General features: G+C 61.3%; 163 protein-coding genes, 9 tRNA genes, 1 other RNA gene and 1 pseudogene (2 of these 174 only partly in view). 77 read left to right on the top strand and 97 right to left on the bottom strand.

The window, feature by feature from the left end:
- The 20 genes from CAF76_RS10425 to leuC all read right to left on the bottom strand — a co-directional run.
- Positions 1-2536 carry the 5' portion of a xanthine dehydrogenase family protein molybdopterin-binding subunit gene (locus CAF76_RS10425; RefSeq protein ID WP_085648989.1) on the bottom strand. Its footprint begins 296 nt before the window's first position, so 2536 of the gene's 2832 nt are visible here — the first part of the coding sequence; its start codon is at positions 2534-2536; its stop codon lies beyond the left edge, outside the window.
- A 421-nt stretch (positions 2537-2957) separates the two neighbouring features.
- Positions 2958-3034: transfer RNA gene (locus CAF76_RS10420), tRNA-Asp, on the bottom strand.
- A gap of 93 nt (positions 3035-3127) precedes the next feature.
- Positions 3128-3204, bottom strand: a tRNA-Asp gene (locus CAF76_RS10415).
- A gap of 55 nt (positions 3205-3259) precedes the next feature.
- Positions 3260-3335 (bottom strand) — tRNA-Val (locus tag CAF76_RS10410).
- 90 nt (positions 3336-3425) lie between these two features.
- Positions 3426-4202, bottom strand: a complete 777-nt coding sequence (locus tag CAF76_RS10405; protein ID WP_041475192.1) for an SDR family oxidoreductase — start codon at positions 4200-4202, stop codon at positions 3426-3428.
- Positions 4199-5410 (bottom strand): O-succinylhomoserine sulfhydrylase, encoded by a 1212-nt coding sequence (locus CAF76_RS10400; RefSeq protein WP_064594841.1) that lies wholly within the window; start codon positions 5408-5410, stop codon positions 4199-4201. Before CAF76_RS10400 ends, CAF76_RS10405 begins: the two co-directional genes overlap by 4 nt.
- 80 nt (positions 5411-5490) lie before the next feature.
- On the bottom strand, positions 5491-6996 hold the full coding sequence (gene purF / locus CAF76_RS10395; protein ID WP_007956466.1) for an amidophosphoribosyltransferase: 1506 nt from the start codon (positions 6994-6996) through the stop codon (positions 5491-5493).
- Between the two features lie 41 nt (positions 6997-7037).
- Positions 7038-7598, bottom strand: coding sequence for a CvpA family protein (locus CAF76_RS10390; protein WP_039771589.1), 561 nt, complete (start codon positions 7596-7598; stop codon positions 7038-7040).
- 98 nt (positions 7599-7696) lie between these two features.
- Entirely contained in the window at positions 7697-8359 is a 663-nt protein-coding gene (locus CAF76_RS10385; protein WP_085612809.1) for an SPOR domain-containing protein, read from the bottom strand.
- A complete protein-coding gene (gene folC, locus CAF76_RS10380) occupies positions 8343-9650 on the bottom strand; it encodes a bifunctional tetrahydrofolate synthase/dihydrofolate synthase (protein ID WP_085648990.1) in 1308 nt (435 codons plus the stop codon). The genes CAF76_RS10385 and folC overlap by 17 nt, the downstream gene beginning before the upstream one ends.
- Positions 9647-10567 carry an acetyl-CoA carboxylase, carboxyltransferase subunit beta gene (gene accD, locus CAF76_RS10375; protein WP_064378840.1) on the bottom strand — a complete coding sequence of 307 codons (921 nt, stop codon included), beginning with the start codon at positions 10565-10567 and terminating at the stop codon, positions 9647-9649. Before accD ends, folC begins: the two co-directional genes overlap by 4 nt.
- Before the next feature lie 192 nt (positions 10568-10759).
- Entirely contained in the window at positions 10760-11374 is a 615-nt protein-coding gene (locus CAF76_RS10370; protein WP_039771595.1) for a phosphoribosylanthranilate isomerase, read from the bottom strand.
- A 63-nt stretch (positions 11375-11437) separates the two neighbouring features.
- On the bottom strand, positions 11438-12262 hold the full coding sequence (gene truA / locus CAF76_RS10365; RefSeq protein ID WP_039771597.1) for a tRNA pseudouridine(38-40) synthase TruA: 825 nt from the start codon (positions 12260-12262) through the stop codon (positions 11438-11440).
- Between the two features lie 150 nt (positions 12263-12412).
- Positions 12413-15043, bottom strand: coding sequence for a FimV/HubP family polar landmark protein (locus CAF76_RS10360; RefSeq protein ID WP_085648991.1), 2631 nt, complete (start codon positions 15041-15043; stop codon positions 12413-12415).
- Positions 15044-15252: 209 nt separating this feature from the next.
- Positions 15253-16263, bottom strand: a complete 1011-nt coding sequence (locus CAF76_RS10355; protein WP_085648992.1) for an aspartate-semialdehyde dehydrogenase — start codon at positions 16261-16263, stop codon at positions 15253-15255.
- 193 nt (positions 16264-16456) lie between these two features.
- A complete protein-coding gene (gene asd, locus CAF76_RS10350; protein WP_011333354.1) occupies positions 16457-17569 on the bottom strand; it encodes an aspartate-semialdehyde dehydrogenase in 1113 nt (370 codons plus the stop codon).
- Between the two features lie 66 nt (positions 17570-17635).
- Positions 17636-18718, bottom strand: a complete 1083-nt coding sequence (leuB, locus tag CAF76_RS10345) for a 3-isopropylmalate dehydrogenase (protein WP_039770158.1) — start codon at positions 18716-18718, stop codon at positions 17636-17638.
- A gap of 69 nt (positions 18719-18787) precedes the next feature.
- The gene (locus CAF76_RS10340; RefSeq protein WP_064594826.1) at positions 18788-19552 is read right to left on the bottom strand and encodes a class I SAM-dependent methyltransferase; all 765 of its coding nucleotides are present in this window, start codon (positions 19550-19552) and stop codon (positions 18788-18790) included.
- A gap of 144 nt (positions 19553-19696) precedes the next feature.
- The gene (gene leuD, locus CAF76_RS10335) at positions 19697-20341 is read right to left on the bottom strand and encodes a 3-isopropylmalate dehydratase small subunit (protein WP_064594825.1); all 645 of its coding nucleotides are present in this window, start codon (positions 20339-20341) and stop codon (positions 19697-19699) included.
- Between the two features lie 11 nt (positions 20342-20352).
- Positions 20353-21771 (bottom strand): 3-isopropylmalate dehydratase large subunit, encoded by a 1419-nt coding sequence (gene leuC, locus CAF76_RS10330; protein ID WP_011333350.1) that lies wholly within the window; start codon positions 21769-21771, stop codon positions 20353-20355.
- Between the two features lie 140 nt (positions 21772-21911).
- Here leuC and CAF76_RS10325 point away from each other — a divergent pair, with 140 nt between their 5' ends.
- The 3 genes from CAF76_RS10325 (at position 21912) to CAF76_RS10315 (ending at position 27948) form a co-directional block, all read left to right on the top strand.
- Entirely contained in the window at positions 21912-22802 is an 891-nt protein-coding gene (locus CAF76_RS10325) for a LysR family transcriptional regulator (RefSeq protein ID WP_007956444.1), read from the top strand.
- Between the two features lie 68 nt (positions 22803-22870).
- Positions 22871-26149 (top strand): bifunctional diguanylate cyclase/phosphodiesterase, encoded by a 3279-nt coding sequence (locus tag CAF76_RS10320; protein WP_085648993.1) that lies wholly within the window; start codon positions 22871-22873, stop codon positions 26147-26149.
- A 107-nt stretch (positions 26150-26256) separates the two neighbouring features.
- The gene (locus CAF76_RS10315; RefSeq protein ID WP_085648994.1) at positions 26257-27948 is read left to right on the top strand and encodes a molecular chaperone HscC; all 1692 of its coding nucleotides are present in this window, start codon (positions 26257-26259) and stop codon (positions 27946-27948) included.
- On the opposite strand, the gene CAF76_RS10310 is transcribed toward CAF76_RS10315, so the two are convergent.
- The 12 genes from CAF76_RS10310 to gltX all read right to left on the bottom strand — a co-directional run bounded on the left by CAF76_RS10310 (position 27945) and on the right by gltX (position 37373).
- Positions 27945-30641: a J domain-containing protein gene (locus CAF76_RS10310; protein WP_085648995.1), complete on the bottom strand. Its 2697-nt coding sequence runs from the start codon at positions 30639-30641 to the stop codon at positions 27945-27947. The genes CAF76_RS10315 and CAF76_RS10310 overlap by 4 nt on opposite strands.
- Positions 30638-31333 carry a DUF1266 domain-containing protein gene (locus tag CAF76_RS10305; RefSeq protein WP_085648996.1) on the bottom strand — a complete coding sequence of 232 codons (696 nt, stop codon included), beginning with the start codon at positions 31331-31333 and terminating at the stop codon, positions 30638-30640. The genes CAF76_RS10310 and CAF76_RS10305 overlap by 4 nt, the downstream gene beginning before the upstream one ends.
- Before the next feature lie 184 nt (positions 31334-31517).
- Complete coding sequence (locus CAF76_RS10300) at positions 31518-31964, bottom strand: Hsp20 family protein (protein ID WP_063429319.1); 447 nt, start codon at positions 31962-31964, stop codon at positions 31518-31520.
- 121 nt (positions 31965-32085) lie between these two features.
- Complete coding sequence (locus CAF76_RS10295; protein WP_085648997.1) at positions 32086-33045, bottom strand: tRNA-dihydrouridine synthase; 960 nt, start codon at positions 33043-33045, stop codon at positions 32086-32088.
- 35 nt (positions 33046-33080) lie between these two features.
- Positions 33081-33542, bottom strand: coding sequence for a thioesterase family protein (locus CAF76_RS10290; RefSeq protein WP_011333342.1), 462 nt, complete (start codon positions 33540-33542; stop codon positions 33081-33083).
- 47 nt (positions 33543-33589) lie between these two features.
- Positions 33590-34423, bottom strand: coding sequence for an alpha/beta fold hydrolase (locus CAF76_RS10285; RefSeq protein WP_085612829.1), 834 nt, complete (start codon positions 34421-34423; stop codon positions 33590-33592).
- Positions 34424-34453: 30 nt separating this feature from the next.
- Entirely contained in the window at positions 34454-34993 is a 540-nt protein-coding gene (locus CAF76_RS10280) for a TetR/AcrR family transcriptional regulator (RefSeq protein ID WP_039770145.1), read from the bottom strand.
- Positions 34994-35176: 183 nt separating this feature from the next.
- Positions 35177-35252: transfer RNA gene (locus tag CAF76_RS10275), tRNA-Glu, on the bottom strand.
- Between the two features lie 78 nt (positions 35253-35330).
- Positions 35331-35406, bottom strand: a tRNA-Ala gene (locus CAF76_RS10270).
- 53 nt (positions 35407-35459) lie between these two features.
- Positions 35460-35535: transfer RNA gene (locus tag CAF76_RS10265), tRNA-Glu, on the bottom strand.
- 79 nt (positions 35536-35614) lie between these two features.
- Positions 35615-35690, bottom strand: a tRNA-Ala gene (locus CAF76_RS10260).
- A 201-nt stretch (positions 35691-35891) separates the two neighbouring features.
- The gene (gene gltX / locus CAF76_RS10255; RefSeq protein WP_007956429.1) at positions 35892-37373 is read right to left on the bottom strand and encodes a glutamate--tRNA ligase; all 1482 of its coding nucleotides are present in this window, start codon (positions 37371-37373) and stop codon (positions 35892-35894) included.
- A 230-nt stretch (positions 37374-37603) separates the two neighbouring features.
- Here gltX and CAF76_RS10250 point away from each other — a divergent pair, with 230 nt between their 5' ends.
- Together CAF76_RS10250 and CAF76_RS10245 are read left to right on the top strand one after the other, a co-directional pair.
- Complete coding sequence (locus tag CAF76_RS10250; RefSeq protein WP_085648998.1) at positions 37604-38653, top strand: HlyD family secretion protein; 1050 nt, start codon at positions 37604-37606, stop codon at positions 38651-38653.
- Positions 38654-38702: 49 nt separating this feature from the next.
- The gene (locus CAF76_RS10245) at positions 38703-40193 is read left to right on the top strand and encodes an MDR family MFS transporter (protein ID WP_170844900.1); all 1491 of its coding nucleotides are present in this window, start codon (positions 38703-38705) and stop codon (positions 40191-40193) included.
- Between the two features lie 60 nt (positions 40194-40253).
- On the opposite strand, the gene uvrB is transcribed toward CAF76_RS10245, so the two are convergent.
- Positions 40254-42269 (bottom strand): excinuclease ABC subunit UvrB, encoded by a 2016-nt coding sequence (gene uvrB / locus CAF76_RS10240; protein WP_011333338.1) that lies wholly within the window; start codon positions 42267-42269, stop codon positions 40254-40256.
- Between the two features lie 336 nt (positions 42270-42605).
- On the opposite strand from uvrB, the gene CAF76_RS10235 reads away from it, so the two are divergent.
- Positions 42606-43802, top strand: coding sequence for an amino acid aminotransferase (locus CAF76_RS10235; protein ID WP_064594808.1), 1197 nt, complete (start codon positions 42606-42608; stop codon positions 43800-43802).
- Positions 43803-43914: 112 nt separating this feature from the next.
- The gene (locus CAF76_RS10230; protein WP_007956421.1) at positions 43915-44115 is read left to right on the top strand and encodes a hypothetical protein; all 201 of its coding nucleotides are present in this window, start codon (positions 43915-43917) and stop codon (positions 44113-44115) included.
- Here CAF76_RS10230 and CAF76_RS10225 read toward each other — a convergent pair.
- Entirely contained in the window at positions 44112-44342 is a 231-nt protein-coding gene (locus CAF76_RS10225) for a hypothetical protein (protein ID WP_085649000.1), read from the bottom strand. The two genes, CAF76_RS10230 and CAF76_RS10225, sit on opposite strands and share 4 nt — an antisense overlap.
- Positions 44343-44570: 228 nt before the next feature.
- Here CAF76_RS10225 and CAF76_RS10220 point away from each other — a divergent pair.
- Positions 44571-44646, top strand: a tRNA-Asn gene (locus CAF76_RS10220).
- Positions 44647-44769: 123 nt separating this feature from the next.
- Here the strand turns inward: CAF76_RS10220 and CAF76_RS10215 are convergent.
- A complete protein-coding gene (locus tag CAF76_RS10215; RefSeq protein WP_039770135.1) occupies positions 44770-46290 on the bottom strand; it encodes a nucleobase:cation symporter-2 family protein in 1521 nt (506 codons plus the stop codon).
- A gap of 347 nt (positions 46291-46637) precedes the next feature.
- Here CAF76_RS10215 and CAF76_RS10210 point away from each other — a divergent pair, with 347 nt between their 5' ends.
- Complete coding sequence (locus tag CAF76_RS10210; protein WP_085649001.1) at positions 46638-46967, top strand: BrnA antitoxin family protein; 330 nt, start codon at positions 46638-46640, stop codon at positions 46965-46967.
- A gap of 3 nt (positions 46968-46970) precedes the next feature.
- Here the strand turns inward: CAF76_RS10210 and CAF76_RS10205 are convergent, their stop codons facing one another.
- Together CAF76_RS10205 and CAF76_RS10200 are read right to left on the bottom strand one after the other, a co-directional pair.
- Entirely contained in the window at positions 46971-47798 is an 828-nt protein-coding gene (locus tag CAF76_RS10205) for an arylamine N-acetyltransferase (RefSeq protein ID WP_085649002.1), read from the bottom strand.
- A gap of 101 nt (positions 47799-47899) precedes the next feature.
- Positions 47900-48694, bottom strand: a complete 795-nt coding sequence (locus CAF76_RS10200) for an exodeoxyribonuclease III (RefSeq protein WP_085649003.1) — start codon at positions 48692-48694, stop codon at positions 47900-47902.
- A gap of 117 nt (positions 48695-48811) precedes the next feature.
- On the opposite strand from CAF76_RS10200, the gene CAF76_RS10195 reads away from it, so the two are divergent.
- Positions 48812-49399 (top strand): GNAT family N-acetyltransferase, encoded by a 588-nt coding sequence (locus CAF76_RS10195; protein WP_085649004.1) that lies wholly within the window; start codon positions 48812-48814, stop codon positions 49397-49399.
- A 4-nt stretch (positions 49400-49403) separates the two neighbouring features.
- Here CAF76_RS10195 and CAF76_RS10190 read toward each other — a convergent pair whose 3' ends face one another.
- Positions 49404-50846 (bottom strand): mechanosensitive ion channel family protein, encoded by a 1443-nt coding sequence (locus CAF76_RS10190; RefSeq protein ID WP_085649005.1) that lies wholly within the window; start codon positions 50844-50846, stop codon positions 49404-49406.
- Between the two features lie 139 nt (positions 50847-50985).
- Entirely contained in the window at positions 50986-51852 is an 867-nt protein-coding gene (locus tag CAF76_RS10185) for a pirin family protein (protein ID WP_085649047.1), read from the bottom strand.
- A 217-nt stretch (positions 51853-52069) separates the two neighbouring features.
- Here CAF76_RS10185 and dkgB point away from each other — a divergent pair, with 217 nt between their 5' ends.
- Positions 52070-52873, top strand: coding sequence for a 2,5-didehydrogluconate reductase DkgB (gene dkgB / locus CAF76_RS10180; protein ID WP_085649006.1), 804 nt, complete (start codon positions 52070-52072; stop codon positions 52871-52873).
- Positions 52874-52877: 4 nt separating this feature from the next.
- Here dkgB and CAF76_RS10175 read toward each other — a convergent pair whose 3' ends face one another.
- The 7 genes from CAF76_RS10175 to CAF76_RS10145 all read right to left on the bottom strand — a co-directional run bounded on the left by CAF76_RS10175 (position 52878) and on the right by CAF76_RS10145 (position 63384).
- A complete protein-coding gene (locus CAF76_RS10175) occupies positions 52878-56099 on the bottom strand; it encodes an ATP-binding protein (RefSeq protein ID WP_143491851.1) in 3222 nt (1073 codons plus the stop codon).
- 10 nt (positions 56100-56109) lie between these two features.
- Positions 56110-56736, bottom strand: coding sequence for a response regulator transcription factor (locus CAF76_RS10170; RefSeq protein ID WP_085649007.1), 627 nt, complete (start codon positions 56734-56736; stop codon positions 56110-56112).
- A 108-nt stretch (positions 56737-56844) separates the two neighbouring features.
- Complete coding sequence (locus CAF76_RS10165) at positions 56845-57279, bottom strand: chemotaxis protein CheY (RefSeq protein WP_085649008.1); 435 nt, start codon at positions 57277-57279, stop codon at positions 56845-56847.
- 109 nt (positions 57280-57388) lie between these two features.
- Complete coding sequence (locus CAF76_RS10160) at positions 57389-58105, bottom strand: MgtC/SapB family protein (RefSeq protein WP_074687672.1); 717 nt, start codon at positions 58103-58105, stop codon at positions 57389-57391.
- A gap of 54 nt (positions 58106-58159) precedes the next feature.
- Positions 58160-60859 (bottom strand): magnesium-translocating P-type ATPase, encoded by a 2700-nt coding sequence (mgtA, locus tag CAF76_RS10155; protein WP_085649009.1) that lies wholly within the window; start codon positions 60857-60859, stop codon positions 58160-58162.
- 571 nt (positions 60860-61430) lie between these two features.
- A complete protein-coding gene (locus CAF76_RS10150; protein ID WP_064594788.1) occupies positions 61431-62768 on the bottom strand; it encodes a lysine N(6)-hydroxylase/L-ornithine N(5)-oxygenase family protein in 1338 nt (445 codons plus the stop codon).
- A 133-nt stretch (positions 62769-62901) separates the two neighbouring features.
- Positions 62902-63384 carry a sigma-70 family RNA polymerase sigma factor gene (locus CAF76_RS10145; RefSeq protein WP_085649010.1) on the bottom strand — a complete coding sequence of 161 codons (483 nt, stop codon included), beginning with the start codon at positions 63382-63384 and terminating at the stop codon, positions 62902-62904.
- 333 nt (positions 63385-63717) lie between these two features.
- Here CAF76_RS10145 and CAF76_RS10140 point away from each other — a divergent pair, with 333 nt between their 5' ends.
- The 3 genes from CAF76_RS10140 to CAF76_RS10130 are packed head-to-tail and all read left to right on the top strand — an operon-like array spanning position 63718 to position 68275.
- Complete coding sequence (locus tag CAF76_RS10140; protein WP_085649011.1) at positions 63718-64890, top strand: efflux RND transporter periplasmic adaptor subunit; 1173 nt, start codon at positions 63718-63720, stop codon at positions 64888-64890.
- A complete protein-coding gene (locus CAF76_RS10135) occupies positions 64891-66864 on the top strand; it encodes a MacB family efflux pump subunit (RefSeq protein WP_085612859.1) in 1974 nt (657 codons plus the stop codon). It begins immediately after the preceding gene.
- Positions 66865-66871: 7 nt separating this feature from the next.
- On the top strand, positions 66872-68275 hold the full coding sequence (locus CAF76_RS10130) for an efflux transporter outer membrane subunit (protein WP_085649012.1): 1404 nt from the start codon (positions 66872-66874) through the stop codon (positions 68273-68275).
- Positions 68276-68379: 104 nt separating this feature from the next.
- Here the strand turns inward: CAF76_RS10130 and CAF76_RS10125 are convergent, their stop codons facing one another.
- On the bottom strand, positions 68380-70008 hold the full coding sequence (locus CAF76_RS10125; protein ID WP_085612863.1) for a PvdJ/PvdD/PvdP-like protein: 1629 nt from the start codon (positions 70006-70008) through the stop codon (positions 68380-68382).
- A gap of 222 nt (positions 70009-70230) precedes the next feature.
- Here CAF76_RS10125 and pvdM point away from each other — a divergent pair, with 222 nt between their 5' ends.
- The 6 genes and pseudogenes from pvdM to CAF76_RS29000 form a co-directional block, all read left to right on the top strand.
- The gene (gene pvdM / locus CAF76_RS10120; protein ID WP_064594775.1) at positions 70231-71580 is read left to right on the top strand and encodes a pyoverdine-tailoring dipeptidase-like protein PvdM; all 1350 of its coding nucleotides are present in this window, start codon (positions 70231-70233) and stop codon (positions 71578-71580) included.
- 28 nt (positions 71581-71608) lie between these two features.
- Positions 71609-72889, top strand: coding sequence for an aminotransferase class V-fold PLP-dependent enzyme (locus CAF76_RS10115; RefSeq protein WP_085649013.1), 1281 nt, complete (start codon positions 71609-71611; stop codon positions 72887-72889).
- Positions 72890-72919: 30 nt separating this feature from the next.
- Positions 72920-73813: a formylglycine-generating enzyme family protein gene (locus CAF76_RS10110; protein ID WP_064594772.1), complete on the top strand. Its 894-nt coding sequence runs from the start codon at positions 72920-72922 to the stop codon at positions 73811-73813.
- Between the two features lie 118 nt (positions 73814-73931).
- Positions 73932-75581 (top strand): cyclic peptide export ABC transporter, encoded by a 1650-nt coding sequence (locus tag CAF76_RS10105; protein ID WP_064594771.1) that lies wholly within the window; start codon positions 73932-73934, stop codon positions 75579-75581.
- 153 nt (positions 75582-75734) lie between these two features.
- Positions 75735-78161 (top strand): TonB-dependent receptor, encoded by a 2427-nt coding sequence (locus CAF76_RS10100; RefSeq protein ID WP_085649014.1) that lies wholly within the window; start codon positions 75735-75737, stop codon positions 78159-78161.
- A gap of 78 nt (positions 78162-78239) precedes the next feature.
- Positions 78240-78404, top strand: a pseudogene (locus tag CAF76_RS29000) (hypothetical protein); the annotation flags it as partial.
- Between the two features lie 111 nt (positions 78405-78515).
- Here the strand turns inward: CAF76_RS29000 and CAF76_RS10095 are convergent.
- The 5 genes from CAF76_RS10095 to CAF76_RS10075 form a co-directional block, all read right to left on the bottom strand.
- Entirely contained in the window at positions 78516-79463 is a 948-nt protein-coding gene (locus CAF76_RS10095) for an alpha/beta hydrolase (RefSeq protein ID WP_085649015.1), read from the bottom strand.
- A gap of 63 nt (positions 79464-79526) precedes the next feature.
- Complete coding sequence (locus CAF76_RS10090) at positions 79527-93149, bottom strand: non-ribosomal peptide synthetase (RefSeq protein WP_085649016.1); 13623 nt, start codon at positions 93147-93149, stop codon at positions 79527-79529.
- A gap of 12 nt (positions 93150-93161) precedes the next feature.
- Complete coding sequence (locus tag CAF76_RS10085; protein ID WP_085649017.1) at positions 93162-108722, bottom strand: non-ribosomal peptide synthetase; 15561 nt, start codon at positions 108720-108722, stop codon at positions 93162-93164.
- Between the two features lie 180 nt (positions 108723-108902).
- Positions 108903-109637 carry a thioesterase II family protein gene (locus CAF76_RS10080; RefSeq protein ID WP_085612877.1) on the bottom strand — a complete coding sequence of 245 codons (735 nt, stop codon included), beginning with the start codon at positions 109635-109637 and terminating at the stop codon, positions 108903-108905.
- 78 nt (positions 109638-109715) lie between these two features.
- Positions 109716-110888: an MFS transporter gene (locus CAF76_RS10075; protein ID WP_064594762.1), complete on the bottom strand. Its 1173-nt coding sequence runs from the start codon at positions 110886-110888 to the stop codon at positions 109716-109718.
- 208 nt (positions 110889-111096) lie between these two features.
- On the opposite strand from CAF76_RS10075, the gene CAF76_RS10070 reads away from it, so the two are divergent.
- From CAF76_RS10070 to CAF76_RS10050, 5 genes are all read left to right on the top strand, one after another.
- Entirely contained in the window at positions 111097-111897 is an 801-nt protein-coding gene (locus tag CAF76_RS10070; RefSeq protein ID WP_085649018.1) for a glucose 1-dehydrogenase, read from the top strand.
- Positions 111890-113719 carry a glycoside hydrolase family 15 protein gene (locus CAF76_RS10065; protein ID WP_085649019.1) on the top strand — a complete coding sequence of 610 codons (1830 nt, stop codon included), beginning with the start codon at positions 111890-111892 and terminating at the stop codon, positions 113717-113719. Before CAF76_RS10070 ends, CAF76_RS10065 begins: the two co-directional genes overlap by 8 nt.
- A 308-nt stretch (positions 113720-114027) precedes the next feature.
- On the top strand, positions 114028-114417 hold the full coding sequence (locus tag CAF76_RS10060; RefSeq protein ID WP_085649020.1) for a hypothetical protein: 390 nt from the start codon (positions 114028-114030) through the stop codon (positions 114415-114417).
- Between the two features lie 11 nt (positions 114418-114428).
- Entirely contained in the window at positions 114429-115061 is a 633-nt protein-coding gene (locus CAF76_RS10055; RefSeq protein WP_085649021.1) for a BRCT domain-containing protein, read from the top strand.
- Between the two features lie 12 nt (positions 115062-115073).
- A complete protein-coding gene (locus tag CAF76_RS10050) occupies positions 115074-115973 on the top strand; it encodes an alpha/beta fold hydrolase (protein WP_085649022.1) in 900 nt (299 codons plus the stop codon).
- Here the strand turns inward: CAF76_RS10050 and CAF76_RS10045 are convergent.
- Positions 115942-116925: a GlxA family transcriptional regulator gene (locus CAF76_RS10045; RefSeq protein WP_085649023.1), complete on the bottom strand. Its 984-nt coding sequence runs from the start codon at positions 116923-116925 to the stop codon at positions 115942-115944. The two genes, CAF76_RS10050 and CAF76_RS10045, sit on opposite strands and share 32 nt — an antisense overlap.
- 88 nt (positions 116926-117013) lie before the next feature.
- Between CAF76_RS10045 and inhA the strand changes: the two genes are divergently transcribed.
- The 3 genes from inhA (at position 117014) to CAF76_RS10030 (ending at position 120395) form a co-directional block, all read left to right on the top strand.
- Positions 117014-117700, top strand: coding sequence for an isonitrile hydratase (gene inhA / locus CAF76_RS10040; protein WP_085649024.1), 687 nt, complete (start codon positions 117014-117016; stop codon positions 117698-117700).
- A gap of 235 nt (positions 117701-117935) precedes the next feature.
- Positions 117936-118727: a CPBP family intramembrane glutamic endopeptidase gene (locus CAF76_RS10035; RefSeq protein ID WP_085649025.1), complete on the top strand. Its 792-nt coding sequence runs from the start codon at positions 117936-117938 to the stop codon at positions 118725-118727.
- Between the two features lie 102 nt (positions 118728-118829).
- The gene (locus CAF76_RS10030; RefSeq protein ID WP_064594745.1) at positions 118830-120395 is read left to right on the top strand and encodes a PAS domain-containing methyl-accepting chemotaxis protein; all 1566 of its coding nucleotides are present in this window, start codon (positions 118830-118832) and stop codon (positions 120393-120395) included.
- Positions 120396-120597: 202 nt separating this feature from the next.
- On the opposite strand, the gene CAF76_RS10025 is transcribed toward CAF76_RS10030, so the two are convergent.
- Both CAF76_RS10025 and CAF76_RS10020 read right to left on the bottom strand, forming a co-directional pair.
- Positions 120598-120957: a DUF6124 family protein gene (locus tag CAF76_RS10025; RefSeq protein WP_085649026.1), complete on the bottom strand. Its 360-nt coding sequence runs from the start codon at positions 120955-120957 to the stop codon at positions 120598-120600.
- Between the two features lie 1129 nt (positions 120958-122086).
- Positions 122087-122779, bottom strand: coding sequence for an alpha/beta family hydrolase (locus tag CAF76_RS10020; RefSeq protein WP_085649027.1), 693 nt, complete (start codon positions 122777-122779; stop codon positions 122087-122089).
- Between the two features lie 86 nt (positions 122780-122865).
- Between CAF76_RS10020 and ccoN (CAF76_RS10015) the strand changes: the two genes are divergently transcribed.
- The 17 genes from ccoN (CAF76_RS10015) to CAF76_RS09940 all read left to right on the top strand — a co-directional run bounded on the left by ccoN (CAF76_RS10015) (position 122866) and on the right by CAF76_RS09940 (position 138831).
- Positions 122866-124290 carry a cytochrome-c oxidase, cbb3-type subunit I gene (ccoN, locus tag CAF76_RS10015; RefSeq protein ID WP_085649028.1) on the top strand — a complete coding sequence of 475 codons (1425 nt, stop codon included), beginning with the start codon at positions 122866-122868 and terminating at the stop codon, positions 124288-124290.
- A gap of 10 nt (positions 124291-124300) precedes the next feature.
- Positions 124301-124909: a cytochrome-c oxidase, cbb3-type subunit II gene (ccoO, locus tag CAF76_RS10010; protein ID WP_039770055.1), complete on the top strand. Its 609-nt coding sequence runs from the start codon at positions 124301-124303 to the stop codon at positions 124907-124909.
- A 3-nt stretch (positions 124910-124912) separates the two neighbouring features.
- Positions 124913-125110 carry a cbb3-type cytochrome c oxidase subunit 3 gene (locus CAF76_RS10005; RefSeq protein ID WP_085649029.1) on the top strand — a complete coding sequence of 66 codons (198 nt, stop codon included), beginning with the start codon at positions 124913-124915 and terminating at the stop codon, positions 125108-125110.
- Positions 125107-126060 carry a cytochrome-c oxidase, cbb3-type subunit III gene (ccoP, locus tag CAF76_RS10000; protein WP_085649030.1) on the top strand — a complete coding sequence of 318 codons (954 nt, stop codon included), beginning with the start codon at positions 125107-125109 and terminating at the stop codon, positions 126058-126060. Before CAF76_RS10005 ends, ccoP (CAF76_RS10000) begins: the two co-directional genes overlap by 4 nt.
- A gap of 481 nt (positions 126061-126541) precedes the next feature.
- Positions 126542-127984 carry a cytochrome-c oxidase, cbb3-type subunit I gene (gene ccoN, locus CAF76_RS09995; protein ID WP_039770049.1) on the top strand — a complete coding sequence of 481 codons (1443 nt, stop codon included), beginning with the start codon at positions 126542-126544 and terminating at the stop codon, positions 127982-127984.
- On the top strand, positions 127984-128592 hold the full coding sequence (ccoO, locus tag CAF76_RS09990) for a cytochrome-c oxidase, cbb3-type subunit II (protein ID WP_064594732.1): 609 nt from the start codon (positions 127984-127986) through the stop codon (positions 128590-128592). The genes ccoN (CAF76_RS09995) and ccoO (CAF76_RS09990) overlap by 1 nt, the downstream gene beginning before the upstream one ends.
- 5 nt (positions 128593-128597) lie before the next feature.
- Positions 128598-128783: a CcoQ/FixQ family Cbb3-type cytochrome c oxidase assembly chaperone gene (locus tag CAF76_RS09985; RefSeq protein ID WP_003175465.1), complete on the top strand. Its 186-nt coding sequence runs from the start codon at positions 128598-128600 to the stop codon at positions 128781-128783.
- Positions 128780-129763: a cytochrome-c oxidase, cbb3-type subunit III gene (gene ccoP, locus CAF76_RS09980; RefSeq protein WP_039770046.1), complete on the top strand. Its 984-nt coding sequence runs from the start codon at positions 128780-128782 to the stop codon at positions 129761-129763. Before CAF76_RS09985 ends, ccoP (CAF76_RS09980) begins: the two co-directional genes overlap by 4 nt.
- Positions 129764-129924: 161 nt before the next feature.
- Positions 129925-130101: a hypothetical protein gene (locus CAF76_RS28655; protein ID WP_156669314.1), complete on the top strand. Its 177-nt coding sequence runs from the start codon at positions 129925-129927 to the stop codon at positions 130099-130101.
- A 258-nt stretch (positions 130102-130359) separates the two neighbouring features.
- Positions 130360-131775, top strand: a complete 1416-nt coding sequence (ccoG, locus tag CAF76_RS09975) for a cytochrome c oxidase accessory protein CcoG (protein WP_085649031.1) — start codon at positions 130360-130362, stop codon at positions 131773-131775.
- An 11-nt stretch (positions 131776-131786) separates the two neighbouring features.
- Positions 131787-132326: a FixH family protein gene (locus CAF76_RS09970; RefSeq protein WP_085649032.1), complete on the top strand. Its 540-nt coding sequence runs from the start codon at positions 131787-131789 to the stop codon at positions 132324-132326.
- A 116-nt stretch (positions 132327-132442) separates the two neighbouring features.
- Complete coding sequence (locus CAF76_RS09965; protein ID WP_085649033.1) at positions 132443-134893, top strand: heavy metal translocating P-type ATPase; 2451 nt, start codon at positions 132443-132445, stop codon at positions 134891-134893.
- Positions 134894-134915: 22 nt separating this feature from the next.
- A complete protein-coding gene (gene ccoS, locus CAF76_RS09960; RefSeq protein WP_064594725.1) occupies positions 134916-135128 on the top strand; it encodes a cbb3-type cytochrome oxidase assembly protein CcoS in 213 nt (70 codons plus the stop codon).
- Positions 135121-135804: a sulfite exporter TauE/SafE family protein gene (locus tag CAF76_RS09955; protein ID WP_085649034.1), complete on the top strand. Its 684-nt coding sequence runs from the start codon at positions 135121-135123 to the stop codon at positions 135802-135804. The genes ccoS and CAF76_RS09955 overlap by 8 nt, the downstream gene beginning before the upstream one ends.
- An 82-nt stretch (positions 135805-135886) precedes the next feature.
- Positions 135887-137269: an oxygen-independent coproporphyrinogen III oxidase gene (hemN, locus tag CAF76_RS09950; protein WP_011333280.1), complete on the top strand. Its 1383-nt coding sequence runs from the start codon at positions 135887-135889 to the stop codon at positions 137267-137269.
- Between the two features lie 200 nt (positions 137270-137469).
- On the top strand, positions 137470-138204 hold the full coding sequence (fnr, locus tag CAF76_RS09945) for a fumarate/nitrate reduction transcriptional regulator Fnr (protein ID WP_039770035.1): 735 nt from the start codon (positions 137470-137472) through the stop codon (positions 138202-138204).
- 78 nt (positions 138205-138282) lie between these two features.
- On the top strand, positions 138283-138831 hold the full coding sequence (locus tag CAF76_RS09940; RefSeq protein ID WP_003223345.1) for an adenine phosphoribosyltransferase: 549 nt from the start codon (positions 138283-138285) through the stop codon (positions 138829-138831).
- Positions 138832-138939: 108 nt separating this feature from the next.
- On the opposite strand, the gene CAF76_RS09935 is transcribed toward CAF76_RS09940, so the two are convergent.
- The 5 genes from CAF76_RS09935 to dnaX form a co-directional block, all read right to left on the bottom strand.
- Positions 138940-140088 (bottom strand): acyl-CoA dehydrogenase family protein, encoded by a 1149-nt coding sequence (locus CAF76_RS09935; protein WP_085649035.1) that lies wholly within the window; start codon positions 140086-140088, stop codon positions 138940-138942.
- A gap of 71 nt (positions 140089-140159) precedes the next feature.
- Entirely contained in the window at positions 140160-140762 is a 603-nt protein-coding gene (gene recR, locus CAF76_RS09930) for a recombination mediator RecR (protein WP_085649036.1), read from the bottom strand.
- A gap of 66 nt (positions 140763-140828) precedes the next feature.
- Positions 140829-141863 (bottom strand): NADP-dependent oxidoreductase, encoded by a 1035-nt coding sequence (locus CAF76_RS09925; protein WP_085649037.1) that lies wholly within the window; start codon positions 141861-141863, stop codon positions 140829-140831.
- A gap of 148 nt (positions 141864-142011) precedes the next feature.
- Complete coding sequence (locus CAF76_RS09920; protein WP_007951650.1) at positions 142012-142350, bottom strand: YbaB/EbfC family nucleoid-associated protein; 339 nt, start codon at positions 142348-142350, stop codon at positions 142012-142014.
- Positions 142351-142417: 67 nt separating this feature from the next.
- Positions 142418-144502 carry a DNA polymerase III subunit gamma/tau gene (gene dnaX / locus CAF76_RS09915; RefSeq protein WP_085649038.1) on the bottom strand — a complete coding sequence of 695 codons (2085 nt, stop codon included), beginning with the start codon at positions 144500-144502 and terminating at the stop codon, positions 142418-142420.
- A gap of 145 nt (positions 144503-144647) precedes the next feature.
- On the opposite strand from dnaX, the gene CAF76_RS09910 reads away from it, so the two are divergent.
- Positions 144648-145397: an ABC transporter substrate-binding protein gene (locus CAF76_RS09910; RefSeq protein WP_064594714.1), complete on the top strand. Its 750-nt coding sequence runs from the start codon at positions 144648-144650 to the stop codon at positions 145395-145397.
- A gap of 9 nt (positions 145398-145406) precedes the next feature.
- Here the strand turns inward: CAF76_RS09910 and CAF76_RS09905 are convergent, their stop codons facing one another.
- Together CAF76_RS09905 and ffs are read right to left on the bottom strand one after the other, a co-directional pair.
- The gene (locus CAF76_RS09905; protein WP_085649039.1) at positions 145407-147365 is read right to left on the bottom strand and encodes a hypothetical protein; all 1959 of its coding nucleotides are present in this window, start codon (positions 147363-147365) and stop codon (positions 145407-145409) included.
- Positions 147366-147597: 232 nt separating this feature from the next.
- Positions 147598-147694, bottom strand: an RNA gene (gene ffs, locus CAF76_RS09900) — signal recognition particle sRNA small type.
- A 478-nt stretch (positions 147695-148172) separates the two neighbouring features.
- On the opposite strand from ffs, the gene CAF76_RS28420 reads away from it, so the two are divergent.
- Positions 148173-149018 (top strand): hypothetical protein, encoded by an 846-nt coding sequence (locus CAF76_RS28420; protein WP_143491850.1) that lies wholly within the window; start codon positions 148173-148175, stop codon positions 149016-149018.
- A gap of 230 nt (positions 149019-149248) precedes the next feature.
- On the opposite strand, the gene CAF76_RS09895 is transcribed toward CAF76_RS28420, so the two are convergent.
- From CAF76_RS09895 to CAF76_RS09875, 5 genes are all read right to left on the bottom strand, one after another.
- Complete coding sequence (locus CAF76_RS09895) at positions 149249-150415, bottom strand: putative zinc-binding metallopeptidase (RefSeq protein WP_085649040.1); 1167 nt, start codon at positions 150413-150415, stop codon at positions 149249-149251.
- Positions 150416-150483: 68 nt separating this feature from the next.
- Positions 150484-152841, bottom strand: a complete 2358-nt coding sequence (gene ligA / locus CAF76_RS09890) for an NAD-dependent DNA ligase LigA (RefSeq protein WP_085649041.1) — start codon at positions 152839-152841, stop codon at positions 150484-150486.
- 86 nt (positions 152842-152927) lie between these two features.
- The gene (gene zipA / locus CAF76_RS09885; protein WP_064378762.1) at positions 152928-153794 is read right to left on the bottom strand and encodes a cell division protein ZipA; all 867 of its coding nucleotides are present in this window, start codon (positions 153792-153794) and stop codon (positions 152928-152930) included.
- Between the two features lie 258 nt (positions 153795-154052).
- Positions 154053-157541, bottom strand: coding sequence for a chromosome segregation protein SMC (gene smc, locus CAF76_RS09880; protein ID WP_064594705.1), 3489 nt, complete (start codon positions 157539-157541; stop codon positions 154053-154055).
- Positions 157542-157543: 2 nt separating this feature from the next.
- Positions 157544-158203 (bottom strand): GntR family transcriptional regulator, encoded by a 660-nt coding sequence (locus CAF76_RS09875; RefSeq protein WP_039770022.1) that lies wholly within the window; start codon positions 158201-158203, stop codon positions 157544-157546.
- A gap of 266 nt (positions 158204-158469) precedes the next feature.
- Here CAF76_RS09875 and xdhA point away from each other — a divergent pair, with 266 nt between their 5' ends.
- The 4 genes from xdhA to guaD all read left to right on the top strand — a co-directional run bounded on the left by xdhA (position 158470) and on the right by guaD (position 164607).
- Positions 158470-159924, top strand: coding sequence for a xanthine dehydrogenase small subunit (xdhA, locus tag CAF76_RS09870; protein ID WP_085649042.1), 1455 nt, complete (start codon positions 158470-158472; stop codon positions 159922-159924).
- Positions 159917-162316, top strand: a complete 2400-nt coding sequence (xdhB, locus tag CAF76_RS09865; RefSeq protein WP_064594701.1) for a xanthine dehydrogenase molybdopterin binding subunit — start codon at positions 159917-159919, stop codon at positions 162314-162316. The genes xdhA and xdhB overlap by 8 nt, the downstream gene beginning before the upstream one ends.
- 115 nt (positions 162317-162431) lie before the next feature.
- Positions 162432-163289 carry a xanthine dehydrogenase accessory protein XdhC gene (gene xdhC, locus CAF76_RS09860; RefSeq protein ID WP_085649043.1) on the top strand — a complete coding sequence of 286 codons (858 nt, stop codon included), beginning with the start codon at positions 162432-162434 and terminating at the stop codon, positions 163287-163289.
- Positions 163290-163302: 13 nt separating this feature from the next.
- Positions 163303-164607, top strand: coding sequence for a guanine deaminase (guaD, locus tag CAF76_RS09855; RefSeq protein WP_085649044.1), 1305 nt, complete (start codon positions 163303-163305; stop codon positions 164605-164607).
- A gap of 155 nt (positions 164608-164762) precedes the next feature.
- Here the strand turns inward: guaD and CAF76_RS09850 are convergent, their stop codons facing one another.
- A complete protein-coding gene (locus CAF76_RS09850; protein WP_007952027.1) occupies positions 164763-165527 on the bottom strand; it encodes a GntR family transcriptional regulator in 765 nt (254 codons plus the stop codon).
- A gap of 224 nt (positions 165528-165751) precedes the next feature.
- Here CAF76_RS09850 and CAF76_RS09845 point away from each other — a divergent pair, with 224 nt between their 5' ends.
- Entirely contained in the window at positions 165752-166942 is a 1191-nt protein-coding gene (locus tag CAF76_RS09845; RefSeq protein WP_085649045.1) for a benzoate/H(+) symporter BenE family transporter, read from the top strand.
- A gap of 54 nt (positions 166943-166996) precedes the next feature.
- On the opposite strand, the gene CAF76_RS09840 is transcribed toward CAF76_RS09845, so the two are convergent.
- Complete coding sequence (locus CAF76_RS09840; RefSeq protein WP_039770011.1) at positions 166997-167341, bottom strand: YggL family protein; 345 nt, start codon at positions 167339-167341, stop codon at positions 166997-166999.
- Between the two features lie 234 nt (positions 167342-167575).
- Here CAF76_RS09840 and dacB point away from each other — a divergent pair, with 234 nt between their 5' ends.
- Positions 167576-169036, top strand: coding sequence for a D-alanyl-D-alanine carboxypeptidase/D-alanyl-D-alanine-endopeptidase (gene dacB / locus CAF76_RS09835; RefSeq protein ID WP_039770010.1), 1461 nt, complete (start codon positions 167576-167578; stop codon positions 169034-169036).
- Positions 169037-169151: 115 nt separating this feature from the next.
- Here dacB and CAF76_RS09830 read toward each other — a convergent pair whose 3' ends face one another.
- Both CAF76_RS09830 and rlmKL read right to left on the bottom strand, forming a co-directional pair.
- Positions 169152-171536 (bottom strand): diguanylate cyclase, encoded by a 2385-nt coding sequence (locus tag CAF76_RS09830; RefSeq protein ID WP_085695473.1) that lies wholly within the window; start codon positions 171534-171536, stop codon positions 169152-169154.
- A gap of 146 nt (positions 171537-171682) precedes the next feature.
- Positions 171683-173953: a bifunctional 23S rRNA (guanine(2069)-N(7))-methyltransferase RlmK/23S rRNA (guanine(2445)-N(2))-methyltransferase RlmL gene (gene rlmKL, locus CAF76_RS09825; RefSeq protein WP_085649405.1), complete on the bottom strand. Its 2271-nt coding sequence runs from the start codon at positions 173951-173953 to the stop codon at positions 171683-171685.
- 530 nt (positions 173954-174483) lie between these two features.
- Here rlmKL and rmf point away from each other — a divergent pair.
- Positions 174484-174699, top strand: a complete 216-nt coding sequence (rmf, locus tag CAF76_RS09815) for a ribosome modulation factor (protein WP_003223300.1) — start codon at positions 174484-174486, stop codon at positions 174697-174699.
- A 138-nt stretch (positions 174700-174837) separates the two neighbouring features.
- On the opposite strand, the gene CAF76_RS09810 is transcribed toward rmf, so the two are convergent.
- Positions 174838-175857, bottom strand: a complete 1020-nt coding sequence (locus CAF76_RS09810; protein WP_085649404.1) for a quinone-dependent dihydroorotate dehydrogenase — start codon at positions 175855-175857, stop codon at positions 174838-174840.
- Positions 175858-176079: 222 nt separating this feature from the next.
- Between CAF76_RS09810 and CAF76_RS09805 the strand changes: the two genes are divergently transcribed.
- From CAF76_RS09805 to cobA, 8 genes are all read left to right on the top strand, one after another.
- A complete protein-coding gene (locus tag CAF76_RS09805; protein ID WP_085649403.1) occupies positions 176080-177291 on the top strand; it encodes a CmpA/NrtA family ABC transporter substrate-binding protein in 1212 nt (403 codons plus the stop codon).
- A 15-nt stretch (positions 177292-177306) separates the two neighbouring features.
- Complete coding sequence (locus CAF76_RS09800; protein ID WP_007916390.1) at positions 177307-177882, top strand: ANTAR domain-containing response regulator; 576 nt, start codon at positions 177307-177309, stop codon at positions 177880-177882.
- A gap of 334 nt (positions 177883-178216) precedes the next feature.
- Positions 178217-179428, top strand: coding sequence for a NarK/NasA family nitrate transporter (locus tag CAF76_RS09795; RefSeq protein WP_064594690.1), 1212 nt, complete (start codon positions 178217-178219; stop codon positions 179426-179428).
- A 7-nt stretch (positions 179429-179435) separates the two neighbouring features.
- Positions 179436-181106, top strand: a complete 1671-nt coding sequence (locus CAF76_RS09790) for a bifunctional protein-serine/threonine kinase/phosphatase (protein ID WP_085649402.1) — start codon at positions 179436-179438, stop codon at positions 181104-181106.
- 309 nt (positions 181107-181415) lie between these two features.
- Positions 181416-183869, top strand: a complete 2454-nt coding sequence (gene nirB, locus CAF76_RS09785) for a nitrite reductase large subunit NirB (protein WP_085649407.1) — start codon at positions 181416-181418, stop codon at positions 183867-183869.
- The gene (gene nirD / locus CAF76_RS09780) at positions 183866-184183 is read left to right on the top strand and encodes a nitrite reductase small subunit NirD (protein ID WP_007951992.1); all 318 of its coding nucleotides are present in this window, start codon (positions 183866-183868) and stop codon (positions 184181-184183) included. The genes nirB and nirD overlap by 4 nt, the downstream gene beginning before the upstream one ends.
- Complete coding sequence (locus CAF76_RS09775) at positions 184183-186897, top strand: nitrate reductase (RefSeq protein ID WP_085649401.1); 2715 nt, start codon at positions 184183-184185, stop codon at positions 186895-186897. The genes nirD and CAF76_RS09775 overlap by 1 nt, the downstream gene beginning before the upstream one ends.
- A 13-nt stretch (positions 186898-186910) precedes the next feature.
- On the top strand, positions 186911-187663 hold the full coding sequence (cobA, locus tag CAF76_RS09770; RefSeq protein ID WP_085649400.1) for a uroporphyrinogen-III C-methyltransferase: 753 nt from the start codon (positions 186911-186913) through the stop codon (positions 187661-187663).
- A 75-nt stretch (positions 187664-187738) separates the two neighbouring features.
- On the opposite strand, the gene CAF76_RS09765 is transcribed toward cobA, so the two are convergent.
- The 8 genes from CAF76_RS09765 to ppsA form a co-directional block, all read right to left on the bottom strand.
- Positions 187739-188773 (bottom strand): OmpA family protein, encoded by a 1035-nt coding sequence (locus CAF76_RS09765; protein WP_011333252.1) that lies wholly within the window; start codon positions 188771-188773, stop codon positions 187739-187741.
- A 107-nt stretch (positions 188774-188880) separates the two neighbouring features.
- Positions 188881-189471, bottom strand: coding sequence for an RNA polymerase sigma factor SigX (sigX, locus tag CAF76_RS09760; RefSeq protein WP_011333251.1), 591 nt, complete (start codon positions 189469-189471; stop codon positions 188881-188883).
- 90 nt (positions 189472-189561) lie between these two features.
- A complete protein-coding gene (locus tag CAF76_RS09755) occupies positions 189562-190386 on the bottom strand; it encodes a mechanosensitive ion channel domain-containing protein (RefSeq protein WP_007951987.1) in 825 nt (274 codons plus the stop codon).
- Positions 190387-190388: 2 nt separating this feature from the next.
- A complete protein-coding gene (locus CAF76_RS09750; RefSeq protein WP_007951986.1) occupies positions 190389-190637 on the bottom strand; it encodes a hypothetical protein in 249 nt (82 codons plus the stop codon).
- A gap of 63 nt (positions 190638-190700) precedes the next feature.
- A complete protein-coding gene (locus tag CAF76_RS09745; RefSeq protein ID WP_074687620.1) occupies positions 190701-191696 on the bottom strand; it encodes a zinc transporter ZntB in 996 nt (331 codons plus the stop codon).
- Positions 191697-191720: 24 nt separating this feature from the next.
- Entirely contained in the window at positions 191721-192212 is a 492-nt protein-coding gene (rraA, locus tag CAF76_RS09740) for a ribonuclease E activity regulator RraA (RefSeq protein ID WP_011333248.1), read from the bottom strand.
- A 226-nt stretch (positions 192213-192438) separates the two neighbouring features.
- Positions 192439-193428, bottom strand: a complete 990-nt coding sequence (locus CAF76_RS09735) for an alpha/beta fold hydrolase (protein WP_085649399.1) — start codon at positions 193426-193428, stop codon at positions 192439-192441.
- A gap of 98 nt (positions 193429-193526) precedes the next feature.
- The gene (gene ppsA / locus CAF76_RS09730) at positions 193527-195902 is read right to left on the bottom strand and encodes a phosphoenolpyruvate synthase (protein ID WP_085649398.1); all 2376 of its coding nucleotides are present in this window, start codon (positions 195900-195902) and stop codon (positions 193527-193529) included.
- A 174-nt stretch (positions 195903-196076) separates the two neighbouring features.
- Here ppsA and CAF76_RS09725 point away from each other — a divergent pair, with 174 nt between their 5' ends.
- Positions 196077-196895 (top strand): pyruvate, water dikinase regulatory protein, encoded by an 819-nt coding sequence (locus CAF76_RS09725; RefSeq protein WP_007951980.1) that lies wholly within the window; start codon positions 196077-196079, stop codon positions 196893-196895.
- Between the two features lie 134 nt (positions 196896-197029).
- Here the strand turns inward: CAF76_RS09725 and prpD are convergent, their stop codons facing one another.
- The 6 genes from prpD to CAF76_RS09695 form a co-directional block, all read right to left on the bottom strand.
- On the bottom strand, positions 197030-198514 hold the full coding sequence (gene prpD, locus CAF76_RS09720) for a 2-methylcitrate dehydratase (RefSeq protein ID WP_085649397.1): 1485 nt from the start codon (positions 198512-198514) through the stop codon (positions 197030-197032).
- Between the two features lie 187 nt (positions 198515-198701).
- Positions 198702-199892 carry a 2-methylaconitate cis-trans isomerase PrpF gene (gene prpF / locus CAF76_RS09715; RefSeq protein WP_085649396.1) on the bottom strand — a complete coding sequence of 397 codons (1191 nt, stop codon included), beginning with the start codon at positions 199890-199892 and terminating at the stop codon, positions 198702-198704.
- Positions 199893-199946: 54 nt separating this feature from the next.
- Positions 199947-202541, bottom strand: a complete 2595-nt coding sequence (acnD, locus tag CAF76_RS09710) for a Fe/S-dependent 2-methylisocitrate dehydratase AcnD (RefSeq protein ID WP_085649395.1) — start codon at positions 202539-202541, stop codon at positions 199947-199949.
- 61 nt (positions 202542-202602) lie between these two features.
- Positions 202603-203730 (bottom strand): 2-methylcitrate synthase, encoded by a 1128-nt coding sequence (gene prpC / locus CAF76_RS09705; RefSeq protein ID WP_085649394.1) that lies wholly within the window; start codon positions 203728-203730, stop codon positions 202603-202605.
- Between the two features lie 43 nt (positions 203731-203773).
- A complete protein-coding gene (gene prpB, locus CAF76_RS09700) occupies positions 203774-204664 on the bottom strand; it encodes a methylisocitrate lyase (RefSeq protein ID WP_007951973.1) in 891 nt (296 codons plus the stop codon).
- Positions 204661-205383 (bottom strand): GntR family transcriptional regulator, encoded by a 723-nt coding sequence (locus CAF76_RS09695; RefSeq protein ID WP_169432611.1) that lies wholly within the window; start codon positions 205381-205383, stop codon positions 204661-204663. Before CAF76_RS09695 ends, prpB begins: the two co-directional genes overlap by 4 nt.
- A 300-nt stretch (positions 205384-205683) precedes the next feature.
- Between CAF76_RS09695 and CAF76_RS09690 the strand changes: the two genes are divergently transcribed.
- The 4 genes from CAF76_RS09690 (at position 205684) to pabB (ending at position 210362) form a co-directional block, all read left to right on the top strand.
- Positions 205684-206220 (top strand): ATP-dependent zinc protease, encoded by a 537-nt coding sequence (locus CAF76_RS09690; protein WP_011333239.1) that lies wholly within the window; start codon positions 205684-205686, stop codon positions 206218-206220.
- 5 nt (positions 206221-206225) lie between these two features.
- Positions 206226-207761: an inactive transglutaminase family protein gene (locus CAF76_RS09685; protein WP_007951967.1), complete on the top strand. Its 1536-nt coding sequence runs from the start codon at positions 206226-206228 to the stop codon at positions 207759-207761.
- Entirely contained in the window at positions 207761-208747 is a 987-nt protein-coding gene (locus CAF76_RS09680) for an alpha-L-glutamate ligase-like protein (protein ID WP_085649393.1), read from the top strand. The genes CAF76_RS09685 and CAF76_RS09680 overlap by 1 nt, the downstream gene beginning before the upstream one ends.
- A gap of 271 nt (positions 208748-209018) precedes the next feature.
- Complete coding sequence (pabB, locus tag CAF76_RS09675; protein WP_085649392.1) at positions 209019-210362, top strand: aminodeoxychorismate synthase component I; 1344 nt, start codon at positions 209019-209021, stop codon at positions 210360-210362.
- Positions 210363-210414: 52 nt separating this feature from the next.
- Here the strand turns inward: pabB and thrH are convergent, their stop codons facing one another.
- A complete protein-coding gene (gene thrH, locus CAF76_RS09670) occupies positions 210415-211032 on the bottom strand; it encodes a bifunctional phosphoserine phosphatase/homoserine phosphotransferase ThrH (RefSeq protein WP_085649391.1) in 618 nt (205 codons plus the stop codon).
- 162 nt (positions 211033-211194) lie between these two features.
- On the opposite strand from thrH, the gene CAF76_RS09665 reads away from it, so the two are divergent.
- The 3 genes from CAF76_RS09665 to CAF76_RS09650 all read left to right on the top strand — a co-directional run bounded on the left by CAF76_RS09665 (position 211195) and on the right by CAF76_RS09650 (position 214758).
- Positions 211195-211929 carry a phosphoadenylyl-sulfate reductase gene (locus tag CAF76_RS09665; RefSeq protein ID WP_007960132.1) on the top strand — a complete coding sequence of 245 codons (735 nt, stop codon included), beginning with the start codon at positions 211195-211197 and terminating at the stop codon, positions 211927-211929.
- Between the two features lie 502 nt (positions 211930-212431).
- The gene (locus CAF76_RS09655; protein ID WP_085649389.1) at positions 212432-213976 is read left to right on the top strand and encodes an NCS1 family nucleobase:cation symporter-1; all 1545 of its coding nucleotides are present in this window, start codon (positions 212432-212434) and stop codon (positions 213974-213976) included.
- Between the two features lie 53 nt (positions 213977-214029).
- Positions 214030-214758: an aspartate/glutamate racemase family protein gene (locus CAF76_RS09650; RefSeq protein ID WP_039769968.1), complete on the top strand. Its 729-nt coding sequence runs from the start codon at positions 214030-214032 to the stop codon at positions 214756-214758.
- Here CAF76_RS09650 and CAF76_RS09645 read toward each other — a convergent pair.
- Positions 214727-215668, bottom strand: coding sequence for a LysR family transcriptional regulator (locus CAF76_RS09645; RefSeq protein ID WP_085649388.1), 942 nt, complete (start codon positions 215666-215668; stop codon positions 214727-214729). The genes CAF76_RS09650 and CAF76_RS09645 overlap by 32 nt on opposite strands.
- A 125-nt stretch (positions 215669-215793) precedes the next feature.
- Here CAF76_RS09645 and CAF76_RS09640 point away from each other — a divergent pair, with 125 nt between their 5' ends.
- Positions 215794-216540 (top strand): 3-oxoacyl-ACP reductase family protein, encoded by a 747-nt coding sequence (locus CAF76_RS09640; RefSeq protein WP_085613269.1) that lies wholly within the window; start codon positions 215794-215796, stop codon positions 216538-216540.
- Positions 216541-216616: 76 nt separating this feature from the next.
- On the opposite strand, the gene CAF76_RS09635 is transcribed toward CAF76_RS09640, so the two are convergent.
- Positions 216617-217312, bottom strand: a complete 696-nt coding sequence (locus tag CAF76_RS09635) for an HAD-IA family hydrolase (RefSeq protein WP_039769963.1) — start codon at positions 217310-217312, stop codon at positions 216617-216619.
- Between the two features lie 250 nt (positions 217313-217562).
- On the opposite strand from CAF76_RS09635, the gene CAF76_RS28995 reads away from it, so the two are divergent.
- Together CAF76_RS28995 and CAF76_RS09625 are read left to right on the top strand one after the other, a co-directional pair.
- Positions 217563-222341: an RHS repeat-associated core domain-containing protein gene (locus CAF76_RS28995; protein WP_085695472.1), complete on the top strand. Its 4779-nt coding sequence runs from the start codon at positions 217563-217565 to the stop codon at positions 222339-222341.
- Positions 222338-222766: a hypothetical protein gene (locus tag CAF76_RS09625; RefSeq protein ID WP_085613477.1), complete on the top strand. Its 429-nt coding sequence runs from the start codon at positions 222338-222340 to the stop codon at positions 222764-222766. The genes CAF76_RS28995 and CAF76_RS09625 overlap by 4 nt, the downstream gene beginning before the upstream one ends.
- A gap of 28 nt (positions 222767-222794) precedes the next feature.
- Here the strand turns inward: CAF76_RS09625 and CAF76_RS28725 are convergent, their stop codons facing one another.
- The 4 genes from CAF76_RS28725 to CAF76_RS09610 all read right to left on the bottom strand — a co-directional run bounded on the left by CAF76_RS28725 (position 222795) and on the right by CAF76_RS09610 (position 224509).
- Positions 222795-222959 (bottom strand): hypothetical protein, encoded by a 165-nt coding sequence (locus CAF76_RS28725; RefSeq protein ID WP_169429543.1) that lies wholly within the window; start codon positions 222957-222959, stop codon positions 222795-222797.
- Between the two features lie 122 nt (positions 222960-223081).
- Positions 223082-223504, bottom strand: coding sequence for a YMGG-like glycine zipper-containing protein (locus CAF76_RS09620; protein ID WP_085649385.1), 423 nt, complete (start codon positions 223502-223504; stop codon positions 223082-223084).
- A 137-nt stretch (positions 223505-223641) separates the two neighbouring features.
- Positions 223642-224010 (bottom strand): glycine zipper domain-containing protein, encoded by a 369-nt coding sequence (locus CAF76_RS09615; protein ID WP_007952176.1) that lies wholly within the window; start codon positions 224008-224010, stop codon positions 223642-223644.
- Between the two features lie 310 nt (positions 224011-224320).
- Positions 224321-224509, bottom strand: coding sequence for a hypothetical protein (locus CAF76_RS09610; protein ID WP_039769953.1), 189 nt, complete (start codon positions 224507-224509; stop codon positions 224321-224323).
- Positions 224510-224750: 241 nt separating this feature from the next.
- On the opposite strand from CAF76_RS09610, the gene CAF76_RS09605 reads away from it, so the two are divergent.
- Complete coding sequence (locus CAF76_RS09605; RefSeq protein ID WP_064594653.1) at positions 224751-225029, top strand: hypothetical protein; 279 nt, start codon at positions 224751-224753, stop codon at positions 225027-225029.
- Positions 225030-225071: 42 nt separating this feature from the next.
- On the opposite strand, the gene CAF76_RS09600 is transcribed toward CAF76_RS09605, so the two are convergent.
- Together CAF76_RS09600 and CAF76_RS09595 are read right to left on the bottom strand one after the other, a co-directional pair.
- Entirely contained in the window at positions 225072-225392 is a 321-nt protein-coding gene (locus tag CAF76_RS09600; RefSeq protein ID WP_085649384.1) for a YbjQ family protein, read from the bottom strand.
- Positions 225393-225543: 151 nt separating this feature from the next.
- A tRNA-Ser gene (locus tag CAF76_RS09595) sits at positions 225544-225633 on the bottom strand.
- Positions 225634-225940: 307 nt separating this feature from the next.
- Between CAF76_RS09595 and CAF76_RS09590 the strand changes: the two genes are divergently transcribed.
- The 3 genes from CAF76_RS09590 to CAF76_RS09580 all read left to right on the top strand — a co-directional run bounded on the left by CAF76_RS09590 (position 225941) and on the right by CAF76_RS09580 (position 228675).
- Positions 225941-226630, top strand: coding sequence for a crotonase/enoyl-CoA hydratase family protein (locus CAF76_RS09590; RefSeq protein ID WP_085649383.1), 690 nt, complete (start codon positions 225941-225943; stop codon positions 226628-226630).
- Positions 226631-226846: 216 nt separating this feature from the next.
- Entirely contained in the window at positions 226847-227569 is a 723-nt protein-coding gene (locus CAF76_RS09585; protein WP_085649387.1) for a 1-acylglycerol-3-phosphate O-acyltransferase, read from the top strand.
- Between the two features lie 134 nt (positions 227570-227703).
- Entirely contained in the window at positions 227704-228675 is a 972-nt protein-coding gene (locus CAF76_RS09580; protein WP_064594647.1) for a magnesium and cobalt transport protein CorA, read from the top strand.
- Positions 228676-228714: 39 nt separating this feature from the next.
- Here the strand turns inward: CAF76_RS09580 and CAF76_RS09575 are convergent, their stop codons facing one another.
- Both CAF76_RS09575 and CAF76_RS09570 read right to left on the bottom strand, forming a co-directional pair.
- Positions 228715-229437: an amidotransferase gene (locus tag CAF76_RS09575; RefSeq protein WP_085608794.1), complete on the bottom strand. Its 723-nt coding sequence runs from the start codon at positions 229435-229437 to the stop codon at positions 228715-228717.
- Positions 229438-229532: 95 nt separating this feature from the next.
- On the bottom strand, positions 229533-230686 hold the 3' portion of the coding sequence (locus CAF76_RS09570) for a 3-hydroxyacyl-CoA dehydrogenase NAD-binding domain-containing protein (protein ID WP_085649382.1). It continues 991 nt past the right edge of the window; 1154 of the gene's 2145 nt are visible here — the last part of the coding sequence; its start codon lies beyond the right edge, outside the window — the gene reads right to left on this strand; it ends in the stop codon at positions 229533-229535.

Raw genomic sequence — 230686 nt, 5'->3', positions numbered from 1 at the left:
TGGCGATCCCGCCTTCGAGCTGGCCGCGAACCAGTTCTTCGACCAGCACCCGTCCGCATTCCAGCCACGAGTGATGGTTGAGCACTTCGACTCCTGCCGAACCTTTGTTGACCTTCAACTCGACCAGCGTTGCGACCGGGCTGTAGTAGGTCACGGCGGCGTTGTTCAACTGGACGACCGGATAGGCGATGTTCTGCCGATCCAGCAGGTGGAAACCGGCGCTGGTCATCTGCGCTTTCTTCGCCTTAGGGGCGCCGTCGCCGTACTTCACCGCCAGACCGTCGAGCGGCAGACGCTCGCGCACGCCATCGATGCTGTATTCGGCCTCGGCCCAGCTCCAGCGGTTGAAACCGTGAACCGTGGCGCCAGTGACCAGACCGCGCTCGTGAGCACGCTTGGCCAGCTCTTCGAAGGTCAGTGGCTGCATGCCGTTGGCGGTCAGTTTGCCGTCGACCCAATGCGCATCTTCGCGACGCACCACGTAAGGGTTGGCCTGGCCGCCGTACGGACCCTGACGCCAGATCTCCAGCGCCGCCGGCCACAGACCGTGGTTAAACAGCACGCGCGCCGCTTCACGGGTGGCGTGGCTGAAGTAGTAGGCGGAGTTGGTCGCGGACGAGGCCGATGCCAGCTTGCCGACCCAGCGCGGGTTGCGCAGGAAGTTGTCCTGTTCGGCCTGGCTCATGATGTAAGGGTTGCCGGCGGTGACCAGCTGCATTTCATTCCACTCGGTTTCACCGGTCTTCACGTCGTGAGCCGCGCTACCAAGGAAATCCGCCACCACCAACGCTTGCGAGGTGGACATGCCGGTGCCGATCTCGATACCGATGTGACGCAGGGAAATGCGCCCCTCAGCGGTGAACTCGATGCTGGCCATCGGCGCTTCGGAACCGGTGCCGAAGTCTTTCTGGCAAATGGCGAAACCCACGCCATACCAGTTGTCCGGATCCGCCGCTTCGCGCTGCTTCTTGATCGCGTCGCGGTTTTTCCAGACTTCGTGCAGCGAAGCCTTGTCGAGAATCTCGTGCAGGCGCAATGCACCGGCCGGGATCGCGCCCTGGGTGTTTTTCATCCCCGAGCGCAGCGCGTTCTTGCGGCGCAGATCGATGGCATCGACACCAAGGCGATCGGCGATTTCGTCGACCATCATCTCAGTGGAGGCCATGCTCTGCAGCGTGCCGTAGCCGCGCATCGAACCCGCTTCAACCGCTCGGGAATGGTAAGCGGTGACCTGCAGGTCGTTCTGCGGCATGTAGTAGATCGACTGCGCCGCCGTAGCGCCAACGGCCGCTACCGACGGGCTGTAGTTGATCCGGCCGCCACCGTCGACGCTCATCTCGGCACGGAAAATCTTGAAGCTATGATCGGTCTTGTCCACTGCCAACTGGTAGCGGATGTCGAACGGGTGACGCTTGATGCCGCTCTGGAACTGCTCGTAGCGGTCGTTGGCCAGGCGAATCGGCACGCCTGCGCCATACAACGCCGCCAAAGCTGCGTAGTAGACGAAAATATTGTGGTCCTTGGAGCCGTAGCCGACGGTGTAACCCGGGTGCATGTTGAGGTTCGCCAGGCCAAAACGCGACGGCCCGATCATCTTCGCGGTCTCGGTGGCGGTTTCCAGCGGGCACTGAGTGGCGACGACGAAATGCAGGGTCTTGGTCGCCGGGTCGTACCAGCCGTTGCCGTTGTCCGGTTCCATCGCGGCCGGTTCGATCGACGGGGTCTTGTAACGTTCGTCAAACACCAGCCAGTTGTCCGGCGGGGTGTCGATCTCTTTCTTCATGCGATCGGCATAGAACAGGCCGCGTTCGGTCAGGTTGCCGTGCAGGTTCGGTTGGGAATTCCACACCGGACGACGGTTCTTCAGCATCGGGAACAGGATCGAGTCCTTGAGGCTGGCGAACTCGTCGTCATCCGCCGACGTCGGGCCACCGACGCGCACGTAGCGGAAACTGCCATAGGGATCGCCTTCGTAGAACGGTACTTGCGCACCGTAACGAATCGCTTTGTCATTGAATTTGAGTTTGTTCTTGGCCTGGCGGAAACGCTCGAAGTCGTTCCAGATCAGGATCGCAACCGGGTGGCCGATGAACATCGGCACCTTGCCTTCCGGCAGCAGCGGATCCGGCGCGTGCTCTTCCGGGAACACGATGCCGTCCTTGTCCAGGTCGGCGGCGGTAACGATACGATCAGGCTGCAGATCGGCGCCGAGCCACGACAGGTCGTAGCCTTCGTAGATACGGTCAGCCTTGATGGTTTTCAGCAACATGGCGTGGCCTTGCTGCTGGGGCCAGCCCGGCATGTCCTTGGAACGGATGTCGCGGGCAAACACTTTGCTGCCGCAGACCTTGGACAAGGCATCGTTACGCTGGCGCGCCTTGCCGTTGTTGCCGAGCCACTGCTCGGACGGCACGGTTACGCTGTTTTCCATCAAGGCACCGAGCGCCTGACTGCTGAGCGGCGTGAGCGTAACGCTCACACCCGCCACCAGCCCGCCCTGAAGGAACGAGCGCCGGGATATTTCACGGTTGGACATGGATCATCCTCTGGGCGGTTATGGATCCGCCCTTCTGGTTATCTACTGGGAATCTCGAGTCTTGCAGAAGCCCTTTTTGACGAAGCAAAGGGCGTGATGACAGTGCAAAGCTGACCGAAAGGTTAACTTTATAGGTTTCTGAGCTCGCAGCAAACAACCAGTTACAAAAATTTGACTAAAGAATCAAAAAATCAATGCGGCATTGCATCGCAGCGACTCGGAGACGCAGGTAGATTGCCCGGCAGCATCGAACGAGCCACGGCTAGGGTTCGTCGCCGGCTACAAGGGAGGAATTTGGGAGAGGTCAAATTTCAGACACAAAAAACCCCGGTCTTTCGACCAGGGTCTTTGCTATCGATTCCGAATCAACCAGAGGTTGCGTTCGGTGTTTCAAGGCGTTCAGTGGTCCTTGAAACAGATATGGCGCAGCGGACGGGACTCGAACCCGCGACCCCCGGCGTGACAGGCCGGTATTCTAACCGACTGAACTACCGCTGCGTATCGCTTTGAGCTGACGCTCAAGTAACTCGTTTGACTGAAAGCTTCGGTGCTTTTCAATCGCGAACCAGACAGTGTCTGACTCGTTGAATATGGCGCAGCGGACGGGACTCGAACCCGCGACCCCCGGCGTGACAGGCCGGTATTCTAACCGACTGAACTACCGCTGCGCGTCGGTGCAGGCACTTTCAGCCTACGCTCTTGCTTACGCAAGTCTCTCGGGAGTGGTGGGTGATGACGGGATCGAACCGCCGACATTCTGCTTGTAAGGCAGACGCTCTCCCAGCTGAGCTAATCACCCGTTTGCATCTCCGAGGCCGCGAAATTTACGCAGGTAGCGAACCTAAGTCAATAGCAGGATTGAAGTTTTTCTAAAAAAGACGAAATTGCTTCATTCCGTATAAATCATCTTCTTGGTCATACCGCCATCGACCACGAATTCCTGCCCCGTCACAAACCCTGCGTTCTTCGACAGCAACCACGCCACCATCGCTGCCACATCCTCGACCGTCCCTACCCTGCCCGCAGGATGCTGGGCATGATCGGTATCGGTCAGCGGTTCCGCGCGCCGGGCGGATGGATCCCGCGCATCGATCCAGCCCGGACTGACCGCATTGACGCGAATCTCCGGCCCGAGGCTGATCGCCAATGCGTGAGTCAACGCCAGCAAACCGCCCTTGCTCGCCGCATAGGCTTCCGTATCAGGTTCCGACTGCGCCGCACGGGTCGAGGCCAGATTGACGATCGCCCCGTTGTGCGCACGCAGATACGGCGCGCAGTGCTTGGCCAGCAACATCGGCCCACCGAGGTTCACCGCCAACACCCGATTCCAGTAAGCCAGATCGAGACTTTCCAGCGTGATGTTGTGCGGATCGGCCACGGCAGCGTTGCACACCAGCGCATCCAGACGACCAAACTGCCCCAACACCTCAGCGACACCCAACGCCACCTGACTTTCGTCCGCGACGTCCATGGCGATGAACCAGGCGTTCTCGCCCAGCACCTTCGCCACTTTCGAACCACGGACACGATCAAGGTCGGTCAATACCACCTGCCAGCCTTCGCTGATCAGCCACGCTGCGATGCCCAGACCGATCCCCCGCGCGGCACCCGTGACCAATGCAACGCGGCCATGGGTGCCGATCTTCGGCGTAGACAACTCGATCACAACGCCGCCAGACCGCGCGACAGATCGGCTTGCAGGTCAGCCACGTCTTCCAGACCGACCGCGATGCGGATCAGGCTGTCACGAATGCCGGCAGCCTCGCGCTCCTGCGGCGCCAGACGGCCGTGGGACGTAGTGCTCGGGTGGGTGATGGTGGTTTTGCTGTCACCCAGATTGGCGGTGATCGAGATCAAACGGGTCGCATCGATGAAGCGCCAGGCGCCCTCTTTTCCGCCCTTCACCTCAAAGCTCACCACCGCGCCGAAGCCTTTCTGCTGACGCTGAGCCAGCTCGTGCTGCGGATGGCTCTTGAGACCGGCGTAATGCACCTTCTCGATGCCGTCCTGCTGCTCCAGCCACTCGGCCAGTTGCTGGGCGTTGGCGCAGTGCGCCTTCATCCGCAGGTTCAGGGTTTCCAGACCCTTGAGGAAGATCCAGGCGTTGAACGGGCTCAGGGTCGGCCCGGCGGTACGCAGGAAACCGACGATTTCTTTCATCTGTTCGCTGCGACCGGCAACCACACCGCCCATGCAACGGCCCTGGCCATCGATGAACTTGGTGGCCGAATGCACAACGATGTCTGCGCCCAGCTTCAGCGGCTGCTGCAAGGCAGGCGTGCAGAAGCAGTTGTCGACTACCAGCATCGCGCCCTTGGCGTGCGCGATTTCCGACAGCGCGGTGATATCCACCAGCTCAGCCAACGGATTGGACGGCGACTCGACGAACAGCAATTTGGTATTGGACTTGATCGCTGCGTCCCAGGCCGACAGATCGGCCAGCGGCACGTAATCGACTTCCACACCGAAACGCTTGAAGTACTTCTCGAACAGGCTGATGGTCGAGCCGAACACGCTGCGCGACACCAGCACATGATCGCCGGCACTGCACAGGCTCATCACCACTGCCATGATCGCGGCCATGCCCGTCGCCGTAGCCACCGCCTGCTCGGCGCTTTCCAGCGCGGCGATGCGCTCTTCGAAGGCGCGAACGGTCGGGTTGGTGTAACGCGAGTAGACGTTGCCCGGCACTTCCCCGGCAAACCGCGCAGCCGCATCGGCGGCGGTACGGAACACGTAGCTGGAAGTGAAGAACATCGGATCACCGTGCTCGCCTTCCGGCGTACGGTGCTGACCGGCACGTACGGCCAGGGTATCGAACGCTACGCCTTCGAGGTCGCTGTCCAGCCGACCGGCATCCCATTCCTGACTCATGCTGTCACTCCTTGCCCTGTTCTCGATAAATAAAAGTCTTTTGCCAGATACAAAACCGGCCCCTAAGGGCCGGTTGAAACTCAGTTGTTGTACAGATCGATGATCGCACTGACCGCCTGGGTCTTGACCTTCGAGGCATCGTTGCGTGCCTGTTCGATCTTGTTCAGGTAAGCCTCGTCGACGTCGCCGGTGACGTACTTGCCGTCAAACACTGCGCAATCGAAGTTTTCGATCTTGATCTTGCCGCCGCCGACCGCTTCGATCAAGTCAGGCAGGTCCTGATAGATCAGCCAGTCAGCACCGATGAGATCAGCCACGTCCTGGGTCGAACGGTTGTGCGCGATCAGCTCGTGAGCGCTTGGCATGTCGATGCCGTACACGTTCGGGAAGCGCACAGCCGGAGCCGCCGAGCAGAAGTAGACGTTTTTCGCGCCGGCTTCGCGGGCCATCTGGATGATCTGCTTGCAGGTAGTGCCACGAACGATCGAGTCGTCGACCAGCATCACGTTCTTGCCGCGGAATTCCAACTCGATGGCGTTGAGCTTCTGGCGTACCGACTTCTTGCGCGCGGCCTGGCCAGGCATGATGAAGGTACGGCCGATGTAACGGTTCTTGACGAAACCTTCGCGGAATTTCACGCCCAGATGGTTGGCCAGCTCCAGCGCGGCAGTGCGGCTGGTGTCCGGAATCGGGATGACCACGTCGATGTCGTGCTCTGGACGCTCGCGCAGGATCTTCTCGGCCAGCTTCTCACCCATGCGCAGACGGGCCTTGTAGACCGACACGCCGTCGATGATCGAATCCGGACGCGCCAGATAGACGTGTTCGAAGATGCACGGGGTCAGGGATGGGTTGGTCGCACACTGACGGGTGTGCAGCTTGCCGTCTTCAGTGATGTAGACCGCTTCGCCCGGCGCCAGGTCGCGGATCAGGGTGAAACCGAGCACGTCCAGCGAAACGCTTTCGGAAGCGATCATGTACTCGACGCCTTCGTCGGTGTGACGCTGGCCGAACACGATCGGGCGAATGCCGTGCGGGTCGCGGAAACCAACGATGCCGTAACCGGTCACCATCGCCACAACGGCGTAACCACCGACGCAACGGTTATGCACGTCGGTCACGGCGGCAAACACGTCTTCTTCGGTCGGTTGCAGCTTGCCGCGCTGGGCCAGCTCGTGAGCGAACACGTTGAGCAGCACTTCCGAGTCGGAGCTGGTGTTGACGTGACGCAGATCGGATTCGTAGATCTCTTTGGCCAACTGTTCAACGTTGGTCAGGTTACCGTTGTGCGCCAGGGTGATGCCGTACGGCGAGTTGACGTAGAACGGCTGAGCCTCGGCCGACGTCGAGCTGCCGGCAGTCGGGTAACGGACGTGGCCGATACCCATGTGGCCGACCAGGCGCTGCATGTGACGCTGTTGAAACACGTCACGCACCAGGCCATTGTCCTTGCGCAAGAACAACCGGCCATCATGGCTGGTCACGATACCGGCAGCGTCCTGGCCGCGGTGCTGGAGCACGGTTAGCGCGTCATACAGCGCCTGATTGACGTTCGACTTACCGACGATACCGACGATGCCACACATGCGACGCAACCCCTACTTAATGGATCTGAACTGAACAACACTCACTGAGGCGTTTTGGCCGACGGCAAGAGTTGCTCCTTGAACGGAATATCAGCGGGTACGCTGATTCCGCTGGCAAGCCACTGACTGCTCCACCCGAGAATCAGGTTCTTGGACCAGTCTGCGACCAATAGAAACTTTGGCACGAGCTGTGATTCTTTCCACCACCCGTCCTGCTGTACCGGCCCCAGGCTCAACAGCCCGACCGCCACGACCACCAGCAACACGCCACGCGCAGCGCCGAAGGCCATGCCGAGGAATCGATCGGTTCCGGACAACCCGGTGACGCGAACCAACTCGCCGATAAGATAATTGATCATTGCGCCCACGATCAGTGTGGCGACAAACATGATGGCACAGCCCGCGATCACGCGAGCCGACGGTGTTTCGATGTATCCGGCGAGGTACTCGGACAGTGAGCCACCGAACATCCAGGCAACAGCTCCTGCGATGATCCAGGTCACCAGCGACAATGCTTCTTTGACGAAGCCGCGGCTCAAACTGATCAAAGCGGAGATGGCGATGATTGCAACGATCGCCCAGTCAACCCAGGTAAATGGCACAGTGCAGCCTACAGACGGATAAGGCGGCGCATTTTAGCAGAGCGCATGGCTGTCGGTAAGCTGCGATTTTCAGTGCATTTCTATCGAAGTGATAGATATCAGCCGCGTTCAGGCTGGAAGCGCACCACAAACCCCTTGAGGTTCTGCTGGCGGCTCAACAGATCGCGCAGACGATCGGCTTCGGCGCGCTCGATCAGCGGGCCGACGAACACCCGGTTCTTGCCATCGGCCGAACGAATGTAAGCGTTGTAACCCTGGCTGCGCAGGGTTTTCTGCAGGCTTTCGGCGCTGGCACGGCTCGACAGGCTGGCCAGTTGCACTGACCAGCTCACCGACAGGCCATTGGCATCGACGCGGCTTTGAGTGGTATCCGGTTTGGCAGACAGCGCAGCGATCGGCTGCGCCGGAGCCGTGGTTGGCTTGGCCACGGGAGCGGGAGCCGGCGCAACCGGTTTGGCTACCGGCGCCGGAGCCGGAGCTGGTGCGGCGGAAGCAATCGGCGCCGTTGGCACAGCCTGCTCGGCGACTTCGTCATCGCTTGGCACTGGCTCTTGCGGCAGAACCTGAGGCTCAGGCACCGCCACGGTTTCCATCTGGATCTGCGCCACGGCGGGCGCTTGCGGCGCAGCCGGCGCCTCGACGGTCACCTGACGCTGTTCATCCTGACGGGAAAACAGCATCGGCAGGAAAATCACCGCCAGCGCCACCAGCACCAGGGCACCGACCATGCGCTGCTTGTACGCTTTATCCAGCAAAGCCATTTGCCGCTTCCTCCGTGGAGCGCCGAGACAGCCATTCGAGGGCCTCGGCGACACAATAAAATGATCCGAACAGCAAGATCTCGTCATCGCTGGTGGCCACTGCACACTGCCCTTCCAGCGCAGCCGCCACACTGTCATAAGACGTGACCGAGGCGCCAAGGTTCTGCAATGCCTGATTCAATTCATCCACCGGACGCGCACGTGGCGAATCCAGCGGCGCCACCGCCCAGTGCTGGACGCTGGCATTCAATTCACCGATGACACCGTCCAGATCCTTGTCCGCCAGCAGGCCGAACACCGCCAGACGCTTGCCGACCGGTGGACGAGCAGCCAGACGCCGGGCCAGATACTCCGCCGCATGCGGGTTGTGGCCAACGTCCAGCAACAGGTTCAGACGTTTGCCGTTCCATTCGAAGGAGCGACGATCGAGGCGACCGACCACGCGAGTTGCCTGCAGCGCCGCAACAATCAGCCCGGCATCCCACGGCAAACCGAGCAGCAGATAAGCCTGCAACGCCAACGCGGCGTTTTCCATCGGCAGATCAAGCAGCGGCAAATCACGCAGCTCGACGACCTGACCGTCAGCATTAGTGCCGCGCCACTGCCAGAACTGATTCGTGATACCCAGGTCGAAATCCCGCCCGCGCAGGAAGAACGGGCAAGCGAGCTCGCGCGCCTTGTCCAGCAAGGACTGTGGAGGATTCAGATCGCCGCACAGCGCAGGTTTGCCCTGGCGGAAAATCCCGGCCTTCTCGAAGGCCACGGATTCACGGGTATTGCCCAGATAGTCGGCATGATCGACACCAATGCTGGTGACCAGCGCGATATCGGCATCGACCACGTTGACCGTGTCAAGACGCCCGCCCAGCCCGACTTCCAGCACCACCGCGTCGAGCCCGGCCTGTTGAAACAGCCAGAACGCCGCCAGGGTGCCCATTTCGAAGTAAGTCAGGGAAGTGTCACCGCGCCCCGCTTCGACCGCCGCGAAGGCTTCGCACAGCTGCGCATCAGTGGCTTCGACGCCATTGAGCTGCACCCGCTCGTTGTAACGCAGCAGGTGCGGAGAATTGTAGACACCGACGTTCAGGCCCTGCGCCCGCAGCAAGGAAGCCACGAAAGCGCAGGTCGAACCCTTGCCGTTGGTGCCGGTGACCGTAATCACCCGTGGCGCCGGCTGGCCCAGTCCCATGCGGGACGCTACCTGTTGCGAACGCTCCAGCCCCATATCGATGGCCGATGGATGCAACTGTTCAAGGTAGGCGAGCCACTCGCCAAGGGTGCGCTCGGTCATACGTTGGCAGGCACCGGCGGAACGACGATCGGCTCGATCGGCGCAGCAACGAATTTAGGCGTCGGCTTGCCGGTCAGTTGCGCCAGCAGGTTACCCAGACGCGGGCGCAGTTCGCGACGGTCGATGATCAAATCGATGGCGCCGTGCTCCAGCAGGAACTCGCTGCGCTGGAAGCCTTCCGGCAGTTTTTCACGCACGGTCTGCTCGATCACGCGCGGGCCGGCGAAGCCGATCAGGGCTTTTGGCTCGCCGACGATCACGTCGCCCAGCATCGCCAGACTGGCGGAAACGCCGCCGTAGACCGGATCGGTCAGCACAGAGATGAACGGAATGCCTTCTTCGCGCAGGCGCGCCAGCACGGCCGAAGTCTTGGCCATCTGCATCAGCGAGATCAGGGCTTCCTGCATCCGCGCACCACCGGAGGCGGAGAAGCAGACCATCGGGCAACGGTTTTCCAGCGCGTAGTTGGCGGCGCGTACGAAGCGCTCACCGACGATGGCGCCCATGGAACCGCCCATGAAGCTGAATTCGAACGCCGAAACCACGACAGGCATGCCCAGCAGGGTGCCGCTCATGGAAACCAGTGCGTCCTTCTCGCCGGTCTGCTTCTGGGCAGCGACCAGACGGTCCTTGTACTTCTTGCCGTCACGGAATTTCAGACGGTCAACCGGCTCCAGGTCAGCACCCAGTTCGGCACGGCCTTCGGCGTCCAGGAAGATGTCGATGCGCGCCCGTGCGCCGATGCGCATGTGGTGGTTGCATTTAGGGCAAACGTCCAGGGTCTTTTCCAGCTCCGGACGATACAGCACAGCCTCGCAGGACGGGCATTTGTGCCACAGACCTTCAGGGACCGAGCTCTTCTTGACCTCGGAACGCATGATCGAAGGGATCAGCTTGTCTACCAACCAGTTGCTCATGCTTTCTTTCTCCAGTACCGGCGGCCCGAACGCTCTGGTTCGCGGCCCCGCGTATGCCCTTCAGCTAAATTCATGTGTGGCGATGATCGGCCGGGCTGCCGGGTCAGCGGAACTGACCTGCGTACACCCCGAAAAGACCCTCAGCCTCTTTTCTACAGAGCTGTGGACGGCGGCAGTCTGCCAGCCGTCACATCAGCGTACGGCGTTGATGAATGCACGAATCTTTGCGTGATCCTTGATGCCCTTGCTCGCCTCTACCCCGCCGCTGACATCCACGGCATACGGCCGCACCCGGGCGACCGCATCGGCGACGTTCTCCGGCGTCAGGCCGCCGGCCAGAATCAACGGCTTGCTCAAACCCTGCGGAATCAGTGACCAGTCGAACGCCTCGCCGGTTCCGCCGGGCACGCCTTCGACATAAGTGTCGAGCAGCACGCCGCTGGCGCTCGGGTAGGCATCGCAGGCGGCGGCAATATCATCGCCCGCCTTGACCCGCAAGGCCTTGATGTACGGCCGGTGCCAGCCTTCACACTCGGCGGCGGTCTCGTCGCCATGGAACTGCAACAGATCCAGCGGCACGGCATCGAGGATTTCCCCGAGCTCGCAACGGCTGGCATTGACGAACAGCCCGACCGTGGTCACGAACGGCGGCAATGCGGCGATGATCGCCCGCGCCTGCTGCACGGTCACGGCCCGGGGACTTTTAGCGTAGAACACAAAACCGATGGCATCGGCCCCGGCCTCGACGGCTGCCAACGCATCTTCTATGCGGGTAATCCCGCAAATCTTGCTGCGAACGGCTGACATGTCGATAAAACCCCAAGGCAAATCCGAGAAAGTCCCGGATGGTAACAAATGCGTTCGAGGGCGTCAGCCGTCAAGTTCCGCGAAACCCGTAAGGAAATGTGGCCCGATGAAACGCTCGGGCAACGGGAACTCGTCGTGGTACTCGACCTGCACCAGATACAGGCCGAACGGATGCGCCGTGACTCCGCCGGAACGCCGCTCGCGGCTCTCCAGCACTTCTTTCATCCACTCCACCGGCCGCTCGCCGGCACCGATGGTCATCAGCACGCCGGCGATGTTGCGCACCATGTGATGCAGGAACGCGTTGGCGCGGATGTCCAGAACGATCATTTTGCCGTGACGGGTCACACGCAGGTGATGCATCTTCTTGATCGGCGACTTGGCCTGGCACTGGCCGGCACGGAAGGCACTGAAATCATGGGTACCGATCAGGTACTGCGCGGCCTCGGCCATGCGCTCGACGTCCAGCGGACGGTGATTCCAGGTGATTTCTTCGTTGAGATGCGCCGGGCGGATCTGATCGTTGTAGATCACGTAGCGATAGCGCCGGGCAATCGCCTTGAATCGCGCATGGAAATGCGCCGGCATGACCTTCGCCCAACTGACGCTGATGTCGTGGGGCAGATTGATGTTGGCGCCCATGACCCAGGCTTTCAGCGAACGGTCGACCTGGGTGTCGAAATGCACCACCTGCCCGCAGGCATGCACACCAGCGTCGGTGCGCCCGGCACATTGCAGCGAGATCGGCGAATCGGCGACCTTCGACAAGGCTTTTTCCAGGGTTTCCTGCACGGTGAGCACACCGGTGGACTGGCGCTGCCAGCCGCTGTAGCGCGAGCCCTTGTATTCAACGCCCAGCGCGACGCGGAAAAAGCCTTCGGGTGCCATTTCGGCGGCCGGGTTATCTATGTTTGCCAAGTCGGTACAGCCTGCTGATCTACAAAGGCGGGCATTATAAGGCGGCGGGACGGGGAAACCAGACCCAAACCAAAACGGCAGCCTCATGGGCTGCCGTTTTGTTTACCGCTGAATGCCGACTCAGGCCAGATGCGACAGCATTTCGCTCGCTTCGCTCTTCTGCTTGTCGTTGCCCTCACTGATGACCTCATTGAGGATGTCGCGCGCACCGTCGTTGTCGCCCATGTCGATATAGGCCTGAGCCAGATCGAGCTTGGTCGCGGCTTCATCAGTACCGGACAGGAAGTCGAAGTCATCCTCGCCCAGATCATCACCCAGCGCGGCATCGGCCTCGGTGAAGCTTGGCTCGTTGATGCTGCTCGACAGGCGATCCAGCTCGGCGTTGACGTCGTCCAGTTCGGCGGCGAACGCATCCGGCTCGGCTGGCGCCGCGTCCATTTCGTCAGCCAGGGACAGGTCGAAATCGGCTGGCAGCTCCAGATCGTCCTGCGGCACGTCGGCCACGGTTGAAGTTTCGACCAGCGGCAGATCCTTCACGCCTTCGTCCAGATCCAGCAGGAAATCATCGTCTGCCAGCTCGACCGGCGCAGGCGCAGGGTCGGCACCGAGATCCATATCCAGGTCGAAATCCGACAGGTCGTCGAGGTTTTCCTTGATGTCGGTCTGCTGTTGCAGCACCGACTCGAAGCTCAGATCGTCGTCCGATGGAAATTCGTCGAGTTCGACCGGCGCTTCCGGCTCGACAGCAGCCACAGGCTCAACCGGCGTGATGTTGTCGAGATCGTCGAGGCTCAGGTCGAAAGCGCTGTCCAGTTCAGCATCTGCCGCGGCAGGCGCTTCAGGCTCGTCGAGCAGCAGCTCCTTGACGTATTCCGCGTCCAGCTCGGCAGCCATGGCCGCAGCCGCCAGACCGCTGGCCGCGACGACCGCCATGGCCGGGAAGCGGCTTTTCAGCTCTTCGACCTTGGCGAAGTTGTCGCCATTGGCGACCAGTTGGCGCTCCTGACCGACGAACGCATCGCGATCACCCTGACGACCGTAGACTTCCATCAGTTTCAGACGCAGATCGCTGCGCTGCGGCTCCAGGCTCACGCCCTCCTCCAGCAACGCGGCGGCTTGATTCAGACGACCGCCGTCGATGTGCGACTGCGCCTTGTCCAGCACGTCGTCGGAACGCTCGGCGGCCGGCGCCACCAACGGCGCGGCGATCGGCTCGGCCATCACGACTGGCGCCACTACAGCAGCTGGGGCTGGGGCTGGGGCTGGGTTCAGCTTGACGCTGGCGGCTGGCACTTCCAGACCTTCGAAGCTGCTTTCAGGCAGATCGAGATCCTGGGAGAAGGATTGCTCCTCCAGGGCACGGGCCATGCGCAGGTGTTTTTCGGCTTCCTGCTGCGCCTTGCGGCGGCGGGCCAGCAGCAACAGCAGGAGCAGCAGAACCACCGCACCGCCACCGACCAGACCCAGCAGGATCGGATTGGTCAGCAGTTCGTTGAAGGTTTTCTCGTCATTGGCGGCGGGCGTGGTTTCAACCACAGGCTCGACAACCGGCTCCACCGGGGCCTGAGCGGCGGCTTCAGGCGCAGGTGCGCCCGGAGCAGCCTCTGCCGGAGTGGCCGGCGGCGTGGCAGCCAGTTCAGCGGTGATCGCCGGCACCACTGGCGCAGTGGCGGCGGTCGCGGGAGCAGCGCCCGAGCCTTCGGCCTGCATTTTCGCCAGTTGATTGTTCTTCAGCTCGATCAGGCGCTGCAGCTTGTCCAGCTGGCTTTGCAGATCGGCCATGCGGCTTTTCAGCTCTTCGTTGTCACGGCGGGTGGTGTCGAGACTTTCCTGAGTGACCGCCAGTTTGTTGCTCAGGGCCTTGGCATCGCCCGCGGGGCCCTTACCACGCGCCTTGGCGCTTTCGGCGGACACCAGGCTCAGGTTGTCCTTGGCGTTTTGCGCAGCGCCGGTATTGGCGCGGCCACGATTGGTCGCATCGAGTTGCTGCTGACCGGTGCCCGGCTTGGCCACATAACGACGGCCCTGACGCCAGGCTTCGTTCTGCGCGGCCACTTCGGCAATCGCTTTGGACTGCGGCAGTGCGGTGCTTTGCACTTGGTCCGGCAGACGCAGCACCTGACCGGTTTTCAGGCGGTTGATGTTGCCGCCGATGAACGCGTCCGGGTTCAAGGCCTGGATCGCCAGCATGGTCTGCTGCACCGAACCGCCGGTGCGCGCCTTCGCGGCGATTTCCCACAGGGTGTCGCGCGGCGTGGTGGTGTGGGTCGAATGGGTGGCGCCGGTGGTCGGTGCGGTAATGGTTTGCGCTGGCGCGGGTTGAGCGGCGGCATCGGCGGTCTGCGGCGAAAACTTCGACGGATCCAGCAGCACGCTGTAGTCACGCAGCAGGCGGCCGTTCGGCCACATTACCTGCACGAGGAATTTCACCATCGGTTCCGACAGCGGTTTGCTCGAGGTAACGCGCAGCACACTTTTGCCGCTGGCGTTGAGCACCGGGGTGAACGTCAGATCATTGAGGAAGGCCTGACGATCGACGCCGGCCTTGGCGAAATCTTCCGGCGAGGCCAGGCTCGGCACCACTTCGGCAGCGGTCAGATCCTTGACATCGAGCAGCTCGATTTCCGCTACCAGCGGCTGGTTCAGGGTCGACTTCAGGGTCAGCTCCCCGAGCCCGAGGGCATGCGCCATACCGGAGGACAGCGCCGAGGCGGCCGCTATTGCTAACACCAGTTTGCGAACTTGAACCATAGCCTCTTCCTTTGTTTGAACGTTCCTCGGCCAGCGAGAAGATGTTGATAGTCGCTGCCGTAAGGCATTGCGCGCGACGACGACAGCATGCCGCGCGCGATCATTTCTTTGATGCCCCGGAAAGTCCCGGAGGGTGACACGTTGCCAACTGCTCCGGCCAAGCATAGCGCCCGGCTAGAATCAGTCGACAAATTGTTGCCAAGTATCTTTTACAGCAGGTCTTTTATCAACAACTCGGCGACCTGCACGGCGTTGAGGGCCGCACCTTTGCGTACGTTATCTGACGTCAGCCACAGATTAAGTTCCGACGGTTCGTCGACACCGGCACGCACCCGCCCGACGTAGACCACGTCCTGCCCCACTGCGTCACCGACGGCGGTCGGATAATCACCGGCTTCGACCAGCTCGATGCCCTCGGCCTCTTCAAGCGCGGCGTTAACCTTTTCCAGGTCGACCGCGCTCGCTGACTGCAAGGTCACGCTAAAGCTATCGCCAAAAAACACCGGGGCTTGAACACAAGTTGCGGAAATCTTTAATAAAGGCTTGGTCAGCACCTGACGCAGCTCGCGCACCAGGCGTTTTTCCAGCAGCGTATGACCTTGCGCATCCGGTGTGCCGACCTGGGCCAGCAGGTTGAAAGCCATCTGCCGGTCGAAGAATGTCGGCTCCAGCGGACGCATGTTCAGCAGCTCGGCGGTCTGGCGCGCCAGCTCGGTCACGGCTTCGCGGCCCTGGGCGGAAACCGCCAGATTGGCGGTGACATGCACGTATTGCAGTTCGATCAGATCGAGCAGCGGCGCCAACACCACGGCCAAAGTAGTGGCCGACGGGCTTGGACTGCTGACCTGGAACGGTACTTTCAAACCGGCCAGCACATCGGCATTGGCTTCCGGCACCACTTGCGGCGCCTGATCCGCCGGCAAGGCGCCGGACAGATCGACCAGCGAGCAACCCGCCGCGTGAGCGCGGGCGGCGTAACTCAGGGTGATGGCCGGGCCGGCGGCGAAGAACGCCAGTTTGACCTTACTGAAATCGAACTCGTCGACTTCACGCACGCGCACGTTCTTGTTGCGAAACAGCACCGAGCTGCCGGCGGATTCGCTGCTGGCCAACAGGTGCAGCGTGCCGACCGGGAAGTCGCGTTCTTCGAGGATCTGCACAAGGGTTTCGCCGACAGTACCGGTGGCGCCGATCACGGCAATATCAAGGGTCTGGGTCATGTTGCTACCTCTGGCGAAACGGGGGGAGCGGCACTTTACCGGGTGAGTCGCACGCAGGCAATTCGCGCCCGCCGCGAAGAGCGGACGCGGAGCGTCCATGGCTGCATTCCCACGCAGAGCATGGGAACGATCAACAGGTACAAAAAAACCCGCGCCTCTTGCAAGGCGCGGGTTCTTTCATTGCATCAAGCGATCAACGCTCAAGCAGGATCCGCAGCATGCGACGCAGCGGTTCGGCCGCGCCCCACAGCAGTTGGTCGCCGACGGTGAAGGCACCGACGAACTGCGAACCCATGTTCAGCTTGCGCAGACGACCGACCGGTACGTTCAGGGTGCCGGTGACTTTCGTCGGGCTCAGCTCCTGCATGCTGATTTCACGGTTGTTCGGCACCAGCTTGACCCAAGGGTTGTGCTGGCTGATCAGCCCTTCGATGTCGGCGATCGGCACGTCCTTGTTCAGCTTGATGGTCAGCGCCTGGCTGTGGCAACGCATGGCGCCGATGCGCACGCAGATGCCGTCGACCGGGATCGGGCTCTTGAAGCGACCGAGGATCTTGTTGGTCTCGGCCTGGGCCTTCCACTCTTCGCGGCTCTGGCCGTTCGGCAGTTCCTTGTCGATCCACGGGATCAGGCTGCCGGCCAGCGGTACGCCGAAGTTTTCGGTCGGGTATGCGTCGCTGCGCATGGCTTCGGCCACACGGCGGTCGATGTCGAGGATCGCGCTGGCAGGATCGGCCAGTTGATCGGCGACAGCGGCGTGGGTCGCGCCCATCTGCTTGATCAGTTCACGCATGTTCTGTGCACCGGCACCAGACGCCGCCTGATAGGTCATGGCGCTCATCCACTCGACCAGACCGGCCTCGAACAGACCACCCAGGCCCATCAGCATCAGGCTGACGGTGCAGTTGCCGCCGATGTAGTTCTTGGTGCCTGCGTCGAGCTGCTGGTCGATGACCTTGCGGTTGACCGGATCGAGGATGATAACGGCGTCGTCGTTCATCCGCAGGCTCGAGGCCGCATCGATCCAGTAACCCTGCCAGCCGGCTTCGCGCAGCTTCGGGAATACTTCGCTGGTGTAGTCGCCGCCCTGGCAGGTCAGGATCACGTCGAGGGTTTTCAGCTCTTCAATGCTGTAAGCGTCCTTGAGCGGAGCAATGTCCTTGCCCACGGACGGGCCTTGGCCACCGACATTGGAAGTGGTGAAAAACACCGGCTCGATAAGATCGAAATCCTGCTCTTCCAGCATCCGCTGCATGAGCACGGAACCGACCATGCCGCGCCAACCGATCAGACCTACACGTTTCATCGCAACTACACCTTCTTGAAAAGTGGGCCGCTGCTTTGTATTGAATTTCGCAGCGGGCCCGAGAGATTACAGATTCCGCAGCGCGGCGACTACTGCGTCACCCATTTCCTGCGTACCGACTTTAGTGCAACCGGTCGAAAAGATGTCGCCGGTGCGCAGACCTTGATCCAGCACCACACTGACCGCTTTCTCGATGGCGTCGGCGGCTTCGTGCAGGTTGAAGCTGTAACGAAGCATCATCGACACCGACAGGATGGTCGCCAGCGGGTTGGCAATGCCTTTGCCGGCGATGTCCGGTGCCGAGCCGTGGCAAGGCTCGTACATGCCCTTGTTGTTGGCGTCCAGCGAGGCCGACGGCAGCATGCCGATGGAGCCGGTGAGCATCGACGCTTCGTCGGACAGGATGTCGCCGAACATGTTGTCGGTGACGATCACGTCGAACTGCTTCGGCGCACGCACCAGTTGCATGGCGGCGTTGTCGACGTACATGTGGCTCAGCTCGACGTCCGGGTAATCCTTGGCCACCTGCTCGACCACTTCACGCCACAGTTGGCTGGACGCCAGCACGTTGGCCTTGTCCACCGAGCACAGTTTCTTGCCACGCACGCGGGCCATGTCGAAACCGACACGGGCGATACGGCGGATTTCGCTTTCGCTGTACGGCAGGGTGTCGTAGGACTGGCGCTCGCCGTTTTCCAGGGTGCGGGTGCCGCGCGGTGCGCCGAAGTAGATGCCGCCGGTCAGCTCACGGACGATCAGGATGTCCAGGCCGGCAACGATTTCCGGCTTCAGGCTCGAAGCCTCGGCCAGTTGCGGGTACAGGATCGCCGGACGCAGGTTGCCGAACAGGCCCAGTTGCGCACGGATTTTCAGCAGACCGCGCTCAGGGCGGATGTCACGCTCGATGGTGTCCCATTTCGGGCCGCCGACGGCGCCCAGCAGCACGGCGTCGGCGGCACGGGCGCGATCGAGGGTTTCGTCGGCCAGCGGCACGCCGTGCTTGTCGATGGCGGCGCCACCGATCACGTCATGGCTCAGCTCGAAGCCCAGGCTGTACTTGTCGTTGGCCAACTCCAGCACCTTGACCGCTTCGGCCATGATTTCCGGACCAATACCGTCGCCTGGGAGAATCAGAATCTGCTTGCTCATGCTTTCCTCGTGTCTTCAGTCGGTGCGCCGTCGACGGGCGCGCCGGGAAAAATGCTTGTCGTTCGAAACTTACTTTTCGGCCCAGAGCACCAGTACATCTGTACTGAACGAACCATCGGCCTCAATCTCAAAATATTCGCGCACTTCGTTGCCCATCGATTGCTGCAACTGGCGGATCGCGACGCGCATCACTTCGGGTGTGCGCATGCGCTCGACCCAGCTGTTGTACTCCAGACGCAGGCGCTGACGCGTGGTGCTGCGGGTGTGCAAACCGGCCTCGCTGACCTGGCGCAACCACTCGCCGGCCGAATAATCGCGCACATGGCTGGTGTCGCGCAGCACTTCGACGCTCTGCAAATAGGTGTCGAACAGCGGACTGCCCGGCGACAGCACATCGATGAACGCCGCCACGCCACCCGGTTTCAGCACCCGGCGCACTTCGCGCAAGGCCACACCGAGATCGCTCCAATGGTGCGCCGAATAGCGGCTGAACACGAAGTCGAATTCGCCATCGGCGAACGGCAGGTGCTCGGCGGCGCCGTTGACCGTGGACACATTGCTCAAGCCGCGATCAACGGCCGCGGCGGCAACCACGTCGAGCATCTGTTGCGACAGGTCGTAGGCCACCACTTCCTTCACCAACGGGGCGACGTGAAAACTCACGTGCCCGGCGCCGCAACCCAGGTCAAGCACCCGCGCCTCGCCCTGCCCCGCCAACTCAGCCTGCAGCAGCGCAAATTCAGTGCCTTGAGCGTGAACGGCGCTGCTCAGGTAGGCGGCGGCCTGTTCACCGAATTGCTTTTGTACAACCTGACTGTGGGCGGTGCTGGTCATGGGTACGTCCTTTTCTGGGTCAAGTCTTGCGCTGCCTTTGCCGGCCTCATCGCTGGCAAGCCAGCTCCCACAGTAAATGCAGCGTTCACAAAACCTGTGGGAGCGGGCTTGCCCGCGATGGGGTCAGCCCTGACTACATCAATCTCACGCGTCGCGGAACAACCACGGCTGGCTCGCGCGATGCTTGGCTTCAAACGCGGCAATCGCATCGCCGTCCTGCAGGGTCAAGCCGATGTCGTCCAGGCCATTGAGCAGGCAGTGTTTGCGGAAGGCGTCGATCTCGAAGCGGTAGACCTTGCCGTTCGGGCTGGTCACGGTCTGCTCGTGCAGATCGATCTGCAACTGATAGCCCGGTTCGGCCTCGACCTGTTTGAACAGCTCGTCGACTTCGGCGTCGCTCAGGATGATCGGCAGCAAGCCGTTCTTGAAGCTGTTGTTGAAGAAGATGTCGGCATAGCTCGGTGCGATGATGCTGCGGAAACCGTACTCTTCCAGCGCCCACGGCGCGTGCTCACGGCTGGAGCCGCAACCGAAGTTTTCGCGGGCCAGCAACACGCTGGCGCCTTGATAGCGCTCGGCGTTGAGCACGAATTCCTTGTTCAGCGGACGCTTGGAGTTGTCCTGATAAGGCTGCCCCACATCGAGGTAACGCCATTCGTCGAACAGGTTCGGGCCGAAACCGGTGCGCTTGATCGACTTCAGAAACTGCTTCGGAATGATCTGATCGGTGTCGACGTTGGCACGATCCAGAGGCGCGACGAGACCAGTGTGCTGGGTAAAAGCTTTCATGCTGCGCTCCTTTAGATCAATTCACGAACGTCGATGAAACGACCGTTCACCGCCGCCGCAGCGGCCATGGCCGGGCTGACGAGGTGGGTACGGCCACCGGCGCCCTGACGGCCTTCGAAGTTACGGTTGGAGGTCGAGGCGCAATGCTCGCCGGACTCCAGACGGTCCGGGTTCATCGCCAGGCACATCGAGCAACCCGGCTCGCGCCATTCGAAACCGGCTTCGAGGAAGATCTTGTCCAGACCTTCGGCCTCGGCCTGGGCCTTCACCAGACCCGAGCCCGGCACCACGATGGCCTGCTTGATGGTCGAGGCGACCTTGCGGCCCTTGGCGATGACCGCTGCAGCGCGCAAGTCTTCGATCCGCGAGTTGGTGCAGGAGCCGATGAATACGCGGTCGAGCTGAATGTCAGTGATCGCCTGATTGGCGGTCAAACCCATGTATTTCAAGGCGCGGACGATCGAGTCGCGCTTGACCAGGTCCATTTCCTTGGCCGGGTCCGGCACGTTCTGATCAACGGCCAGCACCATTTCCGGCGATGTGCCCCAGCTGACTTGCGGCTTGATCTGCGTGGCGTCGAGCTCGACCACGGTGTCGAAATGCGCGTCGGCGTCGGACACCAGGTCTTTCCAGGACTCGACAGCCAAATCCCACTCGGCGCCTTTCGGTGCGAACGGACGACCCTTGACGTAATCCACAGTCTTCTGGTCCGCCGCCACCAGACCCACGCGGGCGCCGGCTTCGATGGACATGTTGCAGATGGTCATGCGGCCTTCGATGGACAGATCGCGGATCGCGCTACCGGCGAATTCGATGGCATGGCCGTTACCGCCGGCGGTGCCGATCTTGCCGATTACCGCGAGGACGATGTCCTTGGCGGTCACGCCGAACGGCAATTGGCCTTCGACGCGCACCAGCATGTTCTTCATTTTCTTGGCGACCAGGCACTGGGTGGCGAGCACGTGCTCGACTTCGGAAGTGCCGATCCCGTGAGCCAGGGCGCCGAACGCGCCGTGGGTCGAGGTGTGCGAGTCGCCGCAGACCACGGTCATGCCCGGCAAGGTCGCGCCCTGCTCCGGGCTGATCACGTGAACGATGCCCTGGCGCACGTCGTTCATCTTGAATTCCACGATGCCGTATTCATCGCAGTTGTCGTCGAGGGTCTGAACCTGCAAACGCGAGACCTGGTCGGCAATGGCTTCGATGCCGCCCTTGCGCTCCGGGGTGGTCGGTACGTTGTGGTCCGGGGTGGCGATGTTGGCATCGATGCGCCACGGCTTGCGCCCGGCCAGACGCAGGCCTTCGAAGGCTTGCGGCGAGGTCACTTCGTGGATGATGTGACGATCGATATAGATCAGCGCCGAGCCATCGTCGCGCTGCTTGACCAAATGCGAATCCCAGAGCTTGTCGTAGAGCGTTTTGCCGGCCATCAGACGGTTCCTCATCAGCTTGTTTCTATGCCCTGGGCTTATCAATAACCCTTTGGCTTGTGAGGCCGATCCTATGGGGTTAGATTAAATAACTCAAATTCATATTTTTTATGCTTTGGATAACCAACTGGAATACGAACATGGACCTGGCCAACCTCAATGCTTTTATCGCGATTGCCGAGACTGGAAGCTTCTCCGGTGCCGGCGAACGGCTGCACCTGACACAACCGGCCATCAGCAAACGCATCGCCGGATTGGAGCAGCAATTGAATGTGCGGCTGTTCGACCGCCTCGGTCGTGAAGTGGGCCTGACCGAGGCCGGCCGGGCCCTGCTGCCACGGGCTTATCAGATTCTCAACGTGCTGGACGACACGCGCCGCGCCCTGACCAACCTGACCGGCGAAGTCACCGGCCGCCTGACCCTGGCCACAAGTCACCACATCGGCCTGCACCGTCTGCCGCCCTTATTGAGGGAATACACCCGCCGCTACCCACAGGTGGCGCTGGATATTCAGTTCCTCGATTCGGAAGTGGCCTACGAGGAAATTCTCCATGGCCGGGCAGAACTGGCAGTCATCACCCTGGCGCCGGAGCCGCATACGCTGGTCAAGGCCACGCCAGTCTGGGATGACCCGCTGGATTTCGTGGTGGCCCCGGAACATTCATTGATCAGCAACGGCGCCGTCACATTGGCGGACATTGCCGGTCATCCGGCGGTTTTCCCCGGCGGCAACACTTTTACCCACCATATTGTGCAGCGGCTGTTCGAGGCTCAGGGCCTGACGCCGAACATCGCCATGAGCACCAACTACCTGGAAACCATCAAGATGATGGTGTCGATCGGCCTGGCCTGGAGCGTTTTGCCGCGCACCATGCTCGATGAACAGGTGGCGCGCATACCTTTACCGGGCATACAGCTCAGTCGCCAGCTAGGCTATATCCTGCACACTGAAAGGACGCTGTCGAATGCTGCACGGGCGTTTATGGCCCTGCTGGACGCTCAAATCGATCTGCCAGGGACTCTCGGCTAACTTGTGCTACTCCTATAGAGCTGCCGCCCCTGTGCCAAACGCCCAAATCAGCTCAAGGCCCCTTAACAATGCCGAAATCTGTTGACCGTATTCCGCCGATGCCGCGTATTCAGGCCATTGATCCACGGCGATCCGAGCAGAGCTGGGAGAGCGCGCCGCAATTGCTCGCGGCGCTCAACGGTGCCCGGCTCGGCGCCTGGTACTGGGACATCGAGCGCGGGCAGATCAGCTGGTCGCGCGGCACTCAGGCCTTGTTCGGCTTTGATCCTCGGCAACCGCTGCCCGAAGACCTGGAATACCTCGACCTGCTGCCACCGGAAGACCGGGCGAAAACCATCCGCGCCTTCCACGCGGTGATTGCCGGCGCGCCGCTGGAACAGGCGATGCACCACCGCATCCGCTGGCCCGACGGCAGCCTGCACTGGCTGGAGATCAACGGCAGCCTGCTCCCCGACAAACACGGTCGCCCCCGAATGATCGGGGTGATCCGCGAAATCACCCACCAGCGGCAACGGGAACAGGCGCTCAGCAGTTCGGAGAAACGTTTTGCGACACTGTTTCATCTGTGCCCGAACATGGTGCTGCTGACCCGCCAGGAAGACGGCCTGATCAGCGAGGCCAACCAGTATTTCGAAAGCCTGTTCGGCTGGCCGGTGCAGAGCGCCATCGGCCGTACCACCCTGGAACTGGGCCTGTGGGTGCATCCCGAGCAGCGGGCGGAGCTGGTCAAGAAGACCAAGGCCAAGGGCGAACTGGTCAGCATGGAGGTGCAGTTCCGCGCCAGCAATGGCCAGATCCACGACGGCATCCTCAGCGCGCAAAAGGTCGAACTCGAAGGCCAGCCTTACCTGCTCAGCACTTTTCTCGACACCACCGAACGAAAAGCCGCCGAACATGCCCTGAAAGACAGCCAGGAACGCCTCGACCTGGCGCTGGATTCGGCGCAACTCGGCACCTGGGACTGGCACATTCCCAGCGGCATGCTCTACGGTTCGGCCCGCGCTGCGCAATTACACGGCCTGGAGCCGAAACCGTTCCATGAATCGTTCGAAGAGTTTTTCGAGGGCGTCCCCGGCGAAGAGCGCGACAGCATGCGCGATGCCTATCGCAGCCTGCGCGAAGGCCCGGCGGGCAATTATCAACTGACTTACCGCGTGCAACTGCCGGACGGCAGCTCGCGTTATCTGGAAAGCCGCGCCCGCCTCTATCGCGACGACAACGGCGTACCGCTGCGGATGGCCGGCACCCTGCTGGACATCACCGATCAGGTCGAGCGCGAACAACGGTTGGTGGCTTCGGAAGAGAAATTCGCCACGCTGTTCCAGGTCAGCCCCGACCCGATCTGCGTCACGCGCCAGGAAACCGGGGAATTCATCGAGATCAACTCCAGCTTTTCCCAGACCTTCGGCTGGAGTGCCAGCGATGTGATCGGCCACACCGCCGAAGAAATCGGCCTGTGGGACGCCTCGGCGAAAAGCCTGCAACGCATCGAACGGGTGATCCGCGAACAGGGCCTGAGCAATGTCGCGATCATCGTCCAGCACAAGGACGGCCAGTCGCTGACCTGCGTGATTTCCAGCCGCCAGATCAGCGTCGGCAACCAGCCGTGCATCGTCACCACGCTGCGCGACATTACCCAGCAACAGCGCTCGGAAGCGGCGCTCAAAGCCAGCGAAGAGAAATTCGCCAAGGCGTTTCACTCCAGTCCCGACGCGATCACCATCACCGAACGCGACACCGGGCGCTATCTGGAGGTCAACGACGGCTTCTGCCGCCTCACCGGCTATCGCGCCGACGAAGTGGTGGGCAAAACCGTGTATCAGGTCGGTATCTGGGCCGAGGAAAAACAGCGTTCGGCACTGCTGGCCGAGCTACAGATCAAGGGCCGCGTGCACCATCAGGAAATGCTCGGGCGCAACAAGCGCGGCGAGATCCTGACGGTGGAAGTCTCGGTCGAGCCGATCACTCTCAACGAAACCGCCTGCCTGCTGCTCACCGCCCGGGACGTCAGCCTGCTGAAGAACGCCGAAGCGCAGATCCGCCATCTGGCCTATCACGACCCGCTGACCAACCTGCCCAACCGCGCGCTGCTGATGGATCGCCTGAGCCAGCAGATCGCCCTGCTCAAGCGTCACAACCTGCGCGGTGCGCTGCTGTTTCTCGATCTGGATCACTTCAAGCACATCAACGACTCGCTGGGTCACCCGGTCGGCGACACGGTGCTGAAAATCATCACCGCACGGCTTGAAGCCAGCGTGCGCATGGAAGACACCGTGGCGCGGCTCGGTGGCGATGAATTCGTGGTGCTGCTCAGTGGCCTGGAAGGCACACGCAATGACGTCAGCGCTCAGGTGCGCGAGCTGGCCGACACCATTCGCGAGTTGCTGTCGGAGCCGATGTTCCTCGACGGCCAGCGTCTGCAAGTGACGCCGAGCATCGGCGTGGCACTGATTCCCGATCACGGCTCGACCCCGACCGATCTGCTCAAACGCGCCGATATCGCGCTATACCGCGCCAAGGATTCCGGGCGCAACACCACGCAGATGTATCACAACACCATGCAGAAAGCGGCCAGCGAACGGCTGCGCATGGAGACCGACCTGCGTCTGGCGCTGGCCCGGGGGGAATTCGACGTGCATTACCAACCGCAGATCGACGCCCAGGACAACCGCATCATCGGCGCCGAAGCCCTGGTACGCTGGAATCACCCGGAACTCGGCGCGCAATCGCCTACCGAATTCATCAAGGTGCTGGAGGACAGCGGGCTGATTCTGGAGGTCGGCACCTGGATCCTCGACGAGGCGTGCGAAGCCTTCAAACAATTGATCGCCGAAAAGCTGATCGATCCTCTGGCCTTCAGCCTGTGTGTGAACATCAGCCCCCGGCAGTTCCGCCAGAACGACTTCGTCGAGCGCATCGAACACAGCATGAGCAGCCACGGCCTGCCTTGCTCGCTGTTGAAACTGGAAATCACCGAAGGCATCGTCATTCAGAACCTGGAAGACACCATCAGCAAAATGCGCCGCCTGAAAAAACTCGGCGTGAGTTTTGCCATGGACGATTTCGGCACCGGCTATTCATCGCTGACGTACCTGAAACGATTGCCGGTGGACACGCTGAAGATCGATCAGTCATTCATCCGCGACGCCACCACCGACCCCAACGACGCCGAAATCATCCGCGCCATCGTCGCCATGGCCCGCAGCCTGGAACTGGAAGTGATCGCCGAAGGCGTGGAAACCCCGGAACAGCTGGCGTTCCTGCAAGGGTTGGGCTGCCATTTGTATCAGGGCTATCTGCACAGCCGACCATTGCCGCTGGAGGGGTTGAAGGGATTGCTGGAATGACGGACATCTGCGGTTACTACCCCGAGCATTGACCCCTGGCCGGTAATTGCCAGGGTTGGCGGCAACCTGTAGGGTCGCGTTTTTTTCGCGCTGTTTCGAGATCGATCATGCAGGATGCATCCCTCCCCCGCCCGGCCCTGCTGGGCATTGACCTTGGCACCACCAACAGTTTGATCGCCGTCTGGCAGGACGGTCAGGCCCGATTGATCCCCAACGCCCTCGGCGAGGTGCTGACCCCGTCGGTGGTCAGCCTCGATGAAGACGGGACCATTCTGGTCGGCAAGGCTGCACGCGCACGCCTGACAACCCACCCGGAACGTACAGCCGCCGCGTTCAAGCGCTTCATGGGCAGCGACCGGCAGATCGAACTCGGCACCACAACCTTCAGCCCGGAAGAATTGTCGGCACTGGTGCTGGGCTCACTCAAGCAGGACGCCGAGGCTTTTCTCGGCCACCCGGTGGCTGAAGCGGTGATTTCCGTGCCGGCGTATTTCAGTGACGAACAACGCAAACGCACCCTGTTTGCCGCCGAACTGGCAGGCCTGAAGGTTTCCCGACTGATCAACGAGCCAACCGCCGCCGCGATGGCGTATGGTCTGCACGAGCAGAAATTCGAACGCACGCTGATCTTCGATCTGGGCGGCGGGACGTTCGATGTCACGGTGCTGGAATATGCGTTGCCGCTGATTGAAGTGCATGCGTCCACCGGTGACAACTTTCTGGGGGGCGAAGACTTTACCGATGCACTATTGAATGCCTGTCTGAAAAACTGGCGACTGACCCCGTCGATGATTGATCCGCAAGGCATGGCCAGCCTGGGCGATGCCCTGGAACAACTCAAATGCAAACTCGGCGAAGGCCCTCAATCTTTGAGCTGGCACCATGCCGACAAACTGCACGAATGGTCGCTGGACGAAGCCGCTGCCGTGAAGATCTGGGAACCGTTGCTGGCACGATTGCGCGCGCCGATCGAGCAGGCCCTGCGCGATGCGCGCCTGAAACCACGGGATCTCGACAGTCTGGTGCTGGTTGGTGGGGCAACGCGGATGCCTGCGGTACAACAGATGGTCGCGACCCTGTTCGGACGCCTGCCCTACCGGCATCTTGATCCCGACACCCTCGTTGCACTGGGTGCAGCCACGCAAGCGGCCTGCAAGGCGCGCGATGGCGCGATCGAAGAACTGATTCTGACCGATGTCTGCCCGTATACGCTGGGCATCGCAACCATGCGTGGCAAAGGCATCGACGGCGCCTTTTCGCCGATCATCGAACGCAACACCATCATTCCGACGTCACGGGTCGAGCGCTACCACACAACCCACCCCCGACAGGAGCTGCTGCGCATTGCCGTTTATCAGGGTGAGCGGCCGTGGGTACGTGACAACATCCTCATTGACGCTTTCGATGTCACCTTGACGCCCACCGATAACATTCAGGAGCTGGACGTACGCTTCAGTTACGACATCAACGGTCTGCTCGAAGTCGATGTCACGCTGCTAGAGACCGGCGAACGCCACAGCCACAGCATCGATCGCAGCCCCACCGGGCTGGATGAACAAGCGCGCAGAGACAGCCATAACCGACTGTCAACGCTGAAGGTCCATCCGCGCGACGCATTGCCCAACCGCACACTACTGGCCCGCCTGGAGCGGGCATGGATGCAGAGTCTGGGCACGCAGCGCGAACACATTGCAGAGTGGCTGCACAACTTCACCACGGTACTCGGCGGACAGCAGCCGGCAGAAATCGCCAGCCACCGCTCAGAGCTCAACAAGGCGCTGGACCAACTGCGCCTCTAACCGTCGAGTCGCCGCAGAGCAGCCTGCAGACCACCGGACAGCATCTCGCCAGCGCCGCTGTCCGGCGGCACGCCATATCGGTTGGGCAACTTGTCACCGGGAAAGCCGAACAGCAGCAGCGGCAGGAACGGCAAGATCGGCGACAAGGCCATGAATATCAGCAATGTGGGCAGGCCTCGCCCCATATCATGCAAACGGCGCAGAGTGGCGCCGAATAACACCAGAACACCCAGTAACAGGATCAGAACGCCAAAAAATGTAGTACCGCTGATCAATCCTGCCACCGGCGCAATCACTACACACCCCAGAACCTGAGCGATAAAAGCCTTGCGCCCCAGCCGCGACCCCAGGCGCCAGATCGCCCCTGCCGGCACCGGCTGAATATCACTTTTGGCCAACATCAAACGCTCCGACCAGGACAGCAAGGCACACAGCGCCAGGCGCAAGCCGATACTGTTCTGCAAGTCATCCTTGCCCTGCTGCAATTGGCGCAGTACTCGCGTTTTCGGCACTCCGGCAGCGCCATAGCGAACCATGGCCTTGAGCGCATCGAGAGACTCGTACGCCAACAATTTGTCGACGCCGAAATCCGTCAACACCTTGCGCGGCGGCCACACTGGCTCGCCCTTGATCAAGCCGTCACGAAACCCTTCGAACCAGTCGTCTTCGCAACTGACCGCCGCGATGGATTGCAGCAAGGCACGATGCTGCTCGGCGCTCAGGCTCGGGTCGTGATAGAGCACGCCCCAGAACATCAACAAACCCAGCAGGTCGTCGCCACATGCAGCGCGATCGCTTTCGATGCAGGTGTAAAGCAGGGTATTGGAAGGCAATCGGGAACTATCGAGGGCCTGCTGAACGCTGAACAATTGCTGCACCAACAAGCCGTGCACCGGATCATTGCCTTGCAGCCAGCCCAGTAAACCGTCGCAATTGCCTTGCTCGCGTTGCAAACGGCGCAACAGTGGCTGCAATCGGCTCAAGGGATGAGCCGGACTGAACGGCAGACGCTCAAGGCACTGCCCATCGATCAATTGCAGACAACGTTCCGGCTGATCCAGCAACGCCAGCAAAAACACGGTTTGAGCGTGCCACTCCCAGGCAGCCTCGCCCAGCCCCACCGGCGGCAACCCTATCCCGCGACGGCTCAACTGAAGAAGCAGATCGAGCTCGGACAAGTCACAGTCGTCTTTGACGGCGCCCAATTTGAATGCTTCGGCGATGCGCTCCAGGGCGGTGTCACTGTAGGGCCGCAAGCGACGCAACCACAGGCGACAGACCTTGTGCAGCTCGCCTGTTGTCAGTGCCTGCGGCAATTGCTGCGATATTGAATCCGCTTCGCTGAATACGCTCAGAGCCTGCACAATCGGCGCATTCGCCAACCAGCGCAGATGCTGCCCGGCCTGAACTTTGAACCCGCTCAACACCAGGCATTCGAGCGCATCGACCGGAAGCGGCTGATCCAGAATCCGCTGCAGCAAGACCGCATCACCGCGATGCAGCGCCCAGGCATGCCGGTACAGTTGCAGCAGCCGGCTGTCGGCATTCTCACCCAGCAGTTGGGCAAGCAACGGGAGCTCATCGCCTGTCATGCGCCAATCGACAAAACTTTGCGCCAGGCTATCGAGCTTCAACCGCCCGACACCCAACCAACGGTTCAGCGTCTCGGGGCGTTGTGACGGACTGCCGTATACCTGCGCGTCATCCCCGAGATCCGCAGGCCAGTCAGAAAACTCGTCCAGACAATCGAACGCCTGAATCAGCAGGGGCAGAAAAGTCGGTTGCCGCTTGGCGCACAATTCCAGCAGACGACTTTCGGCCATCGGATGGCGGAACTCGTTCCACAGTCGGATCCAGCAAGGCAATGCCTGATCGTCCCGCCCCAGCAGACTGCTCTGACACGCCAACAGGTAAAGCCAGTCCACGTCATCAGGTGCTTCCAGCTGCTTTTCGACGCAGCACTGCAAAAATGTCGATGCACCGATGCCCGCCTGAGTGAACTGCACCAGCAAACGCTTGATGAACGCAGCATCATCCGGCAACGGCAGACAGGTGTGCTGACCGGCGAAGTCGGCAAACTCATGGAGTGGACGCTTGGCGAAAATGAAGTCGAGGCTGCGTGCGTACCAGAGTGTTTCGGTCTGCGCAGCCTCTGACCAAGCGCTCATCAGATCGGTATCGAACGGGTCAGGCGTTTCAATTCGTTGCAGAAAGGCTTCAACCCGCTGTGCGTCTTCGAATTCCAGATCCAGCAACTGCTGATCCCAGGCCATTCGCCTGGCCAAAAGATTCGCGCAGCGGTAGGACAGCGGACCGGCGTCGGCCATCCGGTGGTAGAGCCCCCAACTGAGTTCATCAAGCTGCTCCAGCGACAGCTCATCAAGCGCCCGGACAAATGCCTGCCATGCCGCGACATTGAACCGCCGCGCGGGATCGTCAAGCAATTCGCAGAAATCCACGAACGCCTGTGGAACCTCGACAACCTCCTGCTCTGACTCTTCAGTTTCTTCCTCGAGCGCTTCTTGCTTGTCTTCACGCGCCAGGCGCAAGGCATTTTCGTAGGCCATGCGCAGCGCCTGAAAACCTTCCGGATCGGTTTCCGGATGATGCGACGGCAAACGTGCGCGGTAGGCATCACGAATCCGGGTTTCGTCGGAGGTGGGCTCGATGCCCAGTCGAATCCAGCAACTCATGACCAGTCGAACTCCTTGAGCGATGCAGGGCGGGGCAGCAGATCAATCTCCATGTGCCAGGGCAGGTCGGCCAGAAAATGCGGGATGTTCCGGGCGAGGCCGCGGGTGATCCGCAGGTTATGAGCACTGTCACCCTGCCGTTCCAGCTCCCAGGCCAACTCGTCATCGCTTGTGTTCAGGCAGCACCAAAAGCTGCGACCCACAACAAAGCCATTGAAGTAGGACATCCAGTTACCGTAGTGAAACTGCGCCCTGACGGCCAAACGACTGTGCAGCCAGTTGCTTTCGGCCAGATCAATCCACTGATTGCGCACCGCGCAACGCAGGAGAAATCCCATCCGCCCGTAGTCCCAGGACAAAATTCCCCCGGGACCACAACCGCCGAAAGTGCGACTGGCAAACTCATGCAGAACACGCTCGCGAGGGCTCAGCCCTTCGAGCAGGCGTTGCCATTCACTCGGCAGACAACGTTGCCATGCCGAGTAGGCTCCACTCAGGTGCTTGGCATGTCCGTCGTCCGTCATCCATTGGAGCATGTCGAACAATTGCCGCCGGTCATCGATACCCCAGCTGTCTTTCAGATCGATGTAGCGGTCGTCGCAGAAAGCGGGGTCGTCGTACCCGGCGCCGGTGTTGAGCGCTGCCATTGGCGCAGAAAGGGCGCACAGCCAGCGCTGTTGAATATCGTCCATGAAAAAAGGCTCCAGGCCGACCGATTAGGATGGGGTCGGCAAAACTGCGGCGGATTGTAGAGAAACCGTCGCTGGGGGCAAAGTCGAACAGCCGTTTCTTGCGCACATAAAAAAGGCCCCGACGTATCGGGGCCTTCATTCAGCGGCTTATCGCCCGTTCAGACGATTTGTTTCTGCAAGTGACTCAGTGTTGCAGAGCCGGCTTCTGCGCCCCGTTGATCGGGATGCGCTTGGCTTTCGCTTCTTCCGGGATCACGCGCAACAGGTCGATGCTCAACAGACCGTTGCTCAGACCGGCAGCCTTGATCTCGATGTGATCGGCCAGGCGGAAGGACAGCTTGAATGCACGCTGGGCAATGCCCTGGTGCAGGAACGTGACGCCTTCGTTGGCATCACGCTTGCCGCCACTGATGGTCAGCACGCCTTTTTCGACTTGCAGTTCCAGGTCTTCTTCCTGGAAACCGGCCGCCGCCACGACGATGCGGTATTGATCGTCACCGTGTTTTTCCACGTTGTAAGGCGGATAGGTGCTGCCTGGCTCGTTGCGCAGGGCGGTTTCGAACAGGTCGTTGAAACGGTCGAAACCCACCGAGGAACGGAACAGTGGAGCGAGGGAAAATGCAGTACTCATGGTTCAAATCTCCTGAAAACAATCAGCAAGTTTTTTTGTCTCCGCGACCCGAATTCGGCATCGCGTAACCCTTAGATAGGGGCCTGCGTTTTGTTTTCAAGAGCGTATTTGCAGATTTTTTTCAGGCCGCTTCGGCGACCGGCAAACCCAGTAAACGCGAGACCTGATCCGGCTCGGTCTCCCGGCGCAGCACGGTAAACAGCTCGACGGCCTCGGGGTAATTGCGGGTCAGCATGGCCAGCCACTGTTTCAAACGGCCCGGCGACTGGCGCGCGGTCATTTGCGCTTTGGCTTGCAGCCAGAAGTCCTGGATCAGTGGCATCAGTTCGGTCCAGGTCATCTCGACGACCTCCTCACCGGCACGGGCAGCGGCGATCTGACGGGCCAGATCCGGGCGCGACACCAGACCACGACCGAGCATGATGTCTTCGACGCCGCTGATTTCCCGGCAGCGGCGCCAGTCTTCGACGCTCCAGATATCGCCGTTGGCGAACACCGGCACCTTGACCACGTCCTGCACGCGCGGGATCCACTCCCAATGCGCCGGCGGCTTATAGCCGTCGACCTTGGTGCGGGCGTGAACCACGATGTGCTCGGCGCCGCCCTCGGCCAGCGCCGTGGCGCACACCAGCGCGCCGTCCGGGCTGTCGAACCCCAGGCGCATCTTGGCGGTGACGGGAATGTGTGCGGGCACGGCGCGACGCACGTGCTCGACGATCCGGTTGAGCAACTCCGGCTCCTTGAGCAGTACCGCACCGCCGCGGGATTTGTTGACGGTCTTGGCCGGGCAACCGAAGTTCAGGTCTATCACTTCGGAGCCCAGCTCGCAGGCCAGTGCCGCGTTTTCCGCCAGGCACACCGGATCGGAACCCAGCAACTGCACGCGCAGTGGCACGCCGGAAGCGGTGCGGGCACCGTTGAGCAGTTCAGGGCCGAACTTGTGGAAATAGGCCGGGGTCAGCAACTGGTCGTTGACCCGAATGAACTCGGTCACGCACCAGTCAATACCGCCGACACGGGTCAGGACATCGCGCAGGATGTCATCGACCAACCCTTCCATCGGCGCCAGAGCAATTTGCATGGGAAACACACACTCAAGGAAAAACGTGCGGCAGTTTACTGGGTTTCGCGGGTTAAACCCATGTCCGCCGTCTGTATGGCCGGGCCGTAGCCTTCGATGAACTCGGCGGGCATGCGCTTGGGCCTGCCGGTGGACAGCTCGATGCAGACAAAGGTGGTCTGGGCGCGCAGCAGCGTAGCGTTGTCGCTGGGGCGGATCAGCTGGAAGTGACGGGTCATTTTCAGGCGCTGATCCCAATCGACGATCCAGGTCGCCAGTTGCAGCTCATCGCCTTCGTAGGCGGCGGCCAGGTAATCGATTTCGTGTCGCACCACGGCCATCGCCCGATCCAGACGCCGGTACTCGACCAGATCCAGGCCCAGGCGCTGCGAGTGGCGCCAGGCACAACGCTCGAGCCAGGTCACGTAGACCGCGTTGTTGGCGTGGCCCAGCCCGTCGATGTCCTCGGCGCCCACTTGCAGATCAATGGTAAATGGCGTTGCCCGATCCCAGCCCATGCCCTACTCCCGGTCAGATGATTCAACCGGGGCAGTGTAACGGATGACTACGCCGATTGCCGCGCCTGAAGGCTGCGCCCGGCCAGCAGTGATAACACGCCATCAATCACTCGGGGGTCGGCCAGCACGCGCTGATGGCCGCCGGCTTCCAGCCGCAGCAGGCGACTGTCGAACCAGGATTCGTGGATCAATTGGGATTCCTTGACCGAAACGAAGGTGTCATCTTCGGCATGCACGATCAGGCCTGGCATATCCAGTTGATAGTGGGCGACATCAAGGGTGGCGGCGCGCATGCCGACGTCCTGTTCGACCTGACGAATGAACGCCGAGCGAGCCCTGGGCGGCATGCCGACATAACGGGCAAACCCGCGCAACACCCCGAGAATCCGCGCCGGAGCGGCAATGCTCACGAGGGTTTCGGTGCGCAATCCTAATTGCACCGCCAGCATGGCGCTGGCGCCGCCCATGGAGTGACCGATGACAGCCTGCAACGGAGGCAATTCGGCAGCGGCTTCAAGCATCGCTCGAGCGAACAGGACCACGTTGGCTTCACGCCCCGGCGAGCGACCGTGGGCCGGGCCATCAAGCGCGACAACGGTGTAACCCGCTTCAACCAGCGCGGTGATCAACGCGGCAAACTGGGTGGGCCGCCCTTCCCAGCCGTGCATCAGCAAAACAGTCGGGCCTTGCCCCCAGCGCAGGGCCGAAAGACCGAAGCGCAAGGTGATGCGTTCGGATTTCGCCAGCAGCGGCAATTCCCAGTCCCTCGGTTTATTCACGCGCGGCGTCATGAACGCCAACCGCATTTTGCTCGCCACCAGTTTCGGTGCGAACCAGCCCAAGGTGCCATTAACGCCGCGAACCCACTTCAACGTGCTCATCGCTCTCTCCCCGGGCTTGTAGCCTTCAGGTCAACGCACCGCCGACTTGGCGGCGCGCAGCAATCGATCGGATAAATCCCCAGGCCCCAACGCCCTCGCGAGCGCCAGGCCACCCACCATCAAGGCCACGTCGGCCAACGCTTTGTCGGTGTCTTCCGGCGCTGCGGCCAACTGCGCAATCATCAATTCCAAGTGTTCGTTCAACGCGATCCGAAAGGCCTCCGGCAGACGGCCCAATTCGCCGATGGAGGCCGGAATCGGGCAGGCCGAATCGCTGGAATCGCGATGCTTGCGCGACAGATAGAACGCGGCTACCAGAGCGCGGCGCTCTTCACCGGTCAGCTCGCTGTCCATGTCGGCAATCAGGTCGCGTCGACGACCGAGCAATTGCTTGAAGGCCTCAAGCATCATGGCGTCCTTGCTTTCGAAGTGGGCATAGAAGCCGCCGACGGTCAGGCCGGCCGCCCCCATCACTTCGCCCACGCTCGGTTCAGCCGGACCGCGCTGGATCAGTGCAGCACTGGCGGCCTTGAGAATGCGTTCGCGGGTTTGAGCTTTCTTGTCGTTCATCGTCGCCTCCGAATATTACGATAGCAATATTATTCTCATAATAATATTCCGCAAGTCACACGCGTGACCGCTGGTCTGAAGCACAGTGTTAAGGAAAAAGAGGATTTGGCCAAACGCCAGACAAACAAAAGGGCCATTCAATAATTGAATGACCCTTATAAAATCCCGCAGAGCGGGTAATCGTGGCGTCCCCTAGGGGACTCGAACCCCTGTTACCGCCGTGAAAGGGCGGTGTCCTAGGCCACTAGACGAAGGGGACACAAACCTTCTGTACAACTGATCAGCGCTGAGTACTGATCGATTCAAGGCCGGTGTGGCCAGACCTTGAACTGTAAATTGGTGGAGCTAAGCGGGATCGAACCGCTGACCTCCTGCATGCCATGCAGGCGCTCTCCCAGCTGAGCTATAGCCCCGGATTTTTCGCCTCTCGGCGGAGCGACATCTTGCAACATCGCTTCTGTAAAACTGGCGTCCCCTAGGGGACTCGAACCCCTGTTACCGCCGTGAAAGGGCGGTGTCCTAGGCCACTAGACGAAGGGGACGCAAACCCTTCTATACAACTGATCAACGCTGAGTGTTGATCGCTTCGAAGCCGGTGTGGCCAGGCTTCGAAGTGTAAATTGGTGGAGCTAGACGGGATCGAACCGTCGACCTCTTGCATGCCATGCAAGCGCTCTCCCAGCTGAGCTATAGCCCCTCATCGTTGATGTCATCGCTGAGGACGGGGCGAATCTTAAGGGCGTATCGAAAGGCTGTCAAACTTATTTTTGAAAAAATTCAAAATTTTTTGTCGGCATTACAATCACTTACCGCCCTCCCCCGTAAATTCGGGGGAAAACACCGAAGGACAGGATCAAAAGATCATGACCTTCGGCGCGTCCTGCAGAGTCAAACGCAATCAGGCGATGGCGCCCAACAGTTTTTCCCACTCTTTGTTTTCTTTCTTCGACACGCCGCCCAGCAGGTCAATCGCCTGGCGCAGACGGAAACGGGTCAGGTCCGGCCCGAGGATTTCCATCGCATCGAGCACCGACACCGAACTCGCCTGCCCGGTGATCGCGGCAAACATCAGCGGCATCGCGTCACGCAGCTTCAGCTCGAGGGATTCAACCACCGCCTGAATCGTCGCGGTGATGCTGTCCTTCTCCCACTGACGCAGGCTCTCAAGCTTCCACAGGATCAACTGCATCAGTTGACGAACCTGATCGCCCGACAGCTTTTTCGATTCGAACAGCTTGGCATCCGGGTTCACGCCACCGGCGAAGAAGAACCCGGCCAGCGGTGCAACCTGGCTGAAGGTTTCGACGCGGCCCTGAACGTGCGGCGCGATCTTCATCATGTATTCGGAATTGAACGCCCACTTCTGTACGCGAGCGGCGAACTCTTCCACCGGCAGATCACGCAGCCACTGGCCGTTGAGCCACGACAGTTTCTCGATGTCGAAAATCGGCCCGCCCAGCGACACGCGCTTGAGGTCGAAGTTGTCGACCATTTCCTGCAGCGAGAACTTCTCGCGCTCGTCCGGCATCGACCAGCCCATGCGGCCCAGGTAGTTGAGCATCGCCTCAGGCATGAAGCCCATGCGCTCGTAGAACGTCACCGAAGTCGGGTTCTTGCGCTTGGACAGCTTGCTCTTGTCCGGGTTACGCAGCAGCGGCATGTAGCACAGCTCCGGCTGTTCCCAGCCGAAGTATTCGTAAAGCAGGATCAGTTTCGGCGCCGACGGCAGCCATTCTTCGCCGCGCAGCACGTGGGTGATGCCCATCAGGTGATCGTCGACCACGTTGGCCAGGAAGTACGTCGGCAGGCCGTCGGTCTTCATCAGCACTTGCATGTCCATGCGATCCCACGGGATCTCGACATCGCCACGCAGCATGTCCGGCACCACGCAGACGCCTTCGCTCGGCACCTTCATGCGGATCACGTGCGGCTCGCCGGCAGCCAGGCGACGGGCGACTTCTTCCTTGGACAGCAGCAGCGCGCGGCCGTCGTAACGCGGGGTTTCGCCGCGAGCCATTTGCTCGGCGCGCATCTGGTCCAGTTCTTCAGCGGTGCAGAAGCACGGGAAGGCGTGGCCCATGTCGACCAGCTGCTGGCAGTACTTCTGGTAGATATCGCCGCGCTCGCTCTGACGGTAAGGACCGTGCGGGCCGCCGACGTCCGGGCCTTCGCTCCAGTCGATACCCAGCCAGCGCAGGGCGTCGAAGATCTGCTGTTCGGACTCGCGGGTCGAACGCAACTGATCGGTGTCTTCGATCCGCAGGATGAACTCACCGCCGTGCTGCTTGGCAAAGCAGTAGTTGAACAGTGCGATGTAAGCGGTACCTACGTGGGGATCCCCGGTAGGCGATGGCGCGATGCGAGTGCGGACGGTGGTCATGGCATGTCTCGAAAAGAATGAAAAGCAAAGAACGATCAAGCGGCGAATGGTAACAGGCGACACCCGCCCCGCTCCAGCGGGCAGGGCATTTAAGCCAAGGTTGCGTCTCGAACGCCCGTTGGCCGTGGTGAATGGCCGAATATCAACAGACGGCATTTACCGCTCATCGGCTGTGTGCCAGATTCGCCTGCTGATAACTTTCCTTACAATTCCTCGACTACAGTTTGCCCATGCCTGCCCAACTCAAGCGTCGCCTGTTCATTTTCCTGTTGCTGGTCCTGCTGATTGCCGGGGGCTTTTTCGCCCATTGGTTTTTCAAGGGACGCTTTTATGAAAGCACCGACAACGCCTATGTCCAGGGTGAAATCACCCGCGTGTCGAGCCAGTTGAGCGCACGCATCGAGGAAGTGCTGGTGCAGGACAACCAGCATGTGGAAAAAGGCCAGTTGCTGATTCGTCTCGAACCGAATGATTTCCGTCTCGCCGTCGATCGCGCCAATGCCGCCCTCGCCACCCGCGAAGCCGAACGCCTGCAGGCCCAGAGCAAATTGACTCAGCAATCGAGCCTGATCGCCGCCAGCGATGCGCAAGTGGCAACCACGCAAGCCACCCTCGGGCGCTCGCAGATGGATTTGTCGCGGGCAGAAACCCTGCGTAAACCCGGCTACGTCTCCGAGGAGCGGGTCACCACCCTCTCCGCCGACGCTCATATCGCCCGCTCGCAAGTGGCCAAGGCCCAGGCCGATGCCCAGAGCCAGCGCCAGCAGGTCAACGCGCTGACCGCCGAGATCAAACGCCTCGATGCGCAGATCGCCAACGCCCGCGCCGACCTCGCCCAAGCCGAACTGAACCTGACCCGCAGCGAAATCCACGCACCGATCAGCGGCCTGATCGGCCAGCGTGCCGCGCGCAATGGTCAGGTGGTGCAGGCCGGCGCCTATCTGCTTTCAATCGTTCCGGACGAAGACATTTGGGTGCAGGCCAATTTCAAGGAAACCCAAATCGGTCACATGCAGCCGGGCCAGAAAGCCGAGCTGCTTTTCGATGCCTACGGCGATACGCCGATCGAGGCCCGGGTCGACAGCCTGTTCGCCGCCTCCGGCGCGCAGTTCAGCCTGTTGCCGCCGGACAACGCCACCGGCAACTTCACCAAGGTCGTGCAGCGGATTCCGGTCAAGCTGACCTTCAAGGCCGATAACCCGCTGCACGGCAAGATCCGTCCGGGCATGTCCGTCACCGCCACCGTGAACATCAAAGACGCCCCGGACAATGGCAAGTGATTCACTGATCCGCCCGGTCGGCGAACCGACCCGGCGGGACTGGATTGCGGTGATGAGCGTGATGCTCGGCGCCTTCATGGCGGTGCTCGACATCCAGATCACCAACTCCTCGCTCAAGGATATTCAGGGCGCCCTGTCGGCGACGCTGGAAGAAGGCTCGTGGATTTCGACGTCTTATCTGGTGGCGGAAATCATCATGATCCCGCTGACCGCCTGGCTGGTGCAGTTGCTGTCGGCACGGCGGCTGGCGGTGTGGGTGTCGCTGGGGTTTCTGATTTCGTCGCTGCTGTGCTCAATGGCCTGGAGCCTGGAGAGTATGATCGTGTTTCGCGCCATGCAGGGCTTCACCGGCGGCGCGCTGATCCCGCTGGCGTTCACCCTGACCCTGATCAAACTCCCCGAACATCACCGCGCCAAAGGCATGGCGATGTTTGCCATGACCGCTACCTTCGCCCCATCCATCGGACCGACCCTCGGCGGCTGGCTCACGGAGAACTGGGGCTGGGAATACATCTTCTATATCAACATCCCGCCGGGCCTGATCATGATCGCCGGGCTGATGTACGGCCTGGAGAAAAAAGAAGCGCATTGGGAGCTGCTGAAAAGCACCGATTACACCGGCATTCTCACGCTGGGTATCGGGCTTGGTTGCCTGCAGGTTTTCCTTGAGGAAGGCCATCGCAAGGACTGGCTGGAATCGAGCCTGATCGTGACGTTGGGCAGCATCGCCCTGCTGAGTTTGATCACTTTCGTCATCGTGCAGATTTCCAAGCCCAATCCGCTGATCAACCTGGGTATCCTGCGCAACCGCAATTTCGGGCTGTCGAGTATTTCCAGCCTCGGCATGGGCGTTGGGCTGTACGGTTCGATCTATCTGCTGCCGCTGTATCTGGCGCAGATCCAGAACTACAACGCCCTGCAGATCGGCGAAGTGATCATGTGGATGGGCGTGCCGCAGCTGTTTCTGATTCCGCTGGTGCCGAAACTGATGAAATTCGTCTCGCCGAAATGGCTGTGCACGATCGGATTCGGCCTGTTCGGGCTGGCGAGTTTTTCCTCCGGGGTGCTCAACCCGGATTTCGCCGGGCCGCAGTTCAACCAGATCCAGATCATCCGCGCACTGGGCCAGCCGCTGATCATGGTGACCATTTCGCTGATCGCCACGGCGTACATCCTGCCGCAGGACGCGGGCTCGGCATCGAGCCTGTTCAACATTTTGCGCAACCTCGGCGGCGCCATCGGCATCGCTCTGCTCGCCACCCTGCTGGATGCGCGCACCAAGACCTACTTCGATTACCTGCGTGAAGCGGTGGTGCCGACCAATCCGCAGGTGGCCGAACGCCTGGCGTCGATGACTGATCGGTTCGGCAGTGACACGGCGGCGCTGGGCAAGTTGAGCGAGATCGTGCATCAGCAGGCGCTGATCATGGCCTACAACGATGCGTTTCATTTTGTCGGGATTGCGCTGGGGATCAGCATGTTGGCGATTTTGCTGACCAAGAAATTGCCCGCCGGACTGAAGGCCGGCGAGGCACATTAACCTTGAGCGGACGCAGAGCGTCCAGGGCTGCATTCCCACGCAGAGCGTGGGAACGATCCGTTAAACGGCCAACAGCCGCTCACGCAGCTTGGCGATTTCGTCGCGCATCTGCGCCGCGGCTTCGAATTCCAGGTCGCGGGCCAGCTGATACATCTTCTCTTCCAGTTGACGGATGCGCTTGGTGATCTCGCTCGGTGAGCGCAGTTCGGCTTCGTACTTGGCGTTTTCTTCGGCGGCCTTGGCCATGCCTTTGCGCTTCTTGCTGCGCGAACCGGGCACGGTGGCGCCTTCCATGATGTCGGCGACGTCCTTGAACACGCCCTTCGGCGTGATGCCGTTGGCCAGGTTGAAAGCGATCTGCTTGTCGCGACGGCGCTCGGTTTCGCCGATGGCCCGCTCCATCGAACCGGTGATGCGATCCGCGTAGAGAATCGCCCGACCATTGAGGTTACGCGCCGCACGGCCGATGGTCTGGATCAGCGACCGCTCGGAACGCAGGAAGCCTTCCTTGTCCGCGTCGAGAATCGCCACCAGCGACACTTCCGGCATGTCCAGACCTTCACGCAGCAGGTTGATCCCCACCAGCACATCAAAAGTACCCAGACGCAGGTCGCGGATGATTTCCACCCGCTCGACGGTGTCGATGTCCGAGTGCAGATAACGCACACGCACACCGTGATCGGCCAGGTAATCGGTCAGATCTTCGGCCATGCGCTTGGTCAACGTGGTGACCAGCACTCGCTCCTCTACCGCGACGCGCTTGGTGATTTCCGAGAGCAGATCGTCGACCTGGGTCAGCGCCGGGCGCACTTCAACCTGCGGGTCGACCAGACCGGTCGGGCGCACAACCTGTTCGATCACCCGGCCGGCGTGTTCGGCTTCGTAGTTGCCGGGCGTGGCCGAGACGAAAATCGTCTGCGGGCTGACCCCTTCCCACTCGTCGAAGCGCATCGGCCGGTTGTCCAGCGCCGATGGCAGGCGGAAGCCGTATTCCACCAGGGTCTCTTTACGCGAGCGGTCGCCCTTATACATCGCGCCGACCTGCGGCACGCTGACGTGGGATTCGTCGATCACCAGCAAGGCGTCGGCTGGCAGGTAATCGTAGAGCGTCGGCGGCGCCGCACCGGCCGGACGACCCGACAGATAGCGCGAGTAGTTTTCGATGCCGTTGCAATAACCGAGTTCGAGGATCATCTCCAGGTCAAATCGGGTGCGCTGCTCCAGGCGCTGGGCTTCCACCAGTTTGTTGTTGTTGCGCAGGTATTCCAGGCGCTCCTGCAACTCGACCTTGATCCCCTCGATGGCGTCGAGCAGGGTTTCCCGAGGCGTCACGTAGTGGCTTTTCGGATAGAAGGTGAAGCGCGGCAGCTTGCGGATGACCTCGCCGGTCAGCGGGTCGAACGCGGAAATGCTCTCCACTTCGTCATCGAACAACTCGATGCGGATCGCTTCGAGGTCGGATTCCGCCGGGTAGATGTCGATCACATCGCCGCGCACCCGGAAAGTCGCCCGGGCGAAATCCATGTCGTTGCGGGTGTATTGCAGGTCGGCCAGGCGCCGCACCAGCGCACGCTGGTCGAGCTTGTCGCCGCGATCGACGTGCAAGACCATTTTCAAATAGGTTTCCGGACTGCCCAGACCGTAGATGCACGAGACCGTGGTGACGATGATCGCGTCCTTGCGCTCCAGCAACGCCTTGGTCGCTGACAGGCGCATCTGCTCGATGTGGTCGTTGATCGACGCATCCTTCTCGATAAAGGTGTCGGACGACGGCACATAGGCTTCGGGCTGGTAGTAGTCGTAGTAGGAAACGAAGTACTCGACGGCGTTGTTCGGGAAGAATGACTTGAACTCGCCGTACAACTGCGCGGCCAGCGTCTTGTTCGGCGCCAGCACCAGGGTCGGGCGCTGCACCTGGGCGATCACATTGGCGATGCTGAAGGTCTTGCCCGACCCGGTCACCCCGAGCAGCGTCTGGTGCGACAGCCCGGCTTCGATGCCTTCGACCATCAGGCGAATGGCTTCGGGTTGATCGCCGGCGGGGTCGAAACGGGTGACGAGCTGGAATTCAGACATAAACACCTCTGGAATCGCGACGCTGCTGGCAAACCGCAGCACCACGAGAATGACCGCAAACGACCGATGTCGCGCAAGAAAAAACGAAGATTGTGCTGAATGTGGAGCCGATTGCCTCGCCTTTCAAGGCAAACGTCCTACATCCGGTAAAGTCTCCGACAGATCCATTCGACTAACGGTCGAGAAATAATCGGAAAAACTTACCCCAAAAGCCGATTCGCCTGTCGCCATTGATCGATGATGGCCTCTATACTAGCTCCCCGTTTGTGCACCGCTCTAGTGCATTCGGCTGGAGCGCCACACGTCCCTCCACTCTCCAATAGAGCTGCCGTAAAAATGAGCCTGTTCTCCGCTGTCGAAATGGCACCCCGCGATCCAATCCTGGGCCTCAACGAAGCATTCAACGCCGATACCCGGACCAATAAGGTCAACCTCGGGGTGGGTGTGTACTGCAACGAAGAGGGGCGAATTCCACTCCTGCGCGCCGTCATCGAAGCCGAAACCATTCGCGCCGCTCAGCATGCCTCCCGTGGCTACCTGCCGATCGACGGCATCGCGGCCTACGACCAGGCCGTGCAAAAGCTGCTGTTCGGCAATGATTCGCCACTGCTGGCGGCTGGCCGCGTTGTCACCACCCAGGCCGTCGGCGGGACCGGCGCACTGAAAATCGGTGCCGACTTCCTCAAGCAACTGCTGCCCAATGCCGTTGTGGCGATCAGCGACCCGAGCTGGGAAAACCACCGCGCACTGTTCGAAACCGCCGGTTTCCCGGTGCAGAACTACCGCTATTACGACGCCGCCACCCACGACGTGAACCGTGCCGGCCTGCTCGAAGACCTCAACGCCCTGCCGAATGGCTCGATCGTCGTGCTGCACGCCTGCTGCCACAACCCGACCGGCGTCGACCTGAGCCCGGCGGACTGGAACAACGTGCTGGAAACGGTCAAGGCCAAAGGTCACGTGCCGTTCCTCGACATGGCTTACCAGGGCTTCGGTGACGGCATCGCCGAAGACGCCGCTGCCGTGCGTCTGTTTGCCGAATCCGGCCTGACCTTCTTCGTATCGAGCTCGTTCTCCAAGTCGTTCTCGCTGTACGGCGAGCGCGTCGGTGCGCTGTCGATCATCAGCGAATCGAAAGAAGAAAGCGCGCGCGTACTGTCGCAAGTCAAACGCGTGATCCGCACCAACTACTCCAACCCGCCGACCCATGGCGCAAGCATCGTTGCCGCGGTGCTGAACAGCCCGGAACTGCGCGCTCAGTGGGAAGCCGAACTGGCTGAAATGCGCCTGCGCATTCGCGGCATGCGCGAGCAGATGGTTGCTCTGCTGGCCAAGAAAGCCCCGCAGCGTGACTTCAGCTTCGTCGGTCGTCAGCGCGGCATGTTCTCTTACTCCGGCCTGACCACCGAACAGGTTCATCGCCTACGCAACGAGTTCGGCATCTACGCCCTGGACACCGGCCGCATCTGCGTCGCCGCGCTGAACCAGAGCAACATCGAAGCCGTGACGGACGCCATCGTTCAGGTCATCTGATCCGGCGCCGCACTGAAAACGGGAAGCCTTCGGGCTTCCCGTTTTTTATTTGTCTGAAGAAAAACCGCTACACCCTCTAGACTGCACCCAAACGATATTTCAGAGAGACGACATGAAAAACGATGACCTGCGCGCCGACCGCGACGATCTGGATGACTTCATCCCCCGCGCCCCGGCCAAACGCGGCAACAACCTGGTGCTGCAAGTCGCGGCCGGGGTGTTTCTCGGCGGGCTGGCGCTGTGGCTGGTGCAACTGGGTGCGACGATGCTGTACGCCAAACTGATGCTCGGCACCTTCACGTTCGGCGGTTAAGCCAGTTCCGCTGCACGCTGAGTCGCCGCATCGTCATAAACGACGTAGAGCGATTCGGCGATCTGGCTCTTGATGGCCTTGGTGCTTTCCAGACCGAGGACAAAACCTTCGGCCTTGCCGCCTGCGCGGTTCAGCTCTTCAGGCGTACCGGCCTGAGTGATCGCGTCGAAAAGCTTTTCGGCATGTGGGCCAACGCCTTTGGGCAGGCTGATTTGCGCGGTGCTCATACGAACACCTCGACAGGACGATGGGTGAGGATGGGACTATTCATGGCGCGTACCTTTTCGGCGAATGGCCGGCAGCGCGTGTGACCACTTCCGGGCGGCCATGGTAGACCTCTGGTGGAGTTCTGGTAACCGCCAATCGCCGATAAACCGCCGCCCGTCCTGACCTTTCCAACAAATTTACATCTCGCGCTTGACTAGTCTTTTTAAATCAGTAACATACGCACCAATTCCGCAATAGCTCAGTTGGTAGAGCAAGTGACTGTTAATCACTGGGTCCCTGGTTCGAGTCCAGGTTGTGGAGCCAAATACAGAGCCCCTGAATCGAAAGATTCAGGGGCTTTTTAGTGGGCGCTGAAAAAAACGGCGACATAGAAAAAGGGCCGATCAGTTTTCCAGCTGATCGGCCCTTTTCATTCAACTACAACGGTCAGACGTGCTCGCTGCTCTTGGCATGTGCCTTCGGTACACCATGACCGTGATCCGCATCCGGATCGATCACCGGTACTTCGTTGCCGTCGCAGTCATGCAGCTTGCCGTCGCTGAAGTAGTCGCCTTCACGCAGCGCTGCCAGATCGCGATAACGCAGGGTCCGCTCTTCTGCTGCCGCGAACACCGACTGCTGATCCGAGTTACCCGCCGTGAAGTGGTTGAATGCCAGGTTCAGCAGGATCGCCATGATTGCCGACGAGCTGATGCCCGAATGGAAAATGGTCGCGAACCAGCTCGGGAAGTGATCGTAGAAGTTCGGCGCGGCAATCGGGATCATGCCGAAGCCGATCGAGGTGGCGACGATGATCAGGTTGACGTTGTTGCGATAATCGACCTTGGACAGCGTGCGGATACCGCTTGCCGCCACGGTGCCGAACAGCACGATACCGGCGCCGCCGAGTACCGAGGTCGGCACTGCCGCGATGACCCGGCCCATGAACGGCAGCAGGCCGAGGATCACCAGGAAGATACCGCCGGTCGCCACCACATAGCGGCTCTTGATCCCGGTCACCGCCACCAGCCCGACGTTCTGGGCGAAGGCGCTTTGGGTGAACGAGCCGAAGATCGGCGCAAACATGCTCGATAGCATGTCCGCCCGCAGGCCGTTGCCCAGACGTTTGGAGTCGACCTTGGTGCCGATGATTTCACCGACCGCCAGAATGTCCGCCGAGGTTTCCACCAGAGTCACCATGACCACGATGCACATCGACAGGATCGCAGCGAAGTGGAAGGTCGGCATGCCGAAATGGAACGGCGTCGGGAAGCCGAACATCGGGCCCTGGGTGACGCTGGAGAAGTCCGCCATCCCGAGGAACACCGCCAGCACCGTGCCGATCACCATGGCCAACAGGATCGACAGACGCGAGATGGTCGAGCTGCCGACCTTGCTCAGCAGCAACACCAGCACCAGCGTGACCGCCGCCAGACCGATGTTCTGCATGCTGCCGAAATCAGGCGCATGACTGTTGCCGCCCATGGCCCAGCGTGCGGCCACCGGCATCAGCGTCAGGCCGATGGTGGTGATCACGATGCCCGTGACCAGCGGCGGGAAGAACTTGGTGATTCGCGAGAACACCGGCGTGATCAGCAAGCCGATCAGCGACGCCGCAATCACCGCGCCGAGCACCGACTGGAAGCCGCCCTCCCCGCCACTGCTGACAATCGCCACCATGGTGGCAACGCCAGAGAACGACACGCCCTGCACCAGCGGCAACTGACAGCCGAAAAACGGTAAACCCAGGGTTTGCAGCAACGTGGCCAACCCCCCCGCAAACAATGAAGCAGCAATCAACAGACCGATGTCCGCCGGCGATAGCCCGGCGGCCTGACCGATGATCAGTGGCACCGCGACGATACCGCCATACATGGTCAGAACGTGTTGCAGGCCGTAAGCCATATTCGCGCCGACCCCGAGATTCTCGTCCTCGGGCCGTTGGTGTGAAACATGGGGCGTTTTCATGGTGGGGGAGTTCCCTGGTTTTTGTTATGCACACACTGTATGCAAGAGTCAGGACAAATGTCCATAGACTTGTATACAACTTGTCAGTCACATAATGGTTAGCTAGCCACCCAACCTTCTATCCCGCTGCTTTCATCCCACAAATCCGGCAACACATCCCCAATCGAGTTCACGTTTTATCCGCCTAGGCTGAAGTGTTCACGGCGACCGACGGCGCGGCCGCACTCTTTTTTATACATATAAAGTATGCATAATGAAGTCATTCAAGATTCAGTTCGACAAAAGCAAGAATGCTGCCAACGCATTCGAGCCCAGCGAGCAATGGCAACTTTGCGCAGAGGTAATCAATGAAAAATGAATACAATTTCAGCGACGGTAAACGCGGCGCCATTGCGCCCACCAAGGGTAAAACGCGCATCACCATCATGCTCGATGACGCGGTGATCGAAGCCGCGCGCGAGGTCGCTGAAAGCGAGGGGTTTGGCTATCAGACGGTGATCAACAACACCCTGCGCCACGCATTGCTTAACAGCCGTGGCGCAACCGATGAACTCGAACATTCAAGCGGGCAATTCAAGCAAGGCATCACCGCCACCGACCTCAAGAGCCTTGAGAAAAAACTGTCGGCGGCCGTGAACGAGATCCGGCGGGTGCTGGAACCGGACGTCAAACCGTAGCGTTCAAACTGGCTGAATCAAGCGCGCCAGAGCCTCTCGTGCACCGGGCTGGTGCGGCAAGTTCAGGCCAAATTCCCGTTCCAGCAATTCGATCAGTTCATCAACATCTGTCACTTCGCGCCGCTCGCTCTCGGCGCCGATGCGGTGAATGGCGAAACTGCCGTTGTTCAGCGTACGCCGCCAGCCGTCGCCGGTACGCGCCACCATCAGGCGCTGGGCGAATGGTGAGTCCGGGTGGGTCGAGACGTACCAGTTGCCGAGGGTGTAATCGATGTCTTCCTGGCGCTGCAGGTCGAACAGGTACATAGGCCGCCATTCGCCAGCAACCTTGGCCCGCAGCATGTAGCCATCGGCCTGCACTTCGATGCGATACGGTTCGTGCGGGGTGGATTGCTCGGCTTCGGTATCCAGCACCAGCGGCGCGGTCGGCACCATGCCGCCGAAGCCGACGTCGGTGATGTAGCGCACGTCGTCAATGGTCACCAGGCTCAAGCGATGAGTGCGCGCCGCCCAGCTGCCCTCGGGCTGATTCATGACCACGCGCCCGCTGATCCCCCGCGCATCGAACCCGAGCTCCAGCAGCAAGGCCAGAAACAGGTTGTTCAGCTCGTAGCAGTAACCGCCACGGGCGTCGTTAAAGACTTTGCGTTCGATGGACGGCAGATCGATCAGGACGGGCTCGCCACTAAGCGTCGACAGGTTTTCGAAAGCAAAGGCGCCGGTATGGCGTAGTTGCAACAGGCGCAGGGTTTCAAGGGTCGGTGTCGGGGGCACATCGAATCCCAGGCGTTGCAGATACTGTTTCAGATTCGTCAGGCGTGGCTCGCTCATGGCTGGGTCCTTTTGCATGGGGGCGCGGATCGTTCCGCCGATGGTCGCCATGTATACGGGATCCGGGCCTCGAATCGACAATTGAATTAACCAATCACCGGCTAGCGTCTTTTACGCGAATCGATACGAATCCACGTCGGCGCGTGGTCGCTGGCATGCGGTTCGTTGCGCACCCAGGCATCCACACCGGCCTCGTGCAGATAAGGGCTCAGCGTCGGATTGAGCAGCAGATGGTCGATCCGCAGCCCGGAGTTCTTCTGCCAGTGCTGGCGGAAGTAATCCCAGAACGTATAGAGCCGATCCTCGGGATACAGATGCCGCAACGAATCGGTCCAGCCCTGATCCAGCAAACGCTGATAGCACTCGCGGCTTTGCGGTTGCAACAACGCATCCTTGAGCCACGAACGGGTGTTGTAGATATCCAGATCGGTGGGCACCACGTTGTAATCGCCAGCCAGCACCACCGGGTGATCGCTGCTCTGCAGATCCCGGGCGTATTTGATCAGGCGCTCGAACCACGCCAGTTTGTAGTCGAACTTCGGCCCCGGTTGCGGATTGCCATTGGGCAGGTACAGGCATCCCACCAACACCCCGTGCACCGCCGCTTCGAGGTAGCGGCTGTGTTTATCGTCGGGGTCGCCGGGCAAACCGCGCCGGCTCTCCAGCGGTTGCGCATCGCGGGCAAGAATCGCCACGCCGTTCCATGAAGCCTGACCGTGCCAGATGGCGCCGTAGCCGGCGGCCTCCAGCTCGGCGGCGGGAAACGCGCTGTCCACCAGTTTCAGCTCCTGCAAACAGGCGATGTCCGGCTGCTCGCGCCTGAGCCATTCCAGCAGGTTTGGCAGTCGGGCCCGCAGGCCGTTGACGTTGAACGTGGCAATGCGCATTTTTTTCATCGTCCGGGTTCCTGCCAATGACCGATAAAAACTCTGACATCCGCCCACCGCGACGGTTGCGTCGGATCCTTCCCGTACGGCGTAATAAGCCCTTGCCCGATCGCCGAGAATCCCCACATGCAAACAACGCTGCAAGGCCAGGGCATCATCCTGCGCCCGCTTCAATACGCCGACGCCGATGCCCTGCTCCGCGCTGCCGCTGACGGTGAACTGTGGAACCTCACGGTCACCGTGGTGCCGTCGGCCACCACCGTCGATGCCTACCTGAAAAAGGCCCTCGATGGCCGTGAGGCTGGGACCGTCATGCCGTTTGTCATCGTATTGAAGGAAACCGGCGAGGTGATCGGCTCGACCCGGTTCTGGAAAATCGACCCGTTCAACCGCAAGCTGGAGATCGGCAGCAGTTGGATTTCGGCACGTTTTCAGAAAACCTTCGTCAACACCGAGGCCAAGTACCTGATGCTGCGCCACGCGTTCGAAGTACTCGATTGTGTTCGGGTGCAGTTCACCACCGACGAGAACAACCAGAAATCGCGCCACGCGATCCTGCGGCTCGGCGCGCAGCAGGAAGGCATCGTCCGCCACGAACGCATCATGCCGGACGGCCGCAAGCGCAACTCGGTGCGCTTCAGCATCATCGATGACGAATGGCCACAGGTGCGCCTGAACCTGGAACGCAAACTGGCGGATTACGGCCTGCGCTGAAGGCTCAAACGCGGTTGCGCAACCATTGCAGGAACCCTTTTTTCGGCGCCAGCACCGGCGTTTCTTCCGTCAGGGATTGCGCCTTGTGCAGGCGGAAATCGAGCAGCGCCTGCATCGCGTCGTTGATGTCGTGACGAGCGTCCAGGCACGGCTTGAGATAAGACTTCTCGATGCGGTACAGCGCGCAGAAGGTCTTGGCGGAGAAGTCGGCCGGCAACGACGTATCGGACAGAATCCCCGCCTCGCCGATCACCTCACCCGGCCCCATCCGTCCAGACTCGAACGGCGCGCCATGGCGCTTGAGCGTCACCGAGACCACGCCGGATTCGATGATGAACAGGTGATCGCTGACCTCGCCGCCCGCGAGGATCATCTCGCCGGCCCGGAAAGTTTGCAGGGTCATGTTCTGGCTGAAGGTTTCTTTCTCTTCCTGACGCAGGGTGGAGAAAATCGGCGAGCTGTCGAGCAACGCCCGTGGCCGCGAGAGATTGCTCGCCACGCCGGGCTCATCGCTCGATAGCAGATTGACCCCGGACGCTTGCAAGTGCCGGAACGCCAGGTCGAACAGCTGATTGCGCACCACGCGCTTTTCGCTCATCGAGGCGACGAACCCGCTGATTTCATATTCGGCACCCGCACTGTTGGAGCTCTTCAGCGCGACACTCGGCGCGGGACTCTCCAGCAATTGGCGACAGCCCTGCATCGCCCGCTCCAGGGCCTCGATCACCGAGCTGGGCCGCGCATGGGGGCTGACCTGCACGCTGACGGCCACCCCGAACATATTGCTCGGCCGGCTGAAGTTGATGATCTTGGCCTTCGCCGCCAGAGAGTTGGGAATCACCGCCATGCTGCCCTGACTGGTTTGCAGGCGCGTGGCGCGCCAGTCGATGTCGGTGACCCGACCTTCGGTGCCGTCGATGGAAATCCAGTCATCCAGTTGATAAGGCTTGGTGGTGTTGAGCACGATCCCGGAAAACACGTCGCTCAAGGTGCTCTGCAACGCCAGACCGACGATGATCGCCAGCGCCCCGGAGGTTGCCAGCACGCCCTTGACCGGCAGATCCAGCACATAGGCCAGTGCCGCGATAATGGCGATCAGGAAAATCACCGCACCGAGCAGATCCTGCAACAGCCGCCCGGTGTGCCCGACCCGCTGCATCATCACCGCGCCAATCAGCACCGTCAGGGTGCGCGCGCCGAACAGCCACCAGCCGATCTGCAACCCGGTCGCCGCCAGGTGCAACGGTACATTGTCGGCCCACGGCGCAGGCTCCATCGGGTTGAGCCCTTCGTTGAACAGCAGAATGCTGAACAGGGCAAAAATCAGCACCCGCACCAACAGTTTCCACGCGCTGCCGTGGGCGCTGATCAGGCGCCACAGACCGAGATCGACCAGGATCAGGATCAGGGCACAAAACAACGGATGATCGGTGAGCAGAGACAGCATCAAACAACTCCGACAGGGGCCAGTCGCGAGAAGATCGCACAGATTGGGCTCAGTGTAGGAGTAATTGATTTGGCGGGATGAGCGCTGCTGCGCGTGCGCAAAAAAAACCGGCAGGCGCGCGTGGCGCCTGCCGGTTTTTTCAGCGGTGCATCTGGCCGAAACGGCCGGACTGGAAGTCGGCGAAAGCCTGATGGATTTCCTGCTCGGTGTTCATCACGAACGGGCCGTGGCCGACAATCGGCTCGTCGATCGGCTCGCCGCTGAGCAGCAGCACCACCGCGTCCTGGCTGGCTTCGAGGGTGATGCGATCGCCATCACGCTCGAACAGCGCCAACTGGCCTTCACGCATCGACTCCCCTCCGTTGATCTGTACCGAACCCTTCAACACCACCAGCGCCGTGTTGCGGCCTTCGTACAGGTCCAGCGTGAGCAACTTGCCGGCGTTCAGCCGCAGATCCCACACATCAATAGGCGTGAACGTGCGGGATGGACCTTTGTGGCCGTCGAACTCACCGGCGATCAGCCGCAGGCTGCCGGCACCGTCCTTGAGCGCGATTTGCGGAATATCACTGTCCAGAATGGTCTGGTAACCCGGCGCGGCCATTTTGTCCTTCGCCGGCAGATTCACCCAGAGTTGCACCATTTCCAGGTTACCGCCGGTTTTGGCGAAGTTTTCCGAGTGGAACTCTTCATGCAGGATTCCGGAAGCCGCGGTCATCCACTGCACATCGCCCGGGCCGATGGTGCCGCCGCTGCCGGTGGAGTCGCGGTGCTGCACTTCGCCTTCGTAAACGATGGTCACGGTTTCGAAGCCGCGGTGCGGATGCTGCCCCACGCCGCGGCGTTCAGTAGTCGGGGTGAAATGCGCAGGCCCGGCGTGATCCAGCAGCAGGAACGGGCTGATGTGTTTGCCCAGGTTGTCGTAGGAAAACAGGGTGCGCACCGGAAACCCATCGCCGACCCAGTGGCCGCGAGGGCTGGTGTAGAGACCGATAAGATTTTTCATGGTGGACTCCGCAATTGGGTTGATCATGGGCCGATCATAAATTCGCCACGTATTTAGTACTAGTCAGCCAAAACCGTCTTCATCGTTCTACTGGTGGAACGATATCCACGGTGATTCGTGACTTTCAGTCAACAGTACTTTGCCCCGACAGCGGTTTTTCCCGAGGAATCAGACGCGGATACTCCTGCCCATTCCCATTGCAATCCTGGAGTCCTGCATGTCTGTTCCCGCTTTCGGTCTTGGTACGTTTCGCCTGCAAGGCCAGGTGGTCATCGATTCGGTGAGCACTGCCCTTGAACTTGGTTACCGAGTCATCGACACCGCACAGATCTACGAAAACGAGGCCGACGTTGGCGCAGCCATCGCTGCCAGCGGCATTGCCCGTGAAGAGCTGTTCATCACCAGCAAGATCTGGATCGCCAACTTCGCCGGGGATCGTCTGATCGAAAGTCTCAAGGAAAGCCTGCAAAAGCTGCAGACCGACTACCTTGACCTGACGCTGATCCACTGGCCGTCGCCGGAAGATCAGGTGCCGGTGGAGGAATTCATGGGCGCGCTGCTGGAAGCCAAACGCCTGGGCCTGACCCGGCAGATCGGCGTGTCCAACTTCACCATCGACCTGATGAAACAGGCGATTGCTGCGGTCGGTGCGGAAAATATCGCCACCAACCAGATTGAACTGCACCCATACCTGCAAAACCGCAAGGTCGTCGAGTTCGCGCAAAGTCAGGGCATCCAGATCACGTCGTACATGACCCTCGCCTACGGCGAAGTGCTGAAGGATCCGCTGATCGTGCAGATCGCCGAGCGCCTGCATGCCACCCCGGCGCAGGTTACGCTGGCGTGGGCGATGCAATCGGGTTACGCGGTGATTCCGTCGTCGACCAAACGCGCCAACCTGCAAGGCAACCTCGGTGCCACGGCGCTGACCCTGAGCGACGCCGACATGGCGCTGATCGCCACACTGGAGCGCGGCCATCGCCTGACCAGCCCCAAAGGCATCGCGCCGCAGTGGGACTGATCGATCAGGCCTGAAGCTGCTGCGCGAGGTCGTGCATGGCCTCGCGCAGCGAATCGATGGCGGCCATCAATGCCGCTTCGGGCTGATCGGCCCGGCAGGCCTGTTCGAGCACCCGACACGCCGAGACCACACGCTCGGCACCGATCATGTGCGCCCCGCCCGTGACGTGATGCGCCAGATCACGCAAATCGGCGCGGTCATTTTTGCGGCCTGACTCATCCAGACGCTTCAGGTCAATGCGCAGACTGCTCAGCACCTCCTCACGCAATTGCCCGATCAGCGAGTTGTCCGCGCCTGCCAGTTGCAACAGCGCGCTCAGATCGAACTCGGCCTCTACCGGATCGTCCACGCTTTCGATCTGCGCGCCTTCGGATGTTGCGGCCATCAGGGCCTGGCTCAATTCGCGCAGCAGAACCGGTTTGAACAGACAGTCGTCCATCCCGGCTGCCCGGCATCGCTGCTTTTCTTCCATTTGCGCATTGGCGGTAAATCCAAGGATCAGACAGGGCGCCCTGCCCGTCGCGGCCTCTTCCTGACGCACCGCGCGCGCCAGCTCGTAACCGTTGAGCCCCGGCATGTTGCAGTCAGTGATCAATGCATCGAAGGAGTGCCCGCGCCACAGCGCCAGCCCGCTCCCACCACCATCGGTTTCAACGGGGCGATGGCCGAGTTCACTCAACTGTCGGCACAACAACAGGCGATTCACGGGATGGTCATCCACCACCAGCACGTTCAGCGACTTGACCGCCGTCGCCACGGGTGCCGGTGCAGCCTCCTGCACCAGCGGCTGCAGCACTGGCAGTTCCAGTCGCAGCATGACCTGAGTGCCCCTGCCCGGCTCGCTGGTCATCCACAAATCACCACCCATCATCCGGCACAGGTTGCGGCTGATCACCAACCCCAGGCCAGAACCGCCCTGCGCCGCAGTCTGATGATCGCCGACCTGCACAAACGGGCTGAACAAGCGTTGCTGATCCTCGGCGCTGATTCCCCGGCCACTGTCTTCAATGGCTACACCCACTTCAATCAGCCCGTCCTGTTCGCCGAATACGCGCAAGCGCAGGCTCACCTCGCCGTCATCGGTGAACTTGATGGCATTGCTCAACAGATTCGACAGCACTTGTTTGAAACGCAGGGCATCGATCATCACCTCGACGTTGCTGCGTTCATCCAGCTCCACATGCCACAACAATTGCTTCTGCCGGGCCAGGCCTTCGAAAATCCGACACACCGACTGCACCACCTCGCGCAGATTGACCCGTTCGGGAACCAGCGACAAATGCCCAGCCTCAATGCGCGCGATGTCGAGAATATCGCCGATCAATGCCAGCAATTGCTGCCCGGCACTGGACGCCACCTCGATCGCCTGGCGATCGGTCACGCCTTCATCGGCACGCTTGAGGGCCAGTTCAAGCATGCCGATCAGGGCATTCATCGGTGTGCGGATTTCATGGCTCATGGTCGCCAGAAACGTGCTCTTGGCACGATTGGCTTCATCGGCCGCCTCCTTGGCCTCCTGCAACTGTCTTAACCATTGTTGACGCTGACGGATCTGCCGACGCTGAAAGGCGATCCAGCCCAACGCCAGCAACAGCAACCCGGCAGCAATGGCAAAGCCGCGCAGGATTTGCTCTCTATGACGCTGCCAATAGCTGTCCTGCAGCACCACGTTACGACTCCAGCGCGCGACCAGACCATCAATTTCCTGGGGGGCAATGGCCAGCAGCGCCTTGTTCAGAATCGATTGCAGTTGCGGGGCATCGGGCGCCGTGGCCATGGCAATCCGGGCCGGTTGATCACCCAGCGTGGAGACAATCCGCAAGCGCTCACGGTACTGGTGATCGATCTGATAACGCGCCACCAGCAACGAGCTCAATGTCGCATCGGCCCGACCATCAAGCAGCGCCCGCGTACCGTCCGCCGGACTCGGCAACTCGATCAGGTTGATCTGCGGCACGTGCTCCAACAGATATTCGCGCAGCGGATTACCGCGATAGAGCGCCAGACGTTTACCCGCCATCTCCTCGAGACTGCGCGGCGCCTGTGCCTTCAAATCGGTGATCAAGACGAAGGGGCTGTTGGCGTACGACCGGGTGAACCGCATTTCAAGTTCACGCTCGCGGCTCGGTGTCAGCACCGGCAACAGATCCAGCTCCCCGCTCCTGAGCTGCTCGACCTGACGATCCAGAGACTGACCGCGCACCACCTCGAATGTCAGGCCACTGCGCTGACTGATCAGGTTGAGCAGTTGTGCAGTCAGGCCGCTGAACCGGCCATCGGCATCAAAGAATGCCAGCGGCGCAAAATCGTCGATAGCACCGACCCGCACCACCGGATGCTGATCCAGCCATTGTTGCTCGCTGTCGCTCAGACTTACCCGCGACTGCGCTGCCCTGTCGGCGCGCCCGGCACTCCAGCGCAGCTCCATCGCGAGGCGCTGTTCCATGGGAATCGCCAGCAGGGCCTTGTCGACCAGACGTTTCAACCGCGTGTTGCTGCGGGTCAGGGCGAAGCCGAACGGGTTGGCGTCAAGGCCCGAGGGGCCCGCCAGTTGCAGGTCGTTATAAAAATGAGTGTTGATCAGATAGCTGGCGCTGATGAAGTCGCCAAGGTAGAGCGCATCCCGACCGAACGCCACCGCGCCGAGGGCATCGAGAATCGAGCGATAACGCTGCAGGGAGGCTTGCGGGTAAGCCTGCTCGATGGTCGAGGCTGGCAGGTAGTCGTCCACCATGGCGATTCGCTTGCCGGCCAGATCGTCGGGCAACGGTTCGTCGAGCCGGGTCACCCACATCGGCTGATCTTCGGCGTAGGCACGGGACAGCATCAGTTCGGGGTCGGCGATCTCGAAGTTGTTCGACGTGCCCAGCAAATCCAGATCCCCGGCCTTGAGCGCGGCCATCGCACTTGCGCGGTCGGGATAGCACCAGACTTCGACGGCGAGATTGAGTACCTGTGCAATCGCATCGGCGTAATCGGCGGTGAGGCCTTCCAGCTCATGGCGCTTGCGCGTCAGTTCAAAGGGCGGGTAATCCGGCCAGGAGGCACCGATGCGCAATACCGGATGCGCGCTCAGCCACTGTTTATCCTGATCATCAAGGCGAACCTGCACGCCTTCCAGGCGGGTGCGGGAAACGATTTCCAGTCTTTGCGCACTCGTCGCCGCCTGAACTGTGCCTGCAAACAAAAGTGCCAACAGAAACACCAACCGCAACGGTCTCATCATGGAAAGCCTCTCAGAACAGATCGTTGCGCACGACCAGCTCTCGCAACGTCACTGAGGACGTTATTCCCAGTTTGAGCATCAATCGGGTCTTGTAGGTGCTGACGGTTTTGTGACTCAGGTTCATTTCCAAGGCGATGAGTTTGTTGGACTTGCCGTGAGCCAGTTGCACCAGAATATGCAGTTCGCGGTCGGACAGCCGATCAATCAACTGCCGCTCATCACTCAGTGCATCGAGTTGTCCTGAACTGACACCGTGCATTTCAGGAAAAAAAGTGTAGCCCGAACGCACAGCCTTGATCGCATTCTCGACCTGTTTCAGGTCGGCAGACTTTTCCACGAAGGCCATCGCTCCGGCACGCCGGCAGCGCATCAGGAAACTGTCCTGGGGAGCCGAGGTAAAAATCACGACTTTGCAAACCAGCCCGATAGACCTGATACGCTGCAATACATCCAGCCCGCACATACCTGCAAGGTTCAGGTCGAGAATCATCAGATCCGGCGCATGTTCACGAATCATCGGCACGACGTCGACGCCGCTCGACACCACGTGAATCTGCTTATAGCCCAACCCATGCAACAGCATACGGATGGCAGAGACGACCACCGGGTGATCTTCGGCAAGCAATACTCGACCCATGACCACTCCCGGTGCGATTACATAGTGATGAAGCCACCGATCTTGCATGAACGGGACTATTGGTAGCTGCGCTACAACTGTTGCACAGACTTTACGATGAAGCACCTGTCAGATCTGACAGGTGCGCGCCAGACCGATCTGTGATAGCGCACGCGATGACCGCCCAAGCGATGCCTCGACCGAGGTCATCAGCTGTTCGATTTCGTCGAATGAAGGCAGCGCTGCAGGGCTGGTGATGACCTTTGCCCCAAAATGCCCGGGAACACCTGTGGAATCCGCCGGCTCACCATAGACCAGGGCCCGTCGGACTTGTGGGTGATCGAACAGAACGCCGGGCAGATCCGCGATCCCGCTCGCCAGTTCGGCATTAACCACCAGGACATCGAACGGCTGACAGCCGTAATCGACCAGGGTCAACAGTTCGGCAAGACTTTGCACCGGTGCAATGCGGTAATAATCAAGGCCATTGAACAGGCGCTCGATCTTCATCCGATGAAAATGCTGCAAGTCGGCGATCAGGATGCGCAGGGTTTTGTCGGTCAATGTGGAAGTCCGGGTAGTCGCTTCAAGTGGCGGCAAGACTACCCAAGCATCGGGATACACTCTGTAGGACTTTTCCGAAAAACACGGTCACTCATCGGGATTGAAAAAGTTACTCCGTGGTGCTCGGACTCCAGAACGCCTGCACCACCAGCGTCGACGTCGAGATTCGCGCCACCAGCGCATCCAGTTCATCACCGTCCACCGAGGTGGTGGCCAGCGTCGCTTCGATCTCGATTTCATCGGCACCGAAGGCATGTACATCGACATCGCTGGCCGGGTAATTGCTGCGTTCCAGCTCGGCCTCGAGCAAGGCGAAAACGGCTTTCTGCTGCGAACGCCGAGCGATGACATAAACAATGTTGGTGACTTCCGCCGAGACCACGTCCAGCGGCTGACGGTTGATGTTGTTGACGATCGGCCGCAACAAGGTATTGGCGGCCAGCACAAACAAGGTGCCCAGGACCGCTTCGGCCAGCAGGTCGGCACCGGCGCAGGCACCGACCGCCGCCGAGGTCCAGAGCGTGGCGGCGGTGTTGAGCCCACGCACGTTGCCCTCTTCGCGCATGATCACCCCGGCACCGAGAAAACCGATGCCGGAAACCACGTAGGCAACCACTCGCACCGCGCCTTCGGCCCCGGCGAGACGGTTGGCCATGTCGACGAAAATCGCCGCGCCGACCGCCACCAGCACGTTGGTGCGCAAGCCCGCCGTGCGTTGGCGGTACTGGCGTTCGAAGCCGATCAGGCCGCCGAGGATGAACGCCGCGCTGAGGCTGACCAAAGTGTCGAGCAATGAGGTGAGGTTGAGATTGTTGATCGCTTGCATGTCGAACTCCTTGAAACCGCCCCCCTTGCTCCCACAAGGGGGGAATCTTGCCTGTTACTGCCAGCCGAACCGGCGGATGTAGAAGCCTTTGACGGCCTGGGTCAGCGCCATGTACGCCAGCAGGATCACCGGCAGAAACACGAAGTACATCGACGGCAGCGCCTGCAATTTGAAGTAGTGCGCCAGCGGCCCCATCGGCAGGAAGATGCCCACGGCCATGATGATTGCGGTCATCACCAGCAGCGGCATCGCCGCGCGGCTTTGCAGGAACGGAATCTTCGGCGTGCGGATCATGTGCACGATCAGCGTCTGGGTCAGCAGCCCCACCACGAACCAGCCGGACTGGAACAGGGTCTGGTGATCCGGGGTGTTGGCATCGAACACGTACCACATCAAGGCGAACGTTGTGATGTCGAAGATCGAACTGATCGGGCCGAAGAACAGCATGAAGCGCCCGACGTCCCCTGGCTGCCAGCGTTGTGGCTGCTTCAGCATCTCGTCGTCGACGTTGTCGAACGGGATCGCGATCTGCGAAATGTCATACAGCAGGTTCTGCACCAGCAGGTGCATCGGCAGCATCGGCAGGAACGGAATGAACGCACTGGCGACCAGCACCGAGAAGACGTTGCCGAAGTTCGAGCTGGCGGTCATCTTGATGTACTTGAGCATGTTGGCGAAGGTCCGACGCCCTTCCAGCACGCCCTCCTCCAGCACCATCAGGCTCTTTTCCAGCAGGATGATGTCGGCCGCTTCCTTGGCGATGTCCACCGCGCTGTCCACGGAAATCCCGATGTCGGCGGTGCGCAGCGCCGGTGCGTCGTTGATGCCGTCGCCCATGAACCCGACCACGTGGCCGTTGCCCTTGAGGATGCGCACGATGCGTTCCTTGTGCGACGGCGTCAGTTTGGCGAACACGTTGGTGGTTTCTACCGCCACGGCCAGTTCGGCGTCGCTCATGCGTTCGATGTCGTTGCCCATCAACAGGCCCTGCTGGGCCAGGCCCACTTCGCGGCAGATCTTGGCGGTCACCAGTTCGTTGTCGCCGGTCAGCACTTTCACCGCCACGCCGTGTTCGGCCAGGGCCTTGAGCGCCGGGGCGGTGCTTTCCTTCGGTGGATCGAGGAACGCCACGTAACCGATCAGCGTCAGTTCCTGCTCGTCGCTCAGGCTGTAAGTGTCGCGCCCCTGCGGCATCGACCGTGCCGCCACCGCCACCACGCGCAAGCCTTCAGCGTTGAATGCTGCGGTGACCTGACGGATTTTCGCCAGCAGTTCATCGCTCAAGGCTTCGTCGACTTCACCGTGACGCACCCGGCTGCACACCGCCAGAACCTCTTCTACCGCGCCCTTGCAGATCAGTTGATGCGGCTGACCGCGCCCTTCCACCACCACCGACATGCGCCGGCGGTTGAAGTCGAACGGGATTTCATCGACCTTGCGAAAGGCCGTACCGACCTTCAGCTCACGGTGGATTTCCACGTGCTCCAGCACCGCCACATCAAGCAGGTTTTTCAGGCCGGTCTGGTAGTAGCTGTTGAGGTAAGCCATTTCCAGCACGTCGTCGGAGTCTTCGCCCCAGACGTCGACATTGCGCGCCAGGAAGATCCTGTCCTGGGTCAGGGTGCCGGTCTTGTCGGTGCATAGCACGTCCATCGCGCCGAAGTTCTGGATCGCATCCAGGCGTTTGACGATGACTTTCTTGCGCGACAGAAACACCGCGCCCTTGGCCAGCGTCGAGGTGACGATCATCGGCAGCATTTCCGGGGTCAGGCCCACGGCGATCGACAGCGCGAACAGCAGCGCTTCGGTCCAGTCGCCCTTGGTGAAACCGTTGATGAACAACACCAGCGGCGCCATGACGAACATGAAGCGGATCAGCAGCCAGCTGACTTTGTTCACCCCTTGCTGGAACGAAGTCACCGCGCGATCGGTCGCCCCGACCCGCTGCGCCAGCGCACCGAAATAGGTGCTGTTGCCGGTGGTGAGAATCACCGCCACCGCCGTGCCGGACACCACGTTGGTGCCCATGAACAGAATGTTGTCGAGCTCCAGCGGATTGCGCGTGTCGCGATCGGCCTGACGCGGGAATTTTTCCACCGGCATCGATTCACCGGTCATTGCCGCCTGGCTGACGAACAGGTCCTTGGCGCTGAGCACCCGGCAATCGGCAGGAATCATGTCGCCGGCCGAGAGCACGATCAGATCGCCGGGTACCAGTTGCTTGATCGGCAGTTCAGCGCGCGGCGCATCCCGGCGCAGCACGGTGGCGGTGTTGCTGACCATCGCCTTGAGCGCGTCGGCGGCCTGGTTGGATTTGCTTTCCTGCCAGAAGCGCAGCAGCGTCGAGAGCACCACCATCGAGAAAATCACGATGGCGGCCTTGAGGTCTTCGGTCAGCCAGGAGATCACCGCCAGCAGAGTCAGCAGCAGGTTGAACGGGTTCTTGTAGCAGTGCCACAGGTGGGTCCACCACGGCAGCGGTTGCTCGTGTTCGACTTCGTTGAGGCCGTGCTGCGCACGCAGTACATCGACTTCGAAATCAGTGAGGCCATCGGTGTGGGTGCCGAGGTTCGACAGCAGCACGCCGCTGTCGCAATGGGCGGCGTCCACCAGTGTATTGGCCAGGGTCGGCGGCACTTCACGGCTGACCGTGGTGTCGCTGAGGGTTTCCAGCAAGGCCAGGCGACGGAAGTGCCGGGCGATGTGGCGGGTCCGCAGGAAGCCTGCGAAAAATTCCTTGAGCGTAAGTTTCATGGCTGTTGCCCCTATGGTCAGCCGGGAAACCGTCGAGCAGGTACGTCCTCGTCCTGGGCACCGGAAAACCGGCACGGCAAGGCGTGGCGCGCCGGTCAGAAAAGACAGGCGTGTCGATAGGGCTGCAATGACGACGATGAAGTCGACTTCACAGGCTTTTCAGTGTCGATGAGAAGGACGTCGGGACATGACCGGGACCGGTCATGATCGGGATGCCGCTGCTCGCTGTTCGGCGAGACAACGGCACAAAGGAATGCGCGTTATCTTGCCGAGAATCCGCCGGTTACAAGGACCGGCCGACAACTGTCACTCGAACAAGTACCCACTGTGGGTCTCCGCTATTGATGAAAACGCGCGAAGCTTACGCCCCGATGTCTGGAGAGTAAACCCGCGAAAGGAAGTGTGTCGGGGAATGTGGCGGGTGTTCAGGAAGGGTTCAGGATTGGAAACTTCCGGTGCTCTGGAAGAGTCATCGTCGGATCGCCGCCCGGACCAGGCTCGCTCCCACATTTTTCCTGCATTTACAGATTCATTGTGGGAGCGAGCCTGCTCGCGATGGCGATCGTGAAACTTAGCTGGCAGTCGCCAACAACAAGTCCATCACCGAACGGCTGTGCCCACGGTTCTTGCCATGCTCATACAGCGAGCCGGCAATCTCGTCCGCGCGGATCGGCAGGATCGACAACAGCGTATCGCTCAGACCGTGGCTGGCCTGGCAGAAGCCCTGCATGTACAGACCGGCCTTGCAGCGCTCGTCGGTGATCAGCTTGTAATTGCGATCGACCTCGAAGTCGCCCAGGTACTCCTCCAGCGGCGCCAGCAGTTTGCGATGCATCTGACGCTCGTAACCGGTGGCCAGCACAACCGCGTCGTAGGCACGCACGGTGACTTCACCGGTGGCGTTGTTGCGCACGGTCAGTTCGATACCGCGTTCGGTGGCGGTGGCTTTCTCGACGGTGGTCAGAGTGCGGAACGCGTGGCGTGCCACGCCCGAGACTTTCTGGCGATAGAAGATGCCGTAGATACGCTCGATCAGGTCGATGTCGACCACCGAGTAGTTGGTGTTGTGGTACTCGTTGACCAGACGCTCACGCTCGCTGCTGTTCTGCTGGAAAATCAGGTCAGTGAACTCCGGCGAGAACACTTCGTTGACGAACGGGCTGTCGTCCGCCGGCTTCAGGGCCGAGCCACGCAGGATCATGTCGACCTGCACCGACGGGAACGAATCGTTCAGGTCGATGAAGGCTTCCGCCGCACTCTGGCCGCCACCGATGATCGCGATACTCATCGGCTGGTTGTTGATGCACGGCTGCTTGGCCATCTCGGCCAGGTATTGCGAGTGGTGGAAAACCCGAGCGTCACCCTTCAGCGCCTTGAACGCCTCGGGAATGCGTGGAGTGCCACCGGCGCTGACCACCACCGAACGTGCGGTGCGCACCAACTGCTGGCCGTCCGTACCACGGGAAATGACCCGCAGCGCTTCGACCTGATGGTTGTGCAGCACCGGCTCGATGGTCAGCACTTCTTCGCCGTAGCGGCTCTGCTCAGTGAACTGCGCGGCCACCCAGCGCAGATAGTCGTTGTACTCCATGCGGCACGGATAGAAGGTGCCGAGGTTGATGAAGTCCACCAGACGGCCGTGGTGCTTGAGGTAGTTGACGAACGAGTACGGGCTGGTCGGATTGCGCAGGGTCACCAGATCCTTGAGGAAGGAAATCTGCAACTCGCTCTGGGTCGACAGGGTGTTGCCGTGCCAGCTGTAGTTGGGTTGTTTATCGAGGAACAGCACATCCAGCTCGCCCTGGGTCGCGCCGCGCTCTTGCAGAGCGATGGCCAGCGCCAGGTTCGAAGGGCCGAAACCGACGCCGATCAGGTCGTGAACGATGGGCGATGCAATTGCCTGTGTCATTTCCAGTGTCCTCTGGATGAACCCCCGAACAGCGCGGAGGAAGAGCTTGGGTGACCGGCCGGCCCGGAGCAGGACAGCAGATCGTCTGTTGAGTAGGAACGAGGACAGTGAAATAAAATTTAACGGCGACGGCTCAATGGGCATCCCATTGTTTGATTCGCAGGCGGCAATGTTTCATGGCGTTGACGATGTGCTTTTCCACCAGGGCCTTGGAAATACCAAGGTGCTCGGCGATCTCGGGGTGCGACAGGCCTTCGATCTTGCGCAATAGAAAACTCTCGCGGCACAGCGGCGAAAGCTCGGCCAGCGCACGCTGCAACATTTCCAGGCGCTGGCCATGATCGAGGGTGCTGTGGGGGGACGGCGTGAAATAGCGCTCTTCGCTGTCGAGCACTTCCAGCGATTCGACCTGACGCAGGGCATTGCGCCGATGGTCGTCGATCACCAGGTTCAGCGCGGTGCGATAAAGGAAGGCCCGGGGCTGTTCGATCGGCGTATCGCTGGAACGCTCCAGGACCCGTACATAAGCGTCATGCACCACATCTTCGGCCACCTGTCGGTTGCCGAGCCTGGCGTTCAGGAAACACACCAGCTCACGATAGTAGTTTTCCAACATGACTCCCGGCCGCTCGAGTGCGGGTTTTGTCCTTGAGCACACTGTTCTGCCGAGCCGCCCGAGGCAGTAGCAAGATAGTGGCAACTTGAGGTGCGTAATTTATAGTAATTCTCATATAGATTTAAAGTAGTGTTTGTCGTTGCCCGACAAATAGTGGCCGGCTATACCTTCAGATTGCTGTAACAACCTGTGTCGCCACTTAAATTCCGTTCCGCTTTCTTCGTTTACAGGACAGCTCCCCGTGTCTGTCGCGCCCTGCGGCAGCGTTCAACGGTGCCTGACCCCGCGCACTCCTCTGAACGACGGGCCGATTTCCACTGGCCGGAACCCTGCATGAAACGTCCCCGCCCCGCCCGACGCGCCCTGCTCGTAGTCCTTTGCTTGATCCCCGTTATCGCCTACGCCGCCTGGCAGATCCTGCCTCCCGGGCGGGACAGGTTCGCCACCGTACAAGTGACCCGCGGCGATATCGAAAGCAGCGTCACCGCACTGGGCACCCTGCAACCACGGCGTTATGTGGACGTCGGCGCCCAGGCGTCGGGGCAGATCCGCAAGATCCATGTAGAGGTCGGCGACGTGGTCAAGGAAGGTCAGCTGCTGGTGGAAATCGATCCGTCGACCCAGAAAGCCAAACTCGACGCCGGGCGTTTTTCCATCGAAAACCTCAAGGCCCAATTACAGGAACAGAAAGCTCAGCACGAACTCGCGCAGCAGAAATACCAGCGCCAGCAGCATCTCGCCGCTGGCGGCGCCACCCGCGAAGAAGACGTGCAGACCGCCCGCGCCGAACTGAAAGCCACCCAGGCACGCATCGACATGTTCCAGGCCCAGATCCGTCAGGCCGAAGCCAGCCTGCGCAGCGATCAGGCGGAACTCGGCTACACCCGCATTTATGCGCCGATGGCCGGCACCGTGGTGGCCCTCGATGCCCGCGAAGGCCAGACCCTCAACGCACAACAACAGACACCGCTGATCCTGCGCATCGCCAAGCTGTCGCCAATGACTGTGTGGGCGGAGGTTTCCGAAGCCGACATCGGCCACGTCAAACCGGGCATGACCGCCTACTTCACCACCCTCAGCGGCGGCCAGCGGCGCTGGAGCAGCACCGTGCGGCAAATCCTGCCGGTGCCGCCCAAGCCGCTGGACCAGACCAGCCAGGGCGGCGGCAGTCCTGTCAGTTCCAGCAAAAGCGGCAGCGCCCGCGTGGTGCTCTACACCGTGCTGCTGGATGTCGACAACGCCGACAACGCACTGATGGCGGAAATGACCACCCAGGTATTCTTCGTCGCCAGTCAGGCAAAAGACGTTCTCACCGCACCGGTTGCCGCCCTGCAAGGCACTGCCACGGCAAACCGGCAGACCGCGCAGGTGATCGCCGCCAATGGCGACATCCAGTCCCGCGAAGTACACACCGGCATCAGCGATCGCTTGAAAGTCCAGGTGCTGGAAGGTTTGAACGAGGGCGATCACCTGTTGATCGGCCCGGCCGACGGCAGCGGAGGCTGAATGCAGACGCCCCTGATCGACCTGCAGGACATCCGCAAATCCTACGGCGGTGGCGACGCCCCCGAAGTGCATGTGCTGCGCGGGATCGACCTGTCGATCCACGCCGGTGAGTTCGTGGCGATTGTCGGCGCCTCCGGCTCCGGCAAATCGACGCTGATGAACATTCTCGGCTGCCTCGACCGACCCACCTCTGGCGAATACCGTTTTGCCGGGGAAAACGTCGCCGGCCTCGACACCGACGAACTGGCCTGGCTACGGCGTGAAGCCTTCGGTTTCGTGTTTCAGGGGTATCACCTGATTCCGTCCGGCTCGGCCCAGGAGAACGTCGAGATGCCGGCAATCTACGCCGGCACACCCGCCGCCGAACGCCACGCCCGCGCGGCCGCCCTGCTCGATCGCCTCGGCCTGGCCTCGCGCACCGGCAACCGTCCACATCAGTTGTCGGGAGGCCAGCAGCAGCGAGTGTCGATCGCCCGGGCATTGATGAACGGCGGCCACATTATCCTGGCCGACGAACCCACCGGCGCCCTCGACAGCCACAGCGGCAAGGAAGTCATGGCGTTGCTCGACGAGCTGGCGAGCCAGGGCCACGTGGTCATCCTGATCACCCACGACCGCGAAGTCGCAGCGCGGGCCAAGCGCATCATCGAGATCCGCGACGGCCTGATCATCAGCGACAGCGCCCGGGACAACCCCGAAGCCCAGGCCACTGCCAACCCCGGCGCCCTGCAAGCCGTCGACCTGCGCAAGCGCCTGAGCGAAGGCGCGCAAGCGTCCGGCGCCTGGAAAGGCGAACTGGTGGACGCCCTGCACGCCGCCTGGCGGGTGATGTGGATCAACCGTTTCCGCACCGCACTGACCCTGCTCGGGATCATCATCGGCGTAGCCTCGGTGGTGGTCATGCTCGCCGTGGGCGAAGGCAGCAAGCGTCAGGTCATGGCGCAGATGGGCGCTTTCGGTTCGAACATCATTTACCTGGGTGGCGTCCCTCCGCACCCACGTGCACCGCAGGGCATCATCACCCTCGACGACCTCGCAGTGCTCGCCACCCTGCCGCTGATCAAGCAGATCATGCCCGTCAACGGCGCCGAAGCCGTGGTGCGTTACGGCAATCTCGATCACAACAGTTACGTGGGCGGCAACGACACCAATTTCCCGAAGATTTTCAATTGGCCGGTGGTTGAAGGGGCTTACTTCACCGCCGCCGACGAAGCCAGTGGCGCTGCGGTTGCCGTCATCGGCCACAAAGTCCGAAGCAAGTTGCTCAAGGACGTCGCCAATCCCATCGGGCAGTACATCCTGATTGAAAACGTGCCCTTTCAAGTGGTCGGGGTTCTCGCCGAAAAAGGCTCCAGTTCCGGCGATTCCGACAGTGACGACCGCATCGCCATTCCCTACTCCGCCGCCAGCACGCGCCTGTTTGGCACGTATAACCCGGAGTACGTCGCCATCGCTGCCGCCGATGCACGCAAGGTCAAGGAAACCGAACAGGCAATCGAGCGCATGATGCTGCGCCTGCATAACGGCAAAAAGGATTTCGAACTGACCAACAACGCCGCCATGATCCAGGCCGAAGCGCGCACGCAAAATACCCTGTCGCTGATGCTCGGATCGATTGCGGCGATTTCGCTGCTGGTCGGCGGTATCGGCGTGATGAACATCATGCTCATGACGGTGCGCGAACGTACCCGCGAGATCGGTATTCGCATGGCCACCGGCGCTCGCCAGCGCGACATCCTGCGTCAGTTCCTCACCGAAGCGGTGATGCTCTCGGTGGTCGGCGGGATCGCCGGGATTGCCCTGGCGTTGATCGTCGGTGGCGTGCTGATCCTCAGTGACATCGCCGTCGCCTTCTCGCTGCTGGCAGTGCTCGGCGCTTTTGGCTGCGCCCTGGTCACCGGTGTTGTCTTCGGCTTCATGCCGGCCCGCAAAGCTGCCCGGCTCGACCCGGTCACGGCCCTTACCAGTGAATGATCGATCTATGAAACCGCGCTTCAGTTTGTTGACCGTGTGCCTGATTCTCAGCGCCTGCGCCAATCCCCTTCAGCGTCCGGACAGCGGCTTGCAGCCTCCCGCCGCGTGGCAGTCAGCGCAGGCTGCCAGCACTGCCCGCAACAACCCGCAATGGTGGACGCAGTTCGGCAGCCAGGAGCTCGATCGCCTGATCGAACAGGCTCGCACTGGCAGTTTCGACCTCGCCGCCGCCATGGCTCGGGTACGCCAGGCCCAGGCCGGCACCGTGATCGCCGGCGGTTCACAATTGCCTGAAGTGCAGGCCACGCTCAATGCCAATCGGCAGAAACTGTTACGCGGCAAGGGCTACAGCCAACTGGATGCCGACAGCAGTAACAAGGCCGTGGATTACTTCGACGCCAATCTGAATGCCAGTTACGAAATCGACTTTTGGGGTGGCAAACAAGCCTCTCGCGACAGTGCGCAATTCGCCTTGCAGGCCAGCGAGTTCGATCGTGCCACGGTGGAGCTGACCTTGTTCGGCAGTGTCGCCGACACCTATGCGCAAACCTTGTCGCTGCGCGAGCAGAGCCGCATTGCCGAGCTCAATCTGGCCAACGCGCAAAGCGTTTTGAAACTGGTGCAGACACGTTTTGACTCAGGCTCAGCCACCGCCCTGGAACTGGCTCAGCAGAAAAGCCTGGTAGCGGCCCAGCAACGGCAATTGCCGCTGGTGCAACAACAGGCCCGGGACGCTTCGATCAGCCTCGCAGCCCTGCTGGGTCGCCCGGTTCAGGCTCTCGTGCCGAACCGGGAATCGTTCGATCAACTGCATTGGCCGGAAATCGCCACTGGCGTGCCAAGCGATCTGCTCAATCGCCGCCCGGACATCGCGCGCGCCGAAGCGCAACTGGCCGCCGCCGAGGCCGACGTCAAGGTTGCCCGCGCTGCCATGCTGCCGACTGTCAGCCTCAGTGCCGATATCGGCTCCGGGGCCGACCAGTTCCGCGACGTTCTGCGCAACCCCTTCTACAACCTGACCGCCGGATTGATCGGGCCGATCTTCAATAACGGTCGTCTCGGCGCAGAGCGCGACAAAGCCACTGCGCGCCAGGAAGAACTGCTGCAGAACTATCGCGGCGCGATCATCAATGGCTTCGCCGATGTCGAAAAAGCCTTGAACAGCATTCGCGGCCTCGACGAGCAACGGCAATGGCAAAGCGAGGAGCTGCGGCAAGCGCAAACGGCGTTCGACATCGCCCAGAGTCGCTACCAGGCCGGCGCAGAGGATTTGCTGACGGTACTGGAAACCCAACGCACGCTCTATGCCGCGCAGGATTTGAATGTGCAGTTGAGATTGTCACGAATGCAGGCAAGCATTGCCTTGTACAAGGCATTAGGCGGCGGCTGGCAGGTACTGGCATCGCGCTGACCTGCAAGTGCAATCGCCAACAGGCCGGGCCCCACCACATTCATCGGTGCAGCTGAATGGGTGGGGGGGGGGCAAGCCTGCTGGCGATGGCAGTGAATACCGTCTCAGACCGGAGTCTGTCTGGGCTTCAGATGACGCGCATACCACGGACGCTGCGGCACCTTGCGCAACAACGACGACAACACTTTCTCGTCATCGCTGAAGGTGATGCGCAGGGCCAGCTTCATGGTTTCCGGATCCATCTCCACTGACTTGCCTGGCTGCAGGCCCGGTACCGTGCTGCAGCCGTGGGTGCTCGGCCCAAGCCATGGGTCGGCGACTTCCACCCAGCGTCCCGGTGCAAACCACGGCACGCCATTGACCTGCAAGCGACTGACTTCGCCCGGATGAAAGCGCTCGTGCGCGCGGAACCAGTCTTCCAGACGATCATCGATCCAGCCATGGAACGCCCAGAACACCGGGCTCACATGAGAGGAGAACGGATCGCCCAGGAAATCGTTTTCAGCGGCGTACCAACGCGCGGAAAAATCGGCCGGATCACGCGCAAACGGCACCGGGTGACCGTTGGAGGGATCGCGCGGCACAGACGCCCAGCGCATGTGCAGCCAGTCGTGCAGCCCCAGCTCAACCTCCGAGCCGAACTGCCCCAAGGTCAGTTTGGCCAGGTAGCGCGGGTCACGGTAGCGCGATTCCCACACCAGGAAATTACTGTGATAAGTCTCGGCCGTCTTGATGTCGCTGACCCATTGCGAGTATTCGTCATCGTCCTCGGCCAGCCAGGTCGGCGGCAGCGAAGTGCCGTCGTGATTGTCGAAATAATCGGCAAAACCCTGGCGATCGCGGATCAATTCCGGCTGCGGCAGGGGAAAATGCTGCCACGACGGCAGATCCTGCATTGATCGCGCCGTGCCCAGCATGTGCCGGTGCATGAAGAAGAAATCGATACCCGAGCCATTGCGATCCTTGCGCGGGCCACGGGCGTCGCGCTCCTTGCCACGCGGGCCAGGCTGCCAGCCGATACCGCGCAGGGCGCCGCGTTTTTCCTCGCTCAAGGTGTGCCACTTGTCGCGGCTGGCGTGCCAGAGTTGGTGGAACAGGCGGTGCTCGGGGGAGATCAGCCAGGCCAGCAACGTCGGGTTCAAACCGGCCCGCTCGCGTGCCTCGGGGAACATGCGTTTTACGGCAATAAAACGATTGTCCTGCGCCGGCAGCATCAACGGCCGATCCAGTCTGAGGACGCGCCCGCTGAGGCTGCCGCTGCCGGCGTTGCCGAAGCCGCCCCAGACTTCATCCAGCGCCATGTTGAATTCGTAGTCCGGTGCACCGTCGGCCGCCGATGTGCTGACCAGACGCCAGCTCAACTGCGAGGCTTTGACATCGGCGAGGTCCGCGAGAATGCGGTAGCGCGGCGCCTGAGGCGAGCGCAAACGCTCGGCCGTGTCGAGAAAGCCGATAACGCCGCGCCCTTTGTGGGCCACATCGAGAAACACTTCCAGACCGTCCCTGGGCAAACCCGCGATACCGGCGTCATGGCCCTCGAAACGAATCTGCCAGATACCGCGCAGCGCATCCGCCAGGCGTTGCCCGGCAACATCCGCGATGTCGAACGACGCCTCACCCGGGGTGATCGTCGGATCCGGCTTCGTCCATTCACGATGCCCAAAATACGCTGCTGGCACAGCGGCGCCGGTCAGTGCCAGGCCCGCCATGAACCATCGTCGAGAAATCTTCATTGCCCTACCTGTGTCAGCCATGAAGCAGGCTTTATCCAAGCTAGAACGTTTGTTGCAGAGGTAAATTTATGGCGCCCCGAAAAGTTCGCAGCCTTCGGCAGTGCCTGAATCGGGCTGCGTTCTTTTCAGCCAGGCCTAAATTACCCGGCTGCCCAGTCGTTCCACCCAAATAGCGAAGGCCCCTGCGCCCGCAACTCGACGGCGAACCTGACTGAGATGGCAATGACAACACCACGTTCGAAAAAGGCTCTTTACATTGGCCTGCCGCTGGCCCTGGCGATCAGCGCTGCCGCAGGCTTTGCGGTCTGGGAACACTGGTTCAAGGACAATCCCGGCTACCCGGTCAAAGTCATGCAGCAAGCCGATGAGTTGCAGGATCGGATCATTTCGTTCGATAGCCACATCACCGTGCCGCTGGATTTCGGCACAGCCGGCAACGAAGCCGACAAGGATGGCAGCGGCCAGTTCGATCTGGTGAAAACCGCCCGCGGGCGCCTGTCCGGTGCCGCCCTGACGATCTTCGGCTGGCCGGAAATCTGGAACGGCGCCAACGCGCCACACCGTCCCACCGCCGGTTTTGTAGAAGAGGCCCGCTTCGAACAGGAAACCCGCTACAAGATCATCAGCACCCTGGTCCGCGATTTCCCCAATCAGGTCGCCATCGCCTACACCCCGGACGATTTCCGCCGCCTGCATGGCGAAGGCAAGTTTGCGATTTTCATCAGCATGCTCAACGCCTATCCACTGGGCAACGATCTCAACGCCCTGGACAAGTGGGCCGCACGCGGCATGCGCATGTTCGGCTTCAGTTACGTGGGCAACAACGACTGGGCCGACTCTTCGCGCCCCCTGCCGTTTTTCAATGACACCCGCGATGCGCTTGGCGGTCTGTCGGACATTGGCAAACAGGCCGTGCATCGGCTCAACGATCTGGGCGTGATCATCGACGTCTCGCAGATGTCGACCAAGGCCCTGGAACAAGTCGCACAGCTGAGCCGCGCACCGATCGTGGCCTCCCATTCGGCTCCCCGGGCGCTGGTGGATATCCCGCGCAATATCAGCGACCAGGAAATGCAACTGATCAAGAACAGCGGCGGCGTCGTGCAGATTGTCGGTTTCCCGACTTACCTGCGCCCGTTGAGCCAGGCCACCCAGGACAAGCTCAACGCGTTGCGTGCGAAGTTTGATCTGCAGCCGCTGCAGGGCCTGGAAATGGCCTTGATGCCTGGCGACCCGATCATCACTGTGTGGCCGGAACAACGCTTTGGCGAGTACGCCGGCCAGCTCTATTCAATCGTCGACGAAGAACCCAAGGCCAACCTCAAGGACTTCGGTGACGCCATTGATTACGCCGTGAAGAAAATCGGTATCGACCATGTCGGCATCAGTTCCGACTTCAACGATGGCGGCGGCCTGGATGGCTGGAAGGACGTCAGCGAAGCGCGCAACGTAACCGCCGAGCTGATCTCGCGTGGCTACAGCGAGGCCGACATCGCCAAATTGTGGGGCGGCAACTTCTTGCGGGTCTGGGAACAGGTACAAAAATCCTCCAGGCCTGTGGTCAACCGCTGACACCTCTTCGAACAAGCGATCTGATCTCATGACCAACCGTCGTTCTTTCCTCAAACAGGCCGGCATCCTTGCCGCCGGCCTGCCCTTGGGCGCTGCCGTCAACCTGCCGGCCGGCGCCGCCAATCCACAACCGCCCGCCGGAAACAAATGGGCGCAATTGCGCCAGCTGTTCGATCAGGACCCGGATTACCTGCATTTCGCCAACTTCCTCGTGACCTCCCATCCGCGCCCGGTGCGCGAAGCCATCGAGCGTTACCGCGCAACCCTCGACCGCAACCCCGGACGTGCGATGGATTGGGATCTGGGTGAAAGCGAAAAGCGCGAGCAAGCCGTGCGCGAATGGGCCGGTCGCTACCTCAAGGCCAAGCCCGAGCAGATTGCTCTCACCGGCAGCACCACCGAAGGTCTGGCGCTGATCTATGGCGGCATTCATGTATGCGCCGATCAGGAAATCCTCACCACCGAACACGAACATTACTCGACGAATTACACCTTGGGTTATCGCCAACAGAAAGATGGCGTAAAGGTGCGCAAACTGAAGTTGTTCGACAGCAGCGCCAAAGTGTCCGTCGACGAAGTGCTGAGCAACATCGACAAAGGCATTCGCCGCGAAACACGCGTATTGGGCATGACCTGGGTGCAATCGGGCAGCGGCGTGAAACTGCCGATCGGCGAGATCGGCAAACTGGTGGATCAGCACAATCGCCAGCGCGAGGAAAAGGATCGCATCCTGTACGTCGTCGACGGCGTGCATGGTTTCGGTGTCGATGACCTCGACTTCCCCGACATGCATTGCGACTTCTTTATCGCCGGCACCCACAAGTGGATGTTCGGCCCCCGCGGTACCGGGATCATTTGCGCACGTTCCAGTGAACTCAAGGACGTCACCCCGACCATCCCGACCTTTTCCGAGGCCACCACGTTCTCGACCATCATGACCCCCGGCGGGTATCACAGTTTCGAACACCGCTGGGCACTGGACGAAGCGTTCAAGCTGCATTTGGCGCTGGGCAAACGCGAGGTGCAAACGCGCATTCACGAACTCAACACCTACGCCAAGAACCGCTTGCTGGAACACCGCTCGATTGAACTGGTGACACCCCGCAGCGCCGATTTGTCTGCCGGTTTTACCTTCTTCCGGATCAAGGATCGCGACTGCGAACAGGTCGCCGCCCAGCTCATGCAAAACCGCGTGGTGTGTGACGCGGTAGAGCGCGACGTCGGCCCGGTGATCCGCATCGCCCCCGGCCTGCTGAACAGCGAAAACGACATCGAGCGTTTCATGGCCGTACTCGACAAACAGCTCTGACACCCCGCTTTCCTTTAAACGAGATGACTCATGAAACGTGATCTGTTGCCCCCTGCCCACGGCGCCAACGCGCTCAAGGCACTGGCCCTCGCCGCCCTCATGACCGGTCTGCTGCCGACTGCCGCACAGGCCGCGACACCGCCCGCCGCGGGTAAGGTATTCAAGGACTGCAAAGACTGCCCGGAAATGGTCGTACTCCCGGCCGGCACCTTTACCATGGGCACGCCTGAGGATGAAGTGGGCCGCGAACCTGACGAAGGCCCGATGCATGAAGTAACCTTCGCCAAACCCTTCGCCATGAGCCGCTTCCAGATCACCGCCGGTGAATGGGACAGCTACATTCGCCAGAGCGGTGCAGTGATCGCCAACGGCGACACGCGCCCCGGTCGCGAGTGCATCGCCAGCAAACCGCGCTATCCGCAAACCCCGCGTCAGCCGGCGGTGTGCATGGATTTCCAGGACATCAAGAACTACGTCGCCTGGCTGTCGAAAAAAACCGGGCAGAAGTACAGCATGCTCAGTGAAGCCCAGCGCGAATACGGTGCCCGGGCAGGATCCAAAGGCCCTTTTCCCTTCCCGTTCGACGAGGGCAAAGGCTATAGCATCGCCAAACACGCCAACACCTACGGCCCGGCGGACGGTTACAGCTTCAGCTCACCGGTGGGCAGCTACCCGGCCAACGCCTTTGGCCTGTATGACATGCACGGCAATGTCTATGAATGGGTCGAAGACTGCTATCACCCGGACTATAAGGGTGCGCCAACCGATGGCAGCGCGTGGCTTGAACCCAACTGCGACACCCTGCGCATTCGTGGCAATGACTGGGGGGAAGCGCCGGTATTCTCTCGTTCGGGCAACCGCAACGACATCGATCCGAAGACCCGCGGCGACTGGATCGGTTTCCGTGTCGTGCGTGAGTTGTAATCCGCAGTAACGCTTCTGCTCTCCCCACGGTCGCCGCCAGTCGGCGACCGTCTAAATTAAGCTCCGGATCAGACGTTCTACAGGGTATCTGCCTTACGACCCAAGGAACTGTCCTGTCATGACCCAGCCTACGCGCGGTGCAATTCATGAATTGTTCACCCTACTCAAACCTTTTCGGCTCGTCGTCGCACTGTCGGTCATTCTGGGTATGGTCGGTGGCCTGAGTGTTACGGTCCTGCTGGCCACCATCAATAACGCGCTGCACTCCGAATCCGGCCTGACCCAAGGCGTGGTCGCGCTGTTCGGTGGCCTGTGCGTGCTGGCGCTGCTCAGCTCGATCTGCTCGGACATCGGCACCAACTATGTCGGCCAGCACATCATCGCCACCCTGCGCAAACAGCTGGGCGAGAAAGTGCTGTCGGCACCGATCGAACAGATTGAACGCTATCGCAGCCATCGCCTGATACCGGTGCTGACCCACGACGTCGACACCATCAGTGACTTCGCCTTCGCCTTCGCGCCACTGGCCATCTCGCTGACCGTGACCCTCGGTTGCATGGGGTACCTGGCGATGCTGTCGTGGCCAATGTTCCTGATCATGGTCGTGGCGATCCTGATCGGCACTGGCATCCAGTACTTCGCCCAAGGTCGCGGGATCAAGGGTTTCTTCGCCGCCCGTGACGCTGAAGACGAACTGCAAAAGCACTACAACGCGATTGCCGAAGGCGCCAAGGAACTGCGCATACACCGCCCGCGCCGCCAGCGTATGTTCAACAGTGGCATCAAGGGCACGGCCGATTTCATCTGCAAGACCCAGATCAAATCGATCAACACGTTCGTGATTGCCAAGAGTTTCGGCTCGATGCTGTTCTTTGTGGTCATCGGTCTGGCGCTGGCCCTGCAATCGTTCTGGCCCAGCGCTGACAAAACCGTGATGAGCGGTTTCGTCCTGGTGCTGCTGTACATGAAAGGTCCGCTGGAACACCTGGTCGGCACGTTGCCGGTGGTCAGCCGCGCGCAGATTGCCTTCCGCCGCATCGCTGAACTGTCGGCGCAGTTCTCCTCGCCCGAGCCGCATCTGTTGCTCAGCGATCAGGGCAAGAAAGCCGAGCCGGTGCAGAGCCTGGAACTCAAGGACGTGCGCTACGCCTTCCCGGCCGTGGGCGAGGCCAAGCCGTTCACGCTGGGGCCGGTGAACCTGAAGATCGAACAAGGCGACATCGTATTCATCGTCGGCGAAAACGGCTGCGGCAAGACCACCCTGATCAAACTGCTGCTGGGCCTGTATCCGCCACAACAAGGAGAAATCCGTCTCAACGGCGAATGCGTGACTGCCCTCACCCGCGACGATTACCGCCAGTTGTTCACCACGGTGTTTGCCGACTACTACCTGTTCGATGACGTGGTGCAAGGCGATACGCACATTCCCGACGACGCCAACAAATACCTGCAACGCCTGGAAATCGCCCACAAGGTCAGCGTGCAGGACGGCAGCTTCACCACCACCGACCTGTCCACCGGCCAGCGCAAGCGTCTGGCGCTGGTCAATGCGTGGCTGGAGGAGCGCCCGGTGCTGGTGTTCGACGAATGGGCCGCGGATCAGGACCCGACCTTCCGCCGGATCTTCTACACCGAGCTGCTGCCCGATCTCAAACGCCTGGGCAAGACCATCATCGTGATCTCCCACGATGACCGTTATTTCGATGTCGCCGACCAGTTGGTGCGCATGGATGCCGGCAAAGTCAAAACCGCGCTCAACCCGGCCTGATACGCCAACCGCTCAGGGATGAGCTGATCCCGCCTTCGCGCGATAGCAGAGACTTTCGCGGTTCGCGGGATTTTTCCGGTTTTTACGCAGTGTTGCGTCTAATTATCATTAACTAATAAAACTGCACTCGCACTTCAGGAGCATCCCGAGCAAATGCAAGCCTTAAAGTTGTCCCGCACCCCTCTGGCCGAGGCCATCTCCCGCCGCAATCCGCGTGGCGCAATGCTGTCAGGTGCTCTGCTGACGCTGATGCTGTTGGGCAGCACCCAGGTTCAAGCGACGCCGGTCGACGTCAACATCCCTGCGCAACCGCTGTCCCGAGCACTGCAACAGCTGGGGCAACAAGCCAATCTGCAGATTCTCTACAGCCCGGAATCCCTGGCTGGCCTGAACTCGAACGCGGTATCCGGGCACCTGGAGCCGAAACAGGCACTGGACAACTTGCTGCTGGGGAGCGGCATGACCTATCAACTGACCGGCAACTCCGTTTCGCTGGTGCCGGCCACCGGTGCAGGCGCGGGAAACGCACTGGAGCTGGGCGCGGTATCGATTTCCGGCAAGGCGCCGGGGTCGACCACTGAAGGCTCCGGGCTGTACACCACGTACTCGTCCAGCAGCTCGACGCGCCTGAACCTGACACCCAAGGAAACCCCGCAGTCACTGACCGTCATGACCCGTCAGCGCCTCGACGACCAGCGTCTGACCAACCTCAGCGACACCCTCGACGCCACACCGGGCATCATTGTGCTGCGTGACGGCCAGGGCGCAGAGTCCGACGGTTACTTCTCCCGTGGTTTCGAGATCCAGAACTTCGAAATCGACGGCGTGCCGACCGTCAAGCGCATGGACAACTACACCCAGAGCATGGCGATGTACGACCGTGTGGAAGTGGTGCGTGGCGCCACCGGTTTGATCAGCGGCCTGGGCAGCCCTTCGGCCACCATCAACCTGATCCGCAAGCGTCCGACTGCCGAAGCTCAGGCCAGCGTCACCGCTGAAGCCGGCAACTGGGATCGCTACGGCACCGGTTTCGATGTCTCCGGGCCGCTGACCGAAACCGGCAACATCCGTGGCCGTCTGGTCGGCGACTTCAAGACCGAACAATCCTGGATTGACCGCTACAAGCAAGATTCGCAGCTGATGTACGGCATCACTGAATTCGACCTGAGCGAAGACACGCTGCTGACCATGGGTTTCAGCTACCAGCGCACCGACGTCGATTCGCCAATGCGTTCGGGCCTGCCAACCCGCTTCACCGATGGCTCGCGCACCAACCTCAGCCGTTCGCTGAACTCGGCGCAGACCTGGTCGTATAACGATCACGAACAAACCAGCTTCTTCACCTCGATCGAACAACAGTTCGGCAATGGCTGGAGCGGCAAGGTTGAATTCACTCACTCCGAGAACAAATTCGACGAGGTCTTCAACTACGTCAACGGTGGCCTGAACCCGGACGGCAGCGGCACGACCCAACTGCCGGTGCGCTTCTCCGGTACCCCGCGCCAGAACAACATCGACGCCTACCTGACCGGCCCGTTCGGCCTGCTGGGTCGCGAGCATGAGTTGATCGCCGGTGTGACCCTGTCGCAATACAACGAAAACGTGCCGAACTACGGCAGCTGGAAATACGACTACTCCGGCTCCCCTGCCGGCGCCATCGACAACCTGCTGAACTGGAACGGCGACTCGGTCAAACCCGAATTCAACGTCACCGGCAAATCCACCGTCGATGAAACTCAATACGCCGCTTACCTGGCCACCCGCCTGCGCGCCACTGATGACCTGAGCATCCTGCTCGGCAGCCGCGTGGTCGACTGGCATCGCGACATCGAAGACAAGCCGTACGGCGGTGCAGAAACCAAGACCAAGGAATCGGAAACCGGTGTCTACATTCCTTACGCGGGTGTGGTCTACGACGTCAACGACACCTGGTCGCTGTATGCCAGCTACACCAAGATCTTCAACCCGCAATCGTCCTGGGTACGCGACATCAACAACAAGCCTCTGGACCCGATGGAAGGCACCGGCTACGAAGTCGGCGTCAAGGGCAGCCACTTCGATGGCAAGCTGAACTCCAGCTTCGCGCTGTTCAAGATCGAGCAGGACAACCTGGCGATCTGGATCGACACCCCGGGCGGCAACACCTACAAATCCGAACAGGGCACCACCACCAAGGGTGCCGAATTCACCCTTGATGGCGAACTGGCCGAAGGCTGGCAAGCGTCTGCCGGTTACGCCTATGCAGTCAGCACCGATGCCGATGACCAGCGCATCGTCACCACCCTGCCCCGTCACAGCCTCAAGACCTTCACCAGCTATCGCCTGCCGGGCATCCTGGACAAAGTCACCGTTGGCGGCGGTGTGAACTGGCAGAGCAAGACCGGTGCCGACCTGCATACCTTCCAGCAAGGCAGCTACGCCGTCACCAACCTGCTGGCGCGTTACGACATCAGCAAAAACCTCAGCGCCTCGGTCAACCTGAACAACGTATTCGACCGCGAATACCTCAGCTACGCCGGCGACCACGGCATGTACGGCGCACCGCGCAACATCATGACCGGCTTCAAGTACACGTTCTGATTTAACCGCTGCAACACAAAAAGCGCCCCGGCCAGACCGGGGCGCTTTTTTTTTGGATGAAGGTTTAACGGCACTACAAAATTTGCTCGAAAAGCAGACAGGCAAAAAGGCAGGGTCAAATTCGAACTACACCACACGAAATACATCTCCAATGGTGGTGAGGTCTACGACATTGAAAACATCAGAATCAACACACCCAAACAACGGGCCGCCAACGGAAAACCAGGTTTCAAACCGCAATAGTCAGTTCCTGAAACGCGCTTTCAGAGGCGCCCTCTTAGCGAGCAAGCCCGCTCCAACGTAGACGGGTGTTGATGGCCTGGTGTGTGGACGCGCACATCAGGCCAAGTCGGATCAGACCGTTTCCGGATACATCACGGTGCGCAGCACGCTCACCAGTTCCTGATAGATCGCCTCCACCTCTTGCGTGACCATGCGCATGCGCAGGAAGTCATGCACGTGGCTACTGAACTCTCGGCATTCAAGCAATCCTCCGGCGCTGGCCAGACGTTCGGCGTAGGCGCGGCCTTCGTCCACCAGCGGGTCGAAGCCTGCCAGGGCGACGTAGGCCGGTGCGGCGCCGGCAAGGTCGGTGCTCAGCAGTGGCGAGAAACGCCAGTCGCGGCGATCCTCGAGGCGGCGGGCGTAGTGTTGGTAGAACCATTCCAGGGTATCGCTTTCCAGCAGATAACCTTCGCCGAGCAGGTCCATCGATTCACGGCGCTGCGAGGCGTCGGTTACCGGGTAGCACAGCAATTGCAGGCACGGTTTCAGCGCGCCGGGCGCGCGCGCCTCAAGCGCCAGCACGGTCGCCAGCGTGGCGCCGACGCTGTCGCCGCCAAACACCAGGCGCGACAGGTCGAGATCGAATTCGCCGGCCTGTTCGCGCAGCCAATCCAGTGCATCGGCGCAATCGTGCAACGCCACCGGGAATTTGTGTTCCGGCGCGCGGCGGTAGCCGACCGACAGCACTGCACACGGCGTGCGCGCGCAGAATTCCCGGCAAATACCGTCGTGGGAATCGAGGCTGCCGACCACAAAACCACCGCCGTGCAAAAACAGCAGCACCGGCAGGACACCACCCCTGTGCAACGGACGGTACAGCCGCAGGGTCAGCTCAGCGCCGTCGCGGGCAAGATGTCGCACCTCACTCACTTCGACATCCGGCACGTCCCAGCGCATCTGTTGCGAGGACCGCTCGAACGCCTCACGGGCCTGCTCAGGTGTCCCTTGGTGAAACGCGCCGTTCTGACTGTCTTCGACCAGATCAAGAAACGCCGCTACTTCCGAATTCAATGACATGCACCACATCCCGGGCCGATGCACACAATGCGCACCGGCCCTCTCAAAAAGTTAAAGACCGGCTCAACGCGCCGACTGTTGCAGGCAATGGTCGACCAACGCTTCCAGCTCGGCCTGATACTGCTGCATCAAGGTCTCGATGGTGCCAGGGCGGAAGCGACGGGTGCTGTACATGCAACGCATCGACAGTTTGCCGTCGAACACCTGACCGACGATTTCCAGCCAGTTGCCGAGGTTGGCATCCAGGCTATAGACGTCGCCGATGTGCTCGTCCGCCGGCATCAGCATCGCCTGCTCGTCAAAGGTCTGGTCGAACTGCCCCAGGTAGTTGAAGGTCAGCCGCGCCTGTGGCAACGCCGCCAGACGCTGTTGCACCGACGCATCGGCCATGTAGCGCAGCGCGCCGTAGCCGACGCCTTTCTGCGGCACCGCCGCCAACTGCTCGCGTACCGCCAGGATCGATGCGCCGAAATCCTGCTCCGCCAGCGGCGCCAGCCGTATCGGGAACATGGTGGTGAACCAGCCGAGGGTGCGGCTCAGGTCCAGCCCGTCGACCAGATCCTCACGACCGTGCCCTTCCAGTTGCACCAGCACCGACTCGGCCTCGCTCCAGCGACACAGCACCCGACCGAGCGCGGTCAGCAGCAGGTCGTTGATCTGCGTGCCGTATACCGCTGGCGCCTGTTTGAGCAGTTGCCCGGTGCGGGTGGCGTCGAGGCCCATGAACGTTTCTTCGCGAAAACGCACCAGGTTCTTGCCGCGCGGGTTGTCACACGGCAGATCCTTGCCCGGCTGATCCAGCTGTCCGAGCCAATAATCCAGCTCTTGCTCGACCAGTGCCGGCACCTGCGCCGCCAGGCCATCGGCCCAGGCGCGATAGCTGCTGGTGCGCTGCGCCAGTTGCGGCTCGCGGCCCTGACTGAACGCCTCGTAGGCCAGTTGCAAGTCTTGCAGGAACACCCGCCACGACACCGCATCGATCACCAGGTGATGCACCACCAGCAGCAGGCGCACCTCGCCGTCCGGCAGATTCACCAGCAGGCCGCGCATCAGTGGCCCGTCGAGCAGGTTGAGGCTGCGCTGGGCTTCGTTGACCAGTGCGTCGAGTTGCTCGATGTCGCTGATCTCACGCTGCCACAGCAACGGCTTGTGCTCGGCGCTGCGCAGGCTGTCCTGCAACGTTTGATAGTGCTGCAACCAGCGGCCCTGATCCTGATAGAAGCGCAGCCGCAACGAATCATGCTGGGCCAGCATCAACCGCAGCGTCTGCTCCAGCGCCGGGGCATCCAGCGCCTGGCGCGAACGCAGCATCATTGCCTGGTTGAAATGATGCGGTTCGCTCATGCCCTCGGCGAAGAACCACTCCTGGATCGGCAACAATCCAAACGCACCCGCCTGTGCTACGTGGCTGCTGTCGCCAGCCTGGCTCGAGCGGGTGACTGCTTGCTGGTCGAACAGGTTGCCAATGGTCTGGAAGCGCATGAGGTCACGCAGCTTGATGTCCAGTTTCAGTTGCGGATGGTTCCGCGCCCGGGAAATCACCTGCAGGCTGAGAATCGAATCACCGCCCAACTCGAAGAAGTTGTCGCTGATGCCAACCTGCTCCACTTGCAGCACGTCGGCCCAGATATCGGCCAGCCAGGTTTCCTGCGCGTTGCGCGGCGCCTGATATTGATCGGCGCAAAACTCGGGCTGCGGCAGCGCCTTGCGATCCAGTTTGCCGTTCGGCGAAATCGGCAGGCGCGCCAGAGCCATGATCTGCAGCGGCACCATGTATTCGGGCAACTGTGCGCGCAACAGGGTCTTCAGACGATCCCCGACGTTGTCGTCGCTGCTGACCACATAGCCGATCAACTGCTTGCCGGAGACGCCGTCACGGGCGATGACCACAGCGTCGGTGACACCTTCCTGAGCGCGCAGGCAGGCTTCGATTTCACCCAGCTCGATGCGGAAACCGCGAATCTTCACTTGATGGTCGGCGCGGCCGACGTAATCGAGGATGCCGTCATGGCGCAGGCGCACCAGGTCACCGCTGCGGTACAGTCGACTGCCCGGCGCGCCGAATGGATCCGGCACGAAGCGCTCGGCGGTGATCGCCGCACGGCCATGGTAACCACGGGCAACCCCGTAGCCTCCGATATACAACTGGCCGGACAAGTCTTGTGGCAGCGGATTGAGATCGTCGTCCAGAACCCACAGCGAGCGTTGACCGACCACTCGCCCGATCGGCGCATAGGCAGCCGCACAGGCCTCATCATTCGGCGCTTTCCAGAGCATCGGCGTGACCACGGTTTCGGTCGGGCCGTAACCGTTGGTGATGAACTGCGGCTGCAACACGCGGCGCACCTGCGCCAGGGTCTGCTCCGGCACCGCGTCCCCCCCCAGGCAATAAATGCGCACCTTCGGCACGGCCATACCGCTGGCCTCGACGTACTCGGCCACCTGTTTGAGGTAGGCCGGCGGGAAGCAGGCGATATCGATCGAACGGTTGAGCAAGGCGTGACTGGTCTGCTCCGGTGTCCACAGTTCATGATCGCGCAGCACCAGCGTGCCGCCAAAGGCCAGGGTGGTCAGCCAGCGTTCATGGGCGCCGTCGAAAGCAAACGACATGAAGTGCAATTCGCGCGTGCTGGCGTCCATTTCGTACAACTCGCGGATTGCCTGGCAATGCATGCTCAGCGGTCCGTGGGTTACCGCCACACCTTTGGGCAAACCGGTGGAACCCGAGGTGTAGATCAGATAGGCGAGGCTGTCCTCACAGGTCTGCACCCGCGGCGCCGTGTTCGGGTACTGACTGCCATCGAAAAGATCCAGATCAAGCAATGGCAAATTCGCCGGCAGCGGCAAACGCTGGCTGGCGGCGCCACGGCTGATCATCTGACGCATGCCGGAGTCTTCAATCATGAAGGCCAGGCGATCGGCTGGATAGTCGATGTCCAGCGGCACGTAGGCAGCGCCGCTTTTGAACACGGCGAGCAAGGCCACCAGCATGTCGAGCGAACGTTCCAGAGCGACACCGATCAGGACTTCCGGACCGGCACCTGCCGCGATCAAATGATGCGCCAGCTGGTTGGACCGGTGCTCGAGTTGCGCATAGCTCAACTGCTCGTCACCACATTCGGCGGCAATGGCCTCAGGCCGTTGCGCAGCAATCATCGCCGGCAACAGCTCACGGTTGTGCACCGCCGCCGGTTCTGCGCCCCACTGCTGCAAGGCCTGCCATTGTGGCGCGGCCAGACGCTGCAGGTTGCCCAGTCGCTCCGTCGGCTGCTGCATCATGCTGTGCAGCAGCACTTCCATGGTCTGGCGGATCCGCTCGACCGCTTCGACACTGAACCGATCACGCAGGAACAGGTACTCGATGGAGAACTCTTCGCCAAGATGCACGGCCAGGTCCATCGGGAAGTTGGTCACGTCATGGCTGGCCGAGGTGCCGAAACGCAGGCCGCCCGGTGCCTGTTCCAGACGCTGGTCGATCGGGTAGTTCTCGAACACGATGATGCTGTCGAACAAGGCTTGCCCGCCCTGCCCCGACCAGCGCTGAATGTCCGCCAGTGGTGCGTGAGCATGTTCACGCAGATCGAGGTTATAGGCCTGCAGATTGCTCAGCCAGGCATTCAGCGGCTGCGCCGGATCGAGGGTCTGGATCACCGGCAAGGTGTTGATGAACAGCCCCAGCATGCTGCCGGCATTCGGCAATCCCTCCGGGCGCCCGGCCACGGTGGCACCAAACGCCACGCTGTGCTGACCGGTGTAGCGCTGCAACAGCAGCAACCATGCGCCTTGAATCAACGTGTTGGCGGTGATGCCCTGAGCCCGGCAATGCTGCTGCAACAAGGCGGTCTGCTGCGCATCCCAACGGGTGTACAACGCCTGGTGGCCGTGCTCGGCGGATTCGTGACGCGGGTGCATCGCCTGGCTCAACGCGGTCGGTTCGACCAGCGTCTGCAAGTGGCCGCGCCAGAATTGCTCGAGCTGCGCCGAATCCTGTTGCTGCAACCACGCGATAAAGTCGCGATACCGACCGCTTTCGCCTTCGACCTGGCCGGTGGCGTAGTGCTGCAGTACCTCGCCGAACAACTGCGAACTGCTCCAGCCGTCCATCAGGATGTGATGGCTGGTCCAGATCAACTGGTACTTGTCGGCATCCAGCCGAATCAGGCGCGTGCGTTGCAACGGCATGCGGTCCAGCGCAAAGCCCTGAACCCGCTGCTGACGGGCAAACTCGGCGAGTTGCGCCTCATCCATCGGCGTGTCCAGTGCTTGCAGGTCAACAATGCCCTGACGGTGGACGACCTGCACCGGTGAGGCCTGGCTGTCTTGCCAATGGAACGACGTGCGCAGAATTTCGTGGCGCTCCACCACGCATTCCCACGCGGCACGGAAGCGCTCGATATCGAGGCCTTCCACCGTCAGGTTGAGCTGGTTGACGTAGAGATCGTCGCCGTCATCGGACAAGGTATGGAACAACATGCCCTGCTGCATCGGCGACAACGGATAGATGTCTTCGATGTCCGCGACCGGCACCGGCAAACCGTCCAGACGCGTCTGGTCCAGCGCTGCCAGCGGGAAGTCCGACGGCGTCAGGCCGTGGTTGCCCGGGGCCACGCAGTGTTCGATCAGCGCGGTCAGTTCACGCCCGTATTCATCGGCCACTGCCTGCACGGTCGCGGTGTCGAACATCTGCTCGCTGAAGCTCCACGACAGGCTCAGTTCACCGCCATACACCTGACCATTGACCGACAGCCAGTTACCCAGTGGGGCGCGATCGCTGAGGTCACTGCCGGCACTTTCGCCGGCCGGCAGGAACAGCGCGGCTTCGTCGAACTGGCTATCGAACTGGCCGAGGTAATTGAAGGTGATTTTCGGCGTGGGCAGTTCTGCCAGAGCCTCACGCGCCGAGGCATCGCCCAGATAACGCAAGGCGCCAAAACCGATGCCCTTGTCGGGAATCGCACGCAGTTGCTCCTTGATCTGCTTGATCGAATCAGCGAAACCGCTGGCCGGGGTCAGGTGCACCGGGAACACGCTGGTGAACCAGCCAACGGTGCGGCTCAGATCGATGTCGTCGAACAGGTCTTCACGACCATGTCCTTCCAGTTGAATAAGGGCTGAGGCCTGTCCGTTCCAGCGACTGATGACCCGGGCCAGTGCGGTCAGCAGCAAGTCGTTGACCTGCGTGCGATAAGCCGCCGGGGCCTGTTGCAACAGTTGTCTGGTCAGTTCAGGGGCAAGGCGCGTCTGCACACTTTGCGCGTAGCGGTTTTCCAGGCTGCCGTCCGGGCGCTCGCACGGCAACGTGGCGGTCGCCCCCTGCAAATGCCCACGCCAGAAGGCCTGTTGGTCATCGAGGCTGACGGTGTGCGCCTGCAGGCGCTCGGCCCAGGTTTTGAAGGCGCTGGTCTTGGCCGGCAACGCGACCTCGCGCCCGGCCTGGATCTGGCTGAATGCGGTTTGCAGATCTTCCAGCAGGATCCGCCAGGAGACACCGTCGACCACCAGGTGATGCACCACCAGCAACAAGCGCTGAGTCTGATCCGGCAGATCGAACAGCACGCCGCGCAGCAGCGGACCGTCGTGCAGATCGAGACTGCCCTGGGCCTGCTGACAGAGCACTTCGATTGCAGCCGAATCCGTCAGCGTGCGCTGCCAGAGCAGTGCTTGCACAGGCTCGATCGGGCGGTGAGTGGCTGTCCAGCCGTCAGTCGTTTCAATGAACGACAGGCGCAAGGCATCGTGATGCGCAACCAGTGCCTGGAGCACCTGCGCAACGGTCTCGGCGTGCAGCGTCATCGCCGGTTTGAGCAGCAACGACTGGTTCCAGTGATGCCGCTCGGGGATCTCGCTGGCGAAGAACCATTGCTGGGACGGCAACAACGGCGTCGCACCGCTGACCGGCCCCTGGCCGATGCTCAGCACCGTGCCGCCCGACTGTGCTACCGCCGCCAGTGCCTGCACGGTCTGGTGCTGGAACAGATCCTTGGGCGTGAACTGGATACCGGCCTGCCGCGCACGGCCGACTACTTGAATCGAGATGATCGAATCGCCGCCCAGCTCGAAGAAATTGTCCGTGGCGCTGACCTGCTCAAGGCGCAGCGCATCGGCCCAGATCGTGGCGATACGTTGCTCCATTTCATTGCGCGGCGCCACGTAGCTGTTCTGCAGCAGACTGGCGTCCGGTGCAGGCAGCGCCTTGCGGTCCAGTTTGCCGTTCGGGGTCAGCGGCAGGTGCGCCAGCACCATCAAGTGCGCCGGCACCATGTGCGTTGGCAGACTCTCCTTGAGAGCGTTGCGCACGCTGTCGCGCCATTCAGCCAGATGTGCGTCTGCCACCGGTTGTGTCGGGACCAGATAGGCCACCAGTTGCTTGCCGCTTGGCCCGGCATGCGCCAGCACCACGGCTTCGCGCACGCTGCTCAGTTCCAGCAGACGCGCTTCGATTTCGCCCAGTTCGATGCGGAAACCACGGATTTTCACCTGGTTATCGACGCGGCCCTGATAGTCGAACACGCCATCGGCGCGCTCACGCACCAGGTCACCGCTGCGGTACAGACGACTGCCCGGCGCCCCGAACGGATCGGGTACAAAGCGCTCAGCGGTCATCGCCGGACGATCCAGATAACCCCGGGCCAGCCCGGTGCCGCCCAGATACAGCTCGCCCATCACGCCCTGGGGCAACGCATTGAGGTCAGCGCTGAGCACACAGGTGCTGCGGTCGCCGATCCGCGTGCCGATCGGTGCATAGGCTGCGCCGCATGCGTCATTCCGCCCGGCCTTCCAGATCAATGGGGTGACCACGGTTTCGGTCGGCCCGTAACCGTTGATGATGTACTGCGGCGCCAGCGCCGCACGCGCCCGCTCGAAACTGTCGTTGGGCACGGCATCGCCGCCGAAACAGTAGATCCGCACCGCGGGCGGCTGGCCGACCTGTTCGGCGTGCCCGGCCAATTGCTGCAAGTACACCGGCGGGAACGCCGCCACCGTCACGCCGTGTTGTTGCATGGCGGTGTAGGTCTGCTCCGGGCTCCACAGACTGTCATCGCGCAGCAACAGCCGCGAGCCATGGGTCAGCGGGGTCAACCAGCGTTCATGAGCGCCGTCGAACGCGAACGACATGAAGTGCAGCTCGCAATCGTCCGGGGTCATTTCATAGCGCTGGCCGATGGCCTGGCAATGCATCGCCAGCGGTCCGTGCTCCACGCACACACCCTTGGGCTGGCCGGTGGAACCCGAGGTGTAAATCACGTAAGCCAGGTTTTGCGCGTGTACCTCGACCTGCGGCGCAACGTCTGGCCATTCGGCAGTCGACAACGTGTCCAGATCCAGGGCACGCACTCCGGCGCTCAGTGGCAACCGAGGACGCAGTTGCGAATCGCTGAGCAACAGCGCGATGCCCGAGTCTTCGATCAGATAGGCCAGGCGCTCGCGCGGATAACTGGCATCCAGCGGCACATAGGCGCCGCCGGCCTTGAGCACCGCGAGCAAGGCCACCAGCATCGATGGGCTGCGCGGCAGGGCTACGCCGACGCGCACTTCCGGCCCGACGCCTTCATTGATCAGCACATGCGCGAGGCGATTGGCGTGGCTTTCAAGCTCGGCGAAGGTCAACGCCTGATCGCCACAACGCACGGCTTCCTGTTGCGCCTGCTGCGCCGCAATCACCGCGATGCGCTGATGCACCAGCAACGGATCCGTGCACGGTTGCGCACGATTGTTTTCCTGCAATCGACGCTGCTCTTCACCGCTGAGCAGGGTCAACGCGCCGAGACGCGCATTCGCCGACTGTACGAACTGCTCCAGCAGCGAGGCCAGTTGCGCGTGCAAACGCACAATGGAGTCCGGGCTGAAACGGGCGGCGGCAAAGCTGTAATGCACCGAGAGGGTTTCGCCGAGGTTGACCCCGACCGTCAGCGGGAAATTGGTTTGTTCACGGGTGTCGACCGCGCCGAACTTCAGGCCCAGCGACGAGCCTTGCTCCAGCGCTTCGGAGATCGGGTAGTTCTCGAACACCAACAGGTTGTCGAACAGGCCGTCGCTGCCCTGCCCCGACCAGCGCTGGATATCGGCCAGTGGCGTGTGTTCGAAATCACGCAGGGCGATGTTGAGTTCCTGCACGGTTTGCAGCCACTGGCTGACCGTCAGTTGCGGTTCCGGACGGGCAATCACCGGCAAGGTGTTGATGAACAGGCCGACCTGCTGCTCGACCCCCGGCAGGTTGGCCGGACGTCCCGACACAGTGGCGCCGAAGGCCACGGTCGGTTGCCCGGTGTAACGTTGCAACAGCAACAGCCACGCCGCCTGCACCAGGGTGTTAAGGGTGACTTTTTGCTGACGGGCAAACTCGCTCAAGCGCAACGTGCCAGTGGAGTCGATCCACTGCTGATATTGTCCGGAACCGCCCTCGGCGCTCGCCGAACGATCCGCCAAACCCTGGGCCAGACGGGTTGGCTCATCGAATTGAGCCAGACGCTCAAGCCAGAATTGCTCGCTGAGCTGACTGTCCTGACGCTGCAGCCAGGCGATGTAATCGCTGTAGCGGCCAATGGGCGTTGCAGGGACTTGCCCGGCATAGCGCTGCAGCACTTCACCGAGCAACTGCGAGTTGCTCCAGCCGTCCAGCAAAATGTGGTGACTGGTGTAGAGCAGTTCGTGACGGTCTTGCGCGGTGCGCACCACCACCAGGCGCAACAACGGCACCTCGTTTAGATCGAACGGACGGTTGCGCTCGGCCTCGGCCAGCGCATCCAGCGCTTCGCCCGGCTGGCCGCGCCAGTCGTGAACGGTGAACGGCAGCGTGGCCGAGCGTTCGACGATCTGCAGCGGCTGGGCCTGCTCCCCTCCCCAGACAAACCGTGTGCGCAGAATGTCATGGGACTCCAGCGCCGCTTGCCAGGCCTGACGGAAACGCTCGACATCAAGCCCTTCCACCGACACCCGCATCTGGTTGATGTAATCCCCCGAACCTTGCTCGTACAGGGTGTGGAAGAGCATGCCCTGCTGCATCGGCGACAGCGGATAAACGTTGTCCACCGCTTGCGGATCCGAGATCAGCGTATCGAGCTGCGCCTGAGTCAGCTCAGCCAGCGGGAAGTCCGACGGCGTCACACCGCGGTTGTGCGCTTCACAGCAATGGGCGATCAGCGCATTGAGTTCTTGCGCATAGTCGTCAGCCAGACGCTGGATCGTCGCCTGATTGAACATTTCGTGGCTGAACGACCAGCTGAGGTTGAGCTCACCACCATAGACCTTGCCGTTGATGTCCAGCCAGTTCGCCAGCGGTGCCAGCGAACTCTGTTCGCGGCCGGTGCTTTCACTGGCGGGCACAAACAGCGCGGCCTCGTCGAACTGGCTGTCGAACTGGCCCAGGTAGTTGAAGGTAATGCGCGGGACCGGCTGCGCGGCGAGCGTCTGTCGCGCGTGTTCATCGCCCAGGTAACGCAGGGCACCAAAACCCAGGCCCTTGTTCGGTACGCCACGCAGTTGTTCCTTGACTGACTTGAGCGAGTCGGCCAGGCCCACGGCCGGGGTCAGACGCACCGGGAACAGGCTGGTGAACCAACCAACGGTGCGGCTCAGGTCGATGTCGTCGAACAGTTCTTCACGGCCATGACCTTCGAGTTGGATCAGGGTCGAGGCCTGACCGGTCCAGCGGCAGATCACCCGCGCCAGTGCTGTCAGCAGCACATCGTTGATCTGCGTGCGATAGGCGGCGGGCGCCTGCTGCAACAGTTGGCGGGTCTGATCCGCATTCAGGCGGGTTTCCACGCTCACCGCGTGACGGTTTTGCAGGCTCGCCGCGGGGTTGTCGCAGGGAAGATCGGCGGGCGCCTCGCCCAACTGTCCGGCCCACCACGTCAGTTCGTCGTGCAGCTCGCCGGTGGCGAATGTTTGCAGACGTTGCGCCCAGTCCTTGAACGGGCTGGTCTTGGCCGCGAGCTTGATCCCCTGGCCGCTTTGCGCCTGCTCGCAGGCATTCTGCAAATCTTCCAGCAACACGCGCCAGGACACACCGTCGACCACCAGGTGGTGGATCGCCAGCAACAAGCGCTGGCTGCCGTCAGCCACATTCAACAGCACCGCGCGCAACAGCGGGCCGTCTTGCAGATCGAGGCTGCCTTGCGCGGCGTCGCACACCGCTTCGATTTCGTCGGTGTGCTGCACGCCCGCCTGTTGCAGCAACGGCCGGTTATCCGGCGCGCGGTGCGTGGCCGTCCAGCCTTCAGCGCCTTCGCTGAAGCTCAGGCGCAAGGCATCGTGATGCGCAACCAATGCCTGCAAGGCCTGCTCGAGGACACTGGCGTCAATGGCCTGGGAAGGTTTCAGCAGCAACGACTGGTTCCAGCGCTGCCGCTCGGGAATCGCCAGTTCGAAGAATCGTTGCTGGAACGGCAGCAACGGCGTGTTGCCGGTGACAGCGCCCTGCTCGATGCTGAACGCCGCTTCACCCCGCTGAGCGACCCGGGCCAGACCTTGCACAGTCTGGTACTGGAACAGATCCTTGGGGGTGATCCGCAGGCCGGCCTGACGTGCACGGCTGACCACCTGAATGGAGATGATCGAGTCGCCGCCAAGGGCAAAGAAGTTATCCGTGACGCCTACCTGCTCCAGCCCGAGCACGGCTTGCCAGATCTCGCACAACTGCCGTTCGTTGTCGTTGCCCGGCGCCAGATAGGTGTGCTGCTCGAGCGCTGCGTCAGGTTTGGGCAAAGCCTTGCGATCGAGCTTGCCGTTGGGCGTCAGCGGCAGTTGTTCAAGGAACAGCAAGTGCGCCGGCACCATGTATTCCGGCAGGTGCTCGCGCAGGCCGGCCTTGAGCACTTCACGCAGCCGCGCTCGTTCTTCGGCGTTACCCAGCGCAGCGCTCGGCACGATGTAGGCGACCAATTGCTGACCGCTCGCGCCTTCCTGCGCCAGCACCGCCAGTTCGCGCACCGTGTCTTGTTGCAGCAGACGCGCTTCGATCTCGCCCAGCTCGATGCGAAAACCACGCACCTTGACCTGATGGTCGATACGCCCGACGTATTGCAGGTTGCCGTCAGCCTGATAACGCGTCAGGTCACCGGTGCGGTAGAAACGCTCGCCCGGAGCGCCGAACGGGTTCGGCAGATACTTTTCCGCGGTCAACGCCGGCCGTGCCAGATAACCGCGGGTGATGCCGGCACCGGCCAGATACAGTTCGGCGGCGACGCCTTGCGGCACCGGTTGCAGCTCGCCATCAAGGACATAGCTGGCGGTGTGTTTCAGCGGCCGGCCGATGCTTGGCTGGCCACCGGCCGTGCGCCGTGTCCAGGTCGAATAGGTGGTGTCTTCCGACGGGCCGTACAGGTCGAAAACGTGTTCGACCGTCGGTTGCGCATACAAGGTGTCGACCAGCGACTGCTTGAGCGGCTCGCCGGCCAGATTGATGATGCGCACGCTCGGCGGGATCTCGCCGCTGCGTTGCAGGGCGGCAATCGCCGACGGTACGGTGTTGATCAGGCGCACCTGATCGCGGGCCGGCAACTGCGGCAATTCCAGGGCATTACGGGCGATGATCAGCGAACCACCGTTGGCCAGGGTGACAAACAGCTCCCACACCGACAGGTCGAAACACACCGACGTCGAGGCCAGCACGCCTTGAATATCGTCGCGGCTGTACACCGATTGCGACCAGTCGATCAGCGCCAGTACGTTGCGATGGGCAATCGCCACGCCTTTCGGTTTGCCGGTCGAACCGGAGGTGTAAATCACATACGCAAGGTTGTCGGCGGACACGCGTGTTTGCGGTGCATGCGCCGGGTACGCGGCGAAATCATCGGCGGCGTTGTCCATCAGCAGCACGTCGGTGTCCGCCGCAATCGCCAGACTGGCGGCGACCTCCCGTTCGGTCAGCAGGCACAGCGCGCGGCTGTCTTCGAGCATGTAGGCGACGCGATCGGCCGGGTAATCCGGATCCAGCGGCACGTACACGCCCCCGGCCTTGAGCACGGCCAGCAGCGCGATCAGCAGATTCTCCGAGCGCTGCATCGCCACACCGACGCGCACCTCCGGGCCGACGCCTCGCTCGATCAAGGCATGCGCCAACGGGTTGGCCCGTGCTTCAAGCTGAGCATAGGTCAGATGCCGCTCGGCAAAGGTCACCGCCCGCGCATCCGGGGTCCGAATCGCCTGACGAGCGATCAACTGATGAATGCACAGATCGCTGGCAAACGGTGCGTCCACGGGGTTCCAGTCGTGCAGCAATACCTGCCGCTCACGGGCATCGAGCAATGGCAACTCGCCGACACGTTGTTGCGCATCGCTGACGATAGCCTTGAGCAACGTCTGCAAATGCCTGCCCATACGCTCGATGGACGCCGCTTCAAACAGGTCCGTGGCATAGATCAGCGAGGCCCACACGCCTTCCGGCGATTCATGGGTTTCCAGGGTCAGGTCGAACTGCGCCGTGAGGCTGTCCCAGTTCACACTTTCAACGGCAAGCCCCGGCAGTTGCATGGCCTGTCCGGCCTGCCGCGCGCCACTCTGGTGGTTGAACATCACCTGGAACAACGGGCTGCGGCTCAGGCTGCGCTCCGGCGCCAGGGCTTCGACCAATTGCTCGAACGGCAGATCCTGATGCGCCTGGGCGCCCAGCGCCGATTGCCTGGCCTGGGCCAGCAAGGCGCTGAACGTCATGCTGCTGTCGAGGGTGGCACGCAAGACCTGGGTGTTGACGAAAAAGCCGATCAGCCCTTCGGTTTCCGCACGGTTGCGGTTGGCAATCGGCACGCCGATGCGAATGTCGTCCTGACCGCTGTAGCGATGCAGCAAGGTCTGGAACGCTGCCAGCAACAGCATGAACATCGTCACGCCTTCACGACGCGCAAGATCTTGCAGGCCTTTGCTCAACGCGGCGTCCAGCTGCATATCCAGACGTGCACCGCGATAGCTTTGCACCAGCGGGCGTGGGTGATCGGCCGGCAGTTCCAGCACGCCCGGATCCGAACCCAGATGCTCGACCCAATAGCTCAATTGCCGTTCGCGCTCACCGGCGTCCATCCAGCTGCGTTGCCACTGGGCGAAATCGGCGTACTGGATCGGCAACGGTGCCAGCGTGGCCGGTACGCCCTGACTGAACCCGGCATAGAGCTCGATCAGTTCGCCGACCATCACTTGCATCGACCAGCCATCGGAAATGATGTGATGTTGCACCATCACCAGAACGTGATCGTCCGGTGCCAGCCGCAGCAGGCAAACGCGCAGCAAGGTGTCCTGTTCGAGATCGAACGGGCGGGCAATTTCGGCTTCGATGGCCGCGCGCAAACGCGGCTCATCGACTTCGCCCTCAAGCTCGCGAACCTCGATCTGCAAGGCAAACGGCGCCTTGATCAGCTGAATGGCCTTGTCCTGATCACCTCGGGCAAACCCGGTGCGCAGACTTTCGTGACGCTCGATCAGCGTATCGAAACTGCGCTGCAGTACCGCCATGTCCAGGGCACCGCGCAAGCGCAACGCCGTGGGAATGTGGTACGCCGCGCTGTCCGGCTCCATCTGCCAGAGAAACCACTGCCGCTCCTGGGCATAAGACAAAAGCAGCGGTTCACCTTCGGTGCGCCGAAAAATCGGCGCGATGCCATAAAGGTTAATGCCCTGTTTGCCCAGTAGAATCGCCAGCGCCTTGCGTTTCTCGGGAGAAAGCGCGCCTACCGATTCAATCAACTGCTGCATGCCGTGGTCCTCTCAGGAAATCAGTTTTTCAAGTTCATCTGCTGATAAACGATTGAGAGCCTCCAAGGATTTAGCCAAAACATCATGAACGGGCTGCAAATCGGGTTGCAGAGCTTGTACGGCGTCGCTGAAAGCCGCCAGATCGGCACTGGCGAACAGGCTGGCCAACGGCACGTCGAAGCCCAGCAACTCGCGCAGACGCAGGGCCACCTGGGTGGCCAGCAAGGAATGGCCACCGAGTTCGAAGAAATTGTCCGTCAGGCCGACCCGCTCCAGTTTCAAGACGTCGGCCCAGACCCCGGCGATCTGCTGTTGCAGTTCACTTTCGGGCGCCACATAGCTGTTTTGCAGCAGGCTGGCGTCCGGTTGTGGCAGGGCCTTGCGGTCAAGCTTGCCGTTGGCGGTCAGCGGCAGGCTGTCGAGCAGCAACAGGTGCGCCGGCACCATGTAATCCGGCAGGTTGTGCTTGAGCGCCTGGCGCAGGAGCTCACGCCACTGGCCCTGTTGGTCGAGTTCGACCGACTGATCGGCCACCAGATACGCCACCAGCTGCACGCCGCCGGCGCCTGGCTGATCCAGCACCACGGCCTGACGGATTTGCGGCAGTGCCAACAGTTGCGCCTCGATTTCACCCAGCTCGATCCGGAAACCACGGATCTTCACCTGATGGTCGATGCGCCCGGCGTACTCGATCCGGCCATCGGCGCGATAGCGCGCCAGGTCACCGGTGCGATACAGCCGCGCACCGTCGCCCCCGAACGGGTTGGGCACGAAACGCAAGGCGCTGAGGTCGGCACGCTTGAGATAACCGCGTGCCAGCCCGGCGCCGCTGACGTGCAACTCGCCGATGCAGCCCTTGGCCACCGGTTTCAGGTCGGCGTCGAGCACGTACCAGCCCAGGTCCGGGATCGGCTCGCCCAGCGGGCTGCCGGCGTCCTGTTCGAGATCGGCCAGGGTCAACGGACGGTAAGTCACATGAACCGTGGTTTCGGTGATGCCGTACATGTTGATCAGCTGTGGCGCGGTATCGCCGAAGCGTTCGAACCATTGGCGCAGGCTGCGTACTTCCAGCGCTTCACCGCCAAACACCACGTAACGCAACGACAGTTGCGGATCCTGGGGCGCGTCGCAAGCGACCTGCATCAGTTGCTTGAATGCCGACGGCGTCTGGTTGAGCACGGTGATGCGCTCACGGCACAGCAGCGCATGGAACTCCTGCGGCGAGCGGCTGACGCTGTGCGGCACGATCACCAGGCGCCCGCCATGCAGCAGTGCGCCGAAGATTTCCCAGACCGAGAAGTCAAACGCGTAGGAGTGGAACAGCGTCCAGCGATCCTCGGCACCGAAGCTGAACCAAGGCTCTGTTGCCTCGAACAGGCGCAGCACGTTGTCGTGAGCCAGCAGCGTACCTTTCGGTTTGCCGGTGGAGCCCGAGGTGTAGATCACGTAAGCGAGGCTGGCGCTGTCGGCCCAGACCTGCGGGTCGGTTGCCAACTGATCCTGCCAGCGGCTGTCATCACCCAACAGCAGGGTTTCAACGCTCTCGGCAACCTCCAGGTGATCGAGCACACCCGGCTGCATCAGCAGCAGGGCAATGCCGCTGTCCTCGATCATGTACTGCAGACGTTCGGCCGGGTACTGCGGATCCAGCGGCAGGTAAGCCCCGCCAGCCTTGAGGATGGCGACCAGGCCGACGATCATTTCGATGGATCGCTCGGCAGCCAGACCCACCAGCACATCGGCACCGACACCCCGCGCGATCAGGGCATGAGCCAGACGGTTGGCACGGGCGTTGAGTTCGCCGTAGCTCAATTGCTCCTCGCCCAGACTCACGGCAATCGCCTGCGGTGCGCGACGCACCTGTGCTTCGATCAGCTGTGACAGGGTGCGGGTTTGGGCAAAGGTGGCTGGCGCACGGTTCCAGTCGTGCAGCGTCGCCTGTTGTTGTGCGGCATCGAACAGGCTCAGATCGGCCAGCAGACGTTGCGCGGGCGAGTCGGCCATTTGCTGCAACAGGTGCTGCAAGTGGCCGGCGATCTGCTCGATCTGCGCAGCGCTGAAATGCTGCCGGGCATAGGCCAATTGCAACGACAGGCTGTCGCTCAGGTCCACCAGCACCGTCAACGGCAGGTTGGTCTGTTCCTGGCTGCGTGCCTGGTCGAAACGCAAGCCTTGCGGCGCACCGTTGTTCAACGCCTCCGACACCGGGTAGTTCTCGAACACCAGCAGGCTGTCGAACAAGCCTTCGCCGCGTTGCCCGGACCAGCGCTGAATGTCTGCCAGTGGCGTGTATTCGAATTCGCGCATGGCCAGGTTCAGCGCCTGCACCGTTTGCAGCCACTCACCGAGGGATTGCTCGACACGCGGGGTGGCGATCACCGGCAAGGTGTTGATGAACAAACCGATCTGTTGCTCGACACCTGGCAGCTCGGCCGGACGCCCGGCGACCGTAGCGCCGAACGCCACGGTCGGTTGCCCGGTGTAACGCTGCAACAGCAACAACCAGGCGGCCTGCACCACGGTATTGAGGGTGACCTTGTGCTGACGGGCGAACGCCCCCAGACGTTGAGTCTGCTCACGGTCCAGCCAACGGGTCTGCTGGTCGTAACCGCTCTGCCCGGCGGTCGCCAGCGTATCGAGGCAGCTGCGGGCCAGGTGGGTCGGCTCATCCAGGTCGGCCAGACGCTCAGTCCAGAATCGCTCGCTGGCCTGACCGTCCTGACGCTGCAGCCAGCCAATGTAATCGCCATAACGGCCCACCGGCGCGGCCGGGGTTTCACCGGCGTAGCGCTGCATCACTTCGCCGAGCAACTGCGAGTTGCTCCAGCCGTCCATGAGAATGTGATGGCTGGTGTAGATCATCTCAAAGCGGTCATCGTCAGTGCGGACCAGCACCAGACGCAGCAGGGGTGCCTGCAACAGGTCGAAGCCTTGTTGCAGTTGCTCCTGTGCCAGCACGTCGAGTGCTCCCGCAAGGTCAGCGCGACCGCGCCAGTCATGCAGGCTGAACGGCAACTCGGCCTGACGCTGGACGATTTGCAGCGGCTGCTCCTGCTCGGAAATCCACACAAAACGCGTGCGCAGAATCCCATGGCGATCAACGGCGCCCTGCCAGGCCTGACGCAGACGCTCGGGATCGAGGCCTTCGACGCTGACGCGCATCTGGTTGATGTAATCCCCCGAACCCTGTTCGTACAGGCTGTGGAACAACATGCCCTGTTGCATCGGCGACAGCGGGTAGATGTCTTCGACCTCGGCACCGGCGTCCGGCAAGGCATCGAGCTGTTGCTGGTCGAGCGGCGCCAACGGGAAGTCCGACGGCGTGACGCCGGCGTTCTGTGCAGCGCAGCAATGCTCGATCAGCGCCGCCAGTTCGATCGCGTACTCATCGGCCAGACGCTGAATGGTGGCTTCATCGAACATCTCGCGGCTGAACGTCCAGCCCAGACTCAACTCGCCCGCGTAAACCTGACCATTGAGTTCCAGCCAGTTGCCCAGTGGCGCCAACGGGCTCTGTTCGTCCCCGGCCTTTTCGCGGGCCGGGGCGAACAGCGCGCCGTCATCGAACTGGCGGTCGAATTGTCCGAGGTAGTTGAACGTGATGCGCGGTGTCGGCAGCGCCGCCAGCTCACGGCGGGTCGCTTCATCACCGAAGTAACGCAGCACGCCGAAGCCCAGGCCCTTGCCGGGAATCGCCCGCAACTGTTCCTTGATCTGCTTGATCGAACCGTCGACCGACGCAGTCGGGGTCAGGCGCACCGGGAACAGACTGGTGAACCAGCCGACGCTGCGACTCAGGTCAAGGTCGTCGAACAGGTCTTCACGACCGTGCCCTTCCAGCTGAATCAAGGTCGAGGCCTGCCCCGTCCAGCGGCAGATGACTCGGGCCAGCGCGGTCATCAGCAAGTCATTGACCTGAGTGCGATACGCCGCCGGCGCCTGTTGCAGCAGTTGTCGGGTCAGCGCTTGATCGAGGCGCGTCTGTACGGTGTGCGCATCGCGGTTTTGCAGACTGGCCTGCGGATTGATGCACGGCAGGTCGACCGGCGCATCGGCCAGTTGCGTACGCCACAGTTCAAGTTCACCCGCGAGTCGTGGCGCGTGCTGTTGCAAACGTTCTGCCCAATGCTTGAAGGCGCTGGTCTTGGCCGGCAGAACCAGGGGCTTGCCGTCGATGCGCTGCTGATAAGCGCTTTGTAGATCTTCCAGCAGAATGCGCCAGGACACACCGTCCACCACCAGGTGGTGCACCGCCAGCAGCAAGCGTTGCGAACCATCGGCCAGGGTCACCAGCAAGCCACGCAACAGCGGGCCTTGCGCCAGGTCGAAGCTGCGCTGCGCCGCAAGGCAGGCGTCCTGCAATTGTTGTTCATCGCTGACCGAAGCCTGCATCAGCAGGTTGTGCCGAACCGTTGTTGCGTGGTGATTCGCGGTCCAGCCGTCGGTGGTTTCAGTGAACGACAGGCGCAAGGCATCGTGATGCTCGACCAACGCTTGCAAGGCTTGCTCAAGTGCGTCGGCCTCGATGCTGATGGCCGGCTTGAGCATCACCGACTGGTTCCAGTGGTGACGCTCGGCAATGTCCGTCGCGAAGAACCACTGCTGGAACGGCAGCAACGGCGTGGCGCCGCTGACCGGGCCCTGGTCGATCTGCCCCGCGCCATCGCCCAGCGTCGCCACCCCCGCCAGCGCCTGGACGGTCTGATACTGAAACAAGTCTTTGGGGGTAAAGCGGATGCCGGCCTGACGGGCACGGGCCACCACTTGAATCGAAATGATCGAATCGCCACCCAGTTCAAAGAAGTTATCGCCCAGCCCGACTCGCGGCAGCTTCAGTACATCGGCCCACACCGCAGCGATACGCTGCTCCAGCGCATTGCGCGGCGCGATGTATTCGGCCTTGCCCGCCCCCCATTCAGGTTTCGGCAGCGCCTTGCGATCCAGCTTGCCGTTGGGGCTCAACGGCATCTGCGCAAGATTCAGCCACTGATTGGGCACCATGTACTCCGGCAGTCCGGCGTGCAGATGCCGCATCAGGGCGTCGCGCCAGTCCGCGCTTTCTTCGTTCAACACCACGTAAGCGGTCAGCAGCTTGCCGTCGATCACCAGCACCGCCGCTTCACGGACGTTGCCATGCTCCAGCAGACGCGCTTCGATTTCACCGAGCTCGATACGCAAGCCGCGCAGCTTGACCTGATGGTCGATCCGGCCGGCGTATTCGATCACGCCGTCGGCGCGGTAACGCGCCAGGTCACCGGTGCGGTAGATCCGCTCGCCATCGCCATAGGGGCTGACGGCAAAACGTTCGGCGGTCAGCGCCGGACGCTGATGGTAGCCCCGCGCCAGACCGACACCCGCCAGGTACAACTCGCCGAGCACACCGGTCGGCACCGGTTCGAGGTTATCGTCAAGGATGTAGCAGCCGAGGTTGGCAATCGGCTGTCCGATCGGCACGCTGTCGCGGCCCTCCTCTACACACGTCCAGTGCGTGACGTCGATGGCGGCTTCCGTCGGGCCGTAAAGGTTATAAAGCCCGGCCGTTGGCAGTTTGGCGAAGACTTGCTGTTGCGCGTCCGCCGGCAGCGCTTCGCCGCTGCACACGATGCGTTGCAGGCTGGTGCACGTGGCAACGTCGGCGTCCTGCAGGAAGGCCTGCAACATCGACGGCACAAAGTGCAGCGTGGTGATGTGTTCGCGCTTGATCAACGCCACCAGTTTGGCTGGATCGCGGTGATCGCCCGGCGCTGCGACGACCAGCCGTGCGCCGGTCATCAGTGGCCAGAAGAACTCCCACACCGAAACGTCAAAGCTGAACGGCGTCTTCTGCAGCACGCTGTCGCCCGCGCCGATCTCATAGGCCTGTTGCATCCAGCACAGACGGTTGGTCAGGGCGATATGACGGTTGCCGGCACCTTTCGGTTTGCCGGTGGAGCCTGAGGTGTAAATCACATAGGCGAGGTTTTCACCGGTGACCGCCACGTCCGGATTGTGGCTGGCGAAGCCCTCCAGCGATGCTTCAAGCAACAGGGTTTGCACCTGCCCGTTCAATGGCAAGGCATCGAGCAGATGCGCCTGGGTCAGCAACAGCTGCACGCCGCTGTCTTCGATCATGTAGGCCAGGCGATCCTGCGGGTATTCCGGGTCGAGCGGCACGTAGGCGCCTCCGGCCTTGAGCACGGCCAACAGACCGACGACCATTTCCATCGACCGTTCGGCAGCGATGCCGACCAGGCTTTCAGGTCCGACACCCAGCGCCATCAGCTTGTGTGCCAACCGGTTGGCGCGGGCATTGAGCTGCGCGTAGCTCAGGCATTCATCGGCGAACTTCAGCGCTGCGGCGTCCGGGGTGCGCAGGACCTGTGCCTCGATCAGCTGCTGCACGCTCAGGTGTAACGGGTACTCGGTGGCGGTAGCGTTCCAGTCTTCGAGAATCCGTTGGCGTTCTTGCGCGGCGAGCATCGGCAACGCAGCGATCGATTGCTGCGGCGCTGCGACAATCGCCCGCAACAATGCCTGCCAGTGTTCGAACAGGCGCGCGATGGTTGCCGCTTCAAACAAGTCGCTGGCGTAGGTCAGGCTGACCATCAGCCCGGCAGCGGTTTCCGTGGTGTCCAGGGTCAAGTCGAACTGTGCGGTGGCGCTGTCCCACGGCAGGCCTTCGATGCGCAGATCCGCCACATCGGTGACCGGCGCGGCGTCACGCTGATGGTTGAACAGCACCTGGAACAACGGGCTGTGGCTGAGGCTGCGCTCCGGCGCCAGTGCTTCCACCAATTGCTCGAACGGCAGATCCTGATGCGCCTGGGCGCCCATTGCAGCCTGACGGGTCTGCGCCAGCAGATCACGGAAACTCAGGTCGCCGGCAAACTGTGCGCGCATCACCTGGGTGTTGACGAAGAAGCCGATCAGGCCCTCGGTCTCGGCGCGATTGCGGTTGGCAATCGGCACGCCGACACGGATATCGTCCTGACCGCTGTAGCGGTGCAGCAGGGTCTGGAACGAGGCCAGCAAGAGCATGAACATCGTCACCCCCTCACGTCGGGCAAGCGCCTGCAACTGCGCGCTCAATGCAGATTCCAATGGCGCCTCCAGCCGCGCGCCACGGTAGCTCTGCACCGCCGGACGCGAACGGTCCAGCGGCAACTCCAGCACCGGTTGTTCGCCGCCAAGCTGGCCCACCCAATAATCGAGTTGACGCTGCCGCTCGCCCGCCTCCATCCACTGCCGTTGCCACTGCGCGAAATCGGCGTATTGCAGCGGCAGCGCGGCCAGTTCGAGCGGTTTTCCGGCGCGTTCTGCGGCATACATCGCCATCAGTTCGCGCACCATCACTTGCATCGACCAGCCGTCAGACACGATGTGGTGCTGGGTGATCACCAATACGTGATCATCCGCCGCCAACCGCAACAGACTGACGCGCAGCAGCGGCCCGTTCAGCAGATCGAACGGCTGACGAATCTGCGCCTGCACCCAGCTCGAAAGATTGTCCTCGGCGTCGAGGCTGTGCTGTTCAATCGTCAATTGGCCGTGCGCATGAACCACCTGCACAGTGCGCTCGTCGTCCTGGCGGAACGTGGTGCGCAACGGTTCGTGACGCGCCACCAGTTGATTGAAGCTGTTCTGCAACCCGACGATGTCCAGAGCACCGCGCAAGCGCAGCGCACTTGGAACGTGGTAAGCAGCACTGTCCGGCTCCAGCTGCCAGAGGAACCACTGCCGTTCCTGGGCATAAGACAACGCCAGTGCAGCACCGCGCTGCAGCGCCATCATCGGCACGCTTTCGCTGTGTTGCAGGGTGGCGCAGGCGGCGGCAAAGGCTTGCAGCGTCGGCTGCTCGAACAGGGTGCGCATCGGCACATCGAGTTTGAGCGTCTGGCGGACCCGGGAAATCACTTGAGTGGCCAGCAGCGAGTGACCGCCTCGCTCGAAGAAGTGATCGTTGAGCCCCACCGCGCCGGACTCCAGCACGGCTTCCCAGATCTGCGCCAGTTGCAGTTGCAGCAAGGTCTGCGGCGCTGCATAAACGCTCAGGTCCTGGCTCAGTTCGACGTTCGGCAGCGCGGTACGATCAAGTTTGCCATTGTTGTTCAACGGCAACGCGTCCAGCGACAGCAGGTGCGCCGGCACCATGTAATCAGGCAGCAGCTGTTGCAGCGAAGCCTTGAGCGAGTCCAACCACTGCGCCTGCGCGGTCGCAGGTTCGGTTCCTGTCTCGGGCACCACATAAGCCACCAGTTGCGCGCCACCCGGGAAATCCTGAGCGATCACCGCAGCGGCGCGCACGCCCTCCTGTGCTTGCAGGCAGGCTTCGATTTCACCCATTTCAATGCGCAAGCCACGGATCTTCACCTGGTGGTCGATACGCCCGGCGTACTCCAGATCAGCGTTTTCGTTGTAACGCGCCAGGTCGCCACTGCGATACAGCCGCGCCCCCGGCTCGGTGGCAAACGGGTCTGGCAGGAAACGTTCGGCGGTGAGGGCCGGACGATCGAAATACTGCTGCGCCAGACAGGCACTCGCGCCAATGCACAACTCGCCGACGCCACCGGCAGGCAGCAATTGCCCGGCGCTGTCGAGCACGTACAACGCGCGGCCGGGAATGGCCCGGCCAATCGGAATGCCGAAGCTGTCGCTGGCATCGCTCAAGCGGCAGTCGTGAACACTCGACACCACCGTCGCCTCGGTCGGCCCGTAGGTGTTGAGCAAGCGCACGTGGCTCAGTCCTGCTTCGTGCCACAGGCGCAGCCCTTCGACCGACATGGCTTCGCCGCCGACATGCACCTGACGCAACGCGCCCAGACCGGTGATGTTGCCGCCCGCGCATTCACGCGCCAGCAAGAACCAGTAGGCCGCCGGCAAGTCCGCCAGAGTCACGCCATGGTCGACGATCTCGTCCGCCAGTTGCACGACGTCCCAGAGTTCGTCGCCGCGCATGATCAGCGCCGCGCCGACACACAGCGGCGGGTAACACTGCTCGACAAAACCGTCGAAGCTGAAGGTCGCAAACTGCAGCACGCGATCATCGGCCGTGAGCGCCGAATACTCGGCACCGGTCTGGCAGAACTCGCGCAGCGCTGCGTGAGCAATCGCCACGCCTTTTGGCTGACCGGTGGAGCCCGAGGTGTAGATCACGTAGGCCAGGTCATCGGCCGTGGCGTGATTCAGTGGATCGCTGTCCGGATAAGCACCCAGCGTCTGGATGATGTCGCCCAGGTGCAAATACTCCAGGCCAGCCGCAAGCGGCACGTCTTGCAGGAGAGCGGATTCATCGAGCAGCAGATCGACACGGCTGTCTTCGATCATGTAGGCCAGACGCTGGGCCGGGTAGTTGGCATCAAGCGGCACGTACGCGGCGCCCGTCTTCAGCACTGCCAGCAGGCTGACGATCATTTGCGGGCCACGACGCAGCGCCAGGCCGACACGCTTGCCCGGCGCCGCACCGCTGGCCAGCAAACGGTGGGCGAGGCGATTCGCCTGGCGGTTCAGTTCGTCATAGCTCAGGCGCTGTTCACCGCACTGCACGGCCAGCGCCTGCGGTGTGGCTTTGGCCTGCGCGGCAATGCGTTCGTGCACCAGACCTGCATGCTGCAACTGCAACGCTGGCGGCTGACAGTGGGCGAGCATGGCGCGCGTGGTGGCGTCATCGAGCAGCGTCAGGTTGCCCAGGCAGCCTGTGGCATCGCTGATCAGTTGTTCAAGCAAGTGGCGCAGGTTGGCGCAGAGCCTGTGCACCTGGGCGGCGCTGAATCGTGCAGCGTCGTAGCTCATCTCCAGACTCAGCGTGGCACCGAGTTCGATACCCAGCGTCAGCGGATAGTGGGTGCGTTCATGGTTGTGCAGGTTGCCGAAGGTCAACCCGGCCGGAGCACCTTGTTTCAGCGCCTCGGCGACCGGGAAGTTTTCGAACACCAGCAGGCTGTCGAACAGCGCCGAGCCCTGATGCCCTGCCCAACCCTGAATGTCGTACAGCGGCACATGCTCGAACTCACGCAGGGCCAGGTTCTGCGCCTGCAGATCAGCCAGCCACTGGCCGACGCGGTGATCCGGGCGCGGGTTGCAAACCAGCGGCAGGGTGTTGATGAACAGCCCCAGTTGCTGCTCGATGCCCGGCAGCGGCGCCGAGCGACCAGCTACCGTGGCGCCGAACGCTACGCAGTCCTGTCCGGTGTAGCGTTGCAGCAGCAGGCTCCAGGCCGCTTGCAACAACGTGTTGAGGGTGACTTTCTGCTGACGGGCGAACTCGCCCAGACGCCGTGTTGCGGCTTCGTCGAGCACCTCGCGATGTTCGTCTGTGCCATGGCCGCCCACGGGTGGACGCAGGGTGTCGGCAAGCAGCGTCGGCGCCTGCAACGGGGCCAGCGCAGCATTCCAGAACGCCTTGCCGGCGCCTGCCGATTGCTGCTGCAACCAACCCATGTAATCGCGGTAATGCCCGACCGGCGCCGGCAGTGGGCGCCCGGCGGCGTAGTGGGAAATCACCTCGCCGAGCAACTGCGCATTACTCCAGCCGTCCATCAGGATGTGATGGCTGGTGTAGATCAAGTGCCAATGATCGGCGCCGGTGCGCACCAGTTTCAGGCGCAGCAACGGCGCGCAGTCGAGTTCGAAACCCTGCGCCCGCTCGGTCTCGGCCAGCGCATCGATGTCAGTGTTGTCCAGTATCTGCAGCGGCAGTTGCACCTCGCGGCTGATCACCTGATGGGCGCTGTCCAGGCCTTGCCAGTGGAAGCTGCTGCGCAGCACATCATGACGCGCCAGCGCCGCTTGCCAGGCACTGGCAAAACGCTGCGGATCAAGGCCCTGGATGTCCAGACGCATCTGGCTGATATAGGCCTCGGCCTGCGGTTCGTACAAGGTGTGGAACAACATGCCCTGCTGCATCGGCGACAGCGGATAGACATCTTCGATGACAGCGGCGGCGACCGGCAACGCATCCAGTTGCGCCTGGCTGAGGCGTGCCAACGGGAAGTCCGATGGCGTCGCTTGCGCGGTGTCGAGGGTGCAGCAGTGCTCGATCAGTGCCGTCAGTTCGGCGGCGTAGCGATCAGCCAGCCTTTGCACGGTGGCACTGTCGAACATCTGCGAACTGAAGCCCCAACTCAGACTCAATTCGCCGCCATAGACCTGGCCTTCGATCGTCAACCAGTTATCCAGCGGCGCCTGTGAATCCTGGGCGACACCGCCGGACTCGGTGGATGGCACCAGCAACGCCTGCTCATCGAACTGCCGGTCGAATTGCCCCAGATAGTTGAAGGTGATGCGCGGCGGCGGCAGCAACGCCAGCTCTTCACGCACCGACGGCGCTGCCAGATAACGCAGCACGCCGTAACCCAGACCTTTGTCCGGCACCGCACGCAGTTGTTCTTTGATCGCCTTGATCGAACCGTCGAGATCCTCGCTCGCCACCAGATTGACGGCGAACAGGCTGGTGAACCAGCCGATGCTGCGCGTCAGGTCGATGTCGTCGAACAGGTCTTCACGGCCATGGCCTTCGAGTTGAATCAAGGTGCCCGGCTGACCGCTCCAGCCACTGATGGTGCGCGCCAGTGCCGTCAGCAGCAGATCGTTGACCTGCGTGCGATACGCCGCCGGCGCCTGTTGCAGCAATTGGCGCGTGCGCTCGGCGTCCAGACGCCATTCGATCTTTTCCCCGAAGCGGTTTTGCAGGCTGCCTTCAGGGCGCTCGCACGGCAGATCCCGTGCGTCGTGGTGCTGGGCTTTCCAGTAAGCCAGTTGATCGTCGAAGCGCGAAGCCTCGGTGCTCAGGCGCGCCGTCCAGCTCTGGAACGCGCTGGTTTTGGCCGGCAATTGCACGCCACCGCCCGCCGCCAGCTGTTCGTAGGCTTGCTGCAGATCTTCCAGCAACACGCGCCACGACACGCCGTCCACCACCAGGTGATGGAGGATCAGCGACAGGCGCTGACTGCCATCGGCCATGGACACCAACACGGCACGCAACAACGGCCCGTTGGCCAGATCAAGACTGCGCTGGGCATCGTCGCAATGGGCGGTCAGTTGCTCGGTCGTCTCGGCCGTGCGCAGCCACAGCTCAGCGCGTTCGACCTGTGCGGCGTACGCTTGCTGCCAGCCTTCGGCGCCCTCGACAAAACGCAGGCGCAAGGCATCGTGATGATTGATCACATGGGTCAATGCGGCATCGAGCCACTGCGCATTCAGCGCCTCGCGCGGGGTCAGCAACAGGGACTGGTTCCAATGTTCACGCCGAGGCATCACCCGGCTGAAGAACTGCTGCTGGATCGGCCCCAACAAGGCCTCGCCCGTGGCCGGCGCCTGATCCACCGAACTGTGGTTGTCGAGGATCGCGACCAGCGCCAGACTGCGCACAGTCTGATACTGGAACAGATCGCGCGGGCTGATACGGATCCCGGCCTGCCGCGCGCGGCTGACCACTTGAATCGAAATGATCGAATCGCCGCCCAGCTCGAAAAAGTTGTCCTCCAGACCCACGCGTTGCAAACCGAGCACGTCTTCCCAGATCGCCGCCAGGGCTTTTTGCATGGCATCCTGCGGCGCGACAAAAGCTTGCTGCGGCGCGGCATCCGGCTGCGGCAAGGCTTTGCGATCGAGCTTGCCGTTGGCGGTGACCGGCAATTTGGCCAGCGTCATCAGGTAGGTCGGCACCATGAATTCCGGCAGGCTGCCGAGCAGCCACGCCTTGACGTCCTGTTGCCATTGTTCGTCTGCCTGAGCAGTTTCCAGCACCAGATAGCCGACCAGATGTTTGCCGCCCTGCACCAGCACCACGGCTTCACGCACCAGCGGATGCTGCATCAGGCGGGTTTCGATTTCACCCAGCTCGATACGCAAGCCACGCAGCTTGACCTGATGATCGAGACGCCCGAGGTATTCGATGACGCCGTCGGCACGTTGGCGTACCCGGTCACCGGTGCGGTACAGACGCGCGCCTTCGTGGAACGGGCACGGGACAAAACGCTCGGCGGTCAGCCCCGGGCGCTGGTGATAACTGCGCGCCAACCCTGCTCCGCCCAGGTACAGCTCACCCGCCACGCCGCTCGGCACCGGCATCAGTTCGGCGTCGAGCACATGGGTGCGCAGGTTGGCGATCGGCCGTCCGATCGGCACGCTGTCGGCACCTTCGTCGACACAGGTCCAGTGGGTGACGTCGATGGCCGCTTCGGTCGGGCCATACAGGTTATAGAGCCCGGCGTTCGGCAGCTTGGCAAACACCTGCAGTTGCGCGTCCAGCGGCAGTGCCTCGCCGCTGCAGACAATGCGTTTGAGGCCGACACAGGCCTCGACGCCCGGCTCATGAATGAACGCCTGCAACATCGACGGGACAAAGTGCAACGTGCTGATGCCGTAGTGGTTGATGGTCTCGATCAACAGCGATGGATCGCGGTGCGCGCCCGGCGCTGCCACGACCAGTCGGGCGCCGGTCAGCAGCGGCCAGAAAAACTCCCAGACCGACACGTCAAAACTGAACGGTGTCTTCTGCAGCACCGAATCGCTGGCATCCAGCCGGTAAGCCTCCTGCATCCAGCACAAACGGTTGACCAGCGCCGCATGACTGTTGCCGGCGCCTTTCGGTTTACCGGTGGAGCCGGAGGTGTAAATCACGTACGCGAGGTTTTGCGGATCGATGACCGCCTCGACACGGCCTTCGCTGTAGCGATCCAGCCATTCGGCTTCCTGATCAAGCGTAATGACGTTCACCCCGGCCGTTGGCAGCGACGCCAGCAACGCGCTCTGGGTCAGCAGCAAGGTAATGCCGCTGTCCTCGATCATGTAGGCCAGGCGCTCTTGCGGGTACTCCGGATCCAGCGGCACATAGGCGCCGCCGGCCTTGAGAATCGCCAAAAGGCCGATGACCATTTCCAGCGAACGCTCGACACAGATCCCCACCAGGCTGTCGGCCCGCACGCCTTGCTCACGCAGCAGATGGGCCAGTTGGTTGGCCCGCGCGTCGAGTTGCGCGTAGCTCAGGGTTTGTTCGCCGAACACCAGCGCCGGTGCATCCGGGGTGCGGGTCACCTGGGCTTCGATCAATTGATGAATGGGTTGCTCGGTGGGATAAACCGCTGTTGCACCGTTCCACGCATGCACCAGCGTGTACTGCTCATCCGCGTCCAGCAACGGCAGCTCGCCAATGCGTTGCGCAGGATCAGCGACCATGGCCTTGAGCAGACGCAACCAGTGGCGCGCCATGCGTTCGATGGTCGGCGCGTCGAACAGGTCGCTGGCGTAAGTCAGTGCGGCGTGCAGCTTGCCGCCCTTCTCGTAGGTGTCGAGTGTCAAGTCAAACTGAGTGGTGCGGCTTTGCCAGTCGAGGCTTTCGAGCACCAGGCCCGAGGCTGTGCCCAGGGCGGCGATATCGGCCACCTGCGGCTGGTGGTTGTACATCACCTGGAACAGCGGCGTGTGACTGAGGCTGCGCTCCAGTTTCAGTGCTTCGACCAGTTGCTCGAACGGCAGATCCTGATGCGCCTGGGCGCCGAGCGCCGTCTCTTTGACCGCCTGCAGCAACGCATCGACGCGCGTCTGGCCATCGACTTTTGTGCGCAGCACCTGGGTGTTGACGAAGAAACCGATCAGACCTTCGATCTCGGCGCGATTGCGGTTGGCAATCGGCACGCCGACACGGATATCGGTCTGCCCGGTGTAACGGTGCAGCAGCGCATTGAACGCGCCAAGCAACAACATGAACAACGTGACCTGATGCTGTTGCGCGGTGGCGCGCAACTGGTCGGCCAACTGGCCGTCGACGGCAAACTCATGGCGCGTGCCGCGATAGCTCGGCATGGCCGGACGCGAATGGTCCAGCGGCAGCTCCAGCACGGGATGCTCATCACCCAGTTGCGCCTGCCAATACTCCAGTTGCCGCGCTTGCTCGCCGGCCTCCAGCCAGCGACGCTGCCACAGGGCGTAATCGCTGTACTGAACCGGCAGGACTGCCAGCGCCGGTGGCTGGCCGGCGTCAAAGGCGTCGTAGCAACGGATGAATTCGTCGATCAGCACGTTCATCGACCAGCCATCGGAAACGATGTGGTGCAGGGTCAGCAGCAAGACGTGCTCCTGCTCGGCGAGCTTGAGCAAGGTGACTCGCAGCAACGGCCCGACCGCCAGATCGAACGGCAACACCGATTGCTGCTCGGCGGCACGAACAACCGCTTCCTCGCGTTCGGTGGCCGGCAGCGCAGTGAAATCTTCATGATGGATGTTCAAGGTCGCCGGGGCCGGCACTTGCAGCAGGCTGTCATCCGCCTGGCGCTGGAACACCGTGCGCAAGGTTTCATGTCGCGCCACCAGCGCAGCAAAGGCCTGCTCCAGCGCTGACAGATTCAGCCGCCCGGTCAAGCGTACCGCGCCCGGCAAGTTGTAGGCGCCGCTGTGCGGATCCAGTTGCCAGAGAAACCACATCCGTTGCTGCGCGTAAGACAACGCCTGGCGATCGTCGGCCTCGATCCCGGCGGGAATCGGGAAACGGGCGAAATCCACGCCCTCCTTTTGCAGGGCCGCGAGGAACATCTGGCGCTTTTCCAGGGGCAACCCGATAAACCGGCGAGCAAGTTTCAAGGAGTCTTCAGCATTCATTTCTTAGCATCCGGATCAGTAGGCAGGAAGCACAAAGGCACGTCGTCCCTATAAAACGAATGCACATCGGAAAAATTAGCGAATGAGAAGAACTATCAGGAGGGAAGCAGGCGGGAATTTTCAGACGGGCAGGAAACCCTGTGGGCGCGATCAGCTCGCTCACACAGGGTTTCCCGTTGCTCAGGCAATGGCGGGTATTGAGTGCCGGCGATGGTGTACGTCGAGCTGATCCTTGATGACCTTCAGCACCTTGGCCTCGTGTTCATGGATGAAGAAATGACCGCCAGCAAGCATATCCACGGAGAAACTGCCGAGGGTTTCCTTGCTCCAGCCGATCAATTGCTCGGTGGTCGCGCGGTCGGTCGTACCACCCAGCACATGCACCGGGCATTTGAGCAGCGGACGCTGGATCGGCTGAAAACGTCCGCACAACAGAAAGTCGGCACGCAGCACCGGCAGGGTCAGGCTCATCAATTCGGCATTGGCGAGAATTTCCTCGCTGGTGCCATTCAAGGTGCGTAACTGCTCGATCAGTTCGGCATCGCTCTTCGGTTCGGCAAAGCCGCGGTCATATTCACTGCGCAGCGTCGGCGCCGCCGTGCCGGAGGCGAACAGCGCAACCGGCTCCGGCAACCCCAGAGCGCGCAAGGCATGGGCCAGTTCGCAGGCCAGCAGCGCGCCGAGGCTGTGGCCGAAAATGGCATAAGGCGCACGCAGGGTCGTTTGCAGTTCGCTGGCCAACTGACGGGCCAGCGCCCGCATGTCGGTTTGCAGCGCTTCGCCAAAACGTGCGCCGCGACCCGGTAGCTCTACCGGCTGCAGCGTCAGCCACTGCGGCAATTTGCGGCGCCAGCGGCTGTAGACCATGGCACTGGCGCCCGAATAAGGAAGGCACAGCAATGTCAGCTGAGTCACCCGGCTTACCTCGAAAAGTTGTCTGTATAAAAGAACGAAGGCGGCCCTGCAGAAATTAGCCCGCGCGCGTCTATCCAGTCATTTCAAGTGGCGGAAACTCTGCACCGCCGAGCCCAGCACCACCGCCCCGGCGGCAATCGCCAGCCAGAAGCCGCTGCGGGCGCCGAACGCATCCACCAGTGCGCCGGAACCGGCGGCGCCGATGGCCACGCCGATGCTCAAACCGGTCACCAGCCAGGTCAGGCCTTCGGTGAGTTTGGCCGGCGGCACGATGCGCTCGATCAAAGCCATCGCCACGATCAGGGTCGGCGAGAAGAACAGCCCGGCGATGAACACCGCGACAGCCAACCCGAAAATGTTGTTCGCCAGCAACAACGGCAAAGTGGTCACCGCCGTCGCGATCCCGCCATACAGAAACAACCTGGACAACGGCAGTTTCGAGCGCATCGCGCCGAAGGCGATACCGGCCAGACAGGAACCGATGGCGTACACCGACAGCACGATGCTTGCCGCCGCCGGCTGGCCCTGCTGCTGGGCGAACGCGACGCTGACCACATCCACCACGCCGACGATCACGCCCATGGCAAGCATCAACGCCAGCAGCCACTGCACGTCGGTCGAACGAATGATCGAACCCTGATGCTGCGATTCGTGCGGATGCACCGGTGGCTCGGTGCTGCGCTGGGCCACAAACGCCGTCACACCAATCGCCAGCATCAACAACGCCGCCAGCGGCCCGGCCTCAGGGAACACGCCGACGCACAAGCCCACCGACAACGGCGGGCCGACGATGAAGCAGACTTCGTCGAGCACCGACTCCAGCGCATACGCGGTCTGCAATTGCGGCTGGCCGCGATAGATTTCGGTCCAGCGCGCCCGCGCCATCGCCGACATGCTCGGCATGCAACCGGCCAATGCGGCGCAGACAAACAGCGTCCAGGTCGGCGCCTGCAAACGGGTACACAATAGCAACATCAACAGCGCGCCCCCGCCGATCAGCGCCGCCACCGGCAGCACCCGCCCCTGGCCGAAACGGTCCACCAACCGTGACACCTGCGGCGCGCAAAACGCCGTGGCCAGCGCAAACGTCGCCGCCACCCCACCCGCCAGTGCGTAGCCGCCGGTCAATTGCGAGAGCATGGTGATGACGCCGATGCCGGTCATGGAAATCGGCATGCGCGCGATCATCGCGGCAATCACAAAAGCCCGGGCGCCGGGGGCGTTGAACAGTTCGCGGTAAGGGTTTGCCATCGGATGCAGCCTCATCAGGGGCGGCCAAGTTGCCACAAAGCCTGACGGGCGGGGAAGCGAGGAATTGTTGGTTGAGTGTGAAGTCCCTGTGGCGTGCAGGGCCAATCGCTGCAGCATAAAGCTGTCGATGATTTCATGTACGCGGATGAACTCTCGCCGCCGCCCATCAGTCAGCTAAGTAAGCCCTCAACCCAAGGCGCGACCCTGCATGCAGATTTCCCTCGCCCGCCAAGTGGCTCTTGTCACCGGCGCCAGTTCCGGCATCGGCCACGGTGCCGCCAAAGCCCTGGCTGACGCCGGTGCTGCCGTGGTCATCAACTACAACCGTCAGGCCGAGCCCGCCGAAGCATTGGCCCGGCAGATCGTCGCCGACGGTGGCCAGGCCATCGCCATCGGCGCCGACGTTTCGAAGGAGGAAGACGTTGAGCGGCTGTTCCAGCAGACCCTCGACGCCTTCGGCACACTGGACATTCTGGTGGCCAATTCCGGCCTGCAAAAAGACGCGGCGGCTGTGGATATGTCGCTGGCCGACTGGAACGCGGTGATCGGCGTCAATCTCACCGGCCAGTTCCTCTGCGCCCGTGCCGCGCTGCGGATCTTCAACCGCCAGGGCGTGCGCGAAGGCGTCTCCCGGGCTGCCGGCAAGATCATCCACATGAGTTCGGTGCACCAGCGCATTCCATGGGCCGGACACGTGAATTACGCAGCGTCCAAGGGCGGCGTCGATCAGTTGATGCAGACCCTGGCTCAGGAAGTCAGCCACCAGCGCATCCGCATCAACGGCATCGCACCGGGGGCGATTCGCACGGCCATCAATAAAGACGCCACCGAGGGCGACGCCGTGCAGGACCTGCTCAAACTCATCCCCTACGGTCGCATCGGCGATGTCGAGGACGTGGCCAACGCGGTGGTGTTTCTCGCCTCCGATGCCTCCGACTACATCGTCGGCACCACCCTGTTCATCGACGGCGGCATGAGCCTCTATCCGGAGTTCCGTGGCAATGGCTGAGCATCAATCCGAACAACAAAGCCCCATCGACGCCCACGGCATCATTGGCGACCTGCGCAGCGCCGCGCTGGTCAATGACAAGGGCAGCGTGGATTTCTTCTGCTGGCCGGCGTTCGACAGCCCGTCGATCTTCTGCTCGCTACTGGACACTCCCGACGCGGGGATTTTCCAGCTTGCCCCGGACCTGCCCGATGCCCGGCGCGAGCAGATCTACCTGCCGGACACCAACGTCCTGCAAACCCGCTGGCTCAGCGATCACGCCGTGGTGGAAATCACCGATCTGCTGCCGATTGGCGACAACGACGATGCCTTGCCGCTATTGATGCGCCGAGTTCGGGTGGTCAGCGGGCAGGCGACGTTTCACCTGCGCTGCGCGGTACGGCATGACTACGCCCGCGCTGAGACCCGCGCCGTCATCGATAAACAGGATGTGCTGTTCAGCGCCAGCGGGCAGCCGACACTGCGGCTGGCCTCGGATCAAGCCTTGAGCGTCGATCAGGAAGCAGCGGTCGGGCAATTCACCCTCAAACAGGATCAGACGGCGGCGTTCATGCTCGGCGCCAGCGACGATCCGCGCTTTGCCGAAGGCGCCGCGCAGCTGTGCATCGAGCGCACGCTGAAGTTCTGGCGCGACTGGATCGGCCAGTCCAACTATCGCGGTCGCTGGCGGGAAATGGTCAACCGTTCGGCCCTGGCCCTGAAGCTGCTGACCTCGCGCCAGCACGGCGCAATCCTCGCCGCCGCCACCTTCGGCCTGCCGGAAACACCCGGCGGAGAACGCAACTGGGACTATCGCTACACCTGGATCCGCGACGCCTCGTTCACCGTCTACGCCTTCATGCGCCTGGGGTTTGTCGACGAAGCCAACGCCTACATGCGCTGGCTGCGCGGGCGGGTCAGCGACTGCTGCGGCCAGTCATCGATGAAGCTGAACATCCTCTACGCCATCGACGGCCGCCAGGAACTGCCGGAAACCGAACTCACGCATTTGGCCGGACACGGCGGCGCGAAACCGGTGCGCATCGGCAATGGCGCCTACGACCAGATTCAACTGGATATCTTTGGCGAACTGATGGACGCCGTTTATCTGGTCAACAAGTACGGCGACGCGATTTCCCACGAAGGCTGGCAACACGTGATGGAAGTGGTCGACCAGGTCTGTGAAACCTGGCAGACCAAGGATGTGGGCATCTGGGAAATGCGCGGTGAGCAACATCACTTCCTGCACTCGCGACTGATGTGCTGGGTGGCGCTGGACCGGGCGATCCGCCTGGCTTCAAAACGATCGCTGCCGGCGCCGTTCGCCCGCTGGGACCAGACCCGTCAGGCGATCCATGCCGACATCTGGGACAACTTCTGGAACGAAGAGCGCGGACATTTCGTGCAATACCAGGGCGGTACAGCGCTGGATGGCTCGATGTTGCTGATGCCGTTGGTGCGCTTCGTCAGCGCCAAGGATCCGAAATGGCTGGCGACGCTGGAAGCCATCGAGAAACATCTGGTGCGCGACGGCATGGTTTATCGCTATCGCAACGACGATGCCGGCATCGACGGTTTGTCCGGCACTGAAGGCGCCTTCGCCGCGTGCTCGTTCTGGTACGTCGAATGCCTGGCCCGCGCCGGGCAAGTGGAAAAGGCCCACCTGGAATTCGAGCAACTGCTGCGCTACGCCAATCCGCTGGGGTTGTACGCCGAGGAATTCGACAACCGCGGCCGGCATCTGGGCAACACGCCCCAGGCGTTGACCCATCTGGCGCTGATCAGCGCGGCGAGTTTTCTCGATCGCAAGTTGAGTGGGGAGAAGAATTACTGGCAGCCGTAGTCATCCATCTTCGCCAGAGCCTGTAAGAAAGATCTCAACTCCAATCGCCGCTTGTAGGAAGGCTACCTACGAGCGGCAAACACCCCCGAGCCTTGTAGTTGAAGGGCTGGCCCACACAATCGATTCCTTTCGATACAACTTGTTGATGGCACGGCCTACAACAACCTGCCAACCCCGTGTAACGCTTGGCCCGCAACTCGCACTTACACCCCGAAATACCTTGTTGCCAGCTGTTACATCCCCCCCTACCATCCACTGCAACGGGCACAGCGGAGCTGTCCAATAAAAACCCGATTCAAGGAACCAGAATGAGCCAACGCATCCACCGCCAGATCGACACCCCACTGCGCACCGGCCTGAAGCGCGACGAACTGTGGGAAGCCGCCGACAAGGGCCTGATCAAATGCTGGGAAATCGGCCGCCAGCGCGCCACCCGCTTCCCCGACCTCGCCCAACGCTGCCGTGCCGATGAACTGCCGGTACTCGGCTGGAAAGGCGGGGTCAGTCGCAGCCTGAAGAAGAATGAAAAATACGGATCGCTGAAATACCTCGCCCAGTGGCAGGGTTTGCGTGGGGAAGATCTGGATATTGATCTGGGCGCCGAGCGGGTCATGACCTGCTCGCGGACTAAGATGGTGGTGACGTTTACCCCGGATCGCAGCAAGTATTTCAATCAGGTGGCGGAAGCCGAAGCTTAAGGAGAAGCGCAATGGTCGATCTGCATCAGGAGTTTCAGAACAGCAGTTTCTTTCATCAGGCCCGAATCGACCGTCGCTCCGTCGACGCGCTGGCTGGAATCGCCGCCGGGCTTGCAGCAGACGGCAAGATCAATCAGCAGGAAGCCGAATTCCTCAAGAACTGGATCGAAACTCACTTGATCCATTTGAGCGATCCAGTCGTCAACATCCTTTATAAGCGTCTCGCCGACATGCTGAGTGACGGCATTCTTGATGCAGAAGAGTCGGCCGAACTGCTGGAAATGCTTCACCAGTTCGCGGGTCTTCCAGTCGGCGCACAGCAACCTTTCGTTGCCTCAACCTCTCTTCCGCTCGACAACCCTGCTCCGGCATTGAGCTGTGCTGATCGTGTCTTTCTGTTCACTGGCGTCATGGCCTATGGTCCCCGCAAGGACTGTGAGGCGCTGATTGTCGAGCGCGGTGGGCTGATCGGCGGCTCGGTCAGCAAAAAGATTCATTATCTGGTGGTGGGCAGCATCGGTAATGATCAATGGCTTCACAGCAGCTACGGCACCAAGATCAAGAAAGCCGTTGAACTTCGCGACAGCGGCGTGCCGATTGCCATCATCAGCGAAGACCATTGGCAGAAGGTGTTATTCGGATAACGGGAGAGTGAGATGACCCAAGCCGTGATGCAGTTTTGCAAGACCGAAAGTCTGACCATCGCCTATGAGCATCACGGCCCGGAAAACGGCACGCCGGTCATTCTCCTCCACGGCTTCCCCTACTCCCCCCGCGCTTTCGACGAAATCGCCCCGCCCCTCGCGGCCAAGGGTTATCGGGTGATCGTGCCGTACCTGCGCGGTTATGGCCCCACCCGTTTCAACAGCCCGGACACGCTGCGCTCCGGCCAGCAAGCGGCGCTGGCGCAGGATCTGCTGGAGCTGATGGATGCGTTGGGTATCGAGCAAGCGACATTGTGTGGTTACGACTGGGGCGGTCGGGCGGCGTGCATTGTGGCGGCGTTATATCCCGAGCGCGTGCGCGGGTTGGTGACGGGCGATGGCTATAACCTGCAAGACATTCCGAATTCGATCCAGCCGCTGGATCCGCAGAGCGAGCATCGCTACTGGTATCAGTATTACTTCCACACGCCCCGTGGCGTTGAAGGGCTGACGCAGAATCGTCGGGAACTGTGCGAGCTGCTCTGGCAGTTGTGGTCACCGACCTGGACGCGAAACGCCGAGCGTTATCCGCTGAGCGCGCCGGCGTTCGACAACCCGGATTTTGTCGAGGTGGTGATTCACTCTTATCGCCATCGCTTCATGTATGCGCCGGGCGATCCGCGGCTGGAGTGGATGGAGCAGGCGCTGGAGAAACAACCGGCGATCGGCGTTCCGACGATTTCGCTGTGCGGTGCCGATGATGGCGTTGGCCCGGCGCCGACGGAGGATGAAGACGTCCATCACTTCACCGGGCCTTATGAACGGCGGGTGCTGGCGGGTGTCGGGCATAACATTCCCGAGGAAGCGCCGGGCGAGACGCTCAAGGCATTACTGGATCTGCTGCAGCACTGACCGAAAACCGCTCCCGATACGCCTGCGGCGTCACGCCCATGGCCCGCAGGAAGCTGCGGCGCAACGTCTCTTCACTGCCAAATCCACAATTCGCCGCGACCCGTTTGATCGGCAACCCGGTATCGCTCAACAAACGACGGGCGGTTTCGACGCGGATCAGTTCGATGGCGCGGGCCGGGGTCTGGCCGGTGTCGGCGCGGTAGTGGCGCACGAAGCTGCGTTCGCTCATGCCGGCCTGTTCGGCGAGGGTCGGGATGCCCAGGTCGCAGTTCAGGTGTTCGGCGATCCACGCGTGCAAATCGTCAAAGCGGTTGCCCTGTTTTTGCAGCGACAGCGTCACGCTGAATTGCGACTGCCCGCCCGGGCGCTTGAGGAACACCACCAGTTGCCGGGCGACGTCCAGGGCCATGTCGCGGCCGAGGTCGTCTTCGACCATGGCCAGCGCCAGGTCGATGCCGGCGGTGACGCCCGCCGAGGTCCAGACCGGGCCGTCGTTGATGAAGATCGGATTGGGCTCGACCTGCAATTGCGGGTGCTGCTGCGCCAGTTGTTCGCAACGGGTCCAGTGGGTGACGACCCGGCGACCGTCGAGCCAGCCGCTGGCGGCCAGCAGAAATGCACCGGTACACACCGAAGCCACGCGTCGGCATCCGTTCGCATGTTCACGCACCCAACTCACTAACTCGGCATCTTCAGCAGCGGCGTAAACGCCCCAGCCGCCGGCGATGATCAGGGTATCGCTGGCCTTTTCCGGCAACGACTCAGCGAACATCGCCAACCCGGCAGACGAGTTCACCGCCCCGCCGCCGCTGGCGATGACCGCTGGCGCGTAAGGCTCAGGCAAACCCTGCTGGCGGGCGATATCGTTGGCCGAGGCGAAGACCTGCAACGGCCCGGTGACATCGAGCAATTGCACATTGGCGAATGCGAGGACATGGATGGTTTTCGGCATTTGGCGTAATTCGTGGGCTGATTGGCGTATGCGCCAAAACCTACGCGCCTACAGTGAAGCCGTCCACCCCTTTTCACGGAGAAGAATCATGGCGTTGCAGATCGGTTTTCTGTTGTTTCCCCAGGTGCAGCAACTCGACCTGACCGGCCCGTACGACGTGCTGGCGTCGTTGCCGGACGTGCAAGTGCATCTGGTCTGGAAGGATCTGGTGCCGGTCACCGCCAGCACCGGGCTGGTGCTGAAACCGACCACCACCTTCGAGGATTGCCCGGCTCTGGACGTAATCTGCGTACCCGGCGGCGCAGGCGTCGGGCCGTTGATGGAGGATGAGCAGACGCTGGCCTTTATCAAGGCGCAAGCGGCGCAGGCGCGGTACGTGACGTCGGTGTGCACCGGTTCGCTGGTGCTCGGCGCGGCGGGTCTGTTGCAGGGTAAACGGGCGACCACGCATTGGGCTTATCACGATCTGCTGCCGACGCTGGGCGCGATCGCGGTGAAGGATCGGGTGGTGCGCGACGGCAATCTGTTTACCGGGGGCGGCATCACGGCCGGGATCGATTTTGCCCTGACCCTGGCGCAAGAGCTGGTCGGTGTCGATACGGCGCAACTGGTGCAGTTGCAGCTGGAATATGCACCGGCGCCGCCGTTTGATTCGGGCAGCCCAGAAACCGCACCGAGTGCTGTTGTTGAAGAAGCCCGCAAGCGTGCAGCGCCTTCGCTGAAACTGCGCACTGAAATCACCGAGCGCGCGGCGGCAAAATTGAACCTGCGCTGATCCCTCAGCCAAACACAAAGCCATGTGGGAGCGAGCCTGCTCGCGATGAAGGCATGTCAGTTAATTTTTGTGCAACTGACCCACCGCCATCGCGAGCAGGCTCGCTCCCACATGGGTTACTTGCCCTCCTTCACCACGGATTGGCGCTGTCCCTGATTTCCCCCACACCTTCACTTGTCCCCTAGCCCCCACACGTGTAGAAAGCCTGTCCACAAATCGTGCACAAGGACTTTCCATGATAGCTCTGCCATGGCTCTATCTCGGGCTTCTCAGCCTTGGTTACGGATTGGCGCTGAGTTTCGGCCAGCTCGGCTGGCTGGCGCTGATCTCCATTGCACTGCTGGTTTTCGCCGGTTATGCCGTGCGCCAGCAAACCGTGCCGGTCGGGCGTTATCTCGGCCATGGCCTGTTTATCGTGCTGGCCCTGGCGCTGGCCTTGCACTGGCTGCCGGGTTTCTACAACGGCCGGGCCATCGAGACGCAGCGCTTCACCGACAACGCCGTGCCGTTCTCGATGTACCTGAATCTCGACAAACCGCTGATTGGTTTCTGGCTGCTATTGGTCTGCCCGTGGATCGTCGCGCGACGTTCGTTGCGCCTGACGGTGTACGCCACCACACTGGCTTTGACGTTGAGCGTGATTCTGGCACTCGGTGGCGCGGTGTTGCTGGGCATGATCACCTGGGCGCCGAAGTGGCCGGATCAGGCGTGGCTGTGGGTGCTGAACAATCTGCTGCTGGTGACGCTGGTCGAAGAAGCGCTGTTTCGCGGCTATATACAGGGCGGCCTCAGCCGGCGTTTCAAACACCTGCCCTACGGCGAAAACCTCGCGCTGCTGCTGGCGTCCCTGCTGTTCGGCCTGGTGCATGTGGGCGCCGGCTGGCACTGGGTGTTGCTGGCGAGCCTGGCAGGTGTCGGCTATGGTCTGGCCTACCGTTTTGGCGGGCTCGGTGCGGCTATCGCCACACATTTTGGTCTGAACCTGCTGCATTTCGGCCTGTTCACATATCCGATGCTCGCGGGTTGAAGCAAGGTCGGTTTTGCGACGCCGTACATATAAATGAAAAAAAATTTCAATAAATGACCGATACCGCCGACAACCTTTCAAAGCCTTGCGGATTGAAAAACCATGCGTAACAACCAGCCCATTACACAACGCGAACGGACTTTCCCGGCTCAGCAACGGTTGATTTCCACAACCGACGCCAAAGGCGTGATCACCTACTGCAACGACGCTTTCGTCGAAATCAGCGGGTTCTCGCGTGAGGAACTGATCCGTGCGCCGCACAACCTGGTTCGTCACCCCGACGTGCCGGCGGCGGTGTTTTCGCACATGTGGGGCACACTGAAACAAGGCTTGCCATGGATGGGCATTGTCAAGAATCGCTGCAAGACCGGTGATCATTACTGGGTGAACGCCTATGTAACGCCGGTGTTCGATGGCAATCAGGTGGTCGGTTACGAGTCGGTGCGGGTCAAACCCACCGCCGAACAGATCCGCCGTGCCGAAGCGCTCTACCAACGCATCAACCAGGGCAAGTCGGCGATTCCTTCGAGCGACAAATGGCTGCCGATTGTGCAGGACTGGCTGCCGTTCATTCTGGTCAGCCAGCTGAGCTTCATGATCGGCGCCACCCTGAACTCGCAGTGGGGCTTCGCCCTCGCCGCCGGTCTGTCGGTGCCGCTGGGCCTGCTGGGCCTGCAATGGCAACAACGCGGGCTCAAGCGCCTGCTGCGTCTGGCCGAGCAGACCACCTCCGACCCGTTGATCGCGCAGATGTACACCGACAGCCGTGGCGCCCAGGCGCGTCTGGAAATGTCGATCCTCAGCCAGGAAGCGCGCCTGAAAACCTGCCTGACCCGTCTGCAGGACACCGCCGAGCACTTGACCGATCAGGCCAAGCAATCCGACGCCCTGGCGCACAACAGCTCCAGCGGTCTGGAACGTCAGCGCGTGGAAACCGAACAGGTCGCCACCGCCGTCAACCAGATGGCCGCCACCACGCAAGAAGTGGCGAGCCACGTCCAGCGCACCGCCGACGCCACCCAGGAAGCCAACCGCCTGACCGGCCGCGGCCGCGACATCGCCGGCGAAACCCGCGAAGCCATCCAGCGCCTGTCCGTAGTCGTGGGTGAAACCGGCCTGACCGTCACCCAACTGGCCAAGGACAGCGACGAAATCGGCGGCGTGGTCGACGTGATCAAAGGCATCGCCGACCAGACCAACCTGCTCGCACTCAACGCCGCGATTGAAGCCGCGCGTGCCGGAGAAATGGGCCGTGGTTTTGCCGTGGTCGCCGACGAAGTCCGCCAACTGGCACAACGCACCAGCGAATCCACCGGCCAGATCCACGCCCTGATCGCCAAGCTGCAACAGACTGCATCCAGCGCCGTACAAACCATGGAAGCCGGCCATCGCCAGGCAGAAGAAGGCGTGGCACGGGTTCTGGAAGCGGATCAGGCACTGGTCGGCATCAGCGAAGCGGTGGCCAACATCACCGACATGACCACCCAGATCGCCGCCGCGACCGAAGAGCAAAGTGCCGTGGCTGAAGAAATCAGCCGCAACATCAGCAACATCTCGGAACTGGCGGACCAGACCTCGGAACAGGCGCACAACTCGGCGTTGTTGAGTGAAGAGCTGACGAAGACGGCTAATACGCAGTATTCGTTGGTGGAGCGGTTTAACCGCTGATTGTTCTGGCAATAAAGAAACCCCGGACAGCGAAAGCTTCCGGGGTTTCTTTATTGCCAGTCTGAAATGGGCGTAGCCAGCACCGCCCTCTTCGTGGGCAAGCCCACTCCCGCAGGGTTTCGCATTGGCCACAAAATTTCGCAACACCACCACCCATTGTGGGAGCGGGCTTGCCCGCGAAGAGGCCATAACAGCGAGCGAATTACTGAGGCAATTTCAGCCTATCCAGCAGTCGATTCACCAACAGCTCGTTCAACATGATCAGCTGTTGCAGCGCCAGCAGCGGCTTGCGCTCCGGGCCTTTTACCGAGTTGGCGATATTGCCGGCCATGGCGTTGGCTGACGACAGTGATTCACTGGCTTCGACAAGCAGTGTTTCGTCATCGAGCGTGGGATCGACCATGTAGATGGGGCGGGACTTGGGCGGGAAGTACTTCGGGATTTCGGGGCCGAGGTAATAGTCGAGTGCGCGATCGGCAGCTTCTTTTGTCTTTTTGGACTCGAGCTCGGGGTCGTTGGAGGTTGGATCGGTTACTGGTGGGTTTGGTGTGGCTTTGAACATACGTGTAACTCCTATCGCAGACTTCAAGGAGCCATCACCCACGCTACCAAACGATGGGTGGCGGCCATACGCGGGTTGGTAGACCGGCTGCAATAGGAACCCGGCGCTCACGAATGAGCCCCACGCATGACCACCATAAAACAGAGCCCCCAAAAGGGACGGCATACGGTGTTGCCATACAGCTATTACAGACGGGCTACCAAACCCGATCACTGTTTTTCAGTGACAGGGAAACGATATAGCCCACCCCATAGCCGCGTAAGCCGGCGGATTCTGGCGTACGCGTAGGCAACGACGCAAGGTGTCGTAGCCCTTATGGCGTAACGGTTCGTGTACTTTAAACGTGGTCACGCGATCGTGTTTATTCGCTGGAAATGCTGGGATTGGGGGAGCTTTCAGTTTTTGTGGTGTGTCAGTGAAATCTCCCCCCTCACCCTAGCCCTCTCCCCGTGGGAGAGGGGACTGACCGTGGTGTTTGGGCGAGGTACGCCGACGTGGGATACCGAGTTGAACTCAGGTTTTTGAAAGCACCTCAATCTGCCTCTCACCTAAGGGAGAGGGACTGACCGAGGTGCGTGGGCGAGGGACGCCGACGTGGGATTCCGAGTTGAACTCAAGCTTGAAAGCACCCCATTCGGCTCCCTCTCCTTGGGGAGAGGGCTGGGGTGAGGGGTAGGCTCGACACTGAAACCAAACCGTTCGCCAAACCATTCAAAACGATGAGCGTTAGCTCGAGTACCGCTTTTGATCTTGATCCACGGGCGACGTCGGAAGGCTGAGTGGAGGGATTTATCCGGGGGTGGGAGCGCAGCGACCGTTTGGCGAAGCCAAACACATCGAGAGGAGGTGCAGCGAAGCAAACCGTAGGCGATGCCCCCCGGATGAATCCCGGAGCGAAGGGACCCCGAGCCCCAGCGAGCGGGCCGGACGCAGGAGCAAGCGTTTTTGGTTACTTTTTAGGCGTTTGTAAAAAGTGACCCGCCGTAAGGGCGGAACCCTAGGTGGCCGTTACCGCAGCAACGGATATGCACACAGATCGAAAAATGTGTCGCGTTCAAGATCGATCCCCCTCACCCCAGCCCTCTCCCCCAAGGGGGCGAGGGGGAAAGGGAGCCGATCTTCATCTGGTTCAGAATTTCGGTACCCCCTTGAGAAACACAGCTACTTTCTGTGCGGCGCTGGCCAAATGCTGTTCGTGGGTAAACCCGGAAACCTTCAATGGCTTGAGGTCATGATCGCCGGCCGCTAGCCAAGTCACCTCAATACTCGGTGACAAGGTGTAAGCCTCAACCGCCTCCCGATTCCCCAGAGCATCCCGCTCCCCCTGAACAATCAACGTCCGAGTCTGCAAAGAAGCCAAATGCTCAACCCGAGGCTTCTCCGGTTTCCCCACCGCATAAAACGGATAACCAAGGCAAACCAACGCATCAGCGCCAAGCTCATCGGCAAGCAAACTCGCCATCCGCCCCCCCATCGACTTCCCGCCAACCGCCAAAGTCCCAGCGACATGAAGTCGCACCAGGCCATACACCTCACGCCAGCACTCCAGCAACTTCGGCGCCGGATTCGGCGGACGTTTGCCGCCATCAACCCGCCGCTGCGCCATATAAGGAAACTCAAACCGCAACACGTTCACCCCCAGCCCGGCAAGGCGCCCAGCCACATCCGTCATCCACCCACTGTCCATCGGCGCCCCCGCACCATGGGCGAGAATGAGCGTCGCCGAAGCCTCCCCAACAGCGGCATCCCAAAGCCACCCACGATCCCGCAGGCACTGCGCCCATTGATCCCCGTCAATACTGGCCTTGTGCTGTTTGTCCATGCTTGCCTCGCTTTTAGTCTGCCTATAACTCCAGGCGAAGGACGCGCTGTTGGCGCTCACTTCGGCTGAACCGTGGATGGGGAACCATGAACACTTCTATCAGTACCGCCTACAACTACAAGGTGGTCCGCCAATTCGCCATTATGACGGTGGTGTGGGGCATCGTCGGCATGGGGCTCGGGGTTTTTCTCGCGGCTCAATTGGTCTGGCCCGAACTCAACTTCAACCTGCCGTGGACCAGCTTCGGACGCCTGCGCCCGCTGCACACCAACGCGGTGATCTTCGCGTTCGGCGGCTGTGCCTTGTTCGCCAGTTCGTTCTACTCGGTACAGCGCACCTGCCAGACGCAATTGTTTGCGCCGAAAATCGCCGCCTTCTGCTTCTGGGGCTGGCAGCTTGTGATTCTATCGGCGGCCATCAGCCTGCCACTGGGTTACACCAGTTCCAAGGAATACGCCGAGCTGGAATGGCCGATCGACATCCTGATCACCATCGTCTGGGTCGCCTACGCCATCGTGTTCTTCGGCACGATCATGCAGCGCAAGACCAAACACATTTATGTGGGCAACTGGTTCTTCGGCGCGTTCATCATCACCGTGGCGATCCTGCACATCGTCAACAATCTTGAGTTGCCGGTGAGTTTCACCAAATCCTACTCGGTGTACGCCGGTGCAACCGACGCGATGGTGCAATGGTGGTACGGCCACAACGCCGTAGGCTTTTTCCTCACCGCCGGTTTCCTCGGGATGATGTACTACTTCGTGCCGAAACAGGCCGAACGCCCGGTGTATTCGTATCGCCTGTCGATCGTGCACTTCTGGGCGCTGATCACCCTGTACATCTGGGCCGGTCCGCACCACTTGCACTACACCGCGCTGCCGGACTGGGCGCAGTCGCTGGGCATGGTGATGTCGCTGATTCTGCTGGCACCGAGCTGGGGCGGGATGATCAACGGCATGATGACCCTCTCGGGCGCCTGGCATAAGTTGCGCAGCGACCCGATCCTGCGCTTCCTGGTGGTGTCGCTGGCGTTCTACGGCATGTCGACCTTCGAAGGTCCGATGATGGCGATCAAAACCGTCAACGCCCTCTCCCACTACACCGACTGGACCATCGGCCACGTACACGCCGGCGCACTCGGCTGGGTGGCGATGATTTCCATCGGCGCGCTGTACCACATGATCCCGAAAGTCTTCGGCAAAGAGCAGATGCACAGCGTCGGCCTGATCAACGCGCACTTCTGGCTCGCGACCATCGGCACCGTTTTGTACATCGCGTCGATGTGGGTCAACGGCATCGCCCAGGGCCTGATGTGGCGTGCGGTGAACGAGGACGGCACGCTGACCTACTCCTTCGTCGAAACCCTGGTGGCCAGCCACCCGGGCTTCGTCGTGCGCCTGATCGGCGGGGCGATCTTCCTCAGCGGCATGTTCCTGATGGCTTACAACACCTGGCGCACCGTGCGGGCCTCGCAGCCTGCTGACGTCGTTGCTGCCGCGCAGATGGCCTGAGGAGTCCGCCATGAAACACGAAACGATTGAAAAGAACGTCGGCCTGCTGATGCTGCTGATGGTGTTCGCCGTGAGCATCGGCGGCCTGACCCAGATCGTCCCGCTGTTCTTCCAGGACGTGACCAACAAACCGGTGGAAGGCATGAAGCCCTACACCGCGCTGCAACTGGAAGGCCGCGACATCTATATCCGCGAAGGCTGCGTCGGTTGCCACTCGCAGATGATCCGGCCGTTCCGCGCCGAAACCGAACGCTACGGGCACTACTCGGTGGCCGGGGAAAGCGTGTGGGATCACCCGTTCCTGTGGGGCTCGAAACGTACCGGTCCGGACCTGGCCCGGGTTGGCGCGCGTTACTCGGATGACTGGCACCGTGCGCACTTGTACAACCCGCGCAACGTTGTACCGGAATCGAAGATGCCGGCCTACCCATGGCTGGTGACCCAACCGGTCGACAGCAGCCACACCGAAACCAAGCTCAAGACCATGCGCACCCTCGGCGTGCCGTACACCGATGACGACATCAGCGGCGCGGTGGCCAGCCTCAAGGGCAAGACTGAAATGGACGCCCTCGTCTCCTACCTGCAAGTGCTCGGCACTGCGATCAAGAGCAAGAGGTGAGCCATGGTCATTGAAATGAGCGCGGGGCTGATTCGCGGCCTCGGCACGGTCGTGGTGTTCGTGGCCTTCGTCGGCCTGAACCTGTGGGTGTTCAACCGCAAGCGCACGCCGGAATTCGCCGAAGCACGCCTGCTGCCGTTCGCCGACGAGCCGCAACCCGACACTACCCAAGTTAATGAAACAAGGAGTACCCGGCCATGACCACCTTCTGGAGTACGTGGATCTGCGTACTGACCATCGGCAGCCTGATCGGCCTGACCTGGCTGCTGGTCGGCACCCGTCGGGGCGAGACCAAGGGCAGCGTCGACCAGACCATGGGCCACAGCTTCGACGGCATCGAGGAGTACGACAACCCGCTGCCGCAGTGGTGGTTCATGCTGTTCGCCGGCACGCTGGTGTTTTCCGTGGGCTATCTGATCCTTTATCCGGGCCTGGGCAACTGGAAAGGCATCCTGCCCGGCTACGAGGACGGCTGGACCGGCGTTCACGAGTGGGAAAAGGAAATGAGCAAGGCTGACGCCAGGTTCGGGCCGATCTTCGCCAAATTCGCCGCGATGCCGGTGGAAGAAGTGGCGAAGGATCCGCAGGCGCTGAAAATGGGTGGCCGTCTGTTCGCCTCCAACTGCTCGGTGTGCCACGGCTCGGACGCCAAGGGTGCATTCGGCTTCCCTAACCTCGCCGACAAGGACTGGCGTTGGGGCGGCAGCGCCGACACCATCAAGACGACCATCATGGGTGGCCGGATGGCGGCGATGCCGGCGTGGGGTGAAGTGCTGGGCGAGATTGGCGTGAAAAACGTCGCCGCTTATGTGCGTCATGAACTGGCGGGGCTGCCACTGCCGGCGGATAACAAGGCTGATCTCCAAGCGGGTCAGCAGGCGTTCAGCACAACCTGCACCGCCTGTCACGGGGCAAACGGCCAGGGCACCGAAGCCATGGGCGCGCCGAACCTGACGCATCCGGCCGGTTTCATCTACGGCACCAGCCTGACCCAACTCGAGCAAACCATCCGCCATGGCCGTCAAGGCCATATGCCAGCTCAGAACGAGCTGCTGGGCAACGATAAAGTGCAATTACTGGCCGCTTATGTGTACAGCCTGAGCAATGGATTGAATACAGAAAAACTGATTAGTGAGGACAATAAAAAGTAATCATTGCGCACAAGACTGCCGCACGTTTCCAGTGCGGCAGTTTCCAGCCCCTTTGCGACGCATTGTCGCACCCCTTCACCCCCTCTCCTTTCGGTTACCCGGATTCGGGTCTACGCTTGCTCGATGCGGACTGGCCCGTGCCGGTTCCAGGTCGACCCTGAGCGAGGCGTTGAACGAATCGGCTGACTGACATGGCCGCAAAGGCCGGTAGATACCGGCTGTCGTGCCCATTACCGTCCGTCACCCGAACCGAGCGTTCGAACACACCCCGTTACATCCGACCGGGACCCCTCGCTTTTTTCGTCCGCTGCGACATTTTGCCCGAGGGCAATTTTGTCCTTACGCGGCGCATGGAAAGGCCGCAGAATCAGCGTTGGAAAGCATTGACCCAGGTCATGGCGCGTTGCATTGACCCCCTGCTTTCTACATACTTGCGGCCGATTTTAATCCTAATAAAACACCCAAACCGTGGAACCTTAGAATGAGCACAGCAATCAGTCCGACTGCTTATAACTATAAGGTAGTCCGCCAGTTCGCCATCATGACGGTGGTCTGGGGGATCCTTGGCATGGGGCTCGGTGTCTTCATCGCCTCGCAACTGGTTTGGCCGGAGTTGAACTTCGGTCTGCCGTGGACGAGCTTTGGACGCCTGCGCCCGTTGCACACAAACCTGGTGATTTTCGCCTTCGGTGGTTGTGCACTGTTTGCCACTTCCTACTATGTCGTGCAGCGAACCTGCCAGACGCGACTGATTTCCGACAGCCTCGCGGCCTTCACCTTCTGGGGATGGCAAGCGGTGATCGTCGGCGCGATCATTACCTTGCCGCTGGGTTACACCACCACCAAGGAATACGCGGAACTGGAATGGCCGATCGCCATTTTGCTGGCCATTGTCTGGATTTCCTACGGACTGGTGTTCTTCGGCACCATCACCAAGCGCAAGACCAAGCACATCTATGTCGGTAACTGGTTCTACGGTGCGTTCATCGTGGTGACCGCGATGCTGCACATCGTCAACCACATGTCGCTGCCGGTCAGCCTGTTCAAGTCCTACTCGGCCTACTCGGGCGCCACCGACGCGATGATCCAGTGGTGGTATGGCCACAACGCCGTGGGCTTCTTCCTGACCACCGGTTTCCTGGGGATGATGTACTACTTCGTGCCGAAACAGGCCGAACGTCCGATCTATTCCTATCGTCTGTCGATCGTGCACTTCTGGGCGCTGATCACTCTGTACATCTGGGCCGGTCCGCACCACCTGCACTACACCGCTCTGCCGGACTGGGCACAATCGCTGGGCATGGCGATGTCGATCATCCTGCTGGCACCGAGCTGGGGCGGCATGATCAACGGCATGATGACCCTGTCGGGCGCCTGGCATAAGCTGCGTACCGACCCGATCCTGCGTTTCCTGGTGGTATCGCTGGCGTTCTACGGCATGTCGACCTTCGAAGGTCCGATGATGGCGATCAAGACCGTCAACTCGCTCTCGCACTACACCGACTGGACCATCGGCCACGTACACGCCGGCGCTCTCGGCTGGGTAGCGATGATCTCGATCGGCGCGATCTACCACATGATCCCGAAACTGTTCGGCCGCGCGCAGATGCACAGCACCGGCCTGATCAACGCGCACTTCTGGCTCGCGACCATCGGTACCGTGCTGTACATCGCTTCGATGTGGGTCAACGGCATCACTCAAGGCCTGATGTGGCGTGCAATCAACGACGACGGCACCCTCACCTACTCGTTCGTCGAAGCGCTGCAGGCCAGCCACCCTGGCTTCATCGTCCGAGCTCTGGGCGGTGCGTTCTTCGCCAGCGGCATGCTGCTGATGGCTTACAACGTATGGCGCACCGTTCGCGCCTCGAACCCGGCTGAAGCCGAAGCCGCCGCCAAGATCGCCGTAGTTGGAGCTCACTGATGAAGCATGAAGCTGTCGAGAAGAATATTGGTCTGCTGGCCTTCTTCATGGTCATCGCCGTCAGCGTCGGTGGCCTGACCCAAATCGTTCCGCTGTTTTTCCAGGACGTCACCAACAAGCCGGTCGAAGGCATGAAGCCGCGCTCCGCCCTTGAACTGGAAGGCCGCGACGTTTACATCGCCAACGGCTGTGTCGGCTGCCACTCGCAGATGATCCGTCCGTTCCGTGCCGAAACCGAACGCTATGGCCACTACTCGGTCGCCGGTGAAAGCGTCTGGGATCACCCGTTCCTGTGGGGTTCCAAACGTACCGGTCCGGACCTGGCCCGCGTCGGCGGTCGTTACTCCGATGACTGGCAGCGTGCGCACTTGTACAACCCGCGCAACGTCGTCCCCGAGTCGAAAATGCCGGCCTACCCGTTCCTCGTAGAAAACAAGCTCGATGGCAAAGACACGGCCAAGAAAATGGAAGTGTTGCGCACGCTCGGCGTCCCTTACACCGACGAAGACATCGCCGGTGCAAGAGATGCCGTGAAGGGCAAAACCGAAATGGACGCGCTGGTGGCCTATCTGCAAGGCCTGGGCACCATCATCAAAAGCAAACGGTGATTCTGATGGATATCGGGATGATTCGAGGCCTGGGCACCGTTGTCGTGATGGTTGCCTTCATCGGCCTGGCGTTGTGGGTGTTCAGCCCCAAGCGCAAGTCGGAGTTTGAAGACGCGACCTTGCTGCCCTTCGCGGATGATCCCGAAGCCATCAAGCACGTCGAGCAAGCTTCTAGGAGTAACAAAGAATGACTACATTCTGGAGTCTGTACGTCACAGTCCTCAGTCTCGGTACGATCTTTTCCCTGACCTGGCTGTTGCTGTCGACCCGCAAGGGCCAGCGCAGCGAACAGACGGACGAGACGGTCGGCCACTCCTTCGACGGGATCGAGGAGTACGACAACCCACTGCCGAAATGGTGGTTCATGCTGTTCGTGGGCACCATCGTGTTTGCGTTGGGTTATCTGGTGCTGTACCCGGGCCTGGGCAACTGGAAAGGCCTGCTGCCGGGCTACAACTACCTCGATACCGAGAAGCAGACCGCGTTCGCCAACGGCCAGACCGGCTGGACCGGCGTTCACGAGTGGGAAAAGGAAATGGCCCGTTCGGACGCCAAGTTCGGTCCGATCTTCGCCAAGTTTGCCGCCATGCCGATCGAAGAAGTCGCCAAGGATCCACAAGCCCTGAAGATGGGTGGCCGCCTGTTCGCCTCCAACTGCTCGGTCTGCCACGGTTCCGACGCCAAGGGCGCCTACGGCTTCCCCAACCTGACCGACGCCGACTGGCGCTGGGGCGGCGAGCCGGAAACCATCAAGACCACCATCATGGGCGGTCGTCACGCGGTGATGCCGGCCTGGGCTGAAGTGATCGGTGAGCAAGGCGTGGCCGACGTGGCCGCGTTCGTGCTGACCAATCTGGATGGCCGCAAGCTGCCGGAAGGCACCAAGGCAGACCCGGCCAACGGCCAGAAACTGTTCGCTGCCAACTGCGTGGCCTGCCACGGCCCGGCGGGCAAGGGTACGCCAGCCATGGGCGCACCCGACCTGACTCACCCGGCCGCGTTCATCTACGGTTCGAGCTTCGCCCAACTGCAGCAGACCATCCGTTACGGCCGTCAGGGCCAGATGCCTGCCCAGGAACAACTGCAAGGCAACGACAAGGTTCACCTGCTGGCGGCTTACGTTTACAGCCTGTCCCACGGTGAAAAACCAGCGGAAGCCGAGGCCCAGTAAGGCCAACGCCTGAAGCAAACAAAGCGGCCCCGCCAATGAGAATTGGCGGGGCCGTTTTGCATTCCGGCACCTTTCATGATTTGAGACGAATGCTCGATGGACGCTTAATGAGGTGCCCTGTAGCTTGTCGTTCGACACATTGACCTCAAGGAAGAAAACCAATGCGAGAATCTGATCACGACTGCGTTCAACCCCGTGACGATTTCCTTTACGCCTATTCGGAAATTCAAACCACACCTACCGAAGCCCCTGCCAGCGACAAAACAAAAACAGTCGAACGCGCCGAGAAGAGTAAAGGCAACGGGCTGGACAGTCTCGGAGGTGGAAAACTGGTTTGATGCCGCTCCAGACAGGCATGTCAGCGCATTCCGGGGGCTCGTTCGGGAGAACGGGACCAAGGATCGTCTATAGTCAATTGATCTGCATCATGCTTTGTTACATTCGCTACACCATTCATGATTTTTCCCCAACGCGACCAAAGGTCGCACCCGTTCGTCGGTAGTACAGGCGTATCATTGCGCCACCGCAACACCCCTTTTTGACCCCGGCCGGCACGCATCGACCGAGGCATTTTTCCACTGCCGTGGGATGCAATGATGAGCAACCAGATTCCGGTACACGACGTCACGCCACCCAGCAAGAACGCAAACAACAGCGTCGACCTTTACGCCTCTCGAGAAAAAATCTACACCCGTGCTTTCACCGGCCTGTTCCGCAATCTGCGGATGATGGGCGGCGCGGCGCTGTTCCTGCTGTATTTCGGTACGGTGTGGTTGAACTGGGGCGGCCACCAGGCCGTGTGGTGGAACCTGCCGGAGCGCAAGTTCTTCATTTTCGGTGCCACCTTCTGGCCGCAGGATTTCATTCTGCTTTCCGGGCTGTTGATCATTGCCGCCTTCGGTCTGTTCTTCATCACCGTGTATGCCGGCCGGGTCTGGTGTGGTTACACCTGTCCGCAAAGCGTATGGACGTGGATTTTCATGTGGTGCGAAAAGGTCACCGAAGGCGACCGCAACCAGCGCATCAAGCTCGACAAGGCGCCAATGAGCGCCAACAAGTTCCTGCGTAAATTCGCCAAGCACGCGCTGTGGCTGCTGATCGGTTTCGTCACCGGCATGACCTTCGTCGGTTACTTCTCGCCGATCCGCGAACTGGTAATCGAATTCTTCACAGGGCAAGCCGATGGCTGGTCGTATTTCTGGGTCGGTTTCTTCACCCTCGCCACCTACGGCAATGCCGGCTGGCTGCGTGAGCAGGTGTGCATCTACATGTGTCCGTATGCACGCTTCCAGAGCGTGATGTTCGACAAGGACACGCTGATCGTTTCCTACGACCCGCGTCGCGGTGAAAGCCGTGGTCCGCGCAAGAAAGGCATCGACTACAAGGCTCAGGGCCTGGGCGACTGCATCGACTGCACCATGTGCGTCCAGGTCTGCCCGACCGGCATCGACATCCGCGACGGCCTGCAGATCGAATGCATCGGTTGCGCCGCGTGCATCGACGCCTGCGACAGCATCATGGACAAGATGGATTACCCGCGCGGGCTGATCAGCTACACCACCGAACACAACTTGTCCGGGCAGAAAACCCATAAACTGCGGCCACGCCTGATCGGTTATGCCGTGGTGCTGCTGGCGATGATCAGCCTGTTGGTGACGGCCTTCTTCATGCGTTCGCTGGTGGGTTTCGACGTCAGCAAGGACCGCGTGCTGTACCGCGAAAACGCCGAAGGCCGGATCGAAAACGTCTACAGCCTGAAGATCATGAACAAGGATCAGCGCGACCACACTTACGTGCTGGAAGCCGCCGGTTTGCCGGATCTGCGCCTGCAAGGCAAACGCGAGATCAAGGTGCCGGCCGGGGAAATCTTCAGCATGCCGGTCGAGCTGTCGAGCGCGCCTGAACAATTGCCATCGAGCACCAACGAGGTGAAATTCATCCTCAGGGATGCCGATGACGACAGCGTCCACGTAGAAGCCAAGAGCCGATTCATCGGCCCACAAAATCGTTGAGAGAACTGAACATGCCCGCAGCAAACGCCGCAAGTCCCTGGTACAAGCACCTTTGGCCATGGATCATCATCGCGATTCTGGCCTGTTCGGTGACCCTGACGCTGTCCATGGTGACCATCGCGGTGAACAACCCGGACAACCTGGTCAACGACAACTACTACGAGGCCGGCAAAGGCATCAACCGTTCGCTGGACCGTGAATTGCTGGCGCAGACCCTGAAGATGCGCGCCTCCGTGCACCTGGATGACGTCACCGGCGAAGTCGACCTGCGCCTGAGCGGCGACAGCCAGCCGAAAACCCTGGAACTGAACCTGATCTCGCCGACCCAGCCGGAGAAGGATCGCAAGATCGTCCTCGCCCGCAGCGAGACTGAACAGGGCCGCTACATCGGCCAGTTGAGCGACAAGATCGAAGGCCGGCGTTTTGTGGAGTTGCTGGGTACTCAGGACGACCACGTGTGGCGGATGTTCGAGGAAGAGCTGGTCAACCATGACAAGGATCTGTTGCTGGGTGATGAGCCGCTTCAAGGCGCTGAAGACCTGAAGAAATAAAGCCGCGCTTCGCGCATCGCGAGCAGGCTCGCTCCCACAGGTTTTGTGAACGCCGCAAACCCAATGTGGGAGCGAGCCTGCTCGCGATGAGGCCCTCCCGGACGACAATTTAGCTGATGACCACCCCACTCCCCTGTTACCACTGCGCCCTGCCCGTCCCGGCCGGCAGCCGCTTCACCGCCGTCGTGCTCGGGGAGTCCCGCGAGTTCTGCTGCCCCGGCTGCCAGGCCGTGGCCGAAGCCATCGTCGCCGGCGGGCTGGAAAGCTATTACCAGCATCGCAGCGAAGCTTCGGCCAACCCCGAAGCGCTACCGGTGCAACTGGTCGATGAGCTTGAGCTGTACGACCGCGCCGACGTGCAGCAACCCTTCGTGCGCCACGAAGGCGAACTGGCCGAAACCACGCTGCTGATGGAAGGCATCAGTTGCGCCGCGTGCGGCTGGTTGATCGAGAAACACCTGCGCACCCTGCCCGCCGTGGCCGAGGCGCGGCTGAACCTGTCCAACCATCGCCTCCACGTACGTTGGGCCGACGGACAATTGCCGCTGAGCCAGATCCTCGGCGAACTGCGCCACATCGGCTATGCCGCGCACCCGTATCAGGCCGACCGCGCCAGCGAACAACTGGCCAGTGAAAACCGCCTCGCCCTGCGTCAACTCGGGGTCGCCGGGCTGCTATGGTTTCAGGCAATGATGGCGACCATGGCGACCTGGCCGGAATTCAACATCGACCTCAGCCCGGAGTTGCACACCATCCTGCGCTGGGTCGCGCTGTTCCTCACCACGCCGATCGTGTTCTACAGCTGCGCGCCGTTTTTCAAAGGGGCCATGCGCGACTTGCGCACCCGTCACCTGACGATGGACGTTTCGGTGTCACTGGCGATCGGCGCGGCGTATGTTGCCGGGATCTGGACTTCGATCACTGGGGTCGGCGAGCTGTATTTCGACGCGGTGGGCATGTTCGCGCTGTTCCTGCTTGCCGGACGTTACCTCGAACGCCGCGCCCGAGAGCGTACCGCCGCTGCCACTGCGCAACTGGTCAATCTGTTGCCCGCTTCGTGCCTGCGCCTCGACAACGCCGGCCAGAGCGAGCGGATCCTGCTCAGCGAACTGCGCCTCGGTGACCGGGTGCTGGTGCAGCCCGGTTCGGTGCTGCCGGCGGACGGCAAGATCCTCGATGGCCAGTCGAGCATCGACGAGTCGGTGCTGACCGGCGAATACCTGCCACAACCGCGCACCAAGGGCGATGCCGTCACCGCCGGCACGCTGAACGTGGAAGGTGTGCTGACCGTCGAGGTGCAGGCGCTGGGTCAGGACACGCGGCTGTCGGCAATCGTCCGCCTGCTGGATCGCGCCCAGGCGGAAAAACCACGGCTGGCGGAAATCGCCGACCGCGCCGCGCAATGGTTCCTGTTGCTGTCGCTGATCGCGGCGGCCGCCATCGGCCTGTTGTGGTGGGAACTGGATTCTTCGCGCGCCTTCTGGATCGTCCTCGCGATGCTGGTCGCCACTTGCCCGTGCGCCCTGTCTCTGGCAACGCCGACCGCGCTGACCGCCGCCACCGGCACTCTGCACAAACTTGGCCTGCTGCTGACGCGCGGCCATGTGCTGGAAGGTCTGAACCAGATCGACACGGTGATCTTCGACAAGACCGGCACCCTCACCGAAGGCCGACTGGTGCTGCGCTCGATTCGACCGCTCGGCGCCCTCGACAGCGATCAATGCCTGAGTCTGGCCGCCGCTCTGGAAAACCGCTCGGAACACCCGATTGCGCGCGCCTTTGGTCGCGCGCCACTGGCTGCCGAAGATGTCCACAGCACGTCGGGGCTTGGGCTTGAAGGGTTGGTCGGTGAACAGCGTTTGCGCATCGGTCAGGCGGATTTTGTCTGTGATCTCAGCGGCACGCCGGTGCCATCGATGCCGAAAGAGCCGGGGCAATGGCTGCTGCTCGGTGACCGTCAGGGGCCGCTGGCCTGGTTCGCCCTCGACGACCGCCTGCGCGATGACGCCCCGGCCCTGCTCGCGGCGTGCAAGGCACGCGGCTGGCGCACGCTGCTGCTGTCGGGCGACAATTCGCCGATGGTCGCCAGTGTTGCCGCCGAACTGGGCATCGACGAGGCCCGGGGCGGTCTGCGTCCGGACGACAAGCTGCAAGTGCTGCAACAACTGCACAAGGACGGCCGCAAAGTGTTGATGCTCGGCGACGGGGTCAACGACGTGCCGGTGCTGGCCGCTGCGGACATCAGCGTGGCCATGGGCTCGGCCACCGATCTGGCGAAAACCAGTGCCGATGCGGTGCTGCTGTCCAATCGCCTCGACGCCTTGGTACAAGCCTTCACGCTGGCGCGCCGCACACGCCGGGTGATCATCGAGAACCTGTTGTGGGCCGCGCTGTACAATGGCCTCATGTTGCCGTTCGCCGCCCTCGGCTGGATCACTCCGGTGTGGGCCGCCGTCGGCATGTCGATCAGTTCGCTGACCGTGGTGCTCAACGCCCTGCGCCTGACTCGCCTGCCGAGTGCGCCGGCCGTCAGCGCCTCGTCAGAAACCCGCCCGCTGCCGGCCTGAGCCGCGCGGGCATGGAGTACAGATGCCAGCTCTCTACGTGATGATTCCGGCCGCGCTGCTGATCGTGGCCATCGCCGTCTACATCTTCTTCTGGGCGGTGGACAGCGGCCAGTACGACGACCTCGACGGCCCGGCCCACAGCATCCTGTTCGACGATCAGGACCCGAACCACACCGCTGCGGTGGACGAAGCCAACCCTACAAAAGCGGACGACAAGGCGCCACCCCATGCTTGAACTGGCGCCGCTGCTGGTGTCTGCGTTGATCCTCGGCCTGCTCGGCGGCGGCCATTGCCTGGGCATGTGCGGCGGCTTGATGGGCGCACTGACCCTGGCGATTCCCAAGGAACAACGCAGCCGACGTTTTCGATTGCTGCTGGCCTATAACCTCGGGCGGATTTTCAGTTATGCCACGGCGGGATTACTGATCGGACTGGCCGGATGGGCCGTGGCCAACAGTCCTGCCGCGCTGTTCATGCGCGTGCTCGCCGGTTTGCTGCTGATCGCCATGGGCCTGTATCTGGCGGGCTGGTGGAGCGGCCTGACCCGTATCGAAAGCCTTGGGCGCGGACTGTGGCGTTACATTCAACCCGCCGCCAATCGTCTGCTGCCGGTGTCGAGCCTGCCCCGGGCCTTGCTGCTCGGCGCGCTGTGGGGCTGGCTGCCGTGCGGGCTGGTTTACAGCACGTTGCTGTGGTCGGCCAGTCAGGGCAATGCACTCGACAGCGCGTTGCTGATGCTCGCCTTCGGGCTCGGCACCTGGCCGGTATTGCTGGCCACCGGCCTCGCGGCCGAGCGGGTCACGGCGCTGTTGCGCAAACGCAGCGTGCGCATGGCCGGCGGTCTGCTGGTGATCCTGTTCGGTATCTGGACCCTGCCAGGGCCGCACCAGCACTGGCTGATGGGCCACTGATCCCGTTGATGCAAATCAAGACGCCTTTTTGTGCCCTCCCCTAGACTCGGCACACTGCCAGCCTATCCGGGGGAATGCCCGCATGCTCGACGCCATTCGTTGGGACACCGATTTGATCCGCCGCTACGACCTGGCGGGGCCGCGCTACACCTCGTACCCGACGGCCGTGCAATTTCACAGTCAGGTCGGCACCTTCGACCTGTTCCACGCCCTGCGCGACAGCCGCAAGGCCCTGCGCCCGCTGTCGCTGTACGTGCACGTGCCGTTCTGCGCGAACATTTGCTACTACTGCGCCTGCAACAAGGTCATCACCAAGGATCGCGGCCGCGCGCTGCCCTATCTGCAACGGCTCGAGCAGGAAATCCAGCTGATCGCCTGCCACCTCGATCCGGCGCAGAAAGTCGAGCAACTGCACTTTGGCGGCGGCACGCCGACCTTTCTCAGCCACGATGAATTGCGGCAGTTGATGGCGCACCTGCGCAAGCATTTCAATCTGCTGGACGATGACTCTGGCGATTACGGCATCGAGATCGACCCGCGCGAAGCCGACTGGTCGACCATGGGCCTGTTGCGCGAATTGGGCTTCAACCGGGTCAGCATCGGCCTGCAGGATCTCGACCCGGCGGTACAACGGGCGGTCAATCGCCTGCAAAGCCTGGAGGAAACCCGCGCGGTGATCGACGCGGCGCGCACCTTGCAATTTCGCTCGATCAACATCGATTTGATCTACGGCCTGCCCAAGCAGACCCCGGACAACTTCGCCCGCACCGTTGAGGAAGTCATCAGCCTGCAACCAGACCGGCTCTCGGTGTTCAACTACGCGCACCTGCCGGAACGCTTCATGCCGCAGCGGCGGATCAACGGCAACGAACTGCCGAGCCCGGCGCAGAAACTGGAAATGCTGCAACGCACCATCGAACAACTGACCGCCGCCGGCTATCGCTACATCGGCATGGACCACTTCGCCCTGCCCGACGATGAACTGGCGATTGCTCAGGAAGAATCGACCCTGCAACGCAATTTCCAGGGCTACACCACCCACGGTCACTGCGACCTGATCGGCCTGGGCGTGTCGGCCATCAGCCAGATCGGCGATCTGTACTGCCAGAACAGCAGCGACCTCAATCATTACCAGAACACCTTGGCCGGCGCGCAACTGGCCACCAGCCGGGGCCTGGTGTGCAACGCTGACGATCGCCTGCGCCGCGCGGTGATCCAACAGCTGATCTGCAATTTCAGCCTGGACTTCGCCGAGATCGAGCGCAGCTTCAATATCGATTTTCAGGGCTACTTCGGCGCGCTCTGGCCACAATTGCAGGGCATGGCGCAGGACGGTCTGATCGAACTGGATCGCGAACGCATCACCGTGCTGCCGGCCGGGCGCCTGCTGGTACGTTCGGTGTGCATGGTGTTCGACGCGTATCTGGAGCAGCAGAACCGCCAGCGCTTTTCCCGGGTGATCTGACTTTTCATCAACAACGCAGGGGGGCTGCGTATCCATAGCGGTCATCGAAACGGTGCCTTGCACGCCGTCCGAGACACGTTTATCGGCCGTCATCCCTGCGGCGTTTTGCCGATGGGGCAATCTCGCCCCAGGCTGGCCTGAATGTCCTCCGCTGGGTTACCCTTACGCCTTATGTGTGTTTTCCCACAAGGATTTAAGAAATGTCCGAGCCAGTTAAACTGCGCGCTCACAACCAGGCTAATTGCAAGGATTGCAGCCTGGCCCCTCTCTGCCTGCCACTTTCGCTGAATCTGGAAGACATGGAAGCGCTGGACGAAATCGTTAAACGGGGTCGCCCGTTGAAAAAGGGTGAGTTCCTGTTCCGCCAGGGCGACACCTTCGATTCCGTTTATGCAGTACGCTCCGGCGCTCTGAAGACCTTTAGCCTGAGCGATACCGGCGAAGAGCAACTGACCGGTTTCCACCTGCCGAGCGAGCTGGTCGGCCTGTCCGGCATGGACACCGAGAAACACCCGGTGTCCGCCCAGGCCCTGGAAACCACTTCGGTCTGCGAGATCCCCTTCGAACGCCTCGATGAACTGGCCCTGCAACTGCCGCAGCTACGCCGTCAGCTGATGCGCGTGATGAGCCGGGAAATCCGCGACGACCAACAGATGATGTTGCTGCTGTCGAAGAAAACCGCCGACGAGCGCATCGCCACGTTCCTGGTCAACCTGTCGGCGCGTTTCCGCGCTCGCGGCTTCTCGGCCAACCAGTTCCGCCTGAGCATGTCGCGCAATGAAATCGGCAACTATCTGGGGCTGGCAGTGGAAACCGTGTCCCGGGTCTTCACCCGCTTCCAGCAGAACGAACTGATCGCCGCCGAGGGCAAGGAAATCCACATCCTCGACCCGATCCAGCTCTGCGCCCTGGCTGGCGGCTCACTCGAAGTCTGATCTCGACCCGCGGCCGAGCGAATCGTTTCAGCCGCGGGTATACTGCGCCGTTTGCAGCCCTGCCAGGACACCTCGACGATGGTCTTCGACTCCTTCGACATCAAATCCCTGATTCGCCCCGTGATCGACTTCCCGAAACCGGGTGTGATCTTTCGCGACATCACCCCGCTGTTCCAGTCGCCCAAGGCCCTGCGCCTGGTGATGGACAGCTTCGCCCACCGCTATGTCGAAGCCGACTTTACCCACATCGGTGCGATGGATGCGCGTGGTTTCCTGATCGGTTCGGTACTGGCCTATCAGTTGAACAAGCCGCTGGTGTTGTTCCGCAAGCAGGGCAAGCTGCCGGCGGACGTGCTGGCCGAAGGTTACGCGACCGAATACGGCGAAGCGTTTCTGGAAGTGCATGCCGACAGCCTGTGCGAAGGCGACTCGGTGGTGATGTTCGATGACCTGATCGCCACCGGCGGCACGCTGATCGCAGCGGCCAACCTGATCCGCCGCATGGGCGCCCGCGTTCATGAAGCGGCGGCGATCATCGATCTGCCGGAACTGGGTGGTTCGCAGCGCCTGGAGGACATGGGGATTCCGACGTTCTGCCTGACGCAGTTTGCGTTGACTGATAAATAAGTAGCGCCCTTTCGAACGCGATCGCTAGCAGGCTAGCTCCCACAAGGGAATGCATTCCAAATGTGGGAGCTAGCCTGCTAGCGATGGGGCCTCGAGCCTCACAACAGATCACAGTCCCATCTGTTTGCTGATGATCTCGTTCATCACTTCCCGCGTCCCGCCGCCAATCGACAGAATCCGGTTATCCCGATACAGCCGCTCCACCAGGCTTTCGCGCATATAACCCAGCCCACCAAGAATCTGCACCGCCTCATTGGTAATCCGGTCCGAAGTGTCCGTGGCAAAGTTCTTGGCCATGGAGATTTCCTTGATCACGCTCTGCCCTGCCGCCATCTTCGCCGCCTGCCGGTAGGTGAACTCCCGCGAGACTTCCAGCGCCGTGGCCATTTCCGCGAGGCGGTGCTTGATCACCTGGAACTTGCCGATGGGTTTACCGAACGCTTCACGTTCCTTCGCCCACTTCAGGCTTTCTTCCAGCGCCAGTTGCGCGGTCATGTTGGCCATCAGCGCCAGCGCCAGACGTTCGCTCTGGAAGTTGCCCATGATGCAGGCAAAGCCCATGTTCTCCGCGCCAATCAGGTTTCCTACGGGCACCCGGCAATCATCGAAGAACAATTCAGCCGTGTCCGACGCCCACCAGCCCATTTTCTTCAGCGGCCGGCCGACGGTGAAACCGGGCGTGCCCTTCTCGATCAACAGCAGGCTGATGCCGCCAAAACCCGGCGCGCCGGTACGCACTGCGACGGTGTAGTAGTCGGCGCGCACGCCACTGGTAATGAAAGTTTTGCTGCCGCTGACTCGATAGTGGTCGCCATCGCGTACGGCGCGGGTCTGCAGGTTGGCGACGTCGGAGCCGCCGCCCGGTTCGGTGACGGCCAGCGCGCTGACTTTCTCGCCGCTGAGTACTTGGGGGACGACGCGGTTACGCACTTCGGGCCGGGCCCATTTGACGATCGGCGGCAATCCGATGTCGAGCGAGCCCAGCCCCGCCACCAGCCCGCCGGAGCCGCAACGCATCAGTTCTTCGCTGGCGGCGATCTTGGCGAACAGATCACCTTCGTGACTGCCGCCCAGCGCTTCGGGGTAACCGATGCCGAGAATGCCGGCCGCACCGGCCTTCAGGTACAGCTCACGGGGGAAGCTTTCGGCTTCTTCCCACGCATCGATGTCCGGCAGGATCTCGCGTTCGACGAAACGTCTGACGCTGTCGCGGACCATTTGGTGGCTGGGGTCGAAGTATTCCTGGAAGGCGGGCATCGGCGAACTCCATGGAAGGGTTCGCCGAACTTAACCGAGCGCTTGCTTGGTTTTCAACAGGATTGTGTGGCTCAGAGGGAAATCGGCTTGCGCCCGGCAAACGAGTGAGCCAGCGTGCCGCCGTCCACCAGTTCCAATTCGCCACCCAACGGTACGCCGTGAGCGATGCGCGAAGTGATCAGGCCTTTGTTCTGCAGCAACTGGGCGATGTAGTGTGCCGTCGCTTCGCCTTCCACGGTCGGGTTGGTGGCGAGGATGACTTCGGTGAAGGTGCCCGCCTCTTCGATCCGCGCCATCAATTGCGGAATGCCGATGGCTTCCGGGCCCAGGCCGTCCAGCGGCGACAGGTGCCCCTTGAGCACGAAATAGCGCCCGCGAAATCCGGTCTGCTCGACCGCGTAGACATCCATCGGCCCTTCCACCACGCACAGCAGCGTGTCGTCGCGGCGGGTGTCGGCGCATTGCGGGCACAGATCGTCTTCGGTCAGCGTGCGGCACTGGCGGCAGTGTCCGACCCCTTCCATGGCCTGGCTCAAGGCCTGGGCCAGGCGCGTGCCGCCGCTGCGGTCACGTTCGAGCAACTGCAACGCCATACGCTGGGCAGTTTTCTGACCCACGCCCGGCAAGGTTCGCAGGGCGTCGATCAGTTGGCGAATCAAAGGGCTGAAGCTCATGGGGAAAAAGTCCGACAAAACAACGAGACGCGGTTTATACCCGCGCCTCCGGCCAGCGTCAAATCCTCAGTCCTGGGCGACCTTCACCACCAGTTTGCCGAAGTTGCGCCCCTCCAGCAGCCCGATAAACGCTTGCGGCGCCTGCTCCAGGCCCTCGACCACGTCCTCGCGGAATTTCACCTTGCCGTCGCGCACCCACGGCACCATCGCGCTGATGAATTCCGGCTGACGGTCACCGTAGTCATCGAACACGATGAAACCCTGAATCCGTACGCGTTTGGTCAGCAAGGTGCGTTGCAACATGGGCAGGCGATCCGGGCCTTTCGGCGCTTCCGAAGCGTTGTAGCCGGCAATCAGGCCACACAACGGGACCCGCGCCTTGGGATTGAGGAGGGGCACGACGGCATCGAAGACGTGACCGCCGACGTTTTCATAATAGATGTCGATGCCATTGGGGCAGGCCTTGGCCAGTTGCTCGGCGAAGTCCGGTGCCTTGTGATCGATACAGGCGTCGAAGCCCAGTTCCTCGACCACGTATTTGCACTTCTCGGCACCACCAGCCACGCCGACGGCGCGCAGACCTTTGATCTTCGCAACCTGGCCGACCACCGAGCCCACTGCGCCGGAAGCGGCGGCGACCACCAGGGTCTCCCCTTCTTTAGGCTGCCCGATGTCCATCAATCCCATGTAGGCGGTCATGCCCGGCATGCCCAGCACGCCAAGCGCCATCGACGGGCTCGGCAGGCCCGACGGAATCGGGATGATGTTGCGGCCATCGCTGATGCTGTGGCTTTGCCAACCGGTGGCACCGACGACCAGATCGCCAGGGTGGAATTTCGGATGACGCGACTGCTCGACCCGGCTGACAGCGCCACCGGTCATCACTTCGCCGATTTGTACCGGCGCCGCGTAGGACGGCGCGTCACTCATGCGTCCGCGCATGTAGGGATCGAGCGACAGGTACAGGGTCTTGAGCAACACTTGGCCGTCCTCAAGGTCCGGCAGCGCCTCGCGCTCCAGACGGAAGTTCTCGGGTGTCGGCGCGCCCGCCGGACGCGAGGCCAGCACGAAGCGTTGATTGAGGGTCAGAGGGTCGGACATGTCAGCGTCTCCTTTGAATGATGAATTCGGGGGTATAGGAAGCAGACCGTTGCAGCTATTGCGCGTTCGATGTTTCGTCAGCCGGAAACAAAAATGCCAGGCGCGATGCCTGGCATTTTTTGTAGCTCATCCAACCCGCAAAGGCGAATCAGAACGGCAGTTTCATACCGGCCGGCAGGTTCATGCCAGCGGTCATGCTGCCCATTTTCGCCTGGCTGTTGGCTTCGATCTGACGCACAGCGGCGTTGACGGCTGCGGCCACCAGATCCTCGACCACTTCACGGTCGTCTTCGTCCAGGCCCGGCAGTACGCTCGGGTCGATGCTGACTTTTTTCACGTCATGACGACCGGTCATCACCACGGTAACCAGATCGCCACCGGCCTTGCCAGTGACTTCGGCGTTGGCCAGTTCTTCCTGCATCTTGGCCATTTTTTCCTGCATCTGCTGCGCCTGCTTCATCAGGCCGGCCATGCCACCTTTCATCATGGGAATCACCTCAAAAGTACTTGGATCAAAACAGCGCCCGGCCATACAGGCCGGACGCCCTCAGTTATTAGCCCTGACTGACCAGGGCGTCGACAGGTTCAATAGTATCGTGTCGCACGACCGCACCGAACTGCTGCACCATCTGCTGGATGAACGGATCGCCGTGGATCGATTCTTCAGCCTCGCGCTGACGGTTGGCACGGCGCCGGGACGCGGCCTGGGCCGGGGTTTCCTGTTCGGGCTTGATCAGCTCGATGGTCAGGGTCAGCGTGCGTCCGTGGAACTGGTTCAGCGCATCGTTCAGGCGACGCTGCTGGGTGGCGTTGAACAAGGCGCTGTGGGCCGGGTCCAGGTGCATCAGCCAGTTGTCGCCATCGACCGCGATCAGCGTGCAGTTGGCGGCGATGCTGCCGGTCATGCCGGAAATCGGCAGTTGCGGGAACAGCTCCAGCCATTGCAGGGCCAGACCGGTGGCCGGCGCGGCGGCAGGTTCCGGCTCGGGCTCGGGGGCCGGTTCTGCAGCGTGTTCGCTGGCCAGATCGTCGAGGTAACTGTAGGCCGAATCCATGTCCGGCTCGATGTAGTCCTCGTCCAGCGGCGGCTCGTCGTCCATGTCCATGCCCGGTGTGGCGGCATCGACGTCGGCTACTGACGGCTCGGGGATCGGCGCGGCGGCCCACTCCGGGGCGTCCGGCACGACGCTGTCCGGGGTCGGCAGTGGCATTGGCGGCAAATCGGGTTGTTCGGCGGTGGTTTCCAGCACCGGCTCGACCGCTGGCTGCTGCACAGGCGCCGGTTCTACCGGGTCATTCCACGGCAGATCGACAACTTCCTCAACGGCAACCGGCTCTGGCTCTGGCTCAGGAACGGGTTCCGGCGCAATCACCTGGGCAACCGGTGCAGGCTCGGGAGCAGGCGTAACCACCGGTGCTGGCGCGGGTGTGGGTGCAACAGCCGCAGCAACTACCGGCGCAGGTTTCGGCGCGGCAGCCACTGAGTTTGCGGAATCAACTGTGGCCTGGCTGATCCCCACTGGCTTTAGCGGTTGCCTCGGGGCGTCCGCCGTGTCCGCCGGCCGGAAGGCCAGCATCCGCAGCAGGACCATTTCGAAACCGCCTCGCGGGTCCGGCGCCAGCGGCAAGTCGCGGCGACCGATCAGGCCCATCTGGTAATAGAACTGCACGTCTTCGGCCGGCAAGGCCTGGGCCAGCGCCAACACCCGGTCACGGTCGCCGTGGCCGTTGTCGACACCTTCCGGCAAGGCCTGGGCGATGGCGACGCGGTGCAGCACATTGAGAATTTCCGAGAGCACGCCGTTCCAGTCCGGGCCCTGTTCGGCCAGATGACGCACGGCTTCGAGCAACGCCTTGGCGTCGCCTTCAATCAGCGCGTGCAACACGTCGTAGACCTGACCGTGATCCAGCGTACCGAGCATCGCCCGCACATCGGCGGCCAATACCTTGCCTTCACCGAAGGCGATGGCCTGGTCGGTCAGGCTCATGGCGTCACGCATCGAACCGTCCGCCGCGCGGCCGAGCAGCCACAGGGCGTCGTCTTCGAACGGGACGTTTTCGGCGCCCAGAACGTGGGTCAAATGCTCGACCACCCGCTCCGGCGTCATGTTCTTCAGGGAGAACTGCAGGCATCGCGACAAAATCGTTGCCGGAAGTTTCTGCGGGTCGGTGGTCGCCAGGATGAACTTGACGTAGGGCGGCGGCTCTTCGAGGGTTTTCAGCAGCGCATTGAAGGAATGGCTGGAGAGCATGTGCACTTCGTCGATCAGGTAGACCTTGAAGCGCCCGCGGCTCGGGGCGTACTGCACGTTGTCGAGCAGCTCGCGGGTGTCCTCGACCTTGGTCCGGCTCGCGGCGTCGATCTCGATCAGGTCGACGAAACGGCCTTCATCGATCTCGCGGCACACCGAACACTCGCCGCACGGGCTTGAAGTGATACCTGTTTCACAGTTCAGGCATTTGGCGATGATCCGCGCAATCGTGGTCTTGCCGACGCCCCGCGTACCCGTGAAGAGGTAGGCGTGGTGCAGGCGCTGGCTGTCCAAGGCATTGATCAGAGCCTTGAGCACATGGGTCTGGCCGACCATTTCGCGGAACGAGCGCGGACGCCATTTACGTGCAAGAACCTGATAACTCATCGAAAACCGTCGCGGCAAAGGAAGCAGAAGCGGCTAATGCTAGCGGAGCAAGGGCAAAATTGCATCCGGTGTGCTCGTCTATTCTGGCTAAGCTGCATGGACAGGGGCTTTTATCGGTTCGGGATCGGGAATTACCGGAGCGTTTATGCGGTGGGCCGTGGGGGCAATACTGGGAATCAGCCTGAGCGCGATGGCGTCGCAACCGCCACTGCGCTTCGCCGTTGCCGACAGCTGGGCGATGCCGATGGTGCAGATCGAACGCGGCCGCCCGACCCAGGGCATTCTCTACGACATGATGCTCAGCCTCGCGACCCAGGTCGGCGTGCCGGCGCAATTTCACGTCCTGCCCCGCGCCCGGGTGCAGAACGCCATGGAACACGGCGAAGTCGACGTGCGCTGCTATGCCGCACAATCCTGGCTGCCGAACCTGTCCGGGGACTATATCTGGAGTCTGCCGCTGTTCTTCCAGCGCGACCTGCTGATCAGCCGTCAGGACCAACCACCCCGCGCCGATCCGGCCCACCTGCCCCGCCAGTCGATCGGCACCGTCCTCGGCTACAGCTACCCCACGCTACAACCGATATTCGACGCCGATCGACTCTGGCGCGAAGACGCGCGCAATCAGGAGCAGGTGCTCGACAAGCTGCTGGCCGGCCGCTACCGCTACGCCGTGAGCAATCAATGGACCCTGGACTGGTTCAACCAGCGCCTGCTGCCGGGGCAACAACTGCAAGCGGTGGCGGTGTTGCAGGAGCAGAAGGTCGGCTGCTATGTACGCAATGATCCGAACGTGCCGGTGCAGCAGATATTGAGGACGTTGCTGCGAATGAAAATGTCGGGGGAGATTGATGACATCATTCGGTTGTATACCGGCAGCGCGGGCGGCGAACCGTAAGCCAGACCCTCAATGCCCCGCCGTATCACGAAACCGCTGGTACTCGTGATACTCGACCCACGCCACCACATCGTACGGCACGTAAAGCTTCAGCCTGGCCCGGGAGATGGCGATGTACACGGCGCAGATCCGCTGATCGAACGCGTAGGCGTCCTTGAACTTCTCGTTGGTCAGCAGCCCCGGTGTCAGTAGCACCTTGTCGAACTCCATGCCACCCGCCTCTTCCGCGAGCATCAGCAGGCAGCCGTTGCCGGCGTTGTCGATCATTCGGGTAAGGCGTGTCAGGTCGGCAATCATGAAACCGTTTTCCAGCTTGGCCTTGACCCGCAGAAACGACTCGTCGAACTGGTTGGCGTCGCACACAGCCTGCCAGTCGGGCAGATCGCTGAAGTACGGATGCACGCCGTTTTCGCTGAATTCGGAACGGTAGAAGTCAGGTTTGAACAGTTCGATGGCGGTGGCCATGAAATGCTTGAGTTCATCCTGGGTGCGCTTGTCCGGGAATCTGAACTTGCAGTTGGCATCGTGCAGGTGGATGGTCCAGATCATCGTGTCCCACGGCGATGCCGTCAGCACCACGCAGCCTTCGGGCGGCACAAAACCTTCCGGATATTCCTTGATCAGGACGTCAGCATCACTGGCGCCTTCGAACGGAATCTTGCCCTTCTGCGAGTGCCGGGCGATCAGCGGATTGACCAGCCGCTCGACGTTGCGACCCGAACGCACGGAATAGCTGATATCGCTCTGGCGAACCTCACGGTGCCGTTTGACCGGCACGCCGCTGGCCTGCTGGTACTCGTCGCCGAGGGTGATCAGCACTTGGCGGCCACGTTCGATGATCTGCAACAGCGACCCGGGAATATCCTGGCTCTCGTCGATCAGCACGTGCGTGTAGCGCGCCGGCACCACGCAACCAGCAATGCAGGCCCGCTTGATCATCAGCAGCGCTTCGAAACCAGTCTGGCTGCCCCACGCCGGGTTGAGTTCGAGATAGCCCCACACCCGGCTCGAATACTCCAGCAACACCTGAGCGTCGACGCTGGAGAGCGGCTGGTTGAAATGCGGCAGATGCTTCGCCGAAAAGGTGTGATCGCGGAAGCGGCAGTAGCGCTCGATCACCTTGAGGCAGAGCTCAAGGGTCGCCTGCCCGTCGTGGTGGCGGAAACCGAAGATATTCAGTTCCTGCGCCAGCGCCTGGCGACTGAGGATCCGAGTCGCCCCTTCAGCCTGAGGCCTGCGCCCGAGCATCAGCGACTGGGCAAACGCCAGGAAGGTCTTGCCAGCCTTCTTCTCGCTCGGCCCCACCATGCGCTGACGAAGAACTTCGAGCTTGGCCGGGGTGCGCGCCAGCAACAGGGTCTTCTCCGGGCGCAGGTGTTCCAGCAAGGCAACCAACAGATGGCTTTTGCCGATCCCTGCGTAGCCTTGAACATGCAGGTCTTCGTCCAGATTGGCGCGGAAAGTTCTGACCAGTTTGTCCTGTGCCGGGCTCAACCAGCGCTCGCGCTGTCGGGGCGTCACTATCGGCTGGCTGAACGGGTCATGGCTGCGATGGCGCCGCACCTTGTATTCGAAGTCCCACTGGCCGTCGGGCAACAAGTAGTCGCGTGCGGATACTTCTTCGGCCGACAGAAAACGCAGGTTCAGAGGATTCAGGACCTTCAGGCCGAAATACAGTTTGCGCGGGTCGAACAGTCGCTGCGCTTCCGACAGCAGGCTCGCCGTGGTTGATTGCCGAGTTTCAGCAGCCCAGGACAAGAGCTTGGCCAGAATTTTCTCTGCCGCCACGGCGCCGAGATCCTGCTCTTTCGTCTGCACCAGATTCTGGATGACCAGCACCGCCGCCAGCTCCGGATCGGTGAGGCTTTCGAGCACTTTGGCGCCACCCGCCTGCAACAGGTTCGCGCAGGTTTCATCCGTGACGGGCAAGAACACAGGGCTGGATAGATCGGAATGTTCCGGGAGCATAAAACCTCGCGGCCAGGACGCGGACCTTACAGGGTCGATCCTGGCCAGACTCTTCATTTATTTCGGTGGCTGCGAGTATGCGGGATTGAAGAGCAAATGATTACCCCGTGTCGGCGCCCTCGCGAGCAAGAGGTTCGGGTACGAAACGCCAAATCGCAGGCATAAAAAAACCGCAGTGGGCGAAACCCATGCAGTTCGGTGTTGATTCGTTCGATGTTCGTTAAGGTGGTAACCCTACCAGCCACACCCCGGCACACAATGTTCCCGCTGTGGCTGCTGCCTTCCGGCTCTGACCAGGTTCACGGGTAATCGTTGCGGGGGGACCGATAGGGTCACCATAACGACACTCGCCTGTCGGCGAGCCGCGCCATTGTACCTATCTGAGACGAAGTTACAACCGCTCGTTGCAGATTAAAAATATGAGCTGCTTCAAGGACATGCAAATTCCTGGTTACAGACGAAGCTTCTGCAAGGTCTCAAGGCTTACTCAAGCTGTACCCCGTGAAAAGCCGAGCTTGCCCACAAGGCCGTCTGCCGCTTCAAAACCGGCATAGGTATCTCGGCGTGGAAGCACCGTTTTGGCTTGCCAAGGGCTGAGTGTGTAACTGACCGCCCTATCCGCAGATCTGGGAAGAGACGATAAACAACGAGTATCTATTCGATATCAGTCCACTTCTTTTTCTTTACCGCTGATCGGGACTGTCAGAAATGACAGTAGACATGAAATCTAGTCATAACCATTTTAGTACTACAGATAGCCACCAGCGTCTGTAAAACAACTAACTTTATCTCTCGCGAGAAACAAAAATGAAAAACGAACCGTTGGTCGCCTCAAACAAAACCCCATTCGCGATACTGACTTGGGAAAACCTTTCGCTATCGCAAGCCCTTTACACGCGGACCAGTTTGACAAATCCTGATTGGATGCTTATCAACACTTGGCCAGGCGGTATGAGCTTCCCTACGACGACTACTCTTCGCCCCAACCTCCACGGATTAAAAGTATCCTACATCTCAGATTCGACCACATTAGAAATGACCAACCCAGCAACAAAAGTTATATTTAACTTAAAGAAAGTTGACAGCAAAATTATTTACACTACAGCTAGCCCCCAGGCATCAATTGAAGAAAGGTGGAGCTGGGGCATCAAGACAAACATCGCGCTTATAGTGGACAACCAGGCACACCATCCCGACGAAAGCCCTACAAAATTTCATGAAGAACATGGCATTCAGTACCTGATGACAGGCGGAGAAGAAAATAACACTTACTCGAGCCAAGGAGAAAAGTCCACCGTAGTTCCAGATAATGCCTACTTCACTTTCACAACCAATACTACTATGTACCTTTCAACATCAGACAACCCAGCAGCAGCTGTTCATCAAATGATCTTTGAGGAACTTGTAAAGGTAGATAGCCGCATCTTGCAAGGCTTCGCATCTTCTGGTGGACGTTACGCCCTCACCAACAACAAAAACTCTCTTTATCCTGACGGAAAATCAAGACTAGTTATAAATGACGGCTTTTCGGAAAGCACGGCAACAATCCTATTCGATCATGACACAACCAACAATACCGTTGAGATCTCGATTGAATCACACACAGCTGAACATTGCGAACTCAGAGGCTCGGAGATTGTATTTGCGCTATAACCTCACGGATTGAATATCCAATCTAAATAGATAGCCAAATCAGACTACAAGGAGAGATAGTTTAAATTTGACGAACGAAAACAGGGCTTTGAAAAATACAGACCCGGCTGCCACTCTCGGCACACAATGTCTTGTGGTGGCTGCTCCCCTCCGGTCTGGCAACGTTCACAAACCATCGTTTCCAGAAGTCCGACGGGGTCACCATAACGCCGAAAGATGCAATTTTGAATTTATTGCGCCTGAAGCACCTCGTCCGCGCGGCCGCCCTCTTGCTGGATCACCAGATGAATGAAGTGCAGCTTGGCAATCGCCGCTGGCGGCAGCACGAACGGATAGAAATCCGGCTGGCCCATGCTGCGCGACAGTTCGTTGAGCATGCCGGCCAGTTCGATCCACGCGTTGACGAACGACAGGAATGCCGCGCCGCCGGGATGCTCGGGGTCGTACAGCGTGCTCGACGGAAACGGCTGATAATCCAGGTCCATCTCCCGGGCACTCATGCCGAAACCCAGCGCCGTATCCACCGCGTCCATCATGTGCAGGTAATGCGCCCAGGTTTCCGCCCAGTCTTCCCATGGGTGCATGGTGGCGTAGGCGCTGACGTAGTGCTGCGACCAGTCCGCCGGCGCGCCCTGTTGATAATGCCGTTCCAGCGCCTCGGCATAACTGGCGCGCTCGTCGCCGAACAGGTTGCGGAATGAACCGAGCCACGGGCCGTTGTCGATCAGGCGATCCCAATAGTAATGCCCGACCTCGTGGCGAAAGTGCCCGAGCAACGTGCGATAGGGTTCGTGCATCTGCGCCCGGACCCGTTCGCGGTGGGCGTCGTCGGCTTCTTCGATGTCGAGGGTGATCAGGCCGTTGGCGTGGCCGGTCATCGGCGCGTTGCCTTGCAGATCGACGCCGATGAAATCGAACGCCAGACCGGTGGCTTCGTCGACGGTTTTCGGGACGACCGGCAGGCCGAGGCTGATCAGTTGCGCGACCAGTCGCCGCTTGGCGATTTCCACCTTGCGCCAGCGTTCGGGGTTTTCCGGGACGGACAGATCGGGAATGGTGCGATTCAGAGCGCAGGCCGCGCACAGGGTATCGTGATCGTTGGCGGGCAGCAGCCAGTTGCAGGCGGCCGGGGTATCGAGGTTGGCGCAGCGCCGAAACAGCCCGGCGTCGGGGTCGGCGTCCAGCGTCCAGGTGCCCTCTTGCGGCCCCGGTTGCAGTGACGTCAGCCGACTGTGTTCCGGTTGATAACCCAGCGCCGCGTTACAGGCCAGGCACTGGCTGTTGCGAAAGAACAGCGACTGGCCGCAGCGACACGGCCAGACTTTGCTGTTGCGCGAGGATTCGCCCATGAACGGCGCGACGATGCGAGAACTGAGCTGCTCGAAAAAGCGGTACATGGCGATCTCTCCCTTGGGCTTGCCAAGACTAGATCATTCCCGCGAGTTGATCGTTCCCGCGCGTTGCATCAGGCGGAAATACCGTGTCCTTTCAGGAACGCGATAAACGCCTCCTCATCCATGACCCTCACACCCAGTTCGTTGGCCTTGGTCAGTTTCGACCCGGCGCCCGGCCCGGCGACCACGCAATGGGTCTTGGCCGACACGGAGCCGGCAACCTTGGCGCCGAGGCTTTCCAGGTGTTCCTTGGCGATGTCGCGGCTCATCAACTCGACCTTGCCGGTCAGCACCCAGGTTTCCCCGGCCAGCGGCAGGCCTTCGACGACTTTCTTTTCGCTTTGCCAGTGCATGCCGAAATCGCGCAACTGCTTCTCCGCGTCTTCGGCCAGTTGACGATGCTCGGGCAAGGCAAAAAACTCGCGTACCGAATTGGCCTGCTTCTCCGGCAATGCCTGGCGCATGTCCAACCAGTCCGCGTTCATCACCCCTTCCAGCGTTTCGAACTTGTCCGCCAGCTTCTGCGCCCCGCCCGGCCCCACCGAAGGAATGTGCAGCTTGTCGAGGAAGCCACCCAGCGTGGTACTGGCGGCAAACTCGGCGCCCAACTCGCCCTGATCCTGAATCTGCAAACCGTGGCCCAGCAGCTCGGTGATCACCTGCCGGTTGTGCGCATCTTCGAAGAAGCTGTGAATCTCGTGCGCCACTTCCAGACCGATGTCCGGCAGGTAAGTCAGCACTTGCGGCAAGGCTTGCTGAACACGCTCCAGCGACCCCAGCGAACGCGCCAGCACCTTGGCCGTCTCCTCGCCGACATCCGGAATGCCCAGCGCATAGATGAAGCGCGCCAGCCCCGGTTTCTTGCTGTCTTCAATGGCGGCCAGCAACTTGTTGCTCGACACCTCGGCGAAGCCTTCCAGGTCGACGATGTCATCGAACTTCAGGGCGTAAAGATCGGCCGGCGAACTGACCAGACCTTCGTCCACCAACTGCTCGACGCTCTTGTCGCCAAGACCTTCGATGTCCATCGCGCGACGGGAGACGAAGTGAATGATCGCCTGCTTGAGTTGCGCACCGCACGCCAGTCGGCCGACGCAGCGATACACCGCGCCTTCGCTGATGGTTTCCTTGCCCTTGCTGCGTTTGACCAGTTGCGTGCGTTCGACATGGGAACCACAAACCGGGCAGCTCTCGGGAATCTGCACCGGCCGCGCGTCTTCGGGACGACGCTCGGTGACGACCTGCACCACTTGCGGGATCACGTCACCGGCGCGGCGAATGATCACCGTGTCGCCGATCATCAGGCCCAACCGGGCGACTTCGTCCATGTTGTGCAGCGTGGCATTGGCCACGGTGACACCAGCGACCTTGACCGGTTTCAACCGCGCCACAGGGGTGACGGCGCCGGTGCGGCCGACTTGGAATTCCACGTCGAGCAGCTCGGTGAGTTCTTCCATCGCCGGGAATTTGTGGGCGATGGCCCAACGTGGTTCGCGGGCGCGGAAGCCCAGCTCGCGCTGATCGGCAATGCTGTTGACCTTGAACACCACACCGTCGATTTCATAGGCCAGCGAATTACGGCGTTCGCCGATATCGCGGTAGTAATCCAGGCATTCGCCAATGCCCTTGGCCAGTTTCAATTCGTGGCTGATCGGCATGCCCCAGGCTTGCAGCTGTTTGAGGTTGCCGATGTGAGTGTCGGCGATGTCGTGAGAGACCTGACCGATGCCGTAGCAGCAGAATTCCAGCGGGCGGTTGGCGGTGATCTTCGAATCCAGCTGACGCAGGCTGCCGGCGGCGGCGTTGCGCGGGTTGGCGAAGGTTTTGCCGCCGACTTCCAGTTGCGAAGCGTTGAGGCGTTCGAAACCGGCCTTGGACATGAACACTTCGCCGCGCACTTCAAGGGTCGCCGGCCAGCCCGTGCCGTGCAGTTTCAGGGGGATGTTGCGCACCGTGCGCACGTTGACGCTGATGTCTTCGCCGGTGGTGCCATCGCCGCGCGTGGCGCCGCGCACCAGCACGCCGTCCTGATACAGCAGGCTGACCGCCAGGCCATCGAGTTTCGGCTCGCAGCTGTATTCCACCGCCGCGCCACCGCCGAACAGGTCACCGGCCGGCAGGTCCAGACCTTCGGTCACCCGACGGTCGAACTCGCGCATGTCGGTTTCTTCGAAGGCGTTGCCGAGGCTGAGCATCGGCACTTCGTGACGCACCTGGGTGAACGCGGTCAGCGCCACGCTGCCGACGCGCTGGGTCGGCGAGTCGCTGGTGATCAGTTCCGGGTTGGCCGCTTCCAGCGCCTTGAGCTCGTGGAACAACCGGTCGTACTCGGCATCCGGAATGCTCGGCTCATCGAGGACGTGGTAACGGTAGTTGTGCTGATCGAGTTCAGCGCGCAGCTCTAGAATGCGGTCTTTGGCGGCAGTCATGGGTGTTCTCTCATAAAGCAAAAGAGCAGCCGAGGCTGCTCAATCTATTTGCCGATTGCCTCTTTATCGCGAGGCAACCTTTTCAATCAACGCTTCTGGGTCAGGGCGCGGCGTTCGAATTCAACGATGCGCTGACGGTAGTGCTCGATGGTCTGCGCGGTCAGGACGCTGCGCTGGTCATCTTTTAATTCGCCGTTCAGTTCCTGGGACAGCTTGCGGGCTGCCGCCACCATCACGTCGAAGGCCTGCTTCGGATGACGCGGGCCTGGCAGGCCGAGGAAGAAGCTCACCGCCGGGGTGCTGAAATGGTCGATGTCGTCCAGATCGAAAATGCCCGGCTTGACCGCGTTGGCCATGGAGAACAGCACTTCACCGTTGCCGGCCATGCTTTCGTGACGGTGGAAGATATCCATCTCGCCGAAACGCAGACCGCTTTCCAGAATGTTCTGCAGCAGTGCCGGGCCTTTGAAGCCGGCCGGGTCGCGGCAGATCACGCTGATCACCAGCACTTCTTCGGCTTGCGGCTGATCCTTGTCGGCCACTGCAGGCGACGACTTGGCGGCAGGTTCGACAAAATCATCGTCACGGCTGCTGAAGCTCGGGCCGCCGTCCAGATCCAGATCGAGGTTCAGGTCGCCCTGGGCCGGACCGTTGCTGCCACGCTTGCCGCGCTTGGAACCGGATTCGCGAGGCTCGCGTGCTTCGCGGGCCGGCATGCTCACCGATGGCAGATCGTGTTCGTCCAGTTGTGGCTCTTTATGGGTATCCAGCACGCGGGCCGGGCCCAGCAGTTCGGCGCTGGTGTCCTCGTCCGGCAGGTTGGACAGACTTCGGTCAAGACGGAATTTCAGTTTTCCCTTGCCGCCGCGCATACGGCGCCAGCCATCGAAAAGAATACCGGCTATCACAATGATGCCGATGACGATCAGCCACTCGCGCAGACCGATTTCCATGTAATCCCGTGCCTCTATAAAAAATGCTGAAAAATAAGGGGTTTACACTGTGCAAACCGCTTTAAAACGTGGCGCCAACTCTATGTTCTGACAGGCGTTTTGCCCACGTATACGAAAAATTGACATTAAACTAGCACGACCAAAGACAACTTTACACCGTCTGTCTCATTGGCTTGCGCGATTATGTCGATTGGCCAGCAAGTCGAAGCCGGTAAATATGTCCTACAGACTACAGATACCCTTTCCGACAGCGCCGGCTCAGGCATCCACCATCGCCATCGCCTCCTCGACATCCACGGCTACCAGTCGCGAACAACCCGGCTCGTGCATCGTCACCCCCATCAACTGGTCAGCCATTTCCATGGCGATCTTGTTGTGGGTGATATAGATGAACTGCACAGTCTGCGACATCTCTTTGACCAATCGTGCGTAGCGTCCAACGTTAGCGTCATCCAGTGGTGCGTCAACCTCATCGAGCATGCAGAACGGCGCCGGATTCAATTTGAAGATCGCAAAAACCAGTGCCAGCGCGGTCAGGGCCTTCTCGCCACCGGAGAGCAAATGGATGGTGCTGTTCTTCTTCCCGGGCGGTTGCGCCATGATCGTCACCCCTGTATCGAGTAGATCTTCGCCCGTCAGTTCCAAATACGCCCGCCCGCCACCGAAAACTTTTGGGAAAAGTGCCTGTAAACCGCCATTGATCTGATCAAAGGTATCTTTGAAACGGTTACGGGTTTCCTTGTCGATCTTGCGGATGACGTTTTCCAGGGTCTCCAGCGCCTCCACCAGATCGGCGTCCTGGGCATCCAGATAACGTTTACGCTCGGATTGTTGCTGGTATTCGTCGATCGCCGCGAGGTTGATCGCGCCCAGGCGCTGAATCCGCGCGGCGATGCGTTCAAGTTCTTCTTCGGCAGCCTTCTCGCTGGCCTCGGCGGTCAGAGTATTGAGCACGCCGTGCAGATCGTAGCCGTCTTCCAGCAATTGATCCTGCAGGGCCTTGCGGCGCACGGTCAGGGCCTGCCATTCCATGCGTTGCTGTTCGAGCTGGCCACGGATCAATTGCGATTGCTGCTCGGCCTGGGTCCGGCGTTTTTCCGCGTCGCGCAGTTCGCGGTCAGCGTCTTCCAGAGCGATCTGGGCGGTCTTGAGTTCGTCGTCGACGCTCATGCGCTTGTCGAGCAATTCTTCGAGTTTGAGGCGCAATTCTTCCAGCGGCGCCTCGCCCTCCTCCAGATTCAGGCTGAGCTGTTCACGTTTTTCGGTGAGACGCTCGGCCTGCATTTCCAGACGCTCAAGGGCCTGGCGAGTCGAATCATGCTGGGCCCGCAACGAGCCGAGGCGCACGGCCAATTGATGCGCGTGATCCTTGTGCTGACGGGCTTCCTGACGCACCCGATCCAGACGTTCGCGCAGACTGTCGCGCTGGGCCAGCAGCAATTCGCGCTGCTCGGTGTCGAGGGCCATGGCGTCGAGGGCGTCCTGCAACTGGATCCGCGCTTCGCCGATGTTTTCGTGTTCCAGCTCGCGCTGCTCGGCGAGCTCGACCAGCTCTTCGTCGAGGCGGGTGCGACGCAGGTTCAACTGCTCGGCCTTGGCTTTGCCAGCGGACAGCTGAGCTTTCAATTCGCCTTGCTGACGGGCTTCGTCTTGCAGCAAACGACGCAGATGTTCGCGACCGTTTTCCTGCTGACGCTGTTGCGCGCGCAGGGTTTGCAGACGGGTTTCCATGGCCTCGACCGTGGCTTCACGCTCTTCGCGTTCCGCATGCAGCGATTCGATTTCCTGGCCGCGTGCAAGCATGCCGCTTTCGGCTTCGCTGGCGCGGCGCACCCGCAGGAAATGCCGGCCGACCCAGTAACCGTCGCGGCTGATCAGACTCTGCCCGGCAGCTAGTTGGCCGCGCAAGGCGAGTGCCTGCTCAAGGCTGTCGACCGGTTTGACCTGAGCGAGCCAAGGCGACAAGTCCACCTGCGCCTCGACCTTGTCCAGCAGGCTGCCGGCCACGCGCACGCCGTCATTGCCAGGGCTGAGCAAACGCAGATCGCCCTGGGCAAAACCGGACAGATCAAAGCCGTCGAAATCATCCACCAGCACTGCTTGCAGATCGGCACCGAGCACGGTTTCCACCGCCAGCTCCCAACCGGCCTCGACCTTCAGGCCTTCGGCCAGACGCGGACGCTCGGTGAGGTTGTGTTCTTTCAACCATTCAGCAGTGCCGGTGCCCGGATCGAGCGCGGCCTGCTGCAAGGCTTCGAGGGATGCGAGGCGACCGTTGAGGCGCTGCAAATCGCCCTGCGCCTGTTGCTGCGCGGTCAACGCCTGCTGCAGTTCCTGCCGCAGTTGCTCGAGTTTTTCGACCTGAGCTTCTTCGCTGGTCTGCAAATCTTCAAGGGTGGCTTCGGACTCGGCGAGCTGTTCGCTGAGCTCCATGATCGCCGCGTCTTCCGGATCGGCCGACAGCAGCGCCCGCTCTTCGCCGAGACGCTTTTGCCGATCGGCGAGACGCTCCATGCTGGATTCCAGCTGCTGGATGCGCGACTGCTGCACTTCGGCCTGACGGCGCGGTTCAGCGGCGGTCAGGTTGAAGGCGTCCCACTGCTCCTGCCAGCCGTGCATGACGGCTTCGGAATCTTCCAGCGCAGCGGCGGCTTCTTCGGCGGCGGCGTTGGTGATTTCCTGCTCGGGAGTCAGTTGATCAAGTTCTTCGCCAAGGGTCAGCAGCAAGGTGCGGTCGTGGCCCAGGTGCGATTCGGTTTCGAGGCGTGCGCGCTCGGCTTCTTTCAGATCGTCCTGCAATTGGCGCAAGCGTTGCTGACCGTGCTGAATGCTCTGCTCGACCCGGGCGATGTCGCCGCCGACCGAATAGAAGCGCCCCTGCACCAGATTGAAGCGCTCGGACAGGTCGTGGTGACCGTCGCGCAGGCGCTCAATGGCGGCGTCGGCGTTGCGCTGCTCGGCAACCAGCGCTTCGAAGCTGATTTCCTGGTTGCCGATGATCGATTCACGCTGGCTGACCTGATCGTTCAGATCCTGCCAGCGCAGGGCCGACAGTTGCGCCTTGAGCTGGCGCTCTTCAGCCTTGTATTCCTGATACTTCTTGGCGGCCTCGGCCTGACGGTGCAAGCGTTCGAGCTGGCGCTCGAGCTCTTCGCGCAGGTCGGTCAGACGGGCCAGGTTTTCGTGGGTGCGGCGGATGCGGTTTTCGGTCTCGCGTCGGCGCTCCTTGTACTTGGAGATGCCGGCGGCTTCTTCGATGAAGTTACGCAGGTCTTCCGGTTTGGACTCGATCAGCTTGGAGATCATCCCCTGTTCGATGATCGAGTAACTGCGCGGGCCGAGGCCGGTGCCGAGGAAAATGTCGGTGATGTCGCGACGACGGCATTTGGCGCCGTTGAGGTAATAAGTCGTCTGGCTGTCGCGGGTCACTTTGCGGCGGATCGAAATTTCCGCGTAGGCCGCCCACTCGCCCAGCAGCGTGCCGTCGGAGTTGTCGAACACCAGCTCGATGCTCGCCTGGCTCACCGGTTTGCGGCTGGTCGAGCCATTGAAGATGACGTCGGTCATCGACTCGCCGCGCAGGTTCTTGGCCGAGCTCTCGCCCATCACCCAGCGCACGGCGTCGATGATGTTCGACTTGCCGCAACCGTTCGGCCCGACGACCGCCGCCATGTTGCTGGGGAAGTTCACCGTGGTCGGGTCGACGAAGGATTTGAACCCCGCCAGCTTGATGCACTTGAGCCGCAAGGTCAGGCAACCGTCAGGGCGGACACCACCAGATCGCAGCTGCGCTGGGCGTAAGCCGTCAGCACGATGCGGATCTGCGGCAGGTCACGGGCGAGGACGGCGGCGAGCAGGCGTTCGAACAGGTCGAGGAACTCGCTCATCTCGGCCTTGCGCTGCTCCAGCGCGAGGAAGTACGCACGGCTCATGGCCGGTTGCAGGTTCTCGACGGTTTCCTGCAGGTACGGGTTGTTGGCGAACGGGTACGCGGCGCGCATCACGTTGAAGCTGTCGTCGACGAAGGTGCGGATGTCCTGACGCTCGTAGCTGGCGGTCAGGCGCTGCTGGATCTGCACGAACGGCGCCATGTCGGCCTGGGTCTGCCAGCCATTGGCCACTGCGTTGCCGAGCAGGATGTACAGCTCGCTCATCAGCGTGCACAGGCTCTGCACCTTGTGCGCCGTAAGCTCGGTGACGTGGGCGCCACGGCGCGGCAGGATCGCGATCAGGTGACGGCGCTCGAGGATCAGCAAGGCTTCGCGGACCGAACCGCGGCTGACGTTCAGCGCCAGCGTGACCTTCTGTTCCTGGATGCGCTCTCCCGGCTTCATTTCGCCGCGAATGATCCGTTCGGCGAGGTGGTGAGCGATTTGCTCGGCGAGGCTGTCCGGCGCCTTGAACGTCATGGTTGTCCTTCAAACTCTTCGATCTGCACAAGCGGCGCAGTGTAGCGCAATGCGCGGTCATGGCGGAGTGCCCGCACAGCGGTTTTTGGCACGAATCCCGCAAAAAAGCGCTTGATCCAATGAGGGTCAATACTGAAGAGACACGTGGTTGAGCGACAAAACGGCTTTTCCTGACCTTTAAGTCAGAAAACCATTGACCGAAAAGTCAGACCTGCTAAATTCGGCTCAAGTCGCTCAACAACAATAATGAGTCTGCGAGGCCTTCCGTGATCCAGTTTTTACTTAACCAGGAACTCCGTAGCGAGCACGCCCTGGACCCGAACCTGACTGTGCTCAACTACCTGCGCGAACACGTGGGTAAATCCGGCACCAAAGAAGGCTGCGCCAGCGGTGACTGCGGCGCGTGTACGGTGGTGGTCGGCGAGTTGCAGACGGATGACGATGGCCGCGAACATATTCGCTATCGCAGCCTCAACTCGTGCCTGACGTTCGTGTCGTCGCTGCACGGCAAACAATTGATCAGCGTCGAAGACCTCAAGCACAAGGGCGAACTGCACAGCGTGCAGAAAGCCATGGTCGAGTGCCACGGTTCGCAGTGCGGTTTCTGTACCCCCGGTTTCGTGATGTCGCTGTTCGCCCTGCAAAAGAACAGCGATGCACCGGATCAGGCCAAGGCCCACGAAGCGCTGGCCGGCAATCTCTGCCGCTGCACCGGCTACCGGCCGATCCTGGCCGCCGCCGAACAATCCTGCTGCGCCAAGCAACCGGATCAGTTCGACGCCCGTGAAGCGGAAACCATCGCCCGCCTCAAAGCCATTGCCCCGACGTCGATCGGCGAACTCAACAGCGGCGACAAACGCTGCCTGGTGCCGCTGACCGTGGCCGATCTGGCCGATCTCTACGACGCTTATCCACAGGCCCGCCTGCTGGCCGGCGGCACCGATCTGGCGCTGGAAGTCACTCAGTTCCACCGCACGTTGCCGGTGATGATCTACGTCGGCAACGTCGCCGAAATGAAACGCATCGAGCACTTCGAGGATCGCATCGAAATCGGCGCCGCCACCGCCCTCTCCGACTGCTACGAAGCGTTGAACGCCGAGTACCCGGACTTCGGCGAGCTGCTGCACCGCTTCGCCTCCCTGCAGATCCGCAACCAGGGCACTCTGGGCGGCAACATCGGCAACGCCTCGCCGATCGGTGACTCGCCGCCCCTGCTGATCGCCCTCGGCGCGCAGATCGTGCTGTGCAAGGGCGAGACCCGCCGCACACTGGCGCTCGAGGATTACTTCATCGATTACCGGGTCACTGCGCGTCAGGAAAGCGAGTTCATCGAGAAGATCATCGTCCCGCGCGCCACGGCCGAGCAGCGTTTCCGCGCCTACAAAGTCTCCAAGCGTCTGGACGACGACATCTCTGCCGTCTGCGCCGCGTTCAACCTGCGTGTCGAGAACGGCGTCATCACTGACGCGCGCGTCGCCTTCGGCGGCATGGCCGCGATCCCGAAACGCGCCGCTCATTGCGAAGCGGTGCTGCTCGGCCAGCCGTTCAACAACGCAGTGGTCGAACGCGCCTGCACCGCGCTGGGCGAGGATTTCACCCCGCTCTCTGACTTCCGCGCCAGCAAGGAATATCGCCTGCTCAGCGCGCAGAACCTGCTGCGCAAATACTTCATCGAACTGCAAACACCGCACATCGAGACTCGGGTGACCGCTTATGTCTAACCATCACGGCGTAGAGAAAACGCAAGCTGAACTGGCTGAACTGTTCGCCAAAGACCTGACCACCGGCGTCGGCCGCAGCGTCAAGCACGACAGCGCCGCCAAACATGTGTCCGGTGAAGCGCAATACATCGATGACCGCCTGGAATTCCCCAACCAGTTGCACGTTTACGCGCGGCTGTCGGATCGCGCCCACGCGAAAATCATCAGCATCGACACCCAGCCCTGCTACGCCTTCGAAGGCGTACGCATCGCCATCACCCATGAAGACGTGCCGGGCCTGAAAGACATCGGCCCGCTGCTGCCGGGTGATCCGCTGCTGGCTATTGATGACGTGCAGTTCGTCGGTCAGCCGGTGCTGGCCGTGGCCGCGAAAGATCTGGAAACCGCACGCAAGGCCGCCATGGCCGCGATCATCGAATACGAAGATCTGGAGCCGGTGCTGGACGTGGTCGAAGCCCTGCGCAAACGCCACTTCGTGCTCGACAGCCACACCCATCAGCGCGGCGATTCGGCCAACGCGTTGGCCACAGCCGAGCATCGCATTCAAGGCACGCTGCACATCGGCGGCCAGGAACACTTCTATCTGGAAACCCAGATCTCCTCGGTGATGCCGACCGAAGACGGCGGCATGATCGTCTACTGCTCGACCCAGAACCCCACCGAAGTGCAGAAACTGGTGGCCGAAGTCCTCGACGTTTCGATGAACAAGATCGTGGTCGACATGCGCCGCATGGGCGGTGGTTTCGGCGGCAAGGAAACCCAGGCCGCGAGCCCGGCCTGCCTGTGCGCAGTGATCGCGCACCTCACCGGTCAGCCGACCAAGATGCGCCTGCCGCGTGTCGAAGACATGCTGATGACCGGCAAGCGTCACCCGTTCTACGTCGAGTACGACGTCGGCTTCGACAGCACCGGGCGCCTGCACGGCATCGCCATGGATCTGGCCGGTAACTGCGGCTGCTCGCCTGACCTGTCGGCCTCGATCGTTGACCGTGCGATGTTCCACTCGGACAACTCGTACTACCTCGGCGATGCGACCATCAACGGTCACCGCTGCAAGACCAACACCGCGTCGAACACCGCGTACCGTGGTTTCGGCGGCCCGCAAGGGATGGTCGCGATCGAAGAAGTGATGGACGCCATCGCCCGTCATTTGAACCTCGATCCGCTGGCCGTGCGCAAGGCCAACTACTACGGCAAGACCGAGCGCAACGTCACCCATTACTACCAGACCGTCGAGCACAACATGCTCGAAGAGATGACCGCCGAGCTGGAAGAAAGCAGCCAGTACGCCGAGCGCCGCGAAGCGATCCGTCGCTACAACGCCAACAGCCCGATCCTGAAAAAAGGCCTGGCGCTGACCCCGGTGAAATTCGGCATTTCCTTCACTGCCAGCTTCCTCAACCAGGCAGGCGCCTTGGTACACGTCTACACCGACGGCAGCATCCACCTGAACCACGGCGGCACGGAAATGGGCCAGGGCCTGAACACCAAAGTCGCGCAGGTCGTGGCCGAAGTGTTCCAGGTGGAAATGGACCGCGTGCAGATCACCGCGACCAACACCGACAAAGTGCCGAACACCTCGCCGACCGCGGCCTCCAGCGGCGCCGACCTGAACGGCAAAGCGGCGCAGAACGCTGCCGAGACAATCAAGCGGCGTCTGGTCGAATTCGCCGCGCGGCACTACAAGGTCAGCGAAGAAGACGTGGAATTCCACAACGGCCACGTACGGGTGCGTGACCACATCCTGACCTTCGAAGCGCTGATCCAGCTGGCGTATTTCAATCAGGTGTCGCTGTCGAGCACCGGGTTCTACAAAACCCCGAAAATCTACTACGACCGCAGCCAGGCCCGTGGCCGGCCGTTCTACTACTTCGCCTTCGGCGCGGCGTGCTGCGAAGTGATCGTCGACACCCTGACCGGCGAGTACAAGATGCTCCGTACCGACATCCTCCACGACGTCGGCGCCTCGCTGAACCCGGCCATCGACATCGGCCAGGTCGAGGGCGGCTTCGTCCAGGGCATGGGCTGGCTGACCATGGAAGAACTGGTGTGGAACAACAAGGGCAAGCTGATGACCAACGGCCCGGCCAGTTACAAGATCCCGGCCGTGGCGGACATGCCGCTGGACCTGCGGGTGAAGCTGGTGGAAAACCGCAAGAACCCGGAAGACACGGTGTTCCACTCCAAGGCTGTGGGTGAGCCGCCGTTCATGCTCGGCATCGCTGCGTGGTGCGCGATCAAGGATGCGGTGGCCAGTCTGGGCGACTACAAGCATCAGCCGAAGATCGACGCGCCGGCGACCCCGGAGCGGGTGTTGTGGGGCTGCGAGCAGATGCGCCAGCTCAAGGCGGTGAAAGCCGTCGAAGCTGAAACCGAGCTGGCTCCGCTCTAGACCGAGGCGCGGCCATCGCGAGCAGGCTCGCTCCCACATTTGGATGCATTCCCATGTGGGAGCGAGCCTGCTCGCGAAGAGGCCCGAACAGACAACGACAGATGTCGAGGTGAACATGTACAACTGGATCGACGCCCTCGCCGACCTGCAAAACCAGGGCGAACCCTGCGTTCTGGTGACGATCATCGAAGAACTCGGCTCGACGCCGCGCAATGCCGGCTCGAAGATGGTCGTCAGCGCCCGCCAGACCTTCGACACCATTGGTGGCGGGCACCTGGAATACAAAGCCATGCAGATCGCCCGCGAGATGCTCGCCAGCGGCAGGCAGGACACCCATCTGGAGCGCTTCAGTCTCGGTGCCAGCCTCGGCCAGTGCTGCGGCGGCGCCACGGTGCTGTTGTTCGAACCGATGGGCCAGGTGCAGGCGCAGATCGCCGTGTTCGGCGCCGGTCATGTCGGCCGCGCGCTGGTGCCGCTGCTCGCCAGCCTGCCCTGCCGGGTGCGCTGGATCGATTCCCGGGAAGAGGAATTTCCCGAACAGATTCCCCACGGCGTGCGCAAGATCGTCGCCGAGGAACCGGTGGATGAAATCGACGACCTGTCCGCCGGCAGCTACTGCATCGTCATGACCCACAATCATCAGCTGGATCTGGAGCTCACCGCCGCGATCCTCAAGCGCAACGACTTCACCTGGTTCGGCCTGATCGGCTCGAAAACCAAACGCGCCAAGTTCGAACACCGCTTGCGTGACCGTGGCTTCGACGCCAGCGTCGTGCAACGCATGCGCTGCCCGATGGGCATCGGCGAAGTCAAAGGCAAGTTGCCTGTGGAAATCGCCATCTCCATCGCCGGCGAAATCATCGCCACCTATAACGCCAATTTCGGCCAGCACACCGCCAGTGCCGAACCGATTGCCAAACTGCTGCCGGTTTCGCGCCGCAGTCAGGCCGCCACACTCAAAGCCTCAAACTGATTAGAGAACCCTCATGCCTCTGACTCGCAAAGCCTACCGCGCCGCCATCCTGCACAGCATCGCCGACCCCGCCGAGGTCGGCATCGAAGCCTCCTACGAGTATTTCGAGGACGGCCTGCTGGTGGTCGATGGCGGCAAGATCAGCGCCCTCGGCCACGCCAGCGAACTGCTGCCGAGCCTGCCGGCGGACATCGAGATCACCCATCACAAGGATGCGCTGATCACTCCGGGCTTCATCGACACCCACATCCACCTGCCGCAGACCGGCATGGTCGGCGCCTATGGCGAGCAACTGCTGGACTGGCTGAACACCTACACCTTCCCGTGCGAAAGCCAGTTCGCCGACAAGGCCCACGCCGATGAAGTGGCGGATATTTTCATCAAGGAACTGTTGCGCAACGGCACCACCACCGCGCTGGTGTTCGGCAGCGTGCACCCGCAATCGGTGAACTCGTTCTTCGAAGCGGCCGAGAAGCTGGACCTGCGGATGATCGCCGGCAAGGTGATGATGGACCGCAACGCGCCGGACTACCTGACCGACACCCCGGAGTCGAGCTACGTCGACAGCAAGGCGCTGATCGAGCGCTGGCACGGCAAGGGTCGTCTGCATTACGCCGTAACCCCGCGCTTCGCCCCGACCAGCACCCCGGAACAGCTGACCCTCGCTGGGCAGCTGCTCAGTGAATACCCGGATCTGTACATGCAGACCCACATCAGCGAAAACCTCAAGGAAGTCGAGTGGGTCAAGGAGCTGTTCCCGGAGCGCAAGGGCTATCTGGACGTCTACGACCACTATCAATTGCTCGGCGAGCGCTCGGTGTTTGCCCACGGCGTGCACCTGTGCGACGACGAATGCGCGCGCCTGGCGGAGACCGGTTCGGCGGTTGCGTTCTGCCCGACCTCGAACTTCTTCCTCGGCAGCGGCCTGTTCAATCTGCCGATGGCCGAGAAGCACAAACTGAACGTCGGCCTCGGGACTGACGTCGGTGGTGGCACCAGTTTCTCGCTGCTGCAAACCCTGAACGAAGCCTACAAGGTGATGCAGCTGCAAGGTGCGCGCCTGAGCCCGTTCAAATCGCTGTACCTCGCTACCCTCGGCGGCGCGCGGGCGCTGCGTCTGGAAGACAGGATCGGCAACCTGCAACCGGGCTCCGACGCCGACTTCCTGGTGCTCGACTACAACGCCACGCCGCTGCTGAGCTACCGCCTGAAGCAGGCCAACAATATTGCTGAGACGCTGTTCGTACTGATGACCCTGGGCGATGACCGCACCGTGGCTCAGACCTATGCGGCGGGCGCGCTGGTGCACCAGCGCTAGTTTTCCGCAGGCAAAAAAATCCCCCGGTGGTGTTCACCCCGGGGGATTTTTTGTTGCCTATCGGACAGCTATCGCGAGCAGGCTCGCTCCCACATTTGCAATGCATTCCCTTGTGGGAGCGAGCCTGCTCGCGATAGGCGAGACACGGTGTCAGCTCAGAGCTTGACCGCCGGCCGCCCCGGCTTCTTGGTCTGCAACAGGTGCGAGAACACCGCATGCAGATCGTCGGACGCGCTTTCCTCGTCGAGGTTGAGCTTGCTGTCGATGTGATCCATGTGATGCATCATCAGATCCACCGCCAGCTCGCCATTGCGCGCTTCGATGGCGTCGATCAACTGGGTGTGCTCGTCGTAGGAGCAGTGCGAGCGGTTGCCGCTTTCATACTGGGCAATGATCAGCGACGTTTGCGAAACCAGGCTGCGCTGGAAGCTGATCAATGGCGCGTTCTTCGCCGCTTCCGCCAGTTTCAGGTGGAATTCGCCGGAGAGACGGATGCCGGCGCCGCGATCGCCGCGAGAGAAGCTGTCGCGTTCGTCGTTGACCATCTGGCGCAGTTCGGCGATCTGCTCGGCGGTGGCGTGTTGCACCGCCAGCTCGGTAATCGCGCGCTCCACCAGACGTCGGGCGAGGAACACCTGACGCGCTTCTTCAACGCTCGGGCTGGCGACGACTGCGCCACGGTTCGGCCGCAGCAGCACCACGCCTTCATGGGCCAGACGCGAGAGCGCGCGGCGAATGATGGTGCGGCTGACCCCGAAAATTTCCCCCAGCGCTTCTTCGCTCAACTTTGTGCCGGGCGCCAGGCGCTGTTCGAGGATGGCCTCGAAGATATGCGCATAGACAATATCGTCCTGGGTTCCGCTGCGGCCGGCTTTGCCTGCTCGCGGTTGTTTCTTGAGGGGTTGCAACTGTTCGTTCATGGGCACTCGAGTCGGGAAGAACGGCGGCGAATTGACCGTGACTGTAATACGGCACAGTGGGTCGCTGGCAAGTATCGCGTAAAAAACAGCGCGATTGTACACAATGGAAGGTGGCAACACGACTGTACGGCTGTTTGCGACTTCGGCTGTATTGCAACGCTCCGTTACGTTTGAGTTTAGGCTTAAACCCGAAATCCGTGGCTTGAACAAGGAACACCGCTGTCATGAACGAAATCACCCACACCCGACTGCGCCCGCTGGCGGACACATCGCCCTCCGCCATCGTCGCCGGGTTCATCGCGATGATGACCGGCTACACCAGTTCGCTGGTGCTGATGTTCCAGGCCGGGCAGGCGGCGGGCCTGACCAGCGGGCAGATTTCCTCGTGGATCTGGGCGATCTCCATCGGCATGGCGGTGTGTTCGATCGGTCTGTCCCTGCGCTATCGCACGCCGATCACCATCGCCTGGTCAACGCCCGGCGCGGCGCTGTTGATCACCAGCCTCGGCGGCGTCACCTACGGCGAAGCCATCGGCGCCTACATCACCTGCGCGGTACTGGTGACGATCTGCGGCCTGACCGGCAGCTTCGAACGGCTGGTGAAAAAGATCCCGGCCTCCCTCGCCGCCGCGCTGCTGGCGGGGATCCTGTTCAAGATCGGCAGTGAAATCTTCGTCGCCGCACAGCACCGCACCGGCCTGGTGCTGGGGATGTTCTTCACGTATCTCATCGTCAAACGCCTGTCGCCGCGTTATGCGGTGCTCGCCGCGCTGCTGATCGGCACCGCGCTGTCGGGCTTCATGGGGTTACTGGACTTCAGCGGCTTTCATCTGGAAGTGGCGAAACCGGTCTGGACCACGCCGCACTTTTCCCTCGCGGCGACCATCAGCATCGGCATTCCGCTGTTTGTGGTAGCGATGACCTCGCAAAACATGCCCGGCATCGCCGTGCTGCGCGCCGATGGCTACAACGTCCCGGCCTCGCCGCTGATCACCGCCACCGGCATCGCGTCGTTGCTGCTGGCGCCGTTTGGTTCCCACGGCATCAATCTGGCGGCCATCAGCGCGGCGATCTGCACCGGGCCGCATGCCCATGAAGATCGCAACAAACGCTACACCGCTGCGGTGTGGTGCGGGATTTTCTACGGGATTGCCGGAGTGTTCGGCGCCACGCTGGCAGCGCTGTTTGCCGCGCTGCCGAAGGAGCTGGTGCTGTCGATTGCCGCACTGGCGCTGTTCGGTTCGATCATCAACGGCTTGAGCATCGCCATGACCGAGGTGAAGGAACGGGAAGCGGCGCTGATCACCTTCATGGTCACGGCGTCGGGGCTGACGCTGTTTTCCATCGGTTCGGCGTTCTGGGGGATTGTCGCGGGGGTGTTGACCTTGCTGATCCTCAACTGGCGCAAGGCCTGAGTAAAAAGCAGGCATAAAAAAACGGCGACCCTCAGGTCGCCGTTTTTTTCAGTATCACTTGGCCGCGTTGATCGGCTTTTCCGGATACCAGACGTCCAGCAGCGGGCTGATTTCAGTAGAAGTCAGCTCGGAGCGGGTTTTCAGCCAGGCTTCAACAGCAGCGCGCTGCTCTTCGGTGACCGAACCACGCTTCTGCAGGCAAACCAGACCGAAGTCGTCGCCGCCGACATAGCCCAGACCGTTGGCTTCCATGGCTTCTTTGATGAATGCTTCGAGGAAAGCGTCAATGGCTTCTTCGGACAGGTCTTCTTTGAAGCCCAGGTTCAGTTCGAAACCCAGCTCTTGAAATTCATCGACGCACAGTTTTTTGCGCAGACGCTGGGAACGGTTAGTCGCCATTGGAACAATCCTCTTAAGTAATAACGGCCGGCACTTTACCAGTTTAAGCCGGCGATTGCCCGACTCTCTGGGACGTGCGTGCGACCGCCTGTAAAAAAATAACGAATTGGCGCCCTTGCGAAAGGCACAAGCTGTAACAGCTTGGGGCATAATGCCGACACTTTCATGACCACTGAGGGCCTTTTCATCCATGTCCTCGTCTTTTTTCCCCTCGGCTGTAGGGTTTTATTTCATATGATCAAATCGTTGCGTCCTCTGCTCCTGGCCGGTCTTCTTCTGCCGCTGGCCTTGCCCGTCTCCGCTGCCACCATCAACACCGCCCTGACCCCCAACGTCGAAAAAGCCCTCAAGGCCAGCAAGCTGCAGCCCACCGCCCTGTCGCTGGTGATGGTGCCGCTGGACGGTCCGGGCACGCCGACCGTGTACAACGCCGACGTGTCGGTCAACCCGGCTTCGACCATGAAGCTGGTCACCACTTACGCGGCACTGGAAATGCTCGGCCCCAACCATCAGTGGAAAACCGAGTTTTACACCGACGGCGACCTGAACGGCGGGATCCTCAACGGCAACCTCTACCTCAAGGGTGGCGGCGATCCGAAGCTGAACATGGAAAAACTCTGGCTGCTGATGCGCGACCTGCGTGCCAACGGCGTGACCCAGGTCACCGGTGATCTGGTGCTCGATCGCAGCTTCTTCGTGCAGCCGCAACTGCCGGAATTCAACGATGACGGCAACGACGAGAACAAGCCGTTCCTGGTCAAGCCGGATTCGCTGCTGGTCAACCTCAAGGCCCTGCGTTTCGTGGCTCGCAATGACAACGGCCGGGTATTGATCTCGGTCGAGCCGCCGATTGCCAGCATCAACATCGAAAACACCGTCAAAGCGCTCAACTCCAAACAATGCACCGGCGGCGTGCGCTATAACCCGGTGCCGCAGGCCGATGGCAGCGTGACCGTGACCGTGGCCGGCCAGTTGGGCGAAGGCTGCAGCTCGCAGACTTACCTGTCGCTGCTCGACCACGCGACCTACACCGCTGGCGCCGTGCGGGCGATCTGGAAGGAACTGGGCGGCAGCATCCAGGGCAAGGATCGTCTGGCCCCGACCCCGAGCAGCGCCAAAGTACTGGCCCGTGCGTTCTCGCCGGATCTGGCGGAAATCATCCGCGACATCAACAAATACAGTAACAACACCATGGCTCAGCAACTGTTCCTGAGCCTGGGCCAGAAATTCCGCAACGACGCCGACGGCGATGACGCCAAAGCCGCGCAACGTGTGGTGCGGCAGTGGTTGGCGAAGAAAGGCATCACCGCGCCGCATCTGGTGATGGAAAACGGTTCAGGTCTGTCGCGCTCCGAGCGGGTCAGCGCCCGGGAAATGGCCAACATGCTGCAAGCGGCCTGGCACAGCCCTTACGCCGCCGAGTACATCAGCTCGCTGCCGATTGCCGGTACCGACGGCACCATGCGCAAACGCCTGAAGACCACCGCGATGCGCGGCGAAGCCCACGTCAAGACCGGCACCCTGAACACCGTGCGGGCAATCGCCGGCTTCAGCCGCGACGTCAACGGCAACACCTGGGCGGTGGTGGCGATCCTCAACGACAAGGCCCCGTTCGGCGCGTCGTCGGTGCTGGATCAGGTGCTGCTGGATCTCTATAAACAGCCGCGGACGCCGCAGACTGCTTCGGTTCTGTAAGCACACCACAAAACACTGTGGGAGCCAGCCTGCTGGCGATAGCGTCAGTTCAGTCAATGATCCAGTGACTGACACTCCGCCATCGCCAGCAGGCTGGCTCCCACACGTTTAGTGCCTAGTTCATCTGCCGCTCAACCCGATCCCGCCCACCCTGCTTCGCCGCATACACCCCGGAATCCGCCCGCAGCAACAGCGCATCCGCGCCCTCCCCCGGTCGCCAGCTGGCAATCCCGAAACTGGCCGTCACCACCCCCACCACGTCGATCGGCGCACTGCGCAGGCTGTGCCATAACTCCTCGGCCAGCATGTGGGCGTGATCGCCGTCGATGTCCGGGCACAGCACCATGAACTCTTCGCCGCCCAACCGGCAGAACACGTCGGTACGCCGCAGCCGGTGACCGATGCGCTCGCAAACCGCCTGCAACACGCGGTCGCCCACCGCGTGACCGTACTGATCGTTGATCCGTTTGAAGTGGTCGATGTCGAGCATGATCACCGACAACTCGCCACCGCCACGCTCGACCCGGGCCATCTCGGTGGTCAGGCGCTCCTGGAAATAGCGCCGGTTGTGAATGCCGGTCAGGGAATCGGTCACCGACAGCGCGCGCAATTCTTCTTCCACCCGTTTCAGGTCGGAAATATCCGAAATATAGCCGTGCCAGAGCACGCCGCCGCCCGGCAATTCCTCCGGCGTCGCCTCGCCGCGAACCCAGCGCAGGCCGCGCCCGGGTAATTGCACGCGGTATTCCTCGCGCCACGGGCTGAGATTGTCCGCCGAAGCGCGGATCGACTTGCGCACGCGGCTGACGTCCTGCGGGTGGATACGGGTGAAGATCGCTTCGGCGTTGAGCAGCAGCACATCCGGCTCCAGCTCGTAGATCTCGCGGATGCCGTCGCTGGCGTAGATCACGCTGAAGCGCCCGTCGAACTCCATCTTGAATTGATAGATCCCGCCGGGCACGTGGGCGCTCAGCTTTTTCAACAGCACGTCCCGTGCGGCCAGCGCTTCGTGCACGCGCTTGCGCTCGGTGATGTCGATGCAGATCGCCAGGTGCCCGACCCACAGCCCCTGCTCGTCCAGCACCGGCGTGGCCAGCATGTTCACTGGAATGTGGCTGCCGTCCTTGCGCACCAGCGTCCACTCGCGCGCCTCGTGCCCGCCGACTTCGCCACCCTCCACCAGCATCGCCTGGCAGGTCGGAATGGTTTTGCCATAGCGGGCGCTGAGCTCCGCCGCGCGAGCCACCAGCTCCCGGGGAAAGTGCAGGTTTTCCAGGGTCATGTGGCCGACCACTTCGCTGCTGAGATAACCGAGCATCTGCTCGGCACCGGGGTTGAACGTGTTGATCACCCCGCGCAGATCGGTGGCGATGATTGCCACTTGGGTCGCCGCGTTGAGTACCCCGCGCAACTGGCCGTGGGTGCCGCGCAGTTCCTGTTCGCGTTCATGCAATTCCTGAGTGCGCAACTCGACCATGCGCAACGCGCGCTGGCGCTGACTGACCAGCACATAAAGCAGCGCGCTCAACAGCAGGCTGAGCAATCCGCCCAGCACCACCACGCTGCCCACCGCCGAATGGTTGGCCTGCATGAACGCTTCGCTGGGCAGAATATCCACCTGATAGTCGTGATCGGCCATGCGCACCAACCGCGTAGCCGACAGATCGCTCGGCACCGGTTCATTGGTCGACTCGAACAACACTTCATGCTGATCGTTGGTGGACAGATCGAGGATGCGCACCGACAGATAGTCATGAAGTGCATCCGGCAAGCCGTCTGCCAGCAGCTGACGCATGCTGATGACAGCCATCACATAGCCATATGATCTGGACTCCCCTTTGCGCAGCAGCGGTGCCACCAACAAGACGCCGCGTGCGTAAGCCGGCTCGATACCGACCAGATGCATCGGCTGCGACACCGCCAGCCCGCGAAGCTGGTCGGCACGTTCAAGGGTGGAGCGGCGCAATGGCTGGGCCAGCAAGTCGTAACCCAGCGGCGCGCCAAGCCGGCTCTGGGTCTGGCTGTACAACACCACTACGTATTCATCGCGGGCCGAGGCCAGTTGCAGCTCGCCGCGCGCATTGAGTTCGCGCACGCTGAAGGTGCTCAGGCCTTCATCTCGCGTCCGCTGTTCGAAAGCTGCACGCTCGGCACCCCTCACCCGCAGGGCAAACGAGTAGGCCTGGGTACGCAGTAATAAAGGGTGGGTGTAGCCGTCGAATTCGGCGCGGGACACCGATTCGGAGTTGGCGAAGAACCGGCGCAGGCCGTCGAGGCGTTGCTCCTGATCCTGAAAACGTTCTTCGATGCGGCTGTAGCGCTCGTTGGCCAGCAGTTGAAAGCGCTGGCGCAACTGGCTATGAAATTGATTGAGGGTGCCCCAGGCGAGCAGCCCCGTGAGAATCCCGCCGGCGAGCAATACCAGCACCGCGACCAGCCAGGCCGAGACTTCTTCGCTGATAAAACCCAATATCTTCGGGCGCACGGGGTGCAACGACATAAAAGCCACTCACTACGTCAGCATCTGCGGGAAAAACCCCATCGACCGTGTGTGAGTTATAGCTATTAGCCACTAATTTGGCTAGTTCTGAACGGATCCAAGAGCCTTTAAAAATCAAGGCTCTGTGGATCCAATTTTGCAGAGTGTCAACGAGCCGTGATTTTCCAGGCGCGGTGGATCTTGCCGTTGCGGGCGAAATCCGGGTCGATGGTGCTGGCGGTGATTTCCTCGACCGCGTAACGCTCGGCCAGGTTGTCTTCGAGCTGGAACTTGCGGAAGTTGTTGGAGAAATACAACACCCCGCCGCTGGCCAGACGCGCCATGGCCAGGTCAATCAACTGCACCTGATCACGCTGCACGTCGAAGATGCCTTCCATGCGCTTGGAGTTGGAGAAGGTCGGCGGATCGATGAAGATCAGGTCGTACTCTTCGCGGCAGTTCTCAAGCCACGCCATCACATCGCCCTGCTCCAGACGGTTCTTGTCGGAGAAACCGTTGAGCGACAGGTTGCGGCGCGCCCAGTCGAGGTAGGTTTTCGACAGGTCGACACTGGTGGTGCTGCGCGCGCCGCCCTTGGCTGCGTGCACGCTGGCGGTCGCGGTGTAGCAGAACAGGTTGAGGAAGCGCTTGCCGGCCGCCTCTTTCTGGATCCGCATGCGCATTGGGCGGTGATCGAGGAACAGCCCGGTGTCGAGGTAATCGGTGAGGTTGACCAGCAGCTTCACGCCGCCCTCGGTCACTTCATTGAACTTGCCCTGAGCCGCCTGACGCTCGTACTGCTTGGTGCCGCTCTGACGCTCGCGGCGCTTGACCACCACGCGGCTCTTGTCGATGTTCAGCGCCTGCGGGATGGCCGCCAGGGCATCGAACATGCGGATCGAGGCTTTTTCCGGATCGATCGACTTCGGCGCGGCGTATTCCTGAACGTGCACCCAGTCGTGGTACAGGTCGATGGCCATGGCGTATTCCGGCATGTCCGCATCGTAGACGCGGTAGCAGTCGATGCCTTCGCGCTTGACCCACTTGCCCATGGCCTTGAGGTTCTTCTGCAGGCGGTTGGCAAACATCTGCCCGCCTTCGCTCAGGCGCGGCTGCTCGACCACTGGCGCCGGGGCCGGCGTCGGTTTGATCGGATTGCCGTTCTTGTTGAACTTGCGCTCTTGCGGCTCGTTCGGCGTCTGGTCGTAAGCGGCTTGCTCACGCTCGGCCTGACGCTGTTCCGGGGTGCGGCGCTCGCCGGTGACGAACTGATCCGGCAGGACTTTGATCAACAGCAGCTTGCACGGCAGCGCGCCGTTCCAGAACGAATACTGTTTGTGGCTGCGGATGCCCATGCGCTTGCCCAGGTCCGGCGCGCCGGTGAACACCGCCGCTTCCCAGTTCAGGCAGGCCTGACGCAGACGCTCGCCGAGGTTCTGGTAGAGGTACAACAGGCTGGCTTCATCACCCAGACGCTCGCCGTACGGCGGGTTGCAGATGACCAGACCTTTCTGGTTCTGGTCCGGACGCGGTTCGAACGTCGCGACTTCGCCCTGATAGATCTTGATCCACTCGCTCAGGCCGGCGCGTTCGACGTTGTTGCGGCCCGGCTGAATCAGGCGGGGGTCGGCTTCATAACCACGAATCCACAGCGGCGGCTTGGCCAGACCGGCAGCGGCGCGCTCGACGGCTTCTTCATGCAGTTTTTTCCACAGCGCCGGCACGTGACCGAGCCAGGCGGTAAAGCCCCACTGTTCGCGACGCAGGTTCGGCGCCATATCGGCGGCGATCATGCCGGCTTCGACCAGGAACGTACCGACACCGCACATCGGGTCAGCCAGCGCGCCACCTTCGGCGGCAATGCGCGGCCAGCCGGAACGGATCAGGATGGCGGCTGCGAGGTTTTCCTTCAGCGGCGCGGCGCCCTGCTGCAAGCGATAGCCGCGCTGGTGCAGGCTGTGGCCGGAGAGGTCGAGGGACAGAATCGCTTCGCCGCGATCCAGGCGCAGGTGAATGCGCAGGTCCGGGTTGAGCTTGTCGATGCTTGGACGGTCGCCCTGCGGGGTGCGCAGTTTGTCGACGATGGCGTCCTTGACCTTCAGGGCGCCGAAGTGAGTGTTGTCGATGCCCGACCCGTGGCCGCTGAATTCCACGGCCAGGGTGCCGTCGGCCAGCATGTGATCCTGCCAGTCGACGTCGAGTACGCCGTGGTACAGGTCTTCGGCGTTTTTCATCGGGAAGCGCTTGAGCACCAGCAGCACCCGGTTGGCCAGACGCGACCAGAGGCACAGACGATAAGCGGTTTCCATGGTCGCCATGCCACGCACGGCGGAGGTGTGTTCGCGGGCCTCTTCAAGGCCAAGCCCGACGGCTTCCTCGATGAGCAGGCCTTCAAGGCCTTTGGGGCAAGTGAGGAAGAGTTCGAAACGGTCGGACATGGTTTTTCCAGAGCCTTTGGCTGATGAACCGGCAACGCATTGCCGATCCGGTTTTCAATCAGGCGCTTTTCTACAAGAGCGCCCGCGTGGCACGAAGGTGTGCCGTTCCATCCCCGCTGCTCGGGTTAAAAGAGCTTAGATGCCGGGACAGATAAAAAAGTTGAAGCAACAAAATGACTCAAAGCAACCCTTCGTCGAATAGTAGCCCAGCGTAAACGTGGGTCATTCTCACTAAAGGATTAACCTCATCATCCAGCGCGGGGCCGATCATACCGGGGTTTGGCCAATGGACGCTGGATAAATACGCGGTTACTTATGGCCATAGCATCTTTTTCGTTACGTCCTTATGACAAAACGGTCATTCCATCGATGTGACTCATTGGTTAGAACTGAACACAGGTTGACGTCGCAACGGCGTCAACACCTTGGCTCGCCACGCCGGCAGCGAGCCTCCAACGGCAGAGTTTTTCTGCCAGACCTCAATTGAGGTCGACGCGACAAAAACAGTCAACAAGTGAGGGAAACACCCTATGAGAAGACTTAAGCGTGATCCGTTGGAAAGAGCATTTTTGCGCGGATATCAATATGGCGTTGGTGGTAAATCCCGTGAGCTTTGCCCATTTACTCTACCGTCGGTACGTCAAGCCTGGATCAACGGCTGGCGAGAAGGACGCGGCGACAACTGGGACGGTATGACCGGCACTGCGGGAATCCACAGACTCAACGAACTTCACGCCGTCGGCTGACACAGGGCACTTATTCCGACACGACAATCTGATTTCGTAACAACCTGATCACCATGCACGTCCTTCCCGGACGGCGGGCTACGGCCCAGGGGCTCCTTCGAGGAGCCCTTTTTTATGCCTGCCTTTTAAATCCGCAAATCAGCGTTTGGCGGCGATTGCGTCCACGGACTCGCGGATCAGCGCCGGGCCCTTATAGATGAAGCCGGAGTAGATCTGCACCAGACTCGCGCCAGCCGCGATCTTCTCGGCCGCATGCTTGCCTTCGGTGATGCCGCCCGCCGCGATGATCGGCAGCTTGCCGCCCAGCTCGGACGCCAGCACTTTCACGGTATGGGTGCTCTTCTCGCGAACCGGCGCGCCGGACAGACCGCCCGCCTCGTCCCCGTGTTCCATGCCTTCGACGCCCACGCGGCTGAGGGTGGTGTTGGTGGCGATCACCGCGTCCATCCCGGTTTCGATCAGTGCCTGGGCGACTTGCGCGGTTTCTTCGTCGGTCATGTCCGGCGCGATCTTGATCGCCAGCGGTACATGCTTGCCGTGGCGCAGGGCCAGTTCGGCGCGGCGCGTGGCCAGGTCCGCCAGCAATTGCTTGAGCGAATCACCGAATTGCAGGCTGCGCAGGCCCGGGGTGTTCGGCGAACTGACGTTGACCGTGACGTAACTGGCGTGGGCGTAGACCTTGTCCAGGCAGATCAGGTAGTCGTCTACTGCGCGCTCGACCGGGGTGTCGAAGTTCTTGCCGATGTTGATCCCCAGCACGCCTTTGTATTTGGCCGCCGCCACCCGCGCCAGCAGGTTATCCACACCGAGGTTGTTGAACCCCATGCGGTTGATGATCGCCTCGGCTTCCGGCAGGCGGAAAATCCGTGGTTTCGGGTTGCCCGGCTGCGGACGCGGGGTCACGGTGCCGATTTCGACAAACCCGAAACCCAGCTGGGCGAAGCCGTCGATGGCCGCGCCGTTCTTGTCCAGACCGGCCGCCAGACCCACAGGGTTCGGGAACGTCAGGCCCATGACAGTCACCGGCAGCGACGCCGGCGCCTTGCACAGCAAGCCGTTGAGGCCCAAACGCCCGCCCGCGCCGATCAGATCCAGCGACAGATCGTGGGAGGTTTCCGGGGAAAGTTTGAACAACAGCTGACGGGCCAGGGTGTACATGGGCGGCTATGACTCGGGCGGCGAAAAGAGGCGGCGATTATAGCCGGGCATCCCCCCGCCGCGCGAGGCGCACGGGTAAATCCGTGCGCATGGCATATGCCTTGCACCTTCCACGGCATCAGCCGGCAGGCCAATGGTGGCGTGCAGGCAAGGACAATGGCGTCGTCTCTCGGTTTTGCGCGGGCAAAGCCTGGGACGACGTTTTTTTTGAGGGTGGCTTTCATGACTCAAACCTCCGCCGGGCCGCTGGCCTGGGTCAACGGCAGCGATGCCCCGGAAAAAAGCGCGATCAACCTGGGCTTCATGGCCCTGAGCGACTGCGCCTCGCTGGTGGTCGCCGCCACTCAGGGCTTTGCCCAGCCTTACGGCCTGACCCTGAATCTCAAGCGCCAGAGTTCCTGGGCCAACCTGCGGGACAATCTGGTCAGCGGCGAACTCGATGCCGCCCACAGCCTTTACGGCCTGATTTACGCGGTGCATCTGGGCATCGGCGGCGTCGCGTCAACCGACATGGCGGTGTTGATGGGTCTGAACCAGAACGGCCAGAGCCTCAACCTGTCCCACGGTTTGCAGGGCCTGGGCGTGACCGGTCCTGAAGCGCTGCACCATCATGTGCACCAAACCCGCGCAAAACTGACCTTCGCCCAGACCTTCCCGACCGGCACCCATGCCATGTGGCTGTATTACTGGCTGGCGAGCCAGGGCATTCATCCGTTGCAGGATGTCGACAGCGTGGTGGTGCCGCCGCCGCAAATGGTCGCGCACCTTCAGGCCGGTCGCATCGATGGTTTATGCGTCGGCGAGCCCTGGGCGGCCAGCGCCGTGCAGCAGAATCTCGGCTTCACGCTGGCCACCAGCCAGACCATCTGGCCCGATCACCCGGAAAAAGTCCTCGGCTGCACCCGCGCCTTCGTCGAGCAATACCCCAACACCGCGCGGGCCTTGGTGATGGCGATCCTGGAAGCCAGCCGATTCATTGAAGAAAGCCCGGAAAACCGCCGCAGCACCGCGCAATTTCTCAGCGCCGCCGAGTACCTCGACGCCCCGGTCTCCTGCATCGAACCGCGCTTTCTCGGCGACTACGACGATGGCCTCGGCAATCGCTGGCAAGACCCGCACGCCCTGCGCTTTCACGGCGATGGCGCGGTGAACCTGCCGTACCTGTCGGACGGCATGTGGTTCATGACCCAGTTTCGCCGTTGGGGCTTGCTGCGCGATGACCCGGACTACCTCGCCGTCGCCCGTCAGGTGCAGCAACTGGAGATCTATCGCGACGCAGCGACTGCTGTGGGCGTTGCAGCCTGGGGCAAGGACATGCGCAGCAGCCAGTTGATCGACGGCAAAATCTGGGACGGTAGCGAACCGGCAGCCTACGCCCGAAGCTTCAAGCTCCACGCGCTGAGCGACAGCGCCGCCCTTCTCGCCCGCCGCTGACAGGAGACCGCAAACATGCTGCGCATTCTGCTGATCAACGACACCGCGAAAAAAGTCGGGCGCCTGAAAGCCGCGTTGACCGAGGCCGGTTTCGAAGTGATCGACGAGTCGGGCCTGACCATCGACCTGCCGGCGCGCGTCGAAACGGTGCGTCCGGACGTGATCCTGATCGATACCGAGTCACCGAGCCGCGATGTGATGGAGCAAGTGGTGCTGGTCAGCCGCGACCAGCCCCGGCCGATCGTGATGTTCACCGACGAGCATGATCCCGGCGTGATGCGTCAGGCGATCAAGTCCGGGGTCAGTGCCTACATCGTCGAGGGCATTCACGCACAACGCCTGCAGCCGATTCTCGACGTGGCCATGGCCCGCTTCGAAAGCGATCAGGCCTTGCGCGCCCAGCTACAGGCCCGCGACCAGCAACTGGCCGAGCGCAAACGCATCGAACTGGCCAAGGGCCTGTTGATGAAAATGAAGGACTGCAACGAAGAAGAGGCCTACACCCTGATGCGCCGCCAGGCCATGAGCCGCCAGCAGAAACTGATTCAGGTGGCGGAGCAGATCATCGCCATGAGCGAGCTGCTTGGCTGAAGGGCTGCGGCGCTTGCCATACCGCAATCGCGAGCAGGCTCGCTCCCACAAGGGATTGCATTTCAAATGTGGGAGCGAGCCTGCTCGCGATTGGCCGTAACGCGGTTTCAGACTATTGGCACAAATCTCGCTAAGCAATCACCACAGGTAACCAACGGCGGTTGCCCCACCTACGACAAAGACGTCGCTCACCTTCTTCGCCCCTTTCGGCGATCCGGGTAGCGGCGTTTTTGCGTTTTGGCCCCACAGCCCGGGGCCGGTGGTGCGGCCGTGGCGGCGCTCCACTTGCTGGCTTGTGACTCCTTCTCGAGATTCTTAACAGCTGAGGTGCGCGATGAATAAAAGCTTCTGGAAATCCGGCCACACCCCGACCCTGTTCGCGGCCTTCCTGTATTTCGACCTGAGCTTCATGGTCTGGTATCTGCTCGGCCCGCTGGCGGTGCAGATTGCTGGCGACCTGCACCTGACCACTCAACAGCGCGGCCTCGTGGTGGCCACGCCGATTCTGGCCGGCGCGGTGCTGCGCTTTGCGATGGGCATGCTTGCCGATCGCCTGTCACCCAAGACTGCCGGGCTGATCGGCCAGGTGATCGTGATCTGCGCATTGTTCGGTGCCTGGAAACTCGGCATCCACAGTTACGAACAGGCTCTGCTGCTCGGCCTGTTCCTCGGCATGGCCGGCGCCTCATTCGCCGTCGCCCTGCCGCTGGCCTCGCAGTGGTATCCGCCGGAGCATCAGGGCAAGGCGATGGGCATCGCCGGGGCCGGCAATTCCGGGACCGTGTTCGCGGCGCTGATCGCCCCGGTGCTGGCGGCGGCGTTTGGCTGGAGCAATGTGTTCGGGTTCGCCCTGATTCCGCTGCTCCTGACCCTGGTGCTGTTCGCCTGGCTGGCAAAAAACGCCCCGGAGCGGCCAAAAGCCAAATCCATGGCCGACTACTTCAAAGCCCTGGGCGATCGCGACAGCTGGTGGTTCATGTTTTTCTACAGCGTCACCTTCGGCGGCTTCATCGGCCTGGCCAGCGCTCTGCCCGGCTACTTCAACGATCAATACGGCCTGAGCCCGGTGACCGCCGGTTACTACACCGCCGCCTGCGTGTTCGGCGGCAGCCTGATGCGACCGCTGGGTGGCGCGCTGGCGGACCGGTTCGGCGGAATTCGCACCCTGCTGGCGATGTACACAGTGGCCGTAGTCTGCATCGCGGCGGTCGGCTTCAACCTGCCGAGTTCCTACGCGGCGCTGGCCCTGTTCGTCTGCACCATGCTTGGTCTCGGTGCCGGTAACGGCGCGGTGTTCCAATTGGTGCCTCAGCGCTTTCGGCGCGAAATCGGCGTGATGACCGGGCTGATCGGCATGGCCGGCGGCATCGGCGGCTTTGCCCTGGCGGCAGGCATGGGCGCGATCAAACAGAGCACCGGCAGCTATCAACTGGCGCTGTGGTTGTTCGCCAGCCTTGGCGTGCTGGCGTGGTTCGGCCTGCATGGGGTCAAACGTCGCTGGAGAACCACCTGGGGTTCGGCGGCCGTGACCGCTGCCCGGGTCTGAGGCCCGAATGGCTCTGCAACTGAGCTTTGCCGAAGCCAGCGCCACCGGTCCCCGCGCGGAAAACCAGGACGCCTTGCGCCTGGTGACCCCGGCCCCGGCGCTGGCCGCCAGCAAGGGTTTCCTGTTCGCCATCGCCGACGGCGTCAGCCAGTGCGCCGATGGTGGTCTGGCCGCGCGTTCGACCTTGCAGGCGCTGGCGCTGGACTACTACGCCACCCCGGAAACCTGGAGCGTGGCCCAGGCCCTCGATCGTCTGCTGCTCGCACAAAACCGCTGGTTGCAGGCCAACGGTGGCGGGCAGCCGCTACTTACCACGGTCAGCGCGCTGGTCCTGCGCGGCCGGCGATTTACCCTGGCGCACGTCGGCGATTGCCGGGTTTATCGCTGGCACGCCGAAACCTTGCAGCGAATCAGCGAGGATCACGTCTGGGATCAACCGGGCATGCAGCATGTGCTCAAGCGCGCACTGGGGCTGGATCAGCATCTGGTGCTGGACTTTCTCGACGGCGAACTGCGTGACGGCGAATGTTTCGTGCTGCTCAGTGACGGCGTGTGGGCCGCGCTTGGCGATACCGCCATCGCCGGGATTCTGCGCGATCAACCGGATCTGCACAGTGCCGCGCAAACGTTGGTCAACGCTGCGCATCTGGCCGGCAGTCAGGACAATGCCAGTGCGCTGTTGGTGCGGGTGGATGCGGTCGGCGAGGCCAGCCTTGGCGATGCGTTGATTCATTTGCAGCAATGGCCCCTGCCCCCGCCGCTGAAACCGGCTCAGGCCTTTGAAGGCTGGCGGGTTCAACAGGTTATAAGTCAGAGCCAGCAATCGCTGCTGTATCGCGTGCTCGATGGTCAGGGTCAGGCGTGGCTGTTGAAGACCTTGCCTGCACCACTGGCAGACGATGCCCAGGCCGGCCAGGCCTTGCTGGCGGAGGAATGGTTTCTCAAACGCGTCGCCGGGCGGCATTTCCCTGAAGTCCATAGCGCCGGTCAGCGTCAGCATTTGTACTACGTGATGCGTGAATATTCGGGAACCACCCTGGCGCAGTTGTTCGAACAAAGCGGCCCGCTGCCACTGGCCCAGTGGCAGGGTTTGGCCGAGCGCCTGCTGCGGGCCGTCGGCCTGCTGCATCGACGGCAGATCCTGCACCGCGACATCAAACCGGAGAACCTGCACCTGGGGGACGACGGCGAGTTGCGCCTGCTGGATTTCGGTCTGGCGTATTGCCCCGGTCTGTCGCAGGACGCACCGTCGACCTTGCCCGGAACCCCGAGCTACATCGCACCGGAAGCCTTTCAAGGCGCGGCGCCCAGCACACACCAGGATTTGTATGCAGTGGGCGTGACCTTGTATTTCCTGCTCACCGGGCATTTTCCCTATGGCGAGATAGAAGCCTTCCAGCGCCCGAGTTTCGGGGTGCCGGTGAGTGCCGGTCGCTATCGCCCGGATCTGCCGGAATGGCTGGCGCAGTGCCTGGAGCGCGGTGTGGCGGCCGATCCTTTGCAACGCTATGAAACCGCCGAGGAATGGCTGCTGATTCTGGAGCAAGGTGAACGCCGCAGCCTGAGTGTGCGCCCTCGCCCCTTGCTGGAGCGTGAGCCGCTGAAGGTCTGGCGGACACTGGCGTTACTGTCACTGCTGGGCAATCTGGTGCTGCTGTTTCTGTTGTTTCATGGCTGATGCGGCGCTCCATTAACGGGCGTGCCGCTTCCATTCAGTGCAAAAACCACAACGAACATCTGGCCAATTCCAGCATTACCCCAGTGAATTCGCGGCCCGCCGCGACTTGGCACAACCACTGCATTAACGTTTTCAACTGACATAAAGCCCGACCTTCAACGACGAAGGCCAGGCTTCCCGAGAGAACGGGACAAGGACAAAGGCGTCCTCGCTAGGTAACTGGCGGGACGCCTTTTTTGTTTGCGCCATTTTTGTCGAGCAAGGCCTGACTGCCCACAAGAGGCAAGCCCGATGCTCCCGGAGAACCTGATGAAAAAACTCAAACTGGTGATGATCGGCAATGGCATGGCCGGGGTTCGTACCCTGGAAGAACTGCTCAAGCTGAGCAACGAGCTGTACGACATCACGGTCTTCGGCGCCGAACCGCACACCAACTACAACCGCATCCTGCTGTCGCCGGTATTGGCCGGCGAGCAGACCTTCGAAGAGATCGTGCTCAACGACCTCGACTGGTACCTGGAAAACAACATCAAGTTACTGCTCAACCGCAAAGTGGTAGAGATCGACCGGGTCAAACGCCGGGTGATCGCCGAAGACGGCACCGAGGCCGAATACGATCGCCTGCTGATCGCCACCGGCTCGACCCCGTTCATCCTGCCGATCCCCGGCAACACCCTGCAGGGCGTGATCGGTTACCGCGACATCGCCGACACCCAGGCGATGATTGACACCGCAAAAACCCACAAGCACGCCGTGGTGATCGGCGGCGGCCTGCTCGGCCTCGAAGCCGCCAACGGCCTGATGCTGCGCGGCATGCACGTCACCGTGGTGCACCTCGGTGAATGGCTGCTGGAGCGGCAACTGGACAAGACCAGCGGCCAGCTCCTGCAAACCGCCCTCGAGGCCCGTGGCCTGCACTTTCGCCTGTGCGAACAGACCCAGGCCCTGCACGACGTCGGCAACGGTCGCGTCGGCTCGGTGCAATTCAAGAACGGCGACATCATCCCCGCCGATCTGGTGGTCATGGCCGCCGGCATTCGCCCCAACACCGAACTCGCGGAAAAGGCCGGCATCCCGTGCAATCGCGGGATTCTGGTCAACGACACCCTGCAAACCTACGACCCGCGCATCTATGCCATCGGTGAGTGCGCCAACCACCGTGGCATCGCCTACGGCCTGGTGGCGCCGCTGTTCGAACAGGCCAAGGTCTGCGCCAACCACCTGGCCCAACTGGGCTTCGCCCGTTATCAGGGCTCGGTGACGTCGACCAAATTGAAGGTCACCGGCATCGACCTGTTTTCCGCCGGCGACTTCATGGGCGGCGAAGGCACCGAGACCATCACCCTCTCCGACCCGATCGGCGGGGTGTACAAAAAACTGGTGATCAAGGATGACGTGCTGGTCGGCGCCTGTCTGTACGGCGATACGGCAGATGGCGGTTGGTATTTCCGGCAGATTCGTGAGAATCACGCCATTGGCGAGATCCGCGATCACTTGATGTTTGGCGAAAACGCCTTGGGCGATGTAGGACATCAAGGCCAGGACAAAGCCATGAGCATGGCCGACAACGCCGAAGTCTGCGGCTGCAACGGCGTGTGCAAGGGCACCATCGTCAAGGCGATTCAGGAACATGGCCTGTTCAGCGTCGACGAAGTGAAGAAACACACCAAGGCCGCCAGCTCCTGCGGTTCCTGCGCCGGGCTGGTCGAGCAGATCCTGATCAACACCGTCGGCGGTGCGGCGGACGTCAAACCGAAAAGCGAAAAAGCCATCTGCGGCTGCAGCGATCTCAATCATGGCCAGATTCGCCAGGCCATTCGCGAACAACATCTGCTGACCATCGCCGGCACCATGAACTACCTCAACTGGCGCACCCCGAACGGCTGCGCCACCTGCCGTCCGGCCCTCAACTATTACCTGATTTCCACCTGGCCCGGCGAAGCCAAGGACGATCCGCAGTCGCGCCTGATCAACGAGCGGGCCCACGCCAACATCCAGAAGGACGGCACCTACTCGGTGGTGCCGCGGATGTGGGGCGGCGTGACCAACCCGTCGGAACTGCGGCGGATCGCCGACGTGGCGGACAAGTATCAGGTGCCAATGGTCAAGGTCACCGGCGGCCAGCGCATCGACCTTTTGGGAATCAAGAAACAGGACCTGCCCGGTGTATGGAAAGACCTCGACATGCCGTCCGGCCACGCCTACGGCAAATCGATCCGCACCGTGAAAACCTGCGTCGGCAGCGAGTTCTGCCGCTTCGGCACGCAGAATTCGACCCAGTTGGGCATCGACCTCGAACATGACCTGTTCAACATGTGGTCGCCGCACAAAGTGAAGCTGGCGGTCTCCGGATGCCCACGCAACTGTTCGGAAGCGGGGATCAAGGACGTAGGCATCATCGGCGTCGATTCCGGCTGGGAGATGTACATCGGCGGCAACGGCGGGATCAAGACCGAAGTCGCCGAGTTCTTCGTCAAGCTCAAGACCGCCGAGGAAGTGCGCGAATACAACGGCGCGTTCCTGCAGCTGTACCGCGAAGAAGCCTTCTACCTCGAACGCACCGTGCACTACCTGCAACGGGTCGGCATGGAGCACATCAAGAAGGCCGTGCTGGAAGATCCCGAACGCCGCAAGGCCCTGAACGAACGCCTGCAATTCTCCCTGTCGTTCGAACAGGACCCGTGGAAAGAGCGCCTCGCGCAGCCGCAACTGAAGAAAGAATTCGACGTGATCCCCGTGAAAAACCTGGAGGTGCCGGCATGAACTGGCTCGATATCTGTGCCCTGGAAGAGATCAACGCCCTCGGTTCGCGGATCATCGCCGGGCCCAAAGGTGACATTGCGATCTTTCGTACAAGCGACGACGAAGTTTTCGCACTCGATGACCGCTGTCCGCACAAGGGCGGCCCGTTGTCCCAAGGACTGATCTACGGCAAACGTGTCGCCTGCCCGCTGCATAACTGGCAGATCGACCTGCAATCCGGCGAAGCCCAGGCCCCGGATGTCGGCTGCGCGCACCATCACCCGGCCCGAGTGGAAAACGGCCGCGTGCAACTGGCCCTGCGGGACGCCGTCTGATGAACCGCCAGACGACCGCCTCGACCTGCTGTTATTGCGGGGTCGGCTGCGGCGTGCTGATCGAGCATGACGGCGAGCGCATCCTCGGCGTCAGCGGTGATCCGGCGCATCCGGCCAACTTCGGCAAACTGTGCAGCAAAGGCTCGACCCTGCACCTGACCGGCGACTTGGCGGCACGGGCGTTGTACCCGGAACTGCGCCTGGGCAAAGGCCTGGCGCGCAGCCGTTGCGACTGGGACACCGCACTGGATCACGCCACCCAGGTCTTCGCCGAAACCATCGCCGAACACGGCCCGGACAGCGTGGCGTTCTATATCTCCGGGCAGTTGCTGACCGAGGATTACTATGCCTTCAACAAACTGGCGCGGGCGCTGGTCGGCACCAATAACATCGACAGCAATTCGCGGCTGTGCATGTCTTCGGCGGTGGTCGGCTACAAGCGCAGCCTCGGCGCCGACGCACCGCCGTGCAGCTATGAAGACCTGGAGTTGAGCGATTGCGTGGTGATCGTCGGCAGTAACATGGCCTACGCCCACCCGGTACTTTTTCGCCGTCTCGAAGAAGCCAAATCCCACCGCCCGCAGATGAAAGTCGTCGTTATTGATCCACGGCGCACCGACACCTGCGATCTGGCGGACCTGCACCTGGCGATTCTGCCGGGCACCGATGTCGCGTTGTTCCATGGGATTTTGCATCTGCTGTTGTGGGAAGACTGGATCGACCGCGACTTCATCAAAGCCCACACCGAAGGCCTCGCCGAGCTGAAAAGCCTGGTGCGTGATTACACGCCGGCGATGGTTTCGCAGTTGTGCGGGATCAGTGTCGAGCAGTTGCAGCAATGCGCCGAATGGATCGGCACATCACCAAGCTTTCTGTCGCTGTGGTGCATGGGCCTGAACCAGTCCACCGCCGGTAGCGCGAAAAACAGCGCGCTGATCAATCTGCACCTGGCCACCGGGCAAATCGGCCGGCCGGGTGCAGGACCTTTCTCCCTGACCGGTCAGCCAAACGCCATGGGCGGACGGGAAACCGGCAGCCTTTCCAATCTGTTGCCCGGTCACCGTGAAGTCGCCAATCCGGAGCATCGCGCTGAAGTGGCGGCGTATTGGGGTGTGGATAAGCTGCCGGAAAACACCGGTCTCAGTGCCATCGAACTGTTTGAACAGGTGCGCAACGGCAAGATCAAGGCGTTGTGGATTGCCTGCACCAACCCCGCGCAATCGATGCCGGACCAGAACGCCGTGCGCGCCGCGCTGGAGGCTTGTCCGTTCGTGGTGTTGCAGGAGGCGTTTCGCACCACCGAAACCGCAGCGTTTGCCGATCTGCTGCTGCCGGCGGCCAGTTGGGGCGAGAAGGAAGGTTCGGTGACCAACTCCGAGCGACGGATTTCCCACGTCCGCCAGGCCATTGCCGCACCGGGTGAAGCACGACCGGACTGGGCGATCACCGTAGATTTCGCACAACGCCTGGAGAAGCGTCTGCGCCCGCAGCAGCCGGGGCTGTTTGCGTTCGAACAACCGGCGCAGCTGTTTGACGAGTACAAACAACTGACCCGTGGCCGCGATCTGGATTTGTCCGGGATCAGCCATCGGTTGATTGATGAGCTGGGGCCACAGCAATGGCCCTTCCCCGCTGGCGCCCGCCAAGGTACAGCCCGGCTGTATGGCGACGGTATCTTTCCTACGCTGAACGGGCGCGCACAGTTCGTTGCCGATCCCTATCGCGCCGCCAAAGAACAACGCGACGCGCGCTTTCCACTGACCCTGATCACTGGCCGCCTGCGTGATCAATGGCACGGTATGAGCCGCACCGGCACGGCGGCGCAGTTATTCGGTCATGTCAGCGAAGCAGTGTTGAGTCTGCATCCGGACGAATTGCGCCGTCACCGCTTGCAGCCTGGGGATCTGGTGAATCTGAAAAGTCGTCGAGGCTCAGTGATCGTGGCGGTCGCCAGCGATGACAGCGTGCGTCCGGGCCAGGCGTTCCTGCCGATGCACTGGGGCGATCGTTTCCTCAAGGGCGGCGTGAACAGCCTGACCCTACCCGCCTTCGATCCTTTGTCGAAACAACCGGAACTCAAGCACAGCGGTGTGCGGCTGGAAACGGTGGACTTGCCATGGCAACTGTTCGCACTGATCGAGGGCGATGTTCAACGGCATTTCGAGGCGCTTCGACCGCTCTGCGAGGCGTTTTCCTACGCAAGTCTCAGCCTTGTCGGACGTGAACGGCCTGCGCTGCTGATACGCGCAGCCAGCGTCGTGGCGCCAGAACCGCAATTGCTGCGTGAAATCGACCAGTGCCTGGCTCTGATCGAGGGGCCGGTACTGGCTTATGACGATCCTCGCCGCGCCATTGGCAAACGGGTACGCATCGAAAACGGGCGAATCACCGCGATCCGCCTTGCCGGTGAAACCCTCGCCCAGCATTGGTTGCAAGGTCTGTGGCTCGAAGGCCGCGCCGACGAACAACTGCGGCGCTGGCTGCTGGCACCGATGAGTGCGCCGCCGGGCAATGCAGGTGCGCAGGTTGTGGCGGACAAAACCTTGTGCAACTGCAAGAACGTCAGCCACAGCGCGGTTTGCGCCGGTATTCGTGAAGGTCTGGATCTGCAGGGTTTGAAAAATACATTGGGGTGCGGCACGCAATGCGGTTCCTGCGTCCCGGAAATCAAGCGCTTGCTGGCCGCCGAAGTGCGTCCGGTCGCCGTCATCTGAAGAGGAAAACACCATGAACGCGAAAGTCTGGCTGGTGGGCGCGGGTCCCGGTGATCCTGAATTGCTGACGCTCAAAGCGGTGCGGGCCTTGCGCGAAGCCGAGGTGGTGCTGATCGACGATCTGGTCAATGAGGCGGTACTTGAACACTGCCCTGCTGCGCGGATCATTGCCGTCGGTAAACGCGGCGGCTGTCGTTCGACGCCTCAGGCGTTCATCCATCGGCTGATGTTGCGTTACGCCCGTCAGGGCAAATGCGTGGTGCGGCTCAAAGGCGGCGATCCGTGCATTTTCGGGCGCGGGGGTGAGGAAGCGCAGTGGTTGCGTGAGCGCGGGGTCGAGGTGGAGCTGGTCAATGGCATCACCGCCGGACTGGCCGGCGCGACCCAGTGTGATATCCCGCTGACGTTGCGCGGCGTGGCCCGGGGTGTGACGCTGGTCACGGCCCACACTCAGGACGACAGCCAGTTGAACTGGCGGGCCTTGGCGCAGGGCGGCACGACGCTGGTGATTTACATGGGGGTGGCGAAGCTCGGCGAGATTCGCGAGCAACTGCTGGCGGGCGGTATGGCGGCGGATACACCAGTGGCGATGATCGAGAATGCCTCGTTGCCAGAACAACGCGAATGCCGCAGTGATCTGACAGGGATGGAGGACGATGCCCTTGGTTTCCAGCTCAGGAGTCCTGCGATTCTGGTCATAGGCGCCGTCGCAGCGGCTGCGACCCAGATGGATTCGATTGGCTGGGCAGCCGACCGATTGGCCTGACAATCCCCGGTTTCACCAAATCGCAGGCAAAGAAAAGCCCGGCCTAAGCCGGGCTTTTCTCGTAGCGGCAGCTAATTACTTAGCTTGAGCTTCAACCTGCGCTTCTACGCGACGGTTAACAGCGCGGCCAGCTTCAGTTTTGTTGTCAGCAACTGGGCGGGATTCGCCGTAGCCGATCGACTGAACGCGGGACGATTCAACACCGTACTGGTTGGTCAGAACTTGCTTAACGGCGTTTGCACGACGCTCGGACAGTTTCTGGTTGTAAGCGTCAGGACCGACGGAGTCAGTGTGACCTTCAACAGTAGTGGTGGTGGATGGGTACTGCTTCATGAAGTCAGCCAGGTTTTTGATGTCGCCGTAGCTGTTTGGCTTAACAACCGACTTGTCGAAGTCGAACTTCACGTCCAGCTCAACACGAACAACTTCAGCAACTGCAGGGCAGCCATCAGCGTCAACAGTTACGTTGGCTGGGGTGTCCGGGCACTTGTCAACGTTGTCGCAAACGCCGTCGTTGTCGCTGTCGGAGCAGACTTCAGCTGGTGCTGGAACTGGAGCAGCAGCTGGCTTGGAGCCGCCACCGAAGTTCACACCGATACCGACGCTAGGAGCCCACTCGGTGTCGCCCTGGTCGATGTTGTACTGAGCTTCAACGCCAGCACGGGCGTAGAAGTTGTCGGTGAAGTACAGCTTGGCACCAGCGCCCAGGTTGGCGAAGGTGGAACGGTTACGACCGTTCGAACCGTTCTGGTCGATGCTCTGGTCAGAGAAACCGGCCGAAACGTATGGACGCAGCATGTCGCCTGGGTTGTTGAAGTGGTACAGAGCGTCCAGAGCGGTGTTGGCGCCCTTGACGTTCTTGCCATCGTCGGCACGCACGTTGTGCACTTCGTCGTAGCCCAGACGCAGTTCAACGTCGTCGGTCAGGAAGTAACCGATCGAACCGCCGAACAGGTTGCCGTTGTTCTTGAAGTTACGAGCGCTGTCGAATTGTTCTTTCTTTGCGAAGCCTTCGATTTCAACTGCGCCTTGGCCTTGTGCCAGAGCGCCGAAAGAAGTGGCGGCAATCAAAGAACCAATGGCCAAGCCCAAGGTGTTTTTCAGTTTCATCCGTTAAATCCCCATCTGGTGATTGTGAAGCAGTCCCGCAAACCGGGGGACAACTCGGCGGCAAGTCTATCAGAACTTGCCTACACGTAAGAGATATTTGCGCCGAACTAAGTTTCAGCAATGCCTGCAAATTTCTCACGCAATTTATCAAGAGCGCGTTTGTAACGCATTTTTGTCGCACTCAAACCCATGTGCATGATGTCTGCGATCTCCTGAAACTCCAGCTCTGCGACAAATCGTAGCACCAGAATTTCCCGGTCAATCGGGTTCACATACACCAGCCAGCGATCCAGTCCGCCCTTCTCCTCTGGTTTCGGCGCCTTTTCTTCGGACGCTTCCTCGAGGGGGTCAAGACTCAGTGCGTCCATCAAGCGACGCTTTCGCCGTTCCTTCCGATACTGTGTGATGCATTCGTTGTAGGTGATGCTGTATAGCCATGTCTTGAACTTCGATTTCCCCTCGAAGTTCTTCAGGCCATACAGCACCTTCAACATCACTTCCTGACAGACATCGTCTGCATCGCGATCGTTCCCAAGATATCGTGCGCACACGTTAAATAATGTCCGCTGGTAACGCCGCATCAGTTCTTCGTAGGCGCGCGTCACGTGAAAAAGCTCGGTATGCGAGCGCGCGACCAACTCCTCATCAGAGAGCTCGCGGGGATCGTAGCGCGTGGATAGCGTTTGGGCTTTATTCAAAACAAGTCGTGCCGACAGTCAGGTCAATGTCCACCGCAGCCAGCGACAGCTGGCATTTTGCGGCGGCATACATTAGCAGGGTTTGCCGGGTTAGCGGCTACTCACATGCTGTTCCAGCAGGATCCGATTGGAGAGAGAGACTAGCTCACCCTCATCGGTCAGCAATGTGGTCTTAACCGTGCCGATCTCTTCGATCTGGCCTTCGACCTCGCCAATACGCACTTGTTGCCCAACCTGATACAACTCACGCACATAGATTCCCGCAAGAATCTGACCGGCAATTTCCCGGCTTCCCAAACCCATGGCCAGCGCAACCGCCAGACCAACGGTAATCAATACGATGACGATCACATGGTTCAGCAGGTCGGTCTTGACCTCCAACTGACTGATTGCGACCGAAATGCTGATGATGATCACGAGGCCCTGGGCAATTCGCCCAAGTCCTGAAGCGTAGTCCAGGCCTACGCCTTCTGCCGCCCCGCGAACCAGGCCATTGGCCAATTGTGCAAGCAGGACACCCACCAGCAACACCAGCGCGGCACCGAATACTTTCGGCAAATACAGCGCCAGCATGTCAAGCGTAGCTGAAACTCGCTCAAGTCCAAGGGATTCTGCTGCCGAAACCAGAAAAATCAGCAGAACGAACCAGTAAACGATTTTGCCGATCAACGTGGAGATCGGCACTTGCAGCCCCGCGCGGGACATCAATTTGGTCAGGCCGGTGCCGCCCATCAGGCGATCAAGCCCCAGTTTGGCCAGCAACTTGGACAGCAAGGTATCCAGCAGCTTGGCCACAACGAAACCCAACAGCAGCACAACCAGTGCGCCGAACAGGTTAGGAATGAAGTTAGCGACTTTGGTCCACAACGCAGTCATTGCAGTGACGAGGCTCTGAGTCCAGAGATCAAGTTCCATATTCAATCAGCCTTATCAGCAGTGCGAGCGGTAGGTTTACGGAGACGGGACACCGGCGCGACATGGGCCGAGCCGTTATTCAGGGCGATCATCAGCGCGGGCAGCCAGCGGCCCAGCAGGCTGAACAGATCGCCGGCGCCAACCTGGCGGTTGGCGGTTTTGAGCACGCGACCCAGGCAGGCATCGTCGTCGCGGCTGGACGGCGAAGCGTTGAGCATGTCGCGCAAAGACTGTTCAAACGGATCGTGCATACGCACCTCTCGTGATGTCTGTGAAAGACGCGGGCAAATTTGGTCGGGTCACATGGCGCATCTTCATACCCAGCGCAAACGGCGGAACAACCACCACTGGCCGAACGCCAGGGCGAGCACCGTCAGGCAGGCGATAAGGAAGCCATAAGGGCTGCTGGCGAAGGGTATTCCGCCAACGTTTATGCCCAACAGACCGGTAATAAAACTCATCGGCAAGAAGATGCAGGTGATGATGCCGAAACGATACATCGTGCGATTCATGTGCACGCTCAAGCGCCGGTCTTCGGCCTCCAGCACCAGCCCCACGCGCTCTCGGGTCAATTCGAGCTCTTCAAGATAACGGGTCAGGCTGTTGTTCAATTCGTTCCAGTAATCGGCATCGTCATCGACGAACCACGGCAGTTTTATCCGCGTCAGCTGTCCGAAAATATCCCGCTGCGGTGCCAGAAAACGCTTCAGCCCGGCAGCCCGGCGACGGATGTGCAAAATGGCGCCATGCTCGGGGGTATACCGTTCGTCGGCATCCAGTTTTTCTTCCTCTTCATCGACCACTTCGGAGAGGCAAGTCACCAGATCCTGCACCTTGTTGGTGAGGAATTGCGCCAGATACAGCATCAACTCGGACGAGGTTTTCGGCCCCTTGCCCTCGGCGAGCATCGCCAGTAACTCGTCAGTGGCGCGCAATGGACGCAAACGCAGGGAAATCACTCGCTGGGCCGAAGCAAAGATCCGCACCGACACCATGTCTTCCGGCTCGGCACCCGGGTTCAGATTGACCCCGCGCAAAAACAGCAGCAGCTCGGAGTCCGGCAGCGGCAACAGGCGTGGGCGAGTGTTTTCTTCCAGCAGCAAATCGCAGGTGAACTCGTTGAGCCCACTGGATTTACGCAGCCAGGTCTGGGTCTGCGGGTGACTGCGATCCCAATGCAGCCACAAGCTTTCATGAGCCTGCAGCCGCAGATCGTCGAGATCAGTCCGGGCTATCGAACGCGCACCGCCTTTACCATCCAGCACCAGGGCATGCACCAGCCCCCATTGCGCGTTTTCTTCCTCGAACATCCTCACCCCTGTGGTTACCGCGATTTATTCAGGCATTTTCAGCGGGCTTGGCGAGATGATCACGCCATTGTTGTCCGCATAGATGTACTGGCCGGGATGGAAGGTCACACCCGCGAAGGTCACCGGCACGTTGAGGTCGCCGAGACCGCGTTTTTCAGTCTTTTTCGGATGGCTGGCCAGGGCCTGAACGCCGAGATCGGTCTGGGCGATGACGTCCACATCACGGATGCAACCGTAGATCACCAGCCCTTCCCAACCGTTTTTCGCGGCTTTCTCGGCGATCATGTCGCCCAGCAGCGCGCAGCGCAGGGAACCACCACCATCGACCACCAGCACCTTGCCGTTGCCCTTGAGTTCGGCTTGTTCCTTGACCAGCGAGTTGTCTTCGAAGCACTTGATGGTCACGATCTCGCCACCGAACGAATCACGGCCGCCGAAATTGCTGAACATCGGTTCCAGCACCTGAACCAGCTCCGGATAGGCGTCGCACAGGTCAGGCGTAAGGTAATGGTTCATCGAAAAACTCCTGTAACAAGGAAGACGAGCAAGAATGTCGCACTCTTTTGAAACGAGTCCCAACGGTCGCTGTTTACCTTAGCCCATGTCATGGTCGCTGAACGAACCTGAACACAGGCTGAAACGTAATAGCGAAACAGTCACTAAATATGACCAGAACCGTCCAATGCGTCATATCTTAGCCGCAAGCCGACGCGAACGAAATGCCCTTTTCAGGGCGCCGCGTTCAGACCGCTGCCGCCAGATCCGGCTTCTCGCCAAGCAATGGCGTGTGCTGATCTGCCAGCCAGCGCGCCACCAGCGGCCAGACCTCGGCCTGTGCCGCTTTGCTGACCAGCATCTCGACATGCCCGAACTGATCGTTGAAACCCTGCTCACGGCCCAGGTTGATGAACTGCTTGTGCTCGGAGCCAATCTGTTCGAACAGTTTCCTGCAGGCCCAGGCAGGATCCTGATGATCCCCCGCCGCGCTTACCGCCAGCACTGGGACCTGCACGTCGGCAAGACCTGCCCACCAATCCTTGTCCTTGTCGCCGAAACGCCCGAACAGTCCGTACCAGCGCATGCTTTCCAGCGCCAGGCCGATCGGCTCGTCCTCGGGGCCGCGCTTGAGTCGCGAGCCGGACAACTGGGCAAAACGCTTGAGAATGAAGCGCCCACTCCACTCCACCGGCGGAATCTTCAGCGGCCAGTACGTGCGGCTGACCTGCGTGCCGAAAAACGCCGCCGACGCCACCGCCGGTTCACCGAGGTATTCGCCGCCCAGCGCGGCCGCCAACGTGATGCCACCCAGCGAGTGACCGATCCAGTGCGGAATCTGCCCGCTCTGCTCACGGACGAACGCGGCAATCGCCGGCAGATCGTAACGGGCATAGTCGGCGACGCGGTTGCGGCGGTAGTCCTCGTTGCGCTGGGACAGACCGTGACCGCGCATTTCCGGGATCCACACATCGAAACCCAGACGCGTCAGATACGCGCCCAGGCCCAGGCCCTTCGGCGAGAACCAGAAGCGCCGATTGGAAAAACTGCCGTGCAGCAAGATCACTGGCACGCCGCGCGACGCCGGCTCATCGGCCAAGCCGAGGCGGGTCACCGCGATTTCCACGGACCAGTCAGGGCTGTTGCCCGGTTTCAAACGATAAACGTCTTCGCTCAGATCACCGCGTCGCTCGGCGCTGATCAGGGCGACAGGAAATAGGTTGCTGCTGCTTTGCATAATGCTCTTGCACAAAAAAGGGCGGCATCCGGAGAGCTCGCCCTACTTCAATCTTAAAGCCCCGACCCGGTTCAACGGGCCGGGGCTTCATTCACGGCTTATTCCGCCGCCTGGCCTTCGGCAAGGAAGAACCAGGTTTCCAGCACGGTGTCCGGGTTCAGCGACACGCTTTCGATGCCCTGCTCCATCAGCCACTTGGCCAGGTCCGGGTGGTCCGAAGGACCCTGACCGCAGATGCCAATGTATTTGCCGGCCTTGTTGCACGCGGCAATCGCGTTGGCCAACAGCTTCTTGACCGCCGGATTACGCTCGTCGAACAGGTGCGCGATGATCCCGGAGTCACGGTCCAGGCCCAGCGTCAGCTGGGTCAGGTCGTTGGAGCCGATCGAGAAACCGTCGAAGAATTCGAGGAATTCTTCAGCCAGGATCGCGTTGGATGGCAGTTCGCACATCATGATCACGCGCAGGCCGTTGTCGCCACGCTTGAGGCCATTCTCGGCCAGCAGATCGACCACCTGGCTGGCTTCGCCGAGGGTACGGACGAACGGCACCATGATTTCGACGTTGGTCAGGCCCATCTCGTTGCGCACGCGCTTCAGCGCACGGCACTCGAGTTCGAAGCAGTCACGGAACGATTCGCTGATGTAACGCGAAGCGCCACGGAAGCCCAGCATCGGGTTTTCTTCTTCCGGCTCGTACAGTTTGCCGCCGATCAGGTTGGCGTATTCGTTGGACTTGAAGTCCGACAGACGCACGATGACTTTCTTCGGAGCGAACGCAGCGGCCAAGGTGCTGATGCCCTCAACCAGTTTCTCGACATAGAAGCCGACCGGATCGTCGTAACCGGCGATGCGCTTGTCGACGCTTTCCTTGATGTCCTGCGGCAGGCCGTCGTAGTTCAACAGCGCTTTCGGGTGCACGCCGATCATGCGGTTGATGATGAATTCCAGACGGGCCAGGCCCACACCGGCGTTCGGCAGCTGCGCGAAGTCGAAGGCGCGGTCCGGGTTGCCGACGTTCATCATGATCTTGAACGGCAGCTCCGGCATGGCGTCGACGGAGTTCTTCTTGATGTCGAAACCCAGTTCGCCTTCGAAGATGTAACCGGTGTCGCCTTCGGCGCAGGACACGGTCACGCCCTGGCCGTCCTTCAGCAGTTGGGTGGCGTTGCCGCAACCGACGACCGCAGGGATACCCAGCTCACGGGCGATGATCGCCGCGTGGCAGGTACGGCCGCCACGGTTGGTGACGATGGCGCTGGCGCGCTTCATCACCGGCTCCCAGTCCGGGTCGGTCATGTCGGAGACCAGCACGTCGCCGGGCTGGACCTTGTCCATCTCGGACACGTCCTTGATGATCCGCACCTTGCCGGCGCCGATGCGCTGGCCGATGGCACGGCCTTCCACGAGCACGGTGCCGGTTTCCTTCAGCAGGTAACGTTCCATGACGTTGGCCTGGGTGCGGCTCTTCACGGTTTCGGGACGGGCCTGCACGATGTACAGCTTGCCGTCGTCACCGTCCTTGGCCCACTCGATGTCCATCGGGCAGCCATAGTGCTTCTCGATGATCATCGCCTGCTTGGCCAGCTCGCTGACTTCAGCGTCGGTCAGGCAGAAACGCGCGCGGTCGGCCTTGTCGACATCAACGGTTTTCACGGAACGACCGGCCTTGGCCTCGTCGCCGTAGATCATCTTGATGGCCTTGCTGCCCAGGTTGCGCCGCAGGATCGCCGGGCGACCGGCTTCCAGGGTGCCCTTGTGGACATAGAATTCGTCCGGGTTCACCGCGCCTTGTACAACGGTTTCGCCCAAACCGTAGGCGCCGGTGATGAACACCACGTCACGGAAGCCGGATTCGGTATCGAGGGTGAACATCACGCCGGCGGTGCCGGTTTCCGAACGCACCATGCGCTGCACGCCCGCCGACAGGGCGACCAGCTTGTGGTCGAAGCCCTGGTGCACGCGGTAGGAAATGGCACGGTCGTTGAACAGGGAAGCGAACACTTCCTTGGCCGCGCGAATGACGTTTTCCACGCCACGGATGTTCAGGAAGGTTTCCTGCTGACCGGCGAACGAAGCGTCCGGCAGGTCTTCGGCGGTGGCGGAGGAACGCACGGCCACGGCCACGTCAGGATTACCGGCCGACAACGCGGCGAACGCGGTGCGGATCTCGGTGTTCAGTTTTTCAGGGAATTCGGCTTCCATGATCCATTGGCGGATCTGGGCGCCGGTCTTGGCCAGGGCATTGACGTCATCGACGTCCAGCGCATCGAGGGCCTTGTGGATCTGATCGTTCAGACCGCTCAGTTCCAGGAAGTCGCGATAGGCTTGCGCCGTGGTGGCGAAGCCGCCGGGGACCGAAACACCGGCACCGGCCAGGTTACTGATCATCTCGCCCAGGGATGCGTTCTTGCCCCCCACATGCTCAACATCGTGTTTGCCGAGCTTATCGAGGGAAACTACGTACTCTACCAAGGTGATCTCTCCACTAACTGTGTTGGAAAAGCTCAGAAACCGGCGGCTCGGGGGAGCGTTGGCCGGCTGTATGGCCTGGACCTGGAAAATAAGTGAGAATGCGGGCCAATGGCGGCCGACAAATCGCGCCTATCATATCCAGAAATGCTCATTAGCTTAAGGCCCAAGGTGCAAATGAAACGATCTGCTTTCTTTATCTCCGATGGCACCGGCATCACCGCCGAAACCCTGGGTCAAAGCCTTCTGGCGCAGTTCGAAAACATTACCTTCAGCAAATTCACGCGCCCCTACATCGACAGCGTTGAAAAAGCGCGGGCCATGGTACAACAAATCAACAAAGCCGCTGAAACCGACGGTTTCCGGCCGATCATCTTCGACACCATCGTCAATCAGGACATCCGTGAGATTCTCGCAACCTCCAATGGTTTCATGATCGACATTTTCTCGACGTTCCTCGCCCCGCTCGAACAGGAACTGACCGAGCATTCTTCCTACACCGTCGGCAAATCCCACTCCATCGGTCACAACTCCAATTACATGGAGCGCATCGAAGCGGTGAACTTCGCTCTGGACAACGACGACGGCGCCCGCACCCACTATTACGACAAGGCCGACCTGATACTAGTGGGCGTGTCGCGTTGTGGTAAGACGCCGACGTGTCTGTACATGGCGATGCAGTTCGGAATCCGTGCAGCCAACTATCCGTTGACCGAGGACGACATGGAACGCCTGCAACTGCCGGCCGCCCTGCGCGCCCACCAGCACAAGCTGTTCGGCCTGACCATCGACCCGGACCGCCTCACCGCGATCCGCAACGAACGCAAGCCCAACAGCCGTTATTCGAGCTACGCCCAGTGCGAGTTCGAAGTGCGCGAGGTGGAAAACCTGTTCCGCCGTGAGAACATCCCGAACATCAACTCCACGCATTTTTCGGTGGAAGAAATTTCCGCGAAGATCCTCGTGGAGAAAGGCGTGGAGCGGCGCTTCAAATAGCTCTGCGGTGTCTGATCTGACGCCTTCGCGGGCAAGCCCGGCTCCCACAGGTGTCGTGGCGTTTGCAATAATTGCATCCGATACAAAACCCTGTGGGAGCGTGGCTTGCCCGCGAAGAACGATAACGCGGTCCCTCAGATAACCAGCAAATCGACAAACCGGTTCACCGGCGTGGCCTCGAGCCGCGCCTGATCCTTGCACAGCGCAAGAATCTCCCCGCTGCGCTGCCCGGTGAAACGGGTGGCCAGGTTCGCCCTGAACTTGTCCTCCAGCAATGGAATGCCCTCGGCGCGACGCCGGCGATGGCCGATCGGGTATTCCACCACCACATTTTCCGTGCTCGAACCGTCCTTGAAAAACACCTGCACCGCGTTGGCAATCGAGCGTTTGTCGGCCTCCAGGTATTCGCGGGTGAAGCGCGGGTCCTCGACGATGACCATTTTCTCGCGCAGCACATCGATGACCGGATGGGCCTTATGGAAATCGTCTTCGTACTGCTCGGCCACCAGATTGCCGAACGCCAGCGGCACGGCGGTCATGTACTGGAGGCAGTGATCGCGATCGGCGGCGTTGGCCAGCGGCCCGACCTTGGAAATGATGCGAATCGCCGACTCATGCGTGGTGATGACAATCCGGTCGATCTCATGCAGACGATTGCGCACCTGCGGATGCAGGGTCACAGCGGCTTCGCAGGCGGTCTGCGCGTGGAACTCGGCGGGGAAGCTGATCTTGAACAGCACGTTTTCCATCACGTAACTGCCGAACGGCCGGGAGAAGCTGAAGGCGCGTTTGTCTTCAGGCTTGAGCGCCAGATCGTTGTTGGTGTGGCTGAACAGAACGTCGTAAAAGCCCCACTGCTTGGCACTCAAGACGCCGGGAATGCCCATTTCGCCGCGCATCGCGATATCTGCCAGCCGCACACCCCGGCTCGACGCATCCCCCGCCGCCCAGGATTTTCGCGAACCGGCGTTCGGCGCATGGCGGTAAGTGCGCAACGCCTGACCGTCGGCAAACGCGTGGGACAGCGCCGATAACAGCTGCTCGCGGTTGGCGCCCATCAGTTTGGCGGTTACGGCAGTCGAGGCCACTTTCACCAGAATGACGTGATCGAGGCCTACACGATTGAAGGAGTTTTCCAGCGCGATCACGCCTTGAATCTCGTGGGCCATGATCATGGCTTCGAGTACATCATGCATGGTCAGCGGCGCTTCGCCGTTCGCCAGGCGCTGTTGCGACAGGTGATCGGCCACCGCGAGGATCCCGCCGAGGTTGTCCGACGGATGGCCCCATTCAGCGGCGAGCCAAGTGTCGTTGTAATCGAGCCAGCGCACGATGCAGCCGATGTCCCACGCGGCTTTCACCGGGTCGAGGCGATAGGAGGTGCCAGGGACCCGCGCGCCGAACGGCACGATGGAGCCTTCAACAATCGGGCCGAGGTGCTTGGTGCACTCGGGGAAACGCAGGGCCAGCAGGCCGCAGCCCAGGGTGTCCATCAGGCAGTTGCGGGCGGTGTCGAGGGCTTCGGTGGATTCGATTTTGCAGGTGAGGACGTAATCGGCGATGTCCTGCAGGACACGGTCGTAGTCGGGGCGGTTGTTCAGGTCGACGTTGGCGCTCATGTTCGATTCACTCTTGAAAGTGGTTCGTTGATGGGACCTCGGTTCAGGGCTAATTTTCTTCTTATTGAAATGCAGACAACTGTGGGAGCGAGCCTGCTCGCGATTGCGGTTTATCAGCCGACATCAATACTGAATGTCAGTCCGTCATCGCGAGCAGGCTCGCTCCCACATGTGCTCGGTGTCGGGATCAGAAAGAGCCTCCAGGCACGCGGACGTAACCTTCCATCAGGACCCGCGCACTACGGCTCATGATCGCTTTCTTCACGACCCACTCACCTTTTTCCAGACTCGCCTCAGCCCCGACTCGCAACGTCCCGGAAGGATGCCCGAACCGCACCGCATTGCGCTCAACACCACCCGCCGCCAGATTCACCAAAGTGCCGGAGATAGCTGCTGCGGTGCCGATCGCCACCGCCGCCGTCCCCATCATCGCGTGGTGCAGCTTGCCCATCGACAACGCCCGCACCAGCAAATCCACATCCCCGGCGCCAATGGCTTTGCCACTCGATGCCACGTAATCCGCAGGCTTGGCAACAAACGCCACCTTCGGCGTGTGCTGACGCTTGGCCGCTTCATCCAGACTGGAAATCAGCCCCATGCGCAAAGCACCGTAGGCACGAATCGTCTCAAACATCTGCAACGCTTTCGGATCGCTGTTGATCGCGCCCTGCAGTTCGGTGCCGGTGTAGCCGATGTCTTCGGCGTTGACGAAGATCGTCGGGATACCCGCGTTGATCATGGTCGCCTTGAACGTGCCGACACCCGGCACTTCCAGCTCATCGACCAAGTTGCCGGTAGGAAACATCGAGCCACCGCCGCCCTCTTCTTCCGCCGCCGGATCCATGAATTCGACCTGGACTTCGGCGGCCGGAAAGGTCACGCCGTCGAGTTCGAAATCACCGGTTTCCTGAACTTCGCCATTGGTGATCGGCACGTGGGCAATGATGGTCTTGCCGATGTTGGCCTGCCACACGCGAACCACCGCCACGCCGTTGTGCGGAATGCGGCTGGCGTCCACCAGACCGTTGCTGATGGCGAACGAACCGACCGCCGCCGACAGGTTGCCGCAGTTGCCGCTCCAATCCACGAACGGCTTGTCGATGGACACCTGACCGAACAGGTAATCGACGTCGTGATCGGCCTTGATGCTTTTCGACAGAATCACGGTTTTGCTGGTGCTGGACGTTGCGCCGCCCATGCCGTCGATCTGCTTGTCGTACGGGTCGGGGCTGCCGATGACCCGCAGCAGCAGCGCATCGCGGGCCGGGCCGGGAATCTGCGCGGCTTCGGGCAGATCCTTGAGGCTGAAAAACACGCCTTTGCTGGTGCCGCCACGCATGTAGGTGGCGGGGATTCTGATTTGCGGTGCGTGAGCCATGGTGCTCCTTATCAGCAAACGCGGATCAACCGACCCGCGTTCGCACTACTTGGTTTAAACGGCAACCGCCGACTCTTCGAGGAAGTCCTGGGCAAAGCGCTGCAACACGCCGCCGGCCTCGTAGATCGACACTTCTTCAGCGGTATCCAGACGGCAGGTCACCGGCACATCAACGCGTTCGCCGTTCTTGCGATGGATCACCAGCGTCAGGTCGGCACGCGGCGTGCGCTCGCCGATCACGTCGTAGGTTTCGCTGCCGTCGATACCCAGGGTCTTGCGGTCGGTGCCCGGTTTGAACTCCAGCGGCAACACGCCCATGCCCACCAGGTTGGTGCGGTGAATGCGCTCGAAACCTTCGGCGGCAATCGCTTCCACACCCGCCAGCCGCACGCCTTTGGCCGCCCAGTCGCGGGACGAACCCTGGCCGTAGTCGGCGCCGGCGATGATGATCAGCGGCTGCTTGCGTTCCATGTAGGTTTCGATTGCTTCCCACATGCGCATCACTTGGCCCTCCGGCTCGACACGAGCCAGCGAACCCTGCTTGACCTTGCCGTTTTCCACGACCATTTCGTTGAACAATTTCGGGTTGGCAAACGTCGCGCGCTGCGCGGTCAGGTGGTCGCCACGGTGGGTCGCGTAAGAGTTGAAGTCCTCTTCCGGCAGGCCCATTTTCGCCAGGTATTCGCCGGCGGCGCTGTCGAGCATGATCGCGTTCGACGGCGACAGGTGATCGGTGGTGATGTTGTCCGGCAATACCGCCAACGGACGCATGCCCTTGAGCGGCCGCGCCCCGGCCAGCGCGCCCTCCCAGTACGGCGGACGGCGGATGTAGGTGCTCATTTCGCGCCAGTCGTACAGCGGCGTGACTTTCGGGCCGGTGTCTTCATGAATGGCGAACATCGGGATGTAGACCTGACGAAACTGCTCGGGCTTGACCGAGGATTTCACCACCGCGTCGATTTCTTCGTCGCTCGGCCAGATGTCTTTCAGGCGGATTTCCTTGCCGTCGACCACGCCCAGCACATCTTTCTCGATATCAAAGCGGATGGTGCCGGCAATCGCGTAGGCCACCACCAGCGGCGGCGAAGCAAGGAAAGCCTGCTTGGCGTACGGGTGAATCCGCCCGTCGAAGTTACGGTTACCGGACAGCACAGCGGTGGCGTACAGATCGCGGTCGATGATCTCTTGCTGGATCACCGGATCCAGCGCGCCGGACATGCCGTTGCAGGTGGTGCAGGCAAACGCGACGACACCGAAACCGAGCTGCTCCAGCTCCGTGGTCAGCCCTGCTTCATCGAGGTACAGCGCCACGGTTTTCGAACCCGGTGCCAGCGACGATTTGACCCACGGCTTGCGGGTCAGCCCAAGCTTGTTGGCATTGCGCGCCAGCAGGCCGGCGGCGATCACGTTGCGCGGGTTGCTGGTGTTGGTGCAACTGGTGATCGCGGCGATGATCACCGCGCCGTCAGGCATTTGCCCCGGCACGTCCTCCCACTGGCCGGCGATGCCTTTGGCGGCCAGATCCGACACCGCCACGCGAGCGTGCGGGTTGCTCGGGCCGGCCATGTTGCGCACCACCGAAGACAGATCGAAGGTCAGGCCGCGCTCGTATTGCGCGCCTTTCAGGCTGTCGGCCCAGAGACCGATCTGCTTGGCGTATTGCTCGACAAGTTGCACTTGCTGGTCTTCGCGACCGGTGAGTTTCAGGTAATCGATGGTCTGCTGGTCGATGTAGAACATCGCCGCCGTGGCGCCGTATTCCGGGGCCATGTTGGAGATGGTCGCGCGGTCGCCGAGGGTCAGTGCCGAAGCACCTTCGCCGAAGAACTCCAGCCATGCGCCGACCACTTTCTGTTTGCGCAGGTATTCGGTCAGGGCCAGCACCATGTCGGTGGCGGTGATGCCCGGTTGCAGCTTGCCGGTCAGCTCGACGCCGACGCTTTCCGGCAGGCGCATCCACGATGCGCGGCCGAGCATCACGCTTTCAGCTTCGAGACCACCGACGCCGATGGCAATCACGCCCAGCGCATCGACGTGCGGGGTGTGGCTGTCGGTGCCGACGCAGGTATCCGGGAATGCCACGCCGTCGCGCACCTGAATCACCGGCGACATTTTCTCCAGGTTGATCTGGTGCATGATGCCGTTGCCCGGCGGGATCACGTCGACGTTCTTGAAGGCCTTCTTGGTCCAGTTGATGAAGTGGAAGCGGTCTTCGTTGCGCCGGTCTTCGATGGCGCGGTTCTTCTCGAAGGCCTGCTTGTCAAAGCCGCCCGCTTCCACCGCCAGCGAGTGGTCGACGATCAGTTGCGTCGGCACCACCGGGTTGACCTGCGCCGGGTCGCCGCCCTGCTGGGCAATCGCGTCGCGCAGGCCGGCCAGATCCACCAGTGCGGTCTGGCCAAGAATGTCGTGGCACACCACGCGGGCCGGGAACCACGGGAAGTCGAGGTCGCGTTTGCGCTCGATCAGTTGTTTCAGGGAATCGGTGAGCGTGGCCGGGTCGCAGCGACGCACGAGGTTTTCCGCCAGCACGCGAGAGGTGTACGGCAGGGTGTCGTAGCTGCCCGGCTGGATCGCATCGACAGCCGCACGGACGTCGAAAAAGTCCAGCGGCGTGCCAGGCAGGTTCTTGCGAAATTCTGTGTTCATCGGTCAGGACTCGGTCACGGTAGTTTCAAAGAGGGGGCGCCTGTGCCGGCGCCCTCCCCGGTCAGCGCTGTTCGATTGGCACGAACTTGCGCTGTTCGACGCCGGTGTACTCGGCGCTTGGACGGATGATGCGGTTGTTGGCGCGCTGTTCGAATACGTGCGCCGCCCAGCCGGTCAGGCGCGAGCAGACGAAGATCGGGGTGAACAGCTTGGTCGGGATGCCCATGAAGTGGTACGCCGAGGCATGGTAGAAGTCGGCGTTGGGGAACAGTTTTTTCTGCTCCCACATGGTCTTGTCGATGGCTTCGGAAACCGCGAACAACACCTTGTCGCCCACTTCGTCGGCGAGCTTTTTCGACCAGCCCTTGATCACCTCGTTGCGCGGATCGCTGTCCTTATAGATCGCGTGGCCGAAGCCCATGATCTTGTCCTTGCGCTCGAGCATGCCGAGGGTGCCCTTGATCGCCTCTTCCGGCGACGAGAAGCGCTCGATCATTTCCATCGCCGCTTCGTTGGCGCCACCGTGCAGCGGGCCGCGCAAGGAACCGATGGCCGCCGTGACGCAGGAATACAGATCGGACAGGGTCGAAGCGCACACCCGAGCGGTAAAGGTCGAGGCGTTGAATTCGTGCTCGGCGTAGAGGATCAGCGAAACGTTCATGACCTTGACGTGCAGTTCGCTCGGCTTCTTGTCGTGCAGCAGGTGCAGGAAGTGGCCGCTGATGGACTGCTCGTCCGTCACGCAATTGATGCGTTTGCCGTCGTGGCTGAAGCGATACCAGTAGCACATGATCGCCGGGAACGCTGCCAGCAGGCGGTCGGTCTTGTCGCGTTGCTCGGAGAAGTCTTTCTCCGGCTCGATGTTGCCCAGGAACGAGCAACCGGTGCGCATCACGTCCATCGGGTGGGCGTCGGCGGGGATGCGTTCCAGCACTTCTTTCAGCGCTTGCGGCAGGTCGCGCAGCTTGCTCAGCTTGCCTTGATAGTCGGCGAGTTGCGCCTTGGTCGGCAGCTCTCCGTAGAGCAGCAGGTACGCCACTTCTTCAAATTGTGCGTCGGCTGCCAGTTCGCGCACGTCGTAGCCGCGATAGGTCAGCCCGGCACCGGCCTGGCCCACGGTGGACAGTGCGGTTTGCCCGGCGACCTGGCCCCGGAGCCCGGCGCCACTGAGTACTTTTGCTTCGGCCATTGTTGTCTCCAATCTTGAATTTATTAGGGAGTACGGTTGCGGCTTACTTCTTCGCCGCAAACAACGCGTCGAGCTTCTGCTCGAAGGTGTGGTAATCGATGCGATCGTAGAGCTCCATGCGAGTCTGCATGGTGTCGATGACATTCTGCTGAGTGCCGTCGCGGCGGATCGCGGTGTAGACGTTTTCCGCAGCCTTGTTCATCGCGCGGAACGCCGACAGCGGGTACAGCACCAGCGACACGTCGGCGCCGGCCAGTTGCTCGGTGGTGTACAGCGGCGTCGAGCCGAATTCGGTGATGTTGGCCAGGATCGGCGCCTTCACGCGGCTGGCGAACAGTTTGTACATCTCCAGTTCCGTGATGGCTTCCGGGAAAATCATGTCGGCGCCGGCCTCGATGCACGCGGCGGCGCGATCCAGTGCCGATTCCAGGCCTTCAACGGCCAGCGCGTCGGTGCGCGCCATGATCACGAAGCTGTCATCGGTGCGGGCATCGACGGCAGCCTTGATGCGGTCGACCATTTCCTGCTGGGTCACGATCTCTTTATTAGGACGATGGCCGCAGCGTTTGGCGCCGACCTGGTCTTCGATATGAATCGCCGCCGCGCCGAACTTGATCATCGACTTGACGGTGCGGGCCACGTTGAACGCCGAGGCACCGAAACCGGTGTCCACGTCCACCAGCAGCGGCAGGTCGCAGACGTCGGTGATGCGGCGCACGTCGGTCAGCACGTCATCCAGGCCGGTGATGCCCAGGTCCGGCACGCCGAGGGAGCCGGCAGCCACCCCGCCACCCGACAGGTAGATCGCCTTGAAACCGGCGCGCTTGGCCAGCAGCGCGTGGTTGGCATTGATCGCCCCGACCACTTGCAGCGGATGTTCGCTGGCGACCGCATCGCGGAAACGCTGGCCTGGAGTGCTCTTGTTGGAACTCATGACTCACCTCGTTCAGTGGCTGTCTTATTGTCGGCGCCGTCCTGGTAGTGACGGGCGATGTTGCGTTTCGAGGCGCCGATGTGACGGCGCATCAACAATTCCGCGAGCTCGCCGTCACGGTCGGCGATGGCATCGAGTATCCGGTGGTGTTCGGCAAAGGCCTGGCGCGGGCGATTGGGCGTGGTGGAAAACTGGATGCGGTACATGCGCACCAGTTGATAGAGCTCGCCGCAGAGCATTTGCGTAAGGGTGCGGTTGCCGCTGCCCTGGATGATCCGGTAGTGAAAGTCGAAATCGCCTTCCTGCTGGTAGTAGCCGACGCCGGCCTGGAACGCTGCATCGCGTTCGTGGGTTTCCAGCACCCGGCGCAGTTCGTCGATTTCTTCGACGCTCATGCGTTCGGCCGCCAGACGGCAGGCCATGCCTTCGAGGGATTCGCGGATTTCGTAGAGTTCGAGCAATTCGGCGTGGCTCAGCGACACCACCCGCGCACCGACGTGCGGTACGCGCACCAACAGGCGCTGGCCTTCCAGACGATGGATCGCCTCGCGCAGCGGCCCGCGGCTGATGCCGTAGGTGCGCGCCAGTTCCGGCTCGGAGATCTTGCTGCCCGGGGCGATCTCGCCTTTGACGATGGCCGCCTGGATGCGTCGGAAGACGTTTTCCGAGAGCGTCTCGGAATCGTCGCCGCTGATCACCGGGGGATCGAGTTGATCCAGCATATTGTCGACACCTTAAAATCCAATGCGGCAAAAACTAGCGAATCAACCCGCATCAGTCAAAGGATAAATAGAGATTGTCGACAATCGTCTAATAAGACTGCGTGTCAGCCCCAAGGGTTATAGACCGGCCCCGGCGCTGGCGCCATAAAACCACCGTGCTAGAATGCCGCCCGCATTTGCGAGTCATTTGCACGGCTTGTCATAAAAAGCTGATAGGCACACGAAGGCGCATTGGCAGACGGGATTTCCTGATGCCATGGCCCTGAACCGAGAACGGAACGCTGCTCGCCAGGATTTATGAGACTCAAGCCCTTCCCCACATTCTTTGCACTGTTTTGCCTGCCCGGCCTTGCTGCGGCGGGGGAAAAGACCGTGTACGGCCTCAACGAATACGCTGCCCTCGACGGGATCAACCTGGAAGTGGCGGCGAAACTCGATACCGGGGCGAAAACCGCCTCCCTGAGCGCCCGCGACATCAAACGCTTCAAACGCAACGGCGAGTCCTGGGTACGTTTCTACCTGGCCATCGATGCCGCGCATTCGCACCCGATCGAACGGCCGCTGGCCCGGGTCAGCAAGATCAAGCGCCGCGCCGGCGACTACGATCCGGAAGAAGGCAAGAAGTACACCGCCCGCCCGGTGATCGAGCTGGACATCTGCATGGGTTCGGCAATGCGCAGCATCGAAGTGAACCTGACCGACCGTAGTGCGTTCCAATACCCGCTTTTGATCGGCTCCGAGGCGCTGAAACGCTTCGATGCGCTGGTCGATCCCAGTCTTAAATACGCTGCCGGCAAACCCGCCTGCGCCATCGCCGCTCATACCGCCGAGTAATTTCCATGCGTTCTCTAACCTTCCACCTGAAAGTCCTGATCACCATCCTGGTGTTGCTGGGCGTTTCGGTTACGGCCTATCAGATTTTCGTGCTCGGCATCCCGGTGACCGAAGACGCCACCGACGACCTGTGGAATATCGACGCCAAGGTCGAGTTCGTCGCCAGCACCAAGGATCCGGTGAAGATCCAGATGTTCGTGCCGCCCCTGAGCCGCGATTACGTCAGCCTCAATGAAAGCTTTATCTCCAACAACTACGGCGTGGCAGTCAACCGCGTCGACGGCAACCGCAAGGTCACCTGGTCGGCACGCCGGGCCAAGGGTAACCAGACGCTTTATTACCGTCTGGTGCTGACCAAGCGTTACACCGCCGAGAAAACCAAGATCAAAGGCCCGACCTTCCGCGACAGCATGGCCATCGAAGGCCCGGAAAAGATCGCCGCCGAAGCACTGCTCGCGCCGATCCGCCAGCACTCGGCCGACGTCGAAACCTTCATTGGCGAGGCGATCAAACGCGTCAACAACGTCAACGACGACAACGTGAAACTGCTGCTGGCCGGCGATCCGTCGACGCCGCACAAAGCCAAGATCGTCGAGCTGCTGCTGTCCATCGCCCACGTGCCGGTGGAGAAAGTCCACACCATCCGCCTTGTCGCCGATCAGCCGCAAACCCCGGAACTGTGGCTGCGCAGCTTCAACGGCACCGACTGGCTGTACTTCAACCCGGAAACCGGCGAGCAAGGCCTGCCGACCGACCGCCTGCTGTGGTGGAGCGGTGATGAAAACCTGATCACCGTCGACGGCGGCAAGAAAGCCAACGTGACCTTCAGCCTGAACAACAGCGAGATGAACGCGATTCGTCTGGCCAAGCTGACCGACGAAAACACCGACGCCAACTTCCTCGAATACTCGCTGTACGGCCTGCCGCTGCAAACCCAGCAAACCTTCATGATCATGGTGATGATTCCGATCGGCGTGCTGGTGATCCTGATCCTGCGCAACCTGATCGGCCTGCAGACCCTCGGTACATTCACGCCGGTGCTGATCGCCTTGGCCTTCCGCGAGACGCAACTGGGCTTCGGCATCCTGCTGTTTACCGTGATCACCGCGCTCGGGTTATCGCTGCGCTCGTATCTGGAACACCTGAAGCTGCAAATGCTGCCGCGCCTGTCGGTCGTGCTGACGTTCGTGGTGGTGCTGATCGCGGCGATCAGCCTGTTCAGTCACAAACTCGGTCTGGAGCGCGGTCTGTCGGTGGCGCTGTTCCCGATGGTGATTCTGACCATGACCATCGAACGCCTGTCGATCACCTGGGAAGAACGCGGCGCCAGCCATGCCATGAAAGTGGCGATCGGCACGCTGTTCGCGGCGTCCCTGGCGCACCTGATCATGACCGTTCCGGAGCTGGTGTACTTCGTGTTCACCTTCCCGGCGATTCTGCTGATTCTGGTGGGCTTCATGCTGGCCATGGGTCGCTATCGCGGTTATCGCCTGACTGAACTGGTGCGTTTCAAGGCTTTCCTGAAGAAGGCTGACGCCTGATGTTCGGTTTCTGGAAGACCTGGAAGGCCCTGGAAGCCCGGGGCATCATGGGCATCAATCGGCGTAACGCGGACTACGTGCTCAAGTACAACAAGCGCAGCCTGTACCCGATCGTCGATGACAAGATCATCACCAAGGAACGCGCGATCGAGGCCGGCATTCACGTGCCGGAACTGTATGGCGTGATTTCCACGGAGAAGGAAATCGACAAGCTCGGCGAGATCATCGGCGGGCGCAACGACTTCGTGATCAAGCCGGCCCAGGGCGCCGGCGGTGACGGCATCATCGTTATCGCCGACCGTTTCGAGGGCCGTTATCGCACGGTGTCGGGCAAGATCCTTGCCCACGAAGAGCTGGAGCATCATATCTCCAGCATCCTCACCGGCCTGTATTCGCTGGGCGGGCACCGCGACCGGGCGCTGATCGAATATCGGGTGACCCCGGACCAGATCTTCAAGAGCATCAGCTACGAAGGCGTGCCGGACATCCGCATCATCGTGCTGATGGGTTACCCTGTGATGGCGATGCTGCGTTTGCCGACCCGCCAGTCCGGCGGCAAGGCCAACCTGCACCAGGGCGCCATCGGCGTCGGTGTCGACCTGGCCACCGGCCTGACTTTGCGCGGCACCTGGCTGAACAACATCATCACCAAACACCCGGACACCACCAACGCGGTGGACGGCGTGCAACTGCCCTACTGGGACGGTTTCATGAAGCTCGCCGCCGGTTGCTATGAGCTGTGTGGCCTGGGGTACATCGGCGTGGACATGGTGCTGGACCAGGAGAAAGGACCGCTGATTCTGGAGCTGAATGCACGGCCGGGGCTGAATATCCAGATTGCCAATGATTGCGGGCTGACGTTGCGCACCCATGCGGTGGAAGCGCATCTGGAAGAACTCAAGGCGCGTGGCGTGACTGAATCGGTTGAAGAGCGGGTGGCGTTTGCTCAGGAGTTGTTTGGGCATATTCCGTCGGTCGAGGGCTGAAGCTCAGAAGCAAAAAGCACCCTCACCCCAGCCCTCCCGAAACGTCGGACCGCCCGGAGGGAGAGGGAGCCGACCGTGTGGATTATTCGAGTTACATCGACCTGAATTACCGAGTCGAACTTAAGTTTTGAAAAGCATAGAGATCTGCTCCCTTTCCCCCTCGCCCCCTTGGGGGAGAGGGCTGGGGTTAGGGGGTAGGCTTTTGACTTTGATCTGGCATCGGAGAGGACTACAATCCCCACCCCGCCTCGATGGCCGATCTGCCCCGCCCATGTTGACCTGTTCCGTACACCCGCTGCCCTACCGCGCCAACCCCGTCGACTATTTCGCGGCCATCCGCCATGCGCCCGGCGCCGTGCTGCTCGACAGCGGCCGCCCGAGTGCCGACCGTGGCCGTTATGACCTGCTCAGCGCCTGGCCGTTGGCACAACTGGCGGTGTTGCCGGACGAACACGGCGACGATTTCCTGCAACGCCTGCGGGAAAATCTGACCCGGTTGGGCGACGCGCAATTGCCCGACGGGTACCCATTGCCCTTCGCCGGCGGCCTGATCGGTTACCTGAGCTACGACTTCGGCCGACATCTGGAAAACCTGCCGAGCCAGGCCCGGGATGATCTGCAATTGCCCGATGCGCGTTTTGGTCTGTACGACTGGGCACTGATCAGCGATCACCAATCGGCCACCAGCCAACTGGTGTTTCACCCCTCGGTCAGCGCCAGCGAAAAACAACGGTTGATCGATGTATTCAGCCAACCGGTGGGCACGGAACTGACGCCTTTCAAGCTGAACAGCCCGATGGCAGCCGATCTCTCGGCAGATGAATACCGTCAGGCGTTCGAACGCATCCAGCATTACATCCAGGCCGGCGACTGCTATCAGGTCAATTTCGCCCAGCGTTTCCGCGCGCCGTGCCAGGGAGATCCATGGCTGGCCTACTGCAAATTGCGCGAGGCCTGCCCGACGCCGTTTTCCGGGTTCCAGAGCCTGCCCGACGGCAATGCAGTGCTGAGCCTGTCGCCCGAGCGTTTCGTCAAAGTCAGCCAGCGTCAGGTGGAAACCCGCCCGATCAAGGGCACCCGGCCCCGTGGCGCGAACCCGACCGAGGACGCGGCGAACGCCGCCGAACTACTGGCCAGCCCCAAGGATCGTGCGGAAAACCTGATGATTGTCGACCTGCTGCGCAACGACCTGGGCCGCACCTGCCGCATCGGCTCGGTGCGGGTGCCGGAGTTGTTCAGCCTGGAAAGCTATCCGAACGTGCATCACCTGGTCAGCAGCGTAACCGGTGAACTGGCGGCGGATCGCGACGCCCTGGACCTGATTGCCGGCAGCTTCCCCGGCGGCTCGATCACCGGCGCACCGAAGATTCGTGCGATGCAGATCATCGACGAACTGGAGCCGACCCGACGCGGCTTGTATTGCGGTTCGTTGCTGTACCTGGACGTGCGCGGCGAAATGGACAGCTCTATCGCGATCCGCAGTCTGCTGGTGAAGGATGGACAGGTGTGCTGCTGGGGCGGTGGCGGGATCGTCGCCGATTCGGACTGGCAGGCGGAGTATCAGGAATCGATCACCAAAGTCAGAGTCCTGCTCGAAACCCTGCAAAACCTTTAACCGTTGATCGTTCCCACGTCGAACCGTCCGCGTGGGAACGATCATCAGGTGGCTAAAGGGATAAGTCGCGGTTCGAGGCTTTGAGGAATTCCTGCTTCAACTCGGCAAACGTATGCACCGCCGGAAACTGCGGAAACTCGCGAATCACGTTGTCCGGCGCGTGGAACAGAATTCCCGCATCCGCTTCGCCGAGCATGCTGGTGTCGTTGTAGGAATCCCCCGCCGCAATCACCCGGTAATACAGGCTCTTGAAGGCCAGGACCGACTGACGTTTCGGATCTTTCTGACGCAACTGGTAGCTCGTCACCCGACCGCTGTCATCGGTAATCAGTCGGTGGCAGAGCAAGGTCGGGAAGCCCAGATGACGCATCAGCGGCTGGGAAAACTCGTAGAAGGTGTCCGACAGAATCACCACCTGGAAACGCTCGCGCAGCCAGTCAACGAACTCCACCGCGCCGTCCAGCGGCTTGAGCGTGGCGATCACTTCCTGAATGTCCGAAAGTTTCAGGCCATGCTCGTCGAGGATACGCAGGCGCTGCTTCATCAGCACGTCGTAGTCGGGAATGTCCCGGGTGGTGGCCTTGAGCGATTCGATTCCGGTTTTTTCGGCGAAGGCGATCCAGATTTCCGGTACCAGCACCCCTTCAAGATCAAGACAGGCAATTTCCACAGGACACTCCATTTGTAATGTTTATTGAGCCGAGCGAGCCCGAACTCTAGCGGCTCGACCTGGAGCGCGCAACGCAGAGGCCGCCCCGGCGCGCGTTGCTTTTTGTTACCATCGCCGCCATATAGAGCGCCCAGCGCCACCGACCTGTAGGAAGCCGCCCTGATGAGCCCAACGTTCGACGTCGTGGAACTCGCCACGACCTATGCCAACAAATCCGCGCAGGACATCCTCAAACTCGCGTTCGCCGAGTTCGGCGATGACCTGTGGATATCTTTCAGCGGCGCCGAGGATGTGGTGCTGGTGGACATGGCCTGGAAGCTGAACAAGAACGTCAAGGTGTTCAGTCTCGACACCGGCCGCCTGCATCCGGAAACCTACCGTTTCATCGATCAGGTGCGCGAGCACTACAAGATCGACATCGAACTGGTCTCACCGGATTACACGAAACTTGAACCGTTCGTGAAGGAAAAAGGCCTGTTCAGCTTCTACAAGGACGGTCACGGCGAATGCTGCGGGATCCGCAAGATCGAGCCGCTGCGCCGCAAGTTGTCCGGCGTCAAAGCCTGGGCCACCGGCCAGCGCCGCGATCAAAGCCCTGGCACCCGCAGCGCTGTGGCGGTGATGGAAATCGATACAGCGTTCTCCACCCCGGAGCGCACCCTGTACAAGTTCAACCCGCTGGCGCAGATGACCAGCGAGGAAATCTGGGGCTACATCCGCATGCTGGAGCTGCCGTACAACAGCCTGCATGAACGCGGTTTCATCAGCATCGGCTGCGAACCGTGCACCCGCCCTGTCCTGCCGAACCAGCACGAGCGCGAAGGCCGTTGGTGGTGGGAAGAAGCGACCCAGAAAGAATGCGGGTTGCATGCCGGGAATATCATCAGCAAGGCATAAGGTCCCTGATGCACTGTGGGAGCTAATCAGCTCCGACAGTGTTCTCTACCCGTTATTAAAAATGTGTACACACGATTGTCACCATCGGTGCCATTTATGTGTGCACTTTTCGTTTCTGCGCCCTGAAAAGTTACATCAAGCTCCAGAAACACTTTCTCCCGGCGCCCGCCAAAATCCCTCCTGAAAAATAAATACCTGTTCAAACGGTCAATTTATATCGCCTGTATTTCAGCAACTTAGCGCACCTCAATAACTTTTCGAAATCAACGGCCGTTTTCATAGATCGCTGGCTGGCACAGATCTCGCTTGAGTGCATACATGTTTTGTATACAAAACTGCAGAACATGAACCCATACTTTCGATCCGCAAGCCTGAAGCGCCCTATCCCGTACAGGCTGCAGATGCCCCGTAACCAGTGATGTTTCACCGCCGCGACGAAGATCTGCCGAGCCCGAGCGCTCATGCACAGTCATCGCGGCCCGAACATCAGGAGCCTGCCGGAATGCGTACGAGTCTCTCCAATAACAACATCGCGCTGAATCTGCCCGCCTCTTCACCCCTCGACCACAGCGTGCCCGGTGATGGCATCGCCGAACCGCTGCAATTGAGCCCGCGTCTGCACAACAGTGACCTCGCACCGACCAAGGTCGAAGGACGGCGTTGGGGCAAATACAGCATCTTTGCCCTGTGGACCAACGATGTGCACAACATCGCCAACTACTCGTTTGCCATCGGCCTGTACGCACTGGGCCTGGGCGGCTGGCAGATTCTGCTGTCGCTGGGGATCGGTGCAGCACTGGTGTATTTCTTCATGAACCTGTCCGGCTATATGGGGCAGAAAACCGGGGTGCCGTTTCCGGTGATCAGCCGGATCAGTTTCGGCATTCACGGGGCACAGATTCCTGCATTGATCCGGGCGGTGATCGCCATCGCCTGGTTCGGAATTCAGACGTACCTGGCGTCGGTGGTGTTTCGCGTGCTGCTCACGGCGATCCATCCCGGTTTCGCCGACTACGATCACAACTCGATCCTCGGCCTGTCGAGCCTGGGCTGGGTGTGTTTCGTGGCGATCTGGTTCGTGCAACTGGCGATTCTGGCCTACGGCATGGAAATGGTGCGCCGCTACGAAGCCTTCGCCGGGCCGGTGATTCTGCTGACCGTCGCCTGCCTCGCCGCGTGGATGTACACCCAGGCCAACGCGACCATTGCCTGGTCGATCCGCGAACCCCTGACCGGTGGCGAGATGTGGCGCAACATCTTTGCTGGCGGCGCCTTGTGGCTGGCGATCTACGGCACGTTGATCCTCAACTTCTGCGATTTCGCTCGCTCTTCACCGTGCCGCAAAACCATCAAGGTCGGAAATTTCTGGGGCCTGCCGGTCAATATTCTGGTGTTCGCCGGGATCACCGTCCTGCTGTGCGGTGCGCAATTTCAGATCAACGGGCGGATCATCGAAAGCCCGACCGAAATCATTGCGTCGATTCCCAACACGTTCTTTCTGGTGCTCGGCTGCCTGGCATTCCTGATCGTCACCGTGGCGGTGAACATCATGGCCAATTTCGTCGCCCCGGCCTTCGTGCTCAGCAACCTGGCGCCGAAGTACCTGACCTTCCGCCGCGCCGGGCTGATCAGCGCAACGATTGCCGTGCTGATCCTGCCGTGGAATCTCTACAACAGCCCGCTGGTGATCGTGTACTTCCTGTCCGGCCTCGGCGCCCTGCTCGGCCCGTTGTACGGCGTGATCATGGTCGACTACTGGTTGATCCGCAAAGGCCGGATCCACGTGCCGCAGCTGTACAGCGAACACCCGAACGGCGCGTATTACTACAGCCGCGGGGTCAATCTGCGGGCGGTCGCAGCGTTTATTCCGGCCGCCTTGATCGCGATCGTTCTGGCGCTGGTGCCGGGCTTCCACAGCGTTTCGCCCTTCTCCTGGCTGATCGGTGCTGGGATTGCCGGAATGCTCTACCTGATCATCGCCAAACGCCAGCCGCACTACGCCGACGTGGACGGTGAAGCCATCGCCGTCGACAACGTCAGCCACTGAACCTTTGGCGGCCCTTCGCCGGGCCGCAGAACCAACCGTAATAAGGACTTCCCATGCGCATTCTCGTGGTCAACGTCAACACCACCGAATCCATCACTCAGGCCATCGCTCGTTCGGCGCAGGCTGTCGCTTCTCCCGGCACCGAGATTGTCGGCCTGACGCCATACTTCGGCGCCGATTCAGTCGAGGGCAATTTCGAAAGTTATCTGGCGGCCATCGCCGTGATGGACCGGGTGATGTCCTACGACCAGCCGTTCGACGCGGTGATCCAGGCTGGCTACGGCGAGCACGGTCGCGAAGGTTTGCAGGAGTTGCTCAACGTGCCGGTGGTAGACATCACCGATGCGGCGGCCAGCACCGCGATGTACCTCGGCCACGCCTACTCGGTGGTGACCACGCTGGATCGCACCGTGCCGTTGATTGAGGATCGGCTGAAACTGTCTGGCCTGTGGGATCGCTGCGCCTCGGTGCGCGCCAGTGGCCTGGCGGTGCTGGAGCTGGAACACGAGCCGCAACGGGCGCTGGAAGCGATCGTCCATCAGGCGGAACTGGCGGTGACTCAGGATAAAGCCGAAGTGATCTGCCTGGGTTGCGGCGGCATGGCCGGGCTCGACGAGAAGATCCGCCAGCGCACCGGCGTGCCGGTGGTGGATGGCGTCACGGCAGCCGTGACCATCGCCGAATCGCTGGTGCGGCTGGGTTTGTCGACCTCCAAGGTGCGCACGTATGCGACGCCACGGCCAAAAACCATCATCGGCTGGCCAGCACGTTTTGCGCGTTGAAACGTTCGGCGAGGCCCAGGGTTGAAAACTGCTCGATGACAAAATCGACGAACGCTCGGGTCTTGCCCGGCAGCAATTTGTGTTCGGCGTAATAGATGGAGATGTTGCCGTCGTCGACGTACCAGTCCGGCAGGACCCGCTGCAACGTCCCCGCCTCAAGATAGCCGACCGCAAACGGCATGCTCACCAACGCAATCCCCAACCCCTGCGCCGCCGTGGCGCAGGCGGCTTCGGAATCGCTCATGGTCATTCGTGCCTTGAGCGTCAGCGGGCTGTGTTGTTGCGTGCGGTGAGTCAACTGCCAGGAGCGCACGCGACCGGTTTGCGGTGAGCGGATCAGGATGCCGTCGTGCAGTGTGAGGTCGTCCGGTTCGCTGATCGGTGCGTACCGATCCAGATAATCCTTCGAGGCCACCAACACCCGATGCGCCGGCGTCAGCCTGCGGGCGACCACGCCTTGGGGCAGCTCGAAACCACCGCCAATCGCTGCGTCGAAACCCTGGCCGATCAGATCGACCTGGCGGTTATCGAAGTGCCAGTCCGGATTGATCGCCGGGAACCTTGTCAGGAACTCACCCAGCAACGGCACGATGTACAAGCGGCCGAACACCGTGCCCATGCTGACTTTCAGCGTGCCCGCTGGTTGACCGCCGGCGCTGGCGAGATTGTTCACGGCGTTCTGGATGGTGGTGAGGCTGCCGCTGACCTCACTCAGAAACAACTGCCCCGCTTCCGTCAGGGTCAACCGACGGGTGCTACGCTGGAACAGCCTCACGCCGAGGCGCGCTTCCAGTTTCGCCACGCTTTTGCCCACGGCGGCCGGTGTCAGGCTCAGGCGTCGCGCGGCCTCGGCAAAGCTGCCGACTTCGGCGCTGCGCACAAAGCATTCGATACTGCTGAAGGTTTCCATGGCCGCCACTCTAAACTTTTGGTTTACACAGACTATAGCAACCACGGTCTACCCGCCTATTGGCGAGGGGCAGATACTCGACACCACACCAAGGCAGCCTGCCTTGAAACTTCTGGAGATCGAACATGACCACTCAACACCTCAGCGGTAAAGTCGCTCTGATTCAAGGCGGCTCTCGCGGCATCGGTGCCGCCATCGTCAAGCGCCTGGCCGCTGAAGGCGCCGCGGTTGCCTTTACCTACGTCAGCTCGGCCGCCAAGGCTGAAGAACTGCAAAACAGCATCACCGCCACCGGCGGCAAAGCCCTGGCGATCAAGGCTGACAGCGCCGACGCAGGTGCCATCCGCAACGCGGTGAACGCCACTGTCGAAACCTTTGGCCGCCTCGACATCCTGGTCAACAACGCCGGTGTGCTGGCCGTCGCGCCGCTGGAAGACTTCAAACTGGAAGACTTCGACCAGACCCTGGCAATCAACGTACGCAGCGTGTTCATCGCCAGCCAGGAAGCCGCCAAACACATGGGCGAAGGCTCGCGCATCATCAACATCGGCAGCACCAACGCCGACCGCATGCCCTTCGCCGGTGGCGGCGTGTATGCGATGAGCAAATCCGCACTGGTCGGCCTGACCAAAGGCCTGGCCCGCGACCTCGGCCCACGGGGCATCACCATCAACAACGTGCAACCCGGTCCGGTCGATACCGACATGAACCCGGCTCATGGCGAGTTCGCCGACAGCCTGATCCCGCTGATGGCGGTGGGTCGCTACGGTAAAGCCGAGGAAATCGCCAGCTTCGTGGCCTACCTTGCCAGCCCGGAGGCCGGTTACATCACCGGTGCCAGCCTGACCATCGACGGTGGTTTCGGCGCCTGATTGATCAGATAGTCGATAACGAAAAACGCCGCCCCTCCTTTGACAGAGGGGCGGCGTTTTTATGTCGGCGGTTTGATCAGGCCCAGTCGAGCGCCGGCAATCCGCATGCACTCGGCGTGAACGCTTTCAACGTGCGAAGAATCCCGTCGGCGTGTGCGTATTTTTCATCGGCCATGGCGGCATCCGGAATGGCGATGGCGGTCATGCCGGCTGCTTTCGCGGCTGTCACGCCGAATGGCGAATCTTCGAACACCAGGCAATCTTCCGGCGCTACACCCAGGCGACGCGCTGCGGTAAGGAAGATGTCCGGTGCCGGTTTGGCTGCGCCGACTTCCGGGTCGTCAGCGGTGACGATGAAGTCGAACAGCGCGAACCAGTCGCGGTGCAAGGTGGTTTTCTGACCGAACGACTGACGCGATGAGCTGGTACCGACCGCAATCGGAATGTTGTGCGCCTTGAGGTGACGGATCAGTTCCTCGGCACCCGGCATCGCCTGCGCGGTGGGAAAGCGCTCGCGCATCAGCGGCTCGCGGATCACCAGAAACTCTTCGGCGGTGATCGGCAGGTCCAGCGCCTCAACCACGTAGCGCGCCAGATCGCCAGCGCCGCGACCAATGATGTTCTGCTTGATGCTCCAGTCGAAGGTACGCCCGTAACGCGCGGCAATCAGTGAGGTGACCTCGGTGTAGATGCCCTCGGTGTCCAGCAGCAAACCGTCCATGTCGAAAATCACGGCCTTGATCGGGCCAAACGCCTTCAGCGGTGCATTCATCATCGGATCCGTTATCAAAGACATCCCGAGCGGCGTGGGATAGCGCCGCTGCTCGGATCTGATTAAAGGGTTCAGCAGCATAACGAGCGCAGCCGAGGTTGAGCAACGGGCAATGTTGGTTGTCCGCCGAACGCCCTCCCGCACATTTAGAGAATCGCCCTACAGACATCGCCTACTCGGCTGACTTCTTTCCTGTTCGATCCCCCGCAAAGTTTCGCGCCATTCCCCCGATGCGCGCGAGTGACTGCCAATGCTTCCACCTGATCCACTCCTGAAATTGAACAACAGCATCGGTTTGCTGGTGGTCGCTGCGCTGAACCCTGATCAGCCCGATGTCGAAAAGCTGTTTCAGGAGTTTCGCCTCTGTCTCAACAACTATGACGCCTGGGCCGAGCAGTTCTGGACGGGCACCGCGCTGGGTGTCGAGCAAGTGTTCCAGGTCGGCAACGATGTCCGGCTCAGTGCACCGGTTGGCAGCCGCAGACCCATCAGTTCCTCGGTGGTCATGTGCCCCGCCACCGGCCCCCTGACGCTGGTGCACATGTTCGAAGCCGCACGGTTTGTGCCGATCGGCGACACGCCGGTGATCCTTGAACCGGTGATTTCCGATGTCGACGGCGTTTTGGGGTTCGGCGAACCGCTGCATCACACCATCGGCCCCAGCGGCATTCTCGAGGTCAGCGACTGCGACCGGGGCCAACGTTATCGCATCACCTTCTTTCCCGATGTTTCCACTGCGCATATCCGGACGTTATACGCCTCGTATCAAGGCCTCATCGATGGTCTGGAAGGCTGGTTACGTGAGGAATGGAAAGGGTTTCAACCGCAGTGGACAGAGTTTTCCAGCGCCGGCTTCACCGAGCGTTACGGGCAGCTGCAACAGGCTGACTGGCACGGTTTCGAATCCGCCCTGAATGGCGTCTGGGATGACGTGAAGCAACTGTTTGCCCTGCTTGCAGACTTGCAGGCCAACAGCGAAAAGCTTCTGCAGTACCTGTCCAGCGCTGAGCTGGATGCCTTGCTTGAGGCGTCTTCCGAGGCCATCGCCAATGGCCTGCTGATGCTCAGCGATGAGCCGTTGCTGTTCATTTATCTGGCGGCCTTTACCAGTTGGCTGAAGATGCTGCCGCCGCAGTATCTGGCCGAGGTGGTGGCTGAGGTTCGGGCCGAACTGCTGGTCAGTTTTCTGTTGATGTGTGTGTCGGGTGGCATGGGTGTGCCGCTGCGGTTGAGCACCCAGGTACTGGGCAAGATCAAGGCACCCCGTGCGCGGGAATGGCTGGCGGCATCGGCGTTGCGGCTGGCAGAGCTGACCTCGGCGCCTGACCTGACCCGCCATGCGAGCGCTTTGAAACCGTTGATGGTCAATGCGCGGCAGTCGCCATTGCGGCCGACACCGGCCATTCCGCTGGAAATTCGTACGGCCGATTCGCTGGTACTGACGGTGCCCAATCCGGCGGCCATTGCCCGCGACAAGTCCCACGGCATGACGCGAATGGAGCGGCATGAGCCTCGGGATGATGCTTCGGATCAGGCAAAAAATCCCAACGGTGGCAGTGCCGATTGTGCGCCGAGGACCTGCACCAATGGCTGTCCGGTGTCGATGGTCACCGGCGAAGAGCTGCTGACGCTGACCGATGGTGTGCTCGATGGGCTGCTGCCGTTCGAGTTCAGCCGGTTGTATCGCAGCAGTGCAGCCGAGATTGATGTCGGGTTGGGGTTTGGCTGGAGTCATTCGCTGGCGCATCGGCTGGAGATTGATGGCGCTTCGGTGGTCTGGATCGACCATGAGAACCGGCGGACGCGGTTTCCGTTGCCGAATGTCGAGCGGCCGGCCATTCAAAACAGCTTGTCGCGGGCGGCGATCTTTCTGGGAGATGAGCCGGAGGAGTTGATCGTTGCGCTGGCGGGAGACGCAGCGCAGTTTTATCACTTTCGGGTTGGGCGTCTGACGGCTGTCAGCGATGCCTATGGCAATCGTCTGACGGTGCATCGGGATCTTTCCGACCGGATTCAGCGCCTGGACAACGGCGCTGGCCGTTCCTTGTTGCTGCGCTATGAGCGAGCGCATCTGGTTGCGGTCGATTATCAGGTTTGGCGCGATGCGGTCTGGCGCACCGAGCAGACGCTGGCCAGCTACCGCTTTGATGCCCGCCATCGATTGATCGAGGCGTCCAACGCGGTCGGCGAGTGCGAGCGTTACGACTACGACGACCAGCACGTCATCCTGCAACGGCAACTGGCGGGCGGCGCGAGTTTCTTCTGGGAGTGGGAGCGTGCCGGCAAGGCAGCGCGTTGCGTGCGGCACTGGGCGTCGTTTTCGCAGATGGATACGCGTTACGTCTGGGATGACGCCGGCAGTGTCACGGTGCAGTACGTCGACGGCACTGAAGAAACCTACGTCCACGACGATACGGCGCGGCTGGTGCGTCAGGTCGCCGCCGATGGTGGCGAACAGCTCAAGGCCTACGACGCGCAGGGCCGGCTGGTCGCCGAGCAGGATGCGCTGGGGGCGGTCACCGAGTACCGCTACGACGATGCCGGACGGCTGATCGCGCTGATTCCGCCGGACGATGCGCCGACGTCCTACGAATACCGCAACGGTTTCCTGCACAGCCGTTCTCGTGGCGATGCGGTGTGGACGTACCGGCGCAATGCCCAGGGTGACATCACCGAAGCGGTCGACCCGGATGGCCACGTCACCCATTACCACTACGACGCGCAGGGGCGGTTGCTGTCGATCCGTTATCCGGACAGTGGCCGCCATGTGTTCATGTGGAACGACCTGGGCCAGTTGGTCGAGGAGAGTCTGCCGGACGGTGGGGTTCGGAAGTTTTCCTACGATGCTTTGGGGCGGCGGACGACGGTTCAGGACGAACATGGCGCGGTCACCCGTCATGCGTGGGACGCCGTTGGCCGGCTGATCCAGACCACCTCGCCGAATGGCGCGACCCGCGCCTGGTCCTACAGCGCCTACGGCCAGATCACCGCCGAACGCGATGAACTGGGGCGTATCACCCGCTACGAATATGACGATGACCTGCATTTGGTCAGCCGGCGGATCAACCCCGACGGCACGCGGCTGCAGTACCGCTACGACCATGCGCAGCTGCTGCTGACGGAAATCGAGAACGAGTCCGGCGAAAAGTACCGGCTGGACTACACGCCCACCGGACTGATCCGACAGGAAACCGGCTTCGATGGCCGGCGTACGGCGTATGTCTACGACCGCAACAGTCATCTGCTGGAAAAGACCGAGTTCGGCGACGACGGCTCGACGCTGGTCACCACTTACCAGCGCGACAGCGCCGGGCGATTGCTGCTCAAGACCCTGCCGGACGGGGTCGAGGTCAGCTATCGCTATGACCGTTTAGGCCGTTTGGTCGGCGTGGATGACGGCCAGGATCACCCGCTGGCCTTCGAATACGACCTGCAGGATCGACTGGTGCGCGAGCATCAGGGCTGGGGCACCTTGCGTTACACCTACGACGCCTGCGGCCAGCTCACTCGCATGCGCCTGCCGGACAACAGCAAGCTCGACTACCACTACGCCAAGGGCGGCGCGCTGACCGCGATCGACCTCAATGGCGCCTTGCTCACTCGCCACATCTACCAGAACGGCCGCGAACAGCAACGCCAGCAAGGCCTGCTGCTCAGCGAATATGCCTACGACGAACAGGGCCGGTTGCGGGTTCATTCTGTTCATCAACATGACCGCGCGCTGTACCTGCGCCACTACAGTTACGCGGTCAATGGCAACCTGGCGTCTATCGCCGACAGTCGTCACGGTCAACGTAGCTATTACTACGACGCCCTCGACCGTCTGGCCAGCGTACGCCACACCCGCGACGACCTGCCGGAAAACTTCGCTCACGACCCGGCCGGCAACCTGCTGATGCAGGACCGCCCCGGCCCGACACAGATCAAAGGCAACCGCCTGCGGATGCAGGGCGACCGTCATTACGACTACGACGCCTTCGGCAACCTGATCCGCGAACGCCGCGGCCGCGCGCAACAACTTGTCACCGAATACCGCTACGACAGCCAGCACCGCCTGATCGGCCTGACCCGCCCCGACGGCACCAGCGCCAGCTACCAGTACGACGCCTTCGGCCGGCGCATCCGCAAGACCGTCAACGGCCAGACCAGCGAGTTTTTCTGGCAAGGCGACCACCTGATCGCCGAAAGCAGCAAAGAACAACACCGAAGTTTCATCTACGAACCCGGCACTTTCCGCCCCCTGGCGCTGCTCGACGGCAAAGGCCCGAAACGCGCCTGCCCGTTCTACTACCAACTCGACCACCTCGGCACCCCGCAGGAACTGACGGATTACAGCGGCGAGATCGTCTGGTCCGCCAAATACAGCGCCTACGGCAAGGTCGCCTCGCTGGAGCTGGCAACCGAGGACTACCTGAACCAGCCGCTGCGCTTTCAGGGGCAGTACTTCGATGAAGAAAGCGGGCTGCATTACAACCGGCACCGGTACTACGACCCTGACTTGGGGCGGTATCTGACGCCGGATCCGGTGAAGCTGGCGGGTGGGCTGAATCAGTACCGGTACGTGCCGAATCCGACGGGGTGGGTGGATCCGTTGGGGTTGACGTCCAATTGCCCGCCGCCGAACAAGCCGGGATGTACTGTGCCGGATAATGTTAGTGGCAGTATGGCAATCGAGGGCAACCCACCGTTGCCTATCGTTAATCACGGTGTTGACCCAAAATCTTTAAAGCGGACGCATGCGATTTCAGGAAAAACCTCAACTAAAGAAGTCGAGAAAATGGTGAATACAATGCGAAGCACGGGCTACGACAATCGATACCCCATAGACGTAGCGGAACACCAAGGCGAACTCTACATTTTGGATGGCCACCACCGCGCCGCCGCCGCTAGACAAACCTCCACCAACGTCAGTATTAAGCTAATAACAAATATTAGAGAGCACCACGGCACTCTAAACACCATTGAAGAGGTGTTGGAATCAGCACAAAGTATCGGAAACGACAGACTAGAGCACCGTAGAAGAAAATGACCAGACCTGAAATCACACTTGAAGATCTGATAACCGACTTCCTATCTAAAGTAGATATCGGCACGAAGCTATTAGAGGAAAAATTCGGCACCCGCAATATTCTGAGACTATGGCGCTCCAAACAAATAGAACGATGCGGAGAAATAAAGAATGGCGTTCAGTATGAGCTCCACGGCATTGGGTGCTTCATAATTTTCGCCACAGAGTCCGTGAATTTTGACTACGGGTCGGGCGATAGAATTGATGGATTTGATATTTGGCGCCTCTATTCATATGCCACCGACCGACCATTCAGATACAAAAAGTATTGTGACAAACAAACTCTCGAAAAAGAATTTAGAGAATATTTGTCCTCAAAAAAAATAGAAAAAATGTCTCCAATGGATGACCTGTATGTCCTGACAAGTCCTAACCAAACCCAATAAAACCCGGATGCGACAAGCATGCACCCCATTACTCATCATCATCAAAATCCTCATACTCAAGCTCCTCCTCACCCTCCATAAGCGGAACCGTCGCATCATCCATCAACGACCCCGGATCTTCATTCCCCGGATCATTGATAAACGGCAATCCGCTGGGGCCTTTTTCTTCCTTGCCTTCGGTTTCGGGAGTCATGGCGCACCTCATTAATCTCAAATGTGTAAACGTTCGAAAAGTATGGCCGCTAATCGTTCCAGCGCATGACGCGCAGGCGCAAAAAACCCGGCATAAAGCCGGGTTTCCGTAGAACCGATCACTCAACGATGACGGTTCTTGTGTTTGTTCTTGTGCTTGTGGCCGCCCCCGGAGTGCGACTTGCCGCCATCGTCACCCAGGTTGTTGCCGACCGCGCCACCCGCCGCGCCGCCCAAGCCTGCGCCGATGGTCGAACCGGTGGAGCCGCCGAGGCTGTTGCCGATCACTGAACCGCCAGCGGCACCGAGGCCACCGCCAATGGCGGCTTCCGTGCGGTTGCGTTTGTTCGCTCCGACGGCACTGCCGGCTGCACCACCAACACCAGCGCCCACCGCAGCACCGGTGCTGCCGCCGAGTTGGCCGCCAACCACGTTGCCCAGCGCGCCACCCAATCCGCCACCCACGGCGGCTGTGCCATCACCAGCGGCCATGGCGCCTTGGGCCACCAGTAATCCCAAAACCAATGCGGATAATGTCAAGCGCATACAGACCTCACAGGTCCCGGATCGGGACGGTTCGCCCGCGGAGGGGGCTATGTGGCATTGGAGGCGAATTCGGGAAAAACGTTCAGCAACGGAAAGGCCCGGCATCAAACCGGGCCTTTTCAGACATGCGTTGGCAATCAGTGACGTTTGTGACCCTTGGACAGGTTGCTGCCCACCGCACCACCGGCTGCGCCGCCCAAGCCAGCACCGATGGTGGCGCCCGTTCTGCCACCCAGGCTGTTGCCGATGACCGAACCGCCCGCCGCACCGACGCCGCCGCCGATGGCTGCTTTGGTACGAGCACCTTTCTTGGCAGCCAGTGCACTGCCGGCCGCACCCGCTACACCAGCGCCAATCGCTGCACCGGTGCTGCCGCCCATTTTCTGACCAACCACGTTACCCAATGCGCCGCCCAGACCACCACCCAGTGCGGCAGTACCATCGCCAGCCATTGCACCTTGAGCAACCAGAAGCCCCAGAACCAGAGCAGGCAGAGTTAAACGCATGACGAAAACCTCAACAAAAGGAATAAAAAAGGGCGCAGATTGAATGCTGTTGCCGCGGCGATGTCCAGCGTTGCAGCGCACTTGGCGCCGATTGGACAGCGAATACGGAAAAGGTTTAATGACGGGCAAAAAAAAGCCCGCTGGGGAGACGGGCTGGAGACTTGCTTTCTAACGGATGGCTTCACCCTACTCAGGCGGGTGTGAAAAGTTTGTGAAAAAACCGGACAAAAGCTTCAATCCATGTAGGACGCTTCTTTACCAGGCAGGCATAAAAAACCCCGTTCAATGACGGGGCTCTGCGGTATAGAACTCACTTTCTGGAGCGGGTGGTGACCTTGGGCAGAAACTTCGCCTTTGGGCCCTTGGGTGCCGTGGACTTGATCTTGCCGGTCTGCACCGGATCCTCGCCAAATCCGGCCTGATACTCCGTCTGGCCGCAGCGCACGCAATTGTTGAATGAAAATTCAGCCCCGTCGTCTTCGATGTACGGATCAGTCATCTTTGCTCCCCTTCTCAAATGCGGGCCGACACTGGCAACCCTTTTGCCTGAAAAAATATCGACCTCCAAGGCTTTTGAGACTAGCCGGTCATTCCTGGACTTGTGATTCAGATCACTCGAAGCCCGACGAATGGCCTACGGAAATTAAACACAATGATGAACCGTTGGTCTCACGCCGCTAAAGATTCCCGGCAACTGGCCGCTGCCCTTTTTCCTACGCAATGAATCTCAAGGAGAGAACATGGAAATCAAAGGATTCCCGACACTGCCTGTTGTAAAACTCACGGATGAACAGATCGCCGCCGGCAAGGCCGGGGCGGAGAAACTCAAGGAAAAGATCGCTTCGGGTGAAATCGTCATCAAGCAGCCGACCGGACCGAGTCCGTTGCAGCCTGGCGTGATCTACCACCCGGACCCGGTTCAGCCAGTTCAACCCGGCGATACGCCGCCTCTCGTCGCGATCGACACGCCGCTGACCTACGATTCGAAAGGCACCATCCTGCTCAAACCGCAGGGCTGATTATCAGCACAGAGCCCATTCCGTTGAATGGGCTCACTAGCCTCAGCGCAACTTGACCGCCGTACCGGTCGCAAACACCACCACCATGCCACCCTTCCCTGCCGGCATGCTGATCTCGAAATCCACCCCGACCACCGCATCCGCCTGCAAAGCCCGCGCACGCTCCCTGATCTCGTCAGTCGCCTGGATACGTGCCTCCTTCAATGCCCGCTCCAGCGTCTGCGAACGCCCACCGAAAAAGTCGCGCATGCCCGCGAACATATCGCGAATCACATTCACGCCCTGCACCGACTCGGCACTGACGATGTCCAGATACGCCGTAATCTGCCGGCCTTCGACGGAGTGGGTGGTGGAAATGATCATGGAGGTCGTCCTTTTACATACCGGATAAAACCGCGATTGTAATGCCCTGGCAAAGGGAAGCCGAAGCAATCTCTGTGACCAAAAACCAGACGCCAGAATGCACAAAACCCCTGGCTTCTTTCGAAACCAGGGGTTTTGTTTACATCGAATTTGGCGGTGAAGGAGAGATTCGAACTCTCGATACAGTTTCCTGTATACACACTTTCCAGGCGTGCTCCTTAAGCCACTCGGACACTTCACCGTATCTCTTCAAACAGGTTCTGTCTGTCGAGGCGCGCTAATGTAGTCGAAAGCTTTTCTGATGGCAAACTTTTTTTCAGAATTTTCATGCGGTTAAGCGAAAAAGCCGCGACCGCCATCGAGAGTCCATGGCGATCCGGCCAATCTCGGGTAAACGCGGCCCTTCTATATAGACGCGCAGGCGTCAGGCACCGGGCGCGTTGCAGCGCATCGGCCAGTAAACAGTGACTGGCGGGTCAGTCACAGTGCTTTACCTGACCGGCGACGGTGGGTAACGTCTGCCCATCTTTCTTATAAGGAATTGCGCCATGAGCGACCTGATTGCCTACCACCTCGAAGACGGTATCGCGACCCTGACCCTTAGCAACGGCAAGGTCAACGCCATTTCCCCGGACGTGATCGCGGCCTTCAACGCGGCGCTGGATCAGGCGGTGGCGGATCGTGCCATTGTGATCATCACCGGTCAGCCGGGCATTCTCTCTGGCGGCTATGACCTGAAAGTAATGACCGCCGGCCCTAAAGAAGCGGTGTCCCTGGTGACTGCGGGTTCGACCCTGGCCCGTCGTCTGCTGTCGCACCCGTTCCCGGTGATTGTTGCTTGCCCGGGCCATGCCGTGGCCAAGGGCGCGTTCATTCTGTTGTCCGCCGACTATCGGATCGGTGTCGACGGTCCGTTCAGCATTGGTCTGAACGAGGTGCAGATCGGCATGACCATGCATCACGCCGGTATCGAGCTGGCTCGTGATCGTCTGCGTCGCTCGGCCTTCCATCGCTCGGTGATCAATGGTGAGATGTTTGATCCGCAAAGCGCAGTGGATGCCGGTTTCCTCGACAAGCTTGTAGCGGCCGAAGAGCTGCAAGGCGCTGCCCTCGCCGCCGCGCGTCAGTTGAAGAAAATCAACATGACCGCACACAAGAACACCAAGTTGAAAGTACGCAAGGCGCTACTGGAAGCCCTGGACAACGCGATCATTCAGGATCAGGAGCATCTGGGCTGATACCCGGCTCATTCCGATTCAGAAAAGCCCGACCGTCGTGTCGGGCTTTTTCTTACACGCCCAGTTAAAAACTCTGCAGCAGCTCTAGGACGCCTCTGACCAACAAGTCGGAAACATGCGCTTAAACATCGCCCATCTCCGGACTCTATAGCGGCAATTGCCGAAAACAGTGCACATCCGTACACTGCGCCACCTTTTGTCCCGATGGGCCTGAAAATGCTGTTCGTGTTTCGTATGTTGTTGATGGGCCTGCACTTTATTCTCGCGGGAATCCTCGGTGTGATCCTCGGGCTGTGCCGCCCATTCAATCCGGACAACAGTCGCCTGTGCGCCCGTCTCTATGCACTGCCGGCCATGTGCATTTTGCGCCTGCGGGTTAAGGCCGATGTCGGGCCGTTGATGAACAAGCCAGACAGCTGCGTGATCATCGCCAACCATCAGTCCAACTATGACCTGTTCGTGTTCGGCAACGTGGTGCCGCGCCGTACCGTGTGCATCGGCAAAAAGAGCCTGAAGTGGGTGCCACTGTTCGGGCAACTGTTCTGGCTGGCGGGCAACGTGTTGATCGATCGTGGGAACGCGCACAAGGCGCGCCAGTCGATGCTGACCACCACCGACACCTTGCAGCACAAAGACACCTCGATCTGGGTGTTCCCGGAAGGCACCCGCAACCTGGGTGAGGAACTGCTGCCATTCAAGAAAGGCGCGTTCCAGATGGCCATTGCCGCCGGGGTGCCGATCGTTCCGGTGTGTGTCAGCAGCTACATCAAACACATGCGCCTGAACCGCTGGCACAGCGGGAAAATTCTCATACGCTCGCTGCCGGCAATTCCTACCGCCGGCCTGAACATGGACGACATGCCCATGCTCATCAACCAGTGCCGCGAACAGATGCGCGAATGCATCGATGCGATGGACCGGCAGCTGCAAGCTGCGTGAAAAAGAAGCCCGCCCCGTGCGGGTTTTCTTTTGCCCGGTGAACTGTGCAGATTTCACTGACTCTCAAGCAGCGACACGGCTAAGCTGAAGCCATGTCTCCCCTGCCATCTGCCAAGAAGAAGTGAATCACCACCATGGGTCGAGTTGTTGCTGCTGCGGTTTACAGCGCTGGTAAGAAAGTCACCAATATTTCCCTCGACGAAGGCGCAGCCTGGGCCGCCAAGACCGGCCACTTCGTCTGGATTGGCCTCGAAGAGCCGAGCGCCCAGGAACTGTCCAACCTGCAACGCCAGTTCAACCTGCACGAACTGGCCATCGAAGACGCTCTCGAAAAACACAGCCGGCCAAAGCTGGAAACCTTTGGCGACGCGCTGTTCATCGTCACCTACTCGCCGGTGCGCGAACACGGGATTCTTCAGTTCATCGAAACCCATATCTTCGCCGGTAACGGCTACATCATCACCGCGCGTAACGGTCATTCGGCGTCCTACGCCCAAGTGCGCCAGCGCTGTGAGGCACGGCCGCTGCTGCTGGAACACGGGGAAGATTTCGTACTGTATGCGCTGCTGGATTTCGTGATCGAGAACTATCAGCCGGTGGGCGAAGCGATCCACGCCGAGATCGATGAGCTGGAACGCAACGTGCTGTGCAGTGCGCTCAATGAACACGACATCCAGAAACTCCATGGCCTGCGCCGAGACGTCTTGCGTTTGCGCCGTTACGCGGCGCCGATGGTGGAAATCGGCGAGGAGCTGCAGAAGCTGAGCTTCCCCTTCATCGACAAGAACATGCGCCCGTACTTCCGTGATGTGCAGATCCATGTCACGCGGCAGATGGAAGACCTGACCACCCTGGCCGACATTGCCAGCCAGACCATCGAAATCGGCGTGCTGCTGGAGGCGTCACGCCAGAGCGTGGTGCAGCGCAAATTCGCCGCGTGGGCGGCGATTCTGGCGTTCCCCACGGCAGTGGCGGGGATCTACGGGATGAACTTCCAGAACATGCCGGAGCTGAGCTGGCACTACGGCTATTTCGGCGTGCTGGGCTTTATCACGGTCGGCTGCGTGAGCCTGTGGGCGAGTTTCAAGAAATCCGGCTGGCTATAAGAAAAAACGCCCCCGTGCAAAACACGGGGGCGCCTGGGTTCAAGCAGCGGTCGGCTTGTGCGCCACGAAGCGCATCATCCATTCCGCCACGGTGGTGCCGTGGTGCTGATGTTCCAGGCTGGCCACACCCTTGCTGTACACCTGCTCGCCCAGCGCTTCCTGACGCAGATCCAGCAGCGCCCGCGAATAGTCGTGAATGAATTCCGGATGCCCCTGGAAGCACAGCACCTGATCGTTGATGTGGTACGCGGCGAACGGGCAGAAATCGCTGGAAGCAATCACCGTCGCGTTCTCCGGCAACGCCGTGACCTGATCCTGGTGGCTGATCAACAGCGTCAGCTCTTCGCGCACCGGGCTCATCCACGGCGCCTTGGCCGCCAGTTTGTAGTTGTGAATGCCGACACCCCAGCCTTGAGTAGCACGCTCGCTCTTGCCGCCCAGCAACAGCGCCAGCAGCTGATGGCCGAAGCACACGCCGAGCAGTTTGTCGCCCCGCTCGTAGCGGTTCAGCAGGTATTGCTTGAGGGTCTGGATCCACGGGTCGGTGCCGAACGAGTCGGCCTTGCTGCCGGTAACCAGATATGCATCGAAGGTCAGGTCATCACTCGGATAGTCGCCCTGCATCACGTTGTACACCGTGAACTCGGCGGCGATCGGCTGTTGCGAGAACAGGCGCTGGAACATCTGCCCGTAACCCTGATATTCATCGACCAGTTCCGGACGCAGGATGTCGGTTTCCAGAATGCAGATGCGTAGCGACATAAAAAATACCTGACACGTGATGGGAATAATGCACACCCCAGAGCCTGCCTTGAAACCACCCGGCAAGGCAAGCCCCGAAATGCCTCCCCGCCCCGTTAGAACAACTCGTCTTTCGCGGCTTTTTCCAGCAGCAACGCAGGCGGTGCGAAACGTTCGCCGTACTGTTCCGCCAGGTACTGCGCCCGCGCGACGAAGTCCTTCACGCCATATTGATTGATGAACTGTAACGCGCCGCCCGTCCATGCCGCAAAACCGATGCCGAAGATCGAGCCGACATTGGCGTCCGCCGTCGAAGTCAGCACGCCCTCCTCCACACAGCGCACGGTTTCGATGGCCTGCACGAACAGCAACCGATCACGTACATCCTTCGGCGAAATCTGCCCATCGGCTTTCTCGAAACGGGTCTTCAGTTCGGGCCACAAATGTTTTTGCCCACCTGCGGGGTACTCGTAAAAACCGCCTCCCGCTGCCTTGCCCGGCCGCTTGTATTCGTTGAGCAGCAAGTCAATCACGGCGAACGCCGGGTGCTCAATCAGCGGTTTCCCTTCTGCCTGCAGGTCTTTGGCCGTTTGCTGACGGATATGGCTCATCAGGCTGAGGGAAACTTCGTCGGAGATCGCCAGCGGCCCGACAGGCATGCCGGCCTTGCGGGCTTCGGTCTCGATCATCGGCGCACTGACGCCCTCACCCAGCATCGCAATACCTTCATTGGTAAAGGTGCCGAATACTCGAGAAGTAAAGAAACCGCGACTGTCGTTGACGACAATCGGGGTTTTCTTGATTTGCAGTACGAAATCGAACCCGCGTGCGAGGGTTTCGTCGCTGGTTTGCGCGCCTTTGATGATTTCCACCAGCGGCATCTTTTCCACCGGGCTGAAGAAGTGCAGGCCGATGAACTTGCCTTGATCCGGCACTGCAGTCGCCAACCCCGTGATGGGCAAGGTCGACGTGTTGGAAGCAATCACCGCGTCGGCGCCGACCACCTGCTGTGCTGCTGCCGAGACCTTGGCCTTGAGATCACGATCCTCGAATACCGCCTCAATGATCAGATCGCAACCTGCCAGATCGGCGTCGCTTTCGGTCGGATGGATGCGCGCCAGCACCGCTTCACGCTGCTGCGCAGTCATCTGCCCGCGAGCGACTTTCTTGTCCAGCAATGCCGCCGAATGCGCCTTGCCCTTTTCCGCAGCCGCGAGGTTGACGTCCTTAAGCACCACGTCGATCCCGGCCACAGCGCTGACGTAGGCGA

Source organism: Pseudomonas sp. B40(2017), assembly GCF_002112855.1.
In the GTDB taxonomy this organism is placed as follows: domain Bacteria; phylum Pseudomonadota; class Gammaproteobacteria; order Pseudomonadales; family Pseudomonadaceae; genus Aquipseudomonas; species Aquipseudomonas pharyngis.
The sequence above is the reverse complement of the archived record's forward strand: the minus strand, read 5'-3'. Positions and strand labels throughout refer to the sequence as shown.

Excerpts from the sequence above, each read along its gene's own strand:
- CAF76_RS10230 (WP_007956421.1), top strand. The coding sequence starts at position 43,915 with ATGAAAAACGATGACCTGCGCGCCGACCGCGACGATCTGGATGACTTC.
- CAF76_RS10050 (WP_085649022.1), top strand. The coding sequence starts at position 115,074 with ATGACCCAAGCCGTGATGCAGTTTTGCAAGACCGAAAGTCTGACCATC.
- CAF76_RS10030 (WP_064594745.1), top strand. The coding sequence starts at position 118,830 with ATGCGTAACAACCAGCCCATTACACAACGCGAACGGACTTTCCCGGCT.
- CAF76_RS10225 (WP_085649000.1), bottom strand. The coding sequence starts at position 44,342 with ATGAGCACCGCGCAAATCAGCCTGCCCAAAGGCGTTGGCCCACATGCC.
- CAF76_RS10145 (WP_085649010.1), bottom strand. The coding sequence starts at position 63,384 with ATGTTGGAAAACTACTATCGTGAGCTGGTGTGTTTCCTGAACGCCAGG.
- leuC (WP_011333350.1), bottom strand. The coding sequence starts at position 21,771 with ATGGCCGGCAAAACGCTCTACGACAAGCTCTGGGATTCGCATTTGGTC.
- CAF76_RS09905 (WP_085649039.1), bottom strand. The coding sequence starts at position 147,365 with ATGCTCCCGGAACATTCCGATCTATCCAGCCCTGTGTTCTTGCCCGTC.
- CAF76_RS09685 (WP_007951967.1), top strand. The coding sequence starts at position 206,226 with ATGCGTTCTCTAACCTTCCACCTGAAAGTCCTGATCACCATCCTGGTG.
- pabB (WP_085649392.1), top strand. The coding sequence starts at position 209,019 with ATGTTGACCTGTTCCGTACACCCGCTGCCCTACCGCGCCAACCCCGTC.
- CAF76_RS09615 (WP_007952176.1), bottom strand. The coding sequence starts at position 224,010 with ATGCGTTTAACTCTGCCTGCTCTGGTTCTGGGGCTTCTGGTTGCTCAA.
- CAF76_RS10355 (WP_085648992.1), bottom strand. The coding sequence starts at position 16,263 with ATGACCCAGACCCTTGATATTGCCGTGATCGGCGCCACCGGTACTGTC.
- ligA (WP_085649041.1), bottom strand. The coding sequence starts at position 152,841 with ATGACTGCCGCCAAAGACCGCATTCTAGAGCTGCGCGCTGAACTCGAT.
- CAF76_RS09840 (WP_039770011.1), bottom strand. The coding sequence starts at position 167,341 with ATGGCGACTAACCGTTCCCAGCGTCTGCGCAAAAAACTGTGCGTCGAT.
- xdhC (WP_085649043.1), top strand. The coding sequence starts at position 162,432 with ATGTACAACTGGATCGACGCCCTCGCCGACCTGCAAAACCAGGGCGAA.
- CAF76_RS10085 (WP_085649017.1), bottom strand. The coding sequence starts at position 108,722 with ATGAATGCTGAAGACTCCTTGAAACTTGCTCGCCGGTTTATCGGGTTG.
- acnD (WP_085649395.1), bottom strand. The coding sequence starts at position 202,541 with ATGAACACAGAATTTCGCAAGAACCTGCCTGGCACGCCGCTGGACTTT.
- CAF76_RS10070 (WP_085649018.1), top strand. The coding sequence starts at position 111,097 with ATGCAGATTTCCCTCGCCCGCCAAGTGGCTCTTGTCACCGGCGCCAGT.
- guaD (WP_085649044.1), top strand. The coding sequence starts at position 163,303 with ATGCCTCTGACTCGCAAAGCCTACCGCGCCGCCATCCTGCACAGCATC.
- uvrB (WP_011333338.1), bottom strand. The coding sequence starts at position 42,269 with ATGTCTGAATTCCAGCTCGTCACCCGTTTCGACCCCGCCGGCGATCAA.
- CAF76_RS10160 (WP_074687672.1), bottom strand. The coding sequence starts at position 58,105 with ATGCAAGCGATCAACAATCTCAACCTCACCTCATTGCTCGACACTTTG.
- CAF76_RS09600 (WP_085649384.1), bottom strand. The coding sequence starts at position 225,392 with ATGATCATTTCCACCACCCACTCCGTCGAAGGCCGGCAGATTACGGCG.
- dnaX (WP_085649038.1), bottom strand. The coding sequence starts at position 144,502 with ATGAGTTATCAGGTTCTTGCACGTAAATGGCGTCCGCGCTCGTTCCGC.
- hemN (WP_011333280.1), top strand. The coding sequence starts at position 135,887 with ATGCTCGACGCCATTCGTTGGGACACCGATTTGATCCGCCGCTACGAC.
- nirD (WP_007951992.1), top strand. The coding sequence starts at position 183,866 with ATGAACTGGCTCGATATCTGTGCCCTGGAAGAGATCAACGCCCTCGGT.
- folC (WP_085648990.1), bottom strand. The coding sequence starts at position 9,650 with ATGACCGAGCGCACCCTTGGCGAGTGGCTCGCCTACCTTGAACAGTTG.
- dkgB (WP_085649006.1), top strand. The coding sequence starts at position 52,070 with ATGTCTGTTCCCGCTTTCGGTCTTGGTACGTTTCGCCTGCAAGGCCAG.
- CAF76_RS09590 (WP_085649383.1), top strand. The coding sequence starts at position 225,941 with ATGAGCGACCTGATTGCCTACCACCTCGAAGACGGTATCGCGACCCTG.
- CAF76_RS10205 (WP_085649002.1), bottom strand. The coding sequence starts at position 47,798 with ATGAGCGAGCCACGCCTGACGAATCTGAAACAGTATCTGCAACGCCTG.
- leuB (WP_039770158.1), bottom strand. The coding sequence starts at position 18,718 with ATGAGCAAGCAGATTCTGATTCTCCCAGGCGACGGTATTGGTCCGGAA.
- CAF76_RS28995 (WP_085695472.1), top strand. The coding sequence starts at position 217,563 with ATGCTTCCACCTGATCCACTCCTGAAATTGAACAACAGCATCGGTTTG.
- CAF76_RS10020 (WP_085649027.1), bottom strand. The coding sequence starts at position 122,779 with ATGGACAAACAGCACAAGGCCAGTATTGACGGGGATCAATGGGCGCAG.
- CAF76_RS09800 (WP_007916390.1), top strand. The coding sequence starts at position 177,307 with ATGCTGCGCATTCTGCTGATCAACGACACCGCGAAAAAAGTCGGGCGC.
- CAF76_RS10310 (WP_085648995.1), bottom strand. The coding sequence starts at position 30,641 with ATGAGTTGCTGGATTCGACTGGGCATCGAGCCCACCTCCGACGAAACC.
- CAF76_RS10300 (WP_063429319.1), bottom strand. The coding sequence starts at position 31,964 with ATGAGTACTGCATTTTCCCTCGCTCCACTGTTCCGTTCCTCGGTGGGT.
- CAF76_RS10060 (WP_085649020.1), top strand. The coding sequence starts at position 114,028 with ATGAGCCAACGCATCCACCGCCAGATCGACACCCCACTGCGCACCGGC.
- CAF76_RS28725 (WP_169429543.1), bottom strand. The coding sequence starts at position 222,959 with ATGACTCCCGAAACCGAAGGCAAGGAAGAAAAAGGCCCCAGCGGATTG.
- ccoO (WP_064594732.1), top strand. The coding sequence starts at position 127,984 with ATGAAGCATGAAGCTGTCGAGAAGAATATTGGTCTGCTGGCCTTCTTC.
- CAF76_RS09790 (WP_085649402.1), top strand. The coding sequence starts at position 179,436 with ATGGCTCTGCAACTGAGCTTTGCCGAAGCCAGCGCCACCGGTCCCCGC.
- accD (WP_064378840.1), bottom strand. The coding sequence starts at position 10,567 with ATGAGCAACTGGTTGGTAGACAAGCTGATCCCTTCGATCATGCGTTCC.
- inhA (WP_085649024.1), top strand. The coding sequence starts at position 117,014 with ATGGCGTTGCAGATCGGTTTTCTGTTGTTTCCCCAGGTGCAGCAACTC.
- mgtA (WP_085649009.1), bottom strand. The coding sequence starts at position 60,859 with ATGAAACTTACGCTCAAGGAATTTTTCGCAGGCTTCCTGCGGACCCGC.
- CAF76_RS10285 (WP_085612829.1), bottom strand. The coding sequence starts at position 34,423 with ATGAGCACGTTGAAGTGGGTTCGCGGCGTTAATGGCACCTTGGGCTGG.
- nirB (WP_085649407.1), top strand. The coding sequence starts at position 181,416 with ATGAAAAAACTCAAACTGGTGATGATCGGCAATGGCATGGCCGGGGTT.
- CAF76_RS09910 (WP_064594714.1), top strand. The coding sequence starts at position 144,648 with ATGCGGTGGGCCGTGGGGGCAATACTGGGAATCAGCCTGAGCGCGATG.
- CAF76_RS28420 (WP_143491850.1), top strand. The coding sequence starts at position 148,173 with ATGAAAAACGAACCGTTGGTCGCCTCAAACAAAACCCCATTCGCGATA.
- CAF76_RS09650 (WP_039769968.1), top strand. The coding sequence starts at position 214,030 with ATGCGCATTCTCGTGGTCAACGTCAACACCACCGAATCCATCACTCAG.
- dacB (WP_039770010.1), top strand. The coding sequence starts at position 167,576 with ATGATCAAATCGTTGCGTCCTCTGCTCCTGGCCGGTCTTCTTCTGCCG.
- CAF76_RS09985 (WP_003175465.1), top strand. The coding sequence starts at position 128,598 with ATGGATATCGGGATGATTCGAGGCCTGGGCACCGTTGTCGTGATGGTT.
- CAF76_RS10400 (WP_064594841.1), bottom strand. The coding sequence starts at position 5,410 with ATGAGTCAGGAATGGGATGCCGGTCGGCTGGACAGCGACCTCGAAGGC.
- CAF76_RS10385 (WP_085612809.1), bottom strand. The coding sequence starts at position 8,359 with ATGGCTTTGCTGGATAAAGCGTACAAGCAGCGCATGGTCGGTGCCCTG.
- CAF76_RS09970 (WP_085649032.1), top strand. The coding sequence starts at position 131,787 with ATGCCCGCAGCAAACGCCGCAAGTCCCTGGTACAAGCACCTTTGGCCA.
- rraA (WP_011333248.1), bottom strand. The coding sequence starts at position 192,212 with ATGAACCATTACCTTACGCCTGACCTGTGCGACGCCTATCCGGAGCTG.
- CAF76_RS10325 (WP_007956444.1), top strand. The coding sequence starts at position 21,912 with ATGGACCTGGCCAACCTCAATGCTTTTATCGCGATTGCCGAGACTGGA.
- purF (WP_007956466.1), bottom strand. The coding sequence starts at position 6,996 with ATGTGTGGCATCGTCGGTATCGTCGGTAAGTCGAACGTCAATCAGGCG.
- CAF76_RS10135 (WP_085612859.1), top strand. The coding sequence starts at position 64,891 with ATGCAGACGCCCCTGATCGACCTGCAGGACATCCGCAAATCCTACGGC.
- CAF76_RS10140 (WP_085649011.1), top strand. The coding sequence starts at position 63,718 with ATGAAACGTCCCCGCCCCGCCCGACGCGCCCTGCTCGTAGTCCTTTGC.
- CAF76_RS09575 (WP_085608794.1), bottom strand. The coding sequence starts at position 229,437 with ATGTCGCTACGCATCTGCATTCTGGAAACCGACATCCTGCGTCCGGAA.
- CAF76_RS10075 (WP_064594762.1), bottom strand. The coding sequence starts at position 110,888 with ATGGCAAACCCTTACCGCGAACTGTTCAACGCCCCCGGCGCCCGGGCT.
- CAF76_RS09810 (WP_085649404.1), bottom strand. The coding sequence starts at position 175,857 with ATGTACACCCTGGCCCGTCAGCTGTTGTTCAAACTTTCCCCGGAAACC.
- gltX (WP_007956429.1), bottom strand. The coding sequence starts at position 37,373 with ATGACCACCGTCCGCACTCGCATCGCGCCATCGCCTACCGGGGATCCC.
- CAF76_RS10130 (WP_085649012.1), top strand. The coding sequence starts at position 66,872 with ATGAAACCGCGCTTCAGTTTGTTGACCGTGTGCCTGATTCTCAGCGCC.
- CAF76_RS10195 (WP_085649004.1), top strand. The coding sequence starts at position 48,812 with ATGCAAACAACGCTGCAAGGCCAGGGCATCATCCTGCGCCCGCTTCAA.
- CAF76_RS10125 (WP_085612863.1), bottom strand. The coding sequence starts at position 70,008 with ATGAAGATTTCTCGACGATGGTTCATGGCGGGCCTGGCACTGACCGGC.
- CAF76_RS10370 (WP_039771595.1), bottom strand. The coding sequence starts at position 11,374 with ATGTCAGCCGTTCGCAGCAAGATTTGCGGGATTACCCGCATAGAAGAT.
- CAF76_RS09585 (WP_085649387.1), top strand. The coding sequence starts at position 226,847 with ATGCTGTTCGTGTTTCGTATGTTGTTGATGGGCCTGCACTTTATTCTC.
- CAF76_RS09665 (WP_007960132.1), top strand. The coding sequence starts at position 211,195 with ATGAGCCCAACGTTCGACGTCGTGGAACTCGCCACGACCTATGCCAAC.
- zipA (WP_064378762.1), bottom strand. The coding sequence starts at position 153,794 with ATGGAAATCGGTCTGCGCGAGTGGCTGATCGTCATCGGCATCATTGTG.
- CAF76_RS09580 (WP_064594647.1), top strand. The coding sequence starts at position 227,704 with ATGGGTCGAGTTGTTGCTGCTGCGGTTTACAGCGCTGGTAAGAAAGTC.
- CAF76_RS09795 (WP_064594690.1), top strand. The coding sequence starts at position 178,217 with ATGAATAAAAGCTTCTGGAAATCCGGCCACACCCCGACCCTGTTCGCG.
- ccoS (WP_064594725.1), top strand. The coding sequence starts at position 134,916 with ATGCCAGCTCTCTACGTGATGATTCCGGCCGCGCTGCTGATCGTGGCC.
- CAF76_RS10065 (WP_085649019.1), top strand. The coding sequence starts at position 111,890 with ATGGCTGAGCATCAATCCGAACAACAAAGCCCCATCGACGCCCACGGC.
- CAF76_RS09690 (WP_011333239.1), top strand. The coding sequence starts at position 205,684 with ATGAGACTCAAGCCCTTCCCCACATTCTTTGCACTGTTTTGCCTGCCC.
- ccoO (WP_039770055.1), top strand. The coding sequence starts at position 124,301 with ATGAAACACGAAACGATTGAAAAGAACGTCGGCCTGCTGATGCTGCTG.
- CAF76_RS09735 (WP_085649399.1), bottom strand. The coding sequence starts at position 193,428 with ATGCAAAGCAGCAGCAACCTATTTCCTGTCGCCCTGATCAGCGCCGAG.
- CAF76_RS09805 (WP_085649403.1), top strand. The coding sequence starts at position 176,080 with ATGACTCAAACCTCCGCCGGGCCGCTGGCCTGGGTCAACGGCAGCGAT.
- CAF76_RS10200 (WP_085649003.1), bottom strand. The coding sequence starts at position 48,694 with ATGAAAAAAATGCGCATTGCCACGTTCAACGTCAACGGCCTGCGGGCC.
- ccoN (WP_039770049.1), top strand. The coding sequence starts at position 126,542 with ATGAGCACAGCAATCAGTCCGACTGCTTATAACTATAAGGTAGTCCGC.
- CAF76_RS09610 (WP_039769953.1), bottom strand. The coding sequence starts at position 224,509 with ATGACTGATCCGTACATCGAAGACGACGGGGCTGAATTTTCATTCAAC.
- CAF76_RS09635 (WP_039769963.1), bottom strand. The coding sequence starts at position 217,312 with ATGAATGCACCGCTGAAGGCGTTTGGCCCGATCAAGGCCGTGATTTTC.
- CAF76_RS10235 (WP_064594808.1), top strand. The coding sequence starts at position 42,606 with ATGAGCCTGTTCTCCGCTGTCGAAATGGCACCCCGCGATCCAATCCTG.
- CAF76_RS09680 (WP_085649393.1), top strand. The coding sequence starts at position 207,761 with ATGTTCGGTTTCTGGAAGACCTGGAAGGCCCTGGAAGCCCGGGGCATC.
- CAF76_RS10035 (WP_085649025.1), top strand. The coding sequence starts at position 117,936 with ATGATAGCTCTGCCATGGCTCTATCTCGGGCTTCTCAGCCTTGGTTAC.
- ccoP (WP_039770046.1), top strand. The coding sequence starts at position 128,780 with ATGACTACATTCTGGAGTCTGTACGTCACAGTCCTCAGTCTCGGTACG.
- CAF76_RS10190 (WP_085649005.1), bottom strand. The coding sequence starts at position 50,846 with ATGCTGTCTCTGCTCACCGATCATCCGTTGTTTTGTGCCCTGATCCTG.
- CAF76_RS10150 (WP_064594788.1), bottom strand. The coding sequence starts at position 62,768 with ATGACACAGGCAATTGCATCGCCCATCGTTCACGACCTGATCGGCGTC.
- truA (WP_039771597.1), bottom strand. The coding sequence starts at position 12,262 with ATGGCACCCGAAGGCTTTTTCCGCGTCGCGCTGGGCGTTGAATACAAG.
- CAF76_RS10280 (WP_039770145.1), bottom strand. The coding sequence starts at position 34,993 with ATGAACGACAAGAAAGCTCAAACCCGCGAACGCATTCTCAAGGCCGCC.
- CAF76_RS10115 (WP_085649013.1), top strand. The coding sequence starts at position 71,609 with ATGACCAACCGTCGTTCTTTCCTCAAACAGGCCGGCATCCTTGCCGCC.
- CAF76_RS09750 (WP_007951986.1), bottom strand. The coding sequence starts at position 190,637 with ATGCACGATCCGTTTGAACAGTCTTTGCGCGACATGCTCAACGCTTCG.
- rlmKL (WP_085649405.1), bottom strand. The coding sequence starts at position 173,953 with ATGTCCGACCGTTTCGAACTCTTCCTCACTTGCCCCAAAGGCCTTGAA.
- rmf (WP_003223300.1), top strand. The coding sequence starts at position 174,484 with ATGAGAAGACTTAAGCGTGATCCGTTGGAAAGAGCATTTTTGCGCGGA.
- CAF76_RS10175 (WP_143491851.1), bottom strand. The coding sequence starts at position 56,099 with ATGATGAGACCGTTGCGGTTGGTGTTTCTGTTGGCACTTTTGTTTGCA.
- ccoG (WP_085649031.1), top strand. The coding sequence starts at position 130,360 with ATGAGCAACCAGATTCCGGTACACGACGTCACGCCACCCAGCAAGAAC.
- CAF76_RS10005 (WP_085649029.1), top strand. The coding sequence starts at position 124,913 with ATGGTCATTGAAATGAGCGCGGGGCTGATTCGCGGCCTCGGCACGGTC.
- CAF76_RS09845 (WP_085649045.1), top strand. The coding sequence starts at position 165,752 with ATGAACGAAATCACCCACACCCGACTGCGCCCGCTGGCGGACACATCG.
- fnr (WP_039770035.1), top strand. The coding sequence starts at position 137,470 with ATGTCCGAGCCAGTTAAACTGCGCGCTCACAACCAGGCTAATTGCAAG.
- asd (WP_011333354.1), bottom strand. The coding sequence starts at position 17,569 with ATGAAACGTGTAGGTCTGATCGGTTGGCGCGGCATGGTCGGTTCCGTG.
- CAF76_RS10170 (WP_085649007.1), bottom strand. The coding sequence starts at position 56,736 with ATGGGTCGAGTATTGCTTGCCGAAGATCACCCGGTGGTCGTCTCTGCC.
- CAF76_RS10095 (WP_085649015.1), bottom strand. The coding sequence starts at position 79,463 with ATGTCATTGAATTCGGAAGTAGCGGCGTTTCTTGATCTGGTCGAAGAC.
- CAF76_RS10315 (WP_085648994.1), top strand. The coding sequence starts at position 26,257 with ATGCAGGATGCATCCCTCCCCCGCCCGGCCCTGCTGGGCATTGACCTT.
- CAF76_RS10045 (WP_085649023.1), bottom strand. The coding sequence starts at position 116,925 with ATGCCGAAAACCATCCATGTCCTCGCATTCGCCAATGTGCAATTGCTC.
- CAF76_RS10290 (WP_011333342.1), bottom strand. The coding sequence starts at position 33,542 with ATGGGCTGGGATCGGGCAACGCCATTTACCATTGATCTGCAAGTGGGC.
- CAF76_RS09850 (WP_007952027.1), bottom strand. The coding sequence starts at position 165,527 with ATGAACGAACAGTTGCAACCCCTCAAGAAACAACCGCGAGCAGGCAAA.
- CAF76_RS09655 (WP_085649389.1), top strand. The coding sequence starts at position 212,432 with ATGCGTACGAGTCTCTCCAATAACAACATCGCGCTGAATCTGCCCGCC.
- CAF76_RS09765 (WP_011333252.1), bottom strand. The coding sequence starts at position 188,773 with ATGAAACTGAAAAACACCTTGGGCTTGGCCATTGGTTCTTTGATTGCC.
- ccoN (WP_085649028.1), top strand. The coding sequence starts at position 122,866 with ATGAACACTTCTATCAGTACCGCCTACAACTACAAGGTGGTCCGCCAA.
- CAF76_RS09755 (WP_007951987.1), bottom strand. The coding sequence starts at position 190,386 with ATGGAACTTGATCTCTGGACTCAGAGCCTCGTCACTGCAATGACTGCG.
- CAF76_RS10210 (WP_085649001.1), top strand. The coding sequence starts at position 46,638 with ATGAAAAATGAATACAATTTCAGCGACGGTAAACGCGGCGCCATTGCG.
- CAF76_RS09645 (WP_085649388.1), bottom strand. The coding sequence starts at position 215,668 with ATGGAAACCTTCAGCAGTATCGAATGCTTTGTGCGCAGCGCCGAAGTC.
- CAF76_RS10340 (WP_064594826.1), bottom strand. The coding sequence starts at position 19,552 with ATGACCAGCACCGCCCACAGTCAGGTTGTACAAAAGCAATTCGGTGAA.
- CAF76_RS10105 (WP_064594771.1), top strand. The coding sequence starts at position 73,932 with ATGACCCAGCCTACGCGCGGTGCAATTCATGAATTGTTCACCCTACTC.
- CAF76_RS09830 (WP_085695473.1), bottom strand. The coding sequence starts at position 171,536 with ATGTCGTTGCACCCCGTGCGCCCGAAGATATTGGGTTTTATCAGCGAA.
- prpF (WP_085649396.1), bottom strand. The coding sequence starts at position 199,892 with ATGGCTCACGCACCGCAAATCAGAATCCCCGCCACCTACATGCGTGGC.
- pvdM (WP_064594775.1), top strand. The coding sequence starts at position 70,231 with ATGACAACACCACGTTCGAAAAAGGCTCTTTACATTGGCCTGCCGCTG.
- CAF76_RS10305 (WP_085648996.1), bottom strand. The coding sequence starts at position 31,333 with ATGGACGATATTCAACAGCGCTGGCTGTGCGCCCTTTCTGCGCCAATG.
- CAF76_RS10250 (WP_085648998.1), top strand. The coding sequence starts at position 37,604 with ATGCCTGCCCAACTCAAGCGTCGCCTGTTCATTTTCCTGTTGCTGGTC.
- prpB (WP_007951973.1), bottom strand. The coding sequence starts at position 204,664 with ATGAGTTCCAACAAGAGCACTCCAGGCCAGCGTTTCCGCGATGCGGTC.
- CAF76_RS10090 (WP_085649016.1), bottom strand. The coding sequence starts at position 93,149 with ATGCAGCAGTTGATTGAATCGGTAGGCGCGCTTTCTCCCGAGAAACGC.
- CAF76_RS28655 (WP_156669314.1), top strand. The coding sequence starts at position 129,925 with ATGCGAGAATCTGATCACGACTGCGTTCAACCCCGTGACGATTTCCTT.
- leuD (WP_064594825.1), bottom strand. The coding sequence starts at position 20,341 with ATGAAAGCTTTTACCCAGCACACTGGTCTCGTCGCGCCTCTGGATCGT.
- xdhB (WP_064594701.1), top strand. The coding sequence starts at position 159,917 with ATGTCTAACCATCACGGCGTAGAGAAAACGCAAGCTGAACTGGCTGAA.
- CAF76_RS09940 (WP_003223345.1), top strand. The coding sequence starts at position 138,283 with ATGGTCTTCGACTCCTTCGACATCAAATCCCTGATTCGCCCCGTGATC.
- CAF76_RS09965 (WP_085649033.1), top strand. The coding sequence starts at position 132,443 with ATGACCACCCCACTCCCCTGTTACCACTGCGCCCTGCCCGTCCCGGCC.
- prpD (WP_085649397.1), bottom strand. The coding sequence starts at position 198,514 with ATGAGCGCCAACGTCGACCTGAACAACCGCCCCGACTACGACCGTGTC.
- cobA (WP_085649400.1), top strand. The coding sequence starts at position 186,911 with ATGAACGCGAAAGTCTGGCTGGTGGGCGCGGGTCCCGGTGATCCTGAA.
- CAF76_RS10055 (WP_085649021.1), top strand. The coding sequence starts at position 114,429 with ATGGTCGATCTGCATCAGGAGTTTCAGAACAGCAGTTTCTTTCATCAG.
- CAF76_RS09640 (WP_085613269.1), top strand. The coding sequence starts at position 215,794 with ATGACCACTCAACACCTCAGCGGTAAAGTCGCTCTGATTCAAGGCGGC.
- CAF76_RS09895 (WP_085649040.1), bottom strand. The coding sequence starts at position 150,415 with ATGTACCGCTTTTTCGAGCAGCTCAGTTCTCGCATCGTCGCGCCGTTC.
- CAF76_RS09625 (WP_085613477.1), top strand. The coding sequence starts at position 222,338 with ATGACCAGACCTGAAATCACACTTGAAGATCTGATAACCGACTTCCTA.
- CAF76_RS10100 (WP_085649014.1), top strand. The coding sequence starts at position 75,735 with ATGCAAGCCTTAAAGTTGTCCCGCACCCCTCTGGCCGAGGCCATCTCC.
- CAF76_RS09725 (WP_007951980.1), top strand. The coding sequence starts at position 196,077 with ATGAAACGATCTGCTTTCTTTATCTCCGATGGCACCGGCATCACCGCC.
- ccoP (WP_085649030.1), top strand. The coding sequence starts at position 125,107 with ATGACCACCTTCTGGAGTACGTGGATCTGCGTACTGACCATCGGCAGC.
- CAF76_RS09955 (WP_085649034.1), top strand. The coding sequence starts at position 135,121 with ATGCTTGAACTGGCGCCGCTGCTGGTGTCTGCGTTGATCCTCGGCCTG.
- CAF76_RS09935 (WP_085649035.1), bottom strand. The coding sequence starts at position 140,088 with ATGCCCGCCTTCCAGGAATACTTCGACCCCAGCCACCAAATGGTCCGC.
- CAF76_RS10110 (WP_064594772.1), top strand. The coding sequence starts at position 72,920 with ATGAAACGTGATCTGTTGCCCCCTGCCCACGGCGCCAACGCGCTCAAG.
- CAF76_RS09920 (WP_007951650.1), bottom strand. The coding sequence starts at position 142,350 with ATGATGAAAGGTGGCATGGCCGGCCTGATGAAGCAGGCGCAGCAGATG.
- CAF76_RS09745 (WP_074687620.1), bottom strand. The coding sequence starts at position 191,696 with ATGTTCGAGGAAGAAAACGCGCAATGGGGGCTGGTGCATGCCCTGGTG.
- CAF76_RS09925 (WP_085649037.1), bottom strand. The coding sequence starts at position 141,863 with ATGTCCGACCCTCTGACCCTCAATCAACGCTTCGTGCTGGCCTCGCGT.
- CAF76_RS10025 (WP_085649026.1), bottom strand. The coding sequence starts at position 120,957 with ATGTTCAAAGCCACACCAAACCCACCAGTAACCGATCCAACCTCCAAC.
- CAF76_RS10185 (WP_085649047.1), bottom strand. The coding sequence starts at position 51,852 with ATGAAAAATCTTATCGGTCTCTACACCAGCCCTCGCGGCCACTGGGTC.
- CAF76_RS09875 (WP_039770022.1), bottom strand. The coding sequence starts at position 158,203 with ATGACGTTCAAGGCGCCGGACAGCCTCGCCGAGCAAATCGCTCACCAC.
- CAF76_RS10320 (WP_085648993.1), top strand. The coding sequence starts at position 22,871 with ATGCCGAAATCTGTTGACCGTATTCCGCCGATGCCGCGTATTCAGGCC.
- CAF76_RS10360 (WP_085648991.1), bottom strand. The coding sequence starts at position 15,043 with ATGGTTCAAGTTCGCAAACTGGTGTTAGCAATAGCGGCCGCCTCGGCG.
- CAF76_RS10295 (WP_085648997.1), bottom strand. The coding sequence starts at position 33,045 with ATGCAAATTGCTCTGGCGCCGATGGAAGGGTTGGTCGATGACATCCTG.
- CAF76_RS10215 (WP_039770135.1), bottom strand. The coding sequence starts at position 46,290 with ATGAAAACGCCCCATGTTTCACACCAACGGCCCGAGGACGAGAATCTC.
- CAF76_RS09620 (WP_085649385.1), bottom strand. The coding sequence starts at position 223,504 with ATGCGCTTGACATTATCCGCATTGGTTTTGGGATTACTGGTGGCCCAA.
- recR (WP_085649036.1), bottom strand. The coding sequence starts at position 140,762 with ATGAGCTTCAGCCCTTTGATTCGCCAACTGATCGACGCCCTGCGAACC.
- CAF76_RS09605 (WP_064594653.1), top strand. The coding sequence starts at position 224,751 with ATGGAAATCAAAGGATTCCCGACACTGCCTGTTGTAAAACTCACGGAT.
- CAF76_RS09775 (WP_085649401.1), top strand. The coding sequence starts at position 184,183 with ATGAACCGCCAGACGACCGCCTCGACCTGCTGTTATTGCGGGGTCGGC.
- prpC (WP_085649394.1), bottom strand. The coding sequence starts at position 203,730 with ATGGCCGAAGCAAAAGTACTCAGTGGCGCCGGGCTCCGGGGCCAGGTC.